This is a genomic window from Micromonospora sp. CA-248089 (genome assembly GCF_050948515.1).
Taxonomy (GTDB): domain Bacteria; phylum Actinomycetota; class Actinomycetes; order Mycobacteriales; family Micromonosporaceae; genus Micromonospora.
This window is the reverse complement of the sequence record NZ_CP192016.1, coordinates 5,107,501-5,332,360: the sequence shown is the minus strand read 5'-3', so window position 1 is coordinate 5,332,360 and position 224,860 is coordinate 5,107,501. Positions and strand designations below refer to the sequence as shown.

The window sequence follows — 224,860 nt, the reverse complement described above, 5'->3', positions numbered from 1 at the left end:
GCATGGAGCACCGCCGCTCCGGGGAGCTGTCCGGTGGGCAGGCCCAGCGGGTCGCGCTGGCGCGCGGCCTGGTCGCCGAGCCGCGGGTGCTGTTCGCCGACGAGCCCACCGGCGCGCTCGACTCGCTCACCGGCGAGGAGGTGATGACGCTGCTGGTGGACGCCGCCCGCGAGAAGGGCACCACAGTCGTCCTGGTGACGCACGAGGCGCGCATCGCCGCGTACGCCGACCGCGAGGTCATGGTGCGCGACGGCCGGGTCAACGCCCCCGCCGGGGTCGCCTCGTGATCGGGCTGGCGCTCCGGCTCGCCGTCGCCGGTGGCCGGGAGGCACTGCTCCGGCTGGTCGCCATCGCCGCCGCCGTCGCGGTGGGGACCGGGCTGCTGCTCACCACGCTCGCCGGTGTGCACGCCACCGACGCCCAGCTCACCCGCTACGCGTCGATGTACCCGCAGGAGACGGCCGACGGGTCCGCCGACCCGCTGCTGTGGTCGACCCGGTTTGACTACTTCCAGGGCGATCAGATCGTTCGCATCGACGTCGCCGCGACCGGTCCGGACGCGCCCACGCCGGTCGGCGTTCCCCGCGTACCGGGGCCCGGCGAGTTCTACGCCTCCCCGGCGCTGCGGAAGCTGCTGGCGACCGCCCCCGCCGACCAGCTCGCCGACCGCTACCCGGGCCGGGACCTCGGCGTCGTCGGGCCGGCGGCGCTCACCTCGCCGGACACCCTGCTCGTCCTGGTCGGCGGTACCCCCGAGCAGGTGGGCGGGCTGGACCAGGTCCGGAAGGTCACCCGGCTCGACGGCAACAGCGCTCCGCTGCCGGGGGCGGCGGTGGACCTCATCCTCGGCGTGGTCGCGGGCGGCCTGCTGTTTCCCGTCCTCGTCTTCATCGGTACGGCGACCCGGCTCGGCGCCGCCCGCCGGGAGCAGCGGTTCGCGGCCATGCGGCTGGTCGGGGCCACGCCCCGGCAGATCTCGGCGGTCGCTGCAGTCGAGGCGGCGCTCGCGGCGGCGGCCGGCGCGGCGGCGGGCTTCGCGGTGTTCTTCGCGTTCCGCGGGCAGCTCGCCGGCATCCCGTTCACCGGCATGCCGTTCTTCCCGGACGACATGGCCCTCGGTGTACCCGAGGCCCTCGTGGTGGCGCTCGGCGTGCCGGCGGGCGCGGCGGCCGCGGCCTGGATCGCGCTGCGCCGGGTCCGGATCTCCCCGCTCGGCGTCACCCGCCGGGTCACGCCCCGGCCGCCCCGGGCGTACCGGCTGATCCCGCTCGCGCTCGGCCTGGCCGGGCTGGGCTTCGCCCTGGTGTACCGGCCCCCCACCTCGGACGGTCAGACCGCGTTGTTCCTGCCCGCGCTGTTGCTGGTCATGGTCGGGCTGATCGCGGGCGGGCCGTGGCTCACCATGGTCGGCGCCCGGGCGATGGCCGCTCGCGCCACCCGGCCCGCCGCGCTCATCGCCGCGCGCCGGCTCGCCGACAACCCGGCCGCCGGCTTCCGCGCGGTGGGCGGGGTGATGCTCGCGCTGTTCGTCACGACGGTGGCCGTGGGCGTGATGGGGACGATCGCGTACGAGCGCGGTCCCGCGCCCCAGGGCTCCCTGGAGGCCGGTCGGGTGTCGATGGTGCTGACGGACGACCCGCCGGTGCCCGGAACGCTGGTGGCCGACCTGGCCGCGATTCCCGGGGTCCGCAACCCGGTGCTCGTCCGGGAGAACCCGGTACGCGGTGACGGCCGCGACTCCGGCGTGATCGCCTGCGCGGACATCCCACCCGCGTACGGGCGGTGTGCCGCCGGGGCGAGCGTCGCCGAGGTGCCGCCGGACCTGATCCCCTGGCGGGAGTCCGCCTCGGCCGACCGGGTCTGGCCGTCGTCCCCGGTGGACCCGGCCGCGCTTCCCGGGCTGCCCGCCGGTTCGGTGGCGGTCGAGGCGGCGGACCCGGCCGCTGTCGAGCGGGTCCGGACGGTCCTCGAAGCCGCCTTCCCCACCTTCTTCGTGGCCCCGAACGTGCCGGGCGACTTCGAGGCCGACTTCGCCGACACCATGCGGGGCTGGCAGCGGCTGGCCGACCTCGTCGTGGTGACCGGTCTCGTGCTCGCCGGATGCAGCCTGGCGGTCGCGGTGGCAGCCGGCCTCAGTGAACGGAAGCGGCCGTTCAGCCTGCTGCGGCTCAGTGGCGCCCCGGTGCGGCTGCTGCGCCGGGTGGTAGCAGTGGAGAGCGTGGTGCCGCTGCTGACCGTCGCCGTGGTGGCGGTCGGGATGGGACTGGTCGCCGCGCAGCTGTTCCTGCGCGCGCAGATGGACTACGACCTGCGCCTACCGGGGATCGGGTTCGCCGCCGTGGTGGTCCTCGGCGTGCTGGGCTGCCTCGCGGTCGTCGCCGCCACCCTGCCGCTGCTGGAACGGATCACCGGTCCGGAGACCGCCCGCAGCGAGTGACCCGTACGGTGGGCCGGCCGCGCGCCGGCCCACCGGTGCGGGCAGCGGGTTGTGTGGTTTTCCACACTCTCTTTTACTGAACGGTAACTTAAACTCCGGCCATGGACGACGCGATGCCGGGACGGCTGCCCGAGCGGGACCGCCCGTGGGTGATGCGCACGTACGCCGGGCACTCCTCCGCCGCGGCCACCAACGCGCTCTTCCGCCGCAACCTGGCGAAGGGGCAGACCGGCCTGTCGGTCGCCTTCGACCTGCCCACCCAGACCGGGTACGACCCGGACCACGAGCTGGCCTCCGGTGAGGTGGGCCGGGTGGGCGTGCCGGTGGCGCACCTGGGCGACATGCGGGCGCTGTTCGAGGGCATCCCGCTGGCCGAAATGAACACCTCGATGACCATCAACGCCCCGGCGATGTGGCTGCTCGGCCTCTACGGCACCGTCGCCGCCGAGCAGGGCGCGGAGCTGAGCCGCTGCGCCGGCACCACCCAGAACGACATCATCAAGGAGTACCTGTCCCGGGGGACGTACATCTTCCCGCCGGCGGCGTCGCTGCGGCTGACCGCCGACGTGATCGCGTACACGCTTCGCGAGATGCCCCGGTGGAACCCGGTCAACATCTGCTCGTACCACCTCCAGGAGGCGGGCGCCACGCCGGTGCAGGAGGTCGGCTTCGCACTGGCCACCGCCGTCGCCGTGCTGGACACCGTGCGCGACTCCGGTCAGGTGCCGCCCGAGCGGATGGGCGACGTGGTCCAGCGGATCTCGTTCTTCGTCAACGCCGGGGTGCGCTTCGTCGAGGAGATCGCCAAGATGCGCGCGTTCGGCGCGCTCTGGGACGAGATCACCCGCGACCGCTACGGCGTGGAGAACCCGAAGCAGCGCCGCTTCCGCTACGGCGTCCAGGTCAACTCGCTGGGCCTGACCGAGGCGCAGCCGGAGAACAACATCCAGCGCATCGTGCTGGAGATGCTCGGCGTCACGCTGTCCCGCGACGCCCGCGCCCGCGCCGTGCAGCTGCCCGCCTGGAACGAGGCGCTGGGCCTGCCCCGCCCGTGGGACCAGCAGTGGTCGCTGCGCATGCAGCAGGTGCTGGCGTACGAGTCGGACCTGCTGGAGTACCCGGACCTGTTTGCCGGCTCGCACGTGATGACCGCGCTGGTCGACGACATCGTCTCCGGCGCCCGCGTCGAGCTGGAGAAGGTGCTGGAGATGGGCGGCGTGGTCACCGCCGTCGAGTCCGGCTACCTCAAGAGCGCGCTGGTGGCCTCGCTCGCCGACCGGCGCCGCCGGATGGAGTCCGGCTCGGACGTGGTGGTCGGCGTCAACCGGTTCACCGAGACCGAGCCGTCCCCGCTGACCGCTGCGGGTGCCGAGGCGATCGAGCAGGTGGACCCGGCCGTCGAGGAGGCGGCCACCGACGGCGTACGCCGGTGGCGGGCCGACCGGGACGCGGCGGCGGTCGAGGTGGCGCTGGAGCGGCTGCGCGCCGACGCCGCCACCACGGCGAACCTGATGCCCGCGACCCTCGAGTGCGTGCGGGCCGGAGTCACCACCGGCGAGTGGGCGGGCGCGCTGCGCCAGGTGTACGGCGAGTACCGCGCGCCGACCGGCCTGGCCGGTGCGGTCGGGACAGCCGGAGACGCGACCCTCGCCGGAGTCCGGGAGCGGGTCGTCGCGACCGCCCGGGAACTGGGCAGCGGGCGGCTGCGGCTGCTCGTCGGCAAGCCGGGCCTGGACGGGCACTCCAACGGCGCCGAGCAGATCGCGGTACGCGCCCGCGACGCCGGCTTCGAGGTGGTCTACCAGGGCATCCGGCTGACCGCCGGCCAGATCGTGGCGGCCGCCGTGGAGGAGGACGTCGACCTGGTCGGCCTCTCCGTGCTGTCCGGCTCGCACCTGGCCGCCGTGCCGGCGGTGCTGGACGGGCTGCGCGCCGCCGGGCGGGGCGACCTGCCGGTGGTGGTGGGCGGGATCATCCCGGCCGCCGACGCCGAGGCGCTGCGCGCCGCAGGGGTGGCCCGGGTGTTCACGCCGAAGGACTTCGCGCTCACCGGCATCATCGACGAACTGGTGACGGTGATCCGCGAGGCCAACGCGCTGGCGTGAAAGGAAGGGCCCCTTGTTAACGCCTCCGGTAGAGAAGGGGCCCCTTCTCAACACCCGCCCGCGTGGGGTCAGCGGCTCTCGTAGGTCATGCAGTCGGCCATGTCCATGTCGGGGCCGACGGTGATGGCCGGGGCGTGACACTCCAGGTCGGCGTTGTGCCGGCAGTCGGCGCGCGAGCACGCCCCGACCTGGGCCACCAACTGGTCGAGACCACCGCGCACCGGCATCTCCACGAACGTGTGGCAGTGGGCGTGGTCGCTGCTGCCGATCGTGATGGCGAAGGCGTGGCAGTCGTTCGTGTGGTTGTAGGCGCAGGACCGGACGGCGCACTCCTGGACCCGGGGCATCTCCAACGACGCGGTCATCTCCCGTACCTCCTTGGGTGTCTTGCCCCGATTTTAGAGGTTTCGGGCGTCGGTGCGGGTCAGACGCGGAAGCCCGCCGCCCGGGCGGCGGCGCGTTCCCGCCGCCGCTCCCGGCGGCGGCGGAACAGCCACGGTACGAAGAACACCAGGGCGACCAGGAACACCAGGACCAGCACCGGCAGCAGCAGCGCCACCACCGACATGACCACGCTCGTCGCGTCCTCGGCGGTGCTGGCCACCGGCGCGCCCACCCCGGCGGTGGTCGCGTTGATGACCGGCCGGGCGACGGCCTTGAGCAGGTGTACGCCGAGCGCGATGAGCACGCCGACCACCACCGGCACCCACTGGTGCGTGGAGAAGAACGTGTCCGGGTCGCTCACCGTGACGGTCTCCGAGCCGGCGCCCGCGCCGAACGCGAGCCCGCCGGCGGTCGGCCGGACCACCGTCTGCACCACGTCGTTGACGTGGTCGACCACCGGCACCTTGTCGGCCACCACCTCGACCGCGAGCAGGACGGCGAGGATGAGCACCACCCAGCCGTTGCCGAGCCACTGCCAGCCGCTCGGCAGCTCGACCAGATCGGTGTAGCGGGACAGCAGCCCCATCAGCAGCAGCGGGATGTAGGCGTTCAGGCCCGCCGAGGCGGCCAGACCGGAACCGGTGAGGACTTCGAGCACGATCTCAATATGGCACCGGTGCGCCAGTGGCGCTCGTCGGCGTCCGCCGGGGCCTCGGCTACCCTCGGCGGGTGCGGTTGGTGATTGCGAAGTGCTCAGTGGACTACGTCGGACGGCTCTCGGCCCATCTGCCCCCGGCGACCCGGTTGCTGATGGTGAAGGCGGACGGGTCGGTGTCGATCCACGCCGACGACCGGGCCTACAAGCCGTTGAACTGGATGAGCCCGCCGTGCCGGCTGGAGGAGGCCCCCGGCGTCTGGCGGGTGGTGAACAAAGCCGGCGAGGAGCTGCGCATCACCCTGGAGGAGATCTTCCAGGACACCTCGTACGAGCTGGGTGTGGACCCGGGCCTGCGCAAGGACGGCGTCGAGGCCCACCTGCAGGAACTGCTCGCCGCGAACCCGGAGACGCTGGGGGAGGGCTTCACGCTGGTCCGGCGGGAGTACATGACCGCGATCGGGCCGGTCGACCTGCTCTGCCGGGACGCGGTCGGCGGTGCGGTGGCGGTCGAGGTGAAGCGGCGCGGCGAGATCGACGGCGTGGAGCAGCTCACCCGCTACCTGGAGCTGATGAACCGCGATCCGCTGCTCGCGCCGGTGGCCGGGGTGTTCGCCGCGCAGGAGATCAAGCCGCAGGCGCGGGTGCTCGCCACCGACCGGGGGATCCGGTGCGTGGTGGTCGACTACGACAAGCTGCGCGGCATCGAGCGCGACGAGCTGACGCTGTTCTGAGGCGCTGCCTCAGCGGCCCCGGCCGTACATCAGCTTGGCGATCTTGATGATCCGGGCGACGTCGGCCGGGGTGCGCTCGAACGTCATGGCCGGCAGCAGCGACCGGGCCCGGCGGCGGGTGACCGACTTGGGCCGGCCGAACTCCCGCAGCCCCTCCTCGCCGTGGATGCGGCCGATGCCGGACTCGCCGGTGCCGCCGAACGGCAGCGTGGACATGCCGGCGAAGGTCAACGCCGAGTTGACCGAGGCCATCCCGGAACGCAGCCGCCGCGCCACCGCCACCGCCCGCACCCGGCCGAAAACCGAACCCCCGAGACCGTACGGCAGCGCGTTGGCCCGCTCGACCGCCTCGTCCACGTCGCGGACCCGGTTGACCACGAGCGTCGGGCCGAACGTCTCCTCCCGCACGGCGGCCGAGTCCTCCGGCACGTCGACGAGCACCGTCGGATGCACGTACGGCGGCTGGACCGCCTCCGGGCCGCCCAGCACCGCCCGGCCGCCGCGGCTGACCGCGTCGTCGATGTGCCGCCGGATGATGTCGATCTGCGACGGCATGGTGATCGGGCCGAGGTCGGACCCGTCGGCGCCCACTGTGAGCCGCCCGGCCTTCGCCACCACCTTCTCCACGAACGCGTCGAAGACCTGGTCGACCGCGTAGACCCGTTCGATGCCGATGCACGTCTGGCCGGCGTTCGTCATCCCGCCCCACACGCACGCCTCCGCCGCGGCGTCCAGGTCGGCATCGCTGTCCACGATCATCGCGTCCTTGCCGCCGGCCTCCAGCAGCACCGGGGTGAGCGTCTCGGCGCAGGCGGCCATCACCCGCTTCGCGGTGCCGGTCGAGCCGGTGAAGGCGACCTTGCCGACCCCGGAGCGGCACAGCGCCGCGCCGACCGCGCCGAACCCGTGCACCACCTGGAACACCGGCTGCTCCGGCACCACCTCGGCGAACCTGTCGACCAGCCACTGGCCGACCGCCGGGGTGTACTCGCTCGGCTTGAACACCACGGCGTTGCCGGCCGCGAGCGCGTACGCGGCGGAGCCGATCGGCGTGAAGACCGGGTAGTTCCACGGGCCGATCACGCCGACCACGCCGTACGGCTGGTATTCCAGGTGGCCGCTGAACTCGGCGAGAACCAGCCGGGAACGGACCCGGCGCGGCCCGAGCACCCGCTGCGCGTTGCGGGCCGCCCAGTCGATGTGCTCCAGCGCGGTGAGGATCTCCACCACGGCGTCGCCGACCGGCTTGCCGCCCTCGGTGTGCATCAGGTCGGCCAGTTCCTCGATCCGCCGCGCGAGCACGCCGCGCCAGCGCTGCAGGCGGGCCCTCCGGCCGGCGAAGCCGAGCCCGGCCCACCAGTCGCCGGCCTCCCGGGCACGGTCGACGGCGGCACGCACGTCCGCCTCGGCGGCCAGCGGGAATCGGCCCGCCTCGGCGCCGGTGGCCGGGCTGGTCGACACCAGTAGACCCTCGGAGATGAGCGGTGCGCCCGGCACATGTACAGCGGTCATGGCCGAAGTCTAGACCCGAGGATTACTCGCCGGTAGGTGTCGAATGCGCCGTACGCTGCGCGGACGATCAGCCCGTCGCATCGACGGAGATGCCGTCCGAAACGGCGAACGGGAGATGACCGGCCGGGGTCACGGGGGTGACCGCGCGGTGGTGCAAGCCACTACGGTGAGGTGGCAGGCTGACGCCGCGGGGCGATGTGGGGTGGAGGTCGACTGTCCATGGAGGAGCATCCTGAGCTGATGCCGTTGCTGACGGTGTCCGGCGGGGCGATGCGAGGGCTCACGTTCCGGGTCGGCCAGGACGCGCAGGTGATCGGCCGGGCGCCGACCGCCGACATCGTGCTCGCCGACCCGCACCTGAGCCGGCGGCACGCCACCGTCCGGGCCACCCCGGAAGGGGTGCTGCTCACCGACCTCGGCTCGACCAACGGCACCTGGCTCAACGACACCCGGGTCACCGGCAGCGTGGCGATCGCCGACGGCGACGTGGTCCGGCTGGGCCGCACCGACCTGCGCCTCTACGATCCGGGCGTGGCCCGGACCGACCCGGTCGGGATGAGCTTCGGCGCGCTGCGCCGCGACCAGCGCCCCACCCTGCCGCTGCCCGTCCCCGGGCCGCGCCAGCCGATCGAGGCGCGCGAGGCGCAGCCGGCCGACGTCAGCTAGCGGCCCCGGCCCTCGCTGATTCCCGGCATCCGCCCGATGGGGCGTCGAGGCCAGGTGGATTCCTCCACGGCTGCTGCGTGCCGGCACCCGCTGGGCCGTCGAGGCCACCCTGAGCCCTCGACGGGCGCTGATTCCCGTTGCTCGCTGAGCCCTCGCGTCCGCGCTGACCCCGGCCGCGCGCCGTTCGCGCGCGCAGCCCGGCGGCGCCGGAGCGCGCCCCGCCACCCGCCGGCCTCCCCGGCGCCCCTCCCCGTCCCGCCCACTCGCGGTGATCAAGGAGTTTGGGTACGGAAACACCTCCCGCGGTCACGCAAACTCCTTGATCACCGCCGCGACGCGAGCGGCGACCGGACCGGCGAACCCTCCGACGGGCCGGTGATCAAGGAGTTTGGGTACGGAAAAGCCTGGTGCGGCGACACAGACTCCTTGATCACCGCGCCGCTGATGGGCCGCCGGCCGACCAGCGATGGGGCCGGCGGACGGGCGGGCTGGCGCTCCCAGGTCCCGTCGATCATGAAGTTGGCGGCGACAAATCGGACGCAGAACGCCGCCAACTTCATGATCGACGCGGTTGGCGCGGGCGGGGCGCGGCGCGGGCGGGGCGCGGCGGGGGCGGGGGTGAGGGCCGGCGGGGCCGCCATCTTCGGGGGGCCTGCTGTGTCTGTGGGGCACATGGACCGGGGGCGGGCGTGCGTGTCAGCATGCGCGGATGCGCAGCGCACGGCACATGGTCCAGGCCAACGGCATCACCCAGGCGGTCCGCGTGGCCGGTCCACCAGACGGCGTACCGGTGCTGCTGGTGCACGGCAACGTCTCCTCCTCCGCGTTCTGGGAACCGCTGCTGGCCCGGCTGCCGGAGACGCTGCGGGTGGTCGCCCCCGACCTGCGCGGCTACGGCGAGACCGACACCGCGCCCGTCGACGCGACCCGAGGGCTGGACGACTTCGCCGACGACGTGGCCGCGCTGCTGGCCGTCCCGGGGCTGTTCGCGCCCGGCGCCCGGCCGGTGGTGGCGGGGCACTCGCTGGGCGGCGGCGTGGCGATGCGGCTGCTCGTCGGCCACCCGGAGCGGGTCGCAGGGCTGCTGCTGGAGGCGCCGGTGTCCCCGTACGGCTTCGGCGGCACCCGGGACCTCGACGGCACTCCGACCACGCCCGACTTCGCCGGCACCGGCGCCGGTGGCGCGAACCAGGACTTCGTAGCCCGGCTCGCCGCCGGTGACCGGAGCGCGGACGGCCCGACCAGCCCGCGCGCGGTGCTGCGTGCCGCGTACGTGGCCGACCCGGCGTCCCTGGGCGACGACGAGGACCTGCTGCTGGAGAGCATGCTGACCACCGCCACCGGGGACGACAACTACCCGGGCACCGCTGTGGCCTCGCCGCACTGGCCGGGGACCGCCGCCGGGCCGCGCGGCGTGCTCAACGCGCTGGCCCCGGCCCACTTCCGGATCGCCGACGAGCTGGTCGCCGTGCCGGTCAAGCCGCCGGTGACCTGGGTACGCGGCGACGCCGACGTGATCGTCTCGGACACCTCGCTGTTCGACCTGGCGTACCTCGGTCAGCTCGGTGTGGTGCCCGGCTGGCCGGGCGAGGCCCAGTGCCCGCCGCAGCCGATGGTGGGGCAGACCCGCGCGGTGCTGGACCGGTACGCGGCGGCCGGCGGGACGTACCGCGAGGTGGTGCTGCCCGGCTGCGGGCACAGCCCGCACCTGGAACGGCCGGCCGAGTTCGTCGCCGAGCTGCTGGCGCTGGTGGGGGAGAACGCCACCGGGTGAGGCGCGGTGCGTGAAATATCCCACGGCGTCTCGACAACACAGCGTCACGTGGCAGACTCCGGCGCATAACCTTAGCGGCCGTTCATGTCGCGGACGGCGGAGTCGAGCCAGGGGAGGCCGGTCGTGGCGCGGGAGTTCACCAGGGTGGGCGTGGTGGGTCTGGGCACCATGGGTGCCGGCATCGTGGAGGTGTTCGCCCGCAACGGCCTCGACGTCACAGCCGTGGAGATCTCCGACGCGGCGCTGGAGCGCGGCCGGGTCACGCTCACCGGCTCCACGGACCGGGCCGTGGCCAAGGGCAAGCTCGCCGAGGCCGAGCGGGACGCCCTGCTGGCGCGGGTCGACTTCCGGGTCGGGCTGGACGCGCTGCACGACGTGGACCTGGTGATCGAGGCGGTGCCCGAGCACCTGGACCTCAAGCAGCGGATTTTCGCCGAGCTGGACCGGGTCTGCAAGCCCGAGGCGATCCTGGCCACCAACACGTCCTCGCTGAGCGTCACCGAGATCTCCGTCGCCACCACGCGGCCCAACCAGGTCATCGGCATCCACTTCTTCAACCCGGCCCCGGTGATGAAGCTGGTCGAGGTGGTCCGCACGGTCGTCACCTCCGCCGACGTGGTCGCCGACGTGGAGGCGCTCTGCGAGCGGCTCGGCAAGGTCGACGTGACGATCAGCGACCGGGCCGGCTTCATCGCCAACGCGCTGCTGTTCGGCTATCTGAACCACGCGGTCGGCATGTTCGAGGCCCGCTACGCCACCCGCGAGGACATCGACGCCGCCATGAAGCTCGGCTGCGGCCTGCCGATGGGCCCGCTGGCGCTGATGGACCTGATCGGCCTGGACACCGCGTACGAGATCCTCGACACGATGTACCGGCGCGGTGGCCGGGACCGCCGGCACGCCCCGGCCCCGCTGCTCAAGCAGATGGTCACCGCCGGTCTGCTGGGCCGGAAGTCGGGTCGCGGCTTCTACACCTACGAGCGGCCGGGTTCGCCGAAGGTCGTACCCGACGAGTACACGCCGCTCGCCGCGGACGCCGCGCTCGCCGACGGCGCCCGCGCCATCGCGAAGGTCGGCGTGGTCGGCTCCGGCACCATGGCCACCGGCATCATCGAGGTGTTCGCCAAGGCCGGGTACGAGGTCATCTCGGTGACCCGGGGCGCGGAGAAGTCCGCGAAGGTCTGCGAGGCGGTCAAGACCTCGCTGAACAAGGGCGTGGTGCGGGGCAAGCTCAGCGAGACCGACCGGGACGACGCGCTCGGCCGGATCACCTGGTCCGCGACGCTGGAGCACCTGGCCGACGTCGACCTGGTGGTCGAGGCCGTGATCGAGGAGCTGAGCGTCAAGAAGGCGCTGTTCGCCAGCCTCGACGAGATCTGCAAGCCGGGCGTCGTGCTCGCCACCACCACCTCGTCGTTGCCGGTGATCGACGTGGCGATGGCGACCCAGCGCCCCGCCGACGTGGTCGGCCTGCACTTCTTCAACCCGGCGCCGATCATGCCGCTGGTGGAGATCGTGCAGACCATCCGCACCTCCGGCGAGACGTCGGCCACGGCCCGCGCGGTCTGCGCGAAGCTCGGCAAGACCGGCGTGGTCTGCGGCGACCGGTCCGGCTTCATCGTCAACGCGCTGCTGTTCCCGTACCTGAACGACGCGGTGAAGATGCTGGAGGCCAGCTACTCGACCGCCGACGACATCGACTACGCGATGAAGCTCGGCTGCGGCTACCCGATGGGCCCGTTCGAGCTGCTCGACGTGGTCGGCCTGGACGTCTCGCTGGCCATCCAGCGGGAGCTGTACCTGGAGCTGCGCGAGCCCGGCTTCGCCCCGGCGCCGCTGCTGGAGCACCTGGTCACGGCCGGCTACCTGGGCCGCAAGTCCGGCCGCGGGTTCCGCGACCACACCCGGCGCTGACCGCTGTCAACAGCCGGGCCCGGTGACGGCGTCTTCGGGGTGTGACCTTCGAGGAGTACGTCGGCAGCCGCGGCCCGGCTCTGTTGCGTCTGGCCCGGCTGCTCACCGGTGACGCGCACCGGGCCGAGGACCTGACCCAGGACGTGCTGGCGCGCGCGTACGTGCACTGGCGGAAGATCGCCCGGGCCGACCGGCCCGACGTGTACGTGCGCCGGATGCTCGTCAACGCGAACACGTCCTGGTGGCGGCGGCGATCCAGCCGTGAGCTGGCGATCGACACGTTCGCCGACCGGCCCGAACGCGGCGACCTGAGCGGCGAGGCGGCCGATCGGGACGAGATGTGGCGGATGATCCGTGCCCTCCCGGACTGCCAGCGCACCGTGCTGGTGCTGCGCTACTACGAGGATCTGGACGACGCCACGATCGCCCAGATCCTCGACTGCTCCCCGGTCACCGTCCGCACCCACGCGATGCGGGCGCTCGCCCACCTCCGGGAGCGCTGCGGCGTCCCGATGACCAAGGGGAGCCGGCCGTGACCGACCTCGACCAGCGGATCACCTCGGTGTTGCGGGAGCACACCGAGGACGCCGTGGACATCGACCGGCTGACCGCCCGGGCGGTGGCGGGTGGCCGCCGTCGGCTACGCCGTCGTCGGTCGGTGCTCGGTGGAGGGCTCGCCCTGGTCGCGCTGCTCGGCGGCTTGGCCGTCGTCCCTGGCCTGCCGGGCGTGGACCGGCCGTTCACCGGTCCGGCCGTCGGATCCGGGCCGGTGCCACCGGTGATGCGGGCCGAGCCGGGAGCGGCGGCCGCGCCGGAGGCCGTCGGCACCGACACCGGGGTGCTGCACTTCGGCGTCGACACCACCCGGGCCCGCTACCTGCGCTGGGAGACATGGCGGGACGTGGAGAGCATCCGGCTGGACGTCGGCGGCGGGCGGATCGTCACGGTAGAGCTGGCGCGCTCGGCCGAATCGCTACGGCAGTACACCGCCGAGGGGGTGCCCTTCGACGTCAGCGTGTTCGCCGAGGAGGCGGCGTTCGACGGCAGCACCAGCGGCCTGACCGTCGACGGGCTGACGATCCGGGTGCGGCAGTGGAAGCCGGTGCCCGGCCTGTACGCGCGGGCAAGTACGTCGGGCCAGCCGGACACGGCGCTGACCACCGCGGTGGAGGCGCTGCGGCTGAACGAGGCCCGCCGGTGTGGCGCCCCCGTCCGCCCCACGAGCCTGCCGGACGGGGCCCGCGTCGTGGGCTGCCGGGTCGACGTGAGCGGTTTCCCGCGGCTGGTGACCGCTCGGTTCGTCATCACCGGCCCCGTCACCCAGGAGATGGCCGTCTCCTACCGGTACGCGGCCGAGGCGTCGACCTCGACTGCGGGCGCCAACATGGAGATCAACGGGCGGCCCGCGCGCCTCTACGCCGCATACGGCCGGATCGAGCTGCTCGGTCTGCCGAAGGCGCACCTGCTCGCCGAGTACGGCTGGCCGCACAACGGGTTCGACGAACGCGACGCGGCGCTCGTGCTGGGTGGCGTCCAGGTGGCGCCGGACCCGACCCGTCCGGAGACCTGGGACTGAGCGGTCGTCCGCCGGCCGGCCGGCCGACCCGGGCCGGTCCGGCCGGCGGACCGTACGCTTGGTGACCGTGAGCCCCCGTCGCAACCGCCCTCGCCGGGACGACATCGCCGCCGTGGACGCCGAGCGTGCCCGCCACGGCGTGCCGACCGTGCAGCAGTGGCGCGACGGCGAGTGGCAGATACGCGCGATCAGCGGCGGCGCGTCGGTCAAGACGTACCGCTGTCCCGGCTGTGACCAGGAGATCCGCCCCGGCGTGGCGCACCTGGTGGCCTGGCCGGCCGACGACCGGGGTGACCTGACGGATCGCCGCCACTGGCACTCCGGCTGCTGGCGGGCCCGGGACCGGCGCGGGCCGAACCTCCAGCGCGGCCGGGGCGCCCCGCGCTACGGCTGAGCGATCTGGATCACCAGGTTCCCGTCCCACTGGGCGGCGGGGCCGCCGACACGGGAGACTGGAAGACGTGAGCACTCCGATTCGCGCGTCGTCGATCCTGCCCGGCCGCCGGGAGGACATCGAGCTGCACACCGCCGACGGGCTGACGCTCGTCGGCGAGCTGGCCCGGCCGCTGGACCGCGAACCGGCCGCCACACTGGTCTGCCTGCACCCGCTGCCCACGCACGGCGGGATGATGGACAGCCACGTGTTCCGCAAGGCGGCGTGGCGGCTGCCCGCGATGGCCGCCCTGGCCGTGCTCCGGTTCAACACCCGGGGGACCAGCAGCGTCCGCGGCACCAGCGAGGGCGCGTTCGACGGCGCGGTCGGCGAGAAGTTCGACGTGGCCGCCGCGATCGAGTACGCCGAGTTCCACGAGCTGCCGAACATCTGGCTGGTCGGGTGGTCGTTCGGCACCGACCTGGCGCTGAAGTACGGCTGCGACCCGGCGGTGGCCGGCGCGATCCTGCTCTCGCCCCCGCTGCGCTACTCCGCTCCGGAGGACCTGGCGGTGTGGGCCGAGACGGGCAAGCCGCTCACCGCGCTGGTCCCCGAGTTCGACGACTACCTGCGCCCGGAGGAGGCCCGGGAGCGCTTCGCCGCCGTGCCGCAGGCCGAGGTGGTGGGCGTGGACGGCGCCAAGCACCTCTGGGTCGGCGACGCGGAGAAGGTGCTGGACGAGATCGTCCGGCGGGTCGCGCCCGGCGTACCGCTGCCGCTGCCGACCACCTGGGACGGCCCGATGGAGACCGGCGACGTCAGCGCGTACGCCGACCGCACCGTCGCCGCGTTCGCGGACACCCCGGTGCCCGGCCCGGCCCAGCGGCGCGCCGAGTGACGGCTCAGCGGGCGTCCTGGCGCGGTAGCACCACCTCGCGCAGGATCAGCTGCAACGCCGCCACCGTGGGGATCGCGATGAGCGCGCCGACGACGCCCAGCAGCGCCACCCCGAGCAGCGCGGCGAGCAACGCCGCCACCTCGTTGACCGCGACCGCCCGGCGCATGATCTTCGGATAGATCAGGTAGTTCTCCACCTGCTGGTAGAGCACGAAGAACACCAGGCAGGCGATGCCCACCGGCAGGTCCGTGGCGAGCCCGACGAGCGTGACCACCACCGCGCCGAGCGTCGCGCCGATCTGCGGGATCAGGTCGGTCACCGCGACCACCACGGCCAGGGCGAACGGGTACGGCAGGCCGACCGCCAGCGCGAACACGAACGTGCTCACCCCGGCCAGCACCGCGATGGCCAGTGCCCCGACCATGTACGCGCCGACCCGGGTCAGGATCTCGTCGCCGATCAGCCGGACCCGCTCCCGGCGCGAGCGCGGCGCCATCGCGTACCCGAGTTCGCGCATCTTGTCGAAGTACGCCAGGAAGTAGATCGTCAGCACCAGCACGGTGAGCAGGCGGAAGATCGTCCCGAAGATCAGCTGCGCGCCGCCGAGCACACCGCCGAGCGCCCGCCCGATCGTGTCCGCGTTCGCCGCCGCCTGGACCCGCTCCATCACGTCGTACCGGATCACCAGGTCGTTGACGGTGGGGTTGCGGCGCAGCTCCTCGACGTACCCGGGCAACTGCTGGACGAACTGGCCGGACTGGGTCACCACCGGCGGTACCAGCGCCAGCAGCCCGGCGACGATCAGCAGCAGCAGGGTCAGCGTCACCACCGCCACCGCCAGCCCGCGCGGCAGGCCCCACTTGCGCAGCCGGACCACCGCCGGGTGCAGGCCGACCGCGAGGAACAGCGCGATCACCACGAGCACCAGGATGCCGGCGGCGTTGCGGATGCCCAGGAACAACGCGTACGCGAGCAGCACGCCGAGCGCGCCGGTGAACCCGACCAGGAAGGCGCTGCGCCGCAGCGGGCGTCCCGGTACGCCGAAGCGCCCGCTCGGCTCGAACTCACCCGGCTCGACCTCGGCCGGCCGTTCGCTGCTCGTGTCCTTGCCGGTCCGCGGGTGCCCCGCGGTGCGCGTGGTCTCGTTCGCGGTGCGCGTGGTGTCGTTCGCGGGCTTCGCCGCGCCGGTGGAGGAGCCGGAGGTGTTTCCGTCCGCGGCCTCGTCGTCCCGGGCGGCGGATCCCTCCTGCGACACCGTGCCTCCCCGCTGCCCGGCTCGCCCGCCGGTGACGTCCACGGCCGCCGCGCGGCCCTCTGCCCGGAGGGTAGTCGCCACCGCCCGCCCTGGGCCATACCATCACCGCTACCCGCCGCCTCAGCCGTCCGGCGGGTCGGGGAGTGGCGTGGTCCGGGCGGGCCGGATGCCGCCACTTCGGCGAAGTGGCGGCATCCGGAGGCGGTGGATCAGTCCTTGTCGACGGTCACCGTGCTGGGCTTGGCGCTGCGCTCGTCGGTGGTCGGCTTGGTCGGGCGCTTGCCGTTCTCGCCGGTGCTGGTGATCTTCGTCGGGGTGGCGCCCCGGCCGCCCTCGCCCGGCACCGCGGCCACCGTGGGCTCACCGTCCACGCCCGCGCCGGCGGGGGAGTCCATGGTGGTGACCGGTTCGCCGACCGGCTTCGCCTTGCCCGCCTCCGCCGGCGCGGCGTCGCCCTTCGCCGCTGCGGCGCCATCGGGGACGGGAGCGGCGGCACCCTTCGCTGCCACCGGCGCACCGCTGCCGACCGGGGCGTCTGCGGGCTCGTCGCCGTCGTCGGTGCCCCGGCCGGAGGCGGCGGTGGCGAGCTCGTCCGGGTCGACAGGGGTGGCCGCGATCCCGGCCGAGTCGGCGTCGCGCCGCAGGTCGGTGAGCCGGCGCTGCAGGTCGTCGGACTCCTGCCGCGACTTCCACGTCTCGGTACGCAGGTCGGCCAGCTCCTGCTGGGCCTTGGCGATCTCCAGCATCACGCCGGCGAGCTGCTGCCGGCCGGCGGCCACCTCCTGCTGGGTCGAGGCCAGGTGCTGCTGGGTGGTGGCGAGGTGCTGCTGGGTCGTGGCCGCGTACTCCTCGAACTGGCGGCGCGAGGCCGCGACGTGCTCGTCGGCCTTGCGGCGCTGCGCGGTGGCGTCCGCCTCGGCGCGGCGCAGCAGCTCGGCGGCCTCCAGCTCGGCCTGCTGCCGCATGCTCAGCGCGTCGGCCTCGGCGGCCTCCCGGACGCCGGCGGCGGTGCGCTCGATCTCGTCGCGCCGCGTGGTGTACGCCTGCTCCAGTTCCTCCTGCCGCTTGGCGTGCTGCTTGTCCAGCTCGTCGCGGCGCTTGGCGAACTCCTGCTCGGCGGCGGCCCGGCGCTGGGCCAGCTCCTTCTCCGCGCTGTCCCGCCGCTCGGTGACCTCCTCCTCCACCCCGGCCCGCCACGCGCCCAGCTCCTGCTGGGTCTGGGCGCGGGCCTGCTGCACGTACGCCTCGGTCTCGGTGCGCATGCGCTGCACGTACGCCTCGACCTCGGCGCGGTTGCGCTTGCCGGCCTCGGCGGCCTCGGTGGTGAGCCGGTTGGCTTCGGTGCGGGCCCGGCCGCGGGTGGCCTTGGCGGCCTCCTCCGCGTCGTCCACGATCTTCTTGGCCTCGGCCAGCGCCTTGGCGTGCGTGGCCCGGCCGGCCTCGGCGGCGGCGTCGGTGAGCCGCTTGGCCTCCTGCTGGCCCTTGGCGTGCACCTCCTTGGCGGCCTCGCGGAGCTGGCTCGCCTCCTGCTGGGCCTTCGCCAGCGCCTCCTTGGCCGCCTCGCGCAGCCGGGCGGCCTCCTGCTGGGCCCGGGCGTGGATCTCCTTGGCGGTGTCGCGGAGCTGGGTGGCCTCCTGCTGGGCCTTCGCCAGCGCGTCCTGGGCGGTCCGGCGCAGCTTCTCAGCCTCGTCCTGGGCGGCCGTCCGCAGCTTCGTCGACTCGTCCTGCGCGGCCTTGCGCAGGTTCGCGGACTCGTCCTTGGCGGCCTTGAGGGTGGCCTCGGCCTCGGCCTTGCGGGCGGCGGTGTGCCGCTCCTCCTCGGCCCGGCGGGCGGCCAGCGCGATCTCGAAGTCCTTCAGCGCCTGGGCGGCCTGCTCCCGGGCCTCCTCGACGATGTGCTCGGCGGCGGCGCGGCGGGCCTCGATCTCCTCGTTGGCGGCGGCCAGGATGTCGTCGGCCTGCTCCTCGGCCATGGTGAGGATCTGCTCGACGCGCGGACCCAGGTGGCGGAACGACGCCCGGTCCACCACCGCCGCCTGCTTGCGCACCTGGGCCAGGTCGCGCTGGAGCACCTCGACCTGACCGGCCAGCTTGTGGATCTGGGTGTACGCCTGTTCGCGCTCGGTGGTCAACGCCGCGATCTCGTGCTCCGCGCGAGCGACGTAGCGGTCGACCTGTCGTTTCTCGTACCCCCGCAGGGCGGACTCGAAGCTGGGCTCCGTCGTCACGTCCCCGCCGAGCGCGAACAGTTCCTCGCCGTGCGACATGACCCCATCCTCACACGCATCCGGGTCTGCGGGGGCGATACGGACGCCCCTTCTGGGAGCTACTTCACCCTCCTGGCGAAACGGGCCGCACAAGCATGACGGCGCGGGGCGACACCGGTCACCCGGCGTCACCCCGCGCCGTGGCTCATGCCCCCGACAGCGGGTGTAACGGTCAGCCGGCCGACTCGGCCGTCACCTTCTGCCCGGAGGCGTCGGCCTTCGGCGCCTCGGCCTTGCCGCCGGCCGGCACGCCCGGCACGATGCCGGCCAGGCCGGACAGCATCTGCCCGAGCTGCGAGGTGACCGCGTCCTTCTGGCGGGTCAGGTCCTCGACCTCGCGGCGGGCCGCCTGGGTGGTCAGCTCGGCCTCGGTGCGGGCCTCGTTGAGCACCCGCTGCGCCTCGGCGCGCGCCTCGTTGAGGGTCTTGTCGGCCAGGGCCTTGGCCTTGTCGACGGTCTCGTTCGCGGTGCGCTCGGACTCGACCCGGCGGGCCTCGGCCCGCTGCTCGATCTCCTTGGCGCGCTCCTGCGCCGCGCGGGCCCGCTGCTCGGCCTCGTTGACCAGCTTCTGGGTCTGCGAGACCTGGGCGGCGTGCCGCTCCGACTCCTCGCGCTCGGCCTTCTCCCGCCGCTCGGCGAGCTGGAGCTCCAGGGCCTGGAGATCCTTGTCGCGCTTGTCGCGCGCGTCGGTGAGCAGCTTGGTCGCCTCGGCCCGCTTCTCCTCGGCCTCCCGGGCGGCCTTGGCCCGCTGCTGGGTGATCTCCCGCTCGGCGGTGGCGCGCAGCGTGGCGACCTCCCGCTCGACCGTCGACTTCAGCTCGGCCACCTCGTGCGCGGTGACCGTACGCAGCTGCTTGGTCTCCCGGTCGGCGTCGGCGCGCAGCGTGTCGGCCTCGCGGCGGGCCTGCACCCGGACCTCGGCGGCCTCCCGCTCGGCGGCGGTACGGACGCTGCCGGCCTCGCGCTCGGCGGTGGCCTTCATGGCGGCGGCCTCGGCGCGGGCCTTGTCGGTGATCTCGCGCGCCTCGAGGCGGGCGGCGGAGAGGATGCCCTCCGACTCGCGCTTGGCCTCGTTGCGGTGGTCGTTCGCCTGCTCCTCGGCCAGCCGCAGGATCTGCTCGACGCGAGTGCCCAGGCCGGACAGGGTCGGCCGGCTGTTCTCCTCGAGCTGCTTGTTGGTCTCGGTGAGCTTCTGCTCGAGCGCGCTCTGGCGCTGCTCGGCCTGCCGCAGGCGGCGCTGCGCGTCGTTCATCCGCTGCTCGGCCTCGGCGCGGGCCTGCTCGGACTGGCTCAGGGCGGCGCTGAGGCGGCCGATGAAGTCGTCGACCTGGTTGGTGTTGTAACCACGCAGGCCAACGGTGAAATCGGGCTGTGAGTTCGCGTTATCGAAGAACGCAAGAGGGGAGGACTGCTGCTGGGGCATTGGGACATACTGGCAGACGCCCCAGGGTGGTTCGCAAGAGCGGTCGGCACCTTTCGCGTCCTGTTTACATGGTCAACTCGGTCGGCCGGCGAGACCGGACCAATAGGCGATCTTGGCAGCTCCCGGGCGGGTCGGGCGGGTCGGGCTTCTGCGGGGAAGGCGGCGCACAAAGGGCCGCGGGTCGGTACCCGCGGCCCTTTGTGCGTACGTCGATCGAATGGTGCCCCGCTCGGCCGGAAAGGCAATCCGGGACGACCGTACGGTCAGTGACCGCGGAACCGGTTGATGGCGCTTTCGTGGCGCGAACGCATCTCGGTGTCGCGGACGCCGAGCCCGTCGGCGGGGGCGAGGCACCGCACGCCCACCTTGCCCTGGTGCGCGTTGCGGTGCACCTCGTACGCGGCCTGGCCGGTCTGCTCCAGCGCGTAGGTCTTCGACACGGTCGGGTGCACCTTGCCGAGCGCGACCAGCCGGTTGGCCTGCCACGCCTCGTGGTAGTTGGCGAAGTGGCTGCCGACGATGCGCTTGAGGTGCATCCACAGGTAGCGGTTGTCGTACTGGTGCATGTAGCCGCTGGTGGAGGCGCAGGTGACGATCGTGCCGCCCTTCTTGGCGACGTAGACGCTGGCGCCGAACGTCTCCCGGCCCGGGTGCTCGAAGACGATGTCCGGGTCCTCGCCGCCGGTCAGCTCGCGGATGCGCTCACCGAAGCGGCGCCACTCGTCCTGGTCCTGGGTCTGCTCGTCCTTCCAGAACGTGAACCCCTCAGCGGTGCGGTCGATGACCAGCTCGGCGCCCATCTTGCGGCACAGCTCGGCCTTCTCCGGCGAGGAGACCACGCAGACCGGGATCGCGCCGCCGTTGAGGGCCATCTGGGTGGCGTACCCGCCGAGGCCGCCGGACGCGCCCCAGATCAGCACCACGTCGCCCTGCTTCATGTTCGCGCCGTGGTGCGAGACGAGCTGCCGGTACGCGGTGGAGTTGACCAGCCCCGGGCTGGCCGCCTCCTCCCAGCTGAGGTGGCGCGGCTTCGGCATCAGCTGGTTGGCCTTGACGATCGCCAGCTCGGCCAGGCCGCCGAAGTTGGTCTCGAAGCCCCAGATCCGCTGCTGCGGGTCCAGCATCGTGTCGTCGTGGCCGGCGGAGTCCTCCAGCTCGACCGAGAGGCAGTGCGCGACCACCTCGTCGCCGGCCTTCCACTTGGTCACGCCGGGCCCGGTGCGCAGCACCACGCCCGCGGCGTCCGAGCCGACCACGTGATACGGCAGGTCGTGGCGGCGGGTCAGCTCGGAGAGCCGGCCGTAGCGCTGGAGGAACTTGAACGTGGGCAGCGGCTCGAAGATGCTGGTCCACACCGTGTTGTAGTTGATCGCGCTGGCCATCACCGCGACGAGCGCCTCACCCGGGCCCAGCTCGGGGGTGGGCACCTCCTGCACGTGCAGCGCCTTGCGCGGGTCCTTGTCGCGGGTGGCCATGCCCTCGAACATGCGGGTGTCCTCGGCGCGCACCACCACGCCCCGGTAGCTCTCCGGCACGGGCAGGCCGGCGAGGCCGGCGAGCTCCCGCTCCGGCTGCGACGAACCCTCCGCCGCCATGATCGCTTCGAGGATGTCCTGCACGGTGACCTCCCGTTTGTCCACACCCGCACGACGCGGGCAGGGGTGCTGCCATCGTCGGCGCCGGTGCGGCGGGACCGCCATGTCGGCAATCGACACATTCCGGCACCGGTCGCCGCTGCTGTTCGGGCGGACGTTACTGAACGGTAGCTAAAGCGGGAACCCCTCTGTGAAAAACTGCATCCACCAATGCGTGGAGGTGTCCGTGGGAACGTGCAAGTGCGCACTGCCGCGCGTGTTCCCACGTGTTAGGAAGGGCCCCTTCTTAACAGACGTCTGTTAAGTGAGTGTTTGAGATTCCGGCTCAGGTGTGGGTTGCCTGGGCCGGTTTCGTGTGTCGGGCCAGGCGGGTGACCATGACGTGGATCATGGCCCAGGTAACGAAGGCGGCGTGGCTGGCCGGTAGGCGTTCGTAGTCGCGGACGCAGCGGCGTTTCTTGCTGATCCAGGCGAAGGTGCGTTCGACGACCCAGCGGCGGGGCAGCACGACGAAGGTGTGTTGTCCGGGGAGTTTGTGGACCAGGTGCACGGTGAGGTCGAGGGCGTGGCGGGCCCAGGTGCTCAGGGTGCCGATGTAGCCGCCGTCTGCCCAGAGCAGGCGTAGGCGGGGGTGGAACAGCCGGGTGCGCCAGAGCAGGTCCCGGGCGATGGTGCGGTCGTTGACGTGCGCGCCGGTGATCATGACGGCCAGGAGTAGGCCCATGGTGTCCACGACGATGTGGCGTTTACGGCCGTTGACCTTCTTCGCCACGTCGAAACCGCGGCTGTGTCGGGGCACGGTGTCCGCGGCGCGCACCGACTGAGAATCGATCGCTCCGGCGCTGGGATGCGCGTGCCGTCCGGCGGCGGTACGGCACTGCTCCCGCAACCGGTCGTGCAGACGCATCAACGTGTGGTCATCGCGCCATCGAGCGAACCACCAGTACACCGTCCCCGGGGGCGGGAACTCCCGCGGCAGGGCCCGCCACGGACAACCGGTGCAGGCCACATACAAGATCGCCGTGACGATCGCCCGCATCGGATGCGACGGCGGCCGCCCCCGCCGACCGACCGACACCGGCGTGACCAGCGGCGCGATCAACGCCCACTGCGCATCGGTCAGATCACCGGGATACCGCCGCCGCACCGCCCGTTCCCGTTCCCGCCGCACCCGCTGCGACGGATAACGGCGGGGCGACGCGGACGGCGTGACAGTGATCGGGTACAACGTCATCAGAAGGCCCTCGGTATGGAAACGGTTGGCTCGACACCACCGGACCTACCGAGGGCCTTCCCTCACCTCAACCCAACACGCCGCCGCACCCCAAATCTCAAACACTCACTAAGAAGGGGCCCTTCCTTGCGCCTCAGGCGGGCTGGACCAGCTCGATCAGCACGCCGCCGGCGTCCTTGGGGTGCACGAAGTTGACCCGGGAGTCCGACGTGCCGCGCCGGGGTGCGTCGTAGAGCAGCCGGACGCCGCGCTCACGCAGCGCCGCGCAGGCCACGTCGATGTCCGCCACCGTGTACGCCACCTGCTGGATGCCGGGACCGCGCTTGTCCAGGAACTTGCCGATCGTGGTGTCCGGGGACAGCGGCGCGAGCAGCTGCACCATGCCGCCGGAGGCGTCCGGCCCGACCGCGAGCATCGCCTCGCGTACGCCCTGCTCGTCGTTGGTCTCGGTGTGCACGCAGCGCATCCCGAACGTGCGCTGGTAGAAGTCGATCGCGGCGTCCAGGTCGGCCACGGCGATCCCGACGTGGTCGATGCGGCGCAGGCCGATGTCTGTGACAAACTCGGCAGCGGGCTCGACGGGGGAGTTCTCAGCCATGACGCTAGTCTGACCGAACAATCGTTAAGGCGTACAGGTCGGCACCCCCCTCGGAGGCAGGCAATGGCTTCGGTGATCGTCAGCGGCGCGCGGACCCCCATGGGGCGCCTGCTGGGCAACCTCAAGGACCTCCCCGCGACCAAGCTCGGTGGCATCGCGATCAAGGCGGCCCTGGAGCGCGCCGGCGTCGCGCCCGAGCAGGTCCAGTACGTGATCATGGGCCAGGTGCTCCAGGCCGGCGCCGGGCAGATCCCGGCCCGGCAGGCGGCCGTCGAGGCCGGCATCCCGATGTCCACCCCGGCGCTGACCATCAACAAGGTCTGCCTCTCCGGGCTGGACGCGATCGCGCTCGCCGACCAGCTCATCCGGGCCGGTGAGTTCGACGTCGTGGTGGCCGGCGGCATGGAGTCGATGACGAACGCCCCGCACCTGCTGCTCGGTCAGCGCTCCGGCTACAAGTACGGCGACGTGACGGTCAAGGACCACATGGCCCTCGACGGCCTCACCGACGCCTGGGACTGCTGCTCGATGGGCGAGTCGACCGAGCGGCACGGCGCGAAGCACGGCATCACCCGCGAGGAGCAGGACGCGTTCTCCGCGGCCAGCCACCAGCGCGCCGCCGCCGCGCAGAAGAACGGCCACTTCGGCGACGAGATCACCCCGGTGGTCATCCCGCAGCGCAAGGGCGACCCGCTGGTTATCAGCGAGGACGAGGGCATCCGCCCCGACACCACCGCCGAGTCGCTCGGGAAGCTGCGCCCCGCCTTCACCAAGGACGGCACCATCACCGCCGGCAGCTCCTCGCCGATCTCCGACGGCGCCGCCGCCGTGGTCGTGATGAGCAAGGCCAAGGCCAAGGAGCTGGGCCTGACCTGGCTGGCCGAGATCGGCGCGCACGGCAACGTGGCCGGTCCGGACAACTCCCTGCACTCGCAGCCGTCGAACGCGATCAACCACGCCCTGAAGAAGGGCGGCCTGAGCATCGAGGACCTCGACCTCATCGAGATCAACGAGGCGTTCGCGGCGGTGGGCATCCAGTCCACCCGTGACCTCGGGATCAGCCCCGACAAGGTCAACGTCAACGGTGGCGCGATCGCGCTCGGCCACCCGATCGGCATGTCCGGCGCCCGCCTCGTCCTCACGCTCGCGATGGAGCTGAAGCGGCGCGGTGGCGGCACCGGCGCGGCGGCGCTCTGCGGCGGTGGCGGGCAGGGCGACGCGCTGATCATCCACGTCCCGAACGGCGCCGAGAGCTGATTGCTGATACCTGTGAACGATGCACAGAACGCCCCGGCGGCGGCCTCCGGCCCGGTGCGCCGCAGCCGGGACGTACCCATGCTGGTGGAACGGGCCCGCGCGGGTGACCCCCGCGCGGTGGCCCGCCTGATCACCCTGGTCGAGTCCGGCGACGAGGTGTTGCCGCAGGTTGCGGCGGCGCTCGCGCCGTACGCCGGGCACGCCCAGGTGGTCGGCCTGACCGGCTCGCCCGGCGTGGGCAAGTCGACCACCACGAACGAGCTGGTCCGGGCGCTGCGGGCGCGCGGGCACCGGGTCGGCGTGCTCGCGATCGACCCGTCCAGCCCGTTCACCGGCGGGGCGATCCTCGGCGACCGGGTCCGGATGCAGGACCACGCGACCGACCCGGGCGTCTACATCCGCTCGATGTCCAGCCGGGGCCACCTGGGCGGGCTCTCCGCCGCCACGCCGCAGGCGGTGCGCGTGCTGGAGGGCGCCGGCTGCGACGTGGTGCTCGTCGAGACCGTCGGTGTCGGGCAGGCCGAGGTGGAGGTGGCGTCGCTGGCCGACACCACGCTCGTGCTGCTCGCGCCGGGGATGGGCGACGCGATCCAGGCGGTCAAGGCCGGCATCCTGGAGATCGCCGACGTCTTCGTGGTCAACAAGGCCGACCGGGACGGTGCCGACGCGACGGTCCGCGACATCCAGGGCATGATCGCGCTGGGCGAGCGTGGGCCGGGGGAGTGGCGTCCGCAGGTGGTGCGCTCGATCGCCGCCCGTGCCGAGGGCATCGACGACATCGCCGCCGCGATCGACAAGCACCGCGACTGGCTGGAGCGCCACGGCGAGCTGCGCCGCCGCCGGGAGGCGCGGGCCGCCGCCGAGATCGAGGCCATCGCGCTGGGCGTCCTGCGCGCCCGGATCGGTTCCCTGCGCGACGGTACGCAGCTCCCGACGCTCGCGGCCAAGGTGGCCGAGGGCGCCATCGACCCGTACGCTGCGGCGGACGAGCTGCTCTCCCAGCTGGGCTCCTGACCCGCCCCCGCCCCGTCCGCCGCTCCCACCTGGCGGAACGCCAATCTCGCGTGACGGGAGGCGCTCCCGCAAAGCCCGCGATCTTGCGGTTGCGGCCCCGGTTGCGCCTGCTTCGCGGCTTCTGCCGGGGCCGTAACTCCATGATCGACGGCCGATGTACGCTCCCCCGGACGAGGGAGGGCGGGGCGCGTGGAGCACGACGCTACTCAGGAGCTGCCGGCGATGCACGAGACCGTGGCGGGCGGGAGCACTTCGGTCTCGGACGAGGTGGTCGAGAAGATCGCGGTGGCCGCCGCGAAGTCGGTGCCGGGCGTGGCCGAGCTGGGCGGCGACATCGCCCGCTTCTTCAACGCCGTGCTGGACCGGGTCGGGCTGGACCAGGTCGGGGACGCGCGGCGCGGCTGCTCGGCGCACGTCACCGACGGCTCGGCAGTGGTCAACCTCGTCCTCGTGATCGACGCCGGGTACCCGGTGCCGCAGGTGACGGGTGAGGTCCGGGCCGCGGTGGCGTCCGCGATCGAGGCGTACGGACTGCGCGCCGCCGAGATCAACATTCGTGTCGACGACGTGGCCATCGGCGCGAGCTGACGCGCTCGGCCGCCCGGCCTGCGCACTCGTCGTCGCGGGCGGGGGCTGACCACCGCACGGGTCGATGCACCGTACCGTTGTTCGCAGCGGCGCGAGGCCGCGGTGCGTCGGGAGGTTCGCCATGCCCAAGGGTGTCTCGTTCGCTCCAGTGCGCACCGTGAGGGCGTACGAGGGGATCGTCCGGCAGGTCGAGGAGCGGATCGCCGCCGGCGATCTGCGGCCGGGGGACCGGCTGCCCAGCGAGCGCGAGCTGACGACCCAGTTCGACGTGAGCAGGTCCACCGTGCGCGAGGCGCTGCGCGTGCTGGAGAGCAGCGGCCTGATCCGTTCCCGCCCGGGTGACCCCCTCGGGCCGCAGGTGATCGCCTCGACCGCCTCGGCGATGCGCAAGCTGTTCGCCCGGGTCGTGGACAGCCGGCGGCTCGGCGTGGCGGAGCTGCTCCAGTTCCGCATGATCATCGAATCGGCCGCCGGGTCGGTCGCCGCCCGGCTGGCGTCACCGTCCGAGTTGGACGAGTTGGAGCAGGCGCTGGCGGGCATGCGGGACGCGGTCGCCGACGGCTACGAAGCCTTCAGCGCGGCGGACGTCCGCTTCCACGAGCACGTCGCCCGGCTGTCCGGGAACGAACTGCTCGTGCTCTGCCTCGACGCGGTACGGAGCATGGTGCTGGACCTCATCTCCACCAAGCTCGCGCAGGCCCCGGATCCGGAGGCCCTGATGGAGCGCACCTTGGCACATCACCGGCGCGTCATCGACGCGATGCGGGCGGGCGAGGCCGACGAGGTGGCCCGGCTGACCCGCCAGGAGTTGCACCACTACTACGCCGAGTACGTGCCGGAGGCGCGGCGCTCGATGGTGGACGTATTGCTCTGAATCCGCCTGATGTGGCCTGACCTCGGCTTATCCGAGTCGGCCATCAGCTGAGCAGGCTCTTCCCTTCGACTGGTCTGACCAGTAGCCTCCCCCACATCTCGTCGTGTACCACGGGGGACCACCAGTTGCCCAATGCATCGACCGCCCCGGATCGGGGCGGAGGTCGCACCGCTTCACATGGGAGAAGCTGCATGAAGTCGTCCAGATTCGCCGCGTTCGCCGCGGCAGCCCTGGTCTGTCCGGGACTCGTGCTCGTCGGGTCGCCCGCGTCGGCCAACCCCGCCGCCGGTGCCCCGGGCGCCCACAACGCCATCACCGACGTCCCCGGCATCCAGGTCGGCCAGGTCCAGTCCGACACCGCTCCGTACCTGACCGGCACCTCGGTCGTCTACATGCCGCAGATGTCCGTGGCGAGTGTGGACCAGCGTGGTGGCGCCCCCGCCACCAAGGAGACCGACCTGCTCAGCCCGCTCAACTCGAACCCGGGCGTCAACGCGATCCAGCTCGGCGGCAGCAGCATGTACGGGCTGTCGGCCACCAACGGCATCATCCGCTGGCTCGAGGACCGCGGCGAGGGCGTACGCGTCGGCGCGGGCGGCGTGGCCCCGATCGTGCCGGCCGCGGACATCTTCGACCTCGGCCGCGGCGGTGACCCGAAGGCGCGTACCTCCGCCGAGTGGGGTTACCTCGCGGCGCAGGCCACCTCGGACGGCCCGGTCCGCCAGGGTGGCGTCGGCGGCGGCACCGGTGCCCGCGGCGGCGGCATGCGCGGCGGCGTCGGCACCGCGAGCGTCCACCTCGGCGACGGCATCTACGTCGGCGCGATGGTGATCGTGAACCCGGCCGGTTCCCCGGTGGACCCGGCCGACTGCACCCTGTACGGCGTCAAGTACGGCATCGGCGACGAGTTCGCCGGGTACAAGGCTCCCAAGAAGAAGGAGTGCAACCCGCCGACCCCGCCGGCCGCCGCCGCCGAGCAGCCGGCCAACACCACGATCGCCGTGGTGGCCACCAACGCTCCGCTGGAGAAGGCCGCCGCGCAGCGCATGTCCGGCAACGCGCACGACGGCATGGCCCGCGCGATCAGCCCGATCCACACCCTCGGCGACGGTGACACCGTGTTCGCGGTGTCCACCGGCAAGGGTGAGGCGCTCCAGATCAACGACCCGGCCGACAGCCGCCAGCTCAACGCCATCTTCAACGCCGGCGCCAGCACGCTCGCCCGTGCCATCGCCAAGGCTGTCCTCTCGTCCGAGAGCATCGGCAACACCACCAGCTACTGTGACCGCTACCCCTCGGCCTGCAAGGGCATGAAGCAGCTCAAGCAGTGGCGTACCCAGGGCAACGCGCCGGACGTGACGCCGGAGACCTTCGCCCAGGCGACCCAGGCGCTGGCCCAGACCCCGGTCCCCGCGCCGGCCGGTGCCGACAACGGCAAGGACAAGCCCAAGCCCAAGGCCGCCCCGGCGGGCAACACCACCCAGCAGGAGTCGCAGAACGGCATGGTTCTCGCCTCCGGTAGCACCGGTGGCCCGAGCGTCCCGACCGGCGTCACCACGGGCCTGCTGGCCGCCGCCATCCTCGGTGTCGGCCTGCTGGGGATGCACCTGCGGGGACGCCGCCGGGCACCCTCCGCCGGGCTCAGCTGACGCATACGCTGTCCCACCTCGCGCCGCAACAGTAGGCGCCTGACGAACGAGGCGGGTTCCGTCCACCAGGACGGGACCCGCCTCGCGTCGTTCCCAGCCCGCCGGTCCGCGCTTGATGTGACCGCCGATCTTGGAGTTGTGGCACCTCGCACAGCTCGCATACGGGGCATCCCAGGCGCCACAACTCCAAGATCGACGGAGCGTGGCGTTCTACACCGACTCACTCCGCAGCACGTCAGCTCCTGGCGTGTGGAGCGCGAGCGGGATTGCGCCGTCCCTTGGCAGCCACCTGTGCATCGCGCTGGCGCCGAGCGCAGGGGCCGCACCGCAGGGCTGGACGTGGTCGTCGGCCCGGGCGGAACACGTCCACCGCGGCTTAGCCCTCGCTCGGCAGTGCGTTGTGTCGACGCCCTGCGGTCCCGGACGCGCAGGGCTACACGCGGGCAGCACCTCGACTGCGTCAGTCCACTGCGCACCGATCACGGCTCCTCGGGCGTCCCCGGCCCTCCTAGCCCGTCGATCTTGCACCTGGTGCCCCGGCGAACGGGGTCAAATCCCCCGCGCCAGGGGCCGCAAGTGCAAGATCGCGGGGAGCGGGGAGCGGGGAGCGGGGAGCGGGGAGCGGGAAGCGGGGAGCGGGGAGCGGGAAGACGGAAGGACCTGGTGGGCGGAGCCCACCAGGTCCTTCCGTGTGCGTGGAACTGATTACTTCTTGGACACCTTGGTGACGTCGAAGGACTGGGTCACCGCGTCCTTCGGGTAGCCCTCGACGCCGTCGCGGATCACGGCCAGGTTCGGCAGCAGGAAGAGCCAGTCGCTGGCCGCCTCCTGCGAGATGACCTTCGCGGCCTCGGCGAACTTCTTGTCCCGGGTCGCCGCGTCCAGGGCCGTGTCGGCCTCGTTCATGAGCTGCGTGACGGCCGGGTTCTTGTAGCGGTAGTAGTAGTCGGGCTGGCCGTAGCGGACCAGGTCACGCGGCTCCACGTGGGCGATGATCGACAGGTCGTAGTTGGCCTTGCCGAGCACCTTGTCGAGCCACTGCGGCATCTCGACGTTGTTCTGGGTCACCTTGATGCCGACCTCGGCGAGCTGCGAGGCGACGAACTGCGCGGAGGCGCGGGCGTAGCCGGGCGGCGGGACGTCCATGGTCAGGGTGAGCCCGTTGGCGTGACCGGCGTCGGCGAGCAGCTGCTTGGCCTTGGCGGGGTCGTGCGGGAAGTCGCCGGTGCGGTCCTCGTACCACGGGTCGCTCGGCGGCACCATGCTGCCGATCTTCGTGCCGTAGCCGGACCAGACGGTCTTGATGAGGGCGTCGTGGTCGATCGCGTGGCGGATGGCCTGGCGCACCCGGACGTCGGCCAGCGGGCCCTTGCTGTTGTTCATCGCCATGACGACCTCACCGGTCGTCTTGCCCTCGACCACCTCGAACTGCTTGTTGCCCTTGAACACCTCGAGCAGCTGCGGCGCCTGGATGTTCGCCACGATGTCGAGCTGACCGGAGAGCATCGCGTTGTTCAGCGCGTTCGCGTCGGTGATGTAGCGGAAGACGGCGGTGGCGACCTTCGCCTTCTCGCCCCAGTAGCCGTCGTTGCGCACCAGCGTGATGCTGTCGCCGCGGTTCCACTTGTCGAACTTGAACGGGCCGGTGCCGTTCGGCTTCGTGCCCAGGTCGGTGGCGTTCTCCTTGAGGACCACGCCGACGCGGCCGGCGACGTCGAACAGCCAGCTCTGGCTGGGCCGCGACAGCGTCACCTCCACGGTGGACGCGTCCGGCGACTCGACGGTCTTCACGACTGTCATCTGGGACTTGAACGGGTTCGTCGAGCCCTCCGCGGTCACCCGCTTGAAGCTCCACACCACGTCCTGCGCGGTGAGCTTCTGGCCGTCGTGGAAGGTCACGTTGTCGCGGAGCTTGAACGTGTACTTGGTGCCGTCGTCGGACATCTTCCACTCGGTGGCCAGCAGCGGCTCCACCTCGCCGGTGTCCGCGTTCTGGCGCACCAGGCCCTCGTACACGTTGTAGAGCAGGACCTGCGGGATCGCGGCGCCGGCCTCGGCGGTCAGGTCGAGGCTCACCGGCTCGAGGTAGGCACCGAGGGTGACCGTACCGTTGCCGGAACCACCACCGCCGGTGGTGGTCTCCGAGTCACCATCGCTACTGCACGCGGTCAGAGCCAGCGCCGTGGCGAGCAGCACGGCGGGCAGCGTTATCTTCAGCCGATTCATTCGTGTGTCCCATCGCGAAGAACGCCAAGGGCGCTCGTAGCCTGTGAGGCGGGACACTATGAGCGTGGTACCCGATGCAAAAGGGCCAGTTCAGCGGGGTCGGCAGGTACCAATCAGCCGCCGGCTACCGGGCCACGCGGAACCCGGTGTTGCCACTCGAGGAGTCAACGGTGGTCCGACTCCGTGCTGCCACGCGGTATCTGTTGCAGTAGGAGTCGTGGCAGAGATACGAACCACCCCTGATGACGCTCTCACCTGGTGAGATGCGGCCTCGATGGTCGCGCCAGGGTTCGGCCGTGAGTTCCCAAACGTTGCCCGCGACGTCGTACAGGCCGTAGCCGTTCGGCGGAAACGCGGTCACCGGAGAGGTGCCCGCGAACCCGTCGTCCGCGGTGTTGACAGCGGGGAAGGTGCCCTGCCAGATGTTGCACAGGTGCCGCCCGCCCGGGGTCAGTTCGTCGCCCCAGGCGTAGCGGGCCTGGGACAGGCCGCCGCGCGCCGCGTACTCCCACTCCGCCTCGGCGGCCAGCCGGGTGCCGGACCACAGGCAGTACGCCTCGGCGTCCCGCTGGGAGACGTGCACGACCGGATGCTGCTCGCGTCCGCGTACGTCCGAACCGGGCCCGTCCGGGGCGGCCCAGTGCGCCCCCTCGACCGCCAGCCACCAGGGTGCGCCCGGCACCGTGGCGTCGAGTACCCACGAGCGTGCGGACGGCGCCAGCAGCAGGTGGAAGACGAACGACCAGCCGTACCGTTCCGCGTCCGTGCGGTAGCCGGTGGCGTCGACGAAGCGGGCGAACTGCCGGTTCGTCACCGGTGTCGCGGCGATCTCGAACGGCGCCACGGTCACCGGGCGGACCGGCCCCTCCAGATCCTCCGGGAAGCCCTCCGGATCGTCGGTGCCCATGAGGAAGGTGCCGCCGGGCAGCGCGATCAGGCCCTCCGTACCGGCGGGGCCGGCGCGGACGGCGCTCGGGCCGGACGTCGATCCGGCGGCGGCGGGCGGGCGTTTCGGCGCGCAACACGGCGACGGCGGAGGGCTTCCTCCGCCGTCGCCGTGTTCAGCCGATTCGGTGCTCACATCCGCGCTACGCCGGCAGGGCGTCCGCCTGGTACGCGCCCTCGCCGATGACGGCGGCGACCGCGTCGCCGAAGTCCTCGGTCGACATGCCCATCTCCGGCCCGCGCATGGCGCCCAGGCGCGGCAGCACCGCCTTCACGCCGTCCTCCAGGCTGCGGGCCGCCTCGGCGTGCCCCAGGTGCTCCAGCATCAGCGCGGCGCTGAGGATCGAGCCCGCGGGGTTGGCCCAGCCGCGGCCGGCGATGTCCGGCGCGGAGCCGTGCACCGGCTCGAACATGCTCGGCGCCGACCCGGTCGGGTTGAGGTTGCCGCTGGCGGCCAGGCCGAGACCGCCCTGCACGGCGGCGCCGAGGTCGGTGATGATGTCGCCGAACAGGTTGTCGGTGACCACCACGTCGAACCGCTCCGGCTGCGTCACCAGGTAGAGGCACATCGCGTCGACGTGGACGTAGTCCACAGCGATGTCCGGGTACTCCGCGGCGACCTCCTCGAAGGTCCGCTGCCACAGGTCACCGGCGTACGTGAGGATGTTCGCCTTGTGCACCAGGGTCACGTGCTTGCGGCGGGTCAGGGCCAGCCGGAAACCGTGCCGGATGAGGCGTTCGACCCCCTTGCGGGTGTTCACCGACTCCTGGGTGGCGATCTCGTCCGGCCCGCCCCGGTGGATGAAGCCGCCGGCGCCGACGTACGCGCCCTCGGTGTTCTCCCGCAGGATCACCAGGTCGCACTGCTCGGGGCGCAGGCCGCCGATGGGCGTGGGTACGCCGGGCAGCAGCTTGACCGGCCGCAGGTTCACGTACTGGTCGAACGCGGTCCGCAGGTGGATCACCAGGCCGCGTTCGAGCACGCCGGGCGGCACCGACGGGTCGCCGACGGCGCCGAAGAGAATGGCGTCCGCCTTGGCCAGTTCCTGCTCCACGTCCGGCGGTACGACCTGGCCGGTTATCCGCCAGTAGTCCGCGCCGAGTTCGTAGTCCTCCCAGACCAGGTCGATCCCGAACCGTCGGGCGGCGGCGTCGCACGCCTTGACCGCCTGCGCGGTGACCTCCGGTCCGATGCCGTCGCCGGGCACCAGCGCGATTCGCTGGGCGCTCATGAGTCCACCCCTGTCCGCGTGCAGGAGACCGTCACCTGCCATCGCCCGGCCAAGCGTGGCGGGAACGGGCCCTCCGCAACAGGTCCAGGTCTCCGGCTAGGCTGGTACCAGCGGGACGCACAGGGCGTGTGCAGGGCGTACGACGACGGGACGAGGCGAGGCCCCCGCGGAAGTGGGAGGTCGAGGTGGCGGATTTCCTGCTGCCGGTCAACCCGCAGAGCACGGTTCCGCTCTACGAGCAGATCATCACCGGGCTCGAGGACGCCATCCTCGCCGGGCAGTACGACGACGGCCCGCTGCCGAGCACGCGCCGCCTGGCCGAGGCGCTCGGCGTCTCCCGGAACACGGTGCTGACCGCGTACGACCGGCTCATGGAGCAGGGGCTGATCGTGACCGTCCCGCGCCGCGGCCTCTACGTCTCCTCCGACGCGGTGGTGCGGATGCGGGCCGCGCGGCGGACCACCCGTTCGCCGATGCAGCCGATCGACTGGGCGGCGCGGCTACCGGAACCGCCCCCGACTCCGGTGCACCGGGATCCGGCGTGGGCGCGGGCGCCGTTCCCCTTCGTGGTCGGCCAGCCCGACCCCACCATGTTCCCGATCGGCGCGTGGGAACGGGCGCAGCGTGAGGCGCTGCGGCAGGACGGGCTGACCCGGGTCATCGGGGACGCCGGCCAGGCCGACGACCCGGAGCTGGTGCGTCAGCTCTGCGAGCACGTGCTGCCCGCGCGCGGCATCTCCGCCCGTCCGGACCAGGTGATGATCACGCTGGGCTCGACGCACGCGCTGCACCTGCTGGCGAGCGTCCTCGTCCGGCCGGGCAGCGTGGTGCTCGTCGAGGACCCGGGCTACCCGGACGCGCGGACGATCATGCAGATGGCCGGTGCCGACGTGGTGCCCGGCGCGGTCGACGAGGACGGCCTGGTCGTCGAGGACCTGCCGGCGGACCTGCACGGCGCCCAGCTCGTCTACGTCACGCCGAGCCACCAGTACCCGACCGGCGCGACCATGTCGGCGTCCCGGCGTGAGGAGCTGCTGCGGCGGGCGGGCGCGGCGGACGCGGTCGTGATCGAGGACGACTACGACCCCGAGATGACGTTCCGGGGGATGCCCGCGGTGGCGGTGCGGGCCCTCGACGACGAGGACCGCGTGGTCTACCTCGGCAGCTTCAGCAAGCTGCTGGCACCGGGCCTGCGGCTCGGCTACGTGGTGGCGTCCCCGGCGCTCGTGGACGCCATGCGGGCCCGCTCCCGCTACGTGCTGCGTCACCCGCCCGGCCCGATGCAGCGCGCCCTTGCCCAGATGATCGCCAGCCGCGACCTGGCCCGTCACGTGCGTCGCGTCCGCGCCCACTACCTGGGGCTGTACGAGGAGATGGTGCGGGCGGTCGAGCGGCACGTGCGCTGGGGGCCGCAGCCGGTGCCGCGCGGCGGGCTGGCACGGTGGATCACCGGCCCGCCGGGGCTGGACGCCGGGGAACTCGCCCGCGAGCTGCGCCGGCAGGGCGTGCTGCTGGACCCGGGCGCGCCGTACTGGGCCACCCGGCCGGCGCCGCGTCACCACCTGCGCCTGGGGTACCAGGTGATGCCGCTGGACCGCATCGACGAGGGGGTGCGGCGGGTCGTGGAGGCCGTAGAAGTCCAGGTCCGGCCAGGGCTGGTACCCCCACCGACCCGGAAACTGGACGTTCCCCTCCGGGGTCGGAGTTCGTAACCTCCGACGCCATGACGTCGGACACCCACGCCTCCCCCCGCGCCGGCCATCTCGTGGACGAGCAAGCCGTCGTGACGCTGACCCAGGACCTGGTCCGCATCCCCTCGACCTGGGACGCGGGGCGCGGGCGCAGCGAGCAGCCCGCGGCGGAACTCGTCGCGGAGGTCATGCGAGGTTTCGGGTGGCGACCGGAGGTCACCGAGGTCGTCCCCGGGCGTCCCAACGTCGTCGCGGTGGTGGACGGTGGCCTGCCCGGCCCGACGCTGATGTTCGAGGGGCACACCGACGTCGTCACCGAGGGCGCTCCCGAGGAGTGGACTGTCGACCCGTTCGGCGGCGACATCGTCGACGGGCGGCTGTACGGTCGCGGCTCCGCCGACATGAAGGCCGGTGTCGCCGCGATGATCCACGCGACCCGGGCCGTCGAGCTGGCCGGGCCGTTCCCGGGCCGGATCGTGGTGGCGGCCCTGGTGGACGAGGAGGGCCAGATGCTCGGGGCGAAGCACTTCACCACGACGCCGCTGGCCGGTGAGGTGGACGCCGCGATCATCTGCGAGCCGGAGGCGGAGGAGATCTGCGCGGTCGCCAAGGGCGCCGTCCGGCTGCTGGTCACGTGCACCGGCAAGATGGCGCACGGCGCGATGCCGCAGCACGGCCGCAACCCCGTCCCCGCGTTGGCCGAGCTGGTCGCCGCGCTCGGCCGGTTCCAGAAGGAGCTGCAGGCCGACCCGGGTGAGCACGAGCACCTCGGCCTGACGTTCCTGACCCCCACGGTCCTGGACGCCGGCTCCGCCGACCAGCTCAACGTCATCCCCGGCCGCGCCGTGCTCGGCGTGGACTGCCGGACCGTACCCGGTGTCGACCACGCCGCCCTCGCCGCGCGCGTCCGCGCCGACGCCGACGCCATCGGCGCCCGGCACGGCGTCACCTTCGCCGTCGAGGTCGTCGACGACCGGCCGTGCGCGGTCACCCCGGAGGACCACCCGATCTCGCTCGCCGTGGCCGACGCGCACCGCGCCGTCACCGGCGCCGAGCCGGTCTTCGGCGGCGTGCCCGGCGCGACCGACGGCACGATCCTGTGGCGCGACAGCGGCATCCCGAACGTCGTGTACGGCCCGGGCCCGAAGTGGATCGCCCACCAGCCCGACGAGTACGTCGAGGTCGACGACATCGTCCGCAAGACGAAGGTCTACGCCGAGGCGGCGCTGGCCTTCCTCAACGGGGCCACCGGCGCCCGGTCGGGTGCGGCGTCGTGACCGCGCAGGAGCTGCTGAACGCGCTGCCCGCCGGCCTGCCGATCGGCGCGGGCTGGACCACCACCGCGCAGACCGCGCCGGTCCGGTTCCCGTACGACGGCAGCATCGTGACCCAGGCGCCGTGGGGCGACATCGCCGACGGGGAGGCGGCTGTCGAAGCCGCGCGGGAGGTCGCCGCGGAGATGGCCGGCCTGCCCGGTCACCGGCGGCGCGCGATCCTGACGACAGTCGCCGCCGAGGTGCGCGCCCGCGCCGACGACCTCGCCGAGCTGCTGGTCCTGGAGACCGGCAAGCCGCTCGTCGACTGCCGGGTCGAGGTCGCCCGCACGCTGGTCACGCTGGAGACCGCCGCCGAGGAGGTCGGGCACCTGACCGGCGAGACGGTGGCACTGGACATGCAGCCGGCCGGCGAGGGCATGCTCGGCTTCTGGGTGCGCCGCCCGGTCGGTGTCGTCGTCGGCATCACCGGATTCAACTACCCCCTGCTCCTGGCCGCCCACAAGGTCGCGCCGTCGGTCGCGGCGGGCTGCCCGGTGATCGTCAAGCCGGCGCCGAACACGCCGCTGGCCACGCTGGTGCTGGTCGACCTGTTCCGCCGGGCGGGCTGCCCGGCCGCCGGGGTCCAGCTCGTCACCGGTGGCGTCGAGGTCGGCAAGCTCCTGACCACGCATCCCGGCGTCGCCGCCGTGTCGTTCACCGGGTCGGCGCAGGTCGGCCACCAGATCGCCCGCGCCGCGGCCCCGCGCAAGGTGCTGCTCGAACTCGGGTCCAACGCGGCGCTCGTCGTCGGCCGCGACGCCGACCTGGACCGGGCCGCGGAAGCGGTCGTACGCGGGGGGTTCTACGCCTCCGGTCAGGCGTGCATCAGCGTGCAGCGGGTGATCGTCGAGGAGCCGGTCCGCGAGGCGCTGCTGGAACGCCTCCAGCCGCTGCTGGCGACGGTCACCACCGGTGACCCCCGGTCCGCCGACACCCGGGTGTCCGCCCTGGTGGACGAGGCGTCCACCGAGCGGGTCCACTCCTGGGTGGATCGCGCGGTCGCCGCCGGTGCGCGCTGCCTGGCCGGCGGTACGGCGCAGGGCCGGGTGCTGCAACCGACGGTGCTCGTCGACGTCCCCGAGGACGCCGAGTGCTGGGCGGAGGAGATCTTCGGGCCGGTGGTCTGCGTCCGGTCGGTGCCGGACATGGACGCCGCGGTCGAGCTGGTCAACCGGTCCCGGTACGGGCTCCAGGCCGCCGTCTTCACCCGTGACCTGGCGGTGGCCCTGGACGTCGTGCGCCGTCTCGATGTCGGCGGGGTGCTCGTCAACGAGGTGCCCGGCTTCCGCGCCGACAACATGCCGTACGGCGGCGTCAAGGACTCCGGCGTCGGCCGGGAGGGACCGCGCTTCGCCATGGAGGAGCTGACCGTGACCAAGATGGTGATGATCAGGCCATGATTCGGAGTGGGAGCACACACGCATGGTGATCTACTTCGTCCGGCGGCTGGCCATCCTCGCGGTATCCCTGTTCGCCGCGTCGATCCTCGTCTTCACGATGCTGTCGCTGCTGCCGGGCGACCAGGCGCAGGCGATGCTGGGTGTGAACGCCACCCCGGAGGCGCTGGAGGCGCTGCGGGAACAGTTCGGGACGAACCGCCCGTTCACCGAGCGGTACCTCGACTGGGCCGGCGGCCTGATCCGCGGTGACTTCGGCATCTCGCCGCTCAGCGGGGTGTCGGTGGGCTCGGAGATCGCCGACAAGCTCGGCGTGACGGTGCCGCTGATCCTGGCCGGGATGACGCTGGCGCTGCTCATCGCCGTGCCGCTGGGCATCCTCGCCGCCGTGAAGAGCCGGACCGCGATCGGGACGGCGCTGTCGGCGCTGAGCCAGGTCGGCATCGCCGTGCCGTCGTTCTGGCTCGGCATCCTGCTCATCACCGTGTTCGCGGTGAAGCTGCAGTGGCTGCCCGCCGGCGGGTTCACCGGATGGGACGACGTCGGCGGCGCCGTGCAGGCCCTGCTGATGCCGGCGCTGGTACTCGGCGTGGCCCAGGGCGCGATCCTGATGCGCTACGTCCGGTCCGCGGTGGTCGAGGTCATGCAGGAGGACTTCATCCAGACCGCGCGGGCCAAGGGGCTCAGCCGCTCGCAGGCGCTGACCCGGCACGCGCTGCGCAACGCGGCCATCCCGGTCATCACCGTCCTCGGTCTGCAACTCGCGACGCTGCTCATCGGCACCGTCGTGATCGAGAACGTCTTCGGCCTGCCCGGTCTCGGCCGGATGCTGCTGCAGGACGTCGGCAACCGCGACCTGCTGAAGGTGCAGGGCACCGTGATGGTGCTGACCGCCGCGGTGCTTCTGATCAACTTCGTCGTCGACGTGGTGTACCACGCGGTCGACCCCAGGCTGAGGAGCAAGGCATGACATCAGTCGCCGACGCCCCACCGGACGCCACCGCCGACGTCGTCGCGGCCGGCCCGGTCAAGCCGCGCCGCCGCTGGAACCTCACGCTGGTGATCGGCGCCGGCCTGGTGGGCCTGGTCGTCCTCACCGCGCTGGTGTCGTTCCTCTGGACGCCGTACGACCCCACCCGGGTCGACCCGTCGCAGACGCTGCTCTCCCCGGGCGGGGACCACTGGCTCGGCACCGACCACTTCGGCCGGGACATCGTCAGCCAGCTCCTCGTCGGCGCGCGGACCACCCTGTTCGTCGGTGTGGTCGCCGTCGCGATCGCCGCCGCTGTGGGCGTACCCCTGGGTCTGCTCGCCGCCACCGGGCACCGCTGGCTCAGCGAGCCGGTGATGCGGGCGCTGGACATCGTGTTCGCCTTCCCGGCCATCCTGCTGGCGATCATCCTGGCCGCCGGCTTCGGCGCCTCCACGCTCACCGGCATGATCGCGATCGGCGTCGCCAACGTGCCGGTGTTCGGCCGCCTCACCCGGGCCGGCGCGATGCAGGTGCTGCAGAGCGACTTCGTGCTGGCCGCGCGCAGCTACGGCCGCCGGGGCGTGGTGCTCATGGTCCGGTACGTGCTGCCCAACATCGCCGCCCTGCTCATCGTGCAGGCGTCGGTGTCGTTCGCGCACGCGGTGCTCGCCGAGGCGGCGCTGTCCTACCTCGGGTACGGCACCCCGCCACCGACCCCCACCTGGGGCCGGATGCTCCAGGAGGCCCAGAACTACTTCGTCGTGCAGCCGATGCTCGCCGTCTGGCCCGGTCTGGCCATCGCCCTGTCGGTGCTCGGCTTCAACCTCATGGGCGACGGGCTGCGCGACGCCCTCGACCCGCGGCTGAGAGGACGGTGAGCGGCGTGAGCGGGCTCGTGGTGGAGGACCTCGTCGTCAAGGTCCACGACATCCAGGCCGTCAAGGGCGTCTCGTTCGAGATCGGGCGGGGCCGGCGGATGGGGCTGATCGGCGAGTCCGGCTGCGGCAAGTCCCTGACCGCGCTCGCGCTGATGGGCCTGCTGCCCCACGGCGTGACCGCGACCGGGCGGGTGCTGCTGAACGGCCGCAACCTGCTCGACCTGTCCGACAAGGAGATGTGCGCGGTCCGCGGCAACGACATCGCCATGGTGTTCCAGGAGCCGATGACGGCGCTGAACCCGCTGATGCGGGTCGGCAACCAGGTCGCCGAGTCGCTGCGGCTGCACAAGGGCATGAACCGCGCGGCGGCCTCGGCCCGGGCCGTCGAACTGCTCGAACGGGTCCAGCTGCCCGAGCCCGACCGGACCGCGCGCAAGTACCCGCACCAGCTCTCCGGCGGTCAGCGGCAGCGCGTCGTACTGGCCATCGCGCTGGCGTGCGACCCGGCCGTGCTGGTCGCGGACGAGCCCACCACGGCGCTGGACGTCACGGTGCAGGCGGAGATGCTGCGGCTGATGGACACGCTGGTGCGCGAGGAGGGCGCGTCGCTGCTGCTCATCACGCACGACCTGCCGGTCGTCGCCAGCATCTGCGAGGAACTGCTCGTCATGTACGGGGGCTCGATCGTCGAGCACGGCGACGTGGCGACGGTGTTCGACTCGCCCCGGCACCCGTACACGGCGGGCCTGCGGGCGTCCACGGTGCTGGAGAGCACCGACGGCAGCGGCCGGCTGTCGACCATCCCGGGCCGCGTGCCGTCGCTCGGGTCGTTCCCCACCGGCTGCGTGTACCGCAACCGCTGCCCGCGCGCCGACGACGTCTGCGGCACCGTGCCGCTGCTGACGGCGCCGCCCGGCAGCACCCAGCGGGCCGCCTGCCACCACCCGATCGAGAGCGACCAGCCCCTAGGAAGCGGGAAGGCCAGCGCATGACCACCACCCCGTTGCTGGAAGCCGTCGACGTGGTGCGCGAGTACCGCGCCCCGCGGCGGTCGCTGCGTACGCCGGGCCAGCCGATCCGCGCGCTCGACGGCGTGAGCGTGCAGGTCCACGAGGGCGAGGCGTTCGGCATCGTGGGGGAGAGCGGCTCCGGCAAGTCCACGCTGTCGCGCATCCTCATGGCCCTCGACCGGCCGACGTCCGGCACCGCGTTCTACAACGGGCAGCGGATCAGCGGCGTACCGGAGCGGAAGCTCGCGTTCCTGCGCCGCGACGTGCAGATGGTGCTGCAGGACCCGATGTCGTCGCTGAACCCGCGGATGCGCGTCGCGGACATCATCGCGGAGCCGATGCGCGCGCTGCGCCTGCCCGGCGACCACCGGGCCCGCGTGGCCGAGCTGATGCACTCGGTGGGCCTGCCCGAGGAGGCGGTGACCCGCTACCCGCACCAGTTCTCCGGCGGCCAGCGGCAGCGCATCGCCATCGCCCGCGCCCTCGCGGCCGGGCCGAAGGTCATCGTCGGCGACGAGCCGGTCAGCGCGCTCGACGTCTCGGTCCGCGCGCAGATCCTCAACCTGCTCACCGACCTGGCCGAGCAGTTCAAGCTGACCCTGATCCTGGTCTCCCACGACCTGTCCGTGGTCCGGTACCTCTGCGACCGGATCGCGGTGATGAACCAGGGCCGGATCGTCGAGACGGGTGACACCGAATCGATCTACTCCGACCCCCGGCACCCCTACACCCAGAGGCTGCTGTCCGCGGTGCCCACCCTGAGCGGCGACCTCCTGGACCGATTCAACAGGAGCAGCACATGAGGTTGGTTGACCGCGTCGCCGTCGTCACCGGAGGCGCCAGCGGCATCGGACTGGCCACCGTCGGCCGGCTCGTCGAGGAGGGCGCGCGCGTCGTCATCGCCGACCTCGACGGCGACCGCGCCGCCAAGGCGGCCGCCGACTTCGGGTCCGCCGTCGTCGGCGTGGCCTGCGACGTCACCCGGGCCGCCGACTGCCGCGCCGCCGTCGAGACCGCCGTCGAGCGGTTCGGCCGGCTCGACCTCATGCACGCCAACGCCGGTACGCCGTTCACCGGCCCGCTGGACGAGGTGGACCAGGCGACGCTGGACCGCGTGGTCGACGTCAACCTCAAGGGCGCGTTCTGGACCGCGCAGGCCGCCGCGCCCGCGCTGATCGAGGCCGGTGGCGGCGCGATCGTGTTCACCGCGTCGCTGCAGGCGGTCATCGCCCGCCCCCGGTACGCGCCGTACACCGCCGCCAAGCACGGCGTCATCGGTCTGATGAAGGCGCTGGCGCTGGAACTCGCGCCGCACGGCGTCCGGGTCAACGCGATCGCCCCGGCGGCGACCGAGACGCCGATGCTCTCGGCGTTCCTCGGCGGGATGGGTGACGTGCCGGACAGCGCCCGGGAGAACTTCCGGGCGTCGATCCCGCTGGGCCGCATGGCGACGCCGCGCGACTCCGCCGACGCGGTGGTGTTCCTCGCCAGCGACGAGGCGCGGATGGTGACGGGCCACACGCTCGTCCTCGACGGCGGCACGACGGCCGGCTGAGGCGCCAGGTGACCAGTTCGCTGGCGGACCCTCCGTACGAGGGCACGATCGGGCGCACCTACCACGAGTCGACGGAGCACTGGAGCGCGCCGCAGTCGGCCGCCCCGGGCACCCCGAACGTGGTGTACGTGCTGCTGGACGACGTCGGGTTCGCCGACTTCGGCTGCTTCGGCGCCGAGATCGACACCCCGACGATCGACCGGCTGGCCGCGTCCGGGCTGCGGTACACCAACTTCCACACCTCGCCGCTGTGCTCGCCGACCCGGGCCAGCGTGCTCACCGGCCGCAACCACCACAGCGTCGGCATGCGCATGCTGTCCAACTTCGACAGCGGCTTCCCCAGCGGGCGGGGGCGGATCACCCACGCCGCCGCCACCGTCGCGGAGATGCTCGGCGACGCCGGGTTCAACACCATGGCGGTCGGCAAGTGGCACGTCGCGCCGCTGGAGCACACCACGCCGTCCGGCCCGTACGACCAGTGGCCGCTGGGCCGTGGCTTCGAGCGGTACTACGGCTTCCTGGAGGCCGAGACCGACAACTTCTATCCGGAACTGGTGTACGACAACCACCAGGTGGACCCGCCGGCCACCCCGGAGGAGGGCTACCACCTGACCGAGGACCTGACCGACCGGGCCATCGGGTTCGTCCGGGACCAGACCTCGTTCACCCCGGAGAAGCCGTTCTTCCTGTATCTGGCGTACGCCGCCGCGCACGCGCCGCACCAGGCCCCGCCGGAGTACCTGGCGAAGTACCGGGGCCGCTACGACGCCGGCTGGGACGTCATCCGCGCGGACCGGCACCGGAGGCAGATCGGGCTCGGCATCGTCCCGCCGGACGCGCCGCTGCCACCGCACAACCCCGGCGTCGTCCCGTGGGACGACGTGCCGCCGGAGCAGCGGCGCCTGTTCGCCCGCATGCAGGAGGCGTACGCGGCGATGGTCGACCACACCGACGCCCAGCTCGGGCGCCTGGTCGACTTCCTGGAGCGGATCGGCCGGCTCGACAACACGATCTTCGTGGTCATGTCGGACAACGGGGCGAGCCCCGAGGGCACGCCGCTGGGCACGCTCAACCCGACCGCGTTCCAGAACCGGGTGCCGGAGAACCTCCAGGACAGCCTGGCCCGGATCGACGAGATCGGCGGCCCGCGCGCGCAGAGCAACTATCCGCTGGGCTGGGCCCAGGTCAGCAACACCCCGTTCCGCCGCTACAAGCAGCACACCCACGAGGGCGGGGTCCGGGTGCCGTTCGTGCTGAGCTGGCCGGCCGGTGACGTACCCGGCGGGGGAGTGCGGACGCAGTTCCAGCACAGCATCGACGTCACCGCGACGGTGCTGGACCTCGTCGGGGTGCAGCCGCCCGCGGTGCGCCGGGGCGTCCCGCAGATGCCGCTGCACGGCCGTAGCTTCCGCGACGGGCTGCGCGACCCGGCGGCGCCACCGTCACGGGACCGCCAGTACTTCGAGATGTTCGGCCACCGCGGCATCTACCACCAGGGCTGGAAGGCTGTCGCGTTCCACGAGCGGGGCACCTCGTGGGACGAGGACCGCTGGGAGCTGTACCGGATCGACGAGGACCCGACCGAGAGCCGCGACCTGGCCGCCGAGCATCCGGAGGTGCTGCGGCGCCTCATCGAGGAGTTCTGGATCGAGGCGGCCCGCTACGACGTGCTGCCGCTGGACGACAGGGGATTCGCGGTTCGGGCCCGGGTGCCGCGACCCGGATCGGTACGGGACCGGCTGGACTTCACCTACCTGGCGGGCGTACCGACGATCTCCGGCGCGGCGGTGCCGCCGACGATGAACCGCTCGCACGCCATCACCGCCCGGGTGCACCGCACCGACGCCACCCAGGGCGGCGTGATCGTGGTGCTCGGCAACGTCAGCGGCGGCTACGTGCTGCACATCCAGGACAACCACCTGGTGTACGAGTACAACCACCTCGGCACCCACTACGTGCTGCGGTCCGAGGGCGAGTTGCCGCTGGGCCCGGTGGAGCTGACCTTCGAGCTGACCAAGACCGCCGACTGCCAGGGCACCGGCCGCCTGTTCGTGGACGGCGAGGCGGCGGGCGAGGCGCTGTTCCCGCGGTTGCTGCCGTTCTTCCACGGGTTCGCCGGCATGGACGTCGGGCGCAGCATCCACTCGCCGGTGTCGCCGAGCTACCCGGCCCGGCACGAGTTCTCCGGCGAGCTGGAGTACGTGCGGTTCCGGCTCGCCGCGTCCGAGGAGGTGGGTGAGCCCATCGCCCCGGCGGGCGACGTCGCGCCGCGTCCGTCGGCCGGCGTCGGGTTCGAGGTCGTGGACTGACGCGCGCGCCCGCGCGTACGGCGACGGCGCGTGGACGGACCTCGTTGTCCGTCCACGCGCCGTCCGTCCACCGGGGCCTCAGCGCAGGGCCAGACCCCACAGCGGGTCCTCCAGGAACCGGCCGACGTGGGCGAGCACCCGGCTGCCCAGTTCCCCGTCCACCAGCCGGTGGTCGAACGACAGCGACAACTGCACCGTCCACCGGGGAACGACCTGCTCGTCGACCACCCACGGCATCCGGCGCAGCGCGCCGAGGCAGAGGATCGCCGCCTCGCCGGGGTTGAGGATCGGAGTGCCGGCGTCCACGCCGAACACGCCGATGTTGGTGATGGTGATCGTCCCTCCGGCCAGGTCGGCGGGACGGGTGCGGCCCTCCCGCGCGGTGCTCGCCAGCTCGTTGAGGGCGACCGCGAGGTCCCGTACCGGAAGGGTCTGCGCGGCCTTGATGTTCGGCACGAGCAGGCCGCGCGGCGTCGCGGCGGCGATGCCCAGGTTGACGTCGGCGAACCGGACGATCTCCTGGTTCTCCTCGTCCCAACTGGAGTTCACGTCCGGATGCCGGCGGACGGCGTCCAGCACCGCCAGCGACGCCACGAGCAGCGGGCTGACCTTCACCCCCTGGAAGGCCGGGTCCTGCCTCAGCCGGTCCACGAACTCGACGGTGCCGGTCATGTCGACGGTGAGGAACTCGGTGACGTGCGGCGCGGTGAACGCGCTGGCGACCATGGCGGCGGCGGTCGCCTTGCGGACCCCGCGCACGGGCAGGCGCTCGTCCCGCCGGGCGTCGGTCGCCGGCGCCGGGCCGGTGGTGTGGTCGAGCAGGTCCTGGCGCGTGATCCGGCCGCCGGGGCCGCTGCCGCGTACCTCGGTCAGCTCCACACCGAGGTCCTTGGCGAGCTTGCGCAGCGGAGGCTTGGTGAGCACCGGCGGCCGGGACGTGTGCGCCGGGCGGGCCGGCTCGGCCGGGCGTACCGACGGCGTGGCGCGGCGTGGCCGCCGCGTCCGCGCCTGGGCGGACACCCCGTAGCCGACGAGCACCGCGGTGCGTTCCTCGGCGGGCTCCTCGGTGGCCGGCGATGCGGCGGCCGGCGCGGCGTCCGGGTCGTCCCCGGTCCGGATCGCGATGATCGGCGAGCCGACCTCGACGGTCTGCCCCTCCTCGGCCAGGAGGCGGTCCACCACCCCGGCATACGGGCTGGGCAGCTCGACCACGGCCTTGGCGGTCTCAATGTCCACGATGACGTCGTTGAGGCCGACCGGATCGCCCGGTGCGACCCGCCAGGTGACGATCTCGGCCTCGGTGAGGCCCTCGCCGACGTCGGGCAGACGGAACTGCTGAACGGTCACGTGTACCTCTCCCTTCAGGCGGCCAGGACGCGGTCGACGGCGTCGAGGATCCGGTCCAGGTCGGGCAGGTACTCCTCCTCGACCTTCGCCGGCGGGTACGGCAGGTTGAACCCGCCGACCCGCTCGACCGGCGCCTCCAGCGAGTAGAAGCACCGGCTCGTCACCTGCGCGACGACCTCGGCACCGAACCCGGCGAACGTGGGGGCCTCGTGGACCACCACCGCCCGGCCGGTGCGGCGCACCGACTCCTCGATGGTCGCCACGTCCAGCGGGGAGATGGACCGCAGGTCGATCACCTCGATGTTGCGGCCCTCCTGCGCCGCGGCCTCGGCGGCGGCCACGCAGGTGGCGACAGTGCCGCCGTACGTCAGCAGCGTCACGTCGCTGCCCGGCCGTACGGTCCGGGCGCGGTCCAGTGGCAGCGGCGGCCCGGCGGGGGTCACCTCGCCCTTGACCCAGTAGCGGCGCTTCGGCTCGTAGAAGATGACCGGGTCGTCACCGGCGACGGCCTGCCGGATCATCCAGTGCGCGTCGTCCGGGCTGGCGCAGTAGACGACCCGCAGTCCGGCGGTGTGCGCGAAGTACGCCTCGTTCGACTCGCTGTGGTGCTCCACCGCGCCGATGCCGCCACCGACCGGGATCCGGATCACCACCGGCAGGGCGGTACGGCCGCCGGTGCGGGCCCGCATCTTGGCGAGCTGGGAGACGATCTGGTTGAACGCGGGGTACACGAAGCCGTCGAACTGGATCTCGCAGACCGGGCGGTACCCGCGCAGCGCCAGCCCGATGGCCGTGCCGACGATCCCGGACTCGGCGAGGGTGGTGTCCACCACCCGGGCCTCACCGAAGTCCTTCTGGAGACCGTCGGTGACCCGGAAGACGCCGCCGAGCCGGCCGACGTCCTCGCCCATCAGGAGGACCTTGTCGTCGTCCTCCATGGCGCGGCGCAGGCCGGAGTTCAGTGCCTGACAGAGGGTGAGCATGAACGAGTTCTCCGATCGCGGGCGGGCGTCAGTCGAGGAAGGAGGCGCGGTAGGCGACGAACGCGTCGCGCTCCTCCCGCAGGAGCGGGGGCACGTCGGCCAGCACCGTGGCGAAGGCGTCGGCGAGGTCCGGCGCCGTCAGGGCCAGGCACTCCCGGCGGGTCCGGTCGGCCAGTTCGTCCGCCTCGGCCTGGATCTCGCCGAGGAACGCCTCGTCGCTCCAGCCCTCGGCGCGCATGAGCGCCTCGACCCGGGCCAGCGGGTCCCGCGCCCGCCACGCCTCCAGCTCATCGTCCGTGCGGTACCGGGTCGGGTCGTCGGACGTGCTGTGCCCGCCCATCCGGTACGTGGTGGCCTCGACGATCGCGGGGCCGGCGCCGGACCGGGCGTGCTCGGTCACCGCCGACGTCACCGCGTACACCGCCAGCACGTCGTTGCCGTCGACCCACTCGCTGCGCAGGCCGAATCCGGCGCCGCGCCGGTGGATCGGGGTACGCGTCTGCGACGCCGTCGGCGTCGAGATGGCCCACTGGTTGTTCTGGCAGAAGAACACCATCGGGGCGGCGTTCACGGCGGCGATGTTCATCGCCTCGCTCGCGTCGCCCTCGCTGGCGGCGCCGTCACCGAAGTACGTGACGACGACCGTGTCGCTGCCGTCGCGCTGCACCCCGAGGGCGTACCCGGTGGCGTGCAGCAGCTGGGCGGCCAGCACCAGCGTGTAGATGTGGAACGAGTACGGCTCCGGGTCCCAGCCGCTGTGCGCGACGCCGCGCCACTGACGCAGCAGGTCGGCCGGGCCGATGCCCCGCCACAGGGCCGCGGCGTGCTCCCGGTAGCTCGGGAAGACGTAGTCGTCGGCGCGTACCGCCGCGACCGAACCGATCTGGGCGGCCTCCTGGCCGCGGCACTGCAGCCACAGGCCCAGCTCACCCTGCCGCTGCAACGCGAACGCCTCGTCGTCGAGGCGGCGGGCGAGCCGCATCCCCCGGTACAGGTCGCGGGTGAGGCGGCCGAGGGCGTCACGGTCGGCGTCGACGTCCGGGTGCAGGCGCCCGTCCGGGGTGACGAGCTGGGTCCAGCCCTCGGACGTACGCGGAAGGCCGGTGGTGCCGGCGAAGGGGTTGGTGACCGGTGGGTCGGCGAGATCTACGGTAGTCATTCGTCACCTTCTGGGTGCGTCGGTCTCCGCGTCGCCGGGGTCACCGGCCGTCCCGCGGATCTCGGATACGGGACCGCCCGCCGGGGTGGACCCGGCGGGCGGTGATGGGCAGTGCCTCAGACCGTGTGGCGGTCGGCGAGTGTCAGCGCCTCGTCGAGGATCGCCAGGCCCGCCTTGGCCTCCGTCTCCGACACGGTGCACGGCGGCACCACGTGGATCCGGTTGAAGTTCGCGAACGCGACCAGGCCGCCCCGCTTGCACGCGGCCAGCACCTCGTTCATCTCCGGCGACGACGACCCGTACGGCGCCAGCGGCTCCTTCGTCTCGCGGTCGCGTACCAGTTCCAGCGCCCAGAACACGCCGAGCCCGCGTACGTCACCGACGCTCGGGTGCCGGTCGGCCAGCTCCCGCAGTCCCGGGCCCAGCACGTCGGCGCCGATCGTGGCGGCGTTCTCGACGATCCGTTCGTCGCGCATCACGTTGATGGTCGCGACGGCGGCGGCGGTGGCCAGCGGGTGACCGGAGTAGGTCAGGCCGCCGGGGTAGGCGCGGGTGGCGAACGTCTCGGCGACGTGGTCGGCGATCACCACACCGCCGAGCGGGACGTAACCGGAGTTCACGCCCTTCGCGAAGGTGATCAGGTCGGGCGTCACGCCGTAGTGGTCGATGGCGAACCAGGCGCCGGTACGCCCGAAGCCCGCCATCACCTCGTCGGCGATGTAGAGGATGCCGTGCTTGTCGCACAGCTCCCGTACGCCCGCGAGGAAGCCCGGCGGCGGCGGCATGATGCCGGCGGTGCCCGGCACCGTCTCCAGCACGATCGCGGCGATGGTGGACGGGCCCTCCATCTCCACCACGCGTTCGAGGTGGCGCAGCGCGAGCGTGCACTCCTCCTCCTCGGTCGTGGCGCCGAACTCCGACCGGTACAGGAACGGGCCGAAGAAGTGCACGACCCCGGCGGTGCCGTTGTCGCTGGGCCAGCGGCGCGGGTCGCCGGTGAGGTTCACCGCGGTCTGGGTGCCGCCGTGGTAGCTGCGGTACTGCGACAGCACCTTCGGCCGGCCGGTGTGCAGCCGGGCCATCCGGACGGCGTGCTCGATCGCGTCCGCGCCGCCGTTGGTGAAGAACACCTTCTCCAGGCCCGCCGGGGTCAGCTCGGCGATCAGCCGGGCCGCCTCGCCGCGGGCGTCGTTGGCGTACGACGGCGCGATCGTGCACAGCTTGGCGGCCTGCTCCTGGATCGCCGCGACCACCACCGGGTGCTGGTGGCCGATGTTGGTGTTGACGAGCTGCGACGAGAAGTCCAGGTAGCGGTTCCCGTCGCCGTCCCAGAAGTACGAGCCCTCGGCCCGCTCGACCACCATCGGGTCGAGCAGCGACTGGGCGGACCAGGAGTGGAAGACGTGGGCCCGGTCGAGTTCGTAGGTGCGGCGTGCGCTGCTGCTCATCGGCGTTCTCTCTCCGCTGCTCAGACGTTCTCGGGGAAGCCGAGGTTGATGCCGCCGTGGCTGGGGTCGAGCCACCGGGAGGTGACGACCTTGCCGCGGGTGAAGAAGTGCACGCCCTCGGCGCCGTGGGCGTGCGAGTCGCCGAAGAGGCTGTCCTTCCAGCCACCGAAGGAGTAGTAGGCCATTGGCACCGGGATCGGCACGTTGACGCCGACCATGCCGACCTCGACCTCGTTCTGGTAGCGGCGGGCCGCACCGCCGTCGTTGGTGAAGATGGCCGTGCCGTTGCCGTACCGGTTGGCGTTCACCAGCGCGAGCGCCTCGTCGTAGCTGCCGACGCGCACCACGGAGAGCACCGGCCCGAAGATCTCGTCGGTGTAGACGCTCATCTCCGGCGACACCCGGTCCAGCAGGCTCGGGCCGAGCCAGAACCCGGACTCGTCGCCGTCGACCCGCACGTCGCGGCCGTCCACCACCAGCTCCGCGCCGGCCTCGACACCCGCGTCGAGGTACGACGCGACGCGGTCGCGGTGCTCCTGGGTGACCAGCGGGCCCATGTCGCAGGAGCGCCGGCCGTCACCGACCTTCAGCGTGGCGATCCGCTCGCGGATCCGGGCCACCAGGTCGTCGGCGACGGGCTCGACGACGACCAGGGCCGAGATCGCCATGCACCGCTCGCCGGCCGAGCCGAACCCGGCGTTCACCGCCGCGTCGGCCGCCAGGTCGAGGTCGGCGTCCGGCAGCACCACCATGTGGTTCTTCGCGCCGCCGAGGGCCTGGACGCGCTTGCCGTTGCGGGTGCCGGTCTCGTACACGTACCGGGCGATCGGCGTGGAACCGACGAACGACACCGCCTTGACCTCGGGGTGCTCCAGCAGCCGGTCCACGGCGACCTTGTCGCCGTGCACGACGTTGAACACGCCGGCGGGCAGGCCGGCCTGCTCCCACAGCCGGGCCACGAGCAGCGACGCGGACGGGTCCTTCTCGCTGGGCTTGAGCACGACGGCGTTGCCCGCCGCGATGGCGATGGGCACGAACCACATCGGGACCATCACCGGGAAGTTGAAGGGGGAGATCACGGCGCAGACGCCGACCGGCTGCCGGATGGAGTAGACGTCCACGTTCGTGGAGACGCCCTCCGAGTAGCCGCCCTTGAGCAGGTGCGGGATGCCGCACGCGAACTCGACGACCTCCAGGCCCCGGGTGACCTCGCCGAGGGCGTCGGAGACGACCTTGCCGTGCTCGGCCGTGATCAGCTCGGCCAGCTCCTGCTTGTGCTGGTTGACCAGCTCCCGGAACGCGAACAGCACCTGCGTGCGCTTGGTCAGCGACGAGTTCCGCCAGGAGGCGAACGCGGCGGCGGCGGAGGCGACGGCCTGGTCCACCTCGTCGACCGAGGCCAGCGGCACCTCGGTCCGGACCGCGCCCAGCGCCGGATCGTAGACTGGGGCCGTACGCTCGGTGACGCCGGCGAACGGCTTGCCGTCGATCCAGTGGGTCACCCGCTCCAGCGGGACGGGAGCGGGCGCGGTGCCGGGTGCTGTCTGGGTCATGCCCGGGATCATCTGCGCTTCCCCAGGTCGGGGCAATGGGCACTGTGTCGTTCCCGTCCGCGGGAAGCGCACATACTGTGCGCCGGAGGAGAGGGGGAGACGCTCCGATGCCCATGACGGTCCGCGACGTGCTCGAACTGCCGGCGTTGCAGCAGGCCGGGCCGCGCGTCCTGGCGGGCCGGGACCGGCTGGACGCGCCGGTGCGCTGGGTGCACGTCGCCGAGATCCCCGAGATCGCCGACCTGCTCCGGGGCGGCGAGCTGGTGCTGACCACCGGTATCGGGCTGCCCCCTGACGACGACGGCCTGCGCCGGTGGATCGACGGCTTGGCGGCGGTCGGGGTGGCGGGTGTGGTGGTCGAGCTGGGCCGCCGGTTCGGCGGCACGCTGCCGGCCGGGCTGGTCGAGCACGCCCGCAGCCGGAACATGCCCCTCATCGCGCTGCGGCGCGAGATGCGTTTCGTCGCCGTCACCGAGGTCGTCCACTCCGTGATCGTCGAGGAGCAGACGGCCGACCTGCTCGCGAAGGACGAGATCCACCGCATCTTCACCGAGCTGTCGGTGGAGGGCGCCGAGCCCCGGCAGGTGCTCCGCGAGGTCACCCGCCTGTCCCGGCGTCCCGCCGTACTGGAGAACCTCGCCCATCACGTGCTGGCGTACGAGACCGGCCCGCTCACCGCCGAGGAACTGCTCGACCGCTGGGAGACCCGCTCCCGCGCGGTCGAGGTCCCGTCCGGCACCGGCTACGAGCCGCGCTCGGGCTGGCTGGTGACGAGCGTCGAGGCGCGCGGCAACCGGTGGGGGCGGCTCGTGCTGCTGTGCGAGCAGGAGCCGCCGGCCCGGACCCGGGTGCTGCTGGAGCGCGCCGCGTCCACCATCGCGCTGAACCAGCTCGTGGCCCGGGACTCGTCGTCTGTCGAACGGCAGGCGCGCAGCAGCCTGCTGCTGAGCATCGTCAACCACTCGGCGCCCACCCGGGACGTGGCGCTGCGGGCGCGCGGGCTCGGTGTCGTCCTGGAGCAGCGACTGCTGCTCGGCGTCGTGGTCCGGCGGCGGCGTCCGGCCCCGGCCGGCGGCGCCGGCCCGAACGCGCCCCGGCGGGAACTGCTGGACGCGGTGGAGACGGCGGTACGCGAGTGCGGGCTAGCCGCGCTGGTCGGTGACGTGGACGAGGCGGCCGGTGGCACCGGCGTCACGCTCCTCGTCGCGCTCGACGAGACCGGCTCCGACGAAGCGGCGCTGCACGGCCTGTCCACCGCGCTCACCCGGGCGGGGTGCCGAGCCGGCTCGGACGTCGTCGTCGCCGCCGGATCGGTGGTCCGGACGCTCGACCTGGCCCGGCGTTCGCTTGTCGAAGCGGCGCAGGTGGCCGACGCCACGGTGCACACCGCCGAGCCCCGCCCGTTCTACCGGCTCGGCGACGTCCGCCTGCGGGGCCTGCTGTACCTGCTCCGCGACGACGTGCGCCTGCAGACGTTCGTCGAGCGCGAGCTGGGCCCGCTGCTCTCCTACGACCAGCGGCACGGCACGAACCACGTCGCGCTGCTGGAGACGTACCTCGTGGAGGGCCGCAACAAGCGGCGCGCGGCGGACGCGATGTCGCTGTCGCGATCCGCGCTCTACCAGCGGCTGGAGTTGATCGAGCGGGTGCTCGGCGTCGACCTGGACTCGAGCGAGCGGCGCCTGTCGCTGCACGTGGCGCTCACCGCCCGGGACGTCATGCGCGCCGGCGGCCCGGAGCCCACCGGCTGATCGTCACCTGTGGGTGCCGCGGCCCGACCGGAGGCGCCGCGCGCCGTCGCGGGTCGGCGCGCTGTGCACGCTGACGCTGACCACCGGTACGGCGTTCGCGACGCTCTTGCGGACCGTCTCCATCGGCGCCGTGCCGGGGGTGCACTCGACGATCATCACCGCGGACCGGTCGGGGCACTGCACGTACTGGACGTGTGAGACGGCGACCCGGCGGGAGTGCAGCACGGAGAGCACCTTGAGCAGGCCGGTCGTGGAGTGGCCCACGCCGAGGTGGATCACCATCGTGGTCGGCGTGCCGTGGTCGGCGGCGGGCTCGGCGTGCGGGCGGCCGGGGGCGGGCCGGGGATGGTCGACGGTGGCGGGGGTGGATGCGGACACGCTCACGGGGGCCTCTCAAGGACGAGCCGACAGGATCTCGTGGCCGGCGACGCACGCGGAGGCGTACGCCGCCTAGGTAATCAGCCGGGTCGCGATTCGATTGCCCACGGCCGGAGTCTGGCACGGGAACCGGGCCTCCGGGAGGTCGCGCCGGGCAGTCGTCCGCCACGTGAGACAGGGCCCTGACCTGCGGATCGACGGTGATGGGTCGTCCCGGTGGGACCGGCCGCCGGTTACCGGCCGGTACGCAAGCCCTTAAGGATCGTTCAGGCTCCCGCTCTACACTCGGACTCGGGACGACGACTTGAGAAGGAGCTCCGCGCATGGACGCTGACGAGATCGCCGCCGGTCGGGCCCGCTGGCAGGCCCGCTACGACGCCGCCCGCAAGCGCGACGCGGACTTCACCACGCTGTCCGGAATGCCGGTCGAGCCGGTGTACGGCCCGCCGGAGGACACCGCGTACCCCGGGTTCGAGCGGATCGGCTGGCCGGGCGAGTTCCCGTACACCAGGGGTCTGTATCCGACCGGCTACCGCGGACGGACCTGGACCATCAGGCAGTTCGCCGGTTTCGGCAACGCCCGGCAGACCAACGAGCGCTACAAGATGATCCTCGGCGCGGGCGGCGGCGGTCTCTCCGTCGCCTTCGACATGCCGACGCTGATGGGCCGCGACTCGGACGACCCGCAGTCCCTCGGCGAGGTCGGCCACTGTGGTGTCGCCGTGGACTCGGCCGCCGACATGGAGGTGCTGTTCGACGGCATCGACCTGGCCGGCGTGACCACCTCGATGACCATCTCCGGCCCGGCCGTGCCGGTCTTCTGCATGTACCTGGTCGCCGCCGAGCGGCAGGGCGCCGACCTGTCCACGCTGGACGGTACGCTCCAGACGGACATCTTCAAGGAGTACATCGCGCAGAAGGAGTGGCTGTTCGACCCCGAGCCGCACCTGCGCCTCATCGGCGACCTGATGGAGTACTGCGCCCGGGAGATCCCCCGGTACAAGCCGCTGTCGGTCTCCGGCTACCACATCCGTGAGGCCGGCTCGACCGCCGCGCAGGAGCTGGCGTACACGCTGGCCGACGGGTTCGGGTACGTCGAGCTGGGCCTGTCGCGCGGGCTGGACGTGAACACGTTCGCCCCCGGCCTGAGCTTCTTCTTCGACTCGCATGTGGACTTCTTCGAGGAGATCGCCAAGTTCCGTGCCGCCCGCCGGATCTGGGCCCGCTGGCTGCGCGACGTGTACGGCGCGACCAGCGAGAAGGCGCAGTGGCTGCGGTTCCACACGCAGACCGCCGGGGTGTCGCTGACCGCGCAGCAGCCGGTGAACAACGTGGTCCGTACCGCCGTGGAGGCCCTGGCCGCCGTGCTCGGCGGCACCAACTCGCTGCACACAAACGCCCTCGACGAGACGCTCGCCCTGCCCACCGACGAGTCGGCCGAGATCGCCCTGCGGACCCAGCAGGTGCTGATGGAGGAGACCGGCGTGACGAACGTGGCCGACCCGCTCGGCGGGTCCTGGTACGTCGAGGCGCTCACCGACCGGATCGAGGCCGAGGCGGAGGAGATTTTCGCCCGGATCAAGCAGCTCGGCGGGGAGGGCCCGCACACCATCGGCCCGATGACCTCAGGCATCCTGCGCGGCATCGAGGACGGCTGGTTCACCGGGCACATCGCCGAGTCGGCGTTCGTCTACCAGCAGGCGCTGGAGAAGGGCGACAAGAAGATCGTCGGCGTCAACTGCCACACCGGCACCGTCGCCAAGGACCTGGAGATCCTGCGCATCTCGCACGAGGTGGAGCTGGAGCAGCGCCGGGTGCTGACCGAGCGCAAGTCGGCCCGCGACGACGCCGCCGTCACCGCCGCCGTGGCGCGGATGGTCGAGGTGGCGCGGACCGGCGAGAACATGATCCCCGCCATGCTCGACGCGGTCCGCGCCGAGGCCACCCTCGGCGAGATCTGCGACGCGCTCCGCGCCGAGTGGGGCGTCTACCGCGAGCCCGCCCGCTTCTGACCCCCGCTCTGCAAGGAAGGGCCTCTTGTTGACAGCTGCTGTTAACAAGGGGCGCTTCCTTGCGGGCGGGCTGAGCTGGGGGAGAGTGGTGACTGTCGCCGTCGCGGCTGGTCGGAGATCCGTCGCGTACGTGCGAGACTAGACAACCATGAGCGACCCACGGATCACCTCGTCGATCTTCACCCGCGGCGCGGTCGACCTCAGCGCGCTGCGCACCCCCGCACCGGCCGACACCTCCACCGCCACACCGTCTCCGGGCGGCACACCCGCCGGGCTGCCGGGCAGCCCCGCCGGGTCCGCCGCCGTGATCGACGTGACCGAGGCGAACATCCAGTCCGAGGTGCTCGAACGCTCGCTCACCACACCGGTCGTGGTCTTCTTCGGCGCCGCCGGCTACCCGGAGAGCGACCAGTTCGCCCCGGTGCTGGAGAAGCTGGCCGCCGAGGGCGGCGGAGCGTGGCTGCTGGCCCGGGTCGACGTGCAGCAGCAGCCGCGGCTCGCGCAGATGTTCCAGCTGCAGGCGCTGCCCACCACGTACGCCATCGTCGGCGGACGCCCGATCGACGCCTTCCCCGGCCCGGTGCCGGAGTCGCAGTTGCGACAGTGGCTCCAGGCGGTGCTCAAGGCCGGCGGCGTCACAGTCGCCGAGCCGGAGGACCCGCGCCTCGACGCCGCCGACGACGCGCTGATGAGCGGCGACCTCGACGCGGCCGAGGCGGCGTACCGGAAGATCCTCGCCGAGTCGCCCGGGGACGCGGCGGCGGAGGCGGGCCTGGCGCAGGTCGGGCTGGCCCGCCGGGTCGCCGGCGCGGACCCGCAGGGCGCGCTCGACGCCGCGGCCGCCGCCCCCGACGACGTCGACGCCCAGCTGCTGGCCGCCGACATCGAGGTGCTCAGCGGCCTCGCCGACCAGGCGTACAAGCGGCTCGTCGGCCTGGTCCGGCGCACCGCCGGAGACGACCGGGACCGGGTACGCCAGCACCTGCTCGGCCTGTTCACCATCGCCGGCCCGGACGACCCGGCCGTGGCCTCCGCCCGACGCGCCCTGGCCAGCGCACTGTTCTGAGTCAACCCGCGCGGGCCGGCGCACCGCCGGCCCGCCCGACCGCCGAGGACGGGAGCCCATGATGCGCCGGATCGCCGTCCTCGACGCGCCGACGAACCTCGGACTGCGCCCGCCGACCGCCAGCTCCGTCCCCGGCTGCGCCAAGGCGCCTGGTGCGCTGCGCGACCACGGCCTGCTCGCCCGGCTGCGGGCACGCGACGCCGGCTGCCTCACCCCGCCCCGGTACGACCCGGGGGACTGGCGACCCGGCGACGGCGTCTGCCACGCGCCGGAGATCTCCGCGTACTCGCTGGCGCTCGCCGACCGGATCGGCGCGATCATCGACCGGGGCGAGTTCCCGCTGGTGCTCGGCGGGGACTGCTCGGTGCTGCTCGGCTCGGCGCTGGCCATGCACCGCCTCGGCGAGGCGGTCGGCGGGCGGATCGGGCTGGTCTTCGTCGACGGCCACTCCGACTTCCGGCACCCGGGCAACGCCTCCTACGTCGGTGCGGCGGCCGGGGAGGACCTGGCCCTGGTCACCGGCCGGGGCCAGCCCGACCTGGCCGCTATCGAAGGGCGACGGCCCTACTTCCGGGACATCGACGTGGTGGTGCTCGGCATCCGCGCGCAGGACGAGTACCGCCTCGACCTCCAGGCCGCCGGCATCACCACCCGGCCGGTGCCGGCGCTGCGCGCCGAGGGCGCGGCCCGGACCGCCCAGTGGGCGCACGAGCAGCTCGTCGACTGCGCCGGCTACTGGGTGCACATCGACGTGGACGTGCTCGACCCGGCGGTCATGCCCGCCGTGGACGCGCCCGACCCGGGCGGCATCGCCTTCGCCGAGCTGGAGATCCTGCTCGCCGGGCTGGTCGACACCCCGCACTGCCTCGGCGTCGAGCTGACCGTCTTCGACCCCGACTACGACCCGGACGGGGCGTACGCGGCGGAGATCGTGAACACGGTGGTGGCCGGGCTCGCCCCGGTCGTCGCGCCCGGTGCCGTGCCGCCCCGGCTGCTGCCGGCCGGGCCGGTCGCACCGGCCCCCCGCACCGACAGCCGCCGGGCCGAGCCGGTGGCGGTGACCGTGCCGGTGCCCGCCGTCGCGACGGACCCGATCGGCCCACCCGCCGCCGTCGACGGGCTCGACGAACGCGCGTCGGCGGATGCCGAGGAGCCACCGTCGTGGCCCGGCACGGAGGATCGGCTACCGCCCGTCGGTCCCGGTCTGCTCCGCCGCGTGGCGGTGCCCGACGCGGACGTGCCGCCGGTCGAGGAGGCGTCGCCGGCCGACGGGACCGCGTAGGCGGCGGCGCGGTTCAGGCGAACAGCACGAGCGGCCGGTCGGGGTCGCGTACGCCGACGAAGCAGGCCGCCGTCGCCCGCGATCCCTCGGCCACCCGGCGTACGCCGTGCACCCGGGCCGCGTCGAACATCAGCAGGTCACCCTGGCCGGGTGCGCAGGACCAGTGCGGCTCTCCGAGCTGCTCCCGGTCCAGGCCGTAGTCGGTCCGGCGTTGCCCGTCATACGTGTCCTCGTCGGACCACAGCGACCAGAAGTCGACCTGCCCGCCGCTGTCCGGCGGCGGCACCTCCAGGTAGACGTTGGTACCGATCCGGCGGCGCAGACCGTGTGCGGCGAGCAGCGGGATCGCCCGTTGGTCGATGTGCGGGTTGGCGTGCCCGCCCGCCGGCCAGCGCCGGATGATGCCGGGCAGCATCAACCGGCCCTCGTGCCGGGCCACCGTGGCGCCAGCGGGCCACATCTCGTCCAGCCGCAACCGCAGCTCGTCAAGCGGAGAGAGCCGTCCCGCAAAGATGCCATCACGGATCAGGTTAAGCGTATCGGCCGCAGTATCCAGGTACCGCCGCTCGTCGGCCTCGGACTCAGCCGCCTCGCCGATTGAGGTTCCGATGCTCTGGAAGTCTCCGGTCAGGGTGTAGCGCGACCGCTCGCACGTCTCGACCAGCCGCGGCAGCACCGCCCGGCAGGCCGACGGCGGGTGGAAGCCGCGAACCCAGATGGCGTCGAGTGTGCCCTCCGCGAGCTGCGCCAGCGTAACGGCGTTCAGTTCCTCGGCGTGCTTCAAGATCAGACCTTGATCTCGCCGTGCCAGACTGTTACCGCCCGGCCACCGAGTTGCACCCGGTCGCCCTTCCGGCCCAGTCGTAGGGTGCCGCCGCGTGGCGAGAGTTGCTCGGCGATGAGGTCGTCCCGGCCCAGGCGCTCGGCCCACCAACTCCCGATGGTGCAGTGGGCGGAGCCGGTGACCGGATCCTCCGGGACACCGACTGCGGGATAGAAGCAACGGCTGACGATCCGGTCGCGGGACGAGTCGTTCGCGGTGAGGATGACGCCCCGGACCGGTATCGAGGCGAGCACCTCCAGATCGGGGCGGGCGGCCCGCACGTCGTCTGGCCCGGCGACCTCGACGAGCAGGTCGGACACGCCCCGGGTGACGGCGACGACCCGGATCCCCTCGCCGAGCGCAGCGCGGAGCTGCTCCGGCGCGTCGACCGGGGTGGGCGGGTCCGCCGGGAAGTCCATCTCGATCCACCCCTCCGGCGAGACCGAGCAGGACAGATCGCCGCTACGCGTGTGGAACCGGGTATGGCCCCCGAGTACGTGTGCGGTGGCGAGTGTGGCGTGTCCGCACAGGTCCACCTCGACAGTGGGAGTGAACCACCGTAGGTGCCACCAGCCGTCTTCCGCCGGAGATGCGAATGCGGTTTCCGAATGGCGCATCTCGCTCGCGACGGACTGCATCCACGAATCGCCCCGCTTGTCGGCGAGAATGACAACGCCGGCCGGATTGCCACGGAAGGGTTCGTCGGTGAACGCGTCGACGACGAAGAGCTGGCTGCCGTCCGCGCTCATGCCCGCTCGGCCGACCCGTAGGCGCTGGCGATCACCGGGGAGCGGCCGCTGAAGTAGAGCTGGGGGTCGACCTCCAGTGCCACCTCGTACGCCTTGGCCATGTCGCGGGCTATCTGGCGCAGTGCCTCGGCCCGCGAGGCCGGGGTCGGCGGGCGCCCCTGTTCGGTGCTGGGCTGTTCCAGTCCCGGCTGGTCGTCGACAGACATTCGCGCCCCCTGTGTCGAGCGTTACCTCTAGAGATTGATACGCCGCAGCCACCAGTACAACCTCCATTCGGAGGATGGCATGAGTTCGATGGGCGACATTCCCTCCTGATAACACGTAACCCGTCTAGCCGAAGATCAGTCACGTCTCGTAATCCGTCCGCCGTGAGCTCTGATCGTTCTGTTCCCGTTCCGCCTCGCCGGGCTGGCGGGGTACCACGTACGGAGCCAGTCGGGCGAGCGTCTCGCGGGTGACGATCGTGTCCGCGTGGTGTTCGCCGAGCACCCGCTCACGGTCCTCCAACAGGCGGGTGAGTACGGCGCGGGCCTCGGCCACGTCCCTCTCGATCAGCACCTGGGCGAGAGTCCACCGCAGCAGCAGCGCCTCCGGCCGCACCAGTTCGTCTGCCCGTAGCCCGGCGAGGGCAGCCCTGATCTGCTCCGCCGCCTCGTCGAAGCGGGAGAGGACGAACAGGCACCGGGCGAGGCTCTGCCGGACCAGGAGCGTCTCCGGTTCCTCGGGCGCCCAGTTGCGGAGCCTGATCGCGAGGATCTCCCGCAGCATCGCCTCGGCCTCGATGGTCCGGTCCTGGTGCATGATCGCCCGGGCCAGCGTGTGCCGGATGATCATCGTGTCCGAGTGCTCCGGGCCGCGGACCTTGTCCTCGGCGATCACGATCGCGCGCAGCTCCTGCTCCGCCTCGCTCCACCGGTTCAACGCCATGATGGACCGGGCCAGCTTGTGTCGGCTGGCGAGCGTGTCAGGGTGCTGTGGACCCAGTAACGCCTCGCGGCCAGCGACTACGTCGCGGAGCAGCGCCTCGGCCTCTGCCGGCCGTTGCTGTTCGAGTGCCGCCCGGGCAAGTTCGTGCCGCAGCGCGAGGATCTCCCGGTCGGTCGGACTCATGCCGTACAGCGCGCAGTTATCCACCACGGGCACCAGCATCTCCTCGGCGGAGAGCGCCAGGCCGGTGGCGAGGAGATAGCGCGCCGTCAGCCGGACGAGTTCCAGGACGGCCAGCACCGTCAGCCGCTCGTACCGTATGCCGCTGCCGCGGAGATGGTCCCGGGCCAGCCCGATGGTGTGCGGGGCCAGCAGATACCAGCCATCCCAGTCGGCGGTCGCGTCGGGGTTGAGGCCCCGGACTGCGGCGGTGAGCAGTTGCGCGCAGAGCGCGTGGTATTCGGAGGCCTGCCGGCGCAACTCGCGGTCATCCCGAATGATGCCGTGCACCAGCGGGTGCAGTGAGAGCACGTGCCGGAAGTCCTCGATCCGCACGTCCGGTAGCTCGTCCGGGGTCAACAGGGACAGGTCGGCCAGTCCTTCCAGGACGGTCAACTGCTGCTGGGCGGTGAACTCGGAGAACAGCGGGGATCTCTTGAGCACGTCCTGGTCGAGTAGCCGATAGTAGGGCACCGGGCCGACACTCAGGCAGGCGAGGACCCGCAGCAGATTCCCGGCCTGGGTGAGACCACGCCGGAGCAGCAGTTCCAGCGAGATGTCGAAGACCTGTGCGGTGACCCCGAGGCCGGTCAGCTCGTCGAGCTTCGGCGCGCCCGGTGGCCCGGCGAGGCGCCGCTGGAGTTCGACCCGGAAACTCTCGAAGTCGCGGAGCACCTGCGGGCCCTGGTAGATCTGCGTGGTGTGGACGGATTTCAGATAGGCGCCCACCGTACGCAGCGTCATCGGCAGCCCGCCGAGCGTCGCCGACAGCTCACGCGCCTGTTCCACCGTGCCAGCCGCGGTGCCGGCCCGGTCCAGTAGCACCAGTGCGCCCTCCTCGTCGGTCAGCGGCCGCACGGCGTGCCGCTCCGACCAGGCAGGCCAGGTGTTGCGGTCGCCGTCCCGGGTGGTGACCACGACCAGATTGGCGGGGTCCTGCGGCGGACGCAGCCAGCCCCGGCCGGAGGTGAGGTCGTCGTCGACCGGGTCGAGCAGCCGAGGGTCGTTGGCGCTGTCGATGATCAGAACCCACCGGGCCTCGGCCTTGTCGAGGAAGCGCCAGACCAGGTCGGTGGCACTCGCGCCTCCCGACCACGCCCGATCGACCAGGCCGCTCGGGGCACCGAGCCGAGTAGCCACCTCACGCATGTTGGAACTGAGACGCTGGGCGTCGACCCACCAGACCTCCCGGCCGGCGAGACGGGTGCGCCGGGCGATCTCCAGCGCGAGATAGCTCTTGCCGGAGCCGGGCAGTCCGTGCAGGACGTGCACCGAACGCGTCTCCCCGCCCGGCTCGGGGGACAGGATCGCCTGAATCATCTCGTCCCGGCCGTAGAGCGGGAAGTCCAGGAGGCTCAGCGGCGGTTCGACGGAGATCCGCCCGGCCCGCTCCGGCCGGTCGGCGGGTGCCTCGGCGGCGGAGCCGCCGGCCGGGGTCGCGGTGACGGATCTGTCCGGGGCGGTCTCGGCCATCTGCAACTCGCCCGCATCGGCGGCGGTCTGGACTTCCTTGCGCAGCGCCAGATAGCGGGAATCATCACGGGTCGCGGGGCGGATCACCGAGAAGTGGTCGCCGTCCACCACCCCGCTGGCAGTGAATGATCCTTTGGCGACGTACGGGGGAACGATGTTGTCGGACATTCCGGCGTACGTGGAGATCGGCAGCGGCCACTCGTGGGACCCGGCCTTCCGGGCCTGCAGAACGCCACGCTGGAGAGCGTCGTAGGTCTCAGTGATCTCTTTGGTGAGCGGACGCAATTCCCGTTCCTGGGGATTGCGGCAACGAGGCATCACGCGTCGCAGGGAGCCGAGAAACTGTGATCCGGAATTCGGGCAGGCGTACATCGCTACCCGGCGGACGCGCGCCAGTTCCCGCCCTCCGCCCCGGGCCAGCGTCCGCACCAGGTACCGCTGGATCACCAGCCCGCCCTGGCTGTGCGAGACCAGGACGATCCGCTCTGCCCCGGCGACCTCGTGGGTGAGGTAGGTGCCGAGCCGGTCCGCGATGTCGTCCATGCGCGGTATCCGCCGGTCCGGGCGTAGCCGGACGACCTTCGAGTCGTACTCGAAGAAGTGGGCTCGGACCGAGGGAAGCTCCGGGTCGGTGGTCAGTAGGCGGGCCATCTGCTCCCAAGCGCGTCGGGAGGAGAAGAGGCCGTGCACGAAAACCACGTCGACGCGCTTCATCGCGGCTCGTCCCGACCGGCGGGCATCGGCGGGGCGGGTGCCGGTGGCACGGTCACAGACGGTTCGGCCACGCCGGGCTCCGCGTCACGGCGGGTCGCGGCCAGCACGTCCACCACGACGCGGGTGAGTAGCGTGGCCAGCGCCAGGAGCACGCAGATCGTCACGCCGGCGCGTAGCAGGGGACCGTGCGGCAGCACCTCGGCCAGCACCAGCAGGGCCAGTGCTGTTCCGGTGACGATGGAGGCGACGATGAAAAGGGAATACGCCCGGACGCGGGGCCGGGTCCAGAAGAGGACACCATCGGGGTCCTCGCTCCGGAGCCGGCGGTTCTGCTCGCGAAGGCGATCCAGAAATCGTGACTCCCAGATCAGCGCGAGCAGGAGAACGGGAAGAACCTGGGCGGCGGTCGCGTAAAGGTCAGGGAACACCGGGGCCCTTTCTGCTGCGGTCGGGAGTCGTATCATCCAGTGACACCACATTGACCAGGATCGCACGAATGGGCAAAAGCGTTTGGCGAGCGGTCCGGATGAATAGCGGAAGATACGGCCGGCGATAACACGCAACGTGGCTTTCGCTCACGCTATTGACGGCGACTTCTCCGGAGAGTCACCGGCCATGTCCGCGCGACTCCTCAGTCCCCCCGGTGGGACTGAGGTCCGGTCCGTGCTTAGCTCGCGCCGGCTACTGTGCGTGACGAGAGCCTTCGGTTACGATGCGTGACGATCTGTGGGATCAGGCCAGCCCGCGCAGGAACCGCTCGGCGATCGGCGCCGCGACCTTCGAGCCCGCCCCGCCCTGTTCCACGAAGACGGCGAAGGCCACGTCGCCCTGCCAGCCGACGAACCAGGCGTGCGTGTGCGCCGGGTTGTTGTCGTACTCCGCGGTGCCGGTCTTGCCGTGCACCGGCTCGCCCGGGACGTCCGCGAGCACGCTGCCGCTGCCCGATGTGACCACCCCGCGCATCATCGTCTTCAGCGCCGCCACCGACTCCGGCTTGAGCGCCTCGCCGGCCGGCGCGGGCTTGGCCGGCGCCGGGTCGAGCAGCAGCTTGGGCTGCTCGAACTTGCCCCGGGCCACCGCCGCGGTGGCGCTCGCCATCGTCAGCGGGCTGACCAGCGTGGTGCCCTGCCCGATCGCGGCGGCGGCCTGCTCGGTGGCCGGGCCGTTGGCGGAGATCTTGCCGGTGAACGCGTCGGTGCCCAGATCCCACTCGGCCTCCAGGCCGAGCGACCGGCCCGCCTGCGCGAGCCCGTCCGGGCCGAGCTTCGGCGCCAGAGCCACGAACGCGGTGTTGCAGGACTTGGCGAAGTCGGTGGCGAACGGCACCGCGCCCAGCTCGAAGTTGTCCGAGTTCTTGAAGACCCGGCCCTCGACGGTCGCCGTCTTCGGGCAGTTCACAGTCGTCTGCGGGGTCACCGCACCGCGGTCGAGCAGGCCGAGCGCGCTGACCATCTTGAACGTCGAACCCGGCGGAACCTGGGCGGTGAAGGCGAGGTTCTCGCCCGCCGCGCCCGGACCGTTCGCGGCGGCCAGCACCGCGCCGTCGCTGATCCGCACGGCGACCAGGGCGGAGCGGCGGGTCTGCCCGCGCAACGCGGCGTCGGCGGCGTTCTGGGTGGCCGCGTCGATCGTCGTCTTCACCGGCTGACCGGGCTTCGGGTCGCTGCGGAACAGCTCCGTGCCGGTCGGCTCCACCTTGCCGTCCGGGGTGGTCCGTTCGGTGATCACGGTGACGCCGGGGGTGCCGCGCAGCCGTTCATCGTACCGGCCCTGGAGGCCGCCGTGGCCGACCAGGTCGCCGCGCGCGTACCGGTCGGGGTGGGCCTGGAGGTCGTCGGCGGTGGCCTGGTCGACCGAGCCGAGCAGCGCCCGGGCGAACTCGCGGGTCGGCGCCAGCATGAGCTGCTCGGAGACGAACCGGGTGCCGGCCAGGTCGTAGATGCGCGGCTTGATCTGCCGGTACGCCTCGTCGCGCAGCGTCACCACCTCGACGAGCCCGTCCGCCTTCGCCTCCTTGAGCCGCTTGGGCAGGTCGCCGAGGTCGACCGGCGGGGTGAGCGCGGGCCGGATCGCCTTGAACGCGGTGTCCAGCTTCCGGACCATGCCCGGTACGTCGTCGATCTCGCCGGGGACGAGCTGCACCCGGACCACCGGGCGGGGCGCGACGATCGGCTGACCGGCGGCGTCCAGCACACCGGCGCGCTGCGCCGGCTCCCGCCGCAGCGCGATCCGGTCCCCGCTCTCCAGCTTCTCGTGCACCACCGACGGCTCCCAGACCACCTGCCACTGGTCGTCGCCGCCGCGCTTGAGGCGTACCGGATTCTCGTAGGCCCAGGTGCCGCCGCCGGGCAGCGCCCAGCTCACCTTGACGCGCGCGGTGGCGACGTCGCCCTTGGTGGTGATCTCCCCGGTGCGGGCCAGCTCCGGCGGGTTGGCCGCGAGCGCGCCGGCGAGCGCCTGGATCTGCTTGGTCACCTCACCGGCGGGCACCCGCCCGCCGGCCGGCTCGACGAAGCCGACCGCCTGCAGGTCGCCGGAGCGCCAGCCGCCGAGGAACGCCTCCACGGCCGTCTCCGGGCCGTCGTCTCCGGAGCATCCGGTCAGCGCACCGGCTGTGACCAGGACTGCGGCCAGCGCGGCGAGGGCACGGTGACGGGTGTGGCGGCGGGGGCGGACGGGGTACGACACGGGCATGAAGCGGTCCCTCCGGTGCTCAACTGCCCTGCACGCTAGTACGACGCGGCGCTCGCCACCGCCCCGCCACGGCCTCCGGGAGCGCGAGAAGCAGCGTGTGGCAGTGTGATGAACATCGCCAGTCGGGGTACTCCGCGATCGGCCGACCACGAACCCGCAACGGGTGAAAGGACAGAGTCCCGATCCGGACGTCCGGCCGGTGGTCCGCCGCGGGAGGTACCGCGCGGTAGGGCCTAGGCTGGGCGGCAGAGTGACCCACAACGCGGTGGGTCGAGGGGAGTGGCACCGATGGACCGGCGTCCGGCGATCAAACCGGGACCCGACCTCCGGCAGGCTGACACCGGCCGGGACGACGACAGCTTCGATTCGGCGACCGACGGGGACGGTTTCAGCCGTCTCGACACAGGAGTGACCGGGATGACCGGTTCCAGCATCGACACCCTCTACGACCTGGGCCTGCCTGCGCAGGCACTGGCCGACGAGTCGGAGGACGCCGAGCTGGACGAGCCCGTTCCCAACGCGGAGCGGCTGGTCGCCCAGGCGGTCGCACTCGCCGGCGACGACCACGACGCGGCCACGCTGGTGGACCGCTTCTGGCGGTTCGCGCCGGACGAGGAGCTGATCGGCTTCACCGCCGAGGAGATGCTGGAGGCGGCCCGGGCCCACCGGGACCTGGCCCAGCAGCGGGTGCCGGGCGAGCTGAAGCTCCGCATCCACGAGCCGGACGCCGAACAGCACCACACGGTCGTCGAGATCGTCACCGACGACATGCCGTTCCTCGTCGACTCGGTGACCGCCCTGCTGAACTCCCGCCACCTCGACGTGCACCTGCTGGTGCACCCGCTGGTCGTGGTGCGGCGCGAGCCGCTCGGCCGGCTCACCGAGGTCTCCGCCGACGTGGAACCGGACGACGCCATCGCCGGTGACCTGGTCGAGAGCTGGATGCGGATCGAGATCGACCCGGTCCGTGACCCGGCCGAGCGGGAGGCGCTGCGCCGCGAGTTGCAGCGGGTGCTCACCGACGTGCGCGAGGCGGTCGAGGACTGGCCGAAGATGCGGCAGCGGGCCCTCGCGCTCGCCGACGAACTGGCCGCCGCCCGGACGTCGGACAATCGCCCGCCGGTGCCGGAGAAGGACATCACCGACTCGGTGGAGCTGCTGCGCTGGCTGGCGCACGACCACTTCACGTTCCTCGGCTACCGCGAGTACCGCCTGGTGCACACCGACGGGGCGCGCGGCGGGCAGGCCCTGGAGGCGGTGCTCGGCACCGGGCTGGGCATCCTGCGCTCCGACTCGCCGGAGGCCCGGTCGCTGAACTCGATGACGCCCGAGGCGCACGAGAAGGTGTTGGAGAAGCGCCTGCTCATCATCACCAAGGCCAACTCGCGGGCCACCGTGCACCGCTCGGCGTACCTCGACTACATCGGCTTCAAGATCTTCAACGAGGCCGGCGAGGTGGTCGGGGAACGGCGCTTCCTCGGCCTGTTCTCCACCGCGGCGTACCGGACCAGCGTGCAGGAGCTGCCGGTGGTCCGGCGCAAGGTCGCCGAGGTGCTGGACCGCTCGGGCCTGAGCCTGCGCAGCCACTCCGGCAAGGACCTGTTGCAGATCCTGGAGACCTACCCGCGCGACGAGCTGTTCCAGATCAAGACCGACGACCTCTACCACGCGGTGATCGGCGTGCTGCGGATGGCGGGCCGCCGGCAGCTGCGGGTGTTCCTGCGCCGCGACGCGTACGGGCGGTTCATCTCCTGCCTGATCTACCTGCCGCGGGACCGGTTCACCACGCAGAACCGGCTCCGCATGCAGGACATCCTGCTGCGCGAGCTGAACGGCGTCGGCGTCGACTACACCACCCGGGTGACCGAGTCGATGCTCGCGCGGGTGCACTTCATCGTGCGTACCGACCCGAACAACCCGCCCGGTGACATCGACGCCGACCTGCTCGCCGAGGAGCTGGCCGACGCGACCCGGCTCTGGGACGACGACTACCGGCTGGTGCTGGAACGCAAGCTCGGCGACGAGCAGGCCAAGCACCTGTTCGCCAGGTACGCCGACGCCTTCCCGGAGGGCTACAAGGACGGGCACACGCCGTACGAGGCGATGAAGGACCTGGCGAAGCTGGAGCTGCTGGAGGAGCCCGGCCAGCTGGAGATGCACCTGTTCCGCAAGCAGGCGCCGCCGCGTCCGTACGCCGGGCGCGCCGCCGACGCCGACGAGGCGATGGACGTGCGGTTCAAGGTCTACCGGTACGGCGAGCCGATGATGCTCTCCGCCGTGCTGCCGGTGCTGCACTCGCTCGGCGTGAAGGTGGTCGACGAGCACCCGTACGAGGTGGAGCGCGTCGACGGCCGGATCTGGCTCTACGACTTCGGTCTGGAGCTGCCCGAGCGGCACCAGGACCTGGCCGAGGTGCGTCCGCACGTGGAGAACGCCTTCGCCGCCGCCTGGCGGGGTGAGGCCGAGGTGGACGGCTTCAACGAGCTGGTGCTGCGCGCCGGGCTCACCTGGCGGCAGGTCGTCGTGCTGCGCGCGTACGCGAAGTACCTGCGGCAGGCCGGCACCGTGTTCTCCCAGGAGTACATGGAGCAGACGTTCATCGCGTACCCGCAGATCGCCGAACTGCTGGTGAAGCTGTTCGAGACCCGGTTCGCCCCGGGCGCGACCACGCTCGACGAGCGCCGGCAGCGCAGCGGTGAGCTGGTCGACGCGATCGGCGAGGCGCTGGACGAGGTGGCCAGCCTCGACCAGGACCGCATCCTGCGGGCCTACCTGACGCTGATCCAGGCCACGCTGCGCACCAGCTTCTACCAGAAGCCGGTGGGCGGGCGGCCCAAGGCGTACGTGGCGTTCAAGCTGGACCCGCAGGCCATCCCGGACCTGCCGGCGCCGCGACCCAAGTTCGAGATCTTCGTCTACTCGCCCCGGTTCGAGGGCGTGCACCTGCGCTACGGGCCGGTGGCCCGCGGCGGCCTGCGCTGGTCCGACCGGCGCGAGGACTTCCGGACCGAGGTGCTCGGCCTGGTCAAGGCGCAGATGGTGAAGAACGCGGTGATCGTGCCGGTCGGCGCCAAGGGCGGCTTCGTGCTCAAGCAGAAGCCGGGCGACCGGGACGAGGCGGTGATCTGCTACAAGGAGTTCATCTCCGCGCTGCTGGACGTCACCGACAACATCGTCAGCGGCGAGATCGTGCCGCCCGACGACGTGGTCCGGCACGACGGCGACGACCCGTACATGGTGGTGGCCGCCGACAAGGGCACGGCGACGTTCTCCGACATCGCCAACGAGATCTCCGAGGCGCACAGCTTCTGGCTCGGCGACGCGTTCGCCTCCGGCGGCTCGGCCGGCTACGACCACAAGAAGATGGGCATCACCGCCCGGGGCGCCTGGGAGTCGGTCAAGCGGCACTTCCGGGAGCTGGGCCACGACACCCAGACGCAGGACTTCACAGTGGTCGGCGTCGGCGACATGTCCGGCGACGTGTTCGGCAACGGGATGCTGCTGTCGAAGCACATCCGGCTGGTGGCCGCGTTCGACCACAGGCACATCTTCCTGGACCCGGATCCGGACTCGGCCCGGTCCTGGGAGGAACGCAAGCGGCTGTTCGACATGCCGCGCTCGTCGTGGGAGGACTACGACCGCGAGCTGATCTCCGCCGGCGGCGGCGTCTATTCGCGTACGGCGAAGTCGGTGCCGATCTCGCCGCAGGTCCGCGCGGTGCTCGGCCTCGACGACGACGTCACCCAGATCAGCCCGCAGGAGCTGATGAAGGCGATCCTCACCGCGCCGGTCGACCTGTTCTGGAACGGCGGCATCGGCACCTACGTCAAGGCGTCCAGCCAGACCAGCGCCGAGGTGGGGGACAAGTCCAACGACGCCATCCGGGTGGACGGCAAGAGCCTGCGCTGCCGGGTGGTCGGCGAGGGCGGCAACCTGGGCTTCACCCAGCAGGGCCGGATCGAGTACGCCTCGACCGGCGGCCGCATCTACACCGACTTCATCGACAACGCGGCCGGTGTGGACTGCTCCGACCACGAGGTCAACATCAAGATCCTGCTCAACACGGCGGTGGCCGACGGCGAGCTGGACCGGCCGGAGCGCGACGAGCTGCTGGCCCAGATGACCGACGAGGTCGCCGAGCTGGTGCTGCGGGACAACTACGACCAGGCGCGGGCACTGAACAACGCCCAGGCCCAGGCCGCCTCGCTGCTCCCGGTGCACCGGCGGATGATCAACGAGCTGGAGCGGTCCGGCGCGCTGAACCGGTCGCTGGAGGCGTTGCCGTCGGACGAGGAACTGGCGGTCCGCACCGAGAGCGGCCTGACCGCGCCGGAGTTCGCGGTGCTGCTCGCGTACGTCAAGATCGTGTTGGAGCGCGAGATCGTCGGCGAGGGCCTGGCGGACGAGGAGTGGACGACCGAGGTTCTGGTCAACTACTTCCCGACCCCGCTGCGGAAGCGCTTCGCCGACCGGATGGGCCGGCACCGCCTGCGCCGGGACATCGTCACCACGGTCCTGGTCAACGAGGCGATCAACCGGGGCGGCATCTCGTTCGTCTTCCGGGTGGTCGAGGAGACGGCCGCGTCCGCGGCGGACGTGCTCCGCGCGTACGTGGTGGTCCGCGAGGTGTTCGGCCTGCGCGACCTCTGGGACGCGGTCGAGGCGCTGGACAACAAGGTCTCGCCCGAGTTGCAGACGGCCGTCTACCTGGACACCCGGCGGCTCCTCGACCGCGCGGTGCGCTGGCTGGTCACCAACCGGCGCTCGCCGATCGACGTGCCGGCGGAGATCGCCCGGCTGCGTGACGGTGTGGCCCGGCTCCTGCCGGACCTGGAGCACCGGTTCTGGGGCACCGAGCGGGAGGCCATCGCGGCGCACATCGAGTCGCTGGTCGGCCGCGGGCTGCCGCGTGACCTGGCCGAGCAGGCGACCCGCCTGATGTACAGCTTCGGCCTGCTGGACATCGTCGAGACGGCGCAGGGCACCGGGCGGGACGTGAGCGAGGTGGCCTCGGTCTACTTCGTGCTCTCCGACCGGTTCCGGGTGGACGCGCTGCTGTCGAAGATCTCCCTGCTGCCCCGCGAGGACAGGTGGCAGACCCTGGCCCGGATGGCGCTGCGCTACGACCTGTACGCCGCGCTGGCCGCGCTCACCGCGGAGGTGCTCGGGTCGACGCCGGAGGACGTACCGCCGGTCGAGCGGGTGCAGGCGTGGGAGCAGGCGAACGCCACCTCGATCCACCGGGCGCACCGGGCGATGGGGGAGTTCGACGAGTCCCGCGCCGACCTGTCCGCGCTGTCGGTGCTGCTGCGCCAGATCCGTACCCTGGTCCGGACGTCGGCGGCGGCCTGACGCCGCACGCACGAGTGGCCCGGCGGTCGGTTCCCCGACCACCGGGCCACCGCCGTTCCCGGCCTCAGCCGGTCATCTCGGCGTAGACGACGATGTTGTTCAGGTAGCTGCCGGCCGTCTTGTCGAACACCCCGCCGCAGGTCACCACGCGTAGGGCGGGCGTGGCCGACGGCCCGTAGACCTGCGCGGCGGGAAAGGCGGTCTTCGGGTACGACCCCACCTCCCGCACCGCGAACGTGGCGGGCCTGCCGTCCTGCCGGGCGACCACGATCGTGTCGCCGGGCACCAGCGCGCCGAGGTTGAAGAACACCGCCGGGCCGAGCTGGGCGGAGTCGACGTGACCCACGATCACCGCGTTGCCGGCCTCGCCCGGGCTGGCGCCGGGGGAGTACCAGCCGGCCTTCATGGCCTGGTCCAGCGGGGGCACCTGGACCGTGCCGTCCGGATTCGTGCCGAGCGACATGATCGGGGCCTGCACCCCGATGCGGGGGATCGAGATGGTGACCGGCGCGGACCGGGGCAGCGGGGCCGCTCCGGTGGCACCCGTCGCGGCCGGGGCGCCCGGGGTGGCGGGCCCGGCCGGCACGCCCGGCGTCGCCTGGCCGGTGGCGCCCGCAGTCGGTTGCCCGTCGCCGCCGGGTACGGGCTGGGCGGAGGCGTCCGGTGTCACCCGCCCTCCGGCGTCCGGGTCGGTGTAGACGGTGCCCGGATCGATCTGTGGCTCCGTGGTGACCGGGCCCGCCTGCGAGATCGGCTGCGGCGGGGCGGGTGGCGGTACGGTGCGGACCGACGCGCCGACCAGCCCGGCCCCGGCCATGGCGAGCAGGACGACGACGGCCGTGCCGACGGCACGCCACGGACTTCCGTGACGGCCGCCGGCCCGGGTCGTCGTCCGGTCAGACCAGCCCACCGGCCCGCCGCCGGCGCAGCAGCACCAGGCCGCCCAGCGCCGCGGCACCGATCATGCCGGCGCCACCGGTGGCGAGGTTGCGGTCCACGCCGGTGGTCGTCATGCCGCCGTCGCCACCGTCGACCCCACCGCGGGGCAGGACCACCAACTCGCCCTCACCGCAGGAGCCCCGCAGCTCGTAGCGGCCCGGCCGGGCGTCGTGCGAGACGGTGGCCTCGCCGTAGTAGACGAAGTCCTTCCCGTGCTCCCAGCCGTCCTTGCCGTAGTCGCGCTCGGCGTCCTTGCCGTAGTCGCCCTTCTCGTCCTGCCAGGCGCCTCCGCTCGCCTGCCAGTCGTCCTTGCCGTCCTGCCACGAGCCGTGCTCGTCCTTGGCGTCCTTGCCGTAGTCGCGCTCGGCGTCCTTGCCGTGCTCGCCCTTGGCGTCCTTGCCGTGCTCGTCCTTGCCGTGCCGCTCCTTGCCGTCGGGGCCGTGCGCGTCCTTGGTCCAGTCGGGCTCGCCCCGCTTCTCCTTCTCCCAGCCCGGCTCGGCGTCCTGGCCGTACTCGTCGTGCCCCTGCCAGTCCCCGGGCTCGACGGCCGCGCCGGCACCCGCACCGCCCGGCTGCGGCTGTCCTTCCGGCTGGCCGCCCGGCTGGGGCTGGTTCGCCGGAGGCTGCGGCATCCCGTCGCCGCCCGGACCGTTCCCGCCCGGACCGTTCCCGCCCGGACCGTTGCCGCCCGGGCCGTTGCCGCCCGGGCCGTTGCCGCCCGGGCCGTTGCCGCCGGGGCCCTTGTCGTCCCAGCCCGGCTCGCCGCGGCCGTCCGGACCCTTGCCCTGCTCGTCCTTGCCGCCCGGCTTGCCGTGCTCGTCCTTGCCGTCCGGGCCCTTGCCGTGGTCGTCCTTGCCGTCCGGGCCCTTGTCGTCCCAGCCCCAGTCCTTGTCACCGCCCCAGTCGCCGCCGCGGTCGGTCCGGTCGCCGTGCTCGCCGTCCCGGGCCGGGTGCAGGTCGACCTTGCCGGTCACCTTCGACCAGACGGTGGCGTGCTTCTGCGGCTCGGAGCAGATCGCGAGCAGTTCGACGGTGTCCCCCGCCTTCACCACGTGCGGCTTGGCGATGACCTTGCCGTCGTCGTGCCCGCCCGCGTAGGCCATCCCCGGGGTGAACGCGAGAAGGCCCGCCCCGCCGAGAGCGGCGCCCGCGACCACCTTCCCGAGCATCTTCTTAGCCATGACCAGCGTCTCCATCCCTGTTCGTCCTGAGCCCGACGTCAGTCGCGCTAAGGCCGACGTTAGACCTTTTCGCGAGTTATTCGGGGAAAGATTCGCTTTTAGGAGTTTGTCGAGATCAGGCGTGTCCGCGCTGTCCCCGACCCGGCGCGCCGATCGGCCCCACTTCGGTCGCCGTCGTCGTCGCTTCGCCCGTCGTGCCCCGGCGTCGCGGAGCTGCGCGCCGTGGGTGGAACGTCACGGGTGTCATCGGGCCGTTTTGACACCCATGGCGTTCCACCGAGCCGGGCGGGTCGTAGCGGACGGGGTTGGTGGGACGGGCGGGGCGGGTGCGGGCCGGCGGTAGGGTGGGCGGCGAGCGCATCGAACCATTGCCATGGAAGCGCTCCCATGCAAGAATCGCTGCACGCGGTTCGGGGAGCCACACCGCGAGCTCAGACGTCGAGGGCAACCGGCACCACCGGACGACGTCCGGCTCCATCGGCCGGTCCTGCGGACCGGTCGGCACCACCACCCCCACAACGCCCGTCCGGGTCGGGCGTCCCCCGAAGAAACCCGTGGCGCGCACGGTCGTTCCCACGACCGCCGCCGCCATTTGCGCCGGGCCGTACGCGGATCCGGTCTCGCCCAAGGAGATCAGTGGCATGAATCTGTGGAGAAGGCTGTCCGGCCGGAGCCGGACGCTCGCGTTCACCAGCGCCGGCGTCCTGGTAGCCGGTGGACTGGTGACCCTCCCGGTCACCGCGGCGCAGGCCGCCACCCAGTGCAGCGTGACCTACACGACCAGCGACTGGCCCGGTGGTTTCACCGGCAACGTGACCATCAGGAACATCGGTGACGCGCTCAGCTCGTGGAACCTCGGCTTCACCTTCCCGAACAGCTCGCAGCGCGTGGTGAACGGCTGGTCCGCGAGGTGGTCCCAGAGCGGGCAGAACGTCACCGCGCAGAACGAGTCGTACAACGGGTCGCTCGCCAGCGGCGCCAGCACCACCATCGGCTTCAACGGCTCCTGGAGCGGCAGCAACCCCAAGCCGACCCAGTTCACGCTCAACGGCACTGTGTGCAACGGCGGCACGCCGACCACCAGCACCCCGCCGACGAGCACGCCGCCGACCAGCACGCCGCCCACGAGCACGCCGCCCACGTCGACCCCGCCGACCTCGACGCCGCCGACCAGCCCGCCGCCGCCCGGGCAGCGGGTCGACAACCCGTACGCCGGTGTGAAGGGGTACGTGAACCCCGAGTGGAAGGCCAAGGCCGAGTCGGTGTCCGGCGGCAACCGGGTGTCGAACAACCCGACCGCCGTCTGGATCGACCGGATCGCCGCCATCAACGGCACGCCGGACAGCAGCTCCAACGGCGCGATGGGCGTCCGTGACCACCTGGACGCCGCGGTCGCCCAGGGTGCCGGCTACATCCAGTTCGTCATCTACAACCTGCCCGGCCGGGACTGCTCCGCGCTCGCCTCGAACGGTGAGCTGGGCCCGGACGAGCTGCCCCGCTACAAGGCCGAGTACATCGACCCGATCGCCGCGATCCAGGGCGACTCGAAGTACCGGAACCTGCGCATCGTCAACATCATCGAGATCGACTCGCTGCCCAACCTGGTGACCAACACCTCGGGCAACGCGGGCGGCACGGTCATGTGTGACACGGTGAAGGCCAACGGCGCGTACGTGAACGGTGTCGGCTACGCCCTGGCGAAGCTGGGCGCGATCGGCAACGTCTACAACTACATCGACGCCGCCCACCACGGCTGGATCGGCTGGGACAGCAACTTCGGCCCGGTCGCCGACCAGCTCAAGGCCGCCGCTGTGGCCTCCGGCAGCACCGTCGCCAACGTGCAGGGCTTCATCGTCAACACGGCGAACTACTCCGCGCTGAGGGAGCCGTACGTCAAGATCACCGACACGGTGAACGGCCAGACCGTCCGGCAGTCCAAGTGGGCCGACTGGAACCAGTACCTCGACGAGCTGTCGTTCGCCCAGGCGTTCCGGCAGAAGCTGGTCTCGATCGGCTTCGACAGCAACATCGGCATGCTGATCGACACCTCCCGCAACGGTTGGGGCGGCGCCGCCCGGCCGACCGGCCCCGGCCCGTCGACCAGCGTGGACGCGTACGTCGACGGCGGCCGGGTCGACCGCCGCTTCCACACCGGCAACTGGTGCAACCAGGCCGGCGCGGGTCTCGGCGAGCGGCCGCAGGCCAACCCGGAGCCCGGGATCGACGCCTACGTCTGGGTGAAGCCCCCGGGTGAGTCGGACGGCTCCAGCAAGGAGATCCCGAACAACGAGGGCAAGGGCTTCGACCGGATGTGCGACCCGACCTACACCGGCAACGCCCGCAACGGCAACAACATGTCCGGTGCCCTGCCGGACGCGCCGATCTCCGGCGCCTGGTTCGCGGCCCAGTTCCAGCAGCTCATGCAGAACGCGTACCCGCCGCTCTCCTGAGCCGCGGTGAGGGCCACCCGCCGCGGCGGGAGTGAGGCACCGCCGCGCGGGTTCCCCGGGCCCCTGGTCGACGCCCACGTCGACCAGGGGCCCTCGGCCGTCCCGGTGTCAGGGCACGGTGCGCTCGATCGCCGCCCGGCCCAGCTCGGCCAGGTCGCGGCGGGCCCGTTCCAGGTTCTCCGGCGTCACGTCCTGACCCCGGGCCTGCACCAGGTCCTCCGGATCCCAGGGCTGCTCGGCGCCGGTACGGATGTCGTCCGGGGCGGCACCGGTGCCGGTGCCGGTCGCGCCGGTCCCGGCCGCGTACGGGTCACCGATCAGGTTCGGCGAACCGGTGTCCGGCACCGCGCCGTCCGGCTCGGTGAAGACGGGGTTGTCCGGGTCGGTGCCGCCGCTGCGCAACTGGGGCACCGTGCTGTCGTCGTCCACCGCCGCGGCCACCTCGGGGGTCTCCTCCAGCGGCCGCTCGCCACCGCGGTCACGATCGGTCATGCTGCTGCCCTCCTGTCCCTTCGCGTGATCCCCGTGGCCTACCCGGTGCGGACCGCGCCATGCGGGCGGAGGGGTCAGGACTCGTCGCGCTGCGGCTCCGGCGGCTCGGTCGGGCGCAGCCGCTGCCACAGCAGCATCAGCAGCCCGAACACCAGCATCGCCGCGCCGGCCCACAGGTTGATCCGCAGGCCCTGCGCCTTCTCGATCTCGGCGGAGGTGTCGAACAGTCCCAGCAACCCGACGATCAGGCCGTACGCCACGAACAGGCCGCCGATGACCCGGCGGATGTCGAACAGCCGGGCCGCGGCGGAGCGCTCCTCCCGGGCGTCCTCGGTCTCGTCGACCAGCGGGTCGTGCGCCTCGCCGCCCTGGTAGTGGCGGTCCGCGTCGTCTGCCATGGCGTGCGTCCCCTCCTTCAGAAGACCGGGATGTAGAACAGGGCGGCGAGGACCACGGCGACGACGCCGAGCAGCACCGGGGAGCGGTACCAGGCGGTGTCGCCGGCCAGCGAGTCGTCGGCGAGCGTGGTGTCGCTGAGGCCGTACACCAGCCCGGTCAGCTCCCGGTCGGTCTTCGGCCGGGTCAGCGGCGTGACGACCGCGGCTACCACCGCGACGGTGGCGAAGGCCAGGCCGGCGCCCCAGAAGCTCTCCTCCAGGTCCGAGTTGAAACTGATCACGCCGCCCTTGTAGAGCAGGTAGGTGGCGGTCGCGACGACGGTGCCGGACAGCAGCGACCAGAACCCGGCCAGCGGCGTCATCCGCCGCCAGAACATGCCGATGATGAAGGTGCCGAAGAGCGGGGCGTTGAAGACCGAGAACAGCGCCTGGATGTAGTTCATGATGTTGCTGAACCCGGCCGCGATGAACGCCGTGCCGATGCCGATCACGACCGCGCCGACGGTGGCGATCCGGCCCACCTTCACGTAGTGCTCGTCCGGCATGTCCCGCCGGAAGTACGCCTGCCAGATGTCGTACGTGAACACGGTGTTGAACCCGCTGACGTTCGCCGCCATGCCGGCCATGAACGAGGCCACCAGGCCGGTCACCGCGATACCCAGCACACCGTTGGGCAGCAGGTCGCGCATGAGCAGCGGGATCGCGTTGTTGTAGACCAGGTCGCCCTCGTCGGCGCCCAGCCCCTTCACGGTGACCAGGGCGATCAGGCCGGGGATCACGGTGACCGCCGGGATGAGCAGCTTCGGGTACGCGGCGATGATCGGCGTACGCCGCGCGGCACTCATGTTCCGTGCGGACAGGGCGCGCTGCACCTCGGCGAAGTTGGTGGTCCAGTAGCCGAAGGAGAGCACGAAGCCGAGGCCGAACACGATGCCCAGCCAGTGCGCGCCGAGCGGGTTGTCGGTGCTGCCGGTGCCCTCCCAGGCGTGCAGTCCGGCCTCGCCGAGCTTGGAGTCGCGGACCGCGTCCATCAGTCCGCTCACGCCGCCGACCTTGACCAGCCCGATCACCGTGATCGGCACCAGACCGGCGATGATCACGAAGAACTGGAGCACCTCGTTGTAGATCGCGCCGGAGAGCCCGCCGACGGTGATGTACGCCAGCACGATCACCGCGCCGACGATGATCGCGAACCAGAGCGGCCAGCCCAGCAGCGCCTGCATGATCAGGGCCAGCGCGTAGAGGTTCACGCCCGCGATGAGCACCTGCGCGACCGCGAAGCTGATCGCGTTGAGCAGGTGGGTGGGGCGGTTGAAGCGCAGCCGCAGGTACTCGGGGACGCTACGGACCTTGGAGCCGTAGTAGAACGGCATCATCACGATGCCGAGGAAGACCATCGCCGGTACGGCGCCGATCCAGTAGTAGTGCACGGTCATGATGCCGTACTGGGCGCCGTTGGCGGCCATGCCGATGATCTCCAGCGCGCCCAGGTTCGCCGAGACGAACGCCAGGCCGGTGACCCAGGCGGGCAGCGAGCGGCCGGAGAGGAAGAAGTCCACGCTGGTACGGATCGCGCGCCGGGCGGCGAAACCGACGCCGAGCACCGTGACGAAGTAGAGCGCGAGGATCAGGTAGTCCACCGCGTTCATGTCCAGACGCAGGCCGCCGCCACCCATGCCCGTGCTCCCCTCGTGTGCACCGCTGCCCGCACGTACCCCGATTGCGAAGTTTCATGCCTGCTGGCCGGTCTGGGTACGGCGGAGCCCCGGCCGGGTCGCCGGCCGGGGCTCCGAGGGGTTCTGCGGGGAGGCCTCAGCGCCCCAGGACGCGGTCCAGGAAGTCGCGGTAGCCACGCACGGCGACCCGGAGCTGTTCGGTGTCGGTGGAGCCGGACTCCTGCCAGGCGCCGAGCCGGGTGCGCTGCTCGCGCAGGGCGGTGGAGAGCGCCTCGATGGCCTCCTCGACGAGCGACTCCGCCTCGCCGACCGCGGCGCGCGGGTCGTCCACGAAGCGCAGCTGCACGTCGCGCCAGCGGTCCCGGAAGCCCTGCGCGGCCTCGGGTGCGAACAGCGTCGCCGCGTCGGCGGGTACCGCGCCGGCCGTCGGCCGCTCCGCGCCGCCCAGCGTCGTGCCGGCCGCCCCGGCGGCTGCCGCGCCCGCCGCCACGGCGGCGGTGTCGGCGTCCACCCGGTCGTGCCGCCGGTCGGCGTCGTCGCCGGCGGGGACGGGCTCGGCGTCCGGGTCGACAAGGCCGGGCTCGGCGCTGCCGTACCCGACCGCGCCGTCGGCGGCCGCGTCGTCCCGGACGACGCCGTCGATGCGGTCGTCGGTGTCCACCGTGCGGTCGCCCCGGGCCACGTCGTCGCCGGTGCGGTCGTCCCGGCCGTCGCCGTCCACGTCATCGGCGGCGCCGGAGTGCTCGGCGTCCCAGCGGTCCCGGTCGTGCAGGCGGTCCCCGGCGGTCGGGTCGGCCCGCTCGTCGTCCAGCGGATCGGTGCGTCCCGGCGCGCCGTCGCCCGGCGCGGCCGTGTCCTCGTCGCGCGCGTCGCGCTCGTCCTGCGGACGGCCGCCGGCCAGCGCCGAGGCGGCTACCGCGTCGCCCACCGTGGCCGCGCCGAACGCCGTCGGCAGCGGCGCCGGCTCGGCGTACGGGGGTCGTCCGTCCTCGTCGCGCCCGTCCTCGTCGGTCCGGTCGGCCGCGTCGCGCAGGTCCCCGGCGTCGTAGGCGCGGGTCTCGTCGACCTCGGCGTCGCGCCGGTCGTCGGCGACCGCCGGGTCGTCGAAGGTGCCGCGGTCGTCCAGCGCGTCCTCGGGTACGTCGGCCCGGTCGGCGTCGCGTCGGTCGGCGTGCTCGCCCGGCTGCGGCACCGGCACCGGTGCGGACCGGACGGCCTCGGGGTGGTCCTGCGTGACCTGCTGTTCATCCTGGCGCATGGCGGCGGCCTCCTCAGCGGCTCGGGACGTCGTGGTCGTGGTCGGGGTGGCGCTGCTCCGGCTGCTGCGTGGACGTGGGCACCGGGTCCTCGCCGAGCAGGTCGGCGAAGAGGGCCCGGTAGTGCACGAGCGCCTGCCGGAGGTCCTCGGTGCCGGCCTCACCGCGCTCGTTGCGCTGCCGGATCTCGTGGGCGTCGCGGTAGTGGGTGAGCGTGCGGGCGTGCTCGACGGAGAGGTGGGCGATCTGGTCCGAGAAGTCCCCGGTCGGGTACCCGCGCTCGGCGATCAGACGGCTGACCAGCTCGTCGGCCTCGCCGACGGTCTCGGCGGGGGAGTCGACGAAGCGCACCTGGAGTTCTTCCCAGGCGGCGGCGTAGTGGGCCCGCGACTCCGGGCTCAGCGGGGTCAGCTCCAGCTCGGCGTGCCGGCGCTCCCGCTCCCGCAGCTCGCGCTCGGCGGCGCTGCGGCTGTCCTGTTCGGCGACGACCCGGTCGTACTCGGGGCCGAAGCGTTCGCGCAGCGCCCGGCGGCGGCTGGCGACCACGGCGACCGCGACGAGCGCGGCGATGACGGCGACGACGATGACTATGACGACTACCTGGGTGGACGACATGGCTCCTCCTTCGCACGCTGGTATTCCCTCGTGCGGGTGATCGCCAATCCCGTTCTGCGGCACTTTCCGCCCCGGCCGGGAAAAAGGCGCGCTGCCGCGACCGCCGTCCGGTGCCGCAGCGGTGTCCGACTGCGCCCGCCGTGCCCGTCTCGGACCGTAGTGAGAGCCGAGACGGCCGGTAGTGCATCCGCCCCGGATTACGTATCCTGCCCAAGGCGTCCGGGCCGGGGCCCGGCGTCGTGGCCGGCGAAACGGCGGCCGCTGCCGGCGCCACCGAGCGACACCTTCCCGGGCGAGGTCTGATTGAACACCCGTGACTGGCCGATCCGCGCCAAGCTGACCGCGCTGGTCATCGGCCCGGTGACCGGGCTGCTGGCGTTGTGGATCTTCGCCACCACGCTCACCTTCGGGCCCGCGCTCGACCTGCTCTCCGCGCGTACCCTCCTCTACGACCTGGGCCGCCCGGGCGAGGCCGTGGTGGCGGAGCTGCAACGGGAACGGCGGCTGTCGGTGGTCCAGCTCGCCGGCGACCGCGCCCTCCCGGAGCTGACCGAGCAGCGGGTACGCACCGACGACGCGATCGTCGAGCTGCGCCGCAAGGTCGACGGCGGTGACTTGCGCGACGTCGCCGACGCCCAGCTCGACAACCGGCTCGACCAGTTGGTCTCGGCGCTCGACGCGCTGCCCGCCGGGCGCGCGTTCATCGATGACCGGAAGGTCGACCGGGCCGGCGCCGTCGGCCTCTACAGCGGGATGATCGGCTCGGCGTTCCAGGCGTTCGGCGCCATGGCCGCGTTGCCCGACGCGCAGCTCAACCGGGAGGCGACGGCGCTCACCGCGCTGGGACGCTCCCGGGAGCTGCTCGGGCAGGCCGACGCGCTGCTGGCCGGCGCCGTCACCGCCGGCCGGTACGCCGACGGCGAGCACGAGCAACTGGTACGCACCGTCGAGAACCAGCGCTTCCTGGCCGAGATCGCGGTGTCCGACCTGCCGCCCGCGGAGCGGGCCGCGTACCAGCGGATGACCGAGGGCGCCGGGTTCGGCAAGCTGCGCGCGCTGCAGGACAGCCTGATCCGCTCGTCCGCGCTGCCCGCCCGGTTCGACATGCGGGCGTGGGACACCAGTCACGCCGAGGTGTGGCAGAGCCTGCGCGACTTCGAGCTGCGCGGCGCCGACGCCCTCGCCGAGCGGTCGGTGCCGATGGCCACCCGGATCCTCGTCCAGCTCGCCGCCGCCGGGGTGCTGGGCCTGGTCGCGATCGTGGTGTGCGTGCTGGTGGCGCTGCGGGTCGGCCGGTCGCTGGCGCAGCGGCTGACCGGCGTACGGGCGGCCGCGACCGAGGTGGCCGAACGCCGGCTGCCCGACGTGGTCGCGCGGCTGCGCCGGGGCGAGGAGGTCGACGTGGCCCGGGAGGCGCCCGAACTCGACCACGGCGGCGACGAGATCGGTCAGGTGGCGCGCGCCTTCAACGAGGTGCGCCGGACCGCGGTCCGCGCCGCCGTCGACGAGGTGACGCTGCGCCGCGGCTTCAACGAGGTGATCCTCAACCTGGCCCGGCGCAGCCAGGGGCTGGTGCACCGGCAGCTGGCGCTGCTGGACCGGCTGGAACGGCGTACCGAGGACCCGGACGAGCTGGCCGGGTTGTTCCAGGTCGACCACCTGGCGACGCGGCTGCGGCGGCACGCCGAGGACCTGGTGATCCTCGCCGGGGCCGCGCCCGGACGCGGCTGGCGCCGGCCGGTCGCCGCCGTCGACGTGATGCGCGGCGCGATCTCCGAGGTCGAGGCGTACGACCGGGTCGACGTGGGCGAGGTGGCCCCGGCCGGGGTGCTGGGCCGGGCCGTCGGCGACGTGATCCACCTGCTCGCCGAACTGATCGAGAACGCCACCACGTTCTCCCCGCCCGGCACCCGGGTGGACGTCACCGGCCGGACCGTCCCGGACGGCTACACCATCGAGATCACCGACCGGGGACTGGGCATGTCCGCGCCGGCCCTGGCCGACGCCAACCGCAAGCTGGCCGAGCCGCCGGAGTTCGACCCGGCCGGCAGCGCCCGGCTGGGGCTGTTCGTGGTGGCGCGCCTGGCCGCCCGGCACGGCGTACGGGTGGAGCTGCGGCCGTCCCGCCCGGCCGGGATCGTCGCCGCGGTGTTCGTACCGTCGGAACTGATCACCGACGAGCCGCCGGTGGGCGCGGACGCCTCCGCCGGGCCGGAACGGCGGCGCCTGGCCAAGGTGACGCGGCTGGCCACGGTGCCCCGGCCGGGGCGGCCGGTCCGGCCGGGCCGGGACCGGTCGGAGAGCACAGTGGTCCCGTTGCAGTCGGCGCGCGCCTCGACCGTGGAGCCACCTGCCGACGACGACGGCCTGCCGCGCCGGATCCGGCGCCGCGGCGCGACGGCGCGTCCCCGCGCGGTTGTCACGGACACCCCGGCCCACCGCACCCCGGAGGAGGCCCGCCGGGCCATGTCGGCGTTGCAGGCCGGCACCGCCCGCGGACGCCGGGACGGCACCCGCGCCGCCGGGACCGACCCGGCCACCCCCACGACCGAAACGCGCGACACCGGTACGCCGTCCACGACCGCGGGGCCGGGCGTTCAGCCCGCCCCGCCGGCGCCGGACCCACGAACCGCGACTGAGAGGGACGCCTAGTGGTGCACACGACGCGGCAGAACGCCGATCTCGACTGGCTGCTCGACGACCTGGTGGAGCGCGTTCCCGCCGCCCGCCAGGCGGTGGTGCTCTCGGCGGACGGGCTCCTGCTCGGGGCCTCCACCGACCAGGACCGCACCGACGCGGAACACCTGTGCGCGCTGGCCTCCGGCTTCTCCGGCCTGGCCAAGGGCGCCACCCGGCACCTGGGCGGCGGCGCGGTCCGCCAGACCGTGGTGGAGATGGAGTCGGCCTACCTGTTCGTGACCGCCGCCGGGCAGGGCGCCTGCCTGGCGGTGGCGAGCGACGCCGACGCCGACATCGGCCTGGTCGCGTACGAGATGGCGATGCTCGTCATCCGGGTCGGGGAGAACCTGGCCGCGCCGAGCCGGGTGGCGGGGGAGCGGACCGATGCGCGCTGAGTCGCCGGGGCCGCAGCACGAGTGGCTGGACGCCGACGCCGGACCGGTGGTGCGCCCCTACACGCTCACCGGCGGCCGGGTACGCCCACCCGTCGACGGCTTCGACCTGCTGGCGTTCGTGCTCGCCACCAGTGGCGCGGACCCGGCCGGTACGCCCGGCCTCCAGCCGGAGCACCGCCGCCTGATCGAGCTGGCCCGGCGGCCGAAGGCCGTGGCCGACCTCGCCGCCGACCTGGACCTGGCCGTGGGCGTGGTCCGGGTGCTGCTCGGCGACCTTCTCGCCCATGGACTCGTCGCGGTGCACCGCCCACCGGCCACCGCGTACCTGCCCGACGACAACATCCTCAAGGCGGTGGTCAGTGGACTCCGTGCGCTATGACCGGGAGCCGGAGGCGGCACGAGTGCCGCTGGCGCTGAAGATCCTCATCGCCGGTGGCTTCGGCGCCGGAAAGACGACGCTGGTCAGCGCGTTGAGTGAGGTTCGGCCGTTGCAGACCGAGGAGGTCCTCACCGGGGCCGGGCTCGGCACCGATGACGTCTCCGGGGTCGAGCAGAAGTCGACCACGACCGTGGCGATGGACTTCGGCCGGATCACCATCAACGACGACCTCCAGGTCTATCTGTTCGGCACCCCGGGCCAGGACCGGTTCTGGTTCCTCTGGGACGAGCTGGCGTTCGGCGCGCTCGGCGCGGTGGTGCTCGCCGACACCCGGCGGCTCGCCGACTGCTTCCCCTCGATCGACTACTTCGAGCAGCGGGGCATTCCGTTCGTGGTGGGCGTCAACTGCTTCGAGGGTTCCCGCCGGTTCGGCCTGGAGGCGGTCCGCGACGCCCTCGACCTGGACCCGGACGTGCCGCTGGTGCTCTGCGACGCCCGGGACCGGCAGTCCGGCAAGCTGGTGCTGATCTCGCTCGTCGAGCACGTGGCGCGGCAGCGCGGCGAGCCGGTGCCGGTGGGCTGAGCACCCGCACCCGATCCGTCGGGCGCGGTGGGACTGACCGGGCGCGCCACCGGGAAGCCTCTGGTTGGATCGCAGGCAGGACCGACGAGAGGTGGGAGCGGTGACCGGGCAGGACGAGATCGTCCACATCGGCGGCTACACGGCGGAGACGGGCGGGCGGGCCGAGGGCGTCGTGGCGGCCCGGCGGGACCGGGCGACCGGGGAACTGACCCCGCTGGGCGTCGTGGCGGTCACCCCGTCGCCGTCGTTCCTGGTGCGGCATCCGGCGTTGCCGGTGCTGTACGGGTGCAACGAGTTGCCCGACGGGCAGGTGAGCGCGTTCCGGGTGGCACCGGACGGCGACCTCACGCCGCTGGCCGTCCGCGAGACCGGCGGCGCGGAGCCGTGCCACCTGGCGGTCGCCCCGGACGGGCGGCACCTGTTCGTGGCGAACTACGGCGGCGGCAGCGTGGCGGTGTTCGGCCTGGACGCCGACGGCGTGCCGGGGGAGCGCACCGATCTGGTGCGGCACTCCGGCCACGGCGCCGACCCGCAGCGGCAGGAGCACGCGCACTGCCACATGGTCTCGCCCGACCCGGCCGGCGGTGGGCTGCTCGCTGTCGACCTGGGCACCGACTCCGTCTACCGGTACGCGGTCGACGCCGGCCGGTTGACCGAGCGGGAGCCCCGCGTACGGACGGCGCCCGGGACCGGGCCCCGGCACCTGGCCCGGCACCCGGACGGGCGGCGCTGCTGGCTCGTCGGCGAGCTGGACGCCACGGTCACCGCGTACGAGCTGACGCCGGACGGGCCGCGGCAGCGGACGCGTGTCGACGCCAGCGGCCGGACCGGGCACGTCCAGCCCTCCGAGGTGGCGGTCGGGCCCGGGGGACGTTTCCTCTACGTGGGCAACCGCGGTGTGGGCACGGTCGCGGTCTTCGCGCTCGACGGTCCCGCGCCGGAGCTGGTGGCCGAGGTCGACACCGGCGGCGAGTGGCCCCGGCACTTCGCCTTCGCCGGTGCGCACCTGTACGTGGCGGACGAGCGGGCCGACATGATCAGGATCTTCCGGGTGGATCCGGACGGCGGGGTGCCCGAGCCGGTGGGGGAGCCGGTGCCGGTGGCCAGTCCGACGTGCGTCCTACCGTGACGGAACGGTCACCAATTGCCAGTCCGAAGTGGACTGAAGTCACCTTAAATGACTGACCAGTAACTTAACGTATGGGTTAGGTGATCAACTGTTTCTGCTGCGTAACTTTCGTCCGAACGGTTGTGGTGGTAACCCCACGAGGTACGCAAGATGGTCACCGTGTCTGGCCGCCATCGCATGCGTTCTCACCTCCGCGGAGCAGGTGCCGCCGCCGTGGCGGCCGCCCTGGTCGCCGTCGTAGCCGGCTCCTGGTTCGGCTACCAGCAGCTGGCCGGCCCGAACTGTTCGGGCCGCATCGAGCTGTCGGTGGCGACCGCCCCGGAGATCGCCCCCGCGGTGCGCGCCGCCGCCGACCAGTGGGTCTCCGACGGCGCGGCGGTGGGCGGAACGTGCATCGCGGTGAACGTCTCCTCGTCCGAGTCGGTCGAGGTGGCTGCCGCGGTGGCGAGCAAGCACGGTGCCACGCTCGCCGGCGTCGGGCAGGCCAGCGGCACCGCCGTCACCCCCGACGTCTGGGTGCCGGACTCCTCGACCTGGCTGGTCCGGCTCAAGAGCGGCGGGGCCAGCGCGTTCGCGCCGACGAACGGTGCCTCGATCGCGCGCAGCCCGGTCGTGGTGGCGCTGCCCGAGCCGGTGGCCTCGCGCATCGGGTGGCCGGACAAGAAGCTGCGCTGGTCCGACCTGCTGACCCAGGTCACCGCCAGCAAGCCGCTGCGGGCCGGGATCGTCGAGCCGACCCAGGACGCGGCCGGCCTGTCCGGCCTGCTGTCGCTGACCGCCGCGGCCAGTTCCACCGGCGAGTCCGGCTCGCCGAAGGCGCAGGAGGCGATGGTCGGTGCGCTGCGTGCGCTGGCGACCAACCGTTCCTCGCTGCGGCAGGACCTCCTCGCGCGGTTCCCGCGCTCGTCGGACCCGACGGCGATCGCCAACGGGCTGGGGGCGGCGGCGCTGTCCGAGGAGGACGTGATCGCCTACAACAGCACCAAGCCGCCGATCCGGCTCGCCGCGCTCTACCTCGAGCCGGCGCCGATCCCGCTGGACTACCCGTTCGCGGTGCTGCCCGGCATCGAGCCGTCCAAGGCGTCCGCCGCCCGGGTGCTCTTCGAGGTGCTGCGTACGCCGGCCTTCAAGGACCGGCTCGCCTCGCAGGCGCTGCGCGCGCCGGACGGCAACTGGGGGCAGGGCTTCCAGGCCCCGACCGGCGCGCCGAGCCCGGCCAACGGCGGCGCGAGCCAGGTGCCGCCGTCGGGTCAGGGCGGCGCGGCCGACCTCGACCCGGGTGCCATCTCGACCGCGACCACCACCTGGTCGGTGGCCACGCAGTCGGGCCGGATGCTCTGCGTCATCGACGTCTCCGGCTCGATGAAGAAGCCGGTCGCGACCGCCAACGGCGCCAGCCGGGAGCAGGTCACCGTCGCCGCCGCGAGCCAGGGCCTCGGGCTGTTCGACGACTCCTGGTCGATCGGCCTCTGGACCTTCTCCACCAACCTCCAGGGCTCGCAGGACTGGAGCGAGTTGGTCGGAATAAAGCCTCTGTCCAGCAACCGGGGCGCGCTCCAGCGCGGCCTGGCCTCGATCAAGCCCTCCAGCGGCGACACCGGCCTGTACGACACCATGCTCGCGGCGTACAAGAAGGTGCAGCAGGACTGGGAGCCGGGCAAGGTCAACTCGATCGTGCTGTTCACCGACGGCAAGAACGAGGATGCCAACGGCATCTCGCAGAAGGAACTGCTGGACCAGCTGAAGAAGCTGAAGGACGACGAGCAGCCGGTCCAGGTCGTCATCATCGGCATCGGCACCGAGGTGAACCGGGCCGAGCTGGAGTCGATCACCAAGGTCACCGGCGGCGGCGCGTTCGTCACCACCGACCCCAGCAAGATCGGCGAAATCTTCCTCCGGGCGATCGCGCTCCGACCGCCCGCCCCCCGCTGACCTGAAGCTCAGCGCTAGTCTTCCGCCGTACCGGAAATCCGGTACGGCGGAAGGCTTCCCGGGTCAAGACGCGGGATGAGAACTGACGGTAATGCGTCCGAATCAATCGGTAACCATAATTGTCCAGGCATGATGACCGGGTGCCTCGACCGCGGGCTCCACACCGGAGCCGGGCGGGGACGAGGCGGTCCTGAGCGAAGTGGGGAGGGCCGGTGACCTCGGCGACGCTGTTGACTCCTGCCACGTCGTCGCGACCCGGTGGTGAACGCCCGGGCAAGACGACGCGAGCCGCGGAGCGGGCCTACATCCGGGTCCTGGTGGTGCTGGACACCGCCGTGCTCGCGGTGGCCATCCTGGTCGGTTACCTGGCCCGGTTCGGAGACGAGGAGCCGACCGGTTCCGAGATCCCGTACGTGGTGGTCGCCCCGGCGCTGCTGCTGGTCTGGCTCGTCTCGCTCAAGGCGATGCGGTGCTACGACGACCAGGTGCTCGGCTACGGCGCCGACGAGTACCGGCGGGTCAGCGCGGCGAGCATGCGACTCGCCGGCGGCATCGCCATCGCCGGGTACATCGCCGACGTCGGCGTCTCCCGGGGCTTCCTGGCGATCTCCTTCGCCGTCGGCACGATCGGGCTGGAGGTGGCGCGGTTCGCGGCCCGCAAGCGGCTGCACCGGGCCCGCGACCGGGGCGCCGGCTGGTCCCGCAAGGTGCTCGTGGTGGGTGACACCGCGCACGTGCTGGAGCTGGTGCACACGCTGCGCCGGGAGCCGTACGCCGGCTATCAGGTGGTCGGCGCGTGCATCCCGGACGCGCTGCTCGCCCCGGTGCCGCAGCGGCTGGGCGACGTGCCGGTGGTCGGCAGCTTCCGGGGCATCCCGGAGGCCGCCACCGCGATCGGCGCCGACACGGTGGCGGTCACCGCCTCGGGCGAGCTGACCGCGACCCGGCTGCGCCGCCTCGGTTGGCAGCTGGAGGGCACCGGCGTCGACCTGGTGGTGGCACCGGCGCTCACCGACGTGGCCGGTCCCCGCATCCACACCCGTCCGGTCGCCGGCCTGCCGTTGATCCACGTCGAGGCGCCCGAGTTCCGCGGTGCCCGCAAGCTGGTGAAGGGCTTCGTCGACCGGTCGATCTCGTCGATCGCCCTGCTCGTGCTGGCGCCGCTGCTGATCGTGATCGCGCTCGCCATCAAGATCGACAGCCGTGGCCCGGTGCTGTTCCGGCAGACCCGGGTCGGTCAGGGCGGCGAGGAGTTCGGCGTCTTCAAGTTCCGCACCATGGTCGTCAACGCCGACGCCCTGCTCGCCGAGCTGGCCGCGCGCAACGAGACCGACGGCCTGATGTTCAAGATGCGCGACGACCCGCGCGTCACCCGGGTCGGCCGGCTGCTGCGCAAGTGGTCGCTGGACGAGCTGCCCCAGCTCGTCAACGTGCTGCTCGGCCAGATGAGCCTGGTCGGCCCGCGCCCGCCGCTGCCGTCCGAGGTGGCCCGCTACGACGGCGACGTGGCACGCCGCCTGCTGGTCAAGCCCGGCATGACCGGCCTCTGGCAGGTCAGCGGCCGGTCCGACCTCAGCTGGGAGGACGGCATCCGGCTCGACCTGTACTACGTGGAGAACTGGTCGCTGGCCGCCGACCTGACCATCCTCTGGAAGACGTTCGGCGCGGTGATCAACAGCCGCGGCGCGTACTGAGGGGCCGGGTCAGGGCTGCGGCCCCAGCCAGTCCAGGCACACCACCACCGCGTCGTCCACCAGGTCACCGGCGACGAACGCCCGCAGGTCGCCGATCAGCGACCGGACCGCGTCCAGCGGTTCCATCGGTCCGGTCCGGCGCAGGAACCGGTCCAGCGCCACCTCGCCGTACCGCACCTGCTCGGTGGTGGCCTCGATCACGCCGTCGCTGACCACGAACAGGCGGTCCTCGCGTTCCAGCCGGAACCGCTGCGGGCGGTAGTCGCTGCTCTCGAACATGCCGAGCGGGAACTGCTTGTCCAGCTCCTGCTCGGTCACCTGACCGGCCCGCAGCCGCAGCAGCCGTGGCGAACCGGCGTCCACCACCGTCATCTCGCCGGAGGCCAGGTCCAGCTCGATCAGGAGCACGGAGACGTGCTGCTCGCCCCGGTACTGGGCGTAGATCGCCTGGTCGGCCAGGGCGGCCTGGTCGGCCAGGTCGAGCCCGGCCCGGCGCGCGTTGCGCAGCGCGTGCGTGGCCAGCGAGGCGAGCAGCGCCGCGGCCACCCCCTCGCCGTAGCCGTTCAGCACCGCCAGCCAGAGCCGGTGACCGTCGTCGGACCAGTCGAAGCTGTCCCCGCGCACCGCGTACGCCGGTTCCAGCTGCCCGGCCAGGCTGAACGACGGCCGGATCCGGCTGCGCCCCGGCAGCAGCTCCCACTGCATCTCGGCCGCCAGCGTGAGACGTCGGCTGCGCCGGGCGGTCCGGTAGATGTCGGTGGTCGCCATGACCGCGCTCAGCTCGTGCCCGAGCACCGTGGCAATGGTGGCCAGCTCCCGGCAGGCGTTCGGGTCGGCGGGGACCGGGGCGACCTGGAGCACGCCCCGGCGTTCGCCGCGCATGCCCACCGGGAACCAGCCGACGCCGTCGGCGATCACCGGCTCCTGGTGGTCGAAGGCGCGCCAGGCCGGGTGGCCGGGGCCGGTGACCGACGGGCCGTCACCCAGCGGCAGCAGCTCGGCGAGCCGGTAGTCGACCTGGTAGAGCTCGGTGCGGGTGACGCCGTACGTGCGTGCCAGCTCGGCGGCGAGCCGGTCCACGATGAGATCCGTCGGCGCCTCGGTCAGGACGCGGCGAGCGCGTCCCTCCGCTCCGCTCATCTTTGCTCCTTTGCACAGGTCGCCGGGCAGATCCGGGGAGTAGTCTCGGGCCCACCATGACCGAAGAGCGCGGTCCCCGGGGACCTGAAACGAGTACGTCCGCCGCCCTGGACGAGGCGGCAGGCACCTTGCTCGCCGTCTGGGAGGCGGCCCGGGAACGCACCACCAGCCGGCTGTCGAGTGCCCAACTACGCGCGATCATGGTCGTCGAGCAGTATGACGGCATCAACCTCCGCCGGCTCGCCACGCTCACCGACATGTTGCTCTCCTCCGCCAGCCGGCTGTGCGACCGGCTGGTCGCGGCCGGGATGCTGGAACGCGAGCCGGGCCGCTACGACCGGCGGGAGATCTCGCTGCACCTCACGCCCGCCGCCATCCGGCTGCTCGCCGAGCTGCGCGAGGACCGGCGGCACCGGCTGGAGCGGATCCTGGCCGGGATGAGCCCGGAGGGCCGGGCCGCGCTGGTACGCGGCATGCGCGAGTTCGACGAGGTGGGCCGGCGCGGCGAGGCCACGGTGGCGGACGGATGGCCGATGCTGCAACCCTCCGGGGAACGGATCGGCGACCCCGCCCGGCCGTCCGACGAGCCTCCGGTGGCCCGTACCGCCTGACTCAGCCCTCACGGGCGGCCCGCAACCGGGCCACCACCCGGGGATGCTCGGTGAGTGCCCGTTCCAGCGCGCCGAGCACCTCGTCCAGCAGCGCCCGGCCGCCCCGGGAGGTCAGCGCCTCCTCCTGCCACCCGACGAAGTCGCGCAGCAGCCGGTCGTCGTCCACGCGCACGGCCGCGATCAGCGCGTCCACCAGGTGCGCGATGCCGGCGGCGACGTCCTCGGCGCTTTCGGGCGGCGGGTCCACCGCGGCCAGCGCCAGCCGGATCAGCTCACGCCGCCGGTGCAGCACCGCTACGTACGCGTCGTCCGGCGGGGGCGGCGGCGCGCCGGTGTGCGCGGCCGACAACGGCTGCTCCAGCAGCGCCACCGCGTCCCGGGCACTGGCGCCCCAGCCCGCCGCGCCGATCACGGTGGCCCACCGGCCGTCCGGGCCGAAACCGGGACCACCGGCGAGCACCGGCACCCCGGCCGCGCGGCTGGCTTCCACCATCCGCGCCGCCCGGACCAGCCGGTTCGGCTGCACACAGCTCAGCAGCACCGCGTCCGGGCCGGTCTGGTGCAGATAGGAGACCAGATGCCGGGCCGGCACGCTGGCGCCGAGGAACGTCACCCGCCAGCCCGCCGCCCGGACCACCTCGGTGACGATGCGGGCGGCCAGCGCGTGCCACTCGCCCTCGACGCACGCCATCACCACGTGCCCGCGCCGGGGCGGACCGGTCGTCGCACCCAGCGCGTCCACCACCTGCTCGCTGACGTGGGTGGCGGCGTGCTCCTGGGCGATGCTCCAAGAGCCGGTGAGCCAGCGCAGGCCGACCTCCCGCTGCGCCACCGCGACCAGGTCGACCAGGACGTCCGCGACCGAGAAACCGTCGGCGAGCAGGCCGCGTGCGAGCGCGATCGCGCCGGCCCGGTCGGCGGCGTCCAGGCGGTCGAGGTACGCGGCGAGCGTGTCCGGCCCGATCCGGCGCCCGGCCCCGGGGCGGTCCGGCGGCGGTGTCATCCGGCTGCCACGGCGAGCATGGCGATGTCGTCGTGGGGTTGCCCGTCCAGCCACTCGTCGACGAGCTGGAGCACCCGGTCGACGAGCGCGGCGGGTGGGAGCCCGGCGCCGGTGGCGAGCGCCTGACGCAACCGGGCGTCGCCGAACATGGCCGGCTCGGTCGGGCCGCCGCGAGCCTCGGTCACCCCGTCGGTGTACGCCAGCATCAGGTCACCCGGCGCCAGCCGTACCTCGGTGTCGGCGAACCGGGCGTCGGTGAGCGCGCCCACCGGCATGCCGCCCACCCGGACCGTCTCCACCCCGCCGCCGGCGCGGACGACGAGCGGGGACGGGTGCCCGCCACCGGCGAGCCGCACCAGCAGCCCGCCGTCCGGCTCGCGGCGCAGCGCGCCCAGCAGGAGCGTGGTGAACTGGGCCCGGCGGGCCGCGTCGGGGGCGTCCAGCAGCGCCCGGTTGAGCAGCTCCAGCAGTTCCCGGGGGCGCTGCTCGACCAGGCGCAGGGTCTGCAGCGACTGGCGGACCCGGCCGGTCAGCACTGCTGCGCCGACGCCCTTGCCGCACACGTCGCCGAGCGCGAACAGGCCGCCGTCGCCGGTGGGGAACAGGTCGTAGAAGTCGCCGCCGATGCGCAGGCTGTCCCCGGCGGCGCGATAACCGCCGGCGAGCGTCATCCCGGGCAGGCGGGGCAGTTCCGGCGGCAGCAGGCTGTTCTGGAGCACCCGGGCCAGGTGGGCCTGCTCGCCGTACAGGTCCGCGGCGGCCAGCGCGGCGCCGGCCCGGCCCGCGAACTCCCGGGCCAGGCCGATCTCCCGCTTGTCGAAGCCGGGTCGCTCCGGGCGGCGGGCCAGCACCAGCGCGCCGGCCGGACCACCGGCGCTGGGCATCGGGCTGATCAGCACGGTGCCCGGGCGGCCGAACCCGGCGGGCAGCACCTCGGCCAGGTCGGCCAGCTCGGCGTCCAGCCACGGGCTCGGTTCGGTGAGGTCGCCGTCGAGCGCCTCCACCAGCCCGGGGACGGATTCCACGGTCGTCCAGGCGGCCAGGCCGGTCACCGGGCCGGGATCGCCGGTGGCGTACCGGGTCCAGTGCGGCTCGTCCTCGGCGGGCGGGGGCGGGCGGTGCACCACCACCGCGACGTCGGCCAGGTAGGGCACCGGCAGCGTCACCGCGGTACGCAGCGTCTGCTCGCGGTGCAGGGACAGCCCGAGCCGGCTGCCCGCCTCGGCGAGGAACGCGGTGCGCGACCGTTCGGCGAGCAGCGCGTCGGTGCGCGCGTGCTCCTCGGTGACGTCCCGGACGTACCAGGCGTGGCGGTCGTCGGCCAGGGGCCGCCGCAGGCCGTTCAGCCGCCGGCCGCGGTGCTCGGTCTCGAACGTGTCCGAACCGGCGGCCGCCGCGCCGGCCAGGGCGGGCACCGGGCACGCGGCCAGGTCGACGCCGGGCGACACCTCGGGGAGCAGGTCGGCGGCCATCGCGTTGACGAGTGTCACCACCCCGGAGCGGTCGACTGTCACGACCGCCTCGGCGAGCCCGTCCAGCAGCTCGCGGGCCAGGTGGTCGTCAGCCGGTAGCGCGACCCCGGCAACCCGCCGGGGTCGTCTCCGCGAGGCGTGTCCACCGCCGCTGACCGGCCCCGCGACACCGCCCCGGCGCGCGGCGGTCACCTCCGGTGGCCGGGCGCTTCGGTCGGTCGACCCCTGCGCATGCTGTCGGTGCACTCCTCGCTCGGCGGACACGTTGCCTGGCGGCAAGCGTACCGAGCGCAGGCACGGAATGCCCGTCGAGGATCATCCGGGTCAGCCGGCCCGGGCCAGCCACCCCACCGGCCGGTCGACGATCCGGCGGACCACCGAGCCGGCCCCGCCGACCGCCGCTGACTGCGCGCCGAGCACTGCCGGGCGCACCGTGACCGGCGCCCAGGCGGCGGTGAGTACCCGCCGGGAGACCTCCGCCTCCACCGTCGGCCGCAGCCAGGGCGCCAGCGGGGCGTATCCGCCTCCGAGCACCACGGTGTCCAGATCCAGCAGGTTCACCACGCCCGCCACCGCCACCCCGAGAGCGGTGCCGGCGTCGGTCAGGGCGGTCAGCGTGGCCGGGTCGCCGGCCTCGGCCAGGTCGGCGAGCCGGGTGGCGGCGGTGTCGGCCGGCAGTTCCGCGCCGGGCAGCCCGGCGGCGGCCAGGATGGCCTCCTGACCCGCGTACCGCTCCAGGCAGCCCTGGCCGCCGCAGCGGCACGGCCGCCCCTGCGGCTGCACCGGGAAGTGACCGATCTCTCCGCTCCACCCACGCGCGCCCCGGTACAGCGCGCCGTCGAGCACGATCCCGGCGCCGATGCCGATCTCGCCGGTGACGTGCAGGAAGCTGCGCGGGCCGGCCGGGCCGGCGTACAGCTCGCCGAGCGCGGCCAGGTTGGCCTCGTTGTCGACCACCAGCGGCGGCACCCCGTCGACCGGCTCGGCCAGCGGGTGCCCGGCGAGCAGGGCCGGCACGTCCACGTCCCGCCAGCCGAGGTTCGGCGCGAGCCGGACCAGGCCGCCGTCGCCCACCAGACCCGGCACGGCGAGCGCCGCGCCGGCCAGTGTCAGCCCGTCGCGTACGGCGGCGGCGCGCGCCTCGGCGGCCAGCGCGGCGAGCCGGGCGAGCGCGTCGGGGGGGAGACCGGGCGCAGGTCGGCGCGGCGGACCAGGTGGTGCCGGACCGCGCCGGTCAGGTCGACCACGCAGGCCGCCAGGTAGTCGACGTTCACCTCGAGACCGAGCCCGGCCGGGCCGTCGGAGGCGAGCACCAGGCCACGGGCGGGACGGCCCGCCCCGGTACGCGGCTCCGGCTCGGCCTCGGCGACCAGCCGCCCGGCGATCAGGTCGTCCACCACGGCGGAGACGGTGGCCCGGGTGAGGCCGGTGTCGGCGGCGATCCCGGCGCGCGAGGGCGGTCGATCGGCGGCGGCGATCCGCCGGAGCACCACCGCGAGGTTCAACTCGCGCAGGCTGCCCTGCCGGACCGCCCCGGCGGTGCTGGTGCTTGTCACCTCTTGACACTGCCACATCGCCGCCATTTAATTCAACCGCTGAACAAATCGCGGACGACACCACCACCTGGAGGTCTGCCATGGCTCCCCGCCCCACCCCCGCGGACAAGTTCTCCTTCGGCCTCTGGACGGTGGGCTGGCCGGCCCGTGACCCGTTCGGTGACGCCACCCGCCCCGAGCTGGACGCCGTCGAGGCGGTGCACCGGCTCGCCGAGCTGGGCGCGTACGGCATCACCTTCCACGACGACGACCTGGTCCCGTTCGGCGCGGACGCGGCCACCCGCGACGCCCGGCTCAGCCGGTTCCGCAAGGCACTCGACGAGACCGGCCTGGTCGTGCCGATGGTCACCACCAACCTGTTCAACCACCCGGTCTTCAAGGACGGCGGCTTCACCAGCAACGACCGCGAGGTGCGCCGGTACGCGCTGCGCAAGGTGCTGCGCAACATCGACCTGGCCGCCGAGATGGGCGCGAAGACGTTCGTGATGTGGGGCGGCCGGGAGGGCGCCGAGTACGACGTCGCGAAGGACGTCCAGGCCGCGCTCGACCGCTACCGCGAAGCAGTCGACCTGCTCTGCGAGTACGTCGTCGACAACGGCTACGACCTGCGCTTCGCCCTGGAACCCAAGCCGAACGAGCCGCGCGGCGACATCCTGCTGCCCACCGTCGGCCACGCGCTGGGCTTCATCTCCACCCTGGCCCGCCCGGAGATGGTCGGGCTCAACCCGGAGGTCGGGCACGAGCAGATGGCCGGGCTGAACTTCGCCCACGGCATCGCCCAGGCGCTCTGGCAGGGCAAGCTGTTCCACATCGACCTCAACGGCCAGCGGGGCATCAAGTACGACCAGGACCTGGTCTTCGGCCACGGCGACCTGCTCAACGCGTTCGCCCTGGTCGACCTGCTCGAGCACGGCGGCCCGAACGGCGGCCCGGCCTACGACGGCCCGCGCCACTTCGACTACAAGCCCTCCCGCACCGAGGACATGACCGGCGTGTGGGCCTCCGCCGAGGCGAACATGCGGACGTACCTGCTGCTCAAGGAGCGGGCCGCGGCGTTCCGCGCCGACCCGGAGGTGGCCGAGGCGCTCGCCGCCGCCCGGGTGGCCGAGCTGGCCACCCCGACGCTCAACCCCGGCGAGGGCTACCGCGAGCTGCTGGCCGACCGGACCGCGTTCGAGGAGTTCGACCCGGACTCGGCCGGGGCGAAGGGCTTCGGCTTCGTCCGGCTCAACCAGCTCGCCGTCGAGCACGTGCTCGGCGCGCGCTGAGGCGGGCCGCCATGCCGCTCGTCGCGGGGGTCGACTCGTCGACCCAGTCCTGCAAGGTGGTCGTCCGGGACGCGGAGACCGGCGAACTGGTCCGGCAGGGCCGCGCGCCGCACCCGCCCGGCACCGAGGTCGACCCGTACGCCTGGTGGGAGGCCCTGCGGGCGGCGGTCGCCGAGGCCGGTGGCCTGGCCGACGTGGCCGCCGTCTCGGTCGGCGGCCAGCAGCATGGCATGGTCTGCCTGGACGCCTCCGGTGAGGTGGTCCGCCCGGCGCTGCTGTGGAACGACACCCGTTCCGCCGACGCGGCCCGGGACCTGGTCGAGGAGGCCGGCGGCGGGGAGACCGGCCGCCGGTTCTGGGCCGAGGCGACCGGCGCGGTGCCGGTGGCCAGCTTCACCGCGACGAAGCTGCGCTGGCTGGCCCGGCACGAGCCGGACAACGCCGAGCGGGTGGCAGCCGTCTGCCTGCCGCACGACTGGCTGACCTGGCGGCTCGCCGGCGCTCCCGGACTGGACGCGCTGCGCACCGACCGGGGCGACGCCAGCGGCACCGGCTACTGGTCGCCGCGCACCGGCGAGTACCGGCTGGACCTGCTGGAGCGGGCCTTCGGCCGACGCCCCGAGGTGCCTGTCGTGCTCGGCCCGGCCGAGGTGGCCGGGCACCTCGACCCGGCCGTGTTCGGCGACGGCGCGGCGGCCGGCCCGGTGCTCCTCGGGCCGGGCACCGGGGACAACGCCGCCGCGGCGCTCGGCGCCGGAGCCGGTCCGGGCGACGTGGTCGTCTCGATCGGCACCTCCGGCACCGTGTTCGCGGTGGCGGACACCCCGGCCGCCGACTCCAGCGGCGCGGTGGCCGGGTTCGCCGACGCCACCGGCCGGTTCCTGCCACTCGTGTGCACGCTCAACGCGGCCCGGGTGCTCGACGCCGCCGCGACCCTGCTTGGCGTCGACCTCGACACGCTCGGCGAGCTGGCCCTGTCCGCCCCGCCCGGCGCGGACGGGCTGGTGCTGGTGCCGTACCTGGAAGGGGAGCGGACGCCGGACCGGCCGCACGCCACCGGCGAGCTGAAGGGCCTGACGGTGCGGACGTCCACCCCGGCGCACCTGGCCCGGGCGGCCGTCGAGGGCATGCTCTGCGGGCTGGCCGACGGCCTGGACGCGCTGATCGCGCAGGGCGCCCGCGCCGACCGGATCATCCTGGTCGGCGGCGGCGCCCGGTCCGCCGCGGTACGCCGGATCGCGCCGCAGGTCTTCGGCCGCCCGGTGGTGGTGCCGCCGCCGGGCGAGTACGTGGCGGACGGCGCGGCCCGGCAGGCCGCCTGGGTGGCGCTCGGTGGCGACACGCCGCCCGCCTGGTCGATCGGCGACACCGAGGAGTACACGGGCGAGGCGGTCCCCGCCATCCGCGAGCGCTACGCCCACGCCCGGGGGTAAGGAAGGGCCCCTTCTTAACGCCTCCGGTAGAGAAGGGGCCCCTTCTTAACACGCCCGCCGGTCGGGGGCGGTGTCCCGGATCGGGCCCGCACCTGATTGGCTGCCCTGCATGACGGGCACCAGGATCTCCCGGCGCGGGAACGCGGCACACCGGATCTACAGCGTCGTGGTCTTCGTGGTGCTCGCCTCGCTGGACAACGTGGCGATCGGCCTGGTGCCCCCGCTGTACGGGCCGATCTCCACCGCCCTCGACGTACCCCAGCGGATGCTCGGCCTGGTCACCGCCGTCAGCTTCCTGGTCAGCGCGGTGGCGGCGGTGGGCTGGGCGTACGTGGGGGACCGCACCAACCGCAAGCCGCTGCTCATGGTCGGCACGCTGCTCTGGGCCGCGGGCACCGGGGGCAGCGCGCTCGCCGGGGGGTACGCGACGTTCCTGATCGCGCAGTTCGTCGGCGCGGTCGGGCTCGGCGCGGTGGGTTCGGTCGGTTTCTCCGTGGTCACCGACCTGATCTCACCGCGCCGCCGGGGCCTGGTGATGAGCTTCTGGGGGCTGTCGCAGGGCGTCGGGACGCTGGCCGGGACGCTGCTCGGCGGCGTACTCGGGTCGACCGACTGGCGGCGGCCGTTCCTGCTGCTGACCGGCGTGGGCCTGGCCGCCACGGTGGCGTACCTGTTCACCTACGACATCCGGCGCGGGCAGAGCGAACCGGAGCTGGCCGGGGCGATCGACGCCGGGAACGAGTACGACTACCGGATCAGCCGCGCCGACCTGCCCCGGATCCTGGCCCGCCGGACCAACCGCTGGCTGATCCTGCAAGGGCTCACCGCCCAGGCCGCGTTCGGCTCGCTGGTCTGGTTGCCGGTGCTGTTCAGCCAGCGGGCCGAGGCGCAGGGCTACTCACCTGCGACGGCCGTGGTCGTGGGCAGCGTCTTCGCCACCCTGTTCCAGCTCGGTGGCGTCCTGTCCATCGTGGGCGGACTGGTGGGCGACGCGCTGCAACGGCGTACGCCGAGTGGCCGGGCCATGGTCGCGGCCGTCGGCATCCTCGCGGCGCTCCCGTTCTACCTGGTTCTGTTCTTCGTGCCGATCCGCATCGACGTGCCCGACGGCGCCGGCTCCGGCGCGGTGGTCACGGCCGTGCTGTCCAGCGTGCTGACCGAACCGTCGGTGGGGCTGAGCCTGCTGACCGCCGTGGTGGCGCTGGCGCTGACCTCGGCGAACTCGCCGAACTGGTTCGCCCTAATCGCGGACGTGAACCCGCCCGAGCACCGCGGCACCGTCTACAGCCTGGGCAACCTCGTGAACGGCGTCGGCCGGGCGGCGGGCAACGGGCTGGTGGGGGTGGCGTTCGCCGGGCTGCGGGCGGCCTTCCCGCCGCCGCTGAACTACGCGGTCGGGCTGGCCGCGTTCCAGCTCTTCTTCATCCCGACCGGGATCATGTACTGGCTCGCGGCCCGCACCTCACCCCGGGACATCGCGCAGGTGCACGACCTGCTGCACGCTCGCGCCGACCGCTTGGAGGAAGGGAGGGCCCCTTCTTAACAGTGAGTGTTAAGAAGGGGCCCTTCCTCTACCTGAGGCGTTAACAGGGGGCCCTTCCTTACACCCGGAACCAGACGGTGACATCCGTCGGGACCGCGGCACCGTCCAGCGGCGCGCTCGACACCAGCACCTCGGCGCCGGCCGGCAACGGCGCCGGGTCGGTGCCGAAGTTGGTCAGCACGGTGATGTCGCCGTTGGTGAACGTGAGCACCTCGTCGCCGGAGGACAGGAACCGCAGCGGGCCTCGGGCCAGCGCGTGCTCCCGGCGCAGCCGCAGCGCGGTCCGGTACAGCTCGTACGTCGAGCCGGGCACGCCGCGCTGCCGGTCCAGTGCGTACTCGGCCCACACCGGCGGCTGGGGCAGCCAGCTCGCGTCGGTCGGCCCGAAGCCGTACGACGGGGCGTCGGCCTCCCACGGGATCGGCACGCGGCAGCCGTCCCGGCCGCGCTCGGTGTGCCCGCTGCGCGCCCAGGTCGGGTCCTGCCGGGCCTCGTCGGGCAGCGTGGTGTGCTCCGGGAGCCCCAGTTCCTCGCCCTGGTAGAGGTAGGCGGAGCCGGGCAGCGCGAGCATCAGCAGGCTGGCCGCCCGGGCCCGGCGCAGGCCCAGCGCGGCGTCCGGCTGCGGGTCGTCCACGCCGACGCCGTTGGCCCGGCCACCGCCGGTGCCCAGACCGAGCCGGGAGGCGTGCCGGACCACGTCGTGGTTGGACAGCACCCAGGTGGTGGGCGCGCCGACGGAGTCGGTGGCCTCCAGCGAGCGGGTGATCACCGCGTACTGGGCCGGCGCGGTCCAGGCGGCCAGCAGGTACTCGAAGTTGAACGCCTGGTGCATCTCGTCGGGGCGCACGTACCGGGCCAGCCGCTCGGCCGGCTCCACCCACGCCTCGGCGACGAGGATCCGCTCCCCGGGGTACGAGTCGAGCACCCGCCGCCACTCCCGGTAGATCTCGTGCACGCCGTCCTGGTCCCACATCGGCGGGCGCGGCTTGTCCACCTCGCTGCCGGAGAGGATCTCCTGCGGCTCCTGCCAGTCGGCGAGGTCGGCCTGCTTGATCAGGCCGTGCGCCACGTCCACCCGGAAGCCGTCGACGCCGCGGTCCAGCCAGAAGCGCAGCACGTCGAGGAACTCCTCGCGCACCTCCGGGTTGTCCCAGTTGAGGTCGGGCTGGCCGGAGTCGAACAGGTGCAGGTACCACTGCCCGTCGGGCAGCCGGGTCCAGGCGGGGCCGCCGAACACGCTCACCCAGTCGTTCGGCGGCTCGGTGCCGTCCGGGCCCTTGCCGTCGCGGATGACGTAGCGCTGCCGCTCCGGGCTGCCCGGCGCGGCGGCGACGGCCGCGGTGAACCAGCGGTGCGCGGACGAGGTGTGGTTGGGCACCAGGTCGACGATCACTCGCAGCCCGCGGGCCTTCGCCTCGGCGATCAGCTTGTCGGCGTCGGCGAGCGTGCCGAACAGCGGGTCGACGTCGCGGTAGTCGGACACGTCGTACCCGGCGTCGGCCTGCGGGGACGGGTAGAACGGGGACAGCCAGAGCGCGTCGACTCCCAGCTCGGCGAGGTGGTCGAGCCGGGCCGTGATGCCCGGCAGGTCACCGATGCCGTCGCCGTCGGAGTCGGCGAACGAGCGCGGGTAGACCTGGTAGATCACCGCCTCGGTCCACCAGCCGGTGCCGGGGGTCTGCTGCGTCGCGTCGGTGTTCAGCGCCTTACTCCTGTCTGGGTGGTGCGGGACCAGCGAGTTCTTCAGTGTGCCCGGGGTGGCGCGGTCGATTCGCGCACCACCAGGCGAGTGGGCAGGATCACCGGGGGCGGCGTCGGATCGTCGGTGTCGGCGCCGCGCGGGGCGGGCACCGGGCCGGGGTACGGCGCGGCGGCCCGTACGCCCAGCGGGTCGAGCAGGATGCGGGCGGCGAGCAGCCCCTGCTCGGCGGCCGGCTGGGCGATCGTCGAGAGCCCGAGCACGCCAGCCAGGTCGTGGTCGTCGATGCCCATCACGCTCACGTCCTGCGGTACCCGCAGCCCGGCGTCGCGCAGCGCGGTGACCGCGCCCATCGCCATCTCGTCGCAGGCGGCGAAGATGGCGGTCGGCGGCTCGCCCCGGGCCAGCAGTTCGGCGGTGGCCCGGGTGCCTCCGTCGATGGTGAACCGCGACTCGACGTCGAGGCTCGGGTCGGGCCGCAGCCCGGCGGCCCGCAACTCCTCCTGGTAGCCGCGCCGCCGGTCCAGGTGGGTGGTGAAGGCCAGTTCGTCGTCCGGGTCGCCGGAGATGTGCGCGATCCGGGTGTGGCCGAGGTCGAGCAGGTGGCGGGTGGCGGTCCGGGCGGCGGCCACGTCGTCGATCCGGACGCAGGGCCACCCGGGCACCTTCGTGCCGGAGCTGATCGTCACGCCGGGCAGGTCGAGCTTGGTCAGCGCGTGCACGTCGGCCGCGCGCAGCGGGGTCGCGACCAGGATGATCGCGTCGACCCGCTTGTGCAGGCTCGCCGGGCGCAGGACCCGCCGGCGGGTCTGCTCCCGGCCGCCGAGGTTGTAGAGCAGCAGGTCGTAGCCGCTGTCCTGGAGGAACTCCTCGACCGCCTCGACCACGGTGCCGAAGAACCATCTGGTGATGCGGGGCACCACCACCGCCACCGTGCCGGTCCGGCCGCCGGCAAGCCGGCTGGCGCTGGGCGACACCGCGTACTGGAGTTGTTCGGCGGCGGCGAGCACCCGGCGGCGGGTCGCGGCCGAGACCGTCGGCAGGCCCCGCAGCGCCCGGGAGACGGTGGCCGTGGAGACTCCGGCCAGCCGGGCGACGTCGTCAATTCTGGTCATCGTGGGCTCCCCGCTGTGACCCGGGCCCCGCCGCCGGCCGTGCCGGCGGCGGGAAGCCGGGTCAACCCTTGACGCTGCCGGCGAGCAGACCTCGCACGAAGAAGCGCTGGAGGGACAGGAACACGATCAGCGGTACGACGATCGACACGAACGCGCCGGCCGTCAGCCGCTGCCACTCGTTGCCCCGGGTACCGGCCAGTTCCGCGAGCCGGACGGTCATCGGGGCGGTCTCGTCGCCGCCACCGGCGAAGATCAGCGCGACCAGCAGGTCGTTCCAGACCCAGAGGAACTGGAAGATGCCGAACGCGGCCAGCGCGGGCATGATCAGCGGCAGCACGATGGTGCGGAAGATCTTCGGGTGGGTGGCGCCGTCGACCCGGGCCGCCTCCATCAGGTCGCCGGGGAGCTGCGAGATGAAGTTGTGCAGCAGGAACACGGCGAACGGAAGCGCGAAGCAGGTGTGCGCGAACCACACCTGGGCGAACTTCTGCTCGTCCACCAGGTCCCATGCGGGCATGATCTGCACGCCGGCGACTGTGACACCGGTGGAGAAGAACCGCAGCAGCGGCACCAGGGCCATCTGCAGCGGCACGATCTGCAGCGCGAAGATGCCGATGTAGACCCAGTCCCGCCCCTTGAAGTTCATCCACGCCAGCGCGTACGCGGCGAGCGACGCGAACGCGAGCGGGAAGAGCACCGAGGGGATGGTGATCGCCAGCGAGTTGATGAAGTAGCTGGCCAGCTGCCCGGACGAGCCGCGGCTGAACAGCACCTCCTGGTAGTTCTCCAGCGTGATCTGCGGGTTGGTGAAGAACGTCCACCACCCGGTGGTCTTGATCTCGTTCTCCGGCCGGAGCGAGGAGATGAACAGGCCGAAGGTCGGGATCGTCCAGAGCATCGCGATGACGATCGACACGAGCGTGGCGGTACGGCTGTTCAGGCGCTTGCGCACCCGGGCGCCCCGGGTGGTCGGCTCGGTGGCCTGGGCGCCGACTCCGACGGTGGGCGTGGCGGTGGTCATCTCAGCCCTCCCGCTGCTTGCGCAGGTTGCGGATCTGGTAGATCACGATCGGGATCACCAGGACGAACAGGAACACCGCCAGCGCCGAACCCTGACCGTTCTCCTGGTAGCGGAACGCCTGGTTGTACATCTCGGTCGCGATCACGTTCGTGTCGTAGTTGCCGTTCGTGGCAGTCCGGACGATGTCGAAGACCTTGAGCGTGGCGATCGAGATCGTCACGACCACGACGATCAGCGCCGGCCGGATGCTCGGAATGGTGATCCGCCAGAACATCTGCCACGCGGTGGTGCCGTCGAGCCGGGCCGCCTCGACGATGTCGGCCGGGATGGCCTTGATCGCGGCGGAGAGCACCACCATCGCGAAACCGGCCTGGATCCACACCATGATCGCGATGAGCAGGAACGTGTTCAGCGGCGAGTCCAGCAGCCACTGCTTCGGCTCGCCGCCGAGGCTCACCACGATCTGGTTGAGCAGGCCGATCTGGTCGCCCTCGCCCCGGTAGGCGTAGACGAACTTCCAGATGATGGAGGCGCCGACGAACGAGATCGCCATCGGCAGGAAGATCAGGGACTTGGCGACCGCCTCGAACCGGGCCTTGTCCACGAGGACGGCGTAGATCAGGCCGAACGCGGTGGCCACCAGCGGCACCAGCAGCACCCAGATCAGCGTGTTGATCAGGACCCGGACGATCGAGTCCTCGGCGAACATCCAGCGGTAGTTGTCCAGGCCCACCCAGTTGTTGCTGCCGGAGTCCATGAAGGAGAGCAGCGTGGTGCGGACGGCGGGGACCACCAGCCCGACGGCGAGCAGCAGCAGCGTCGGCAGCAGGAAGAAGAACGCGAACGCGCCCTCGCGCTGCTTGGGCCGGCGGGGCAGCGACGCGCCGCTGGCCGAGGCCGCGACCAGCTGTGCCTCCCGGCGCCGGGCGAAGTACGACGGCACCACGTCGAGGAGCAGGAGCAGCCCGCCCACCACCGCGACGAAAGCGATCAGCCCGTACATCAGCATGAGGAACTTCGGCTGTTCCGCCGCGAAGTCGAACTCCATCGACCCTCCTTCAAGGGTTCGGCTAGCAGAGGTGGCCCGGTCCGGGGGAACCGGACCGGGCCACCTGCTAGATCACTTCCAGCTGCCCTCGATGTCGTTCAGGACGGCGGTGGTGTCCTTGCCGTTGATCCAGGCCACCATGCCCTTCCAGAAGGTGCCGGCGCCGACCGCGGCCGGCATCAGGTCCGAGCCGTCGAAACGGAAGACCGTCTTCTCGTCCTGGAGGATGCCCACGGAGAGCTTGTCCACCGGGTTCGGGACGTTGTTGATGTCCAGCTTCTTGTTGGCCGACACCCAGTCGCCGATCTTGGCGCGGCTGTTGGCGTACTCCCCGGAGGCCAGGTAGGTCTGCACCGCCTGGACCTCGGGACGGTCGGCGAACGCGCCGACGAACTCGCCGCCGCCCAGCACCGGCTTGCCCTTGGCCGGGTCGATGGCCGGGAAGTAGAACGCGAAGACGTCGCCGTCCTCGGCCACCTTGGTGCCCTCAGGCCACTGGTTGGCGTAGAAGGACGCCTGGCGGTGCAGCGCGCACTTGCCGGCGGTGATCGGCGTGCCGCCCTCCTGGAACGAGGTGGTGGCGATGCTCTTCACGCCGCCGAAGCCGCCGTTGACGTACTTCTCGTTCTTCAGGATGGTGCCGGCCCGGTTGAGCGCGTCGGCCACCTGCGGGTCGTTGAACGGGATCTCGTGGGTGGTCCACTTGTCGTAGACGTCCGGGCCGCCGGTACGCAGCAGCACGTCCTCGATCCAGTCGGTGGCCGGCCAGCCGGTGGCGTCACCGGACTCGATGCCCGCGCACCACGGCTTGGTGCCGCTGGCCGCGATCTGGTCGGAGAGCTTGATCATGTCGTCCCACGTGGTGGGGACGGTCCAGCCCTTCTCCTTGAAGGTCTTCGGCGAGTACCACACGAAGGACTTCACGTTCGAGCCGAGCGGGGCGCCGTAGAGCTGGCCGTTGACGGTGCTGTACTTCAGCCAGTCGGCGGAGTAGTTCTGCTCGGCCATCGCCTTGGTGTCGGCGCCGACCGGCTTGAGCTTGCCGGAGTCGACGAACCGCTTCAGCAGACCGGGCTGCGGGATGAAGGCGAGGTCGGGGGCGTTGCCGCCGTCCACCCGCACGGGCAGCTGGGCCTCGAACTCGCCGGAGCCCTCGTGGTCGATCTCGATGCCGGTGCAGTCCTCGAACTCCTTCCAGGACTGCTGGAGGCGCTCGTCCTCGATGTCACGGATCGAGGAGTAGATGGTCACCTTCTTGCCGTCGTGACCTTCGTACTTCTCGTATGCGCCGCACTCGGCCGAGCCCGCGTTGCTGCTCTTCTTGTCGTTGCCGGTGCCGCAGGCGGCGACGCCGAGCGCCAGCCCCAGGACGCCGGCGACCGCGAGCGCCTGGCGCGATCTGGCAAACGCCATGCCGATCTCCTTCCTTGCCGGCGCGTGGGGGGATCGAACCCGCGCCGGTCCGATGGTCGTGCACCCATGTAAGCGCTTGCATCGCGTCGGGTCCACCCCTGGCCGGACACGGCCCGGTAACAATCCCGAAACCCTGGCCAGCGGGGTTGGGTGCGCTCCCACGAATCTTCCCCGGAACGGAACTTTCTGTCACGATGTCCCCATCGTATTGAAGACTTTCAACATTGGAGGCAGTGGATGCGTATGCGATGGCTCGCCCTCGGGGCGACCGCGGCTGTCCTGGCGGCGACCCTCGTCCCGGCCGCGCCGGCGATGGCCGCGCCGACGTTCAAGGTCCCGTTCCCCTGCAACCAGTCCTGGTCCGGCCAGACCCGGACCAACCACAGCCCGGCCAATGCGATCGACTTCAACCGGACCGACGACGCCGGTGACCCGGTCGTCGCCAGCGCACCCGGCACCGTCGACGTGGTCACCAACCTCGGCGACACCAGCTACGGCAAGTACGTCCGGATCAACCACGGTGGCGGCCACACCACCTACTACGCGCACCTGAGCGCCTTCAACGTCTCGGTCGGGCAGACCGTCGGCTACGGCCGGGTGATCGGGTACGTCGGCACGACCGGCGGCTCCACCGGCCCGCACCTGCACTACGAGCAGCGCATCGACGGCAGCTCCGTGAAGATCAAGTTCAACGGTGTCCAGGCGCTCTACTGGGGCACCAAGACCTACACCAGCGACAACGGCTGCGGCGGGACGAACACCGGCGAGGGCACCGTCAACACGGCCGGCTCCCCGCTGACGGTCCGCTCCGGCCCCGGCACCGGCTACAGCTCGGTCGGCACGGTTGCCGACGGGGCGAAGGTGACCATCCAGTGCCAGACCAGCGGCACCAGCGTCAGCGGCACGTACGGCACCAGCTCGATCTGGGACCGGATCGGCTCCGGCCGGTTCATCTCCGACGCCTACGTCTACACCGGCTACGACGGCTACATCCCCGGCGTACCCCGCTGCTGAACCCGGCGGCCCGCGGCTGAACGAGGTGGGCGTGGGGGCGAGCGGCCCCCGCGCCCGTACCGGTCAGGAGTTCAGCCGCCACACCGCGAAGTTCAGCGCGGACGCGAACGTCACCCAGGCCCAGTACGGCAGCATCAGCAGCGTGGCCGGCCGGGAGATCCGCCGGAACAGGGCCACCGTCACCCCGATCGCCAGCCACATCAGCACGATCTCGGCGAACGCCAGCCCGTACGCCCCGGCGCCGAAGAACAGCGGGGTCCAGATCGCGTTCAGCACGAGCTGCACCACCCAGGCCCAGAGCGCGGGGCCGAACCCGGCCCGGCGCCAGACCAGCCAGCCGGCGATCGCGATGAGCGCGTAGAGCACGGTCCAGACCGGGCCGAACAGCCACGAGGGCGGCGCCCAGGCGGGCTGCTCCAGGCTCTGGTACTCGGCGGAGGTGCCCTGCACACCCAGCCCGCCGATCGCGGCGGCGACGAAGGTGGCGGCGCCGAAGCCGAGCAGCGCCCACCACTGGCGGGCTCCGGTGGTGCGCCGGGCGACACTCTGCGACATCTCCATGGTCGAGATGTTTCCGCTCCACCGCTGCGGCAAACGCCCCGCCGGACCCGGGCGCGAGAAAAGCCGGGGTCACCCGGCCCGGACGTTCCGGTCCGGCAGGACGGAACGCCCGGGCCCGGCGACCCCGGCGGGTACGAGAAACGCTGTTACGTGTTGAAGATGCTGACGCCGCCCGGGCCGACCAGCAGGCCGACGACGATGAGGACGATGCCCCAGAGGATCTGCCGGCGGAACAGGGCGAGAATTCCGGCGACCACCAGTACGACTGCGAGAATCCAGAGAATCAGCTCCATGTCGGCTGAATACCCGGCCGCCCGATACGGGAAACCTCCCGGTCAGTCGAGCTGATCACCGCCGAGGTGGAAGACGCTGTACGCCTGCTTGATCACCGGGTGGGCCACGTTGCGGACCCGTACGCCGCCCGGCGTGGTGCCGCGCTCGGTGCCGTGGTGGGCGTGCCCGTGCAGCGCCAGTGCGGTGGGTGCGGAGTCGATCGCCTGGCCGAGCTGGTAGCTGCCGAGGAACGGGTAGATCTCCAGCGGCTCGCCGGCGAGCGTGTCGGGCACGGGGGAGTAGTGGGTGAGCGCGACGAGGGCGTCGCACTCCAGCGAGAGCAGCGCGTCGGCGAGCGCGTCGGCGCTCTCCCGGGTGGTCCGTACGAACGCCTTCATCTCCGGCTCGCCGAAGTCGCTGGCGCACCGCCCGGCGAACCCGCCGCCGAACCCCTTTACGCCTGCCACCCCGAGCCGCCCGCCGGGGGTGTCCAGCACGGTGCCGGTGCCCTCCAGCACCGTGATCCCGGCGTCCTGGAGCACCTTCACCACCTTCACCACCTCGTCGCACTGGTGGTCGTGGTTGCCGAGCACGGTGATCACCGGTACGCCGAGGCCGCCGAACTCCTGGGCCACGCACCGCGCCTCGGCCTCGGTGCCGTGCCGGGTCAGGTCACCGGCGAGCAGCAGCACGTCGGCGCAGCCGGGCAACTCCTCCAGCGCCGGGCGGAACCGGCCCACCACGTCCTGGTCCAGATGCACGTCACCCACGGCGGCGATCCGGATCACCATCGAACCTCCCTCACGGCAACTCCTCGACCTGGGTGGGCGCCTGCGTGCGGATCACCCCGATGTCGCTGGTCACGGGCGTGTCCGGGAAGCGCTCGGCCACCCGGCGCAGGATCTCCTCCCGCCGGTGCGGGCTCTCCACCTCGCCGTAGAGCACCAGCCCGTTCTCCCGCCGCACCACGGTGATGCCCTGCTCGGCCACCGTCGGGTCCTCGGTCAGCATGCTCTGGATCTCCGCCTCGACGTACTCGTCGGGGGGAACGTCGCCGGACAGTCCGGTCACAGGGTCTCCCTTCCGCCGGGCGCGCCGCCGGGCAGCACGTCCAGCCGGTCGAGCAGCACCAGGAACGCCTCCGCGTACGGCGAGTGCTGCGTCTCCTTCCGTACCCGTTCCCAGTCGATCTGTTCCCGCAGCGAGCGGGCCAGCGGCAGGGCCCGGGCGAAGTCGCAGTAGTGCTGCGAGAAGCTGAGCAGCTTGTGCACCATGAGCTGGCTGGCCGAGAGCACCGGCATCTGGATCGCGTCGACCGGGCGCACGATCGTGTCGGCGAACGTCTCCTCGGTCACCGGCGTCTCCACCGGCCGGTGGATCAGGTCCACCATCCGGTCCTCGTCGTAGACCTTCACCAGCCAGTCCTCCGGCGGGCGCTCGGCGGTGAAGCCGGCCTCGACCAGCGCCTCCAGCGCCCTGTCGACGTCCGCCTCGCGGAGCAGGAAGTCCACGTCGTGGTCGCTGGAGTGGCCGCCGTGGGCGTACACCGCGAAGCTGCCACCGAGCGCGAACGGGATCTCGGACTGTTTGAGCACGGCGGCGACCTTCTTCAGCGTGTGCACCAGGGTCTCGTCCCCGCGCTCGGCCATCTGCGGCTCCCTCGTCGTCATGTGGGGGGTGGGACCACGATGCGTACCCGGCGGACGCTCCGGTCACACCTGTTGCGGCGCGATCGGCCCGTCAGGGCAGGAAAGCGACACAGGGGCCGGGTGAGCGTCGGTCGGATAACCTCGGGAGGGTGGCCAGCTCACTGCGGACGCGGCGGGGCAGGGCCCGACTGCGTGCCGTCGCCCTGATCGGAATCGACGGCTCAGGCAAGACCACCCAGGCACACCGGCTCGCCCAGGCGCTCACCGCCGCCGGCCTTCCCGCGACCTACCACCGCAACGCCGGTGGCCGCCGCTGGCTCGGCCGCGTCGCGCAGCGGGTCGGCCGTCCGGACGCGCAGCGGCTCGTCGGGCGCGGCGGCCTGCTCGTCGTCGAGTCGGTGCTGCGGTGGCTGGCCATCGCGCTCGCGCTGCTCAGCTGCCTGGTGACCGGCCGGACCGCGGTGATGGACAGGTGGTCGGCCTGCCAGTACGCCAGCATCCGGGCGCACGGCGGGCAACGGTGGGAGCGGCTGGCCCGGGCCGGGTACCGGATCTTTCCGGCTCCCCGGGTGACGTTCCTGCTCACCGTCGACCCCGCCGAGGCGTACCGCCGGATCGAACGGCGCGGCACCGACCACGAGAGCATGGCGTGGCTGACCGCCGCGGCCGACGCCTACCGGGCGCTGCCGGAGTACGCCGGCTTCGTGGTGGTGGACGGCAACGGCCCGCCGGAGGAGGTGGCCCGCCGGATCCGGGCGCACCTGAGCGAGTGGCTGCCCGACGACCCGTCCACCGGTCCCGGCCCGGCGCCGGCCGGCCCGCCGCGCCCGCTCGGCGGGCGGGACGGGCCGGTGCCGGTTCAGGCCCGTCCGTAGACCGGGATGCTCGCGCCGCTCGTGGGCGCGGACTCGGGGGAGGCCAGGAAGCGGATGACCGCGGCGATCTCGGCCGGCGGCACCCAGCGTCCGTGGTCCGCGTCGGGCTGGGCGGCACGGTTGGCCGGGGTGTCGATGACGCTCGGCAGCACCGTGTTGCACCGCACGCCGCGCTGCCGGTACTCGACCGCCACCGTCTCGGCGAACGCCCGCACCGCGGCCTTGGCGGTGACGTAGCCGGAGGCGCCCGGGAACGGCGAGACCGCCGCCCGGGCGGAGACGCATACCACCGCGCCGTCGCCGGACGCCACGAGGTGCGGCAGCGCCGCCCGGGTGACCAGGTACGTCGGGCGCAGGTTGAGCCGCAGCATCCGCTCGAAGTCCTCGACCGGTGTCTCGTGCACCAGGCCGCCGGCGGCGTACCCGCCGACGAGGTTGACCACGGCGCGCAGCGGCGCGGCCGGCTCGGCGGTCGCCGCCTCGACCGCCCGCGCGGCCCCGTCGGGGGTCAGCAGGTCGGCCACGACCCGGACCGGGCCGTCGTCCGTCCCGGGCTCCCGCTGGGGTATGACCACCCGCCAGCCGGCGTCGAGGAAGGCGGCGGTGACCGCGCCGCCGAGCCCACCTGTGCCTCCGGTCACCAGCACCGTGCGTTCCGTCATGGACACACGCTAGCCAACCGCCCCGCCGACGGGCCGGTGGGCCGTCCGGCCCGCCCGGTCGAGGCCGACCAGGCAGGCCCGGCCGCGCGACGGCGGACCGGTACGTCGGGCGGCAGGAGTGACTCGACCGGAGCGGATGAGGCGGGCGGGCTGCGACAATGGGATCCTTGGTCCGGGGCAGGCACGGAAGACGGTAAATTTCCCGATACGCGGTGTCATGGTTGACGCTCGGGCCTGCTGAAAGTAAGTTTCATCCGTGGCGAAGAGTTCGAAGATTTCTGCGAGTCACGAGCCCGGTGGACTGATCGTCCACATCAGCGGCCTGCTGCCCTCGCTGTCCCCGGCCGAACAGCGGGTGGCCCGGCTGGTCGTCTCCGATCCGGCGGATGCGGCCCGGCGCACGATCACCGACCTCGCCACCGCCGCCGAGACGTCCGAGGCGACAGTCATCCGCTTCTGCCGCTCGGTCGGCATGGACGGCTACCCGCAGTTGCGGATCCGGCTCGCCGCCGAGGCCGCCCGCCGGATCGAGCCGCCGGACGCGCGAGTGGTCGGTGGCGACATCCCGCCGGGTGCTGATCTCGCCCAGATCATCGCCACGATCGCGTTCAACGACGCCCGCGCCGTCGAGGAGACCGCCGAGCAGCTCGACCCGGCGGTCTGCGAGCAGGTGGTCGAGGCGATCGGCGCGGCCGGCCGGATCGACGTCTACGGCGCGGGCGCCAGCGGCTTCGTCGCCTCCGACTTCCAGCAGAAGCTGCACCGCATCGGCCGCATCGCGTTCTACTTCCCGGACGTGCACACCGCGCTCACCTCCGCCGCCCTGCTCGGGCGCGGCGACGTCGCGGTCGGCATCTCGCACACCGGCACCACCTCCGACGTCATCGAGGTGCTGGAGCAGGCGCGGGCGCGCGGCGCCACCACTGTGGCGCTGACCAACTTCCCGCGCTCGCCGATCACCGAGGTCGCCGACCACGTGCTCACCACCGCGGCCCGGGAGACGACGTACCGCTCCGGCGCGACGGCCAGCCGGCTGGCCCAGCTCACCGTCGTCGACTGCCTCTTCGTCGGGGTGGCCGCCCGCAGCCGGGCCCGGACCAAGAAGGCGCTCGAAGCCACCGCCGAGGCGGTCAAGTCGCGCCGGGTCGGTCCCGGTCGGAGGCGGGGATGACGGCGGGCCGGGTGGAACGCGACGGCGTGGCGGCGATCCGGCCGGTGGTGCGCGTCGGCGCGCCGACCGAACGGCGCAACCCGCACAGCGTCGACCTCGACCTGATGTCCACCCGGGACGTCCTCACCGTGATCAACGAGGCGGACCGGCGGGTGCCGGCCGCGGTCGCCGCGGTGCTGGACGAGATCGCCGAGACGGTCGACCTGGCCGTGGCCGCGCTGCGCGACGGGCACCGCGTGCACTACTTCGGGGCCGGCACCTCCGGTCGCCTCGGTGTGCTGGACGCGGCCGAGCTGGCGCCCACGTTCAACTCGCCGCGGCACTGGTTCTGCTCGCACCTGGCCGGTGGCCCGGACGCGATGTGGCGGGCCGTCGAGGACGCCGAGGACGACGAGCGCGGCGGCGCCGCCGAGGCCGGCGAGTGCGTACGCCCCGGCGACCTGGTGGTGGGCCTGGCGGCCAGCGGGCGCACCCCGTACGTCCTCGGGGCGCTCGCCGCGTCCCGGGCGCAGGGGGCCGGTACGGTGCTGCTCTGCGCGAATCCGGAGGCCGAGGCCGCCGCGTCGGTGGACGTCTTCATCGGGGTGGACACCGGGCCGGAGGTGGTCACCGGGTCGACCCGGATGAAGGCCGGCACCGCGCAGAAGCTGGTGCTCAACACGTTCTCCACGGCCGTGATGGTGCGTCTGGGCCGGGTCTACTCGAACCTGATGATCGACATGGTGGCCACCAACGCCAAACTCCGCGGCCGCATGATCTCGATTCTCGTGGAGGCCACCGGCTGCGCCGAGGAGGTGTGCCGGGTCGCCCTGCGGGAGGCCGACGGCGACCTCAAGACCGCGCTCGTCGCGCTGGTGTCCGGCGCCGAGGTGCCCGCCGCCCGGGCCGCGCTGGCCCGCTCCGCCCACCAGGTACGCGGCGCGCTCGCCCTGCTCGCCTCCTGACCGTTCCGCCCCCGCCCGTCCCGCCTCGATCCACCCGCCCGGCGCATCCGTCAGGCGGGTGCGACGCGTATCACGTGCGGGAGGGGGACGACTCCTCCCGCACGGATTGTTCAACGAGGCGGAGGGTAATCCTTGAGCATGGCTGAACCGACCGGTCCGCAGGCGCGTATCTCGCAGTGACCAGGATCGCAACGACTCGGTGACGCGGCTCGCTGTGTTCATGGATGAGGCAATGGTGCCATTCCATGGGCGAACGGCGATTTCGCAGCTCCGGCGCGTGCCGAAAACGGCGCCCGCGAGCCGCCCGAACCGGGCCGGTAACAGGAAACATGGACCGGGCTCTCAGCTACTACTCAGGCATTCGTGACAGTTTCGACTCACGACATGGAATCCCCGACGCGTCACATCTGTTGTGTAGGTGTCAGCACCTACGGGCACAGCGGAGGTTACGGGGAGGGCTGATGAACGTGGGGATGGCAAGGAACCGGGCAACCGGCGCGAGCGAGGGGACCGTGGCAATCGTGGACAAGAACATCGGCATGCGTACCGACGAGGTCGCCGAGGAGCGGGACCTGGTCGGCGTCTACCTGCACGAGATCTCCCGGACGCCGCTGCTCGACGCCGCCCGGGAGGTCGACCTCTCCAAGGCGATCGAGGCGGGCCTCTACGCCGAGCACCTGCTCGACGAAGAGCGCATCCCCGACGGCGTCGACCGGGAGGACCTAGAGCGGCTGGTCGTCGAGGGTGAGCGCGCGAAGGACCTCTTCATTCGCGCCAACCTGCGGCTGGTCGTGTCGATCGCCCGGCGCTACGTGCGCTCCGGGATGCCCATGCTGGACCTGATCCAGGAGGGCAACACCGGCCTGGTCCGGGCGGTCGAGAAGTTCGACTACGAGCGGGGCTTCAAGTTCTCCACCTACGCGACCTGGTGGATCCGCCAGGCCATCAGCCGGGCGATCGCCCAGCAGGAGCGGACCGTACGGCTGCCCGTGCACCTGGTCGAGGACGTCAACCGGATGCGCAACGTGGCCCGGCAGCTCACCCGTGAGCTGGGCAGCGACCCGGAGCCGGAGCAGATCGCGACCGCGCTCGGCGTGACCGTCGAGCGGGTGAACGAGCTGGTCCGCTGGTCGCAGGACACCGTCTCGCTGGACACCCCGGTGGGTGACGACGGCGACACCAACCTCGGTGACCTGGTCGCGGACAGCGACGCGCCGTCGCCGGAGGAGATCGTCCTCACCGGCCTGGAGCGGCAGCGCATCGAGGGTCTGCTCAACCACCTCGACGACCGTTCCGCGGGCATCATGCGGGCCCGGTACGGCCTAGAGGACGGCCGCGAGCACTCGCTGACCGAGGTCGCGTCGCGGTTCTCGCTATCCCGGGAGCGGATCCGCCAGCTGGAGATCCAGGCCCTCGGCCGGCTGCGTGAGCTGGCTCGCGCGGAAGGGCTCCAGGCGGCCTGACCTGGTAACAATTGACGGCGAACGGCCGGCGTCCGACAGGGGGACGCCGGCCGTTCGCCGTTCTCGTGGTGCTCAGACCCGGCCGTAACCGGCGATCGTCATGATGTTCATGCCGCGCTTGCTGACGTTGCGTCCGGCGCTGGGCGCGTCGATGATCTGGCCGTTGCCGACGTAGAGCGCCACGTGCCCGAGCCCGGAGTAGAAGACCAGGTCACCCGGCTGCAGCTGGCTGCGGCTGATCCGCGTGGTCGCGTCCCACTGCCGTGCCGCGCTGTGCGGCAGCGACTTCCCGGCGGCCCGCCACGCGGCGAGCGTCAGACCGGAACAGTCGTAGCTGCCGGGGCCGTCCTGGCCGTAGCCGTAGGGCTTGCCGACGGCGCCGTAGGCGAACCGCACCGCCACGCCGGCGTCGCCGGAGACGGCCGGGGGCTTACCCGCCGAGCTGGGGTTGCCGGGCGCCTCGTTGGCCCGCCCGTACGCCTTGCGCCGCATCTCGTAGAGGTCGGACAGGTCCGCCTCGATCCGCGTCTTCGCGGACTTGAGCTGCTTGGCCTGCGCCGCCTCCCGGGCGAGCGTGGCGTCCAGGCGGGTCTTCTGGTCGATCAGCCGCTGCTGGTCTTCGGTGAAGCTGTTGATGGTGCGCTGACGCTGGCGGGTGAGCTGGTCGAGCGTGCCCAGCCGCTCCGGCAGCGTGGCCTGGCCGCCCGGGTCCAGCAGGGCCGCCGCGGTGCGCATGCCACCGGTCTTGTACGCCGTCGCGGCCAGCACGCCCACATCGGCGCGGCTGCGTTCGGCCTGTTCCTGCAACGGCCCGATCCGGGCCTCCAACTTGGCTGCGGTGGCCTTGTTGGCCTTGATGTCCTCGTTGAGCTTGTTGTAGGACTCGACGATTCGCTCCAGCTCAGTCGAGGACTTCTCGATCTGCTTCGTCAGCTCGGCGGGTGTGGGCTCGGCCCGGGCCACCTGCGCCGGGGCGAGCAGCGCGGCCGAGAGGCCGGCCACCGCCAGCGAGCGGAGCAGCATCCGTAAGGACGACAAGAGCGGAAAGCTCCTCTCCCACCGGTCGCCGGGCGCATCGGCGACCCGGCGACACCGGCCCGGGGCCGTCCGGGTGGACGGCTGTCGACCGGGCCGACCTGGACAACCTAACCCGTGATCGCTGTAGCCGGGAGTTCAAGCAGGGGCGAAAGTTGGCAAAGTGGCGGAAAGTAATGAGGGGGAACCGGTGGGTGGATGAGGCGACTCGCCCGATTCGTCGTTCTGGGCGGATGTCGCCAGGCGGCGCCGGGCAAAGTCACGACAAAGACGGAAATCGTTCTCTGTTTCCGGCGGGCAGGGCCGGGCCGGTCAACCCTGCGACAGCCGAAACCCCGAGGTCAGGTGGCGCGACGCCAACACAATGAAGCCCGGACGGGAAATCCCACCACGGGATCCCTGGTCCCGGGAGGCCGCCGTGCAGACCGACCGCTCCGCCGCCCAGCCGCCCCGCTCGCCGCGACCGGCCGCACCCAGGCTGCTCTACGCCCGGCCCGGGATCGTCGTCACCGCCGAGCGCTTCACCGTCGGCCGCAACACCTGGCCGGTGGCCGAGATCACCCAGCTCCGGACCGACCGCGGGCCGCACGACCGGCTCGCGATCCGGGCGGTCGCCGTGTCCGCCGCGATGATCGCCGCCGTCGGCCTGCTGCTCGGCTTCACCGGCGGCCTGCACCGGCTCACCGCCGGGGCGTACCTCCTGCTCGGCGCGGTCGGGCTGGTGCCGATGCTGCTCGTGCTGGTCGGCGACCGCGTGCGGCCCCCGATGTACGAGCTGTGGGGCCGGGTGCGGGGCACCGAGGTGCTGCTGTTCAGCAGCGACGACGAGCGGCAGTTCGGTCAGGTCGCCCGCGCGCTGGGCCGGGCCCGGGAGGCGGCGCGGCTGGGCGGCTGGGCCGACCCGCCGGCGACCGAGCCGTGGCGGCCGGCCCGGTGAACGGCGGTCAGCCCGCGACCGGCTCCGGGGTACGCGGCCGCTGCTCGGCGGCCACCCACCGGCTCACCCGCCGCTCGGCGTAGAACGAGACGAACGGCACGGTGCCGGCGAGCATCACCAGCAGCATCCGCTTCAGCGGCCAGTTCGCCCGGCGGGACAGGTCGAACGAGAGCGCCAGATAGACCATGTACAGCCAGCCGTGCGCCACGCCGACCACGCCGACCACGCTCGGGTTGTCGAAGCCGTACTTCAGCGGCATGCCGATCAGGACCAGCACCACGAGCGCCACGCCCACGATCCAGGCGATCACGCGGTACCGGGTAAGGGCTCCGCCCACCGTCGTCCGTCCTTCCGCACCGGCCTCAGCCGGGATAGTCGCCGGGCCGGGCGCCCGGATTGGCGTTCAACCAGGATAGGTAGCGGTTGTAGGCGGCCAGCTCGGCGTCGTCCGCCCCGTCGGCCGGGGCGGCCGGCGCCCGTACGACGCGCACCGGCCGGCGTACCGCCGGGGTGGTGGCGACCGGCTCGTCGTCGGCAGCCGCCGACGGCGCCGGATCGGCCGCCGGCTGCGCGTCGCCCGGCGGTGTCGCGCGCAGCGTCTGGCGGACCTCACGCCACCAGACGAAGATCACGAAACCGGCGAACACCGGCCACTCGATCGCGTAACCGAAGCTGATCGCGTTTCCCCCGGCGGCGCGGGTGACCTGCCACCAGCCCATCCCGAGGCAACCCGCCACCAGCACGACCATGGCCACGTGGCGGACGATCCACGCCGGTGTCCAGAGCCGTTCCATGCCCACGAGAGTACCGGGACTCCCGGGCGTCTCCGACACGGCGTCGTAGTCCGGGCGGTGGTTTGGTGACACGCCCGGTGGGCATCCGAACAGGTGCCAACCCGAACGAGACGAGGGGGCGACGATGACCGAATCGGTACGCCGGGACGCGAGCCCGGAACAGCGGGTCGCGGAGTGGGACGGCGATCACGCCCGCACCGTCGACGGCGAGCAGCTCGGGGTGGACCCGGTGGAGCTGGGCGACGAGGACCTGGTCCGGGAGATGCAGAGCCTGCACCGCACCCGGCTGGACACGCTGCGCCACGCCACCGACTCGGCGCTCGCCAACCACCTGCGGCGCACCGCCGAACTGGAGACGGAGTACCTGGCCCGGCACCCCGGCCGGGAGGTCGACCCGAGCCGGCTGCGGGACGCCTGATGGGAAGCCACGCCGAGCGCGGCATGTCCGCGCCGCCGGAGGTGGTGTTCAACACCGCCACTGATCCGGACCGCTCCTCGGCCTGGCTGCCCGAGCGGCTGCGCAACTCCGGCACCTGCCGGGTCGAGGTCGTCGACGCCGACGACATGCGGGCCCGGTGGAGCGCCGCGGACTGGTCCGCCGAGATCGACGTGGAACCGGCCGACGCGGGCGGCGCCCGGGTGCGGCTGGACCTGGCCGGACCGGACCACGACCTGGCCGACGAGATCCTGGCCAATCTCGACCGCGAGGTGGCCGACAACCTGACCGCCGGATGAGCCCGGCCCGCACGACGAGCACGAGGAGGCCGGGTTGACCGGGAGTGGCCTGAAGCAGAAGGTGGCGCGCCTGCGCCAGGCGTACGCGCCGCACGAGCACCGGCCGCTGGAGGGCTACCTGAAGGCGATGGGCACGTACGCCGGTGTGACCGCCGGGCTCGTCGGCCTGGTCCGGGCGACCGGGCGGCCGGTGCCCGAGCGGCCCACGCCCGCGGACGTGGTGCTGCTCTCGATCGCCACGCACAAGCTCAGCCGGCTGCTGTCCAAGGACGCGATCACCAGCCCGCTGCGGGCGCCGTTCACCCGCTACGACCACCCGATCGGCAGCGGCGAGGTGATGGAACAGGTCCGCGACGAGGGCAGCCCGACCCGGCACGCGCTCGGCGAACTGGTCAGTTGCCCCTTCTGCCTGGCGGTCTGGGTGGCCACCGGGCTCACCGGCGGCCTGGTGCTGGCGCCCCGGCTGACCCGCCTGGTCGCCACCGCGCTGACCGCGGTGGCCGCCTCCGACTTCCTCCAGATGGGGTACGCGGTCGCCCAGCAGGCGGCCGAGGGTGGTCGCCACGAGGCGTGAGACGCGGACACGAAGGGGGCCGGCGCGCGGGCGCCGGCCCCCTTTCGCGTGTCTCCCACCGTCAGGTGGGGGTGGTGCCGTGGTCCTCGCCGGCCCAGCCGCGCGACGCCTCCGGCTCCCGCTCGTCCTCGTCCTCCCCGGTGATGACCTCCCGGTCCACGGCGGTCCGGTCGTGCTCGTTGGCGAAGTCCGGCTCCGGCAGCGTGTCGACGCCCTCCGGTGGCTGGCCGAGCGCCTCCAGGTGCTCGTGCTCGCGGTCGTGGTGGGTCATCTCGCGTCCTCTCGGTTCCGGGGGCTCAGGTGACCGTGCCGCCCAGCAGATCGGCCGCCTCGTCCGCCGCGTACTCGCCCTCAGGGAGCGCGGCGATCCGGGTGAGCAGCTCCGCGGGGAGTTCGGCGGCCACCGCCCGGCGGTAGATGTCCGCCTGGGTGATCCGCTCCTGGCCGTGGTAGATGTCGTCGAGCAGGTCGTCGAGCGGCCTGGTGTCGGGCTGCTCGGTCACGGGCGCGTCATCGGTCACGCCGACCACCTACCCGGCACCGAACCGGTCAAACTCGCCGCAACCCCGCTCAGGCCGGTGCCGGGAGCGTGGCCCGGCGGGCCCGGACGGCCTGGGCCAGGTGCTCCAGGACCTCGGCGGTGGAGTCCCACCCGATGCAGGCGTCGGTGACCGACTGGCCGTACGTCAGCTCCCGGGTCGGGTCCAGGTCCTGCCGGCCGGGCACCAGGAAGCTCTCCAGCATGATGCCGACGATCCCGCGCTGCCCGGCGGCGAGCTGGGCGGCCACGTCGGCGGCGACGAGCGGCTGGTTGCGGTGGTCCTTGCCGCTGTTGGCGTGGCTGGCGTCGACCACCACCCGCTCCGGCAGGCCCGCGGCGCGCAGCAGTTCCAGCGCCCCGGCCACCGACTCCGCGTCGTAGTTCGGCCGGCCGCCACCGCCGCGCAGCACCAGGTGCCCGTCCGCGTTGCCCCGGGTGTGCATGATCGCCGGCGTGCCGGAGACGTCGATGCCCGGGAAGACGTGCGGCACCCCGGCCGCCCGGATCGCGTCCACGGCGGTGGCGATGCTGCCGTCGGGTCGGTTCTTCATGCCGATCGGCATGGACAGCCCGGAGGCGAGCTGCCGGTGCACCTGGCTCTCCACCGTCCGCGCGCCGATCGCGCCCCAGGCCACCGTGTCCGCGATGTACTGCGGGGTGATCGGGTCGAGGAACTCGCAGCCCACCGGCAGACCCAGGCGCAGCACGTCGAGCAGGAGCGCCCGCGCGGTACGCAGGCCCGTGTTCACGTCGCCGGAGCCGTCCAGCGCCGGATCGTTGATCAGGCCCTTCCAGCCCACCGTCGAGCGCGGCTTCTCGAAGTAGACGCGCATCACCACGAGCAGGTCGTCGGCGACCCGCGCGGCGGCCTCGCGCAGCCGGCCCGCGTACTCCAGGGCGGCGGCCGGGTCGTGCACGGAGCAGGGGCCGACGACGACGAGCAACCGGTCGTCGGCGCGGTCCAGCACCCGGCCGACGGCACGGCGGCCCGCCACCACGGCCTCGGCCAGCGGGGTGTCGAGGGGCAGGTGGTGGTGCAGCAGGGCGGGGGTGGTCAGCGGCACCACACGGTCGATGCGCTGGTCGATGACGCGATGGGCGTCCGGGGAGGTGGTCACGGTGGGGATTCCTTCCGCCGACCGTGCCCCCGTGCCGGGTCCGGGGGATCGAGCCGGCTGCTCGCATACGAAAGGGCAGGGAAACAATCCCTGCCCGGCCGGCTCGAAGAGGTGGTGACGTCAGCTCATGGTCGAGTCACCGGCTCCTCCAGCCGGCTGCCTAAACCATCGATACGACCGCGTCACGTCGGCCAGCGTACCCGACGCGCGCCGGAAAACCCGCTGTCGTTCCGAAGTGCGGAACACGGGGTATGAGATCGCCATGACCACGAGCCACGACCCCACTGACCAGGAACGGATCGAGTCCCGAGCGCATCTGCTGCCGGAGGAGGCGGCGGCGGGCAGCGACGACGCCCAGGCGCAGGCCGACGCGATCCTCACCGAGTCCGACATCCGCGAGGCGGACCAGAACGCCGCCCCCGACACGGTGCTGGAGCACCGCACCTCCGAGCAGACCGTCACCCCCGTCGAGCCTCCCGACTGAGCGCGGCGCCCCGGGCCCGGCGGGAACCCCGGTAACTGTCGTCCCGCAGCCGGGCCAGCGGGCCGGCCAGACGTAACCCCGGCGGCACGTTGCCGATCGGGTCGAACGCGAGCGCGGCGTCCTCGGCGGCGCCGCGCTCGTCGTCGAGGCGTACCTCGCCGAACGGCCGCCACCGGCCCACCGGCGAGGCCACCGCCAGCACCAGCCGGGGCTCGTCACCGGCCACCGCCGCGCCCGCCTCGGCCAGGCCGCGGCCCAGGTCGGGTGACTCCGGGTCGGCCAGCGCGGCCAGGAGCAGCCGCCGCGCGCCGGCCCGGAACGGCATGATCGACGTGTACGTCCCGGTGAAGCGCCGCCGGGGCAGCGGCAGGTTCCGCAGCACCGGCGCGGCGCCGCTGGAACTCCACAGCAGGTCCACCGGCGGCTCCGGGTCACGGTGCAGCCGCACCGCCACGCCCAGCACGTCCGGCCAGGCACCCGGCGTCGGCACGCCCTTGGAGAGGCGGATCGTGGCCGGCCACCTGCCGGGGCAGTCCAGCAGCGGCACCCCGGTCGGCGGTCCCGGCGTACCCCAGATCCGGGTCTCGCCGGCGAACGTGCGCCCGGCCGGGTGCAGCAGCCGGGCGTGCCGGAGCCGGGCCAGCGCGGCGGCGGCGCGCTCGACAGCGGAGGGTGTGGTGGCGGCCATGCCCGCTGGGGTACCCCGGCGGGCACCGACGATGCTCCGGCGCGCGCGTCACGTCTCCGCCTCCGAGATCGGATAGCGTCGTCTCATGCCCGACAGCGGTTTCCCCTGGCCGATCGAGACGACCCGACTGGACAACGGCCTGCGCGTGGTGGTGAGCGAGGACCGTTCCGCCCCGGCCGTGGCGGTCAACCTCTGGTACGACGTGGGCTCACGTCACGAGCCGGCGGGACAGACCGGCTTCGCCCACCTGTTCGAGCACCTCATGTTCGAGGGCTCGGTGAACGTGGCGAAGACCGAGCACATGAAGCTGATCCAGGGCGCCGGCGGCTCGCTCAACGCGACCACCAACCCGGACCGGACCAACTACTTCGAGACGGTCCCCGCCGAGCACCTGGAACTGGCGCTCTGGCTGGAGGCCGACCGGATGGGCGGGCTGGTGCCGGCGCTGACCCAGGAGACGCTGGACAACCAGCGCGACGTGGTGAAGAACGAGCGCCGGCAGCGCTACGAGAACGTGCCGTACGGCGACGCCTGGCTGCGCCTGCTGCCGCTGCTCTACCCGCCCGGGCACCCGTACCACCACGCGACGATCGGGTCGATGGCCGACCTGAACGCCGCCGACCTGGCCACCTTCCAGGAGTTCCACAGCACGTACTACGCGCCGAACAACGCGGTCCTCACGGTGGTCGGCGACACCACCGCCGCGGAGGTGTTCGCGCTCGCCGACAAGTACTTCGGCGGCCTCGCCGCGCGGGCCGACATCCCGGCTGCGCCGGACGGCCGCACCGTGCCGGCCACCGGCCGCCCGGCGGTGGAGACGGTCACCGCCGACGTGCCCGCCCCCCGCGTCTACGTCGCGCACCGCACCCACCCGTTCGGCACCCCGGGGTACGACGTGACCACGGTGCTGGCCACAGTGCTCGGCAGCGGCCGGGGCAGCCGCCTCTACCAGCGGCTCGCCGACGGGGAGCGGATCGCCCAGCCGGACCTGGTCGGCGCGGACGGGGTGGACCTGGCGCACGCACCCGCGCCGCTGATCGCCACCGCCACGGCCCGCCCCGGGGTGAGCGCCGAGCGGCTGCGCGACGGGCTGGCCGACGTGGTCGACGAGCTGGCGACCGTGCCGGTGACCGCCGCCGAGCTGGACCGGGCCAAGGCCCTGCTGACCACCATGTGGTGGCGGCAGATGTCCACTGTCGACGGGCGGGCGGACACGCTCGGCCGGTACGCCACCCAGCTCGGCGACCCGGCCCGCGCGGCCGACCGGCTGCCGGCCTGGCTCGCGGTGACCGCGGAGCAGATCGCCGAGCAGGCCGCCGAGCTGCTCGGCGCCGCCGACCGGGTGATCCTGACCTACGTGCCCGAGGAGAACTGATGTCGCTGATCGCCACCCGTCCCGGCCCCGGCGCCGCCCGCGCCTACCGGTTCCCGCAGGTGGTCCGGCGGACGGCGGCCGGTGGCCAGGTGGTCGCCGCGCACCTGCCCGGGCAGAACCTCGCCGTCGCGTTGCTGCTGCTCGACGGTGGCGCGGGCCGGGAGCCGGTCGGCAAGGGGGGACTCGGCGCGGTGCTGGCCAAGGCGCTGGAGGAGGGCACCGCGCAGCGGGACGCCACCGCGTACGCGCTGGCCATCGAGGCGCTCGGCACCGAGCTGTCGACCGGGCTGGACTGGGACTCGTTCCAGGTGAGCGTGCAGGTGCCGGTGGACCGGCTGACCGCCGCCGTGGAGCTGCTGGCCGAGGCGGTCCGTACGCCGCGGCTCGACCCGGCCGACGTGCGGCGGGTCCGCGACGACGAGGCGACAGCGCTGCGGATGGACTGGGCCAACCCCGGTCCGCGTGCCGACGCGGTGCTGCGGGCCGAGCTGTTCGGCGCACAGCACCGGTGGGGCCGCCCGCTCTACGGCGACCCGGACAGCGTGGCCGCGCTGGAGGTGGACGACGTCACCGTCTTCCACTCGGAGTGGTTCATCCGTCCCGGCACGCTCGTCGTCGCCGGTGACCTGGAGCGGATCGACCTGGACGCGCTCGCCGCGACGGCGTTCGCCGGTGCCGGCGGTGGCCCCGTGGAACGCGGCGGCCCGATCGACGTGCCGCTGGCCGGGCAACGGCGGATCGTCCTGGTGGACCGGCCCGGCTCGGTGCAGTCCACGCTGCGGCTCGGTCATCCGGCCCCGCACCGGTCGCACCCCGACCACGTGCCGATGACGCTCGCCGGCACCGTGCTCGGCGGCGCGTTCACGTCCCGGCTCAACCACCTGATCCGCGAGGTGCGCGGCTACACGTACGGGATCCGGGGCGACTTCGCCTCGTCCCGGCGGTTCGGCCGCTTCGCGGTCAACTCCGGCGTGCAGACCGCGGTGACCGCCCCGGCGCTCGTCGAGGCGGTGGGCGAGATCTCGCGTACCCAGCTGACCGGCGTCACCGAGGACGAGCTCGAGGTGGCGCGTTCCTGGCGGGCCGGGCAGCTCTCGGTCGAGTTGCAGAGTCCGCGATCGATCGCCGCGGCCCTGAGCACGCTCGTCGTGCACGACCTGCCGGACGACTACCACGCGCGGCTGCGGGAGCGACTGCTCGCCGCGACCGTCGAGGAGGTCTCCGCCGCCGCCGCGACCTACCTGCACCCGGAGTCGCTGACCATGGTGATCGAGGGGGACGCGGCGGTCATCCGGGACGAGTTGGTCGCCAGCGGTCTCGGTGAGGTGCTCGACCACACGTGACGGGGCGGGGCGGCGGGCCTGTGATTCCCGTCGCCCCGCATCCGCGCGGTGGGAAACGTTTCCCACCCGTGCCGCCCGGCTGGGTAGCCTCGCGGGCATGAGGATCGGCATTGTGGGAGCCACCGGTCAGGTCGGTGGCGTCATGCGGCAGGTGCTGGCGGAGCGCGAGTTCCCGGCGGAGCAGGTGCGCCTGTTCGCCTCGGCCCGGTCGGCCGGGCGCACGCTGCCCTGGCGCGACGGCGAGGTCACCGTCGAGGACGCGGCCACCGCGGACTACCGCGGCCTGGACATCGTGCTCTTCTCGGCGGGCAAAGGCACCGCGAAGGAGCTGGCTCCCCGGGTCGCCGAGGCCGGCGCCGTGGTGATCGACAACTCCTCGGCCTTCCGGATGGAACCGCAGGTGCCGCTGGTGGTGGCCGAGGTCAACCCGCACGCGATCGCGGACCGCCCGAAGGGCATCGTGGCCAACCCGAACTGCACCACGATGGCCGCGATGCCGGTGCTGCGCCCGCTGCACGCCGAGGCCGGGCTGGTCAGCCTGGTCGTCTCCACCTACCAGGCGGTCTCCGGCGCCGGCCTGGCCGGTGTCGCGGAGCTGGACGAGCAGGTCCGCAAGGTGGCCGAGGACGCCACCGGGCTCGCGTTCGACGGCGGGGCGGTCCAGTTCCCGGCGCCGCGCTCGTTCGCCCGCCCGATCGCCTTCAACGTGCTCCCGCTCGCCGGTTCGATCGTCGACGACGGCTCCTTCGAGACCGACGAGGAGCAGAAGCTGCGCAACGAGAGCCGCAAGATCCTGGAGATCCCCGGGCTGAAGGTCTCCGGCACGTGCGTGCGGGTCCCGGTCTTCACCGGCCACTCGCTGCAGATCAACGCCCGGTTCGCCCGGCCGATCGACCCGGCCCGCGCCCGTGAGCTGCTCGACGGCGCGCCCGGCGTGGCGCTGCGCGACGTGCCGACTCCGCTGGAGGCGGCCGGCCAGGACCCGACGTACGTCGGGCGGATCCGGGCCGACGAGACCGTCGAGCACGGGCTCGCGCTGTTCTGCGCCAACGACAACCTCCGCAAGGGCGCGGCGCTCAACGCCGTGCAGCTCGCCGAGCTGGTCGCCGCCGAGCGCTGACCCCGTGGGCGTCCGTGCCGGGCCACCCGGCACGGACGCTCCCGCAGCGGGTATGCCCCCGCGTCGCCGGCCGCCCGCGCCGGCAGGGCGGGGGTGCCGATGACGGCCGACGGGGACACCGGGGACGCCGGGACGCGCTCGGACACGGTCCGGGTGATCGGGTTCAGCGACGCGGTCTTCGCCATCGTCATCACGCTGCTGGTGCTCGACCTGCGGGTGCCCGAGACGGCGCAGGGCGGAATGCTGCGCGCCCTGCTCGACCAGTGGCCGGTCTACCTCGCCTACGTCACGTCGTACCTGTACGTGGCGGTCAACTGGCTGAACCACAAGGGGACGTTCCACCGGGTCCGCTGCGCCGACCGGGGACTGCACTGGGCGAACCTCGGCGTGCTGTTCAGCGTGGCGCTGCTGCCGTTCGTCACCGGGCTCGTCTCCCGCGCCGTGGAGGAGGGCGACGTCGTCGACGAACGGGTCGCGGTGTCCGCGTACGCGCTCGTCGGCGTGATCCTGTCGATGACCTGGCTCTGGCTCTACCACTACCTGAGCCGGCACCGGGAACTGCTGGAGCCGCACGTCACCGCGCGGTTCTTCGAGGCCGAACGCGTCCGGGCCCTGCTCGGCGTGCTCGCGTACGCGATCGCCGGTCTGGTGGGCGTGCTGCTGAGCGTGCCGGCGGCGCTCGCGGTGCTCCTGCTGTTGCCGATCTTCTACGGGCTGTCCAGCAACGGCTCCTACGACCTGCGCCGACGCCTGCACCCCCGGCGGTGATGAGTGCGTTACCCCGCCTGCGGCGGCGGGTAGACGGCCGTGCCGACACCGAGAGGGGAGCACCATGACAACGGTCGGAGAGTTCATGACGACCCGGTTGGTGACGATGGACGGCAACGACACGCTCATCGCCGCGGCGCAGGAGATGCGCGACAGCGCCATCGGCGACGTGGTGGTGACCGACGGCGACGACGTGGTCGGTATCGTGACGGACCGGGACATCGCGGTACGCGGCGTGGCCGAGAACATGGACCCCACCGCCACCCGCCTCAACCAGATCACCAGCAAGGACGTGGTGACGGTGAGCCAGAACGACGACGCGGTGGCCGCCGCCGACCTGATGCGCACGTACGCGGTCCGCCGCCTCCCGGTGGTCGACGACGGCCGCCTGGTCGGCCTGATCTCCATGGGTGATCTGGCGGTGGAGCGGGAACCCCAGTCGGTGCTCGCGGACATCAGCGCCGACGACCCCAACAACTGACCTGACCGACGCGGTGACGCCGGCTCCCGGTTCGGGGGCCGGCGTCGCGCGTGTGTGCGGTGGCGCCGCGCTCACCCGGTTCGGGCGAGGTTGGCCCCGGAACGGGTGGGGACACGGGCCTCGGACAGGAGACCGCGGATCGCGGGAGGAGTCGCCCGGATGGTGGACATGACCACGAGATTCTTCGAGGACCTGGATCGGCGGGGGTTCGAGCCCCTGCTGGTCAAGACATCCGGAACGCTTCGCTTCGACCTGCACGAGGGCCCGCACACCACGCACTGGCTGCTGGAGATCGATCACGGCAACCTGCGGGTCCGCCAGGAGGACGGCGAGGCGGACACGGTGGTGGGCACCGAGCCGCGTCTGTTCGCCGAGCTGGTCGGCGGTGAGGAGAACGCGATCGCGGCGCTGCTGCGCGGTGACATGACCGTCGTCGGCGACCTGCGGCTCGTGTTGCAGGTCGAGCGGGTCTTCCCCGGCCCGCCGGACTCCCGGGGACCGCACCACACGTTCAGCGGGAGGGGTGCCTGATGCCCGGCAGCAACACCGTCCGGATCCTGGACGGCAACACGTTCGTGGTCAGCGAGGACACCGGCGACATCGAGGCCACACCGAGCGAGCCGACCGGCCTCTTCTCGCTCGACACCCGGTACCTGTCGAAGTGGGTGCTCACCGTCAACGGCGAGCGGCTCAACGCGCTCTCCTACGACGACCTGCAGTACTACGAGGCCCGGTTCTTCCTGGTGCCCGGTGTGGCCACGCACTACATCGACGCGAAGCTGTCGGTCATCCGGGAGCGGGCGGTGGGCGGCAGCTTCCGCGAGACGCTGACCATCCTCAACCACGACGAGAAGGCGGTCGACCTGGAGGTCCGGATGGACGCCGGGTCCGACTTCGCCGACCTGTTCCAGGTCAAGGACGAGATCCTGAACAAGAAGGGCGAACACTACGCCGAGGCCGAGCAGGACCGGCTGCGCCTGGGCTACCGGCGCGGCAACTTCCGGCGCGAGACGCTCCTCTCCGCCAACCGGCCGGCCCGCTACGACCAGCGCGGCTTCGCCTGGAGCATCCGGCTGGAACCCAACGAGCAGTGGGACGCCGTCATCGACGTGCAGACGTTCGCGATCGGCCCCGGCGGCCGGGACCTGCGGATGGGACTGCGCGCGCACGGCACCGAGCGGCTCGCGCTCCAGCACGACCTGGAGGAGTGGATCAGCCGGGCCCCGAAGCTCAACAGCGAGCACGAGGAACTCGCGGCGACGTACCGGCGGAGCCTGGTCGACCTCGCGGCGCTGCGCTTCTCGCCGCTGTCGCTCGGCGGGCAGACGCTGCCCGCGGCCGGCCTGCCCTGGTTCATGACCATGTTCGGCCGGGACAGCATCCTCACCTGCCTCCAGGTGCTGCCGTTCGCGCCGGACATGTCGAAGACCACGCTGCGCATCCTCGGCGCGCTGCAGGGGACCCGGTTCGACGACTTCCGGGACGAGGACCCGGGCCGGATCCTGCACGAGATGCGGTACGGCGAGACGGCCGCGTTCGAGGAACAGCCGCACTCGCCGTACTACGGCTCGGTGGACGCGACGCCGCTGTTCGTGGTGCTGCTCGACGAGTACGAGCGGTGGAGCGGCGACGGCGCGCTGGTCAAGGAGCTGGAACGGGAGTGCCGGGCGGCGCTGAAGTGGATCGACGACTACGCCGACCTGCTCGGCAACGGCTACATCTGGTACGAGCGGCGCAACACCGACACCGGCCTGGAGAACCAGTGCTGGAAGGACTCGTGGGACTCCATCTCGTACGCCGACGGCACACTGCCGCCGTTCCCGCGGGCCACCTGCGAGGTGCAGGGGTACGCGTACGACGCGAAGGTGCGGGCCGCCCGGATGGCCCGGGAGTTCTGGGGCGACCCCACGTATGCCGATCAGCTGGAACGTGAGGCGGCGGAGCTGAAGCGGCGCTTCAACAACGACTGGTGGGTCGCCGACCGCGGCTTCTACGCGCTCGCGCTGGACCCGGACGGGCGCCAGTGCGACGTGCTCAGCTCCAACATGGGCCACCTGCTGTGGAGCGGGATCGTGGACGACGAGCGGGCGTCGAAGGTCGCCGAACACCTGGTCGGTCCCCGGCTCTGGTCCGGCTGGGGGGTGCGGACGCTGGCCGAGGGCGAGGTCCGCTACAACCCGATCGGCTACCACAACGGCACGATCTGGCCGTTCGACAACTCGTTCGTCGCCTGGGGCCTGCGCCGGTACGGCTTCGCCGAGGAGGCCGCCACCGTCGCCAACGGCATCCTCGAGGCGGCCACCTACTTCGACGGGCGGCTGCCGGAGGCGTTCGGCGGCTACCAGCGCGAGCTGACCAAGTTTCCGGTGGAGTACCCGACCGCGTGCAGCCCGCAGGCCTGGTCGACCGGCGCGCCGCTGCTGCTGCTGCGCACCATGCTCGGGCTGGAGCCGCACGACCAGCACCTGGCTGTCGACCCGCGGCTGCCGGTGGGCATGGGACGGATCGAGGTGCTGGACATCCCGGGCCGCTGGGGCCGGGTGGACGCGTTCGCCCGGGGGCGGCTCAACCTCGAGGAACTGGCCGACTGAGCCCGGTCAGTGCCCGGGCGGCGACGCGGTGTGCGCCTCGTTCGGCGGGAGCAGGCAGAACTCGTTGCCCTCCGGATCGGCCAGCACGGTCCAGCGCGGCAGCTCCCGCACGACTGTGGCGCCCGCCTCCAGCACCGCGGCCCGTTCCTCGGCGTCGCCGACCAGGTCCAGGTGGATCCGGCCGGGCTCCGGCAGCATCTCGGCGGGGCTGATCCACAGGTCGGGGCGCCGCCCGTGCGGATCGCGCAGCAGCACCGCCTCGGTCGGTGCGAGCGTGCCCTCGGCGAGCTTCACGCGGTCCTCCTCGACCACCGGCAGCCCGGTGACCGCGCTCCAGAACGGGGCGAGCACGTAGGGGTCGCGGCAGTGGATGACGATCGCGGCGAGGTCGGGCATGCCTCGAACCTAGTCGTCAGCGGCGGCGGGCAGGACGCTGTCCAGGAACGCGGCGGCAGCCGCGCACAGGTCGGGCCGGGCCAGGTCGAGCGCGTGACCGCCGTGGGTGAGCCACAGATGCGCCGGGTGCCCGGCGGCGAGCAGCCGGCCGGTCAGCTCGACCGCTTGGGCGGCCGGCACCGCTTCGTCGTCGCGCCCCTGCACCAGCAGCACCGGTACGCCGGAGCCGAGGTGGGTGGCGATCGTCGCGTCGACGGTGGCCGGATCGCCCGGGGCCGGCGGATGACCCAGCAGGTCGGTCCACGGGTCGTCGCCGGGCGCGCGCCGGCGCCGCTGCTCCGGATCGAGCGGGTCGACGGGTGCCCAGTACGCGAGCACCCCCGCCACGTCGCCGGGCCGGTCCACCCCGCGCAGGCCGAGCTGAAGGGCCAGCATCCCACCGGCCGAGTCACCGCCCACCAGCAGCGGCAGCCCGCCCGCCGCCGCCCGGGCGGCCCGGGAGGCGGCACGGACGTCGTCGAGCTGGGCCGGCCAGCGCGCCTGGTGCGAGAACCGGTACGAGGCCGGGACCACGCGCAGTCCGAGGGACGCGAGCGCCGTCCCGTCCTCCTCGGCGCGGGCCCGCCAGCCTCCGCCGTGGATCCAGAGCAGCACCGCGCGTTCGGTCATGAGGCCATCGTCGCCGCGCCCGGGCGGGTGCGCGACCCGGGTCTGCCGAGGGCAGATCGGCCCTACGGTCGCGTAACCTACTCGGGGTAAAGTTTCGACATGTCGGAACTCGTGTACCCACCTGTGATCACCGCCGCGAAGACGATGTTCCGGCTCCTCGACCTGCGCCTGGACGTGTCCGGCAGCGAGCACGTGCCGCCCACCGGCGGGGCCGTGATCGCCTCCAACCACGTGAGCTACCTCGACTTCATCTTCTCCGGCTACGGCGCGCACCCGGCGAAGCGGCTGGTCCGGTTCATGGCCAAGGACAGCGTCTTCCGGCACCGCGTCTCCGGCCCGCTGATGCGCGGCATGAAGCACATCCCGGTCAACCGGGCCGCCGGTGCCGGCTCGTACGCCGCCGCGGTGAGCGCGCTGCGCCGGGGCGAGGTGGTCGGCGTCTTCCCGGAGGCCACGATCAGCCGCTCCTTCACGGTGAAGGACCTGAAGAACGGCGCGGCCCGGATGTCGCAGGAGGCGAACGTGCCGCTGCTGCCGGTCGCGCTCTGGGGCACCCAGCGGCTGTGGACCAAGGGCCGCCCGCGCACGCTGACCCGCCGGCACACGCCGATCACGATCATCGTCGGCGAGCCGATGGACCCGTCCGCCTACCCGGACGCCACGGCCATGACCGCCGAGCTGCGGACCCGCCTGTCGGCGCTGGTCGACCGGGCCCAGCGGGAGTACCCGGACAAGCCGTCCGGCCCGGACGACACCTGGTGGCAGCCGGCCCACCTGGGCGGCAGCGCGCCGACCCCGGAGGAGGCCGTCGAGCTGGACCGCTCCGAGCGCCGCACCCGCAGCGCCTCCTGACCGCGCCCGCCCTCTGCGCGCTCGCGCTCGGGTTCCGGACGGGAGCGTCAGCAGGCGGAGCCGGGCTGGTCGTGGGCGGGGAAGCCGGACCACGACCAGGGCGTCGCCTCGGCCTCGGCCGGGCGGTAGTAGTCGTCGCGGGACAGGAACTCCACCGGCAGCGAGCCCGGCAGCATCACGGTGCCGAGCGTCGGGCCGGGGGAGGCGGCCACCCGGACGGCGAGGACGTCCCGCTCCGGCGGGGACAGGTCCACCAGCTCGGCGTGCGCCAGCCGGAATCCGGCCACCGCTCGGCGTACCTGCCGGGCCAGCGCGGCGACCGGACCGACCGGCCCGGTCAGCGCCAGCGCCGGCTGCCGGATGGTGCGCAGTGCGTCGCAGACGACGCGTAGCTCGGCGGTGCCGTCGCCGACCTCGGCCAGCTCCAGCCGGGACGGCCACTGCCAGCGGATCTGACCGCTGACCAGGCGGGACAGCCGGACCGGTCGCCGGTGCCGGGCACCCGCCCGGCTGTCCCGCCCGGAGACCACCGACAGGTCGGAGCCGGTGCAGACGTACGCCAGCCGGCGGTCGGTCACGGTTATCGTCGCCGGGCCGGGCAGCGACCAGCAGCGGACGTCCTCACTCGGGCCGAGCAGGTGACCGGCGACGCGCAGGCAGTGCTGACCCAGCAGGCGTTCGCCCGGCTCCGGCACCAGCTCGTAGCGCCGGTCGAGCACCGGACGGGTGGGGTCGTCGTCGGCGTCGAACCGGTGCGGTCCGACGAAGAAGGGTGTGGCGTCCTCCGGCACGGTACGACCTCCCCGGTGACGGTTGGCGGTACGGACGAGCCTTCCGGATTCCTGGGGTGACTGTCATGACGCCTGTTAGGGGGTCGGCCGGTCGGCCGACGCCTGCGACCGGTAGATGCCGATATCTTCCGGTCGGACGAGTCCGTCCTCGATCGCCCGGGCGAGCAACGCCGCCTTCGTGGCGGCCGGACGCCCCGCTCGGGTGTACTTGATCCGCGCACGGTCGACGTACTGCTTCACCGTGTGTTCGCTGATCTGCATCCGGCGGGCCACCGACGCCTTCGACATCGACTGGAACCACAGCAGCAGCGCCTCGCGCTCCTTGTCCGACAGGGACGGACGATCCGGGCGGGCGTCACCGACCATCGCACCGGCCAGCGCCGGCGGCACGTACGGCCTGTCGCTCGCCGCCGCCAGCACCGTCGCCACGCAGTGCTCGCGGCCCTCGTGCTTGGCCAGGAACGCGACCGCTCCCGCGTCCAGCGCGGCGAGCATGGTCTGCGGGTCGCTGTGCTCGGAGTACACGACCACCCGGCGCCCGGCCGTGCTCAGCTCGGCCAGCTTGTCCAGCACCATCCGGCCGTGCAGGCGCAGGTCGAGCAGCACCACCTCGGCGTCCGGCGCGGCTCGCAGCACCTCGTCCGGGTCGTCCCCGGTGGCCAGCACCCGCAACCGGGGCTCACCGGCCAGCCAGGCGCGCACCCCGTCGATCACCACCGGGTGGTCGTCCACGATCGCCACCCCGATCGGGGTCCCGGCGTTCACGTCCGCCGCCAGCGGGTCTGCGTCCATCTGATCTCCCCGTCCCGCTCGTGCAGGTGTTCCACCGGCCCGTCCCCGCCGGTCGGCGGCTCGTCCGGGCCGTCGTGATCCGGTGTCACCAGGCTGACCACCACCTCGTCCGGGTTCGCCACCACTGTCATCCGGGCCCAGCCCTCGGCGGCGGCGAGCGCCGCCGTCAGCGGGTCGGCCAGCCCGCGCCGGATCTCCACCGGCAGTTCCGGGGGCGTGCCGACCGACACGAGGTCGATCGGCAGGCCGTTGCGCTCGGCCAGGTCGGCGGCCGCGCGCAGTTCGTGCAGCAACGCGTCCGGCACGTCGTCCGACTCGGCGATCAGCCGGCGCAGCCGGGCCGCGGCCAGCACCGCCCGCCGCCGTACCGCCGGGTCGGCCGGGTCGGCGTCGCCCGCCGCCAGCTCGGCCAGCACCTCCTCGGCGGTGCCGCTGACCAGGGCCAGCCGTGCCTGCCGTTCGGTGCGTGCCCGCTCGGCCGCCTCCTGCTCCGCCGCCACGGCAAGCACCGCCGCCGCGGTGGCCGCCCGGTCCCGGGCCTGTGCGGTGATCGCCGCCGCGCCGACGAAGACCGCCACCGGCAGGGTCGAGGTGCCGTAGACGTACATCGCCGTCCGGCTCAGATCGGCCGGGGCGGTCGCGCCGTACAGCACCACTGCGGCCAGCGCGACGGCGCCGTGCGCGGCGAGCATCAGCAGCAGCCAGCGCACCGGCCGCCGCCAGATCACCAGCAGGAAGAACCAGGCCAGCCCGCCCCACACCCAGTTGGCGGTGCTGAACAGGAACCGCTCGCCGGCCCCCGCGACCACCGCCGCGTCCACCACCAGCAGCGCCACGGCCAGCGGCCCGGCCGGCGGCAGGCCGCCGCGCAGCAGCCGTACCCCCGTCCCGACCCCGACCAGCGCGGTCACCAGCCAGCCGGCCGCCACCACCGCGGGCGCCGCCATCCCCTGCCCGGCCCGCAACACGGCCGGCAACGTGACCCCCAGGTGCCAGGCGGCAGCGATGACGATCACGGCGACCCGCGCGCCCTGGTCCGAGGCGTCGGCCACCGCGTGCGCCTCCGGCGGAGCGACGTCGGCTCCGGAGCGCGTCGCCACCCGCGGCCGGGGCAGCGGGCGCAGCGCGTGGCCGGCCGCCGCCGTACCCGACTCAGTCGCCATCGGACCACTCCAGCCGAACCCGGGTACCAGCGCCAGGGGCGGAAGTCACCAGGGCCCGACCACCCACAGTGTCCATCCGTCCGTGGATCGACTCGCGCAGCCCGTACCGGTGCGCCGGGACCGTGGCCGGGTCGAAACCGGGACCGTCGTCGACCACCTCGACCACGACGGTGCCACCCTCGCGCGCCAGGCGCAGCGACGTGGCCGCGCCCGGCGCGTGCCGTGCCACGTTCGCCAGCGCGGCGGCGGTGCTGTCGGCGAGCGCCGTGGCGACCTCAGCCGGCAGCCGGCACGGCGCGAGCGTCGCGGTCACCGCGAGCCCGGGCGTCGCGGCGAGCACCTCGCGCAACCGCTCGTCCAGGTCGGCCTCGCCCGTCGCGGTCGCGGTCCGCGCGCCCGCCAGCGCGGTGAGGGTACGCAGATCGTCCGCGCACCGCTCGCGCAACGTCGCCGAGTCCGGCACCGCGCCGAGACCGACCATGGTGAGCGTGCCCAGGACGGTGTCGTGCAGGTCGCGGTTGTGCCGCCGTTCGGCCTCGCGGGCGGCGCGCGCCACCACCGCCTCGTGGGACAACCGCTGGTAGTCGGCGAACGCGGCGTCGGCGCGGGCGATCCGCCGGCGCATCACGGCCGTCATCACCGCCGTGCTGCCGGTCTGCACCAGCAGCGTCCCGGCGTGCGCCCGCGCCTCGGCCGGGTCGCCGGCCAGCGTGGCGCCGGTGACGTACGCGGCGGTGACCAGCAGGCCGGCCGGCACGGACCAGCGGGCCGGGGCGGTGGCCTGCGTGTTGATGACTGTCGAGCTGGCCAGCACCGCGATCCAGCTCGCCTCGCCGGGCAGCACCTCCGGCGCGACGAGCCACGGTACGGCGATCGCGGCGGCGGTGGTCAGCGCCACGTCACCGGCGACCAGCGCGCCGCCGATGCCGTGCCGGAACGCGCGGAACGCGTACCAGATCGACCAGGCGGTGAGCACGACGACCGCGGGGATCAACAGCGCCACCCGCACCGGCGGCGTACGCACCGACAGGGCGACGACCGCGCCGACCACGCCGCAGGTGAGCCGCAGCAGCGCCGGCAGGGTGGTGAAGATCAGGCTGAACGCGTCACCCGCCGGGCGGGCCAGCGGGGGCCGTGGCATGGGCACGGCGGCAGCGACCGGCATCGGGGAGATGTCCTTCCGGTAGCGACCCGGCCGGGTCCGCGCGGCAGAGATTGACGCTGGAGAATAACACGGTTTGTCGGAACTGGTCACCCTTGGTGCTTGACGAGTTTCGCTCCGGCGTAAAGCAGCCGGCCGTCCGGCCCGGCGATCAGCGGCGCGCGGCGGCGAGCAGGTGGGCGCTGGCGCCGAGGATCGCCGCGTCCCGCTCGAACGTCTCGGCGCAGGCCAGCGCGTCGGTGAACAACCGCTCGTGCGACCCGGTGCCGAGGGCGTTCAGCAGCGGCCACAGCGGACCCTCCACCCCGTACACCTGCGGGGTGGGCAGACCCGCGGCGACGAACTCGGCGGCCAACTCCTCCGGCCGGTGGAAGAAGGCGGTGGTGAAGCCGGTGCGCGGATCGTTCACCCCGGTCTCGTACTCGGCGCGCAGCAACTGCCGGTTGTCGTCGTCCAGGCGGCCCTGCGCGGTCAGGTCGATCAGGGCGGCGTGGCGGCTGATCGCCGCCGCCACGATCGTCCCGCCCGGCCGGGTCACCCGCGCCGCCTCGCGCAGCGCCGCCACCCGGTCGGCCTGCCGGGGCAGGTGGTAGAGCGGCCCGAGCAACAGCGTCGCGTCCGCCGCCGCGTCGGGCGCCGGCAACGCGCGGGCGTCACCCACCGAGGCGCCGACAAGGGGGTACGCCGACCGCGCCGCCGCCACGTGCGCGGGTACCAGGTCGACCAGGTGCACCTGGTAACCGGCCGCGGCGAGCGGACCCGCGTACGCCCCGGGACCACCGCCGACGTCCAGCACGTCGGCCGGTGCGGCGGGCAGCAGGCGGGCGAGCAGGTCTCGGGTACGCCGTGCCTCCAGCCGGCCCTGCGGTGACCCCTCCAGCCGGTCCGCCTCGACGTAGACATCGGTGTAGTAGCGGCGGACGTCCGGCTCGGGTGGACGGTGTGCGGGCATCCCCTGATCGTCGACGAGAAGCGGAGCTACGGCATCCGGTTTACGGTTGCCGAGGTTTCCTACCCTGCGGGGTATGGCATACCAGCCGGCCATGGTGCCGCCGAAGAAGTCCAAGCGAACCCTGTTCATCGTGCTCGGCGTCGTGCTGGCGATCTGTTGTTCCGGCGGTGTGCTCGCCGGATTCTTCCTCTTCCGTGCCGTGCAGGAAGCGACCGGCCCGGCCCGGTCCACAGCGCAGACCTACGCCGAGGCGATCGTCGACCGCGACTATCCCGCCGCGTACCGGCAGCTCTGCTCCCGCGTACGCGACCGGGTCAGCGAAGAGGACTTCACCCGGCAGCAGTCCTCCCAGCCGGAGTTCACCGACTACCAGATCACCGGGCTCAACGTGTCGAACAACAACGGGCGGGTGAGCGGGTCGACGACCATCCGCTTCACCCCGGCCACCGGCACCAACGTGACCCAGTCGTTCCCGATGGTCAAGGAGGACGGGGAGTGGCGGATCTGCGAGTGAGCCGGTCGCGGGGCGGTGGGGCGGGCGCCGGGCAGGCATACTCCGCGGGATGACTGCGGAGTCCCCGCCGGTCCTGCGGCCCGGCCCCTTCCTCGTGGTGCTGCTCGGCGCGGTCGTGATCGCGTTGCTGCTGCTCATGCCGATCCGGATCGGCTTCGGTGACCACACGGCGGGCACCAGCTGCGGCAACGCGGTCGCCATGGATCTCGGGCACTGGCGCAACCAGCCCTACTCACAGGAGAGGGACACCTACCTGGATCTGGCATTCCGCAGGTGTATCAGCGAGCGCGTCGACCGGACCGCGCAGTCAGTCGGCGTGCTCACGTTGACGCTGCTCACCATCATGGGGATGCGGGTGTGGCACGCGGCTCGCCGGGAGCGGGCCGGCCCGTCCGGAGGCGAACCTCTTCAGTCGCCGCGTGACACCTGATCCACTTGTCGCATGGCCTCCTCTCCCGCCACACCGCTTCCGCCGGCCGTCGCGGACCGGCTCACCCGCGAGCGCAACGTCTGGCTCTGCACGCTGCGCCGGGACGGCTCCCCGCACGTGACGCCGGTGTGGTTCGTCTACGCCGACGACGTCTGGTGGATCGGCTGCGAGGGCCGCAGCGTCAAGGCCCGAAACGTGGCGGCCGACCCCCGCGTCTCGCTCGCACTGGAGGACGGCGTCCACCCGGTCGTCGCGGAGGGCGAGGCTCGCGTGCACCGCAGCGGCTTCCCGCCCGCGATCGTCACGGCGTTCGCGGAGAAGTACGGGGGATGGGACATCCGGCAGCCGGTCACACCGGACGGGGAACGGGTGCTGCTGGAGGTGCCCGTCCGGCGGTGGCTGCTGGCCGGCGCGGCACGCTAGTCCCCGGAGAACCCCCAGAAGTAGAGCTCGCTCGGGGCGCCCGCGTCGTCGTGCAGGACGGCGTACCGGCCGAACCAGCGCTGCTCGGCCAGCGGCTCGAGCGCCTCGACGTGAGCGCGGGTCGGCCTCGCGACGCCCGCTCGTGCGAGCGCCTCGGCCTCGGTCACCCGCTGGAACGCCCCGAAGCCGGGTTCCTCGCCGTCGGCCAGCACCCGCGTCATGTCCAGGATGGAGTGTGTGCCGGACTCCTGCACCCGCTCGTCCGCCCACAGCTCCTCCTCGCTGCGGGGACGGTCCGGGAAGTCGGCGGCGGAAGCGCCGAACCCGCCCGGCACCGCCCACCAGTAGTCGCCGGCCTCGAAGACCTGTCGGCGCAGTTCGTCCAACGCGGCCTGGGCGTCCGGCTGGTACGCCACGAAGTAGGTCCATCCCGATGCGCCCACGCTGCCTCCCGGTGATCCCGCTCGTCGCCGCCACGTCCGGCGGCGCACGCGATCATGCCCGAGACCACCGACGAAACCGGCGGGTCAACGCGACCAGGATTCCTGTGCCACTGTCTCCGCCATGCGTCTGTCGTCGGGCCTTCGAGTCGCCGCGGTCGTGGCCGGTCTGCTGTCGGTCGGAGCGGCACTGCTCGCCATGCGGGAAGCGTCGCTCCTGTGGGCGGTGGTCACGCTGGCGGCGTTGTGCGGCCAGGCGCTCACCGCTTCCGATGCGCCCCGGGTGAGGTGGAGCGTCGCCGCCGGCGCCGGGCTGTTCGCACTGGTGGCAGCCGCGAACCTGCACTGGCACCGGGAACAGGCGGCGGACGTGGGCGAGTCGGCAGGGAGTCGGGCGGCGACGCTGGCGCACCTGCTGGAGAGCTTGCGGGAGGGCCTGGATCGGCAGCGGCTGACCGCCTGGGGCCTGGCTCTCGGCGTACTCCTGCTTGCCCTTGCTGTGCCGGCGCTGCCGGCGCGCGGCGTACGGCGGGGGGTGGTGACGGCGGTCCTGGCGGTGGCAGTGCTCGTCTGGTGCGGGCTGAGCGTGGCGGCGACGCCCGGCGACCCGCCGTTGCTCGACCTGCTCCTGGCGCTGCAGCCGACGCTGCTCGCCGTTCTCGTGACCGCCGCGGTGCTGGCGTCGTCCGGATGGCGGGGAGACCGGCGCGGGCTTCTCACGGCGGGCATGGTCCTGCTGGCGCTGGTCGCCGTGCGGGCCTGCGCGGATCTCGCTGCCATGTGGGTGAGCTGGTGGACGCTTGTCGAGCCCGCCGAGGACGCCTTCCTGCAACCGGGAGTCATGGTGAGCGTGGGTGCTCCGGCGGGAAGCGCCCTTGAGGTGTCCTCGGCGGTGGAAACGGCTGTCGCGCTCGGCGGCGCGGGGTTGGCGGTCGTCGGCGCGTTGCGTGCTTCCCGCGAGAACGCCCGTCCGTAGTCTTCCCCCTTGCGCGGGCGGTCGCGCCTACGGGTGCGAATCGGTGATCGCGATGACCTCGTCGAGGCGGTCCAGTGCGGCCCGCAGGTCGTCGACCTTGGCCTGGATGCGCTCGCGCTCGGCGCGCAGCATCGCCCGCTGCGCGGGGTCGGTGTGCCCGGAGTCCCAGCACGGCAGGAGTTCCGCGATCCGGCTGCTGGTCAGGCCGGCGGCGTACATCTGCTGGATGAAGCGCACCAGCGTGACCGTGTCCGGCCGGTAGAGGCGCTGGCCGGACGCACTGCGCCTGGGGACGAGGAGACCCTGTTCCTCGTAGTAGCGCACGGCGCGCACCGAGACACCGGCGCCGCGCGCCACCTCGCCGATACGGATCAGCGTCTCGGGCATGTGGCTCCTCTCACTCCGATCCGGGCGGTCCGCACTTGCCTCTGACGTCAACGTCAGGTTTTAGCGTACCGGGCATGGACATCACCAACTCGGTAGCCCTCGTCACCGGAGCCAACCGCGGCCTGGGCCGCGCCTTCGCCCAGCGCCTGCTCGAACGCGGCGCCCGCAAGGTCTACGCGACCGCCCGCCGCCCCGAAACCGTCGACCTGGCAGGCGTCGAGGTGCTGCCGCTGGACATCACCAGCCCCGCGTCCGTACGGGCCGTCGCCGCTGCCGCCCCGGACGTCACGCTGCTCGTCAACAACGCCGGAATCCAGACCGGAACCGACCTGGTGACCGGTTCCCTGGACGCGGTACGGCACGAGGTGGAGACGAACGTGCTCGGCCACCTGGAGATGATCCGGGCGTTCGCCCCGGCGCTGGCCCGCAACGGCGGAGGCGGAATCGTGAACGTGCTCTCCGCCATGTCGTGGTTCGGGACCAGGGGCGCGGGCGCCTACCACCTGACCAAGGCCGCCGCGTGGGCGATGACGAACGGCGTACGCCTGGAACTCGCTGACCAAGGCACGCTCGTGACGGCGGTACACCTCGGCCTGGCCGACACCGACATGTCAGCCGGCTGGCCCGTCGACAAGATCGCGCCGTCGGATCTGGCCGACGCGGTGCTCGACGGCGTCGAGGCGGGCGCCGCCGAGGTGCTCGCCGACCAGTGGAGCCGCGACGTCAAGTCCCGGCTGACGCTGACCCCGGAGGAGTTCAACGCCGCGATGGACCGGGCCTTGGCGGCGCTGACGACGGCCTGATCGTCATCCACGCCATGATCGCGACGAGCACCACGGACACGACAGCCGAACCGGCTACCAACGGGTTGACGAACCCCGGCACCAACTCCGGCCCGCAGGTGGTGTCATGCAGCGGCCACATGGACGACGACCCGCCGGCTCGCTCCGGGTCGTACGGCATGTCACCACCCATCGCGATCCGACACCTGTCGTCGGGATCGGTCGGCAATCCGGACGGCATTCGGCTCAGTCCGTAACCGTACGAGGCGAGTCCCGTCAGCACCGGCCCGGCGATCAGCAACCATCCGGCACGTCTCTGCCGTCTGGCCGGGGCGGGAGTGCTCCTTCGCCTTCGCGCGCTCACCAGGACGAGCAGACCCCACAGGGGCAGCGCGACGGCGCCAACCACGAGCAACGGCCACGCCAGCGCGAGCAGCACCAGGAAGACGTAGGCCACCATCAACGCGAACTCGGGGAACTCCATGGCGTCCACAACCTACAGGCACAGGAGTGGCTCAACCGGCGGTGATGGCCCGAACGCCCGGAACCTACGGCCGAGTTTGCCACCCTCTGTGGCCGCTGCGCTCCACGGTTCATGGCCCGTCGCGTTCGCCGTTGTAGCGTCCGGCCATGGCCTGCCGTGGATACTTCCTCGCTCTCGACGAACGCTGCACCGCGCTGCTGCTGGCCCAGGACGCTGAGGTAACAGCGCGCAGCGAGTGGTCCGTCCTGTGGCTGACGGCGGCGGGTCTCCTCGTCGGACAGCCTCGCGAAGATCAGGATCCTGGAGTTCGACGCCGCTCTCTGTGGTCCCGAATGACGACCGTGCCGGACCCGGTGGTGTCGGTGCAGTCCGGGCCGTGCACGTCGAGGCCGGCGATATCGGTGGTGATCGCGGCCGAGCCGAAGTAGGCGGGATCGAGGACGAAGGCCACACGGGTGCCGGCTCCGACGGGAGCGGAGAACTCCGCAGGTGGCTCGACCGGCCGCAAGCCGACGAGGCGCTGCCGATAGCCGTGGCCGTGTCGCCAGACCTCGACAGTGGTCTGCGAACTCACCGCCGCCGCGGCGGCGCTCGACCAGCGCTCGCTGGTGAGCAGCGAGTCGTAGTAGCCGAGCCTCGGCATGCCCGGGCCGGTGAGGACGTCCGCCTGATCGTCGGTCACCGAGAAGACGAGATCAGCGGTGATCTCCGCTACGACGTCGGGTGAGTGGCTCGCGGCGACCCTGGTGGCCGGATGAAACGCGTGCCCCACGACCGTGCACAGCACCCGAGTCGCCAGACGCGGATCGTCCCTGCCCACCCCGAAATACATACCGGGCCGCTTGCGTACGGAATCGTCGAACTCCAGGACCCTGATCTTCGCGAGGCTGTAGTCAGGCTCCGTCACGCCGACCACGCTATTCCGGCAACGCACGCGCGGCTATCGGCATGACAGCGTGTTTCGTCGTCCGCCGACTTGGCTGTACAGCCGCGAGCGTGCCGTCTCTGCTGAGCGCCCGCCGCTCTAGTCGAACCACACGACCAGGCGCACGCCGTCATCGCCGAAGCGCTGCGCCAGTGCGTGCATCACGGCGAAGACGTGTTCCCACCCGGTTCCCGGACCGAGGACGTCCTGCCGGGTCATCGGCCCGTACTCGAACGTGACCCCGGCTTCTTCCCAGCGGCCCGGTGACGCCTCGGCGGGCGATGTGCCGACCGGAGGAACGCCATACTTCCCAACGACCTCGGCGGGCCACTCGTCAACCACCCGGAACTGACGAATCAGCCCCGGCGCCTCGTGCACGCGCAGCACCCCGCAGGCCGCAGGAAGCGCCGACATGTCAAGGTCACGCAACTCGGCCCAGGAAACCCAGGTAGCGCCATGGATGGCAGCATCCGTCCGCACGGCCTCGTCGTAGTCGGCCCGTACCGGGCTTGATACCTCCGCCGGCAGGCCGCGGCCAGCGGCGACCGGCTCCCAGCCGAGCCAGTTCCGCACACCGAACAGGCAACCGAACGCCGTGTAGTCGCCGCCGTCGTAGAGCGGGGACAGCGGCATCATGCACAACCACGACTCCCACCCGTGCCAGTCCGCGTCGGCATGGGGATGCCGGACCTCGAGAAAGCCGTAGATATCGGTTGGCACGCGCGACAGGGTAAGCGTTTGAGGCGATTTATTGATGGGCTTCTGTGCCAGCCGTACGGCCCGTCCGCGGCGCCCGGAGAGACTCGCACCTGCGGCGTTGGGACTTGAAGAAGATCGCGGATGGCTGGTCAGGCGATCACGCGCCTGGTCAGCCGGTCCGTCGTTGACGATCCTTTCCGGCCGAGGGCAACCTCCTCGGCCAGCCGTACCGTTCCCCACATATGAGACCGACAAGAGACGTGGCGCGGTGAATCGCGCCGACGAGGACGAGTACCGGCAGTTCGTGACGGCCCGCCTGGAAACGCTGCGAGTGACGGCGTACCTGCTATGCCGTAACTGGCACACCGCCGACGACCTCGTGTCCATCACGATCGGGAAGCTGTACCGCCACTGGCACCGAGTCCGCGCGATGGAGAACGTCGACGCGTATGTCCGGGGAATGCTCACCAACGCCTGGCTGGACGAACGGCGCCGGCCGTGGCGGCGCGAACGGAGCACCGACAACCTGCCCGAGCGGGCGGACGCGGAGTTCTCCGAGGCTGCGCTGGCCGACCGGGAACACCTTCTCGACCTGCTGTCCCAGCTGCCGCCGCGCCGACGGGCAGTGATCGTCCTGCGGTTCTGGTGCGACCTGTCGGTCGAGGAGACGGCGCGGGTCCTGGGCATCAGCACCGGCACGGTGAAGAGCCAGGCCGCACGGGGGTTGGAGAGCCTACGCCTGCTGGCGACGTGGGACGGGACGCGGATTCGGGCGAGGAACGGAGGGGAAGCATGAGCTATCAGACGGTTTTCCGGGAGGCGGTCGGCGAGATCCCACCCACCTCCATCGATGTAGAGCAGGTCATCCGCCAGCAGCGCCAGCAGCGTCGGCGGCACCGGCTGGCGACCTTGGTGGGCGCTGCGGTGCTCGGGGTCACCGTCCCGCTCGCCATCGTTGGCGGGTCCGGGCCGGACCTACCGACATCGTCGTCCTCCCCGAGCCCGACTGCACAGCCGGCGCGGACCCCACGCCCGGAACCGGGGAAGACCTTCAGCACGAATGACCTTGCCGTCTTCGCGGCGCTGGAGCGCGAGGCGCCCGACGTCGAATGGATCACCAAAGATTGGCCGTCGGACGGCGACGTGGTGACGTGGAACCCTGTCAACTCGACGAAACTCTACTTCGGGCAGGGTCCGATCCGTGCCGGCGATCGGACCGGATACTTCTCGCTGCAGGTGGAGCAGGACTGGGACCGTCGGGTCGTTCCCTGCATTCCGGCGAAGACCCAGGGCAAGAGCTGCGTCGACAGCACGGGACCGGCCGGCGAGAAAATCCGGACAGCATCGAGCCAGGTCCCGATCACGTCGTCGCCCAAGAACCGGAGTCTGACACTCCGCGGAATGCCCACTGCACCGACCAGCGACAGGTTCTCGACTCATTACGGCATCGCGGTCGAGCGGTCGGACGGGACGCGCCTGATAGCGACCATGGCTGCCGATGGGGAGAACCCACCCCTCACCCTCGCGCAGCTAACCGCGGTGGCCCTGGATCCCGCGCTCACGCTGGACTGAACGGCGGCCGGCCGGCGACGCGTGCATCGCTGTCTATCGACAACGTCAAGAGCAAAGGATCTGATCTCTGAGGGTACGCGCGCCCGTCGACGTTGCAGGGCTATCGGAAGCTCATCGAGAGCCACTCACGTCCGTCGCTCGGTCGGCTGGCGCTCGACAAGGCCGCGAAGCACCTCTTCGGCTGACTTGGCTGTACGAATGGCTGTACGGAGGCCGTGGTGATCATCTCGACCGGGAGCGGCAGGCCGGTGACCTGCGGTGGGAAGGGTGCGCCCGGCAGGATTCGAACCTGCGGCCTTGGGATTAGAAGTCCCCTGCTCTATCCGCTGAGCTACGGGCGCGCGCCGACGGTCGTCGCGCCAAGAGGGTACCGCCGGTCCGCACGTGGCCGGGGGTACGGGTCGGCGCGTCCGTTCCGCCCCTCAGCGTCCCACGCCGGGGTCCGGGCCGGCACCACAGTTCCGGCGGGTCCCGCGCGGGCCGGGCGGGACGCGATCCGTACCCTCGTCGGATGCTGCTCGACCAGGAAACCGAGAACGAGATCGTCTTCGAGCTGTGTCAGCTCCTCGGGCGGGCGATCCTGCCCCTCACCGGCTCGGATGCGCCGGGCGCGCCGGCCGGCGTTCTCGGCACGGCCTTCTTCTACAGCGAGATGGTCGGCGCGACCGACGACGGCGAGATCGCGCACGAGTGGCTGCTCACCGCCGACGCGCTCACCGACCGGGCGTACGGCGAGATCGGCTTGCGGCCGAGCGTCACCGACCCGGCCGAGGGAGCGGACGAGCCGATCGACCTGCCCGGTTTCGCCGACCACTGGCTGCACCTGCCGGAACTGGGGCTCGCCGCGATGCCGACCGGCGGCCTGCACGGCTGGGCCGACGATCGGGGCTGGCGCTGGCGTACCCAGCAGGTCACCGAGGCGGTGGCCGCGCCGGCCGACGCGGTCGCGCGGATCGGCGCGGCGCCCGCCTCGGCGTTCGTGCTGGCGCTCGGTGTCGGCGACGGCGGGTCGCGGCCGCTGGAAGCGGTGGTCGAGCGGGTCGCCCGGGACGGCGGCGAGGTGCGGGTCACGACGGAACTACCAGCGGGCTACGTGGGCGCGCCGGTGTTCGCGGTCGAGGCCGGGCCGGACGGCGGGCCGGCACTGCGGTGCCTGGGCGTGGTGCTGCCGCCGCGGGCGGGGGGTCACCCGGTCGCCACGTTCGACCGGATCCGGGCCGCGCTCGCGGCCGTCGTCAACGACTGAGCCGACCCCCGGCCCAGCCGACCGACCCCGCCGATCCCTGGGTGGCCAGGCCCGCCGAGCAAGAGGCGGCCGGGTAGCGCGATCGAATCAGCCCTCGGTGGTCGCGTCGGCCGGCCGGCGCGGTGACGGCGGTGTCGTCGGCTCCGGTTCGGTCGGCCCGGCGCGCAGGAATCCCTCCGCCCACCGTCCGACCTCCGCGAAGACCTTCTCGCGTACGCCGGGACTGGACAGCGTGAGGTCGTGCAGCCCGCCGTCGAAGCGGGCCAGCGTGACGTGGTGGCCGAGGCGTGGCGCCCAGCGCACCATGTGCTCGACGTCGAGCACCGCGTCGGCGCCGGTGGCGCTGTCGTGCCACTTGGTGCCCCGGAAGCTACGCGTGGAACAGGCGAGCAGCACCGGCACCGGGATGTCCAGCCCGGCCCGCAGGCGGCGCTGACCGGCGCGAATCGCGTTGATCCAGCCGGCCCGGACCGGGAACCCGGCGAGCGGCTTCCAGGCCAGGTCGTACCGCCACTCGCCCCGGTGGTCGGCGTGCAGGCTCTCGCCGTACACCGTGCCCAGGCCGAACGGCAGGACACGCTGCGGCGCCCTGCGGCCCAGGCGGGAGACGGCGGCCGCGAGGGGCCGGCGGACCATCCAGGGCGCGTTGATGTCGAAGAAGGGACTGTTGAGCACGATGCCGTCGACCAGGCCGGCGTCGCGGCGGTCGTGCGCCCAGAGCGAGATGATCAGGCCGCCGGTCGAGTGCCCCATGGCGAGCAGGGTGTCGTGGCCCTCCTCGGCGCGGATGATCTCGGCGGCGGCGTCCAGCTCGGGGAAGTAGTCGCTCAGGTCGCGGCAGAAGTTCGGGGTCTGGTGCGGGAGCAGGCTGCGGCCGTACTTGCGCAGGTCGAGCGCGTAGAAGTCCCAGCCGCGCTCGGCGAAGAAGTCGGCGACGTGGGTCTGGAAGAAGTAGTCGACGAAGCCGTGCACGTAGAGCACGGCGCGGCCGGTCGGGCGGTCGGCGCGCCGCCGCACGAGGGTCGCGACCACCGGCCCCTCGTCGTCGGTGCCCAGCTCGATCGTCCGCCGCTCGTAGGGGGCGCCCAGCACGTCCGGTTCCACGACCGCGACGGTACGCCGCCTCGCTACCCGGCGGTAGGGGTGGTGAAAGGAGGGGGCCCTTGTTAACGCCTCCGGTAGAGGAAGGGCCCCTTGTTAACAACGCCTCGGCGCAGGGCGGCCCGCCCGCCGGCACCGGGCGGGCGGGCCGTGCCGGACGTCAGACGGTTTCGGCGTCCTCGCGCTCGGCGTCCTGCAACGGGGTGCCCTCGGGTTGGTCGACGGCGCGCAGGTGCTTGTTGTGGCGCGGCTCCTGCCGGGTCTTCGCGTCGTTGAGCTTGCGGCGCAGGTCGTCCCGGACGTCGTTGAGCGCGGCGTGCAGATCCTCCTCGGACGAGGTGGTGACGATCTTCTGCCGCCCGGCGATCCAGCACTCCAGGGTCACCTTCTGGCCCCGGGCCTCGCGATCCTTGACGGACACCTCCAGCTCGGTGGCGTCGGCGTGGAAGCCGGCGAGCCGGGCGTCCAGGGTCGCGAACTGCTCGGCGATCCAGTTGCGGTCGCCCTGGGAGAACCCGGCGCCGACCCGCAGGCACTCGGCCACGGTCGCGGGGTTCGCCACGGCGCTCATCGCGCTGCCTCGCGGACGTCTCGGAGAAGCATGGGAGCTCCCTTTCTCTCGGTTGATCAAGTACTTACCCAACCGGCGCGATTCCGGAACGCCTGCTTGCCGGCTCCACTCGATCGTGCGTCTTTGCAGCTCAGGCACGTAGGGCCGGTCGGCCTAGCAGATCGGGACCTTGATCAGGTGGTTGTCCACAGGGCGGCTCGTCATCCACAGGCCCGGGCCGGCGGGTGGCCCCGGGCCGGGCGTCCGGCCGACGCTCACCGGGACAAGTCGATCCCTGGGAGGGGCGATGTTCGATACGTACGTGACGATCGTCGGCAACGTGCTGACCGCGCCGGAGTGGCGCCGGACCACGCAGAGCGGGACGTTGGTGGCCAACTTCAAGGTCGCCTCGACCGCGCGCCGTCTCGACCGCGACAGCGGCCGCTGGGTGGACGGCAACAGCCTTCGGGTACGCGTCAACTGCTGGCGCCGCCTCGCCGAGGGGGTGGCCGCCTCGGTGGCGGTGGGTGATCCGGTGATCGTGGCCGGGCGCCTCTACACGCGGGACTGGACCGACGAGGCGGGCACCCACCGCACGCTCTACGAGCTGGAGGCGGTCGCCGTCGGGCACGACCTGTCCCGGGGCCGCGCCCGCTTCCTGCGTAACCAGCCGCGCGCGGCCACCAGCACGGTCGAGGACGCGGCGGCCGAGCAGCGGGTGCACGGCGAGGCGACCGAGCCGGTGCCGGACGCGCAGGCCCCGGCGACGTTCGACGACCGGCCCTTCGACGACGACTTCCCGCCGCCGGAGTACGGGGGCCGGGTCGGACTGGTCGGCACCGTCGAGCGGGTGGGCGAGCCCGACCCGTTCGACGACCGGCCCGGTGTGCGGCAGGCCGCCGGCTTCGACCCCGGGCCGGGCGGCGCGGAGGAGGACGAGCTGGGCGGCGTGGAGGAGGACGGGCCGGTGACGGCCGAGGACGACGAACTGGGCGAGGTCACGCCGCCGGAGGCCGACGGGCCGGGTGGTGCCGGACCGGGCGAGGGCGAGCCGGGCGGCGCGGGCCCGGGCGGTGCGGGCGGGACCGCGTCGGGGCGCCGGAGCAGGCGGCGTACCCCGGTGCCCGCCTGACTCTTCGTCCGACGGGGGCGCGGGGTGGTGACATCGGCGTCACCACCCCGCGGTACGACTAGGCTGGCCGGCCGGAGGTGGTGACGGGTGCGGCAGGCGACCGCCATGGCGAACGCGACCGGGTTGGTGGCGGGCTACGCGTTCGACGCGCTGCTCGGCGACCCCCGCCGGTGGCATCCGGTGGCCGGCTTCGGCCGGGCGGCCGGTGCGCTGGAACGGCGGGTCTACCGCCCCGACCGGACGGCCGGCGCCGCGTTCACCGCGCTCGCCGTCGGCGCGCCGGTCCTGCTCGGTGCCGCCGCCACGCTGGCGACCCGACGCCACCCGATGGCCCGGGCCGCGCTGGTGGCCGCCGGCACCTGGACGGTGCTCGGTGGGCGCACGCTGCGGCACGAGTCCCGGGTGATGGCACGGTCGCTGGGCCGCGCCGACCTGCCCGCCGCCCGGGCCCGCCTGGGCAACCTCTGCGGGCGCGACCCGTCCGCCCTCGACGAGCCCGAACTCGCCCGCGCCACAGTCGAGTCGGTCGCCGAGAACACCTCGGACGCCGTGGTCGCCCCGCTGGTCTGGGGCGCGGTCGCGGGCCTGCCCGGCCTGCTCGGCTACCGGGCGGCCAACACGCTCGACGCGATGGTCGGTCACCGCTCTCCCCGGTACGCCCGCTTCGGCACCCCGGCGGCCCGGCTGGACGACGCGCTGAACCTGGTGCCGTCCCGGCTCACCGGGCTGCTCACGGTGGCCGTCGCGCCGGTGGCGCACGGGGACCGGGCCGCCGCGTGGCACGTGTGGCGGCGGGACCGGGCGGACCACCCGAGCCCGAACGCCGGCCAGTGCGAGGCGGCCATGGCGGGCGCGCTCGGCGTCCGGCTCGGTGGGCGCAACGTCTACTTCGGCCGTGCCGAGACCCGGCCGTTCCTCGGTGACGGGCCCCGCCCCGAGGCGCGGCACCTGAAGCGTGCCGCCCGGATCTCCGGCGCGGTGGGTGTGGCGGCGCTCGGCCTGGCCGCGCTCTACCCGGTGACGGTCGGCCGCCTGGCCGGGGCCGCCGGCCGGGCCGCGCTGGGCGCGCTCACCCGGGCGGCCCGTGGCCCGGGCCGGGCGGCTCGCGCTTCGAGCAGCGCGGCCGAGGCGGGGAGCGGACACCGGGGGAGCGGGCGGTGAGCGGCGGGCTGCTGGTCGCCGGCACCACCTCCGACGCCGGCAAGAGCGTACTCACCGCCGGCATCTGCCGCTGGCTGCGCCGCCGGGGCGTCCGGGTCGCCCCGTTCAAGGCACAGAACATGTCGAACAACTCCGCCGTGGTGGTCGGCCCGGACGGTCGCGGCGGCGAACTGGGCCGCGCCCAGGCGATGCAGGCCGCCGCCTGCGGGCTCAACGCCGACCTGCGGTTCAACCCGGTTCTGCTCAAGCCGGGCAGCGACCACGCCAGCCAGGTGGTGCTGCTCGGCGAGGCGGTGGACACGGTCACCGCCGGCAACTACCACGAGGTACGGGCCCGGCTCGCCACCACGGCGTACGCGGCGCTGGCCGAGTTGCGGGCCGAGTACGACGTGGTGATCTGCGAGGGCGCGGGCAGCCCCGCCGAGATCAACCTGCGTGACGGCGACTACGTCAACATGGGGCTGGCGCGGCAGGCCGGGCTGCCCACGATCGTGGTCGGCGACATCGACCGGGGCGGCGTGTTCGCGTCGATGTTCGGCACCGTGGCCCTGCTCGACGCGGCCGACCAGGCGCTGCTGGCCGGGTTCGTGGTGAACAAGTTCCGGGGCGACCGCGGGCTGCTCCAGCCGGGGCTGGACATGCTGCACCGGGTCACCGGCCGCCCGACGTACGGGGTGGTGCCCTGGGCACTGGACCTGTGGCTGGACGCGGAGGACTCGCTCGCGTACGGGCGGGTGCTCGGCCGGCCGGCCGCGCCCCGGGGCACCGACTGGCTCGACGTCGCCGTGGTGCGGCTACCGCGGATCAGCAACGCCACCGACGTCGAGGCCCTCGCCACCGAGCCGGGTGTGCGGGTACGCCTCACCGTCGAGCCGGCCGAACTGGCCGCCGCCGATCTGGTGGTGCTCCCCGGCACCAAGTCGACCGTCGCCGACCTGGCCTGGCTGCGGGAGACCGGCCTGGCCGACGCGGTCCTGGCGCACGCCGCCGCCGGACGGCCGCTGCTCGGCATCTGCGGTGGCTTCCAGATGCTGGGCCGGGCGATCCACGACCCGGTGGAGAGCCGCCGCGGCACCGTACCGGGCCTCGGGCTGCTGCCCCTCGAGATCACCTTCGAGCCCCGCAAGACGGTCCGCCGGGCCGAGGGCACCGCCGCCGGTGACGTCCCGGTGCACGGCTACGAGATCCACCACGGCCGGGTCACGGCCGCCGACCCGGGACTCACTCCGCTGCTGCGCTACGCCGACGGCACCGGTGAGGGCGCCCGCCTCGGCGCCGTGCACGGCACGCACTGGCACGGCGCCTTCTCCTCGGACGCGTTCCGCCGCCGGTTCCTGACCGAGGTCGCGGAGGCGGCCGGACGCACCGGCTTCAAGGTCGCGCCGGACACGTCCTTCGCGGCGGCCCGGGAACGGACGCTCGACCTGCTCGGCGACCTGGTGGAGGAGCACCTCGACACGGACGCGCTGTGGCGGCTGATCGAGTCCGGCCCGCCGCCCGGACTGCCGTTCGTGCCACCCGGCGCGCCACCGGCACCGGGCGTCGTCCGGCCGGCGGCTGTGGGCCTGGCCGCCGTGAAGCGCGCGGCTCAGTAGCGCACGTCGGCCGGGCGGTCGGACATCGGCAGCCCGGCCTCCCGCCAGCCCTGCACCCCGCCGATCATGTCGGTGGCCTGCCGCAGCCCCAGCGTCTGGAGGCTGGCGGCGGCCAGGCTGGAGCTGTATCCCTCCCGGCACACCACGACGATCTCGCGGTCGTACCCGGTGGCCTCCGGGATGCGCCACGCGCTCGCCGGGTCGAGCCGCCACTCCAGCACCGTGCGGTCGATGACGATCGCGCCGGGCAGCTCACCCTCCTCGCGGCGCTGCGCCTCGGTACGCGTGTCGATAAGCAGCGCACCGCCACGGACCGCCTCGACGGTCTCGTGCGGGGTGAGCCGGCGGAGACCGGCGCGGGCCTGTTCCAGGAGGGCGTCGACGCCCGGACACATCACGTCATGGAGCACCCCCCGATGATGCCCAGCGCACCGCGCCGCCGCTCGGCGAAACGGTCCGCCCGGGTCGCAGTTTCCAGCGGACGGGGGAACGTTAGCGTCGGTCGGGTGAACGTCGCAGTGATCGAGGCGTACGCCGGGTTGGCCCGCCGCGTGCTGGCCGGTCCGGCGCGGTTGGGGCGTACCCGGCTGGTCGCCGTCGACGGGCCCAGCGGCGCGGGCAAGAGCCGGTTCGCGACGCGCCTCGCGGACGCCCTCGCGGCGCGGCCGGGCGGCGTGCGTCCGCCGCTGGTGCACACCGACGACCTGCTCGACGGCTGGGACGACCAGCTCACGTTCTGGACCCGGCTGGAGGAGCAGGTGCTCGGCCCGGTGCGGGCCGGCCGGGCGGGCGGCTACCGCCGCTACAGCTGGGTACGCCGCCGCTTCCTGGACCGGGTGGTGCCGGTGCCGGCCGGTCCGGTGCTGATCGTCGAAGGGGTGAGCGCCGCCCGCGCCGCGGTACGCCCCGAGCTGACGCTGTCGGTCCTGGTCACCGCGCCGGCCGAGCTGCGGCTGCGCCGGGCGCTGGCCCGCGACGGCGAGCAGATCCTGCCGGAGCTGCGCCGCTGGCACGCGGGGGAGCGGGCGCACTTCGCCGCCGACGGTACGGCGGCGGCGGTGGACCTGGTCGTCGACGGCGCCCCGGACCTGCCGCACGACGCGGACCGCTACTACACACGCGTGGGGCGGCGATCGGGCTCGGCCGACGTGGCCGGGTAAGGCCAGCATACGATTCCGGTCATGACCACTCCGATCCTCTCCGAGTCCGAGGTGCGGGCCGCCGTCGAGCGGGAACTCCCCGGCGTCCGGGCCGACCTCGAGCGACTCGTCCGTATCCCGGGCATCGCCTTCGAGGGCTTCGACCACTCGCACGTGGAGCGCTCCGCCGAGGCGGTGGCGGAACTGCTGCGCGGGTGCGGCCTCGACACGCGGATCGTCCGGTCCGGCGGCCAGCCCGCGGTGATCGGCACGAAGGCGGCCCCGCCCGGCGCGCCCACGGTGCTGATGTACGCGCACCACGACGTGCAGCCGGTCGGCGACCTGTCGCTGTGGGAGTCGGACCCGTTCGAGCCGGTGGAGCGCGACGGCCGCCTCTACGGGCGCGGCGCCGCCGACGACAAGGCCGGCATCATGGCGCACGTCGCGGCGCTGCGCGCGTACGGCGACCGCCTCCCGGTCGGCGTGGTGCTGTTCATCGAGGGCGAGGAGGAGTACGGCTCGGACTCGCTGGAGCGGCTGCTCGCCGAGCACCGCGACGACCTGGCCTCGGACGTCATCGTGATCGCCGACTCCACGAACTGGGACGTCGGCGTACCGGCTCTGACCACCTCGCTGCGCGGCATCGTCAACTGCTTCGTGGAGGTGCGCACGCTCGACCACGCGGTGCACAGCGGCATGTTCGGCGGCGCCGTGCCGGACGCGCTCACCGCGCTGGTGAAGCTGCTCGGCACGCTGCACGACGAGGCCGGTGACGTCGCGGTGGACGGGCTGGTCGGCCACGAGGGCGCCAGCGTCGACTACCCGGAGGACCGGTTCCGCGCCGAGGCCGGGCTGGTCGACGGCGCGACCCTGTTCGGCACCGGGCGGATCACCGACCGGCTCTGGACCAAGCCGGCGCTGGCGATCCTCGGCGTGGACGCGCCGTCCACCGGCGAGGCGCCGAACGCGCTGGTGCCGTCCGCGAAGGCGAAGCTGAGCGTACGGCTGGCGCCGGGCGACGACCCGAAGAAGGCGTACGCGGCGCTGACCGCGCACCTGGAACGGCACGCGCCGTGGGGTGCGCAGGTGTCGGTGACGTTCGAGCACGACGGTGCGCCCTGCGTGATCGACGCCTCCGGACCGATGTTCGACGCGGCCCGGTCGGCGTTCCGGACGGCCTGGGACGGCACCGACCCGGTCGACATCGGGGTGGGCGGCTCGATCCCGTTCATCGCCACGTTCCAGGAGATGTTCCCGCGGGCCGCGATCCTGGTGACCGGTGTGGAGGATCCGCACGCGCGGGCGCACGGCCCGAACGAGAGCCTGCACCTGGGCGAGTTCGCCCGGGTCTGCCTGGCCGAGGCGCTGCTGCTGGCCCGGGTGGCGGAGGCCGGAAACCGCGCCTGAGGTGTCGAAACCGTAACTTCGGGGCCGATGTCGGAGTTTGTGGTGTGTCGGCGGGCGGGGTGTTATAGCCTTTCGAACATGCGTACGAACGACGAGATGGAGCGGCTCCAGGCCGCCGTCCGTGCTCTGGGGGACGTCGACGTCTCCGCGTGGTCCGAGGACACGCTCAACGAACAGATCGGCGAGCTCTCCGCCGCCCTGGTCACGCTCGACGCGCTGCTCACCCGGGTCGCCGAGGGCGTGCGCGGGCGCGGCCTGCGCATCGAGGAACCGGTCTCGGCCTGACGTCGGCCCGGCGGCCCGGCACACCCGTGTGGTGTGCCGGGTCGCCGGATCCGCCCCGATGTCACAGCCGGCTGGCAGGATGTGGACGTGCGTTTCGCGGAGCTGGCGGCCACCTCGGCCGCGGTCGGCGCCACCAGCGGCCGTCGGGCCAAGGTGGAGCTGCTGGCCGCCGCGCTGCGCGGGCTGGAGCCGGGCGAGATCCCGGCCGGCGCCGGCTATCTCGCCGGTGAGCTGCGTCAGCGCCAGACCGGCGTCGGCTGGGCGGGCCTGCGTGACCTACCGCCGCCGGCCGCCGAGCCGACGCTCACCGTTGCCGCCGTCGACGCGGCGATCGAGGAGATCTCCCGCGTCGCCGGGACGGGCTCCCAGGCCCGGCGGCGGGAGCTGGTCGGCCGCCTCTTCGCCACCGCGACCGCCGACGAGCAGCGCCTGCTGACCGGCCTGTTCCGGGGCGAGCTGCGCCAGGGCGCACAGGCCGGGCTGCTGACCGACGCGGTCGCGCGCGCCGCCGACGTGCCGGTCATCGCGGTCCGGCGGGCCCTGCTGCTCGCCGGTGACCTGCGGGCGGTGGCGGTCGCGGCGCTCACCGGCGGCGCCGCCGCGCTGGCCGGGTTCGGGCTCCAGGTGGGCCGGCCGCTCGCGCCGATGCTGGCGCAGAGCGCGCCCTCGGTCGACGAGGCGCTCACCGCCACCGGCGTGCCGGCGGTGGTCGACGTCAAACTCGACGGCATCCGCATCCAGGTGCACCGTTCCGGGTCGGACATCGCGGTCTTCACCCGCAGCCTGGACGACATCACCGGCCGGCTGCCCCAGGTGGTGGCAGCCGTCCGCGCGCTGCCCGCCCGTGAGCTGGTGCTCGACGGTGAGGCGATCGGGCTGGACGCCGCGGGCCGGCCGCTGCCGTTCCAGGAGACGTCCAGCCGGGCGGCCCGGCGCACCACACCCAGCACCACCGGGCCGACGCAGGTCGCGCCCGCCGTGCTGGCCGCCGCCGAGCGCACCGGCGAACCGGTGCTCACGCCGTACTTCTTCGACCTGCTGCACCTCGACGGCGCCGACCTGATCGACGCCCCCGGCCGGGAGCGGTGGGCGGCCCTGGCCCGTGCGGTCGACGGTTCGCTGCTCGTCGACCGGGTCGAGGTGGACGACGCGGAGCAGGCCGCCACGGCGTTCGCCGCGGCTGTCGACGCCGGCCAGGAAGGGGTGGTGGTCAAGGATCCGGCCGCGCCCTACGACGCCGGCCGGCGCGGCTCGGCCTGGGTGAAGGTCAAGCCACGGCACACGCTCGACCTGGTGGTCCTCGCGGTCGAGTGGGGCAGCGGCCGGCGGGAGGGCTGGCTGTCCAACCTGCACCTCGGCGCCCGCGACCCGCGTACCGGCGAGTTCGTCATGCTCGGCAAGACGTTCAAGGGGCTCACCGACGAGCTGCTGCGCTGGCAGACCGAACGATTCCTGTCGCTCGCCGTGGAGAAGGGCGACTGGGTGGTGCGGGTCCGGCCGGAGCAGGTGGTCGAGATCGCGTTCGACGGGGTGCAGACGAGCAGCCGGTACCCGGGCGGCATGGCGTTGCGCTTCGCGCGCGTGCTGCGCTACCGCGACGACAAGACCGCCGCCGAGGCGGACACCATCGACGCGGTCCGCGCCATCCACGCCGGCCGGGTCACCGGCTGACGGCTCAGCCCGCCGACAGCGACCGGGCGTAGTTGACCTGGTTGTTGAGCTGCTGCACCTGGAACTGGTCGGTGACCGGGATCCGCGCGACGTACTGGTGCCCGCCGCTGCTCACCGTCACCTGCACGGTGCCGTAGTGCCGCGTCTCCTTGATCAGCAGGAACAGGAGGCTGAACACGGTCAGGCAGAAGAAACCGAGGATCGCGGCGACGACGGCCCACGGCGCGATCTTCTCCTCCTTCTGCCAGAAGTCGGTCACGTACCAGGAGGCGCCGGCGAGCGGCAGGACACCGGCCGGGGTACGGATGACCGGCGGCGTCACCATGATCTCGGCGATCTGCACCGCGACCGCCGACTGCGCGGGCGGCACCGGCCCGGCCGGCGGGTACGGCCCGGGCGCGCCCGCCGACCCGTGGAACGGCGCGACCGCCCCGGCCGGCGGCGCAGGCGGCGCCGAGAACTGGGCGGGCGGCGCGGAGAACTGCGGCGCGGCCGGGAAGTGCGCGGTGGACGGCGGGGCGGGGAACGGCGCGGTGGGCGCCGGGGTGACGGGTGCCTCCGGCGCGGCGATCACCGGGAACTGCTCGGTGGGCGGCGCGACGGCCGGCGGCATGGCCGACCAGGGGTCGTACGCGGGCGGCTCGGCGGCCGGGGGCGTCGTGGCGTCAGAGGTCACCGCGACCCCCACGATTGACGATCATCCGCGGACCCTACCAACGTCCCCGCCGCCCGGTGTGCCGCCGGGATCCACGGCCCGCCCCTGCGCGGAAACCTCATCGCTCGGAACGATATGCCTGAGAGGCATATTTATGCCTCTCAGGCATATCCGTCGTGAGGAGTCCTTCGTCGACGGCGGCTACGGCGAGTAACGGGCCCTGTGCCGAGGATCGACGAGGCGGGCCGTGCCCGGTGAGGCTCAGGCGGAGGTCGGGGCGGCCGGTTCGGCGGCGCGGTCCACCGGCCCACCCGGGGTGTCCAGCCCGGCCCGGCGGCGGGCCTCCCGGCGCGCCACCCAGCCGTAGCCGAACAGGCTCATCACCGCGAAGATCCACCACTGCCACACGTAGCCGAAGTTCTGCCAGTTGTTCGTGTGCCCGATCTGAACCGCCTGGAAGGCCGGGTCGGCCGGCGGCGTCTGGCCGTCGAGCAGCACGTAGCCGCCGGTCACCGGGTAGGGGAGCTGCTCGGCCAGGCGCGGGATGTCGATGCGCCGGGACTCCAGCTTGCCGTCGCGCCGGCTGACCGCGCCGCCGCCGCTCTCGCCGGCGACCACCCGGCCGGTCACAGTCACCTCGCCGGCCGGCGCCGCCGGCACCTGCGGCTGGACCGTCGCGCCGGCGCCCGGCACGGGCGGGATCCAGCCCCGGTCGACGAGTACCGCGGTGCCGTCGGCCAGCACCAGCGGGGTGAGCACCTCGAAGCCGACCGTCCGGTCGAGGGTCCGGCCGCGGATCAGGATCGTGTTCGTGCTGTCGTACCGGCCGGTGGCGGTGACCCGGCTCCAGGTGAGCTCCTCCGACGGCGCGGGGCCGACGTCGCCGCCGCTGGGCGCGGGCAGCGCGTCGCGCAGCGGCGCGGGGCTCATGGTGGCCCCGGCGTCGATCCGCTCGTTCACCGCCGTGCGGCCCCGGTAGCGGTCCAGCTGCCAGTTGCCCAGGAACACCATCACCGTGGCGGCGACGAGCGTGAGCGCGAGGTAGCCGAGCCAGCGCGGGGTCAGCAGGAACCGGTACACGTTGGCCAAGGCTACCCGTATGAGCGATGCCACTCGCCGCTGCCAGGCAGAAACGGCGGGGTGCGCGGCCCTCGCACGCCGGGCCGGACGGGTATGGTCACGCGGGCGGAAACCACCCACATCAGGAGTCGATGATGACCGACGTGCCGCGCGTCGTGCTGAGTGCGCCCTCCTCGGGGCACGGCACCGGCGCCGTCTCCCTCGGCCTGCTCGCGGCGCTCACCGACCGGGGGATCCCGGTGGCCGGTTTCAAGGTCGGGCCGGATCAGGTGGACGCGGCGTATCTGGGGCTCGCCGCCGGGCGCGCCGGGCGCACGCTGGACCCGAGACTGGTCGGCCCGGAGCGGATCGCCCCCCTCTTCGCGTACGGCGCGAACGGCGCCGGCTTCGCGCTGGTGCAGGGCACGATGGGCCTCTACGACTCGGTCGCCGGGCGACCGGAGAGCGAGTCCACCGCCGCCGTCGCCACCGCGCTGCGCAGCCCGGTGGTGCTCGTGGTGGACGTGGCCGCGATGGGTCAGTCGGTGGCCGCGCTGGTGCACGGCTTCCGGGCGTACGACGACGAGCTGTGGCTGGGCGGCGTGATCCTCAACCGGGTGGCCTCGCCCCGGCACGAGGCGCTGCTGCGCGAGGCGCTCGACGACGTGGGCGTGCCGGTCTACGGGGCGTTGCGCCGGCACGAGCTGCCCCCGGTGCTGCCCGCCCGCCGCTACGGCACCGGGCCCGTGGTGCGCGCCGACGCGGACGCCGAACGCGGCGTCCGCCGGCTCGGTGAGGCGGTCGCCGCGACCGTCGATCTCGACCGGCTGCTGGCGCTGGCCCGCTCCGCGCCCGCGCTCACCGTCGAGCCGTGGTCGCCGGAGCCGGCCGACGGCCCGTCCGAGCCGGGGAGCGGCCGGTGGTGGCGCTCGCCGGCGGGCCGGCCGGCACCTACAGCCACCCGGAGGTCGCCGAGCTGCTGCGAGCCGCCGGCGCCGAGGTGGTCACGCTCGACCCGCTGCGCGACGAGGCGCTGCCCGCCGGGGCCCGCGCGCTCGTCGTCGGTGGCGGGCTGCCCGAGACGTACGCGGAGCAGCTCTCCGCCAACCGCCGCCTCTGCATCGCGGTGGCCGAACTGGCCCGCTCCGGCCGTCCGGTGATCGCCGAGGGGGCGGGCCTGCTCTGGCTGGCCCGCGAGCTGGACGGCCTGCCCATGTGCGGGGTGCTCGACGCGGTCGGCACGGTCCGCGACGGCCTGGTGGTCGGCTACCGGACGGCCACCGCGGTCACCGACAGCGTGGTGGCGACGGCCGGCACCACGGTGACGGGGCACAAGCAGCACGCCGCCGTGCTGACGCCGCGCGCCGGTGACCGTCCCGCGTGGCGCTGGGAGGGTGGCAACCCGGAGGGCTTCGTCCGGCAGGCGGTGCACGCCTCGCAGCTCGTGCCGCACTGGGCCGCCCACCCCGGCATCGCGGCCCGGCTGGTGGCCGCCGCGCTGGCGCCGGTGGGGGCGTCGGCGTGATCGGTCAGGTGGCGGTACGCCGCTTCCCGGCGCTGACCGTCTCCACCCCGCGCATCGAGGTCCGGCACCTCGTCGCCGCCGACGCGGAGGCGATGGACGAGGTGTTCGCCGACCGGCAGACGCAGCGCTGGTTGCCGCTGGCCGACGCGTCCGGGCAGATCGACGGGCGGGCGTGGTGCACCGAGCTGGCCCGGCAGCGGCGGGACAGCGGCGACGGCGACCACTGGGCGGTGGTCCGCCGGGAGGACCAGCGGGTGGTCGGCTCGCTCTGGGCGCGCCGTACCGACTGGGGTGCCCGGCTCACCGAGCTGTCGTACGCGATCGCGCCGCACGCCCGGGGTTACGGCCTGGCGGTCGAGGCGGTGGACGCGGTGGCCATCGCGCTGATCCTGGAGCACGGGTTCCAGCGGGTGGAGCTGCGGGTGGCGGCCGGCAACGTGGCGTCGCGGCGGGTCGCCGAGAAGGCCGGCTTCAGCTACGAGGGCCTGCTGCGCAACGCCGGGTTCGTCCGCGGCGCCCGGGTCGACCTGGAGCTGTGGTCCTTCGTGGCCGCCGACCTCCGCTGAGCTCAGCCTTTCGCAACGTCGATCAAGGAGTTCGCGTCTGCGGATCGGGCGATCCGTGACGCAAACTCCTTGATCAACTACCCGGGCGCACCCCCGGGCGGAACTGGGTGGTGGGTGGGGCGGGTCAGCCGACTATCTGGTCCGAAGGTGGGGTGAACTGGCGGGTGGGCTGGCCCTTCAGGGAGTCCCGCAGGGTCTGCGCCACCGCGTTCACCGGGATCTGCGACTGCCCGTCACCCACCGCGTTGAACGGGTTGTCCGGGTCGGAGATGAAGCTCGCCGCCGCCAGCTCCGGCGTGTAGCCGACGAACCACGCCGACCGGGTGCTGTCCGTCGTACCCGTCTTGCCGGCGACCGGGCGGCCGACCGTACCGCGGACGCTGTCGGCCGTCGACCAGCCGCCGCAGCTTCCCTTGGCCGGGGTGTCGCCGGTCGGGCAGCGCGCCGCGTCGGTGGCGGCCCGGGCCGCGTCGGCGTTCACCACCTGCCGGCACCGGGGCTTCGCCACCTCCCGCTGCACCCCGCCGGGCGTGGTGTACGTGGCGGGCGTGCCGTCCCGGTTCATGATCGCGTTGACCGGGATGGCCTCGCAGTAGCGCCCGTCGGCGGCGATCGCGGCGTACGCGTTCGCCATCTCCAGCGGGGTGGCGTCGGAGACGCCGAGCGTGAACGCGCCCCACTTCTTCGCCTTCCCCGGCGACGCCTGTTCCTTGTCCACGTCGGTACGCCAGCGCAGCCCCAGTTGCTCGGCCAGGCGCACCCCGGCGTCGGCGCCGATCTTCTCCTCCAGCTGGACGAAGTACGTGTTCACCGACTTGCCGAAGCCGGACCACATGGTCTGCCGCCCGGTCATCGCGCCGCTGGCGTTCGACGGCGCCCATCCGTCGTAGACGGCCGACTTGTACGTGTGCGGCGAGTCGTACGCGGTGTTCAGCGGCATGCCGGCGTTGAGCGCGGCGAGCATCGGGAACATCTTGAACGTCGAACCGGCCTGGTAGCCCGGGAGCGTTCCGCCGCCGAGCAGCGGCGCCACCGTGTTCGGGTAGTTCGCCTTGACCTTCGGCCCGGCCTCCGGGTTCGAGCTGTTCGGGTTCTCGGCCAGGTCGAGCGAGTAGTTCCGGTTCACCGCCATCGCCTTGATCCGCCCGGTGCCGGGCTCGGCGACCACGATGCCGTTGGCGAACGGGCTGCCCGTGTTGTCCTTGGCGCCGACGTTCTTCTCCGCCGCCGCCTGGGTCTTCGGGTCGAGCGCGAGCACGATCCGGTAGCCGCCGCGGCGCAGCTTGTCCATCCGTTCCAGCCGGTTCTCGCCGAACGCGGGCTGGGAACTCCACCAGTTCTTCAGGTAGTCGCAGTAGAAGCCCCAGCTGCGGTGCCCGCCGTCGATCGCGGCGCAGTCGTTCGGCGGGTCGGTCAGCTTCAGCTTGATCGGCTGGCCCTTCGCCGCGGCGGCGTCGTCCGGCGACAGGTAACCGAGGCGGGTCATGTTGTCCAGCACGTAGTTGCGCCGGCCGGTGGCCTCCTTCTGGTCGGAGGTGATCGGGTCGTACTCCGACGGCGACTTCACCAGCCCGGCGAGCGTGGCCGCCTCGACCGGGGTGAGCGTGGCCGGGGTCTTGGAGAAGAAGATCTGCGAGGCGGCGTAGATCCCGTACGCACGGTGACCGAAGTAGGCCGAGTTGAGGTAGCGCTCCATGATCTGCTCTTTGCTCAGGTGCTTCTCGATGTCCAGCGCCATGCGCATCTCCTTGACCTTGCGCAGGCTGGTCTGCTGGGTCGCCTCCTGGACCTCCCTGGGCGTGGTCGCGCTGTCCCGCAGCGCCATCCGCACGTACTGCATGGTGATCGTCGAGGCGCCCTGGGAGACGCCGCCGGACCGGGCGTTGGAGACGAAGGCTCGCGCCACGCCCTTCGGGTCGACGCCGTGGTGCTGGTAGAAGCGGTTGTCCTCGGCGGCGACGATCGCCTGCTGGATGTTCGGCGACATGTTCTCGATCTTGGTGTACTGCCGGTACTCCTCGTAGAACATCGTCAGCACGGTCTTGCCGTCCGGCGCGTAGACGTACGAGGTCTCGGCCGGCAACGCGGTCTTGAGGATGTTCGTCTTCTGTTCGATCGCGTGCGCGGTGGCCTTGGCCCCGATGCCGGTGACGGCGACCAGCGGGTACAGGGCGGCGGCGACCACGATGCCGGCGATCAGCCCGGCACGGAGGAGAGGAACGAGACGGCCAGCGGAAGCAAGGGGACGACTGCTCACGGGGTCAAGCTATGACATTTCCGATTCGGAAATGAGAAGAACTCATAAACCGGCGGACCGTGACGCGACCCACGCCGGGATGCGCTGTCCCGGGCGGCGGCTACCCGGCAGGATCGCGGACATGCCCGCACCATCGACCGGGAGCGCCGCCGCGCTCGACGAGCCGGACCTGGGCCACCACGGGGACGCCGAGGTCACCCCCGGCCTGGTGGACCTGGCGGTCAACGTGCGCCGCGCCCCGATGCCGGACTGGCTGGCCGACCCGGTCACCGCCGCGCTGGGCGACCTGGCCGCGTACCCGGACCCGGCACCGGCCCGCGCCGCCGTCGCTCACCGGCACGGGCGACCCCCGGAGGAGGTACTCCTCACCGCCGGCGCCGCCGAGGGTTTCGTCCTGATCGCCCGCGCGTTGTCCGGTGTCCGCCACCCCGTGGTGGTGCACCCGCAGTTCACCGAGCCGGAGGCCGCGCTCCGGGCCGCCGGGCACCGGGTGGACCGGGTGCTGCTCGACCCCGCCGACGGCTTCCGCCTCGACCCGGCCCGCGTCCCCGACGACGCCGACCTCGTCATGATCGGCAATCCGACGAACCCGACCTCGGTCCTGCACCCGGCGGACACGATCGCCGCGCTGGCCCGTCCCGGCCGGGTGCTCGTGGTCGACGAGGCGTTCGCCGACACCACCGCCGCACCCGGCGTCGACGGCGAGCCCGAGTCCCTCACCGGGCGCCGCGACCTCCCCGGGCTGGTGGTGGTGCGCAGCCTCACCAAGACCTGGGGCCTCGCCGGGCTGCGGATCGGCTACCTGCTCGGCGACGCCGCGCTGCTGGCCCGGTTCGCCGCCGCGCAGCCGCTCTGGGCGGTCTCCACCCCGGCGCTCGCCGCCGCCACCGCCTGCGCCACGCCGGCCGCCGTCACCGCCGAACGCGCCATCGCCGCCGAACTCGCCGCCGACCGCGACCACCTGGTGACCCGCCTGTCCGGCCTGCCCGGGGTACGCGTGGCGGGCCGCCCGGCCGCCGCCTTCGTCCTGATCCACGTGGCCGGCGCCGCCGACGTACGCGAGCGGCTGCGCGCGCACGGCTGGGCGGTACGCCGGGGCGACACCTTCCCCGGGCTCGGCCCGGACTGGCTCCGGATCGCCGTACGCGACCGAAGCACCACAGACGCGTTCATCGAGACGCTGGCACGGATCCTGGAGGCATGATGCTGGAGTCCACCGTCGCGGCCGTCCGGCCGCTGGACGAGGCCGCCATGGCGGCGGCCCGCGAGTTGCAGGGGCGGCTGACCAAACCCGCCGGCTCGCTCGGCGCCCTGGAGCCGCTCTCGGTACGCCTCGCCGGGCTGGCCGGCGCCTGCCCGCCGCCGCTGCCCGAGCCGGCCGCGGTGGCGATCTTCGCCGGTGACCACGGCGTGCACGCCCAGGGCGTGACCCCGTGGCCGCAGGAGGTCACCGCGCAGATGATCGCCAACTTCCTGGCCGGCGGCGCGGTCGTCAACGCGTTCGCCCGGCAGGCCGGCGCCTCGGTCACCGTGGTGGACGTCGGCGTGGCAACCCCGATCCCCGGCGCCGAATCCGCCGACCCGGCCGGGCCGCGCCTGGTGTCCGCGAACGTCCGCGCCGGCACCCGCGACATGACTGTCACCGCCGCCCTCACCCGGGACGAGGCCCGTACGGCCGTCGAGACCGGCATCCGGGTCGCCGGCGAGCTGATCGACACCGGGGCGGGCATCCTGCTCACCGGCGACATGGGCATCGGCAACACCACCCCGTCGGCCACGCTCATCGCCGCGTTCTCCGGCGCGGACGCCGAGGCGGCCACCGGTCGGGGCACCGGGGTCGACGACGAGACGTACGCCCGCAAGTTGGCTGTGGTGCGGGCCGCGCTGGCCCGGCACGAGCCCGACCCGGCCGACCCGCTGGGCGTGCTGGCGAGCGTCGGTGGCCTGGAGCACGCCGCGCTGGCCGGCCTGATCCTCGGCGCCGCCGCCCGCCGGGTGCCGGTGCTGCTCGACGGCGTGATCGCGGTGAGCGCCGCGCTCGCCGCCGCCGCGTTCGCGCCGGACGCCGTGGGCGCCATGGTCGCCGGGCACCGCAGCGCCGAACCCGGCGCCACGGCGGCGCTGCGGCACCTCGGCCTGGAACCGCTGATCGACCTGGGCCTGCGGCTCGGCGAGGGCACCGGGGCGCTGCTCGCCCTGCCGGTGGTCACCGGCGCGGTCCGGGTACTGCACGAGGTCGCCACGTTCGACTCCGCCGGGGTGGCGGAGAAGTGACCGAGCCGGCCGGGCCGACGCCGCCCAGCCCGTACCCCCTGGGGTTGCGGCTGGGCGGACGGCGCGTGGTGGTCGTGGGCGGGGGAGCGGTCGCCACCCGGCGGGTCCCCGCGCTGCTCGACGCCGGCGCGGACGTGCTGCTGGTGTCGCCCGAACTGACCCCGGCGCTGCGCGCGCACGTCGACGCCGGACGGCTGCACTGGGAGCCGCGCCGGTTCGTCCCCGGCGACCTGGACGGCGCGTGGCTGGTCCAGGTGGCGGTGGACGACCGGGCCGCCGCCGCTGCCGTCAGCGCGGCAGCGGCCGAGCGGCGCATCTTCTGCGTACGCGCCGACGACCGGACGGCGGCGAGCGCGTGGACCCCGGCGGTGACCCGGCACGGCCCGGTCACCGTGGCGGTCCTCGGCGGCGGCGACCCCCGCCGAGCGATGGCGACCCGAGACGCCATCCGCGCCCTGCTCGGAAGGAAGGGCCCCCTGTTAACGCCTGCGGTAGAGGAAGGGGCCCCTCTTAACACCGGCGGGCGGGTCGCGCTCGTCGGCGCCGGGCCGGGCGACCCGGAGCTGATCACCGTGAAGGGGTGGCGACTGCTCACCGAGGCCGAGGTGGTCGTCGCCGACCGGCTCGTGCCCGGCCTGCTCCTGGACGAACTGCGCCCGGACGTCGAGCTGGTCGACGCCTCCAAGATCCCGTACGGCCCGTCGCGTGCCCAGGAGGAGATCAACCGGATCCTGGTGGACCGGGCCCGGGCCGGCAGGACGGTGGTCCGGCTCAAGGGCGGTGACCCGTACGTCTTCGGCCGCGGCGGCGAGGAGCTGCTGGCCTGTGCCGAGGCGGGCGTGCCGGTAACAGTGGTGCCGGGCGTGAGCAGCGCGATCGCGGTGCCCGAGGTGGCCGGGGTGCCGGTGACACACAGGGGCGTGGCGCACGAGTTCACAGTGGTCTCCGGGCACCTCGCGCCCGACGCGCCCGCGTCGCTGGTGCGCTGGGACGCCCTGGCCGGGCTGCGGGGCACGCTCGTGATCCTGATGGGCCTGAAGAACCTCGCCGCGATCGCCGCGACCCTGATCGCGCACGGCAAGCCGGCGGACACCCCGGCCGCGGTGATCCAGGAGGGCACCACCGCCGCCCAGCGGACGCTGCGCTCCACGCTGGGCGCGGTCGCCGCCGACGTCGAGGCCGCCGCGCTCCGCCCGCCCGCGATCGTCGTGGTCGGCGACGTCGTGCACGCCCTGACCCCCGCCACCCCGACCTGACCCGCCGTACGCAGCCTCACCCGCCCGAGCGCGTCGATCTTGCACTTTGTGCCCGCAGGATGCCTGTTTCCACCACTTTTGCCCGGGCCGCAACTGCAAGATCGCCGGGCCGGGCCGGGCCGGGGCGGGACGGGACGAGGGCGGCGGCGGGGACTTTCCGGTCCCCGCCGCCGCCCTCGTACGGGCTCTACTGCTTGAGCATGTTGTCCAGCAGCAGGGCGCAGCGGATCAGGCCGAGGTGGCTGTACGCCTGCGGGTGGTTGCCCAGCCCGCGCTCGGCCAGCGGGTCGTACTGCTCCGGCAGCAGTCCGGTCGGCCCGGCCGTGTCGACCATCTGGGTGAACAGCTCCTCGGCGTCGGTCCGGCGACCGGTGCGCAGGTACGCCTCGATCAGCCACGACGTGCAGATGTGGAAGCCGCCCTCCCGGCCGGGCAGGCCGTCGTCCCAGTGGTACCGGTAGACGACCGGACCGCTGCGCAGCTCCGCCTCGATCTTGAGCACGGTGGAGAGGAAGCGCGGGTCGTCGCCGGCGAGCAGCCCGGAGATGCCGATCCACAGCGACGAGGCGTCCATCTCCTCGTACCCGTAGGCGACGCTGTACGCCTCGGCCTCCGGGTGCCAGCCGTGCTCCAGCACGTTCGAGGCGATCCGGTCGCGCAGCTCGACCCACTCGGGCCGGTCCTCGCCACCGTGTCGGCGTACGACGTGCAGCGCCCGGTCCACCGTCATCCAGAGCATGACCTTGGAGAAGACGTGGTGCCGCGGGGGGAGGCGGGCCTCCCAGATGCCGTGGTCGGGCTCGTGCCAGCGGCGGCGTACCGCCTCGACCATGTTCTCCAGCACCCGCCACTCGTCGTCGCGGATCGAGCCACGGGCGTCGGCAACCGCCGCGATCAGGTCCGCGACCGGGCCGAAGACGTCGAGCTGGAGCTGGTGGTTGGCGAGGTTGCCGACGCGTACCGGCCGGGAGCCGGCGTAGCCGGGCAGCGTGTCGATGACCGCCTCGGCACCCAGCTCGAAACCGTCCACGGTGTAGAGCGGGTGCAGCCGCTCCGGGTGCCCGCCGGTGCGCTCGACCACGCCGTCGATCCAGCGCAGCAGCCCTTCGGCCTCCTCGGTGGAGCCGAGGTCGACCAGCGCGCGGGCGGTCATCGCGGCGTCCCGCAGCCAGCAGTAGCGGTAGTCCCAGTTGCGGACACCGCCCAGTTCCTCCGGCAGCGACGTGGTGGCCGCGGCGAGGATCGAGCCGGTCGGCTCGTGGCAGAGCCCGCGCAGCGTCAGCGCGCTGCGGGCGACCAGGTCCCGGGCGGTGGCGGGCAGCCGCAGCGAGGCCACCCAGTCCTTCCAGGGCTGCTCGGCGGCGGCCTGCCGCTCGTGCACCGGCAACCGGTGCGGCTCCAGGCTCTGCGTGCCGAAGCGCAGCTCCAGCACCACCTGGCCGCCGGCCGCCGACAGGTCGACGACCGCCTTCGCGGTCTCGTACCCGGCGTCGTTCGTGACCTCCCACTCGACGCCGGGGGAGTGCAGCGCGACCGGCTCGTTGGAGCCGAGCACCAGCAGCCCGTCGTCGAGCGGCTGGAGCTGCACCGCCACCTGGCCGAACTCGGGGCGCGGCGCGAACTCGACGCGGGCCCGCCCGGTGCCGCTGAGCACCCGGACCAGTGTCGAGTCGCCGCTGACCACGACCGGGTCGTCCGGCGTGGTCTCCCGTACCGGCAGGTCGAGCCAGTCGGTCACGGTCAGGCCGGACCAGCGGGTCTCGACGGTCATCGTGTTGCTGCGGTAGCGCTGGCCCAGCGGGATGCCGCCGCGCTCCGGCCCGACCGTGAAGTGCCCGGCCGGGCTGCCGCCGACCAGGTCGGCGAAGATCGCCGCCGAGTCCGGCTTCGGGTGGCACAGCCAGGTGATCTTGGCTTCCGGCGTGACGAGCGCGACGGTACGGCCGTTGGCGAGCATCGAGTGGCGCTCGATCGGCACCGCCCGCTCGCCGAACAGCCAGTGCCGCCGCGTCTCCAGCAGCAGCCCGAGCGCGCGGGCCGCCTCGATCGGTTCGGACACCCGGTAGTCGGCGCGGGTCTCCCCGGGGCCGATCTTGATGCCGACGTCCGGCCCGGTCAGGTTGCCGAACGCGTTCTCGTCGGTGACGTCGTCGCCGATGAACAGCACCGCGCTCGCGGCGAGCTGGGTGCGGAGCTGGTCGACGGCGGTGCCCTTGTTCGTCACCACCACCGACAGCTCGATGACCTCCTTGCCCTGGGTGACTGTCACGCCCTCCCAGGTCGCGGGGCCGCTGCGGACCGCCTCGACGGCCCGGGCGGCGACGTGCGGGTCGACACCGCGGGTGTGTACGGCGACGCTGGCCGGCTTGCGTTCCAGGCGGATGCCCGGGTGTTCGGCGGCGATCTCGCGCAGTGCCTCGCGGAGCCGGTGCCGGACCGCGATCAGCTCGGGGGTGAGCCGCTCGACGAAGCCGATGTCGAACTCCGAACCGTGGCTGCCGACCAGGTGCACCTCGCTCGGCAGCCGGGACAGTGTGGCCAGGTCGCGCAGGGCGCGGCCGGAGACGACAGCGACGCTCGTCTGCGGCAGGGCGGCGAGCGCGCGGACGGCAGCCACCGACTCGGGCAGCGGCACCGCCTTGCTCGGGTCCTCGACGATCGGCGCCAGCGTGCCGTCGTAGTCGCAGGCGACCAGGAGTTGCGGAACCCGGGCGATACGGCCGATGGCGGCACGCAGTTCGGGATCCAGCACGCCGCCGTGGGCGGCGGCGGGGGCGGGCGAGGTCACGCAGCCTCCGAATCGGGGACGCCGAGCTCGCTGAGGAACGACTTGGCCCATTGGCCCACGTCGTGGCTGCGCAGATGGCGCTGCATGACGCGCATCCGGCGGCGGGCTTCGGGCTTTTCGACATGCACGGCCCGCAGCAACGCGTCCTTCACCGCGTCCGGGTCGTGCGGATTACACAGGAACGCCTGGCGCAGCTCTGTCGCGGCGCCGGCGAACTCACTGAGCACGAGCGCGCCGCCCTGGTCGGCGCGCGATGCGACGTACTCCTTGGCCACCAGATTCATTCCGTCTCGCAGCGGGGTCACCATCATCACGTCGGCCGCGACGTACATCGCGGCCAGTTCGGAGCGACTGTACGACTGATGCAGATAATGCACTGCAGGCACGCCGACCCGGCCGAATTCACCATTGATCCGGCCAACCTCGCGTTCCACCTTCACCCGAAGTGCCTGGTAGTGCTCCACACGCTCGCGGCTGGGCGTGGCGACCTGCACCATAACCGCGTCCGGAACTGTCAACTTTCCGTCAGCGAGGAGTTCTCGGAAGGCCTTCAGCCGGAGTTCGATGCCCTTGGTGTAGTCGAGCCGGTCGACGCCCAGGATGATCGTCTTCGGGTTGCCCAGCTCCTCGCGGATCTGCTTGGCCCGGGCCTGGATCGCCGGGTCCTCGGCCAGCCGTTCCATCTCCTTGGTGTCGATCGAGATGGGGAACGCGCCCGCCTTCACCTGCCGGCCGTCGACCTGGATCATCTGGCCCTCGTAGCGCAGGCCGAGCAGGTGCCGGGCCAGCCGGACGAAGTTCTGCGCCGCCAGCCGCTGCTGGAAGCCGACCAGGTCCGCGCCGAGCAGTCCACGCAGGATCTCGGTGCGGAACGGCATCTGCATGAACAGCTCGATCGGCGGGAACGGGATGTGCAGGAAGAAGCCGATCCGCAGGTCCGGCCGCAGCTCGCGGAGCATCGCCGGCACGAGCTGGAGCTGGTAGTCCTGGACCCAGACCGTCGCGCCCTCGGCGGCGACGTCGGCTGCGGCCTCCGCGAACCGGGCGTTGACCAATCGGTACGCCTCGCGCCAGCGCCGCTTGTAGGCGGGCGTCTCGACGGCGTCGTGGTAGAGCGGCCAGATGGTCGCGTTCGACTGGCCCTCGTAGTAGCGCTCCAGTTCCTCGGCGCTCAGCGGCACCGGGTGCAGCCGGATGCCCTCCAGGTCGAACGGCTCGGGCGCGGCGCCGGTGCCACCGGCCCACCCCACCCAGGTGCCCTGGTGCTCGGCCAGCACCGGGTGCAGCGCGGTCACCAGCCCGCCGGGGCTGCGCCGCCACTGGCGTCCCTCGGGTGTGCTCACCTCGTCGACCGGCAGACGGTTGGCCACTACGACAAAGGAGCTACGGACGGTCACGATCGGCCACCTCCGGGTACTGACGGGTCCACCGCGATGAGCGTACTGAGCGTAGCTGCGGCGTCTGATCCCCCGTGCCGGAGTTACCTACCCGTCCCAGAACCGCCGAACCCACCGCGTGATCTTGTCGACACCGAAGGCTCAGAGGTCGATGATCGGCCACTCCTTCGGCAGCACCTCACCGAGCAGTTCCCGCCGGTCGCTCATGATCGGTGTGGTGGCCCGCGCGGCCTCCAGCGCCACCTGGGCGAGGTCCGTGCTCAGGAGCGTGCGCGACCAGCCGCCGAGGAACATGCACATGTCGTGCGCCACCGGCGTGACGACCACGTGGTCGAGTTCGCCGAGGATGTCCAGCAGGCGCCAGCCGTCGACGGCCACCTGCCGGTACGCCTCGGCGAGACACAGCGCCGGCACGATCACCGTCTGCCCCCGATCCGCGACCGACGCGATCTGCTCCCCGATCGCCTCGGTGCCTTCCGAGTAGGCCAGCAGGCAGGCGGTGTCGAGCACCAGCCCGGGGTCAGTCACGGGTCAGCCGTCCACGTGACGGCTCGCTCAGCAGTGCGGCGGCCCGGGCGCGCAGCTCCGGGGTGATCTTCGCCTGGGCCTCGTCGAGCGCGTGGCCCGCGTCGGCGAGCCCGCCGTCGGACAGCCGGAAGCCGACCTGCCGGAGCGTGTGCCGGGTGCGCTCGCCCGCCATCCGCCGCCGCACGCTCTCGGTGACGAACGCGGAGACGTTCGGCTCCTGGGCCAGTCGTTCGGCCACGTCGTCGGGGACGCTGATGGCGATCTTCTTGGTCATACTGAAGACGTTAGCGAGTAGTACCGTGGTCGGCAACGCGGCTCGCCGCCGTACCCCTGGGGTGGGGTGATGTGGGCGTGGCGGTCCGTACCTGTCAGGATTGACGGCGGCGTGCGCGCGGCCGGCTCCCGGCCGGCGGTGGCAGGCGGAGATCGACGCCCGCGCCCCGCACCCGACAAGCCCGCGATCGCAACCGACGGAGGTAGCCCGCACCGTGGCCCAGTTCATCTACGTCCTGGACAAGGCGCGCAAGGCGCACGGCGACAAGGTCGTGCTCGACAACGTGACGCTGAACTTCCTGCCGGGTGTCAAGATCGGGGTGGTCGGTCCGAACGGCGCCGGTAAGTCCAGCCTCCTCAAGATCATGGCAGGGCTGGACCGGCCCAGCAACGGCGAGGCCCGGCTGATGCCCGGCTACTCCGTCGGCATGCTCGCGCAGGAGCCGCCGCTCAACGACGCCAAGACGGTCCTCGGCAACGTCGAGGAGGCGGTCGCCGAGACCAAGGCCAAGCTGGAGCGGTTCAACAAGATCGCCGAGCAGATGGCCACCGACTACTCCGACGAGCTGATGGAGGAGATGGGCAAGCTCCAGGAGGAGCTGGACGCGGCCGACGCGTGGGACATCGACTCCAAGCTCGAACTCGCCATGGACGCGCTGCGCTGCCCGCCGCCGGACGCCGACGTCACCACGCTCTCCGGTGGTGAGCGCCGCCGGGTGGCGCTGTGCAAGCTGCTGCTGGAGGCACCGGACCTGCTGCTGCTCGACGAGCCCACCAACCACCTGGACGCGGAGAGCGTGCAGTGGCTGGAGCAGCACCTGGCCAAGTACGCCGGCACCGTCCTGGCGATCACCCACGACCGGTACTTCCTGGACAACGTGGCCAACTGGATCCTGGAGCTGGACCGCGGGCGGGCGTACCCGTACGAGGGCAACTACTCCACCTACCTGGAGAAGAAGGCCGCCCGGCTCTCCGTCGAGGGTCGCCGCGACGCCAAGATGAAGAAGCGGCTCTCCGAGGAACTGGAGTGGGTCCGCTCGAACGCCAAGGCGCGGCAGACCAAGTCCAAGGCCCGTCTGGACCGCTACGACGAGATGGCCGCCGAGGCGGAGAAGACCCGGAAGCTGGACTTCGAGGAGATCCAGATCCCGCCGGGCCCGCGCCTGGGCAACACCGTGATCGAGGCGCAGAACCTCACCAAGGCGTTCGGCGACCGGGTGCTGATCGACAACCTGTCGTTCTCGCTGCCCCGCAACGGCATCGTCGGCATCATCGGCCCGAACGGCGTCGGCAAGACCACGCTGTTCAAGACCATCGTCGGGCTGGAGCAGCCGACCAGCGGCTCGGTGCGCGTCGGCGAGACCGTCTCGCTGTCGTACGTCGACCAGAACCGGCAGGGCCTGGACGGCGACAAGACGGTCTGGGAGGTCGTCTCCGACGGGCTGGACCACCTCATGGTGGGCAAGGTCGAGATGCCGTCCCGGGCGTACATCGCCGCGTTCGGCTTCAAGGGGCCGGACCAGCAGAAGCCGACGAAGGTGCTCTCCGGCGGCGAGCGCAACCGGCTCAACCTGGCGCTGACGCTGAAGATCGGCGGCAACGTCATCCTGCTCGACGAACCGACGAACGACCTGGACGTGGAGACGCTGTCCAGCCTGGAGAACGCGCTGCTGGAGTTCCCCGGCTGCGCCGTGGTGATCTCCCACGACCGGATGTTCCTGGACCGGGTCGCCACGCACATCCTGGCCTGGGAGGGCGACGACCAGAACCCGGCGAAGTGGTTCTGGTTCGAGGGCAACTTCGAGGCGTACGAGAAGAACAAGGTCGACCGTCTCGGCGCCGAGGCGGCCCGGCCGCACCGGGTGACCTACCGCAAGCTCACCCGCGACTGACCGGTGCTGACCCTTGTCTGACCGGTTCGTCTACCACTGCGCGCTGCGCTGGTCCGACCTGGACGCGTACGGGCACGTCAACAACGCCCGCTTCCTCACGCTCTACGAGGAGGCCCGGGTGGCGATGATGTTCGCCGGCGGCCGGGCGTGGGGAGTGGGCTCGTTCGCCGACGGGGTGGTCATCCGCCGGCACGAGGTCGACTACCTGCGCCCGGTCGACTACGCGCTCGGCCGGGCCAGCGCGGAGGCCGCCCCGACCGTCCGGATCGAGCTGTGGGTCGACCAGATCCGGGCCGCGTCCTTCTCGGTCGCGTACGAGCTGTACGACGGCGACACGCTGGCCGGCACCGCCCGCTCGCTGCTGGTGCCGTTCGACCTGTCGGCGCAGCGCCCGCGCCGGATCTCGCCGGAGGAGCGGGCGTTCCTGCTCCGCTACGCGCCGGGGCTGAGCGGATGACCGGGCACGGGCTGACCGGAACGGCCGACGCCGGGGCCTTCCTGGCCCGGCTGGTCCGGTTCGACCCGGCCACGGTGGTCCGGCTGCGGCCGGTGCCGGGCGCGGGCCGTACCGCCCTCTGGGCGCGCCTGCCGTGGGGTGTGCTCGTGGTCCGTACCGTGCCCGGCACCGCTCCCGGTGACGTCACGGTGGCTGCGGGGGAGCTACTGGCCGAACTCTCCGCCGGGGGCGCGGCGCTTCCGGTACGCCGGGACGACGGCTGGCGGTGGCAGCTGCCACCGGCGGCGAGCCGGGCGGTGGAGGCGCTGCCCGGCGCCGAGCTGCTCCGGATCGCGGACGCGGCGGCCCTGACGCTGCGCGAGGCGGCGGCGCACGGCGTGGGCGGCCGTGCGGTCGGGCAGCGGGTGCTGCGGGACGCGCTGCTGGACCACGTCGCCGTGGTGGTGACCCCGGACGAGGCGCCGGGCAATCCGGTGGAGGTGTCGCAGCGACTGGTCCAGGCGCTGGTCCGGATGGGTTTCCTCGGCACCGGCGAGGACGACGTTCAGGTGCGGGCGGCTGGTCGATGGGTCGGGCTCGTCGGGCCGTTCGGGTCGGCCTGGTCGCGGTCCGTCGCCGATCTTGCACTCAGGCCGACAGGTGGTCATCCGAAAGGATGACCCCGGTTCGTCCTTCCGGTTTGGGGCGGTCGTTGGGGGGATGCCTCAAGCCGTCTGTCCGGGTACCGTCCATCCTCGGATCCAACGCACCGTAGGCGTCCGGATCCGCTGGGGAGTGAGGTGCGCGAGCGATGCCGTGGTGGTCATGGCGCCCTGGTCCCGCCGCTGGCGGGGAGCCGGAGACTCGAAGCGGGACCACAGTGGATGACACCATCCGGGTCGGACCACCGACCCCTCGGCAGCCGGGGGACGACGTGGCGCCACCCGAGCGTCCGGTCCTCACGGACATGCCGGCCACCGTCGCTCCGGTCACCCTGAGCCGGGTCTGCGACGCGCTCGACCTGCTGGACGTGCGCTATCTGGCCGACGGCGACGGCAACCTGCTGGCCATGTGGGAGCGGCACGCGGTGCTCGTCGCACTGGAGGGTCCGGAGGACGAGATCCTGGTGATGCGCGCCCGCCCGCACGCGACCGTCCCGCCGGACTGGGCCGACCGGGCCTACCGGGTGGTGAACGAGTGGAACCACACCCGGCGCTTCTGCAAGGCGTACATCGGCGACCCGACCGAGCGTGGTCAGCTCCCGATCTACGCCGAGTTGCAGGTCCCGCTCGGCGCCGGCGCCCACGACGCGCTGCTGGTCGAGATGCTCGACTGCGGCGCCGCTGTCGCTGTCACGTTCGTCGACTGGCTGCACGACGAGGGCGCCCTGCTCTGAGCCGGGCTCAGCCCGCGGCCGGGTCCTCCATCGCGTTCACCATGAAGTAGGCGGCCCGCTCCAGGTAGTCCCACAGCGCGGCGGCGATCTGCGGCGGCAGGTCGAGCGTGTCCACCGCCCGGCGCATGTGGCGCAGCCAGGCGTCCCGCTCGGCCGCGCCGATCCGGAACGGGGCGTGCCGCATCCGCAGCCGCGGGTGGCCGCGCTGCTCCGAGTAGGTGTGCGGGCCACCCCAGTACTGCATGAGGAACAGGGTCAGCCGGTCCGCCGCCGGGCCGAGGTCCTCCTCCGGGTACATCGGCCGCAGCAGCGGGTCGTCGGCGACGCCGGCGTAGAACTCGTCCACCAGCTTGCGGAAGGCCGGTTCGCCGCCGATCGCCTCGAAGAGGGGCATCGACTCGCCTGGGGAAGTCACCCTTCCATCCTGCCAGGTGCGGCCCGGCACCCGCGCCCGCCCGCCGGGCGGCGCGGATCACGTCACCGCGTGCCGGCGCCGGCCGTGCTCGCGGTTCCGGTCACCCGACGCCGGGCCGTGCGCGTGCGCGGGCGGCGCTCCGGCGCCGCCCGGCGACTCGGCGCGGGCGGCCGCGATGGCCTCGTTGATCACCTGCGGCCGGGGCCAGGCGAGCGCCGCGACGATCATGATCAGGACCCCGGCGGCGCTCCAGACGCCGACCACGGACGGGACCGAGAACCGCTCCGCGAGCGCACCCGTGGCCAGCACCGCGGCGCCCTGGATGACCTGCGTGCCGCTGGCCATGACGCCGAACGCCCGGGCCCGGAATCCGTCCGGCAGTGCCTGTACGAACAGGCCGTTGGCGACCGGGACGAGCCCGGCGACGGCGAAACCGCACCCGGCGGCCAGCAACGCCACCACCGTCGGCGGCGGGTTGAACAGCGCGGGTACGAGTGTCGCCGGCGCGATGATCATCAACGGTCGCATCAGCGTCAGTCGCCGCTCCGGGCCGACGAGTCGGCTGATGGTCAGCCCGCCGAGGATGTATCCGACCGGGACGGCGGCCATGATCAGCCCCTGGGCGGTGCCCGCGTCCATCCGGCCCCCGGCCCGGTCGGCGGCCCAGCCCGCGGCCAGCCCTTCGGGGACGATCGAGAAGAGCATCGCGCTGAACACCAGCACCGCGATGGCGCGCAGCACCGGCCGCTCGAAGACGATCTGGAAGCCCTGGACGGTCTCCCGCAGCAGGTGGCTGCGGTGCACGTCGGCCATCGCCGGTGGTCGCTCGCGTACGCCGAAGCGGACCAGCGCGGCCGACAGGGCGAAGGTGCCGGCGTTGATGAGCAGCGCGGTGTTCGGGTTGAGCGCCGCCACCGTGGCGCCGATCAGGTAACCGACGACCTGGGCGGCCTGACCGGCGCTGGCGAAGGCGGACAGGCCCACGACCAGCCGGTCCCCGGTCAGGATGTGCGGCAGCAGCGCCGACCGAGCCGCCTGGCTGGGCGGGTTCGCGAGCGTGGCCAGGAAGATCAGCGCGAAGATCGACCAGGTCGGCACCCAGGGCATCGCGACCAGCGCCATCAGCGCCATCCGGAGGAGGTCGCAGATGACCATGACCCGCCGGTAGTGGTGCCGTTCGGCGAGCGCGGAGAGCAGGGGGCCGCCGACCAGCCAGGGAAGGTAGCTGGCGGCGAACGCGGCGGCGGAGAGCGCGACCGAGTCGGTCTCGCGCAGCACGAGCACGGTGACCGCGGCGCGGGCCAGGTAGTCGCCTACCCAGGAGAGGGTGTTGGCGGCGAAGATGGCGCGGAACTCCGACTGACCGAAGACGTCCCGGAAGGTGGCCGGGCCCTCCTGGGCGGGTCGCGCATCGGACACCGTCGCCTCCATCGTTCCTGGTCGACCACTTGTGATGGCCCGACCGGGAACCGTCGTCAGATCAACCGATCAGCGAGGACACGAGCACGCCCCCCGGTGGAGCGTGTGCACCGGATTCTGCCCGATCGTCTGACAACTGGCTAGGGCGAACGGATTGATCGTCGCATCTCCGACTGAACGAACGGACGATACCCGAGGGGCCGCGCGGTGCGCGACCCCCGGAAATAGTCCGGCTCGTGCGGCGACTCAGGTGGGTCCGGCGGTGCCCGTCCCCTCGGCGGCGGGCGGCGCCGGCGGCTGGACCGGCAGGCCCGGGAACAGCCGGGCGGCCGCGATCTGCGCGACGATCCCCGAGTTCTCCAGCGCCTCCGCGAGGCGGCGGCGCAGTTCGCGGCCGACCGCGAACTGCCCGTCCGCGGTGGTCTTGACGACGGTACGGATCACCGCGCCGTCGACTGTCATCTGCTCGACGCCGAGGACCTCCGGCTCCTCCACGATGCTCGGCGCCAGCTCCGGGTCCAGCGCCACCGACGCCGCCGCGGTACGCAGCACGGCGGTGGCCTCCTCGGTGCCGGCGAATCCGATCGGCAGGTCGACCACGACCAGCGCCCAGCCCTGGCTCTTGTTCCCGACCCGGACGATCTCGCCGTTGCGGATGTACCAGAGCACGCCCCGGCCGTCCCGGACCGTGGTGACCCGCAGCCCGACCGCCTCGACCACGCCGGTGGCCTCGCCCAGGTCGACCGTGTCGCCGACGCCGTACTGGTCCTCGATCAGCATGAACAGGCCGGCGATCAGGTCCTTGACCAGGCTCTGCGCGCCGAAGCCGAGCGCCACGCCGGCGATGCCCGCGCTGGCCAGCAGCGGAGCCAGGTCGAAGCTGAACTCCTTGAGCACCATCAGCAGCGCGATGCCGAAGACGAACGCGGTGACCATGCTGCGCAGCACCGACCCGATCGCCTCGGCCCGCTGCCGCCGCCGCTCCGGCACGAACTGGTCCGGGTCGAGCGAGGCGCTGGGGATCCGCTCGCGCAGCGGGCGCAGCATGGTCGGCACCGCGCCCTCGGTGGTGGTGCGCACCAGCCGGTTGATGGTCCGGTGCAGCGCCCACCGGGCGGCCACCGCGAGCAGCAGGATCAGCGCCACCCGCAGCGGCTTGAACAGGATCCAGTAGCTGCTCTCGGCGAACCAGGCGGAGTTGGTCACCCGGTACACCCATTCGCAGGAGCTGCTGCCCTGGCAGTCCGGCTTCCGGTCGGAGACGGCGGCCAGCACGGCGGAGATCAGGTCGGAGACGTTCACTGTGCTTTCGTACCGCACGCCCGGCGGACGACGGACACCGCCACCTCGGCGAAGTGTCGCTACCGGCGGGGGTAGCCCGGGATTAGTACGTGCAATCCGGGGCGCGATCAGGGACTATTGGCGCAACGGACGTCGGGTGATCCGGCCGGCGTCGGAGCCGTTCCGCGCTGTCCGCGGGGCGGTTCCGACGCAGACGGGGCGGAGCGACTGGACCGGGAGGGTGAGCGCGATGCCTGACATACGACCCACGGCGGGCTCCGGTGCACTCGTTCTCAACGCCACCTACGAGCCCCTGTGCGTCGTGTCGGTGCGTCGTGCCGCGATCCTCGTCCTCTCCGCCAAGGCGGTCTGCGTCGCCGACGGCGAGGGCATCCTGCACAGCGCGCGGAACGCGTTACCGGTGCCCTCCGTGGTACGCCTGACCCGCTACGTCCGGGTGCCCTACCGCACCCACGTCGGGCTGTCCCGGCGGGCCGTGTTCGCCCGCGACGGGTGGCGGTGCGCGTACTGCCGGGGGCCGGCCGAGACCATCGACCACGTCTTCCCGCGCAGCCGGGGCGGCCGGCACGCCTGGGAGAACGTGGTCGCCGCCTGCGCGCGGTGCAACCACACCAAAGGCGACAAGACCCCGGCCGAGCTGGGCTGGCGGCTGCACCACCTGCCGGCCGCGCCCAAAGGAGCCGCCTGGCGGGTGCTCGGCCACCGCGCCCCCGACCCGCGCTGGGCGGACTGGCTCGACCTGCGTGAGCCGGAGCCCGAGGCGGCCTGACCGGCGCCCTCAGCGCGCCTTGACCAGCGACGCGTAGACGACCAGGTTGTCCGCGTACCCGGTCTCGCCGCCCACCCAGCGCCCGCCGCAGGTGATCAGCCGCAGGTTGGGCCGGCTGAAGTCGCCGTAGACGTCCTCCACCGGCAGCTTCTCCTTGCCGTACCGCTCGATCGAGGTCACCTCGAACACCGCCACCGAGCGGTCCTCGCGGGACACCTCGATCCGGTCGCCGTCCTCGAGGTCCTTCAGGCCGTGGAAGACCGCCGGCCCGGTGGTGGTGTCGACGTGCCCGACGAGCACAGCCGGGCCGTACTGGCCGGGCGTGGGGCCCTGGTCGTACCAGCCGACCTCGCCGGCCCGCTCCACGTCCGGCACGTCGATGCTGCCGTCCGGCGCGATGCCGACCCGGTGCACCGGCGCGCGCAGGTCGAGCTTGCCGATGCTCAGGTTGGTCGGTGGGCTGGCCGGCAGCACCGGGAACTTCTTCGGCGGCGGGCGCAGGCCGGCGACGATCCGGTCCGGCAGCACGCTGACCCCGGTCACCCGTTCCAGCCCGAGCATGGCCACGATCAGCGCCATCACGCTCGCCACCACGAGCACCGGGACCCCGGGGCTGCGGCTCGGGGCGTACCGGCGGGTGGTGGTCCTGGTGGCGCGGGCCGGGACCGGGCCGGACCTGGGGTCCGCGGTGGCGACGCTGGCCGTGAACGCGTGCCCGGCGACGTGGGCGAACCGGCGCGCGGCCCGGCCGGTCAGCCGCAGCGCGGCCCGGAGCCGTCCGCGGCGCTCCGCCGACCGGCGGGCGGCTGCGCGGCGGCGGGTGCGGTCCGCCGCCGGTCCGGTACGGCCCCGGCGGCGCGATGAGCGGGCCATGGTGGCACCTCTCGTCAGGCACGGCCGCCGGTCTTGCGGCGGGCGCTCACACCGGCCACCACTGCTACCGCGACCAGACCGCCGACCAGCAGCAGCGAGCCCGTGCCCCGGCTACCCGCGGTGCCACCGCCGCCGGTCGCGGGCCCCTTGCTCGGCTGCGCCATGTTGAGCACGGTGAGCATGGTCGAGGCGGTGTTGCCGTTGGAGCAGTCCAGGTTCACCGGGTAGTCGCCCGGCGCCTTGTTGCCGGGCACGGTGACCGAGCCGGTGAGGAAGCCGTTGTCCGGCCGCAGCGTCACCCGCCCGAAGGCGTCCGAGGTGACCTGCGCCTGGCGGTTGTTGCTGTTGTCGCAGCCGGCTCGCAGGTTCACCCGGGATCCGGCCTGGACGCTGTTCGGCGTCACCTCGATGAACACGCTCTCCCCGGCCCGGGCCGGGGGCGCGGTGGTCAGGACGAACGCCGCCACCAGGCCGAACAGGCCCAGCAGGGACGACAACGCACGATGTGACAGGAGCCCTCGCATGGTTCCCCCCTCCCGGCGCGACGGTGCGCCGGACCACTGACGGGCAGCGGCGCCTGCTTTCCCGGAGGGCAGGGGAAGCTAACGAGGCGCCTTGACCACCGGATGCCAGGCCAGCGGGGTGGAGAGCACCATGGTGCTGGACGGCTGCCCGTACGGCGCGAGGCGGTCGATGACCTCCTCGAACTCGCCCATGTTCGTGGCGGCGACCTTGAGCATGCTGCAGGCGTCCCCGGTGATCCGGTGGATCTCCATGATCTCCGGCCAGCCGGTGACCTCGGGGTCGTTGAGGATGCAGCGCGCGCCGTAGCAGGACATCCGGATCAGCGCGAGCACGGTGCGCCCGGCCCGGGTCAGGTCGACGTGGGCGTGGTAGCCGGTGATCACTCCGGCTTCCTCCAGCCGCCGTACCCGCTCGGCCACAGCGGGCGGGGACAGGTGGACCCGGCGGGACAACTCGCTGTACGACAGCCGGGCGTCGGCCTGGAGTTCGCGCAGCAGGGCCCAGTCCATGTCGTCCACGCGCGGACCTTCCTTCCGTAAAGACGACGACGCGAGATGGTTTCAGTTCGCGAAGTGAGACCACCATACCGCCGTTGAACAGGCATTCCATTCGCGCGCCCACCAGCGGGATCATGATTTCTACCCCGCGCACGGACGGAGAATGACTGTGGAACAGACGACGGCGGTGCGCCCGGTAACCCCCCAGGAACGGGCGGCTCGGGCGGCGCGCAACGGCGGCGAGCCGACGCTGGAGTTCGCCGACCGCGTGCCGTACGACGCGTACGTACGGGCCAGCACGCTGCACCGGCTCCAGGAGCCGCTCAGCGACGACCCGGGCGAGATGTCCTTCCTGATGGTCAGCCAGATCATGGAGCTGTACTTCGGCCTGACCTGCCACGAACTTCGGCACGCCAAGCGCGAGCTGCGCGAGGACCGGATCTGGGAGGCGCTGCCCCCGCTGCGCCGCGCCGCGCTGCACCTGGAGGGCCTCAACGCCGCGTGGCACGGCCTGCGCTGGATGAGCCCGGCCGACTTCAACCGCTTCCGCGACCGGCTCGGCGAGGGCTCCGGCTTCCAGTCCGCCATGTACCGGCAGCTGGAGTTCCTGCTCGGCCTGCGCGACCGGGCGCTGATCCGCCCGTTCCGCCGGCAGACCGAGGTGTACGACGAGCTGACCGCCGCGCTCGCCGTCCCGAGCCTCTGGGACGAGGTGGTGGCGCTGCTGGCCCGCAAGGGCTTCGACGTGCCCGCCGAGCTGCTGGCCCGCGACGTGAACGCCGAGCACGAGGCGCACCCCGCGATCGAGGCGGCCTGGGTGCGGATCTACGGGGACAACGGCCCGGACAACCACCTGCGCCTGCTCGGTGACGCGCTCACCGACGTCGCCGAGGAGTTCGGCGACTGGCGCTGGAACCACGTCAAGGCCGTCCAGCGCACGATGGGCGCCAAGGTCGGCAGCGGCGGCTCCGCCGGACTGGCATGGTTGCAGCGCAGCATGGCCCGGGTGGTCTTCCCGGAGCTGTGGTCGGCCCGCACCGCGATGTGACGAGAGAGAACAGCATGCACACCCCCGAGAACGAAGCCCTCCGCCGCGACGCCGCCGACCCCGGCCACCGGCACCTGTTCCACATCCCACCCGCCGACGGCGGGCGCTACCCCGACACGGCGTACCTCGCCGGCAACTCGCTCGGCCTCCAGCCCCGGGCCACCCGGGACGAACTCCTCGCCGACCTGGACGCCTGGCAGCGCCTGGGCGTCGAGGGGCACCTGGAGTCGGAGCGGCCGTGGCTGCCGTACCACGAGCTGCTGACCGCACCGGCCGCCCGCCTGGTCGGCGCGCTGCCCGCGGAGACCGTGGTGATGAACTCCCTGACCGTCAACCTGCACCTGCTGATGGTCAGCTTCTACCGCCCGGCCGGCGAGCGCACCCGGATCGTGATCGAGGACAGCGCATTCCCCTCGGACAGCTACGCGGTGCGCAGCCAGGCCCGCTTCCACGGCCTGGACCCGGACACCACAGTCGTACGCCTCAAGCCGCGCCCCGGCTCCGACACGCTCGGCACCGAGGACGTGCTGGACTTCCTGGCCCGCGAGGGTCACACGGTGGCGCTGCTGATGCTCGGCGGCGTGAACTACCTGACCGGCGAGCTGATGGACATCCCCGCCATCACCGCCGCCGGCCGGGCCGCGGGCGCGGTGGTCGGCTGGGACCTGGCGCACGCCGCCGGTAACGTGCCGCTGGCGCTGCACGACTGGGACGTCGACTTCGCCGCCTGGTGCTCGTACAAGTACCTCAACTCCGGCCCGGGTGCGCTGGGCGGCGTCTTCGTCCACGAGCGGCACCTCGGCGACCCGTCGATCCAGCGGTTCGAGGGCTGGTGGAGCACCGAGGCGGCCACCCGGTTCGAGATGACCCCGGTGTCCCGGCCGCCGGCCACCGTGGAGGCGTGGCAGATCTCCAACCCGCCGATCTTCGCGATGGGCCCGGTGCGGACGTCGCTGGAGCTGTTCGATTCCGTCGGCATGCCGGCGCTGCGCGAGCGCAGCCTGCGGCTCACCGCCTGGCTGGAGCAGCTGCTCGACGAGGTGACGCCGGGCCGTCCGCTCACCGTGGTCACCCCGCGCGACCCGGCTCGGCGCGGCTGCCAGCTCTCCGTGCGGATCGGGGTGGGCAGCGCGAACGAGCTGACCAAGCGCCTGCGGCACGAGCACGGCGTGGTCGCCGACGCCCGGGAGCCGGACATCGTCCGGTTCGCGCCGGTGCCGCTCTACTCGACGTACCACGACTGCTGGCGGGTCGCCGAGGCGCTGGCGGCAACTGTTGAGAAGGAGGGGTCATGACGGAGCGCGACGAGATCGCGGTGGTGGGCGCCGGGCTGGCCGGCTGCCTGCTGGCCTGCTACCTGGCCCGCCGTGGCTACCCGGTGGCCCTCTACGAGCGGCGGCCCGACCCGCGTACCGGCACCGTCGAGCGAGGCCGGTCGATCAACCTGGCGCTGTCCGAGCGCGGACTGGACGCGCTGCGCCGCATCGGCCTGGAGAACGAGGTGATGGCGGACGCGCTGCCGATGCGCGGCCGCATGATCCACCCGGTCGAGGGCGAGCCGGAGTTCCAGTCGTACAGCGGCTCCGGGGACCGGGCGATCAACTCGATCAGCCGGGGCGCGCTGAACAACGCGCTGCTCGACGCCGCCGCCGCGCTGCCGAACGTGCGCGTCGCGTTCGACCACCGGCTGGTCGGGCTCGACCCTCTCGGCGGCGAGATGACGTTCGAGACGCCGCAGGGCAAGGTCACCGCCACCGCCTCGGTCGTCCTCGGCGCCGACGGCGCCGGCTCCGCGGTGCGCGGGCAACTGCTCGCGTACGGCGGCCTGACGGAGAGCCTCGACTTCCTCGACTACGGCTACAAGGAGCTGACCATCCCGCCGCTGGGCGGGGAGTTCGCGCTCGACCCGGGCGCGCTGCACATCTGGCCGCGCGGCACCTCGATGATGATCGCGCTGCCGAACCCGGACCGCTCCTTCACCTGCACGCTGTTCTGGCCCACCCACGGCACCCGCAGCTTCGCCTCGCTCAGCAGCCCGGCGGCGATCGAGCAGTTCTTCGCCACCCACTACCCGGACCTGGTCCCGCTCGCGCCGAACCTGGTCGACGACTACCAGCACAACCCGGTCGGTGTGCTCGGCACGGTGCGCTGCACGCCGTGGCAGGTAGCAGGCAAGGTCGGCCTGATCGGCGACGCCGCGCACGCCATCGTGCCGTTCTACGGCCAGGGCGCGAACTGCGCGTTCGAGGACGTGGTCGAGCTGGACCGCTGCCTCGACGAGTGCGACGACGAGTGGGCCGCCGCGCTGCCGCTGTTCCAGCACCGCCGCCAGGACAACGCCGAGGCGATCGCCCGGATGGCGCTCGCGAACTTCGTGGAGATGCGGGACAAGGTCGCCTCGCCGGTGTTCCGCACCCGCAAGCAGGTCGAGCACGCGCTGGAGCGCGCGCTGCCCGGCCGCTACGTCTCCCAGTACGAGCTGGTCTCCTTCTCCACCACCCCGTACGCGCAGGTGCGCCGCCGGGTGCGGGCGCAGTACGCGGTGGTCGGCGCGGTCGCGGCCGGCGCGGTCGCGCTGCTGGCCGGTGGGGTCCGCGCGGCGCTGGGGCGGCGGCGATGACGCTCTGGGATCCCCGGCTGATGACCGGGCACGCACCGGACGGCCCCGGCCTGCTGCGCAACTTCGTCGGCGGCGAGTTCGTCGACGCCGGTTCCCGGTTCACCAAGCGCAGCCCGGTCACCGGCGAGCCGGTGTTCGAGGTGGCCGAGGCGTCGCAGTCGACAGTGGACGACGCGGTCGCGGCGGCCCGGGCGGCGCTGCGCGGCCCGTGGGGCCGGATGGGGGAGCGGGAACGCGCCGAGGTGCTGCGCCGGGTTGCCGACGAGCTGGAACGGCGCTTCGACGACCTGGTGGCCGCCGAGGTCGCGGACACCGGCAAGGCCATCTCGCAGGCCCGGACGCTCGACATCCCGCGCGGCGCGGCCAACTTCCGGGCGTTCGCCGAGATCGTGGCCACCGCGCCCACCGAGTCGTTCACCACAGTCACCCCGGCCGGGGGCCGGGCGCTGAACTACGCGGTCCGCAAGCCGGTCGGCGTGGTCGCGGTGATCGTGCCGTGGAACCTGCCGCTGCTGCTGCTCACCTGGAAGGTCGCCCCGGCCCTGGCCTGCGGCAACGCCGTGGTGGTCAAGCCCAGCGAGGAGACCCCCGCCTCGGCCACGCTGCTGGCCGAGGTGATGGCCGCCGCGGGCGTGCCGGACGGCGTGTTCAACCTGGTGCACGGTTTCGGCCCCGGCTCGGCCGGCGAGCACCTGACCCGGCACCCCGGGGTGGACGCGATCACGTTCACTGGTGAGTCGGCGACCGGCAGCGCGATCATGCGCGCCGCCGCCGACGGCGTGAAGGCGGTCAGCTTCGAGCTGGGCGGCAAGAACGCCGGCCTGGTGTTCGCCGACGCCGACCTGGACGCGGCGGTCGCCGGTTCGGTGCGGTCCAGCTTCACCAACGGCGGCCAGGTGTGCCTGTGCACCGAGCGCATCTACGTGCAGCGGCCGGTGTTCGAGGAGTTCACCGCGCGGCTGGCCAAGCGCGCCGACGAGCTGGCGTACGGCTGGCCGGACGACGAGGCGACGGCGAACATGCCGCTGATCTCGCACGGGCACCGGGACAAGGTGCTCGGCCACTACGCGCTGGCCCGCACCGAGGGCGCCGAGGTGCGCGCCGGTGGCGGCGCGCCGCGCTTCGGCGACGCCCGCGACGGCGGGGCGTACGTGCAGCCGACGGTGCTCACCGGACTCGGCCCGGACGCCCGCACCAACCAGGAGGAGATCTTCGGCCCGGTGGTGCACGTCGCGCCGTTCGACGACGAGGACGAGGCGTTCGCGCTGGCCAACGGCACCGCCTACGGCCTGGCGGCGACGGTGTGGACGCGGGACGTGGGCCGGGCGCACCGGGCCGGCGCCCGGCTCGACGCCGGCATCGTCTGGGTCAACACCTGGTTCCTGCGCGACCTGCGCACCCCGTTCGGCGGGGTGAAGGCGTCGGGTGTGGGCCGCGAGGGCGGCGTGCACTCGCTCGACTTCTACTCCGAGCTCACCAACGTCTGCGTGGATCTCACATGAGCGCGCGTGGTGGGCAGAATGGCCGGAATCCCCAGCGACGTAAGCGAGGAGCCGCCATGACCGTGGACATCGAGGCCGCCAACCGGGAACTGGCAGTGGCCCGGCAGGACGGGAAGCCCTGCCCGCCGCTGCGCGGCCGGCTGCTGCCCGAGGGCGACATCGAGGCCGCGTACCAGGTGCAGCAGGTCTACACCCGGCAGCGGCTGGGCAAGGGACACCGCCGCGTCGGCGCGAAGATCGGCCTGACGTCGCGGACCGTCCAGGAGAGCTTCGGCGTCTTCCAGCCCGACTTCGGGGTGCTCTTCGACGACATGGCCGTCGGCGACGGCGTCGAGGTGCCGATCGACCGGCTGCTCCAGCCGCGGGTGGAGGCGGAGATCGCCTTCGTGCTCGGCGCGGACCTGCCGGACGAGCGGGTCACCACAGTCGACCTGATCCGGGCGGTGGACCACGTGCTGCCGGCCATCGAGATCGTCGACTCGCGGATCGCCGACTGGGACATCTCCATCGTGGATACGGTGGCGGACAACGCCTCCAGCGGGCTGTTCGTGCTCGGCACCGCACCCCGGCGGCTCGCCGACGTCGACCTGCGGCTGTGCGGCATGGTGCTGGAGCACGCCGGTGAGCCCGTCTCGGTCGGCGCGGGCGCGGCCTGCCTCGGCAATCCGCTGCACGCGCTGCAGTGGCTGGCCGCGACCATGGCCCGGGCGGGCGACCCGCTCAAGGCCGGCGACGTGGTGCTCTCCGGCGCGCTCGGCCCGATGGTGCCGGTCACGCCCGGCGCCGCGTACGAGGCGCGCATCTCCGGGCTCGGCTCGGTGCGTACCTGTTTCTCGAAGGAGGCCACCTCATGACTGTCGGAGTGGCGGTGCTCGGGTCGGGCAACATCGGCACCGACCTGATGATCAAGGTGCTGCGGCTCAGTGAGAGCCTGCGCATGGTGGCGATGGCCGGCATCGACCCGGCCTCGGACGGTCTGGCCCGGGCCCGCCGGCTCGGCGTGACCACCACCGCCGAGGGCGTCGACGGCCTCGTCGCGCTGCCCGAGTTCGCCGACGTCCAGCTCGTCTTCGACGCCACCTCGGCCGGCGCGCACAAGCGGCACGACGAGGTGCTGCGGGCGCACGGCCGCACCGTCGTCGACCTGACGCCCGCCGCGATCGGCCCGTACGTGGTGCCGCCGGTGAACCTCGACGAGCACCTGGGCGAGCCGAACGTCAACATGGTGACCTGCGGCGGGCAGGCGACGGTGCCGATCGTGCACGCGGTCGGCCGGGTCACCCCCGTGGCGTACGGCGAGATCGTCGCCTCGATCGCCTCGAAGTCGGCCGGCCCGGGCACCCGGGCCAACATCGACGAGTTCACCGAGACCACCGCCCGCGCCATCGAGGTGGTCGGCGGCGCCGAGCGCGGCAAGGCCATCATCGTGCTGAACCCGGCCGACCCGCCGCTGCTGATGCGGGACACGGTCTACTGTCTGTGCCCGGACGCCGACGCCGACCGGGTGAAGATCGCCGCCTCGGTGGCCGACATGGTGGCCGCCGTGCAGGAGTACGTGCCCGGCTACCGGCTCAAGCAGGACGTGCAGTTCGACGCCGTGGACACGTACGCGCCGGTGCTGGGCCGGCACTTCACCGGCCTGCAGGTGTCGGTGTTCCTGGAGGTCTCCGGCGCCGGGCACTACCTGCCCGCGTACGCCGGGAACCTGGACATCATGACGTCGGCCGCGCTGCGTACCGCCGAGCGGCTGGTGGCGCTGCGTTCCCCGGAGGGGGCACCCCGATGACCGATCTCTACATCCAGGACGTGACGCTGCGCGACGGCATGCACGCCATCGCCCACCGCTACACGGTCGACCAGGTGCGTACCATCGCCGCCGCGCTCGACGCCGCAGGTGTGGCGGCGGTCGAGGTGGCGCACGGCGACGGCCTGGCCGGTTCCAGCGTCAACTACGGGCACGGCGCCGCCGCCGACGCGGACTGGATCGCCGCCGCCGCCGAGGTGCTGACCACCGCGCGGCTCACCACGCTGCTGCTGCCGGGCATCGGCACCATCGCCGACCTGAAGGCGGCCAAGGCGCTCGGCGTGACGAGCGTCCGGATCGCCACGCACTGCACCGAGGCGGACATCTCCGCCCAGCACATCGCGTGGGCCCGGGAGAACGACATGGACGTCTCCGGGTTCCTGATGATGTCGCACCTCAACGACCCGGCCGGGCTGGCCGCGCAGGCCAAGCTCATGGAGTCGTACGGCGCGCACTGCGTCTACGTCACCGACTCGGGCGGGCGGCTGCTGATGTCGGACGTGGCGCAGCGCGTCGACGCGTACCGGCAGGTGCTGGAACCCGAGACGCAGATCGGCATCCACGCCCACCACAACCTGTCCCTGGGTGTGGCGAACAGCGTGCTGGCGGTCGAGCACGGCCGGATCCTCGGCGACGGCCCGCTCGGTTCGCCGTCCGGGCGGACCGTCCGGGTGGACGCGTCGCTCGCCGGCATGGGCGCGGGCGCGGGCAACGCGCCGCTGGAGGTCTTCGTCGCGGTCGCCGAGCTGCACGGCTGGAAGCACGGCTGCGACGTGTTCGCGCTGATGGACGCCGCCGACGACCTGGTCCGCCCGTTGCAGGACCGGCCGGTCCAGGTCGACCGGGAGACGCTCTCCCTGGGGTACGCGGGCGTCTACTCCAGCTTCCTGCGGCACGCCGAGCGGGCCTCGGCCAAGTACGGCGTGGACGTCCGCTCGATCCTGGTCGAGCTGGGCCGTCGCCGGATGGTCGGCGGCCAGGAGGACATGATCGTGGACGTGGCTTTGGACCTGGCGGCTAAGGAGAACTCATGATCGGGCCGGACATCGCCGGCATCGCGGAGAAGCTGGGCGCGGCGGCCGACGACGCCACCGCGATCCCGCAGCTGGCCGCCGAGACCGGCCTCGACGTCGACGCCGCGTACGCGGTGCAGACCGCGCTGGTGCAGCGCCGCCTCGACCGGGGTGAGCGGCTGGTCGGCCTCAAGATGGGGCTGACCAGCAAGGCCAAGATGGCGCAGGTCGGCGTGGACGAGGTCATCTGGGGCCGGCTGACCGACGTGATGCGGGTACCGGACGGCGGCGGCGTCGACGTGGGCGACTTCATCCACCCGCGCGTCGAGCCGGAGGTGGCGTTCCTGCTGGACCGGCTGCCCGACCCGGGCGAACCGGTCGGCTCGTTCACCCGTGCGGTACGGGCGGTCGCCCCGGCGATCGAGCTGATCGACTCCCGGTATGCGAACTTCACCTTCTCGCTGCCGGACGTGATCGCCGACAACACCTCGGCCGCCGCGTTCGTGGTCGGGCCGTGGTCGCCGGTCCCGGACGGACTGGACAACCTCGGCGTGGTCCTGGAGATCGACGGGCGGGTGGCACAGGTCGGCTCGACCGCAGCCATCCTCGGCGACCCGCGCCGCGCGCTGGACGAGGGCCTGCGGCTGGCCGGCCGGCACGGCGTCCGGCTGCGCAAGGGCTGGGTGTTCCTGGCCGGCGCGGCCACCGCCGCGGTGCCGCTGCGCCCCGGGGCGCACGTCCGCGCCACAGTGGAGAAGCTGGGTTCCGCCTCCCTGAAGGCCATCCCATGACCGCCCGCGTGGTGGCCGGGAAGGCCGTGCCGCGCGGCGCGTTTCCGCACGTCAAGGTGGCCGGCGGGTTCGTCTACGTCTCCGGTACGTCGTCGCGCCGGCCGGACAACACGTTCGCCGGGGTGTCGGTGGACGAGTTCGGCACCACCGACCTGGACATCCGCGAGCAGACCCGGGCCGTGGTGGAGAACATCCGCGACCTGCTCCGCTCGGTCGGCGCCGACCTGAGCGATCTGGTGCAGGTCACCAGCTACCTGGTCAACATGAACGACTTCGGCGGCTACAACGAGGTGTGGGCGGAGTTCTTCGACGCCACCGGGCCGACCCGGACCACAGTCGCCGTGCACCAGCTTCCGCACCCGCACCTGCTGATCGAGATGCAGGCCGTCGCCCTACTTCCGTCGGGAGGTTCCCATGAGTGAGATCGCCGAGCCGTTCAGCTTCTCCGGCTGGATCGGCGAGAACCAGCACCTGCTCCAGCCCCCGGTGGGCAACAAGGAGATGCTGCCCGGCAGCGACGACTTCATCGTCATGGTGGTGGGCGGCCCGAACCAGCGCACGGACTTCCACGTCGACCCGTACGAGGAGTTCTTCTACCAGGTCAAGGGCAACATGCACATCAACCTGATGTTGCCCGAGGGGCCGCGTACGGTGCACGTGCGCGAGGGTCAGATGTGGATGCTGCCGCGCAACACCCCGCACTCGCCGCAGCGTCCCGAGGCCGGCTCGATCGGCATGGTGATCGAGCGGGTCCGCGAGGAGGGCACGCTGGAGAAGTTCCAGTGGTACTGCGCCGAGTGCGACCACAAGGTGCACGAGGTGGAGTTGCAGGTCCGCGACATCGCCGCCGACCTGCCCCCGGTCTTCGCCGCGTTCTACGCCGACGAGAAGGCCCGCACCTGCGACAACTGCGGCGCGCTGCACCCGGGCAAGGGCTGACGCGTGCCGGTCGTGGACGTGCACACGCACGTCGTACCGAAGGGGTGGCCGGACCTCGCCGCGGCGTGCGGCGGGTCCGGCTGGCCCTGGCTGCGGGTGGACTCCGAGCGCGCCGCCATGATCATGGTGGGGGAGACGGAGTTCCGCCCGATCGGCGCGCAGTGCTGGGACGCGCCGACCCGGCTCGCCGACATGGACGCCGACGGCGTGGACGTGCAGGTCGTCTCGCCGACTCCGGTGTTCTTCAGCTACGACCGCCCGGCCGACCAGGCGGTCAAGGTGGCCCGGATCTTCAACGACCTCACGCTCGAGGTCACCGCGGCCGGCAACGGGCGGCTGGTGCCGTTCTGCCAGGTGCCGTTGCAGGACCCGGACGCGGCCTGCGCCGAGCTGGACCGCTGCCTGTCGGCCGGGCACGCCGGGGTGGAGATCGGCAACCACGTCGGCGACCGGGATCTGGACGACGAGGGCATCGTGCAGTTCCTGACCCACTGCGCCGAGGTCGGCGCGCCGGTGTTCGTGCACCCGTGGGACATGCCCGGTGGCCCTCGGCTGGACCGGTGGATGGCCCGCTGGCTGACCGGGATGCCGGCCGAGACGCACCTGTCGGTGCTGGCGCTGATCCTCGGCGGCGTGTTCGACCGGGTGCCGGAGTCGCTGCGGATCTGCTTCGCCCACGGCGGCGGCAGCTTCCCGTTCTGGCTGGGCCGCGCCGACAACGCCTGGCACCGCCGCGGCGACCTGGTACGCGGCGCGTCCAGCGCGCCGCCCAGCTCCTACGTCGACCGGTTCCACGTCGACTCGGTGGTCTTCGAACCGGCCGCGCTGCGGCTGCTGGTGGACACCATGGGCGCCGAGCGGGTGCTGCTCGGCAGCGACTACCCGTACCCGCTGGGGGAGCGGCCGGTCGGTGACGTGGTGCACCGGGCGGACTTCCTCACCGACGCGCAGCGGGACGCGCTGCTCGGGGGCAACGCGCTGCGGTTCCTCGGCCGCTGAAGCCGGCGCGGGTGCGTCCGTCGTCTCCCTAGTGCCGACGGACGCACCCGGCGCTGTTCCCGGGTACGGACCCGTTCGGCCGGACGTGTCGCCCGGCCTCCCGGCCGCCGGACCGGCAGGATGGACGGCATGGCCGAGCCGCACGACCTGACCGCGCTGGAACAGGCCGCCGCGATCCGCCGCGGCGAGCTGTCCAGCCTGGAACTGGTCGAGCACCACCTGCGCCGGGTCGAGGCGCTCGGCGACACCGTCGGCGCGTTCGTCACCGTCACCGCCGAGCGGGCCCGGACCGCCGCCCGCGCCGCCGACGCGGTCGCGGCGGACGAACGCGGCCCGCTGCACGGGGTGCCGACCGCGGTCAAGGACCTCACGCTCACCGCCGGTGTGCGCACCACCTTCGGCTCGGCCGCCTTCGCCGACTTCGTCCCGCCCGTCGACGCCGACGTGGTCCGCCTCATGTCCGACGCCGGCCTGGTCAGCCTCGGCAAGACCACCACCTCCGAACTCGGCTGCTCGCTCTACTCCGAAGGACTGGTCGCCCCGCCGGCCCGCAACCCGTGGGACCTCGCGTACACCGCGGGCGGATCCAGCGGCGGAGCGGCCGCTGCCGTCGCGGCCGGGCTGGTCCCGGTCGCGCAGGGCTCCGACGGCGGCGGCTCGCTGCGTATCCCGGCCGCGCTGTGCGGCCTGGTCGGCTACAAGCCGAGCCGGGGCATGGTCTCCGGCGGGCCGCTCGGCTTCGGCGGCTTCGGGCTGCCGGTGAACGGGCCGATCGGCCGTACCGTCGCCGACGTGGCCGCGCTGCTCGACGTGCTGGCGCGGCCGGTGCCCGGCGAGCCGTACCTGCCGCCGGCCGGGCCAGCCGGCGGCTACCTCGGCGTCACCCGCGCCGCCCGCTTCGCCGGCCCCGGCCGGCTGCGCGTCGGCCGGTTCACCACGCCGATGCTCGCCGACGAACCGGTCCACCCCGACTGCGTGGCCGCCGTCGACCGGGCCGCCGCGCTGCTCACCGACGCCGGCCACGAGGTGGTCGACGTCCCCGCGCCGCTCGGCCCCGAGGCGTGGCCGCTGTTCGAGACCGTCTGGTACGCCCTGGCGGTCACCCCCGTACCGGCCGGGCGGGAGAGCGACCTGCTGCCGCTGACCCGGTACCTGCGCGAGCGCGGAGAGGCGCTCGGCGCGGCCCGGCTGATCGCCGCGCTCGGCGAACTCCAGGCGCAGGTACGCCGTGGGATACGCCGTACCGCCGGGTGTGACCTGCTGCTCTGCCCGACGCTCGCGAGCCCGCAGGCGCCGGTCGGCGCGTTCGCCGCCCTCGAACCGGCGGAGGACTTCGACGGGCAGCGGCGCTTCTCGCCGTACTGTGCGGTCTTCAACGTCACGGGCGATCCGTCCGTTTCGCTGCCGGTCGGACGGACCGCCGGCGGGCTTCCGGTGGGGGTGCTCCTCACCGGCCGGTACGGCGACGACGCGACACTGCTCGCCACTGCCGCGCAACTGGAGCACCGGAGTGACGGATGGGATCAGCACCCCGCAATCTGGCGGGCCGCCGACTCCGCTAACGTGAACATCACAAGTGACGTGGGGCGCGACCGGTCCTGACCGGCCGTTCCGCACCATTCCTGGTCTCTCTTTCCGCCTGGGGGCGTTGGGATTGTCTGTTACCGAGACGTTGGTGGTCTTCGTCGGCATCCCGGTCGCCGCGGTGCTGCTGATCGCCGCCCTGGCGGCAGCCGGCAGCCGCGGCAGCGGTGGCGGTGCCAAGCGCTACCGGCCGGGTCGGCCCTTCGACTTCACTCCGGTCTGGTTCCTGGGCCGTCCGGAGCAGCTGGCCGACTCGGCCGGCACGGCGCTGGCCGCCGGGGCGCAGGCGCCGGCGTTGACCAGCCGCAAGCAGGAGCAGGCCGGCCGGGAGGCACCGGCCGGTGGAACCGGAGGCGCAAGTGACCGTTGGTGAAGCGCGGCCCACGACAGGGACGGGCACCCCGCCCGAGGTGCTGGACGGACCGTTCTCGACCCGTCAGCTGCTCCGCATCGACGAGGCGCTGCGCCTCGCCGACCAGGGCACCGGCCTGGTCTTCTCGGTCTACGTCGGCGGCCTCGACGAGCCGATCCGGGAACACGCCGAGCGGCTGCACCGGCAGCTCGCCGAGCCGGACCGCTCGGTGCTGATCGCGGTGTCGCCCAACCAGCGGCAGCTCGAGATCGTCACCGGCAAGTACGCGCGCAAGCGCATCCCGGACACGTACGCCAAGCTGGCCGCGCTCTCCATGGTGGCCGCCTTCGGTGGCGGCGACCTGGCCGGCGGCATCATCCAGGGCCTCGACCAGCTCGCCAGCCACGCCGGCAAGGGCTGACCCGCCCGCACGCACGACGAAGCCCGGCCCGCGCACACGCGGGCCGGGCTTTCTCGTGCGCCGGCGGTGCGGGCCTCACGACAGCGGCCGGGGCCGGCGCGGGCTGCCACCCGCGCCGGCCCCGGCCGACGTGCCTCACTCAGGCGCTGCGCGCGTCCCGCTCCCGGGCCTTCAACGCGCGGACCACGCCGTCACGGCCCTCGGCCACCAGCCGCCGCAGCGACGCCGGCCGGCCGTCCTGGGCCAGCCACGCGTCGGTGGCCGCGACGGTGTCCTCCTCGACCAGGTACGCCGGGTAGGCGAGCTGGACGAACTCCTGCGCCGGCTCGCTGTCGCGCTGCGCCCACACCTGGTCCACCGTGGCGAAGTAGCGCTCCCGGTAGGGCGCGGTCAGCTCGACCTGCGCCGGGTGGGTGAAGCCCTGCAGCAGCGCCCGGTTACGCCAGTTCGGCAGCGCGTCCGGGCCGGTGAGCAGCGCCCACACCGCGGCCTTGTTCTCGGCGGTCGGCACCAGCGCGTGCGCGTACGCGGCCTCCCGCTCGCCGCTCGCGGTACGGTCGGCGGCCAGCTCGGCGTCCACGTCGGCCGCGCCCGCGGCGCCGTTGGCGACGAGCGACTGGAGCACCGTCCACCGCAGCTCGGTGTCGACGGTCAGACCCTCCGGCACCCCGTTGCCGTCGAGCCAGCCGCGCAGCGTGGCCAGATCCTCGCCGGAGCGGGCCGACGAGGCGTACGCCCGGGCCCAGGCGAGCTGGAAGCCGCTGCCCGGCTCGGCCGCCGCGAGCGCGGTCCGCGCGGTACGCGCCAGGTCGGCCCAGCCCGTCGGCGCCCACTCCGGGTCGGCGTAGAAGGTGAGCGCGGTGGTCGCCTGCCGCAGTGTGGCGGTGATCAGGTTGATGTCGGTCTCGGCGGTCAGCCCGGCCAGCACCAGCGCCACGTAGTCGCGTGCCGACAGCTCCGCGTCGCGGGTCATGTCCCAGGCGGCCGTCCAGCACAGTGCCCGGGCCAGCGACGAGTCGAAACCGGCGATGTGCTGCACCACTGTCGCCATCGACCGCTCGTCCAGCCGCAGCTTGGCGTACGTGAGGTCCTCGTCGTTGAGCAGCAGCACGTCGGCGGCCGGCTTGCCGTACAGCTCGGACAGCTCGGTCAGCTCGCCGGTCACGTCCGTCTCGACCAGCTCGCGGCGCACCAACCGGCCGTCGGTCAGGTCGTACAGGCCGACGCCGATGCGGTGGGTACGCAGCGTCGGGTAGCCGGACGGCGCCTCCTGCCGGACCACCACCCGCTCGTACGTGCCGTCGGCGCCGATCGTCACCTCCGGGCGCAGCGTGTTGACCTGCGCGGTCTCCAGCCACTGGGCGGCGAACTTGCGCAACTCCCGGCCCGAGGCCGCCTCCAGCTCGGAGAGCAGGTCGTCGAAGGTGGCGTTGCCCCAGGCGTACTTGCCGAAGTAGGCGCGCAGGCCGGCCAGGAACGGCTCCTCACCCACGTACGCGACGAGCTGCTTGAGCACGCTCGCGCCCTTGGCGTACGTGATGCCGTCGAAGTTGACCTCGACGGCCTCCAGGTCCGGCATCTCGCAGTAGACCGGGTGGGTGGAGGAGAGCTGGTCCTGCCGGTAACCCCAGTTCTTGCGGATCGACAGGAACGTTGTCCAGGCGTCGGTGAAGCGGGTGGCGTGCGTGTTGCACCAGTGGCTGGCCCACTCGGCGAACGACTCGTTCAGCCACAGGTCGTTCCACCAGCGCATGGTGACCAGGTCACCGAACCACATGTGCGCCAGCTCGTGCAGGATCGTGTTGGCGCGCTGCTCGTACTCGAAGTCGGTGACCTGCGAGCGGAAGATGTAGTGCGACTCGGCGTGGGTGACGCAGCCGAAGTTCTCCATCGCGCCGGCGTTGAAGTCCGGCACCCACAGCTGGTCGTACTTGGGCAGCGGGTAACGCACGCCGAACTTCTCGTGGAAGAAGTCGAAGCCCTGCGTGGTGATCAGGTGCAGGTCGTCGGCGTCCATGTGCGGCGCCATGCTGGCCCGGCAGAAGTAGCCCATGTCGATGCCGTCGTGGCTGCGGCGCACCTCGTGGTACGGCCCGGCGCAGAGCGCGGTGATGTAGGTGCTCATCCGCTCCGAGACGGTGAAGTGCACGGTCTTCAGGCCCTCACCGGCGGCCTCCTCGCGGGCCACCGGCATGTTCGACACGACGCGCCAGTGGTCCGGGACCGTGGCGTGCCAGGTGTAGACGCTCTTCAGATCGGGCTGGTCGAAGCAGGCGTAGACCTTCTGCGCGTCAGCGGTCTCGAACTGGCTGTAGAGGTAGGTCTCGCCGTCCACCGGGTCGACGGTGCGGTGCAGGCCCTGCCCGCTGTTGGAGTAGCCGAAGTCGGCGTCGACCACCAGCACGTTCTCGGCGGCCAGGCCGCTGAGCGTGAGGCCCTTCTCCGCCGACCAGCCGGACAGGTCCACCGGCTCCCCGTTGAGCGTGGCCGACCGCACCGATTCGGCGGCTGTCTCGATGAATGTGGTCGCCCCCGGCTCGGTACAGCGGAACCGGACCTCGGTCACCGAGCGGAACGTACGACCGGTGGGCTGCACCGCGGTCGACAGGTCAAGGCTGATGTCGTACCCGGTCACCTCGAGCAGGCGGGCCCGCTCGGTCGCCTCGACCTGGGTCAGGTTGCGCACTCCCGGCACTGTTCGTCTCCATCCCACTCGTCTCGCCGCGCCCCGCGGCGCCGGTTCTGCCCGGCCGCTCGTGACGGCCCGTCGAGAACCGAGTCTTCCATGCACGGACCCCTCTCGGTGGTCGAGGTCACGCTCTCATTCCGGTACCGGTCGATGCGGTACGGGGTGAGGATCGGAGGTGACCGCGCCGGGTCCCCGGCGCGACGATGTCGTGAAGGGAAGACACAGTGACCGAACGTGTCACCGCGGACATGTGGTTCGACCCGCTGTGCCCGTGGGCGTGGATCACCTCCCGTTGGCTGCTGGAGGTCGAGCAGGTCCGGGACGTGGACATCCGGTTCCACGTGATGAGCCTGTCCGTGCTCAACGACGGCCGTGAACTGCCGGAGGAGTACCAGGACCTGATGCGCAAGGGCTGGGGCCCGGTGCGGGTGTGCATCGCCGTCGAGCAGGCGCACGGCGCCGAGACGCTGGCGAAGCTCTACACCGCCATGGGCACCCGGATCCACCTCCGCAAGGAGGAGCTGGGCCGGGACATGCTCGCCGGCGCGCTCACCGACGTCGGCCTGGACCCGGCGCTCGCCGACGCGGCCGAGTCTACCCAGTACGACGACGCGCTGCGGGCCAGCCACGAAGCCGGTATGCGACCGGTCGGCACCGACGTGGGCACCCCGGTGATCCACGCGCCCGGCCCGGACGGCAAGCAGGTCGCGTTCTTCGGCCCGGTGATCACGCCGGCGCCGAAGGGCGAGGCGGCCGGCCGGCTCTGGGACGGCGTCCTGCTGGTCGCCGCCACCCCCGGCTTCTACGAGCTGAAGCGCACCCGGGAGCAGGGCCCCATCTTCGACTGAGGGGTAAGGAAGGGCCCCTTCTTAACGCCTCCGGTAGAGGAAGGGCCCCTTCTTAACGCCTCCGGTAGAGGAAGGGCCCCTTCTTGACACCGGCACCGCACCCCGAGCCCCGCACCGCCCGTCACCGGGCCGGTGCGGGGCTCGTTTCACCGGGTGTCCCAGCAGACGGCCCGCGGGGCCGCAGCACGGCAGCTCCTGGAGGCGTTCCCATGGCCAAGCACCGCCGCATGTCCGACGACGCGCCGCAGCAGGCGACCGAGGACTCCGGCGCGACGTACTGGTCGGTGACCGAGAGCGACTGGCCGGCCGGCCCGGCCGAGGTGGCCGACCTGCTGGCCCCGCCGATCGTGGTCGGCGTGGCCCGGGTGGTGGCCACGTCGCGGATGACACCGCCGGGCGAGACCGTCCGGCCCGGCCGCGCGCCGTCGCGGCCCGGCGCCGCCGCCCACCCGGCCGCCGCCGGTGCGACGACGGTACGCCTCAACGCCGGCTCCCGCCCCGGCCCGCCGGTGCGCCGCCCGGCCCCGGGCCGGCACCGCAACCCCACCGCCTGAGCTGCCCTCCCCGGCGTTAAGAAGGGGCCCTTCCTCTACCGGAGGCGTTAACAAGGGGCCCTTCCTTTCACCTGGTGGTAAGCGGGTGAGTCCGGCGGCGGCGGCGATCGGGGCCCGGGTAGCGTCAGCGGACATGACGGTCGTGCATCCGATCGCCCGGGCCTGGATCACCACTGGCGGCACCGGCGCGCAGAACTACGACGAGTTCGCCGACGACGCGGAGATCACCGCCATCGTCGAGGCGAATCCGCACAGCGCCCTGGGCATCGAGATGCCCCACCGGGCGCCCGGCAGCCTCGGGAAGTCCTTCCTCGACGCGCTGCCGGACGCGGTGGCGCGCCTGGGCGAGGCGAAGGCGGACGGCAGCTACACGCCGGCCGAGCAGGTGGTGGTGCTCTACCGGATCAGCGCGCCGGGTGAGGAGAGCGCGTACGGGCTGTGGGCGATGGTCGACACCGACCAGATCTCCACCCGCGCCGACGAGCCGGGTCTGGTGATCCGCAACGAGGACGTGTTCATCGCCAAGGTGCGTGAGCGCGTCGCGCTGGCGGAGGCGCTCGGTCACCTGCTCTCGCCCGTACTCCTGCTCCAGACCGGCAAGGGCGACGAGCTGCACGCCGCGCTCGCGGCGGCGACCGACGCGGCCGGCGCGCCCGCCGCGACCGACGTCGACCAGTCCGGTCGCACGCACGCGATCTGGCTGCTCGGCCCGGGTCCGGCGCAGGACGAGCTGACCGCGCTCGCCGGCGGCGGGGATCTGGTGGTCGCGGACGGCAACCACCGCAGCCTGGCCGCGCAGACCGGCGGGTTCCCGCGCTTCCTGGCGGTGGTCACCACGCCCGCGTCGGTCGCCATCCAGCCCTACAACCGGCTGGTCAGCGAGCTGACCACCACGCCGGACGAGCTGCTCGACCGGCTGCGCGCCGCGGGCGCGGAGGTCACCCCGGTGGACGGCCCGGTTGACGTGCCGGCGACCGGCGGCGTGGTGCACCTCCACCTCGGCGGCCGGGGGTACGCGGTGACGCTGCCGCACGTCGGCGCCGGCCGGCTGGAGAACCTCGACCACGCGCTCGTCGAGCGTCTGCTGCTGCGCGACGCGCTGGGCCTCGACCCGGGCGACAAGCGGATCACGTACGTGGGTGGCGACTACCCGGCGAGCTGGCTCGTCGGTGAGGTCGACGCAGGCCGGGCCGAGCTGGCGGTGCTCGTCGCGCCGGTGACCGTGGACGACTTCGTCGCGGTGAACCTGGCCCGGGAGAAGATGCCGCGCAAGAGCACCTGGTTCACCCCGAAGGCGCGGGCCGGCCTGGTGGTGGCCGAGCTGCCGCACTGACTGTGTGACGAATCCGCCTCCGGGTCGCCGCCCGCGCGCCGGTCCGGAGGCGGGCCTGTCAGACTGCGCGGTATGCGCGTCTACCTGGGATCCGACCACGCCGGTTTCGAGTTGAAGGTGCACCTCGCCAACCACCTGGCCAAGCAGGGCTACGAGGTGGTGGACGTGGGACCGCACGTCTTCGACCCGGACGACGACTACCCGGCGTTCTGCCTGCACACCGGCGACCGGGTGGTCGGTGACCCGGGCAGTCTCGGCGTGGTGATCGGCGGCTCCGGCAACGGCGAGCAGATCGCCTCGAACAAGGTCGCGGGCGTCCGGGCGGCGCTCGCCTGGAACGTCGACACCGCGCAGCTCGCCCGCGAGCACAACGACGCCAACATCGTCGCGATCGGTGCCCGGCAGCACACGCTGGACGAGGCGACTGCGCTCGTCGAGGCGTTCCTCACCACGCCGTTCTCCGGCAACCCCCGGCACAGCCGGCGCATCGATCAGGTGGCCGCCTACGAGCAGAGCCGCCGCCTGCCCGAGCTGCCCGCCTGAGCGGACCCGCGCGGGCTCACCGCCCGTTGCGGGGCAGTTCCTCGCGCGGCACCCAGTTGCGGCGGATGAGCACCACCCGCTGTTCGGCCTCGGCGAGGTCGTCCTCGGTGGGACGGGCCGCGTCCCGTGCCCGCAGCGCGGCCGTCACGCTCACCTGCGACGAGCCGGAGCCGACGAGCCCGCGCAGCCCGCGCTCGCCCTCCTCGGCGGGCGCGGAGCCGCGCCGCCCACGGGGCTCCGGCTCGCCCGGCCGGCCGCCGCGCGCGGGTCGGGGCGCCACGTCGTCGTGTACGGGCGTGGTGCTCGCGGTGCTCCCGTCGGCGCCGGCACTCTCGGCGTCGGCCGGGGTGCCGGTGTCGCCGTGATGCCGCAGCCGCCGTCGCCGTCGCTCCGCCTCACCCATCCCCCGACCGTACCGTCCCGCACCCACCCGCGCGCCGAGCAGCGGACGGTCAGAAGACCTCCATGGGGGAGGGGGCGCGGTGCCAGGTGAAGGCCGGGGTGACGGTGGCCAGGGTGTGCGGGATCAGCTCCCGGACGCGGCCGGCGGCGGCCAGCGCCGACAGGTTCACGCCGCCGAGGTACAGCTCACCGAGGGCGCGTACGTCACACGCCAGCCCGGCCGGGGCCGTGGTGGGCGTGCACTGGGCGCCGTCGAGTCCGCCGACCAGCCGCCAGCGGCCGGTGTTCTCCTTCAGCAGCTCGTCGGTGACCTCGATCACCACGTCGACGTCGGTGGCGTAGCGGCGGGCGGCGAGCGCGGCCGGCACGTCCACCACCCGTACCCAGAGCGCGTCGGAGAGCTGCGGGGAGAGCTGGCGGGGCTCGTCCACCAGCCGCAGCAGCGGCTCGTCCAGGGCCGCGATCGGGAACGACAGCCGCCGGGTCAGGTCGACCGAGAGCAGCAACCGCCACAGCGCCGTGTACGCCTCCGGCGTCGCCGCCACCACCTCGCCGACGTGCACCTCGGCCTGCGGCCCGACGGCCGTCGAGCCGTCCTTGGTCCGGTAGAGGGCGTACCCGTCGAGGCCGTCAGCGCCCTCGTGCAGCAGCACCCGGCGTTCGGTGGCCCCGCCCCGGTGCGCCTTGAGGTCCGCCAGCACGTACGACCACCAGCGCTCGTCGCGCCGGGACCAGCCGGGACGCCCGGCGCGGACCCGCTCGTACAACCGGGCCAGCTCGTCCCGGTGCGCGTCCGGACGGTCCAGGCGCAGCCTGCCCTCGGTGGGTGCCGGGTCGGGCAGGCGCAGCCCGGTGGTGTCCACGGACAGCACGTAGCGCGGGGCCGCCGACCCGTACCCGAACCGGGGGTAGATGCGCCCCTCGCTGGCCCAGAGCACCGCGATCGGTTCCCGGCCGGCGTCGCGGACGTCGCGCAGCTGGCGGTGCATCAGCGTGGTGAGCAGGCCGCGCCGCCGGTGCGTCGGCGCGACAGCGACCATCGTCACGTGCGCGGCCGGCACGTTCGCGCCGGGTACGGCGAGCTCGCGGCTGAACGCGGCGGCGTTCGCCACGATCGTGCCGCCGTCGCGGACGAGCAACGACCGGTCCGGCTCGAAGATCGGGCGTTCGAGCGCCTGCACGTCGGGGTCGAGATCGCCGTGGAAGGCCAGCGCCAGCAGCGCCGCGATGTCGTCGAAGTCCTCAGCTCGGGATACCAGCACGTCAGTCACGGCACGTGTGTATCGCACCGCGATGGGGGTCGGCACCCTATTTGCGGGCTGGCTACCCTCGGAAGCGAGGCCGGGATCGGCCGAGGGGGAGGACGAGGATGGCGGACCAGACACAGCCGTGGGCCGAGCGCACCGTGGAGGTGCCCCCGCAGCCGGGGGTGGTGCCCCCGCAGCGGGACGCGTTCCAGCGCGGGGTGGCGGCGGTCGGTCAGCCGCGCGCGTCGCGTACGCCCCGCACCGAGCAGTTCCCGACCGTCGAGCAGCACGGCGAGTGGGCCGCCGAGCCGGCGCCGCGCCGGCCGATGAGCTGGCACCTGGCCCAGGCGCGCAAGGGCGGGGAGTTGAGCGCGGCCGGCGCCCTGTTCGCGTTCGTGTGCTGGGGCATCTGGGCGATCTCCGGCCGGGGCAACCTGGTCGCCCCGCTGCTCACGTTCGTGCTCAGCCTGCTCACCGCAGTCGGCCTGTTCGCGCTGGCCCGGCTGCTCGGCCGGTTGATCCTGGAGCGGCAGCTCGGCCGGGTGCGCCGCAGCGCCAAGGGCGCCCACCTGGTGACCGCGTTGTTCCTGGTCGGCGTGGGTGTGGCATACCTCCAGCAGACCGAGTGGGTGGTCTCCGCCTGGAACTGGGTGACCGGCAACTGAGCCGACCGGTCGTCCGTCCGGTAGGCGCCGGACGGACGACCCGGGGCGTCGGCGTCAGAAGGTGGTCGGCGCGCCGGCCGCCTTGCAGGCGGCGTTGATGTCCTTGCTGGCCTTCTCCATGGCGGGGTTGTCGGCGGCGGTGCCCGGGTCGGCGGCCGAGCCGGCCTTGGCGGCCTCCGTGCCGAACTCCTTCAGGGCGGTGGCCGCCTTGCCGTCACCGGCGGTCCCGGCCAGCGTGGTCACCCGGTCGCCGAGTTCGGTCAGGATCGCGCCGGTCTGCTTCGTCAGGTCGCCGCCCCCCTGCACGACGGCCATGAGCTTCGTCCGCATGTCCTTGTTGATCTTTTCTGCGGCGGTGCAGAGGTCCTTGTCGCTCATGGCGGCCGCCGACGGCGAGGGCGCCGCCGTGGAGGGGGCCGCGGAGGCCGACGTGGTCGCCGGCCCGGCCGTGGTCGAGGGCTTCTCGTCGGCGCACGCGGCGAGGCCCAGCACGGCGCAGGTCAGAAGGATCGGGATGATCCGGTTGGTTTTCACGTCTGGGCACGCTAGTCGATGCCCGTCATTGATCAAACTCGGTTTGCCGGGGTGGTTCGCGGGACGCGCGGGCGGGCGGCATCCGTGCCGCCCGCCCGCGCCCGGCCGCGGTACGCCGCGACGCCGGTCGTCGCTCCACCAGGACCGTGCTGCCTTACCCCGCCCGGCGGGCTTCATCCGTCGCCCGTTGGGCTGAGCGGTCACCGTTGCTCGTCGGCCTTCGGCGACGCGACCCGGGCCGCCGGGTCCTCGACGCCGGGCTCACCGCCGCCCGGGGCCACCATGCCGTCGTAGTTGTAGACCACGCCGTCGTCGCCGTGCTGCTTCGTGGTCCGGATGTAGCGGTGGATCATGCCGTCGATCTCGATCTCCACCAGGGCCTTGCCGTCCGCGTCCTGGCTGCTGCCGTCGCGGGGACCGCCCACCAGGTACGCCTTCGTGTTCGTCTCCATGTGCCCGCCCTACCCCGGCCGGGGCCGACAAAAACAGCCGAGGGCGGTACCGCCCACCGCCGTGAGCGGCCGTTCAGCGAGCCGGGGCGTGCTTCCGGCGCACCGACCCCGCCCGGCCGTCGTGCCGGTCCGGCGCCGCGGAGCAGCATGGCGGCATGGGCGCGTATCGATCAGCGTACGAGCGGAGCATCGCCGACCCGGCCGGCTTCTGGCGGGACGCGGCGGCCGACATCGACTGGGTCATCCCGCCGGAGCGCATCCTCGACGAGACGGCGGCGCCGCTGTACCGCTGGTTCCCCGACGGGGTGCTGAACACCTGCCACAACGCGCTCGACCGGCACGTCGCCGCAGGCCGTGGTGACCAGCCCGCGCTGATCCACGACAGCCCGGTCACCGGCACGGTCCGGACGCTCACCTACGCCGAGCTGCTCGACGAGACCGCCCGGTTCGCCGGTGCGCTGCGCCGGCTCGGCGTCGGCCGGGGCGACCGGGTGCTGCTCTACCTGGCGATGGTCCCGGAGGCGGTGGTCGCCATGCTGGCCTGCGCCCGGATCGGCGCGGTGCACTCGGTGGTCTTCGGCGGGTTCGCCGCGCACGAGCTGGCCGTCCGGATCGACGACGCGCGGCCGAAGGTGGTGGTGGCGACCTCCTGCGGCATCGAGGCCGACCGGGTGGTGCCGTACCACCCGATCCTGGCCGCCGCGCTGGACGAGGCCGCGCACGCGCCGGAGCGCTGCGTCGTGGTGCAGCGTCCGCAGGAACCGGCCCCGCTGGTGCCCGGCCGCGACCTGACCTGGGCCGAGGTGATGGCGGACGCGGAACCGGCGCCGTGCGAGCCGGTGGCCGCCACCGACCCGCTCTACGTCCTCTACACCTCCGGCACCACCGGCCGGCCCAAGGGCGTGGTGCGGGACAACGGCGGGCACGCGGTGGCGTTGCGCTGGTCGATGCGCAACGTCTACGGCATCGAGCCGGGCGACGTCTTCTGGGCCGCGTCCGACGTGGGCTGGGTGGTCGGCCACTCCTACATCGTGTACGCGCCGCTGCTCACCGGCGCGACCACCGTGCTCTACGAGGGCAAGCCGGTCGGCACCCCCGACGCCGGGGCGTTCTGGCGGGTCGCCGCCGAGCACCGGGTGACCGCGTTGTTCACCGCGCCCACCGCGATCCGGGCGATCCGCCGCCAGGACCCGGACGGCGAGCACATCGGCCGGTACGACCTGAGCGCGCTGCGTACCCTCTTCCTCGCCGGTGAGCGGCTGGACCCGGACACCTGGGCCTGGGCGGGACAGCGGCTCGGCGTACCCGTGGTCGACAACTGGTGGCAGACGGAGACCGGCTGGCCGGTGGCGGCCAACCCGCGCGGCCTGGAGCCGCTGCCGATCAAGCCGGGCTCGCCGTCGGTGCCGGTGCCCGGCTACGACGTGCGCGTGGTCGACGGCGCGGGCCGGGACGTGCCGCCCGGCACGGACGGTTCGATCGTGATCCGGCTGCCGCTGCCGCCCGGTTGCCTGCCCACGCTCTGGGGCGACGACGAGCGGTTCGTCCGTTCCTACCTGTCCACGTTCCCCGGTCACTACCTGACCGGCGACGGCGGCCGGTTCGACGAGGACGGCTACCTCTACGTGATGGGCCGCACCGACGACGTCATCAACGTGGCCGGGCACCGCCTGTCCACCGGCGCGATGGAGGAGGTCCTGGCGACGCACCCGGCGGTGGCCGAGTGCGCGGTGATCGGCGTGGCGGACGCGCTCAAGGGGCAGGTGCCCAGCGGGTACGTGGTGCTCAAGGCCGGCGCCGAGGTGGACCCGGACGCGCTCGCCGCCGAGCTGGTCGCGCTGGTGCGGCAGCGGATCGGCCCGGTGGCGGCGTTCCGCCGGGTGACTGTGGTGCCGGCGCTGCCGAAGACCCGCTCCGGGAAGATCCTGCGGCGCACCATGCGGGGCCTGGTCGAGGGGCGCGACGAGCCGGTCCCGGCGACCATCGACGACCCGGGCGCGCTCACCGTCTTCCGCGATCTCGGCACCCCGAACTGACGCGGCCGGGCCGACACGACGCCGGACGGTCCCCGGCCGGACTCCACCGGCCGGGGACCGCTTGCGGTCAGCGCCGGTTGGCGGCGGCGTAGTCGCGGGCGACCCGGACCAGTTCCACCAGGCCGCCGGCGTACTCCTGCGCCTCGGAATGGGCCTCGTCGAACGGCGGCTGGAAACCGACGCCCTCCCACTGGCCGGTGGCCTCGTTCCACCTGTCGTTTCCGACCTCGAAGTCCCAGGCGAAGATGCCCAGCTCGTAGTAGAGCTGGTCGGCCGAGTTGCCGGCCGCCGAGTAGAGCACGTCGGCGACCGGACCGGTCTGCGACGGCCAGGTGACGGTGCCGCGCTCGGTCGCGATCGCGCCGACGATGCGCCGGGCGCTGGCCAGGAACAGTGTCGACTCGTCGATCGACGGGCGCGGCAGCGTCACCCGCCCGTCGGCCTTGTACGCCCCCGGCGGCCACATGAAGTAGCCGCCGTACGAGTGCACGTTCATCGCGAACCTGATGTTCGGGTGGGCCTTGGCCAGGTCGATCACGTTGCGGCTCTCCGGCTCGGACAGCTCGGCCGTGCCCGCGTAGTTGCCGGCCAGGCAGTTCGTGCTGGCGCCCACGTACCCGTCGAACAGGGATCCGACGGTGTAGTTGCGGTTGAGGTCGACGCCCCACATGGTCCGGTAGTTCGGGTCGCGGGAGGCGCCGGTGCAGTGGTTGACCAGGTTCTTGCGCTGGAAGTTGTAGTCGTGGAACGAGTAGTTCGCGCCGTCCGGGTTCACCGTCGGGATGACGAACACGTCCACCTGCTCCAGCAGCTTGCGCGTCGCCGCGTCGGTACGGGCGTTCGCCAGCAGCCGCTCGGCGAACTCCAGCGTGACGAGCGGGGTGGCCCACTCGCGGGCGTGCTCCTGCGAGTACGCCAGCACGCCGATTCGGGAGCCGTCGCGGTGCTTGCCGATGCGCAGCGCCTGCACCGTCCACGGCCCGGCCGGCACCTCGGTGCCCTGCAGCCCGTCGTCGAGGCGTACCGGCCCGGTGACCGGCATCGGCAGCCCGGCCGAGCCGTCCTCCACGGTGGCCCGGAAGCGGGCGCCGCGCGGCGCGTTGATCAGGGCGGCGACGTCGTCGGTGGTGCTGGTCACCTTGCCCGCGCGGTCGGTGGCCAGCGAGATGGTGAGCACCCGGTCCCGGTAGCGCATGCTCAGCGGCCGGTTCGGCCGGCCCGGGTCGACGGTGCGTACCTGCACGCCGTTGAAGCCCTGGTCGCCGAAGCGGACCGACTCCACCACGACGGCGGCGGCCGCCGGGTCGCCCAGGTAGGCGGCGGCGGTCCGGCGGTAGCCCTGGGTCTTGTTCGGCAGGTCGATGACGTCGACCAGGTCGCGGTACTGGCGGCCGAGCCGGGCAATGCGCGCCTTGATGTCGACCGGCGTCAGGTACGCGTCGATGAAGTCCTTCTGGTAGCCGGCGGGCTGCGGCGGCGGGGTCGCGTTCGGCCACAGCGACGGGGTAACCGGCCGGCTCGTGCCGCCCAGCGTGGAGGTGGCGGTGAGCTGCACCGGCCGGCTCGGCACCGGCTGCGGCAGCGCGTAGTGGTACTGGTACTCGCCCGAGTCCTCGAAGCGGTACAGCGGGAACGAGCCGCTGGCGCCGTCGGCGGCCCGCCAGTTCACCGTGATCTCCACGTCCGGGTCGTCGGTGGCGGTGGTGGCGACCTGGGCCTGGAGGAACGTCCGGCCGCCGGTGGTCCACCAGTACGCCTGGAGGAACTGGAGCGTGTCGACAGCGGTGGCACCGCTCGTCCGCAGCCCGGCCCGGGTGCGGTCCTGGGCGGCGCGGCGGCTCTCGGCCAGGTGCCGGGCCCCGTCGTCGGCGCGCTGCACCACCTGCACGGCGGTGGCCCCCTGCCGGGTGAGGTCGGCGAGCTGCCGGCCGGTGAGGACCAGGTCGGCGATCAACACGCCGTCGCGGGAGCGGGGGCGGTTGGCCAGGTCGGCGCCGCCGGCCACCAGGCGGTCGAGTTGGGCCCGGTCGGCGAGCTGCACGCGGACCAGCGCGGTCTCGGCGGGGGCGAGGGTGATCGCGGGGGAGGGCGGTGCGGCGGCGCCCGGCCCGGGATGGGCCAGTGCCGCGGCGATCAGGATGCTGGTGGTGGCGAGTGCGGTCCACCGTCGTCGGACGAACACGGGGCCTCCTGACGAACGTCGATCTCTCTGCCGTTCACACCAGCCGAGGCATCGATCGCTGTCAAGCTCACTTCCGGTCAGCCGGCGAACCGGTACAACCGGAACTCCTTGTCCGCGCCGCACACCAGCATCTCGGTGTTCCAGGAGCAGGACTCGCTGCGGATCTGCTTGAGCTGCCCCATCTCGACCGGCTTTCCGTCCACCGCCGTGCCGGCGAGGACCCGGTCGTCCTCGTACGCGCTGGGTGCCTCGGAGAAGATCAGCAGGTTGCCGGCGTCCAGCCGGACCGCGACGCCGTCCCGGTCGCGCAGCACCGCGGTGCCGTCCGGCGCGAACAGCGTCACCGCGTCCGCTGAGCCCTGCCCGGCCAGCACGTGCTCACCGACCGGCACCAGCGACTCGGCGCGCGGCGCCGGCCACTGCCGGGTGCCCTCGCCCTCGGTCGCCGCCACCACCCGGGTGCCGTCGGCGCCGCTGCTGGGCGTCTCCAGCAGGCACACGCGACGTTCCCCGCAGGTGACCAGGTCCTTCACCCGGCCGCCCTGTTCCGGCGCCTCGTACAGCACGCCGGGCGTGCCGAGGCTGCCCAGGTCGTAGGCGAGCAGCCGCAGGCCGCGCTCGTTCTCCGCCACGTACAGCCGGTCGTCGCGGGCGGCCATCGGATCGTCGAGAGCGGCCACGTTGCCCCGCTCCTTGAGGATCTTCCCGCTGCGCAGGTCCAGGATCCGGACCGAGCGGTCCGCGCCGACCTGCACCAGCCGGTCCGCCTTCCCCGCCCACGGGGCGAGCGGCGAGCCCTCGGCGTCCCCGGGCCCGTCCAGTGCCGCTCCGGTGCCGACCGGCAGCACCTTCGTGCGCGCGTCGCCGTACTCGGTGCGCGGGTTGCGCCGCTCCCACCGCTGCCTGCCGTCGTCCAGCCGCAGCCCGACGAGGCGCTCGCCGTCGCGGTCCACCCGGACCACCGTGTCGGGCCCGAAGAACAGCGCGTCGTCGCGGCCCACGTCGGTCCGCCAGCGCTGCTTGCCGGAATCGCCGTCGAGCACCGCGAGCACGCGCGGGGTGCCGCTGCCGGTGGCGTCGCCGAGGACGAGCAGCCCGTCGGGCAGCGCCCGGATCGCCGCCCACCGCTGCGTGGCCGCGTCGGTCCGCTTCTCCCAGACCGTCTTGCCGGTGCCCGCCTCGACGGCTGTCACCTGGAGGTGGCCGTCGGGCAGCGACCGGGCCAGGTAGGCGCGGTCACCGAGCGTCGCGGTGAACATCTGGTCCGGCCGGTTGTCACCGGCGGCCACCGTCTTCACCAGCTCCGCGGTGTGGAAGTCGAGCGCCGGGTGCCGGTCCCGGAACACCCAGAGCAGCACCGCCGCCGACACGGCGACGACCACGAGACCCGCGCCGAGCGCGATCCACCGGCCGCGCCGGGGCCGGCCGCCGCCGGTCCGGACGCCGTTCGGCGCGGGGGAGAAGGGCGTCCCGGGTACGCCGGGCTGCCATCCTCCGCCGGGCGGGGGCGGCGGCATCCCGGGTACGCCGGGTCCGGCGTGGTGTCCGGTGGGTGCCGCCCCCGGCGGCACGAAACCGGGGGCGCCCGGAGCGCCGTCGTACCTCGGATGCGGCACCGTGCCCCCGGCGTGCGGCGTGCCGTCGTACCTCGTGGGGGACGTCGGTGGGACGGGGCCGTCGGCGACCAGCGTGCCGTGCGGTCCGGCGGGCGCCGCGTCCGCACCGACGAACGGCGCGGTCGGGTTCGTCCTCGTCGCACCGGCCGGGACCGTGGCGGCGCTCGCCGTGCCGGCGTCGGTCTCGGCCGGCGCGGGCCCTGTCGGTTCGGGCTGCGTCGGCGCGGATGGTGCCGACGCGACCTGGACCGGCACGGCGGGACGGCCGGGCCGCCGGGGCAGCGGCAGGTCGGTGAGCGCGCCCTCCGCGACCGGCATCTCCGGCTGTTCCAGCACCGTCGGCGCGATGCCCAGCTCGGCGTGCAGCAGCCGGGCCACCAGCGGCACCCGGGTCGACCCGCCGACCAGGAACAGGCCGGAGAGCTGCTCCGGGCGCAGCCCGGCGGCGGCGGTCACCTCCCGGGTCTCCGTCACCGCCCGGGCCAGCAGCGGCGCGGCCAGGCGTTCGAAGTCCTCGCGGGTCAGCGGCACCGCCGCCTCCACCCCCGGTACGGCGACCGGCGCCACCATGGCCCGGGACAGCATCTCCTTCGCGCCGCGCACGTTGTCCCACAACTGCTGGCGGTCCCGCCGCTCGGCGGTGGTCGTCGGGTCGGTCAGCCGGGCCCACTCGCGCGGGTGGGCCGGGCCGACCAGCTCGCCGAGCCGTCCGAGCAGGGCCGCGTCCAGGTCGAGGCCGCCGAGGTCGGGGATCCCGCCGGTGGCGACCAGTTGGAAACCGGAGTCGCCCCACGGGTCGGCGCCCTCGTTGCGCAGCACCGCCACGTCGAGCGTCCCGCCGCCGAAGTCGAACACCGCCACCGCACCGCCCACCGGCACCGGCCGGCGCAGCACCTGCGTGAAGTAGCGCGCGGCTGCCACCGGCTCGCGCAGCAGGCGGGTGCCCGGCGCGATCGGCCCGGCGAGCGTGTGCTCGGCCGCGGCCGGCCAGCCTGCGAGTTCCAGCGCGTCGTGCAGCACCTGACGGCGGGCCGGCGTCCAGGCCGCCGGATGGGTGACCACCGCCGGGGGCAGCATCCCGACCGCCGCCACCGCCGCGTCCGCGACCGCGCGCAGCGTCGCGGCCAGCAGCTCCGCCGGCCGGTACGCCCGCCCGCCCAGCTCCACCGTCTCGTCGTCGACCCGGCGCTTCGGGTTCGGCTCGTAGGCGGCCGGGTCGGCCTGGGCCAGGCGCTGCGCGTCCCGCCCGACGTGCAGATGACCGTCCGCGTCGGCGTACACGCCGGACGGCAGGATCGGGTGGCCGTCGACGAGCACCGGCCGGGTCCGCCCGTCCGGCCAGCGCAGCACCGCCACCGTGTTCGAGGTGCCGAGGTCCACGCCGAGGGCGAAACCGTCCTGCTGGCCTGCCATCCGCGGCTACCTCCACCACCCGACGAGGATGTCCGGCCCGCATCGTACGCAGCCCACGCTGCCCCGCTTCCCACCCGGCCCGGCGGAATGGGGTGGCCGGTGGGACCGTGGCCGAATACCGTCGCGGTCATGAAGGTGATCTCCGTCAACGTGGGCCGACCGCAACCGAACCCGTGGAAGGGCATCGGGGCCACCGGCATCGACAAGCGGCCCGTGGACGGCCGGGTCGCCGTCACCGCGCCCGGCCCCAGGGGCACCGGCGCGGTCGGGCTCGCCGGCGACCGGGTCTACGACGTGGCCCACCACGGCGGCACCGACCAGGCGGTCTACGCGTACGCGCGGGAGGACCTCGACCACTGGGAGGCCGAGCTGGGCCGCCCGCTCGCCGACGGCTGCTTCGGCGAGAACCTGACCACCAGCGGGCTGGACGTCAACGGCGCGCTGATCGGCGAGCGGTGGCGGATCGGCCCGGACCTGGTGCTGGAGGTCTCCTGCCCGCGCATCCCCTGCGGCACGTTCCAGGGGTGGCTGGGCGAACGCGGCTGGATCAAGCGGTTCACCGAGGAGGTACGGCCCGGTGCGTACCTGCGGGTGGTCACGCCGGGCAGCGTCGGGGCCGGAGACCCGGTCGAGGTGGTGCACCGGCCCGGCCACGACGTGACGGTGGCGCTGGTGTTCCGGGCCACGACGCTGGAGACGGAACTGCTGCCCCGGCTGCTGGTCGCCGACGCGCTGCCCGAGGAGGACATGGCGCGGATCCGCCGTCGCTTGACCTGAACCGCACTTCAGGTCGGACGCTTGCCGGCGTGCTGAACTCCGTACTCGACGAGGCGTACGAGCGCGTACGCCACACCGGTCCCGAGCGCGACGGGTGGCTGTCCAACCACGTGCCGATGGCGGCGGAGGCCCTGGTGCGCCACGGCCACGGGCAGGCGGTGCACCGCTGGATCGACGCGTACGCCGACCGGCTGGAGGAACGCCCGCGTGGCATCCGGCGCATCGCCGCCGAGGAGTGGCGCGACCCGCTGGGCGACCCGGTGCGCACCGGCGACTGGCTCGACCTCTTCGACCGCGAGCTGGCCGGCGAGCCGTGGCGCGACGTGCTGACCCGCTGGTGGCCGCGCCTGCTGCCGGGCATCGCCGCCGGCGCCACGCACGGTGTCATCCGGGTCGGCCACGCCGTCCGCGCGCTGCTCGACGCCGAGACCGGACCACGGGTGACCGAACTCGGCCAGGGGCTCGCCTACTGGGCCGCCCGCTGGCAGCCGCTCGCCCCGCCCGGCACCGGGGCGTACCCAGCAACCGACGCCCGATCCGCGCTCGACGCCGTGCCCCGCGTACCCGATCAGCGGTTCGGCATCCGGTCCCGCCTGGCGCAGCTCGCCGACCTGGACCGGTGGCCGGCCGTCGCGGCCGCCGTACCAGGCGACGCCGCCGCCGACGTGCCCGCCCGGCTCGCCGCCGTCGTCGACGCCGCGGTGCTCCGGCACGGCACGCACGGGTACGCCGCCCCGGTCATGCTCGTGCACGCCGCCACCGCGCCGAACGCCGTCCTGCGTACCCTGCGCGCGCTGCCGCCGGCGCTGTGGCAGCCGAGCCTGGCCGCCGCCTGGGCGGCGACCGCCGCCGTCACCGCCGCCTACGCCCCGGCCGAGGCCCGGTCCCTCCCGCCGGCCGCCGGGCCGGAACTCGACGAGGCCATGGCGCGGGCGCTGGACACCGGGGACGCGCACGCGATCAAATTCGTCGACACCCTGAGCGATGCGTACGCCCGCAGCGGTGACCCGGCCCTGCTTGCCGTGGCCGCCCGATCCGTCGAGCAGATCGCCGCCGACTGACGGCCTCGGCTCGGTACCACCGACACCTGGAGGGTCGATGACACCCGACGACGAAGCGTTCCTGCGCCGCGCCGTGGAACTCGCCGACCGGGCGGGCGCGTCCGGCGAGCGGCCGTTCGCGTCGCTGCTCGTCGGCGCGGACGGCACCGTCCTGATCGAGGACCACAACACGGTGGTCTCCGACCGGGACGTCACCGCGCACCCGGAGCTGAAACTGGCCCGCTGGGCCGCCCGGGAGCTCGCCCCCGAGGCGGCGGTCGCGACCACCATGTACACCAGCTGCCAGCCCTGCCCGATGTGCACCGTCGCGATCAACGCGTCCGGCCTCGGCCGGGTCGTGTACGCGTTGTCCACCGAGCAGTTCGAGCAGGTCAAGCCCGCGACTGCGGCGCCACGTCCGGTGCGGTACGACGGGCCGGCGCTGTTCGACGAGGCGCGCCGGCCGATCGAGGACCACTACTGAGGGCGCGTTCGCAGACCGAGGATCCCGGCGACCGTCCTCGCGCGGGGCACCGGGGATGGCGTGCGACGCCTACGCTGTGCCGCACGGCGACAGGGGGTGGCCCGATGGGGCGTCGGCTGGGGTACGTCGCGATGGCGCTGCTCGGCGCGCTGCTGTTCGGCACGGCCGGCCTGGCCGTCGGGTCCTGGTACGGCGGCCGGGGCGCCCTATCGCTGAGCCCTGAGGCAGCTCGGAGCGCGGCCGGCGAACTGCTCCCCGGTGTCGAGCCGAGCGGCTCGACGACCGTGCGCGGCTACCGGTACGGCGTCTTCCTGGCCGCCGACGACCTCGGCGGTAACCGGGCCGAGTTCCAGTACGGCGACGGCCCCGACTGCACGTTGTCGGAGCGGATGCGGGGTGCCGCCGAGACGGGCGGGTGGCGGGAACTCCGTCGGGTGCCGGGAGCATCGTGCGACGGCTGGCGGGCCGAGCGAGACGGTATGACGGTCACCCTCACGCATCCGGCATACGGGTCGAGGCTGAGCATCACGCAGAGCGCTCCCGGAGGGTTCCGCATCGCCACCATCACCGGCACCCTGCTCGGCGTCGCCGCCGGTGCGGCGCTGTTCTGGGCGGCGGCGCGGAGTCGCCGGCCGGTACCCCTGGTGGTCGGCACGCTGGTGACCGTCGGCCTGTTCCCGGCAGCCGTCGTCACCTGGGCGGACCTGGCCGTGCACCGGCTCGCCGAGCCGGTGTGGCCCGTCTGGCGCGGGCTCGCTCCGGTGCTGGTGCCGTTCTGGCTGGTGCTCCTTCTGATCGGCGTGATCGTCCTCGCGAGGCGACCGGATCCGGCAGTGCCCGCCACCGACGCGGTCGCGGCTGGCCGTGCCGGCTGATCAGTGGACGCACAACTCGTCGTACGGCACGCAGTCCCACAGGGTGTTCGCACGCTCGCGGACGACCGCGAACACCGGCCGGGACAGCACGACGTCGCCCGTCCGCTGGACGCGCATGACGATCCCCAGGTCGTCGGAGGCCGGATCGCCTTCCGGGGCGTACTGCGGCGCGATGCCGCGCGCCAGCACGTAGCTCAGGAACTGCTCCTCCAGCCGGGACGGCACGCGTCCGACCAGGCTGATCCCGTCCAGCGTCACCTGTGGGCCGTACCGCGCATCGACGACTACGCAGAACAGGCCCTCTGACCTGCCGAAATAAGCCGTGACCGCCGTGGCGTGGGCAGCGACGCCCGCGTTGCGGAACTCCGCCTTCGTCGGCCGGTCGAAGTCGCGGTGTGCGACGGAAACCGATGCGGCGAACCCGGGCAGCGCCTCGGCGGCCTCGTCGTGGCTCATTCCGAACCGCAGAGGTCCCACGCCGGCTCCCGGCGTGTACGTCCACTGCTCCCGCTCGGCCTCGGTCAGGACATGCCAGGGGTTCGTCATGAGGCAGGCGCTTCCATCTCGTTCGTGGCCGCGGGGTTCGTGCTCGGCCCGGCTCGCCACCAGCGGGTGCCGATGGGTCTTCGGTTGTTCGTCCATTCTCCGGACGCGTTGCGCCGAAGCCCGGAAGCGGTCCGGGAAGTGGAGGACAGCCGCGGGACGCGGGCTAGCCTGACCGCCGTGACAACGATCGAGCAGTTGGAACGGGACGTCTGGCCGGACCCCGGCCGGGAGGCCACGTCTCTCGTGAGGCGCTGCTCGGAGCTACGACGCAAGCCGCTGGCCGAGTTCACCGTGGAAGACCTGCGCATCATGCTCGGGCAGGGGAGCGGCGTGTCGGCGCTGCTGCCTCTCGCGGTACAGGTCCTGCTCCGCGATCCGTTGGCCGAGGGCGACTACTACCCGGGTGACCTGCTCGCCAACGTGCTGCGGCTACCCGACTCGGCGTGGTCGGGCCTGCGAACGGAACGGGAGCGGCTGCGGTCGGTTCTGGCGGAGCTCGTCGCCGGTCGCCCGTCCTCCGACGCCGGTCCGGACCCTCGTGACCCGGACCAGCGTCTTCGCGGCGCCATCAGGCAGTTTCTCGGCGATGAGAGCGGAGTTCCAGCTAGTGGGTACGCCAGTCCATGGCGTCGAGCAGGACCTCTACCAGGGCCGACCGATTCGCCGCGCCGATCTCGTCCAGCGCCCGGTGCATGACGTTCCCGGCGTCCTCGGGCAGTTCCTGCGGACCGAGCATCGGCAGCATCAGGATGAGCCGCTGCGCCCAGGTCAGCCGCTCGTCCGGCAGTGCCGCCGCGGCGAGCAGTTCCGCCCAGGTCATCGCGGACGTGAACCCGTGGCCCTCGACCGAGGCGACAACCTTCGCCGGCCGCCCCGGCCGATCCTCCACGAAGTCGAGTCCCGCCTCGTCCTCCAGGTTGCGGTAGACGATCCGAAGCCACACCTCTCCGTCGAGCCGCACCGAGACCGCCGGCCAGCGCTCCGGGTCGTTGAGGACGTCACACATCGCGTCGTAGTCGGCGGCCTGCACTCCGAAGGCGGCCTCCGACTCCCGGTGGGCGCCGAGCGGTCCGGACAGGAAGTGCAACCAGAAGGCGGGGTATCCGACCACGCCGTCTGCCGCATGGACGGTCGCGTCGCACTCGACGTCGTAGCCGGGCGGGGACATGGTGGTATAGCCGGGGATCGTGAAGGCGGGTCCGAGGGCCGGCGACATGGCCCGGATTCAACACGACACCGGACCGAGACCGTACGCCCAGCAGAGGACAGACATTGCAGCCGATGACCTTCAGCCACACGATCTCCGCACCGCCGGAGAAGGTGTGGCGGTGCCTCGCCGACGTCGCGCGGTATCCGGCGCTGCTGACCAAGGTCGACGCGACTGAGCTGCTCCACAGCCAGGCGTTCGGAACGGGCACGAGGTGGCGGGAGACCCGCAGGCCGTACGGCTGGCCCGTCACCGTGGAACTCCGCGTGACCGACTGCCGGCCCCCGTTCCGCTACGTCGTCGAGTGCTTCGCGGGCGGGCACAGTGTGACCGAGTACCGGCTGGTTCCCGGTGCCGCGGCTGGCACCACCGACCTCCAGCTCACCTACACCTTGACCGGTGGCTCACCGATCCATCGGATCAGCCGGGTCATCGCCCGTCGACGGTTCCTCACCTGCATCAGGGAGAACAACGTCCAGGACCTGCTCGACATCGAGCGAGCATGCGGGGCCAATGCGTGAGGACGCAGGCAGGTGGCAGGAGCCTCGTACGGTCGACGGGGTGTTGTTCGAACCGGTGACCGCGGAGTTCTCGTTCCTCGACGACGGGAACGAGCTGGTCGGCGACGTCGTCCGGCCGCCCTGGCCGGGGCCGTACCCGGCGGTGGTCTTCGTCGAGGGTTCCGGGCCGGGCGGTCGCGACCAGGGGGCGTGGCAGACGAGGCTGGCCGCAGCCGGCTTCGCGAGTCTCGCCTACGACAAGCCCGGTTCCGGTGCGTCGACGGGTGACTGGACCCGTCAGACCATGGCCGACCGCGCCGCCGAGACCGTGGCCGCGGTCCGGGCCGTGCGGAGCCGCGAGGACGTGCTGTCCGGCGCGGTCGCGCTGATCGGCGGTAGCCAGGGCGGCTGGGTGGCTCACCTCGCTGCGGCAGCGGACCACCGGATCGCGGCGGTGGTGACGGTGTCGGGGCCGGGCGTGAGCGTACGGGACCAGGAGGAGTACCGGCTCCGCCACCAACTCGCTGCGGAGGGCTTCGGCGGCGCCGACATCCAGCAAGCGCTTCTCCTGCTACGCGACCAGATCCGGCGGGTCCGGTCGGGCGACGACCCGGCGCGCGTGCACGCCGCGCAGGCGCACTGGCACGGCGCTCCCTGGTATCCGATGCTCGCCGGGACGACACCCGAGTCCATCGCGTTCATCGCGGGCATCGCGGACTACGACCCCGCCCCGGCACTGGCGGCTCTGCGCTGCCCGCTGCTGGCGATCTTCGGCGCGGACGACCTGCTCGTGCCGGTGGAGGCGAGCGTGCGCGCCATCAGCGGCACCCTCGACGGCGCACGCCACGCCGATCACACGACTGTGGTCTTCCCCGGTGCCGACCACAGCATCCGCGTCTACACGGGGGAAGGGCCCGCGCAGGTCAGGGAGGGGCGCTACACCCCTGCCGAGCGAGCGCCGGGCTTCGACGAACTCGTCGTCACCTGGCTGCAGCGCCGCCTGCAGGCGACCGACCTGGGGTACGCGGCGCGCTGATCGCGGCATGGGCGGGTGCTCACGCGGGGAACCACCTCCACTGCCCCTCGGAGACGACCTCGACGGCGCCGTCGGTCACCTTGATGGCCGTCTGGTCGTCGATCGCGTACGCCGGACCGGCGATCTCGGCCGCCCACTTCTCGGCAGACGCCATGGTGTTGTCCGGTTCGAGGCCCAGGTGCGGGAAGATCGAGAAGTCGACGAGCCCGAGCGTGCGGTCGTCGGGTGCGGACTGCCACTCGACGAATTCCGTACCGATCCGGGGGGTGAGCACCATGCTGCCGGCGCTCAGCCCGACCCAGACGGTGTCCCGCAGCGACGGCAGGAGGTCCGCCAGCCCGGACTGCCGCATCCAGTGGCACAGGTACGTCGCGTCGCCACCGTGCACGAGCAGGACGTCGGCCTCCCGGACCCAGGGGACCCAGTGCTCCTGGCCGATGCTGGGTAGCGCTGACAGTTCGAGTACGCCCAGCGACTTCCAGCCGAGACCGCTCATGGGCAGCGGCGTCTGACCGGTGATGAAGCGCCAGGCCGAGGCCGGTCCGCCCATCGGGTACGCCGCAGTGGGGATGCAGAGGGCGCTGGATTCAGCGATCGGCTTGCCCAGCAGGTCGACCAGCGCATCGTTGATGCTCGGGTTCTGGACGCCTGCGGATGTGAGGAGAAGTTTCACGCTTGCCTCCTGCGCGTAGCGGTCATGATGCTCTGCCCGGTGTCCGGAGATCGGTGCACAGGAATGCTGACCGGACGCGGTAACGAAACTCATCGCGATCCCGGCTGTACGGCCGGTCGATGCTGGCCGGGGAGAGCCCTAGGCTGACGCCATGCCGGCGGAGCACGAAGTGATCGACCTGGACGAACGCGATCACCGGCCGGCGGATTCGGACGGCGCTGTTCCTGGTCGCCGCGTGTCCGGACGAACGATGAACGTACGGCTCGTTGCTGCCTTCGTGATCGGCGCTGTGCTCGGCGGTGTCGGTGTGAGCGAGCTGCGAGTCTCGCGGGACGAGCGGGAGCGGAATGCCTCGGTCGCGCTCGTGGCCCTACCTCAAGACAGAGTCAGCGGGGGTTCGGGTACGGAAGCCCTGGGCGTCGTCCAGCTGAACGGACAGCTCGCGGTGATCAACACGGGACCCGCGCCGATCACTGTCGGTGCGGCTGTCGGTCAACGACCGGGCATCCAGGTCCGTGACACCGGCCAGTCGAGGCTGCTACGACCTGGCGGTACCGGCTGGATCGATGTCGAGGTGCGCGTCGAGTGCGCTAGTTCCACCGCGTTCGAGAGCGAGCCGTTGTCGATACGGTTCTCGGTCGAGACCGCCGACCGGCAGGCCAGAGAGGTCAGCTACCCCGTCGCCGTGAAAGGAAGCGCCTGGGAGCGGGAGGCGGAGATGCCGTGCGCGTACCTCAGTCACTCGGGGAGACGCGGCGGCTAGCGCAGGGGTCACAGCACCATGCGGGCGGCCCTGCTCCATCAGCACACCATCGGCGAGCGCGACCATGAGATCGCCTCGGCGCTGCATCACCGGATCGCCGGGGCGGGCTGACATCGCCGGTGAACGGCGCAAGATCGAAAATGGGGGAGGAATGCGATGGCCCAGGTGCCGCGATCATGCGGTCTGCCTGGGCCTTCGTTGGTGGAGCGGGCGACGGGAATCGAACCCGCACCGTCAGTTTGGAAGATCGTGCTCAGCCGGTCGTGATGCCCGAAACGCCTGGTCCCAACGGTCGAGCCAGTTGCCCCTCGTGCCCGCTCATGACCGCTGCGCGCCCCGGCTACTGGCCCATGGATGGCCCATGATGGCCTTGGGAGACACCATCATGTAACGCCCCCCGATATAGCTTCGCGTCCGATATATTGCGGGCATGGACACACCGCTACGTGAGCCGACCTTCTTGATCCTGACCGCGCTGGCGAAGGAGCCGATGCACGGCTACGGGTTGATCGGCGAGGTTGCCGTTCTTTCCGATGGCAGAGTTTCACTGCGTCCAGGCACCCTCTACGGGGCGCTTGACCGGCTGGTCGACGCCGGCCTGGTGGAGGTCGACCGGGAGGAGGTCGTGAGCGGTCGAGCGCGTCGCTACTACCGCCTCTCGCCAGCCGGCGACGCCACTTTGGCGGAGGAGACGGACCGGCTGCGGCGCAACGTCGAGGCGGCCACGACGCGGCTTCGCGCGCGAGCCCGCACCGGCCGGTCGCTCACTGCGCGTACCGCCGGAGGCTTGGCGTGACCAACTTGGAACGCAGGTACCTGCGCCTGCTGAATGTGTACCCCTCGGACTATCGCCGGGCGCGTGGGGCCGAGATCGTGGGAACGTGCCTTGACCTGGCCAAGCCTGGCCAACGCTGGCCCTCACCTGGCGACATCACGGATCTCGTGCGCGGCGGCGTCCGTCAGCGGCTGCGCGCCGCCGGCCTCATTGATCTCGTTCCCGGGGTGCATCTCGCCTCGGTCGTGGCATTGCTCGCTGCTACCGCCTTTGCGGCCATCTGGTGGGTGGCGGAACTGCGTCCCGTGGCGCCCGTTGGGGACCACCCGCACATGAGTCCCTTCGCCTCACTCGGGTTCATTGCGTGGACCGCCTGGCTGGTCGCCGCGATCGCCGCAACCGTCTCCCCGGGCCGGACGACGCGAGTCGCGGTAGCCGTAGCTCTTGCGCTCACGATCGCGGCAGTGCCACTGAGCGCGTTGACCGGCCTGTCCAGGCCACCGCTGTTCATCCTGCTGCCGCAAGTCACTCTTGGCGCGCTAGCGCTCCTCCTGCCGGAGGGGTCTTTGACCCTCATTCGGGTTGGAGTACCACTCGCGGCGGTAGGCGCAGGTGGGACAGCGGCTTACCTGATCCTGCATGACGCGTTCGATGGGTACTACGCCGCCAGTACCGCCCGGTTTCTACCGGCCGCCGGTGGGCTTCTGCTGGCTGTCGCTCTGCTACTGGCTCTCGGCCCGGCCCTCCATCGTGACAACCGCGGCGTCTGGGCCTCGCTGGTGTTACTTACTCCGGTCGCTCAGCTCTCGCTGCACAAACTGGCTGGAAGTGTGAGCCCGTGGCGGGGCTCCCCAAGTGTGGAGTTCAGCGCCCTCGCCACGTACGCAGTCCTCGTGAGCCTGCTCGGCCCGGTCCTTCTCACGCTGGTGGTCGTCGCTCGCCAACGGCCGGGTGGTAACGGCGAAAGAGGCGGGCATCGCGGCAATCGCGGAAGCATTCGCCGACACATGTTTCGGATCTAGCCCCAAGCCAAGGTCAGCCAGGCTGGCACCAGTCGGTCGCTTCGTTCGTCAACGGGGGTGGGCGAAGCAATCCGGCGGGCTGGCAGTCGGAAACTGATCAGGCGCCGCACAAGCGTCTAGGCGGGGCCAGAAGGCGGGTCTCCTCGTCGGGCAGTCGTCAGACCGTCCAGCCTCCCCAGGCCGGGACAAGGTGGAGCGCCCTACTGGACGTACGACCTTGGCCCGGCCTGGGGAGGCTGGTAGCCCTTGTGGTGCCCGGCGAGGTGATCCGCTCCCGGCCGATCTCTGAGGAGGGTCGGGGTTCGGGGCGGAGCCCCGAGGTCTTCAAGCTCTTGCATCTCGTAAGCGTGGCCGGCCGGCCCGGCCGATGCCGGCCGGAGGTCGCCAGCAGGCCGGGGCCGGGCCGGCGCGGCCCGCTTGCGGGCCGCCTTGACCGCCGTCGACGCTGACGCCCTGGTCTTCACCGGCGACAAGGGCGCGCTGCTGCGATCCGGCAACTTCGGCCGTGCGGCCAAGTGGACGCGGACGGTCGAAGCGCTCGGGCTGCCCGGCTTCCACTTCCATGACCTCCGCCATACCGGCAACACCCTCGCCGCAGCCTCTGGCGCGAGCACTCGCGAGCTAATGCAGCGAATGGGACACGCCAGCATGCGGGCGGCGTTGATCTACCAGCACGCAACCAGCGAGCGGGACCGCGAGATCGCCTCGGCCATGGACCAGCGGATCGCCCGGCAGACCCGGCGCAAGGGCGGCCAGAGCAGCTAATGGCCCACGGATGGCCCGCAAGATCGGAGCGGGGGAGTGGCCGACCGGCCCAGGATCGGGGGACGCAGCCTCTGACCTGGGCCGGAGGCTGTTGGAGCGGGCGACGGGAATCGAACCCGCACCGTCAGTTTGGAAGACTGAAGCTCTGCCATTGAGCTACGCCCGCGAGCGCCCCACCACAGCAGGGCGCGCCGACAGCGTACCCAATGAACCACGGCCACCGCGCAGCGCGTACCCGGAGGTTCCCGCCGACCTTCAAGATCCATGCCACTTCGGCGAGGTGGCGCCATCCCGGGCCCTCGGACCCAGCCACTTCCCCGAACTGGCGCCTGGCGCCGCCCAGCCGCCCGCCCGGCGCCGCCCAGCCGCCCGCCCGGCGGCGCCCGGCCGCGCCCGGCGGCCGCCGCGCCGTGCCCCGTCACCCGCGCGGGTGGCCGGACGGCATACACTCTTCGTCGCCACCGGGGTGTGGCGCAGCTTGGTAGCGCACTCGCTTTGGGAGCGAGGGGCCGTGGGTTCAAATCCCGCCACCCCGACTGTCGTTCGCGACCGGATCGTCCCGGGAACCGCCGGTTTTTTCCGCGCGGTGCCCGGGCCCTGCCGATGCCGTCGGCCGGCTCGCCTACACTCGATGCGCGCAATCACGCCCCAGAACCAACACCCAGATCCGTCAAGGAGTACGCCTGTGAAGAGCACCGTCGAGACTCTGAGCCCGACGCGCGTGCGGCTCGCCATCGAGGTGCCGTTCGTCGAGCTCGAGCCGAGCCTCAAGAAGGCGTACCGGGAGATCGGCCAGCAGGTCCAGGTTCCCGGCTTCCGCCGGGGCAAGGTCCCCAGCGCGGTGATCGACCAGCGGGTGGGCCGGGGGACCGTCCTCAACGAGGCGATCCAGGAGGCCATCCCGCAGAACATCCTCGCCGCGGTCCGGGAGCACGACCTGAAGACGCTCGGCCGTCCCGAGGTCGACATCACGGAGTTCAACGACGGCGACTCGCTCAACTTCACCGCCGAGGTGGACGTCCGGCCGGAGATCACCCTGCCGGACCCGGCCACCATCGAGGTGACCGTCGACGAGATCGAGATCGCCGACAGCGAGATCGACGAGCAGATCAACAGCCTGCGCGAGCGCTTCGCCACGCTGAAGACCGTCGAGCGGGCCGCCCAGGAGGGCGACTTCGTGCAGATCGACCTCAACGCCACCGTTGACGGCGAGGAGGTCCCGGGCGGGTCGGCGAGCAACATCTCGCACGAGGTGGGCAGCAAGCAGCTCCTGCCGGGTCTGGACGAGGCGCTGGTCGGCCTGGCCGCCGGCGACAGCACCACCTTCACCACGCAGCTCGTCGGCGGCGACTACGCCGGCCGCGACGCCGACGTGGCGGTGACCGTCCGTACGGTCAAGGAGAAGGAGCTCCCCGAGCTCAACGACGACTTCGCGCAGATGGCCAGCGAGTTCGACACGATCGACGAGCTGCGCGGCGACCTGCGGGAGCGGGTGACCCGCAACAAGCAGGTCGAGCAGATCTACGCCGCCCGTGACAAGGCCCTGGAGCAGATGGTGGCCGCCGCCGAGGTGCCGGCGCCCGAGGGTGTCGTCAAGGAGGAGGTCGAGAGCCGCAAGGCCGCGATGATCGACCAGCTTGAGCGCATCGGCGCCTCCCTCGAGGAATACCTCGCGGCGGAGGAGAAGACCGAGGAGCAGATCGACACCGAGCTGACCGAGGCGGCCACCGACGGCGTCAAGATCCAGCTCCTGCTGGACACCCTGGCCGACTCCGAGGACGTGCAGGTCTCCGACGACGAGTTCGGTCACGAGATCGTGCACCGCGCGCAGCGCGCCGGCATGGCCCCGCAGCAGTACTACGACCAGCTGGTCCGCTCCGGTGCCGCCGCGGCCGTCTTCGGCGACGTCCGCCGGGGCAAGGCGCTCGCCGCGGTGATGGAGAAGATCAAGATCAAGGACTCGGCGGGCAACGAGGTCTCCCTCGACGCGCTGCGGGCCCAGAACGAGGCCGAGCACGACCACCAGCACTGATCATCGGGGGTGTCGGCCGCCGTCCCGCGCTGCGCGCCGGGAGGCGGCCGAAACCCTTTCCGGGGTACGCCGTGCGGGTGACTGCGCTGAGAGCGAACAGTGCCCCGACCGGGAGTACGCCTCCCGGCTGAGCGGTTAGTGTCGGGTAGGACGGTACGGAGAGCGAAGGGCTGCCATGACCGACATGCACATCCCCAAGAAGTCGCTCCGGGTGAACGAGGCCCGCGGTGGCGACTCCATTGGCAACCTCGACGACTCGGTCTACAACCGGTTGCTCAAGGAACGGATCATCTTCCTCGGCAGCGAGGTGAACGACCAGGTGGCCAACCGCATCTGCGCGCAGCTCCTGCTGCTCGCCGCGGAGGACCCGGACCGCGACATCTTCCTCTGGATCAACTCGCCGGGTGGCTCGGTCTACTCCGGCATGGCGATCTACGACACCATGCAGTACATCGACAACGACGTCTCGACCGTGGCGATGGGCATGGCCGCCTCCATGGGCCAGCTGCTGCTCTGCGCGGGCACCAAGGGCAAGCGGTACGCCCTCCCGCACGCGCGGATCATGATGCACCAGCCCTCGGGCGGTCTCGGCGGCACCGCGTCGGACATCGCGATCCAGGCCGAGCAGATGCTCTACACCAAGCGGATGTTCCAGGAGCGGGTCGCGTTCCACACCGGCCAGTCCCAGGAGCAGATCGAGGCGGACTCGGACCGCGACCGTTGGTTCACCGCCCAGGAGGCCATGGACTACGGCTTCATCGACAAGGTGATCATCGGAGCCGCCCAGGTTCCGGATGGCGCCGGGACCCTGAGCTGAGCGAGGAGCTGACGATGACCGACCTGAGCCTGCCGCCCCAGTTCGCGGCCGTGCACAACCGCTACGTCCTGCCGTCGTTCGTCGAGCGCACGTCGTACGGGATGAAGGAGTCCAACCCGTACAACAAGCTCTTCGAGGACCGGATCATCTTCCTCGGGGTCCAGGTGGACGACGCGTCGGCGAACGACGTGATGGCCCAGCTGCTGACGCTGGAGGGCACCGACCCGGACCGCGACATCATCATGTACATCAACTCGCCCGGTGGTTCGTTCACCGCCATGACGGCGATCTACGACACCATGCAGTACGTCCGCCCGGACATCCAGACCGTCTGCCTCGGGCAGGCGGCGAGCGCGGCGGCGGTGCTGCTCTCCGCGGGCACCCCGGGTAAGCGGATGGCGCTGCCCAACTCCCGGATCATCATCCACCAGCCGGCCACCGAGGGCGGCTACGGCCAAGGCTCGGACATCGAGATCCAGGCGCGGGAGATCCTGCGGATGCGGACGCAGCTGGAGGACATGCTGTCCCGGCACTGCAACCGCCCGATCGAGCAGGTCCGCAAGGACATCGACCGTGACAAGATCATGACGGCCGAGGAGTCCAAGGAGTACGGGCTGGTCGACACGATCCTGACCAGCCGCAAGAAGGGTCTGCTGGCGTCGCACGCCGCGGGCTGAGCAACGTGTGGTCGGAGGTCGGTCGGGGTATCGTTCCCGGTCGACCTCTGACACACCCGTTTTGGGGGTCGGAGAAAACCCGGCCACCGGGTAACGTCGGGTCTGTACCGCTCCGCCGGTCGGATCGGGTGGAGCCGACAGCATGGTGGGACGACAGGACGGACGGGCGCTCCGGCGCTCGCAGGTCAGGGCCGGCGTTCCGGCCGACGAGTGCAGGGAGAACGTAGGTGGCACGGATCGGTGACGGCGGCGACCTACTGAAATGCTCGTTCTGCGGCAAGTCGCAGAAGCAGGTCAAGAAGCTCATCGCGGGCCCTGGTGTCTACATCTGTGACGAGTGCATCGACCTCTGCAACGAGATCATCGAAGAGGAGCTGGCCGAGTCCGGCGAGGTGAAGTGGGAAGAGCTTCCCAAGCCGATGGAGATCTGCCAGTTCCTCGACAACTACGTCGTCGGTCAGGAGCAGGCCAAGAAGGCGCTCGCCGTCGCGGTCTACAACCACTACAAGCGGATCCAGGCCGAGGCCGCGGGTGCGCCGGGTTCCGGCACCGACGGCGTGGAGCTGGCCAAGTCCAACATCCTGCTGCTCGGCCCGACCGGCTGTGGCAAGACCCACCTGGCGCAGACGCTCGCCCGGATGCTCAACGTCCCGTTCGCGATCGCGGACGCCACCGCGCTCACCGAGGCGGGCTACGTCGGCGAGGACGTCGAGAACATCCTGCTGAAGCTGATCCAGGCCGCCGACTACGACATCAAGCGCGCCGAGACGGGCATCATCTACATCGACGAGGTCGACAAGATCGCCCGCAAGTCGGAGAACCCCTCGATCACCCGTGACGTCTCCGGGGAGGGCGTGCAGCAGGCGCTGCTGAAGATGCTCGAGGGCACTGTCGCCAACGTGCCGCCGCAGGGCGGGCGCAAGCACCCGCACCAGGAGTTCATCCAGATCGACACCACGAACGTGCTGTTCATCTGCGGTGGCGCGTTCGCCGGGCTCGACCAGATCATCGAGGCCCGCACCGGCTCCGGCGGCACCGGCTTCGGCGCCCGGCTCCGGTCGGTCTCCGAGCGGTCGACCGACGACATCTTCAGCCAGGTCATGCCGGAGGACATGCTGAAGTTCGGGCTGATCCCCGAGTTCATCGGCCGGCTTCCGGTGATCACCAACGTGCGCAGCCTCGACCGCAGCGCCCTGGTTCGGATCCTGACCGAGCCGCGCAACGCGCTGGTCCGGCAGTACCAGCGCCTGTTCGAGCTGGACGGCGTCGAGCTGGAGTTCGAGCAGCCCGCGCTGGAGGCCATCGCCGACCAGGCCATGCTCCGCGGCACCGGCGCCCGCGGCCTGCGGGCGATCATGGAAGAGGTGCTCCTCTCCGTGATGTACGAGGTGCCGAGCAACCCCGACGCCGCCCGGGTGCTGATCACCCGCGAGGTCGTCCTGGAGAACGTCAACCCGACGATCGTGCCCCGCGAGTTCACCGGCCGGCGCCGCCGGGACCGCGAGGAGAAGTCGGCCTGACCGCTGTTCGCGACCGCGCCCGGGTCAGCTCGGGCGCGGTTCGCGTGAACGGGTCCGCCGGTCCCACTCGCCCGACGGGGTGACCACCACCATCATCAGGCGCACCGGCCCGTCACCGGCCGTGCGGTAGCCGTGCTCCCGGTCGGCGTGGAACTCGACCGTCTCGCCGGCGCGTACCTCGTGGTCGACGCCGTCGACTGTCACCGTGGCGGCGCCGTCGAGTACGTGCAGGATCTCCCGGGTGCCGTGGGCGTGGTCGGAGGAGCGCAACGCCTCGCCGGGTTCCATCCGCCAGTCCCACAGCTCGACCAGGTCGGGTTCGCCGAGGCCGCTGAGCAGGCGCGCCAGGCCGCCGTGCGGGCCGCGCCACAGCACCGGCGCCTCGTCGGCCGCGCTGACCCGTACCGTGCTCTGTTCGGCCGGCTCCAGCAGCCGGGCGATGCTGACGCCGAACGCGTCGGCGACCCGGCAGAGCGTGCCGATACTTGGGTTGGTCCGGGCCCCCTCGATCTGCACCAGCATGCCCTTGCTGACCCCGGACCGGCCTGCCAGTTCCTCGAACGACCAGCCGCGCGCCGCGCGCAGCTCACGTACCTGGCGGGCGACGGCGGAGGTCACCGCGCCGACCCGTCCACCGGTATCGGTCATCACACTGTCCTTCACGGTCACTATTATGGTACGACTGCCTGGTGCTCCCCATTGTCCTCGCCGCGGTCTCCGCGCTCGCCTTCGGCACCGCCGACTTCGCGGGCGGCAAGGCGTCCCGGCGCGCCGACCCGATCGCCGTGACCGTGGTGTCGCAGATCCTCAGCGTCCCGCTGCTGCTCGTCCTTGTCCTCGTCGTGCCCGGCACGCCGAGCCCGCTCGACCTGGGGTGGGGACTGCTCGCCGGAGTGGCCGGCGCGGGCGGCGTCATGCTGCTCTACCGCGCGCTCGCCACCGGCGTGATGGCCGTCGTCGCGCCGGTCACCGCGATCACCGCGGCGATCGTGCCGATCATCGCCGGCCTCGTCCTCGCGCACTCGCCGGGTGCGGTGGCGCTCGGCGGCGCCGGGCTCGCCGTGGTCGCCATCGGGCTGGTCAGCCTGGGGGAGCGAGGCACGGCCCGCCGCGTCTCCGGCCGCGTGCTCGGCATGGCACTGGCCGCCGGGCTGCTCTTCGGCGTCTTCTTCGCCTTACTCGGGCAGGCCGACGAGAGCGCCGGCATGTGGCCGGTGCTGGCGGTACGCGTCAGCTCGATCGCGTTCGGCCTCGCGCTCGCCGTCCGTACCGGCGCACGCCTGCGACTGGGACGGCGAGTCCTCGGCTGGGCCGCGACCGCCGGCCTGCTCGACTCCGCCGCCAACGCGCTGTTCCTCGCCGCGGCGGGGCGAGGGCACCTGAGCGTGGTGGCCGCCATCGCCTCGCTCTACCCGGCGAGCACCGTCCTGCTCGCGCTCGCCGTCGACCGGGAACGGCTCCGGCCGGCACAGGTCGCGGGGCTCGGCTTCGCCGCGGCAGCGCTCGTGCTGTCCAGCGTCTGAGCCTGTCGCGCGCCCGCCTCCGGCCGTACCCTCGGGTCATGCGCGTCGCCGTCTGCCAGCTCAACGCCCGCGACGACCGGGCGGCGAACCTCGCCGCCGCCGAGGCCCTGCTGGTCAGGGCCGCGGCGGCCGGCGCGGATCTCACCCTCCTTCCGGAGTACGTCGACTATCTCGGTCACGCCGACCGGATGCCGCCGGCAGAGCCGGTCGACGGCACGGTGGGGCGGTTCTTCGCGGAGACCGCCCGCCGGCTGGGCATGTGGGTGATCGCCGGCTCGTTCCACGAGGCCGGCCCGGACCCGGCGCACACCTGGAACACCTCGCTGGTCTTCGACCGCGAGGGCGCGCTCGCCGCCACCTACCGCAAGATTCACCTGTACGACGTGGAGATCCCCGGCCGCGTCTCCTACCTCGAGTCGGCAACAGTCGCGCCGGGGGAGAAGCCCGTGGTGGTCGACGTCGAGGGCCTGCGGGTCGGCCTGTCCATCTGCTACGACCTGCGGTTCCCGGAGTTGTACCGGCAGCTCGCGACCGACGGCGGCGCCGAACTGCTCGTGGTGCCGGCGGCGTTCATGATGCACACCGGCCGGGACCACTGGGAGGTGCTGCTGCGGGCCCGGGCGATCGAGAACCAGTGCTTCGTGGCGGCGGCCGGACAGACGGGTGACCACGATCCGGGCCGGACCTGCTTCGGGCGCAGCATGGTGGTCGACCCGTGGGGGACCGTGTTGAGCCAGGTCGCCGACGGTCCGGGGCTGGCGGTCACCGAGATCGACCTGGAGCGGCTGCGGACGATCCGCGCCGAGCTGCCCAGCCTGGCCAACCGCCGGCTCTGACGGTTGTCAGCCGCCCAGGAGCAGACCCAGAGCGGCGATCCCGGCGA

The 224,860-nt window shown here is 72.7% G+C and carries 212 protein-coding genes, 3 tRNA genes and 3 pseudogenes (2 of these 218 running past the window's edge); 123 read left to right on the top strand and 95 right to left on the bottom strand.

From position 1 onward, the window contains the following. The 3 genes from ACQP26_RS24945 to ACQP26_RS24935 all read left to right on the top strand — a co-directional run. Window positions 1-287, top strand: partial view of an ABC transporter ATP-binding protein gene (locus ACQP26_RS24945; protein WP_269704373.1) — the end only. It extends 394 nt beyond the left edge of the window; 287 of the gene's 681 nt are visible here — the last part of the coding sequence; its start codon lies off the left edge, out of view; its stop codon occupies window positions 285-287. Further along, complete coding sequence (locus ACQP26_RS24940; protein ID WP_433494153.1) at window positions 284-2,437, top strand: FtsX-like permease family protein; 2,154 nt, start codon at window positions 284-286, stop codon at window positions 2,435-2,437. The genes ACQP26_RS24945 and ACQP26_RS24940 overlap by 4 nt, the downstream gene beginning before the upstream one ends. Window positions 2,438-2,538: 101 nt before the next feature. Continuing rightward, entirely contained in the window at window positions 2,539-4,542 is a 2,004-nt protein-coding gene (locus tag ACQP26_RS24935) for a protein meaA (RefSeq protein ID WP_433494152.1), read from the top strand. A gap of 68 nt (window positions 4,543-4,610) precedes the next feature. Here ACQP26_RS24935 and ACQP26_RS24930 read toward each other — a convergent pair whose 3' ends face one another. Both ACQP26_RS24930 and ACQP26_RS24925 read right to left on the bottom strand, forming a co-directional pair. Beyond that, entirely contained in the window at window positions 4,611-4,907 is a 297-nt protein-coding gene (locus ACQP26_RS24930) for a DUF1540 domain-containing protein (RefSeq protein ID WP_013288237.1), read from the bottom strand. Window positions 4,908-4,966: 59 nt separating this feature from the next. Beyond that, entirely contained in the window at window positions 4,967-5,584 is a 618-nt protein-coding gene (locus ACQP26_RS24925) for a DUF4126 domain-containing protein (RefSeq protein WP_262014017.1), read from the bottom strand. Window positions 5,585-5,655: 71 nt separating this feature from the next. Here ACQP26_RS24925 and nucS point away from each other — a divergent pair, with 71 nt between their 5' ends. Then, entirely contained in the window at window positions 5,656-6,315 is a 660-nt protein-coding gene (gene nucS / locus ACQP26_RS24920) for an endonuclease NucS (RefSeq protein WP_030503891.1), read from the top strand. Between the two features lie 9 nt (window positions 6,316-6,324). On the opposite strand, the gene ACQP26_RS24915 is transcribed toward nucS, so the two are convergent. Further along, a complete protein-coding gene (locus tag ACQP26_RS24915) occupies window positions 6,325-7,827 on the bottom strand; it encodes an aldehyde dehydrogenase family protein (protein ID WP_433494151.1) in 1,503 nt (500 codons plus the stop codon). 219 nt (window positions 7,828-8,046) lie between these two features. Here ACQP26_RS24915 and ACQP26_RS24910 point away from each other — a divergent pair, with 219 nt between their 5' ends. The 7 genes from ACQP26_RS24910 to ACQP26_RS24880 all read left to right on the top strand — a co-directional run bounded on the left by ACQP26_RS24910 (window position 8,047) and on the right by ACQP26_RS24880 (window position 15,028). Then, a complete protein-coding gene (locus tag ACQP26_RS24910; RefSeq protein ID WP_269704378.1) occupies window positions 8,047-8,493 on the top strand; it encodes an FHA domain-containing protein in 447 nt (148 codons plus the stop codon). A 709-nt stretch (window positions 8,494-9,202) separates the two neighbouring features. Further along, complete coding sequence (locus ACQP26_RS24905) at window positions 9,203-10,267, top strand: alpha/beta fold hydrolase (RefSeq protein ID WP_433494150.1); 1,065 nt, start codon at window positions 9,203-9,205, stop codon at window positions 10,265-10,267. A 123-nt stretch (window positions 10,268-10,390) separates the two neighbouring features. Beyond that, a complete protein-coding gene (locus ACQP26_RS24900; protein ID WP_269704380.1) occupies window positions 10,391-12,181 on the top strand; it encodes a 3-hydroxyacyl-CoA dehydrogenase family protein in 1,791 nt (596 codons plus the stop codon). A gap of 41 nt (window positions 12,182-12,222) precedes the next feature. Further along, on the top strand, window positions 12,223-12,717 hold the full coding sequence (locus ACQP26_RS24895) for a SigE family RNA polymerase sigma factor (protein WP_433494149.1): 495 nt from the start codon (window positions 12,223-12,225) through the stop codon (window positions 12,715-12,717). Further along, window positions 12,714-13,757, top strand: a complete 1,044-nt coding sequence (locus ACQP26_RS24890; RefSeq protein ID WP_433494148.1) for a hypothetical protein — start codon at window positions 12,714-12,716, stop codon at window positions 13,755-13,757. The genes ACQP26_RS24895 and ACQP26_RS24890 overlap by 4 nt, the downstream gene beginning before the upstream one ends. Before the next feature lie 61 nt (window positions 13,758-13,818). Next, entirely contained in the window at window positions 13,819-14,151 is a 333-nt protein-coding gene (locus tag ACQP26_RS24885) for a hypothetical protein (RefSeq protein WP_269704382.1), read from the top strand. Window positions 14,152-14,218: 67 nt separating this feature from the next. Then, a complete protein-coding gene (locus tag ACQP26_RS24880) occupies window positions 14,219-15,028 on the top strand; it encodes an alpha/beta hydrolase (protein WP_433494147.1) in 810 nt (269 codons plus the stop codon). 4 nt (window positions 15,029-15,032) lie between these two features. Here ACQP26_RS24880 and ACQP26_RS24875 read toward each other — a convergent pair whose 3' ends face one another. From ACQP26_RS24875 to mce, 6 genes are all read right to left on the bottom strand, one after another. Next, window positions 15,033-16,283 carry an AI-2E family transporter gene (locus ACQP26_RS24875; RefSeq protein WP_433494146.1) on the bottom strand — a complete coding sequence of 417 codons (1,251 nt, stop codon included), beginning with the start codon at window positions 16,281-16,283 and terminating at the stop codon, window positions 15,033-15,035. Between the two features lie 209 nt (window positions 16,284-16,492). After that, window positions 16,493-18,550, bottom strand: coding sequence for a hypothetical protein (locus ACQP26_RS24870; RefSeq protein WP_433494145.1), 2,058 nt, complete (start codon window positions 18,548-18,550; stop codon window positions 16,493-16,495). A gap of 172 nt (window positions 18,551-18,722) precedes the next feature. After that, window positions 18,723-19,973: a DivIVA domain-containing protein gene (locus ACQP26_RS24865; RefSeq protein WP_269704386.1), complete on the bottom strand. Its 1,251-nt coding sequence runs from the start codon at window positions 19,971-19,973 to the stop codon at window positions 18,723-18,725. A gap of 263 nt (window positions 19,974-20,236) precedes the next feature. After that, window positions 20,237-21,592, bottom strand: a complete 1,356-nt coding sequence (ccrA, locus tag ACQP26_RS24860; RefSeq protein WP_269707010.1) for a crotonyl-CoA carboxylase/reductase — start codon at window positions 21,590-21,592, stop codon at window positions 20,237-20,239. 301 nt (window positions 21,593-21,893) lie between these two features. Beyond that, window positions 21,894-22,802 carry an IS5 family transposase gene (locus tag ACQP26_RS24855; protein WP_433494144.1) on the bottom strand — a complete coding sequence of 303 codons (909 nt, stop codon included), beginning with the start codon at window positions 22,800-22,802 and terminating at the stop codon, window positions 21,894-21,896. 133 nt (window positions 22,803-22,935) lie between these two features. After that, complete coding sequence (gene mce / locus ACQP26_RS24850) at window positions 22,936-23,400, bottom strand: methylmalonyl-CoA epimerase (RefSeq protein ID WP_194800614.1); 465 nt, start codon at window positions 23,398-23,400, stop codon at window positions 22,936-22,938. 63 nt (window positions 23,401-23,463) lie between these two features. Here mce and ACQP26_RS24845 point away from each other — a divergent pair, with 63 nt between their 5' ends. From ACQP26_RS24845 to ACQP26_RS24825, 5 genes are all read left to right on the top strand, one after another. Beyond that, complete coding sequence (locus ACQP26_RS24845) at window positions 23,464-24,657, top strand: acetyl-CoA C-acetyltransferase (protein ID WP_194800615.1); 1,194 nt, start codon at window positions 23,464-23,466, stop codon at window positions 24,655-24,657. 12 nt (window positions 24,658-24,669) lie between these two features. Next, on the top strand, window positions 24,670-25,671 hold the full coding sequence (gene meaB, locus ACQP26_RS24840) for a methylmalonyl Co-A mutase-associated GTPase MeaB (RefSeq protein ID WP_433494143.1): 1,002 nt from the start codon (window positions 24,670-24,672) through the stop codon (window positions 25,669-25,671). Between the two features lie 189 nt (window positions 25,672-25,860). Then, entirely contained in the window at window positions 25,861-26,259 is a 399-nt protein-coding gene (locus tag ACQP26_RS24835; RefSeq protein ID WP_269704387.1) for an Asp23/Gls24 family envelope stress response protein, read from the top strand. A 157-nt stretch (window positions 26,260-26,416) separates the two neighbouring features. Beyond that, on the top strand, window positions 26,417-27,133 hold the full coding sequence (locus tag ACQP26_RS24830) for a FadR/GntR family transcriptional regulator (RefSeq protein WP_433494142.1): 717 nt from the start codon (window positions 26,417-26,419) through the stop codon (window positions 27,131-27,133). A 191-nt stretch (window positions 27,134-27,324) separates the two neighbouring features. Next, window positions 27,325-28,782 carry a P1 family peptidase gene (locus ACQP26_RS24825; RefSeq protein ID WP_433494141.1) on the top strand — a complete coding sequence of 486 codons (1,458 nt, stop codon included), beginning with the start codon at window positions 27,325-27,327 and terminating at the stop codon, window positions 28,780-28,782. A 705-nt stretch (window positions 28,783-29,487) separates the two neighbouring features. On the opposite strand, the gene ACQP26_RS24820 is transcribed toward ACQP26_RS24825, so the two are convergent. From ACQP26_RS24820 to ACQP26_RS24810, 3 genes are all read right to left on the bottom strand, one after another. Then, complete coding sequence (locus ACQP26_RS24820; protein ID WP_433494140.1) at window positions 29,488-31,008, bottom strand: ABC transporter substrate-binding protein; 1,521 nt, start codon at window positions 31,006-31,008, stop codon at window positions 29,488-29,490. A 124-nt stretch (window positions 31,009-31,132) separates the two neighbouring features. After that, window positions 31,133-32,089, bottom strand: a complete 957-nt coding sequence (locus ACQP26_RS24815; protein ID WP_433494139.1) for a formylglycine-generating enzyme family protein — start codon at window positions 32,087-32,089, stop codon at window positions 31,133-31,135. Between the two features lie 7 nt (window positions 32,090-32,096). Next, window positions 32,097-33,185: a 3-isopropylmalate dehydrogenase gene (locus tag ACQP26_RS24810; protein ID WP_269704392.1), complete on the bottom strand. Its 1,089-nt coding sequence runs from the start codon at window positions 33,183-33,185 to the stop codon at window positions 32,097-32,099. A 185-nt stretch (window positions 33,186-33,370) separates the two neighbouring features. On the opposite strand from ACQP26_RS24810, the gene ACQP26_RS24805 reads away from it, so the two are divergent. The 9 genes from ACQP26_RS24805 to ACQP26_RS24765 are packed head-to-tail and all read left to right on the top strand — an operon-like array spanning window position 33,371 to window position 44,314. Beyond that, complete coding sequence (locus ACQP26_RS24805; protein ID WP_433494138.1) at window positions 33,371-34,897, top strand: PLP-dependent aminotransferase family protein; 1,527 nt, start codon at window positions 33,371-33,373, stop codon at window positions 34,895-34,897. Between the two features lie 11 nt (window positions 34,898-34,908). Then, on the top strand, window positions 34,909-36,153 hold the full coding sequence (locus ACQP26_RS24800) for a M20 family metallopeptidase (RefSeq protein ID WP_433494137.1): 1,245 nt from the start codon (window positions 34,909-34,911) through the stop codon (window positions 36,151-36,153). Continuing rightward, the gene (locus tag ACQP26_RS24795; protein WP_433494136.1) at window positions 36,150-37,592 is read left to right on the top strand and encodes an aldehyde dehydrogenase family protein; all 1,443 of its coding nucleotides are present in this window, start codon (window positions 36,150-36,152) and stop codon (window positions 37,590-37,592) included. Before ACQP26_RS24800 ends, ACQP26_RS24795 begins: the two co-directional genes overlap by 4 nt. Window positions 37,593-37,614: 22 nt before the next feature. After that, window positions 37,615-38,559, top strand: coding sequence for an ABC transporter permease (locus tag ACQP26_RS24790; protein WP_194800627.1), 945 nt, complete (start codon window positions 37,615-37,617; stop codon window positions 38,557-38,559). Continuing rightward, the gene (locus ACQP26_RS24785; protein ID WP_013288207.1) at window positions 38,556-39,440 is read left to right on the top strand and encodes an ABC transporter permease; all 885 of its coding nucleotides are present in this window, start codon (window positions 38,556-38,558) and stop codon (window positions 39,438-39,440) included. Before ACQP26_RS24790 ends, ACQP26_RS24785 begins: the two co-directional genes overlap by 4 nt. 5 nt (window positions 39,441-39,445) lie before the next feature. Further along, entirely contained in the window at window positions 39,446-40,432 is a 987-nt protein-coding gene (locus ACQP26_RS24780) for an ABC transporter ATP-binding protein (protein WP_366623263.1), read from the top strand. After that, window positions 40,429-41,253: an ATP-binding cassette domain-containing protein gene (locus ACQP26_RS24775; protein ID WP_281579904.1), complete on the top strand. Its 825-nt coding sequence runs from the start codon at window positions 40,429-40,431 to the stop codon at window positions 41,251-41,253. Before ACQP26_RS24780 ends, ACQP26_RS24775 begins: the two co-directional genes overlap by 4 nt. Beyond that, complete coding sequence (locus tag ACQP26_RS24770) at window positions 41,250-42,005, top strand: SDR family NAD(P)-dependent oxidoreductase (protein ID WP_281579905.1); 756 nt, start codon at window positions 41,250-41,252, stop codon at window positions 42,003-42,005. The genes ACQP26_RS24775 and ACQP26_RS24770 overlap by 4 nt, the downstream gene beginning before the upstream one ends. 8 nt (window positions 42,006-42,013) lie before the next feature. Then, complete coding sequence (locus ACQP26_RS24765) at window positions 42,014-44,314, top strand: arylsulfatase (RefSeq protein ID WP_433494135.1); 2,301 nt, start codon at window positions 42,014-42,016, stop codon at window positions 44,312-44,314. Window positions 44,315-44,392: 78 nt separating this feature from the next. Here the strand turns inward: ACQP26_RS24765 and ACQP26_RS24760 are convergent, their stop codons facing one another. The 5 genes from ACQP26_RS24760 to ACQP26_RS24740 form a co-directional block, all read right to left on the bottom strand. Then, window positions 44,393-45,661 carry a dihydrolipoamide acetyltransferase family protein gene (locus tag ACQP26_RS24760; RefSeq protein ID WP_433494134.1) on the bottom strand — a complete coding sequence of 423 codons (1,269 nt, stop codon included), beginning with the start codon at window positions 45,659-45,661 and terminating at the stop codon, window positions 44,393-44,395. 14 nt (window positions 45,662-45,675) lie between these two features. Then, window positions 45,676-46,644 carry an alpha-ketoacid dehydrogenase subunit beta gene (locus ACQP26_RS24755; protein ID WP_433494133.1) on the bottom strand — a complete coding sequence of 323 codons (969 nt, stop codon included), beginning with the start codon at window positions 46,642-46,644 and terminating at the stop codon, window positions 45,676-45,678. A gap of 28 nt (window positions 46,645-46,672) precedes the next feature. Beyond that, window positions 46,673-47,803, bottom strand: a complete 1,131-nt coding sequence (locus ACQP26_RS24750; protein WP_433494132.1) for a thiamine pyrophosphate-dependent dehydrogenase E1 component subunit alpha — start codon at window positions 47,801-47,803, stop codon at window positions 46,673-46,675. A gap of 116 nt (window positions 47,804-47,919) precedes the next feature. Further along, on the bottom strand, window positions 47,920-49,251 hold the full coding sequence (locus ACQP26_RS24745) for an aspartate aminotransferase family protein (RefSeq protein WP_433494131.1): 1,332 nt from the start codon (window positions 49,249-49,251) through the stop codon (window positions 47,920-47,922). A 20-nt stretch (window positions 49,252-49,271) separates the two neighbouring features. Beyond that, window positions 49,272-50,804, bottom strand: a complete 1,533-nt coding sequence (locus tag ACQP26_RS24740; protein ID WP_433494130.1) for a CoA-acylating methylmalonate-semialdehyde dehydrogenase — start codon at window positions 50,802-50,804, stop codon at window positions 49,272-49,274. Between the two features lie 107 nt (window positions 50,805-50,911). On the opposite strand from ACQP26_RS24740, the gene ACQP26_RS24735 reads away from it, so the two are divergent. After that, complete coding sequence (locus ACQP26_RS24735) at window positions 50,912-52,555, top strand: PucR family transcriptional regulator (RefSeq protein WP_433494129.1); 1,644 nt, start codon at window positions 50,912-50,914, stop codon at window positions 52,553-52,555. Window positions 52,556-52,558: 3 nt separating this feature from the next. On the opposite strand, the gene ACQP26_RS24730 is transcribed toward ACQP26_RS24735, so the two are convergent. After that, window positions 52,559-52,939, bottom strand: a complete 381-nt coding sequence (locus ACQP26_RS24730; protein ID WP_269704406.1) for a hypothetical protein — start codon at window positions 52,937-52,939, stop codon at window positions 52,559-52,561. 317 nt (window positions 52,940-53,256) lie between these two features. On the opposite strand from ACQP26_RS24730, the gene ACQP26_RS24725 reads away from it, so the two are divergent. The 3 genes from ACQP26_RS24725 (at window position 53,257) to ACQP26_RS24715 (ending at window position 57,293) form a co-directional block, all read left to right on the top strand. After that, entirely contained in the window at window positions 53,257-54,945 is a 1,689-nt protein-coding gene (locus tag ACQP26_RS24725) for an acyl-CoA mutase large subunit family protein (RefSeq protein ID WP_269704407.1), read from the top strand. Window positions 54,946-55,093: 148 nt separating this feature from the next. Further along, complete coding sequence (locus ACQP26_RS24720) at window positions 55,094-56,011, top strand: tetratricopeptide repeat protein (protein ID WP_269704408.1); 918 nt, start codon at window positions 55,094-55,096, stop codon at window positions 56,009-56,011. Window positions 56,012-56,069: 58 nt separating this feature from the next. Continuing rightward, window positions 56,070-57,293 (top strand): arginase family protein, encoded by a 1,224-nt coding sequence (locus tag ACQP26_RS24715; protein ID WP_433494128.1) that lies wholly within the window; start codon window positions 56,070-56,072, stop codon window positions 57,291-57,293. A gap of 13 nt (window positions 57,294-57,306) precedes the next feature. On the opposite strand, the gene ACQP26_RS24710 is transcribed toward ACQP26_RS24715, so the two are convergent. The 6 genes from ACQP26_RS24710 to ACQP26_RS24685 all read right to left on the bottom strand — a co-directional run bounded on the left by ACQP26_RS24710 (window position 57,307) and on the right by ACQP26_RS24685 (window position 64,892). Continuing rightward, a complete protein-coding gene (locus ACQP26_RS24710) occupies window positions 57,307-58,077 on the bottom strand; it encodes a 2OG-Fe(II) oxygenase (RefSeq protein WP_433494127.1) in 771 nt (256 codons plus the stop codon). 2 nt (window positions 58,078-58,079) lie between these two features. Further along, complete coding sequence (locus ACQP26_RS24705; protein WP_433494126.1) at window positions 58,080-58,865, bottom strand: PhzF family phenazine biosynthesis protein; 786 nt, start codon at window positions 58,863-58,865, stop codon at window positions 58,080-58,082. Continuing rightward, window positions 58,862-59,071: a hypothetical protein gene (locus ACQP26_RS24700; protein ID WP_433494125.1), complete on the bottom strand. Its 210-nt coding sequence runs from the start codon at window positions 59,069-59,071 to the stop codon at window positions 58,862-58,864. The genes ACQP26_RS24705 and ACQP26_RS24700 overlap by 4 nt, the downstream gene beginning before the upstream one ends. A gap of 139 nt (window positions 59,072-59,210) precedes the next feature. After that, on the bottom strand, window positions 59,211-62,198 hold the full coding sequence (locus ACQP26_RS24695) for an alpha/beta fold hydrolase (protein WP_433494124.1): 2,988 nt from the start codon (window positions 62,196-62,198) through the stop codon (window positions 59,211-59,213). Then, on the bottom strand, window positions 62,195-62,662 hold the full coding sequence (locus tag ACQP26_RS24690; RefSeq protein WP_433494123.1) for a hypothetical protein: 468 nt from the start codon (window positions 62,660-62,662) through the stop codon (window positions 62,195-62,197). Before ACQP26_RS24690 ends, ACQP26_RS24695 begins: the two co-directional genes overlap by 4 nt. Window positions 62,663-62,930: 268 nt before the next feature. After that, window positions 62,931-64,892: a penicillin-binding transpeptidase domain-containing protein gene (locus ACQP26_RS24685; RefSeq protein ID WP_433494122.1), complete on the bottom strand. Its 1,962-nt coding sequence runs from the start codon at window positions 64,890-64,892 to the stop codon at window positions 62,931-62,933. 288 nt (window positions 64,893-65,180) lie between these two features. Here ACQP26_RS24685 and ACQP26_RS24680 point away from each other — a divergent pair, with 288 nt between their 5' ends. Next, window positions 65,181-70,244, top strand: a complete 5,064-nt coding sequence (locus tag ACQP26_RS24680; protein ID WP_269704412.1) for an NAD-glutamate dehydrogenase — start codon at window positions 65,181-65,183, stop codon at window positions 70,242-70,244. A gap of 64 nt (window positions 70,245-70,308) precedes the next feature. Here ACQP26_RS24680 and ACQP26_RS24675 read toward each other — a convergent pair whose 3' ends face one another. Next, on the bottom strand, window positions 70,309-71,061 hold the full coding sequence (locus tag ACQP26_RS24675; protein WP_433496194.1) for a class F sortase: 753 nt from the start codon (window positions 71,059-71,061) through the stop codon (window positions 70,309-70,311). A gap of 79 nt (window positions 71,062-71,140) precedes the next feature. After that, complete coding sequence (locus ACQP26_RS24670; RefSeq protein WP_433494121.1) at window positions 71,141-72,379, bottom strand: hypothetical protein; 1,239 nt, start codon at window positions 72,377-72,379, stop codon at window positions 71,141-71,143. 626 nt (window positions 72,380-73,005) lie between these two features. On the opposite strand from ACQP26_RS24670, the gene ACQP26_RS24665 reads away from it, so the two are divergent. Then, window positions 73,006-74,814 carry a glycoside hydrolase family 6 protein gene (locus tag ACQP26_RS24665; RefSeq protein ID WP_433494120.1) on the top strand — a complete coding sequence of 603 codons (1,809 nt, stop codon included), beginning with the start codon at window positions 73,006-73,008 and terminating at the stop codon, window positions 74,812-74,814. Between the two features lie 108 nt (window positions 74,815-74,922). Here ACQP26_RS24665 and ACQP26_RS24660 read toward each other — a convergent pair whose 3' ends face one another. From ACQP26_RS24660 to ACQP26_RS24640, 5 genes are all read right to left on the bottom strand, one after another. Next, complete coding sequence (locus ACQP26_RS24660; RefSeq protein ID WP_135241748.1) at window positions 74,923-75,306, bottom strand: hypothetical protein; 384 nt, start codon at window positions 75,304-75,306, stop codon at window positions 74,923-74,925. Window positions 75,307-75,380: 74 nt separating this feature from the next. Further along, entirely contained in the window at window positions 75,381-75,704 is a 324-nt protein-coding gene (locus ACQP26_RS24655; RefSeq protein WP_269704416.1) for a hypothetical protein, read from the bottom strand. 17 nt (window positions 75,705-75,721) lie between these two features. Continuing rightward, window positions 75,722-77,380 carry a sodium:solute symporter family protein gene (locus ACQP26_RS24650; protein WP_269704417.1) on the bottom strand — a complete coding sequence of 553 codons (1,659 nt, stop codon included), beginning with the start codon at window positions 77,378-77,380 and terminating at the stop codon, window positions 75,722-75,724. A gap of 136 nt (window positions 77,381-77,516) precedes the next feature. Next, window positions 77,517-78,638 (bottom strand): hypothetical protein, encoded by a 1,122-nt coding sequence (locus ACQP26_RS24645; protein WP_433494119.1) that lies wholly within the window; start codon window positions 78,636-78,638, stop codon window positions 77,517-77,519. Window positions 78,639-78,651: 13 nt separating this feature from the next. Next, complete coding sequence (locus tag ACQP26_RS24640) at window positions 78,652-79,251, bottom strand: hypothetical protein (RefSeq protein WP_433494118.1); 600 nt, start codon at window positions 79,249-79,251, stop codon at window positions 78,652-78,654. A 303-nt stretch (window positions 79,252-79,554) separates the two neighbouring features. On the opposite strand from ACQP26_RS24640, the gene ACQP26_RS24635 reads away from it, so the two are divergent. The 7 genes from ACQP26_RS24635 to ACQP26_RS24605 all read left to right on the top strand — a co-directional run bounded on the left by ACQP26_RS24635 (window position 79,555) and on the right by ACQP26_RS24605 (window position 88,042). Beyond that, entirely contained in the window at window positions 79,555-81,903 is a 2,349-nt protein-coding gene (locus ACQP26_RS24635) for a nitrate- and nitrite sensing domain-containing protein (RefSeq protein ID WP_433494117.1), read from the top strand. Then, a complete protein-coding gene (locus tag ACQP26_RS24630; RefSeq protein WP_013288181.1) occupies window positions 81,903-82,325 on the top strand; it encodes a roadblock/LC7 domain-containing protein in 423 nt (140 codons plus the stop codon). Before ACQP26_RS24635 ends, ACQP26_RS24630 begins: the two co-directional genes overlap by 1 nt. Further along, window positions 82,315-82,704 (top strand): DUF742 domain-containing protein, encoded by a 390-nt coding sequence (locus ACQP26_RS24625; RefSeq protein WP_269704422.1) that lies wholly within the window; start codon window positions 82,315-82,317, stop codon window positions 82,702-82,704. The genes ACQP26_RS24630 and ACQP26_RS24625 overlap by 11 nt, the downstream gene beginning before the upstream one ends. Next, the gene (locus ACQP26_RS24620) at window positions 82,685-83,287 is read left to right on the top strand and encodes a GTP-binding protein (RefSeq protein ID WP_269704423.1); all 603 of its coding nucleotides are present in this window, start codon (window positions 82,685-82,687) and stop codon (window positions 83,285-83,287) included. The genes ACQP26_RS24625 and ACQP26_RS24620 overlap by 20 nt, the downstream gene beginning before the upstream one ends. A 100-nt stretch (window positions 83,288-83,387) precedes the next feature. Further along, complete coding sequence (locus tag ACQP26_RS24615; protein WP_433494116.1) at window positions 83,388-84,416, top strand: lactonase family protein; 1,029 nt, start codon at window positions 83,388-83,390, stop codon at window positions 84,414-84,416. A gap of 177 nt (window positions 84,417-84,593) precedes the next feature. Next, window positions 84,594-86,348 (top strand): substrate-binding domain-containing protein, encoded by a 1,755-nt coding sequence (locus tag ACQP26_RS24610; protein WP_269704425.1) that lies wholly within the window; start codon window positions 84,594-84,596, stop codon window positions 86,346-86,348. 212 nt (window positions 86,349-86,560) lie between these two features. Then, window positions 86,561-88,042 (top strand): sugar transferase, encoded by a 1,482-nt coding sequence (locus tag ACQP26_RS24605; protein WP_269704426.1) that lies wholly within the window; start codon window positions 86,561-86,563, stop codon window positions 88,040-88,042. A gap of 9 nt (window positions 88,043-88,051) precedes the next feature. Here the strand turns inward: ACQP26_RS24605 and ACQP26_RS24600 are convergent, their stop codons facing one another. Continuing rightward, window positions 88,052-89,182, bottom strand: coding sequence for a PP2C family protein-serine/threonine phosphatase (locus tag ACQP26_RS24600; RefSeq protein ID WP_269704427.1), 1,131 nt, complete (start codon window positions 89,180-89,182; stop codon window positions 88,052-88,054). Window positions 89,183-89,238: 56 nt separating this feature from the next. Here ACQP26_RS24600 and ACQP26_RS24595 point away from each other — a divergent pair, with 56 nt between their 5' ends. Further along, window positions 89,239-89,793 carry a MarR family winged helix-turn-helix transcriptional regulator gene (locus tag ACQP26_RS24595; RefSeq protein WP_269704428.1) on the top strand — a complete coding sequence of 185 codons (555 nt, stop codon included), beginning with the start codon at window positions 89,239-89,241 and terminating at the stop codon, window positions 89,791-89,793. A 1-nt stretch (window position 89,794) separates the two neighbouring features. On the opposite strand, the gene ACQP26_RS24590 is transcribed toward ACQP26_RS24595, so the two are convergent. From ACQP26_RS24590 to ACQP26_RS24580, 3 genes and pseudogenes are all read right to left on the bottom strand, one after another. Further along, window positions 89,795-90,796: a cobalamin B12-binding domain-containing protein gene (locus ACQP26_RS24590; protein WP_281576930.1), complete on the bottom strand. Its 1,002-nt coding sequence runs from the start codon at window positions 90,794-90,796 to the stop codon at window positions 89,795-89,797. After that, window positions 90,793-92,460 carry a PP2C family protein-serine/threonine phosphatase gene (locus tag ACQP26_RS24585; RefSeq protein WP_281576931.1) on the bottom strand — a complete coding sequence of 556 codons (1,668 nt, stop codon included), beginning with the start codon at window positions 92,458-92,460 and terminating at the stop codon, window positions 90,793-90,795. Before ACQP26_RS24585 ends, ACQP26_RS24590 begins: the two co-directional genes overlap by 4 nt. A 132-nt stretch (window positions 92,461-92,592) precedes the next feature. Next, window positions 92,593-93,851 (bottom strand): annotated as a pseudogene (locus ACQP26_RS24580) (ROK family protein). Window positions 93,852-93,904: 53 nt separating this feature from the next. Here ACQP26_RS24580 and xylA point away from each other — a divergent pair. The 3 genes from xylA to ACQP26_RS24565 all read left to right on the top strand — a co-directional run bounded on the left by xylA (window position 93,905) and on the right by ACQP26_RS24565 (window position 98,068). Next, window positions 93,905-95,092, top strand: coding sequence for a xylose isomerase (gene xylA, locus ACQP26_RS24575; protein ID WP_433494115.1), 1,188 nt, complete (start codon window positions 93,905-93,907; stop codon window positions 95,090-95,092). A gap of 11 nt (window positions 95,093-95,103) precedes the next feature. Further along, window positions 95,104-96,525, top strand: a complete 1,422-nt coding sequence (gene xylB / locus ACQP26_RS24570) for a xylulokinase (RefSeq protein WP_433494114.1) — start codon at window positions 95,104-95,106, stop codon at window positions 96,523-96,525. Between the two features lie 109 nt (window positions 96,526-96,634). Beyond that, a complete protein-coding gene (locus ACQP26_RS24565) occupies window positions 96,635-98,068 on the top strand; it encodes an MFS transporter (RefSeq protein ID WP_433494113.1) in 1,434 nt (477 codons plus the stop codon). A 58-nt stretch (window positions 98,069-98,126) separates the two neighbouring features. On the opposite strand, the gene ACQP26_RS24560 is transcribed toward ACQP26_RS24565, so the two are convergent. The 5 genes from ACQP26_RS24560 to ACQP26_RS24540 all read right to left on the bottom strand — a co-directional run bounded on the left by ACQP26_RS24560 (window position 98,127) and on the right by ACQP26_RS24540 (window position 104,364). Further along, window positions 98,127-99,770, bottom strand: a complete 1,644-nt coding sequence (locus tag ACQP26_RS24560) for a glycoside hydrolase family 13 protein (RefSeq protein WP_433496193.1) — start codon at window positions 99,768-99,770, stop codon at window positions 98,127-98,129. A 41-nt stretch (window positions 99,771-99,811) separates the two neighbouring features. Then, the gene (locus ACQP26_RS24555; protein ID WP_269704435.1) at window positions 99,812-100,882 is read right to left on the bottom strand and encodes a LacI family DNA-binding transcriptional regulator; all 1,071 of its coding nucleotides are present in this window, start codon (window positions 100,880-100,882) and stop codon (window positions 99,812-99,814) included. 61 nt (window positions 100,883-100,943) lie between these two features. Then, entirely contained in the window at window positions 100,944-101,903 is a 960-nt protein-coding gene (locus ACQP26_RS24550; RefSeq protein ID WP_269704436.1) for a carbohydrate ABC transporter permease, read from the bottom strand. Between the two features lies 1 nt (window position 101,904). Beyond that, window positions 101,905-102,951, bottom strand: coding sequence for a carbohydrate ABC transporter permease (locus tag ACQP26_RS24545; RefSeq protein ID WP_433494112.1), 1,047 nt, complete (start codon window positions 102,949-102,951; stop codon window positions 101,905-101,907). A 72-nt stretch (window positions 102,952-103,023) separates the two neighbouring features. After that, window positions 103,024-104,364, bottom strand: coding sequence for an ABC transporter substrate-binding protein (locus tag ACQP26_RS24540; protein ID WP_281576936.1), 1,341 nt, complete (start codon window positions 104,362-104,364; stop codon window positions 103,024-103,026). Window positions 104,365-104,601: 237 nt separating this feature from the next. Between ACQP26_RS24540 and ACQP26_RS24535 the strand changes: the two genes are divergently transcribed. Continuing rightward, window positions 104,602-105,378, top strand: coding sequence for a peptidoglycan DD-metalloendopeptidase family protein (locus ACQP26_RS24535; RefSeq protein WP_433494111.1), 777 nt, complete (start codon window positions 104,602-104,604; stop codon window positions 105,376-105,378). A gap of 63 nt (window positions 105,379-105,441) precedes the next feature. On the opposite strand, the gene ACQP26_RS24530 is transcribed toward ACQP26_RS24535, so the two are convergent. The 5 genes and pseudogenes from ACQP26_RS24530 to ACQP26_RS24510 all read right to left on the bottom strand — a co-directional run bounded on the left by ACQP26_RS24530 (window position 105,442) and on the right by ACQP26_RS24510 (window position 107,861). Then, on the bottom strand, window positions 105,442-105,939 hold the full coding sequence (locus ACQP26_RS24530) for a TspO/MBR family protein (RefSeq protein WP_269704439.1): 498 nt from the start codon (window positions 105,937-105,939) through the stop codon (window positions 105,442-105,444). Window positions 105,940-106,085: 146 nt separating this feature from the next. Next, window positions 106,086-106,232 (bottom strand): GPGG-motif small membrane protein, encoded by a 147-nt coding sequence (locus tag ACQP26_RS24525; protein WP_013288160.1) that lies wholly within the window; start codon window positions 106,230-106,232, stop codon window positions 106,086-106,088. After that, a pseudogene (locus ACQP26_RS24520) lies at window positions 106,223-107,003 on the bottom strand (metallophosphoesterase family protein). The gene ACQP26_RS24525 and the pseudogene ACQP26_RS24520 overlap by 10 nt, the downstream one beginning before the upstream one ends. Before the next feature lie 10 nt (window positions 107,004-107,013). Next, window positions 107,014-107,223, bottom strand: coding sequence for a hypothetical protein (locus ACQP26_RS24515; protein WP_269707014.1), 210 nt, complete (start codon window positions 107,221-107,223; stop codon window positions 107,014-107,016). A gap of 56 nt (window positions 107,224-107,279) precedes the next feature. After that, window positions 107,280-107,861: a nucleotidyltransferase gene (locus ACQP26_RS24510; protein WP_269704440.1), complete on the bottom strand. Its 582-nt coding sequence runs from the start codon at window positions 107,859-107,861 to the stop codon at window positions 107,280-107,282. A gap of 149 nt (window positions 107,862-108,010) precedes the next feature. Between ACQP26_RS24510 and ACQP26_RS24505 the strand changes: the two genes are divergently transcribed. Next, a complete protein-coding gene (locus tag ACQP26_RS24505) occupies window positions 108,011-108,736 on the top strand; it encodes a dTMP kinase (protein WP_281576937.1) in 726 nt (241 codons plus the stop codon). Here the strand turns inward: ACQP26_RS24505 and ACQP26_RS24500 are convergent. Further along, window positions 108,721-109,398 carry an SDR family NAD(P)-dependent oxidoreductase gene (locus ACQP26_RS24500; protein ID WP_433494110.1) on the bottom strand — a complete coding sequence of 226 codons (678 nt, stop codon included), beginning with the start codon at window positions 109,396-109,398 and terminating at the stop codon, window positions 108,721-108,723. The two genes, ACQP26_RS24505 and ACQP26_RS24500, sit on opposite strands and share 16 nt — an antisense overlap. Window positions 109,399-109,654: 256 nt before the next feature. Between ACQP26_RS24500 and ACQP26_RS24495 the strand changes: the two genes are divergently transcribed. The 3 genes from ACQP26_RS24495 (at window position 109,655) to ACQP26_RS24485 (ending at window position 112,976) form a co-directional block, all read left to right on the top strand. Continuing rightward, entirely contained in the window at window positions 109,655-110,569 is a 915-nt protein-coding gene (locus tag ACQP26_RS24495; protein ID WP_269704443.1) for a MurR/RpiR family transcriptional regulator, read from the top strand. After that, window positions 110,566-111,513 (top strand): N-acetylmuramic acid 6-phosphate etherase, encoded by a 948-nt coding sequence (locus tag ACQP26_RS24490; protein WP_269704444.1) that lies wholly within the window; start codon window positions 110,566-110,568, stop codon window positions 111,511-111,513. The genes ACQP26_RS24495 and ACQP26_RS24490 overlap by 4 nt, the downstream gene beginning before the upstream one ends. Before the next feature lie 473 nt (window positions 111,514-111,986). After that, window positions 111,987-112,976, top strand: coding sequence for a sigma-70 family RNA polymerase sigma factor (locus tag ACQP26_RS24485; RefSeq protein ID WP_030502256.1), 990 nt, complete (start codon window positions 111,987-111,989; stop codon window positions 112,974-112,976). 72 nt (window positions 112,977-113,048) lie between these two features. Here ACQP26_RS24485 and ACQP26_RS24480 read toward each other — a convergent pair whose 3' ends face one another. Then, entirely contained in the window at window positions 113,049-114,014 is a 966-nt protein-coding gene (locus ACQP26_RS24480; RefSeq protein WP_433494109.1) for an NlpC/P60 family protein, read from the bottom strand. Window positions 114,015-114,429: 415 nt separating this feature from the next. On the opposite strand from ACQP26_RS24480, the gene ACQP26_RS24475 reads away from it, so the two are divergent. Then, entirely contained in the window at window positions 114,430-114,948 is a 519-nt protein-coding gene (locus ACQP26_RS24475; RefSeq protein WP_433494108.1) for a DUF6232 family protein, read from the top strand. Window positions 114,949-114,955: 7 nt separating this feature from the next. Here ACQP26_RS24475 and ACQP26_RS24470 read toward each other — a convergent pair whose 3' ends face one another. Next, entirely contained in the window at window positions 114,956-115,285 is a 330-nt protein-coding gene (locus ACQP26_RS24470) for a DUF3817 domain-containing protein (RefSeq protein WP_433494107.1), read from the bottom strand. Between the two features lie 25 nt (window positions 115,286-115,310). Continuing rightward, window positions 115,311-115,742, bottom strand: a complete 432-nt coding sequence (locus ACQP26_RS24465) for a hypothetical protein (protein ID WP_433494106.1) — start codon at window positions 115,740-115,742, stop codon at window positions 115,311-115,313. Between the two features lie 124 nt (window positions 115,743-115,866). On the opposite strand from ACQP26_RS24465, the gene ACQP26_RS24460 reads away from it, so the two are divergent. From ACQP26_RS24460 to ACQP26_RS24450, 3 genes are read left to right on the top strand one after another with little or no spacing between them, the layout of a single operon-like run. Next, on the top strand, window positions 115,867-116,160 hold the full coding sequence (locus ACQP26_RS24460) for a DUF6158 family protein (protein ID WP_030502251.1): 294 nt from the start codon (window positions 115,867-115,869) through the stop codon (window positions 116,158-116,160). Beyond that, window positions 116,160-116,477, top strand: coding sequence for a hypothetical protein (locus ACQP26_RS24455; RefSeq protein WP_064447778.1), 318 nt, complete (start codon window positions 116,160-116,162; stop codon window positions 116,475-116,477). Before ACQP26_RS24460 ends, ACQP26_RS24455 begins: the two co-directional genes overlap by 1 nt. A 34-nt stretch (window positions 116,478-116,511) precedes the next feature. Next, a complete protein-coding gene (locus ACQP26_RS24450; protein ID WP_269704451.1) occupies window positions 116,512-117,051 on the top strand; it encodes a DUF1360 domain-containing protein in 540 nt (179 codons plus the stop codon). A gap of 61 nt (window positions 117,052-117,112) precedes the next feature. Here the strand turns inward: ACQP26_RS24450 and ACQP26_RS24445 are convergent, their stop codons facing one another. From ACQP26_RS24445 to ACQP26_RS24435, 3 genes are read right to left on the bottom strand one after another with little or no spacing between them, the layout of a single operon-like run. Further along, entirely contained in the window at window positions 117,113-117,322 is a 210-nt protein-coding gene (locus ACQP26_RS24445; protein ID WP_269704452.1) for a hypothetical protein, read from the bottom strand. 25 nt (window positions 117,323-117,347) lie between these two features. Next, window positions 117,348-117,581 (bottom strand): hypothetical protein, encoded by a 234-nt coding sequence (locus ACQP26_RS24440; protein WP_433494105.1) that lies wholly within the window; start codon window positions 117,579-117,581, stop codon window positions 117,348-117,350. A gap of 40 nt (window positions 117,582-117,621) precedes the next feature. Next, a complete protein-coding gene (locus tag ACQP26_RS24435) occupies window positions 117,622-118,719 on the bottom strand; it encodes a 3-deoxy-7-phosphoheptulonate synthase (protein WP_269707015.1) in 1,098 nt (365 codons plus the stop codon). A 253-nt stretch (window positions 118,720-118,972) separates the two neighbouring features. Between ACQP26_RS24435 and ACQP26_RS24430 the strand changes: the two genes are divergently transcribed. Next, window positions 118,973-119,194, top strand: a complete 222-nt coding sequence (locus ACQP26_RS24430; RefSeq protein WP_433494104.1) for a hypothetical protein — start codon at window positions 118,973-118,975, stop codon at window positions 119,192-119,194. Here ACQP26_RS24430 and ACQP26_RS24425 read toward each other — a convergent pair. Further along, window positions 119,169-119,882, bottom strand: a complete 714-nt coding sequence (locus ACQP26_RS24425) for a phosphodiesterase (protein WP_433494103.1) — start codon at window positions 119,880-119,882, stop codon at window positions 119,169-119,171. The genes ACQP26_RS24430 and ACQP26_RS24425 overlap by 26 nt on opposite strands. A gap of 85 nt (window positions 119,883-119,967) precedes the next feature. Between ACQP26_RS24425 and ACQP26_RS24420 the strand changes: the two genes are divergently transcribed. The 7 genes from ACQP26_RS24420 (at window position 119,968) to ACQP26_RS24390 (ending at window position 127,560) form a co-directional block, all read left to right on the top strand. After that, window positions 119,968-121,257 carry a M16 family metallopeptidase gene (locus ACQP26_RS24420; RefSeq protein WP_269704456.1) on the top strand — a complete coding sequence of 430 codons (1,290 nt, stop codon included), beginning with the start codon at window positions 119,968-119,970 and terminating at the stop codon, window positions 121,255-121,257. Then, window positions 121,257-122,600, top strand: a complete 1,344-nt coding sequence (locus tag ACQP26_RS24415; RefSeq protein ID WP_433494102.1) for a M16 family metallopeptidase — start codon at window positions 121,257-121,259, stop codon at window positions 122,598-122,600. Before ACQP26_RS24420 ends, ACQP26_RS24415 begins: the two co-directional genes overlap by 1 nt. 97 nt (window positions 122,601-122,697) lie before the next feature. Continuing rightward, window positions 122,698-123,720, top strand: a complete 1,023-nt coding sequence (locus tag ACQP26_RS24410) for an aspartate-semialdehyde dehydrogenase (RefSeq protein ID WP_433494101.1) — start codon at window positions 122,698-122,700, stop codon at window positions 123,718-123,720. Window positions 123,721-123,819: 99 nt separating this feature from the next. Next, on the top strand, window positions 123,820-124,488 hold the full coding sequence (locus ACQP26_RS24405) for a TMEM175 family protein (protein ID WP_433494100.1): 669 nt from the start codon (window positions 123,820-123,822) through the stop codon (window positions 124,486-124,488). Window positions 124,489-124,552: 64 nt separating this feature from the next. Continuing rightward, window positions 124,553-124,969, top strand: coding sequence for a CBS domain-containing protein (locus ACQP26_RS24400; RefSeq protein WP_269704460.1), 417 nt, complete (start codon window positions 124,553-124,555; stop codon window positions 124,967-124,969). Between the two features lie 159 nt (window positions 124,970-125,128). Next, window positions 125,129-125,500 carry an SCP2 sterol-binding domain-containing protein gene (locus tag ACQP26_RS24395; protein ID WP_269704461.1) on the top strand — a complete coding sequence of 124 codons (372 nt, stop codon included), beginning with the start codon at window positions 125,129-125,131 and terminating at the stop codon, window positions 125,498-125,500. Continuing rightward, complete coding sequence (locus ACQP26_RS24390; protein WP_433494099.1) at window positions 125,500-127,560, top strand: amylo-alpha-1,6-glucosidase; 2,061 nt, start codon at window positions 125,500-125,502, stop codon at window positions 127,558-127,560. The genes ACQP26_RS24395 and ACQP26_RS24390 overlap by 1 nt, the downstream gene beginning before the upstream one ends. A 6-nt stretch (window positions 127,561-127,566) precedes the next feature. Here the strand turns inward: ACQP26_RS24390 and ACQP26_RS24385 are convergent, their stop codons facing one another. Both ACQP26_RS24385 and ACQP26_RS24380 read right to left on the bottom strand, forming a co-directional pair. Then, entirely contained in the window at window positions 127,567-127,956 is a 390-nt protein-coding gene (locus ACQP26_RS24385) for a VOC family protein (RefSeq protein WP_269704463.1), read from the bottom strand. 9 nt (window positions 127,957-127,965) lie between these two features. Next, window positions 127,966-128,625 carry an alpha/beta hydrolase gene (locus tag ACQP26_RS24380; protein ID WP_433494098.1) on the bottom strand — a complete coding sequence of 220 codons (660 nt, stop codon included), beginning with the start codon at window positions 128,623-128,625 and terminating at the stop codon, window positions 127,966-127,968. A 99-nt stretch (window positions 128,626-128,724) separates the two neighbouring features. On the opposite strand from ACQP26_RS24380, the gene ACQP26_RS24375 reads away from it, so the two are divergent. After that, window positions 128,725-129,477 carry a lysophospholipid acyltransferase family protein gene (locus ACQP26_RS24375; RefSeq protein ID WP_269704465.1) on the top strand — a complete coding sequence of 251 codons (753 nt, stop codon included), beginning with the start codon at window positions 128,725-128,727 and terminating at the stop codon, window positions 129,475-129,477. A gap of 47 nt (window positions 129,478-129,524) precedes the next feature. Here ACQP26_RS24375 and ACQP26_RS24370 read toward each other — a convergent pair whose 3' ends face one another. From ACQP26_RS24370 to ACQP26_RS24350, 5 genes are all read right to left on the bottom strand, one after another. Then, a complete protein-coding gene (locus ACQP26_RS24370; RefSeq protein ID WP_269704466.1) occupies window positions 129,525-130,268 on the bottom strand; it encodes a hypothetical protein in 744 nt (247 codons plus the stop codon). A gap of 75 nt (window positions 130,269-130,343) precedes the next feature. Then, window positions 130,344-131,060 carry a response regulator transcription factor gene (locus tag ACQP26_RS24365; protein WP_269704467.1) on the bottom strand — a complete coding sequence of 239 codons (717 nt, stop codon included), beginning with the start codon at window positions 131,058-131,060 and terminating at the stop codon, window positions 130,344-130,346. Beyond that, window positions 131,030-132,223 (bottom strand): hypothetical protein, encoded by a 1,194-nt coding sequence (locus ACQP26_RS24360; RefSeq protein WP_281576946.1) that lies wholly within the window; start codon window positions 132,221-132,223, stop codon window positions 131,030-131,032. The genes ACQP26_RS24365 and ACQP26_RS24360 overlap by 31 nt, the downstream gene beginning before the upstream one ends. Continuing rightward, entirely contained in the window at window positions 132,213-133,388 is a 1,176-nt protein-coding gene (locus ACQP26_RS24355; RefSeq protein ID WP_433494097.1) for a sensor histidine kinase, read from the bottom strand. The genes ACQP26_RS24360 and ACQP26_RS24355 overlap by 11 nt, the downstream gene beginning before the upstream one ends. A gap of 148 nt (window positions 133,389-133,536) precedes the next feature. Then, complete coding sequence (locus ACQP26_RS24350; protein ID WP_433494096.1) at window positions 133,537-134,337, bottom strand: class I SAM-dependent methyltransferase; 801 nt, start codon at window positions 134,335-134,337, stop codon at window positions 133,537-133,539. A gap of 73 nt (window positions 134,338-134,410) precedes the next feature. Here ACQP26_RS24350 and ACQP26_RS24345 point away from each other — a divergent pair, with 73 nt between their 5' ends. From ACQP26_RS24345 to ACQP26_RS24335, 3 genes are read left to right on the top strand one after another with little or no spacing between them, the layout of a single operon-like run. Next, on the top strand, window positions 134,411-134,851 hold the full coding sequence (locus tag ACQP26_RS24345) for an Rv0361 family membrane protein (protein WP_269704471.1): 441 nt from the start codon (window positions 134,411-134,413) through the stop codon (window positions 134,849-134,851). Between the two features lie 49 nt (window positions 134,852-134,900). Further along, entirely contained in the window at window positions 134,901-135,281 is a 381-nt protein-coding gene (locus ACQP26_RS24340) for a hypothetical protein (RefSeq protein ID WP_433494095.1), read from the top strand. Window positions 135,282-135,293: 12 nt separating this feature from the next. Continuing rightward, on the top strand, window positions 135,294-135,704 hold the full coding sequence (locus tag ACQP26_RS24335; RefSeq protein WP_433494094.1) for a TIGR03618 family F420-dependent PPOX class oxidoreductase: 411 nt from the start codon (window positions 135,294-135,296) through the stop codon (window positions 135,702-135,704). Here ACQP26_RS24335 and ACQP26_RS24330 read toward each other — a convergent pair. Continuing rightward, a complete protein-coding gene (locus ACQP26_RS24330) occupies window positions 135,701-136,147 on the bottom strand; it encodes a hypothetical protein (RefSeq protein WP_433494093.1) in 447 nt (148 codons plus the stop codon). The two genes, ACQP26_RS24335 and ACQP26_RS24330, sit on opposite strands and share 4 nt — an antisense overlap. 121 nt (window positions 136,148-136,268) lie before the next feature. Here ACQP26_RS24330 and ACQP26_RS24325 point away from each other — a divergent pair, with 121 nt between their 5' ends. Beyond that, entirely contained in the window at window positions 136,269-137,120 is an 852-nt protein-coding gene (locus tag ACQP26_RS24325) for an aminopeptidase (RefSeq protein WP_433494092.1), read from the top strand. Between the two features lie 27 nt (window positions 137,121-137,147). Here ACQP26_RS24325 and ACQP26_RS24320 read toward each other — a convergent pair whose 3' ends face one another. After that, on the bottom strand, window positions 137,148-137,507 hold the full coding sequence (locus tag ACQP26_RS24320; RefSeq protein ID WP_269704476.1) for a MerR family transcriptional regulator: 360 nt from the start codon (window positions 137,505-137,507) through the stop codon (window positions 137,148-137,150). A 74-nt stretch (window positions 137,508-137,581) separates the two neighbouring features. Here ACQP26_RS24320 and ACQP26_RS24315 point away from each other — a divergent pair, with 74 nt between their 5' ends. After that, window positions 137,582-138,310 (top strand): SDR family oxidoreductase, encoded by a 729-nt coding sequence (locus ACQP26_RS24315; RefSeq protein WP_433494091.1) that lies wholly within the window; start codon window positions 137,582-137,584, stop codon window positions 138,308-138,310. Here the strand turns inward: ACQP26_RS24315 and ACQP26_RS24310 are convergent. The 3 genes from ACQP26_RS24310 to ACQP26_RS24300 all read right to left on the bottom strand — a co-directional run bounded on the left by ACQP26_RS24310 (window position 138,264) and on the right by ACQP26_RS24300 (window position 140,418). Further along, a complete protein-coding gene (locus tag ACQP26_RS24310) occupies window positions 138,264-138,773 on the bottom strand; it encodes a phage holin family protein (RefSeq protein WP_433494090.1) in 510 nt (169 codons plus the stop codon). The genes ACQP26_RS24315 and ACQP26_RS24310 overlap by 47 nt on opposite strands. 292 nt (window positions 138,774-139,065) lie before the next feature. Continuing rightward, a complete protein-coding gene (locus tag ACQP26_RS24305; RefSeq protein WP_433494089.1) occupies window positions 139,066-139,680 on the bottom strand; it encodes a hypothetical protein in 615 nt (204 codons plus the stop codon). A gap of 117 nt (window positions 139,681-139,797) precedes the next feature. Then, the gene (locus ACQP26_RS24300) at window positions 139,798-140,418 is read right to left on the bottom strand and encodes a hypothetical protein (protein ID WP_433494088.1); all 621 of its coding nucleotides are present in this window, start codon (window positions 140,416-140,418) and stop codon (window positions 139,798-139,800) included. A 247-nt stretch (window positions 140,419-140,665) separates the two neighbouring features. On the opposite strand from ACQP26_RS24300, the gene ACQP26_RS24295 reads away from it, so the two are divergent. Together ACQP26_RS24295 and ACQP26_RS24290 are read left to right on the top strand one after the other, a co-directional pair. Next, window positions 140,666-141,193, top strand: a complete 528-nt coding sequence (locus ACQP26_RS24295; protein ID WP_433494087.1) for a SigE family RNA polymerase sigma factor — start codon at window positions 140,666-140,668, stop codon at window positions 141,191-141,193. Further along, entirely contained in the window at window positions 141,190-141,969 is a 780-nt protein-coding gene (locus tag ACQP26_RS24290; protein ID WP_433494086.1) for a hypothetical protein, read from the top strand. Before ACQP26_RS24295 ends, ACQP26_RS24290 begins: the two co-directional genes overlap by 4 nt. Before the next feature lie 268 nt (window positions 141,970-142,237). Here the strand turns inward: ACQP26_RS24290 and ACQP26_RS24285 are convergent. Next, window positions 142,238-142,310 (bottom strand) — tRNA-Arg (locus tag ACQP26_RS24285). A gap of 170 nt (window positions 142,311-142,480) precedes the next feature. On the opposite strand from ACQP26_RS24285, the gene ACQP26_RS24280 reads away from it, so the two are divergent. Beyond that, window positions 142,481-143,215: a hypothetical protein gene (locus tag ACQP26_RS24280; protein WP_433494085.1), complete on the top strand. Its 735-nt coding sequence runs from the start codon at window positions 142,481-142,483 to the stop codon at window positions 143,213-143,215. A gap of 87 nt (window positions 143,216-143,302) precedes the next feature. Here the strand turns inward: ACQP26_RS24280 and ACQP26_RS24275 are convergent, their stop codons facing one another. Further along, window positions 143,303-144,319: an alpha/beta hydrolase gene (locus ACQP26_RS24275; RefSeq protein WP_433494084.1), complete on the bottom strand. Its 1,017-nt coding sequence runs from the start codon at window positions 144,317-144,319 to the stop codon at window positions 143,303-143,305. Window positions 144,320-144,476: 157 nt separating this feature from the next. Then, window positions 144,477-144,887 (bottom strand): HPF/RaiA family ribosome-associated protein, encoded by a 411-nt coding sequence (locus ACQP26_RS24270; RefSeq protein ID WP_269704486.1) that lies wholly within the window; start codon window positions 144,885-144,887, stop codon window positions 144,477-144,479. 286 nt (window positions 144,888-145,173) lie between these two features. On the opposite strand from ACQP26_RS24270, the gene ssb reads away from it, so the two are divergent. The 3 genes from ssb (at window position 145,174) to ACQP26_RS24255 (ending at window position 148,754) form a co-directional block, all read left to right on the top strand. After that, on the top strand, window positions 145,174-145,998 hold the full coding sequence (gene ssb / locus ACQP26_RS24265) for a single-stranded DNA-binding protein (RefSeq protein ID WP_433494083.1): 825 nt from the start codon (window positions 145,174-145,176) through the stop codon (window positions 145,996-145,998). Between the two features lie 87 nt (window positions 145,999-146,085). Further along, entirely contained in the window at window positions 146,086-147,159 is a 1,074-nt protein-coding gene (locus tag ACQP26_RS24260; protein ID WP_433494082.1) for a cobalamin biosynthesis protein, read from the top strand. After that, entirely contained in the window at window positions 147,156-148,754 is a 1,599-nt protein-coding gene (locus ACQP26_RS24255) for a cobyric acid synthase (RefSeq protein WP_433494081.1), read from the top strand. Before ACQP26_RS24260 ends, ACQP26_RS24255 begins: the two co-directional genes overlap by 4 nt. Here ACQP26_RS24255 and ACQP26_RS24250 read toward each other — a convergent pair. Then, window positions 148,748-149,149, bottom strand: coding sequence for a rhodanese-like domain-containing protein (locus ACQP26_RS24250; protein WP_013288093.1), 402 nt, complete (start codon window positions 149,147-149,149; stop codon window positions 148,748-148,750). The genes ACQP26_RS24255 and ACQP26_RS24250 overlap by 7 nt on opposite strands. 111 nt (window positions 149,150-149,260) lie before the next feature. On the opposite strand from ACQP26_RS24250, the gene ACQP26_RS24245 reads away from it, so the two are divergent. From ACQP26_RS24245 to ACQP26_RS24230, 4 genes are all read left to right on the top strand, one after another. Then, window positions 149,261-149,914 (top strand): uridine kinase family protein, encoded by a 654-nt coding sequence (locus ACQP26_RS24245; RefSeq protein WP_433494080.1) that lies wholly within the window; start codon window positions 149,261-149,263, stop codon window positions 149,912-149,914. A 21-nt stretch (window positions 149,915-149,935) separates the two neighbouring features. Then, window positions 149,936-151,300, top strand: a complete 1,365-nt coding sequence (locus tag ACQP26_RS24240) for a dipeptidase (RefSeq protein WP_269704490.1) — start codon at window positions 149,936-149,938, stop codon at window positions 151,298-151,300. A gap of 78 nt (window positions 151,301-151,378) precedes the next feature. Next, window positions 151,379-151,585: a hypothetical protein gene (locus ACQP26_RS24235; protein ID WP_030273275.1), complete on the top strand. Its 207-nt coding sequence runs from the start codon at window positions 151,379-151,381 to the stop codon at window positions 151,583-151,585. 87 nt (window positions 151,586-151,672) lie between these two features. Then, window positions 151,673-153,256 (top strand): ATP-dependent DNA ligase, encoded by a 1,584-nt coding sequence (locus ACQP26_RS24230; RefSeq protein ID WP_433494079.1) that lies wholly within the window; start codon window positions 151,673-151,675, stop codon window positions 153,254-153,256. A 4-nt stretch (window positions 153,257-153,260) separates the two neighbouring features. Here the strand turns inward: ACQP26_RS24230 and ACQP26_RS24225 are convergent, their stop codons facing one another. Continuing rightward, window positions 153,261-153,932: a hypothetical protein gene (locus ACQP26_RS24225; RefSeq protein WP_433494078.1), complete on the bottom strand. Its 672-nt coding sequence runs from the start codon at window positions 153,930-153,932 to the stop codon at window positions 153,261-153,263. 240 nt (window positions 153,933-154,172) lie between these two features. Continuing rightward, window positions 154,173-154,991, bottom strand: a complete 819-nt coding sequence (locus ACQP26_RS24220) for an SURF1 family cytochrome oxidase biogenesis protein (RefSeq protein ID WP_433494077.1) — start codon at window positions 154,989-154,991, stop codon at window positions 154,173-154,175. Between the two features lie 134 nt (window positions 154,992-155,125). On the opposite strand from ACQP26_RS24220, the pseudogene ACQP26_RS24215 reads away from it, so the two are divergent. Together ACQP26_RS24215 and ACQP26_RS24210 are read left to right on the top strand one after the other, a co-directional pair. Continuing rightward, window positions 155,126-156,495 (top strand): annotated as a pseudogene (locus tag ACQP26_RS24215) (cobyrinate a,c-diamide synthase). Continuing rightward, complete coding sequence (locus tag ACQP26_RS24210; RefSeq protein ID WP_135241673.1) at window positions 156,492-157,061, top strand: GNAT family N-acetyltransferase; 570 nt, start codon at window positions 156,492-156,494, stop codon at window positions 157,059-157,061. The pseudogene ACQP26_RS24215 and the gene ACQP26_RS24210 overlap by 4 nt, the downstream one beginning before the upstream one ends. A 124-nt stretch (window positions 157,062-157,185) precedes the next feature. On the opposite strand, the gene ACQP26_RS24205 is transcribed toward ACQP26_RS24210, so the two are convergent. Then, window positions 157,186-159,318 carry a transglycosylase domain-containing protein gene (locus tag ACQP26_RS24205; protein WP_433494076.1) on the bottom strand — a complete coding sequence of 711 codons (2,133 nt, stop codon included), beginning with the start codon at window positions 159,316-159,318 and terminating at the stop codon, window positions 157,186-157,188. A gap of 121 nt (window positions 159,319-159,439) precedes the next feature. Between ACQP26_RS24205 and cobC the strand changes: the two genes are divergently transcribed. Genes cobC through cobA form a run of 3 tightly spaced genes read left to right on the top strand, consistent with a single transcriptional unit; the run spans window position 159,440 to window position 162,848 of the window. After that, complete coding sequence (cobC, locus tag ACQP26_RS24200; protein WP_269704496.1) at window positions 159,440-160,522, top strand: Rv2231c family pyridoxal phosphate-dependent protein CobC; 1,083 nt, start codon at window positions 159,440-159,442, stop codon at window positions 160,520-160,522. After that, a complete protein-coding gene (gene cobT / locus ACQP26_RS24195; RefSeq protein WP_433496192.1) occupies window positions 160,522-161,592 on the top strand; it encodes a nicotinate-nucleotide--dimethylbenzimidazole phosphoribosyltransferase in 1,071 nt (356 codons plus the stop codon). Before cobC ends, cobT begins: the two co-directional genes overlap by 1 nt. Then, window positions 161,589-162,848, top strand: a complete 1,260-nt coding sequence (cobA, locus tag ACQP26_RS24190) for a uroporphyrinogen-III C-methyltransferase (RefSeq protein WP_433494075.1) — start codon at window positions 161,589-161,591, stop codon at window positions 162,846-162,848. Before cobT ends, cobA begins: the two co-directional genes overlap by 4 nt. Window positions 162,849-163,035: 187 nt before the next feature. Here the strand turns inward: cobA and otsB are convergent, their stop codons facing one another. From otsB to ACQP26_RS24170, 4 genes are all read right to left on the bottom strand, one after another. Further along, entirely contained in the window at window positions 163,036-165,636 is a 2,601-nt protein-coding gene (otsB, locus tag ACQP26_RS24185; RefSeq protein WP_269704498.1) for a trehalose-phosphatase, read from the bottom strand. Continuing rightward, the gene (locus ACQP26_RS24180; protein ID WP_269704499.1) at window positions 165,633-167,033 is read right to left on the bottom strand and encodes an alpha,alpha-trehalose-phosphate synthase (UDP-forming); all 1,401 of its coding nucleotides are present in this window, start codon (window positions 167,031-167,033) and stop codon (window positions 165,633-165,635) included. The genes otsB and ACQP26_RS24180 overlap by 4 nt, the downstream gene beginning before the upstream one ends. 141 nt (window positions 167,034-167,174) lie before the next feature. Further along, window positions 167,175-167,561 carry a hypothetical protein gene (locus ACQP26_RS24175; RefSeq protein WP_433494074.1) on the bottom strand — a complete coding sequence of 129 codons (387 nt, stop codon included), beginning with the start codon at window positions 167,559-167,561 and terminating at the stop codon, window positions 167,175-167,177. Next, window positions 167,554-167,835, bottom strand: coding sequence for a hypothetical protein (locus ACQP26_RS24170; protein ID WP_269704501.1), 282 nt, complete (start codon window positions 167,833-167,835; stop codon window positions 167,554-167,556). The genes ACQP26_RS24175 and ACQP26_RS24170 overlap by 8 nt, the downstream gene beginning before the upstream one ends. A gap of 214 nt (window positions 167,836-168,049) precedes the next feature. Between ACQP26_RS24170 and ettA the strand changes: the two genes are divergently transcribed. The 4 genes from ettA to ACQP26_RS24150 all read left to right on the top strand — a co-directional run bounded on the left by ettA (window position 168,050) and on the right by ACQP26_RS24150 (window position 171,558). After that, complete coding sequence (gene ettA / locus ACQP26_RS24165) at window positions 168,050-169,726, top strand: energy-dependent translational throttle protein EttA (RefSeq protein ID WP_269704502.1); 1,677 nt, start codon at window positions 168,050-168,052, stop codon at window positions 169,724-169,726. A 13-nt stretch (window positions 169,727-169,739) separates the two neighbouring features. Then, window positions 169,740-170,183, top strand: a complete 444-nt coding sequence (locus ACQP26_RS24160) for an acyl-CoA thioesterase (RefSeq protein WP_269704503.1) — start codon at window positions 169,740-169,742, stop codon at window positions 170,181-170,183. Continuing rightward, on the top strand, window positions 170,180-170,842 hold the full coding sequence (locus ACQP26_RS24155; RefSeq protein WP_281576963.1) for a hypothetical protein: 663 nt from the start codon (window positions 170,180-170,182) through the stop codon (window positions 170,840-170,842). Before ACQP26_RS24160 ends, ACQP26_RS24155 begins: the two co-directional genes overlap by 4 nt. A gap of 131 nt (window positions 170,843-170,973) precedes the next feature. Further along, window positions 170,974-171,558, top strand: a complete 585-nt coding sequence (locus tag ACQP26_RS24150; protein ID WP_269704505.1) for a YbjN domain-containing protein — start codon at window positions 170,974-170,976, stop codon at window positions 171,556-171,558. Between the two features lie 7 nt (window positions 171,559-171,565). On the opposite strand, the gene ACQP26_RS24145 is transcribed toward ACQP26_RS24150, so the two are convergent. The 3 genes from ACQP26_RS24145 to ACQP26_RS24135 form a co-directional block, all read right to left on the bottom strand. After that, the gene (locus ACQP26_RS24145) at window positions 171,566-171,952 is read right to left on the bottom strand and encodes a globin (RefSeq protein WP_269707019.1); all 387 of its coding nucleotides are present in this window, start codon (window positions 171,950-171,952) and stop codon (window positions 171,566-171,568) included. A 78-nt stretch (window positions 171,953-172,030) separates the two neighbouring features. Next, the gene (locus ACQP26_RS24140) at window positions 172,031-173,404 is read right to left on the bottom strand and encodes an MFS transporter (RefSeq protein WP_269704506.1); all 1,374 of its coding nucleotides are present in this window, start codon (window positions 173,402-173,404) and stop codon (window positions 172,031-172,033) included. A 234-nt stretch (window positions 173,405-173,638) separates the two neighbouring features. Further along, window positions 173,639-174,694 (bottom strand): mechanosensitive ion channel family protein, encoded by a 1,056-nt coding sequence (locus ACQP26_RS24135; protein WP_433494073.1) that lies wholly within the window; start codon window positions 174,692-174,694, stop codon window positions 173,639-173,641. Between the two features lie 229 nt (window positions 174,695-174,923). On the opposite strand from ACQP26_RS24135, the gene ACQP26_RS24130 reads away from it, so the two are divergent. Next, window positions 174,924-175,463, top strand: coding sequence for an HNH endonuclease (locus ACQP26_RS24130; RefSeq protein ID WP_013288071.1), 540 nt, complete (start codon window positions 174,924-174,926; stop codon window positions 175,461-175,463). Between the two features lie 9 nt (window positions 175,464-175,472). Here ACQP26_RS24130 and ACQP26_RS24125 read toward each other — a convergent pair whose 3' ends face one another. The 3 genes from ACQP26_RS24125 to ACQP26_RS24115 form a co-directional block, all read right to left on the bottom strand. Then, on the bottom strand, window positions 175,473-176,336 hold the full coding sequence (locus tag ACQP26_RS24125) for a class F sortase (protein WP_433494072.1): 864 nt from the start codon (window positions 176,334-176,336) through the stop codon (window positions 175,473-175,475). Between the two features lie 14 nt (window positions 176,337-176,350). Further along, a complete protein-coding gene (locus tag ACQP26_RS24120; RefSeq protein ID WP_135241659.1) occupies window positions 176,351-176,860 on the bottom strand; it encodes a hypothetical protein in 510 nt (169 codons plus the stop codon). Window positions 176,861-176,938: 78 nt separating this feature from the next. Next, window positions 176,939-177,379 carry an Lrp/AsnC family transcriptional regulator gene (locus tag ACQP26_RS24115; RefSeq protein ID WP_269704509.1) on the bottom strand — a complete coding sequence of 147 codons (441 nt, stop codon included), beginning with the start codon at window positions 177,377-177,379 and terminating at the stop codon, window positions 176,939-176,941. 142 nt (window positions 177,380-177,521) lie between these two features. Here ACQP26_RS24115 and ACQP26_RS24110 point away from each other — a divergent pair, with 142 nt between their 5' ends. The 14 genes from ACQP26_RS24110 to ACQP26_RS24045 all read left to right on the top strand — a co-directional run bounded on the left by ACQP26_RS24110 (window position 177,522) and on the right by ACQP26_RS24045 (window position 190,431). Continuing rightward, window positions 177,522-178,406, top strand: coding sequence for a tryptophan 2,3-dioxygenase (locus tag ACQP26_RS24110; protein WP_269704510.1), 885 nt, complete (start codon window positions 177,522-177,524; stop codon window positions 178,404-178,406). 14 nt (window positions 178,407-178,420) lie between these two features. Beyond that, complete coding sequence (gene kynU / locus ACQP26_RS24105; RefSeq protein ID WP_433494071.1) at window positions 178,421-179,701, top strand: kynureninase; 1,281 nt, start codon at window positions 178,421-178,423, stop codon at window positions 179,699-179,701. Beyond that, complete coding sequence (locus ACQP26_RS24100) at window positions 179,698-181,026, top strand: FAD-dependent oxidoreductase (RefSeq protein ID WP_433494070.1); 1,329 nt, start codon at window positions 179,698-179,700, stop codon at window positions 181,024-181,026. The genes kynU and ACQP26_RS24100 overlap by 4 nt, the downstream gene beginning before the upstream one ends. 20 nt (window positions 181,027-181,046) lie before the next feature. Further along, window positions 181,047-182,528 carry a 2-hydroxymuconic semialdehyde dehydrogenase gene (locus ACQP26_RS24095; RefSeq protein WP_433496191.1) on the top strand — a complete coding sequence of 494 codons (1,482 nt, stop codon included), beginning with the start codon at window positions 181,047-181,049 and terminating at the stop codon, window positions 182,526-182,528. A gap of 56 nt (window positions 182,529-182,584) precedes the next feature. Then, complete coding sequence (locus ACQP26_RS24090; protein ID WP_128138063.1) at window positions 182,585-183,382, top strand: 2-keto-4-pentenoate hydratase; 798 nt, start codon at window positions 182,585-182,587, stop codon at window positions 183,380-183,382. Next, window positions 183,379-184,314: an acetaldehyde dehydrogenase (acetylating) gene (locus ACQP26_RS24085; RefSeq protein ID WP_269704513.1), complete on the top strand. Its 936-nt coding sequence runs from the start codon at window positions 183,379-183,381 to the stop codon at window positions 184,312-184,314. Before ACQP26_RS24090 ends, ACQP26_RS24085 begins: the two co-directional genes overlap by 4 nt. Continuing rightward, entirely contained in the window at window positions 184,311-185,366 is a 1,056-nt protein-coding gene (gene dmpG, locus ACQP26_RS24080) for a 4-hydroxy-2-oxovalerate aldolase (protein ID WP_121683146.1), read from the top strand. Before ACQP26_RS24085 ends, dmpG begins: the two co-directional genes overlap by 4 nt. Next, window positions 185,363-186,136, top strand: coding sequence for a 2-keto-4-pentenoate hydratase (locus tag ACQP26_RS24075; RefSeq protein WP_281576968.1), 774 nt, complete (start codon window positions 185,363-185,365; stop codon window positions 186,134-186,136). Before dmpG ends, ACQP26_RS24075 begins: the two co-directional genes overlap by 4 nt. Then, complete coding sequence (locus ACQP26_RS24070; RefSeq protein WP_396881352.1) at window positions 186,133-186,558, top strand: RidA family protein; 426 nt, start codon at window positions 186,133-186,135, stop codon at window positions 186,556-186,558. Before ACQP26_RS24075 ends, ACQP26_RS24070 begins: the two co-directional genes overlap by 4 nt. Beyond that, window positions 186,551-187,075: a 3-hydroxyanthranilate 3,4-dioxygenase gene (locus ACQP26_RS24065; RefSeq protein ID WP_433494069.1), complete on the top strand. Its 525-nt coding sequence runs from the start codon at window positions 186,551-186,553 to the stop codon at window positions 187,073-187,075. The genes ACQP26_RS24070 and ACQP26_RS24065 overlap by 8 nt, the downstream gene beginning before the upstream one ends. 3 nt (window positions 187,076-187,078) lie before the next feature. Further along, the gene (locus ACQP26_RS24060; RefSeq protein WP_269704517.1) at window positions 187,079-188,074 is read left to right on the top strand and encodes an amidohydrolase family protein; all 996 of its coding nucleotides are present in this window, start codon (window positions 187,079-187,081) and stop codon (window positions 188,072-188,074) included. 129 nt (window positions 188,075-188,203) lie between these two features. After that, entirely contained in the window at window positions 188,204-189,676 is a 1,473-nt protein-coding gene (locus ACQP26_RS24055) for an amidase (protein WP_269704518.1), read from the top strand. Window positions 189,677-189,728: 52 nt separating this feature from the next. Next, window positions 189,729-190,031 carry an aa3-type cytochrome oxidase subunit CtaJ gene (gene ctaJ / locus ACQP26_RS24050; protein ID WP_433494068.1) on the top strand — a complete coding sequence of 101 codons (303 nt, stop codon included), beginning with the start codon at window positions 189,729-189,731 and terminating at the stop codon, window positions 190,029-190,031. After that, window positions 190,018-190,431: a DUF5130 family protein gene (locus ACQP26_RS24045; protein WP_269704519.1), complete on the top strand. Its 414-nt coding sequence runs from the start codon at window positions 190,018-190,020 to the stop codon at window positions 190,429-190,431. Before ctaJ ends, ACQP26_RS24045 begins: the two co-directional genes overlap by 14 nt. 139 nt (window positions 190,432-190,570) lie before the next feature. On the opposite strand, the gene pepN is transcribed toward ACQP26_RS24045, so the two are convergent. After that, the gene (gene pepN / locus ACQP26_RS24040) at window positions 190,571-193,117 is read right to left on the bottom strand and encodes an aminopeptidase N (protein WP_281576970.1); all 2,547 of its coding nucleotides are present in this window, start codon (window positions 193,115-193,117) and stop codon (window positions 190,571-190,573) included. 227 nt (window positions 193,118-193,344) lie between these two features. Between pepN and ACQP26_RS24035 the strand changes: the two genes are divergently transcribed. The 4 genes from ACQP26_RS24035 (at window position 193,345) to ACQP26_RS24020 (ending at window position 196,398) form a co-directional block, all read left to right on the top strand. Continuing rightward, window positions 193,345-193,968 (top strand): mycothiol-dependent nitroreductase Rv2466c family protein, encoded by a 624-nt coding sequence (locus ACQP26_RS24035; protein ID WP_433494067.1) that lies wholly within the window; start codon window positions 193,345-193,347, stop codon window positions 193,966-193,968. A 209-nt stretch (window positions 193,969-194,177) separates the two neighbouring features. Further along, on the top strand, window positions 194,178-194,522 hold the full coding sequence (locus tag ACQP26_RS24030) for a hypothetical protein (RefSeq protein ID WP_433494066.1): 345 nt from the start codon (window positions 194,178-194,180) through the stop codon (window positions 194,520-194,522). Between the two features lie 133 nt (window positions 194,523-194,655). After that, a complete protein-coding gene (locus ACQP26_RS24025; protein WP_433494065.1) occupies window positions 194,656-195,855 on the top strand; it encodes a DUF1015 family protein in 1,200 nt (399 codons plus the stop codon). A gap of 72 nt (window positions 195,856-195,927) precedes the next feature. Then, on the top strand, window positions 195,928-196,398 hold the full coding sequence (locus ACQP26_RS24020; protein ID WP_269704523.1) for a ribose-5-phosphate isomerase: 471 nt from the start codon (window positions 195,928-195,930) through the stop codon (window positions 196,396-196,398). A gap of 16 nt (window positions 196,399-196,414) precedes the next feature. On the opposite strand, the gene ACQP26_RS24015 is transcribed toward ACQP26_RS24020, so the two are convergent. Then, window positions 196,415-196,801, bottom strand: coding sequence for a hypothetical protein (locus ACQP26_RS24015; RefSeq protein WP_433494064.1), 387 nt, complete (start codon window positions 196,799-196,801; stop codon window positions 196,415-196,417). A 49-nt stretch (window positions 196,802-196,850) separates the two neighbouring features. Beyond that, entirely contained in the window at window positions 196,851-198,071 is a 1,221-nt protein-coding gene (locus ACQP26_RS24010; protein ID WP_433494063.1) for a GNAT family N-acetyltransferase, read from the bottom strand. Between the two features lie 98 nt (window positions 198,072-198,169). Between ACQP26_RS24010 and ACQP26_RS24005 the strand changes: the two genes are divergently transcribed. Continuing rightward, on the top strand, window positions 198,170-198,712 hold the full coding sequence (locus ACQP26_RS24005) for a hypothetical protein (protein WP_269704526.1): 543 nt from the start codon (window positions 198,170-198,172) through the stop codon (window positions 198,710-198,712). A 54-nt stretch (window positions 198,713-198,766) separates the two neighbouring features. Here the strand turns inward: ACQP26_RS24005 and ACQP26_RS24000 are convergent, their stop codons facing one another. Further along, window positions 198,767-199,246 (bottom strand): hypothetical protein, encoded by a 480-nt coding sequence (locus tag ACQP26_RS24000; RefSeq protein ID WP_433494062.1) that lies wholly within the window; start codon window positions 199,244-199,246, stop codon window positions 198,767-198,769. Between the two features lie 200 nt (window positions 199,247-199,446). Then, the gene (locus ACQP26_RS23995) at window positions 199,447-199,698 is read right to left on the bottom strand and encodes a hypothetical protein (protein WP_269704528.1); all 252 of its coding nucleotides are present in this window, start codon (window positions 199,696-199,698) and stop codon (window positions 199,447-199,449) included. Between the two features lie 155 nt (window positions 199,699-199,853). Here ACQP26_RS23995 and ACQP26_RS23990 point away from each other — a divergent pair, with 155 nt between their 5' ends. Further along, entirely contained in the window at window positions 199,854-201,734 is a 1,881-nt protein-coding gene (locus tag ACQP26_RS23990) for a propionyl-CoA synthetase (RefSeq protein ID WP_433494061.1), read from the top strand. A 67-nt stretch (window positions 201,735-201,801) separates the two neighbouring features. Here the strand turns inward: ACQP26_RS23990 and ACQP26_RS23985 are convergent, their stop codons facing one another. Both ACQP26_RS23985 and ACQP26_RS23980 read right to left on the bottom strand, forming a co-directional pair. Then, entirely contained in the window at window positions 201,802-203,916 is a 2,115-nt protein-coding gene (locus ACQP26_RS23985; protein ID WP_433494060.1) for a M14 family zinc carboxypeptidase, read from the bottom strand. A 77-nt stretch (window positions 203,917-203,993) separates the two neighbouring features. Next, window positions 203,994-206,945, bottom strand: a complete 2,952-nt coding sequence (locus ACQP26_RS23980; protein WP_433494059.1) for an Hsp70 family protein — start codon at window positions 206,943-206,945, stop codon at window positions 203,994-203,996. A gap of 129 nt (window positions 206,946-207,074) precedes the next feature. Between ACQP26_RS23980 and ACQP26_RS23975 the strand changes: the two genes are divergently transcribed. From ACQP26_RS23975 to ACQP26_RS23960, 4 genes are all read left to right on the top strand, one after another. Continuing rightward, window positions 207,075-207,722 carry an MOSC domain-containing protein gene (locus tag ACQP26_RS23975; RefSeq protein WP_433494058.1) on the top strand — a complete coding sequence of 216 codons (648 nt, stop codon included), beginning with the start codon at window positions 207,075-207,077 and terminating at the stop codon, window positions 207,720-207,722. Window positions 207,723-207,751: 29 nt separating this feature from the next. Beyond that, window positions 207,752-208,783 carry a questin oxidase family protein gene (locus tag ACQP26_RS23970; RefSeq protein WP_433494057.1) on the top strand — a complete coding sequence of 344 codons (1,032 nt, stop codon included), beginning with the start codon at window positions 207,752-207,754 and terminating at the stop codon, window positions 208,781-208,783. A 37-nt stretch (window positions 208,784-208,820) separates the two neighbouring features. Beyond that, window positions 208,821-209,246: a nucleoside deaminase gene (locus ACQP26_RS23965; protein WP_433494056.1), complete on the top strand. Its 426-nt coding sequence runs from the start codon at window positions 208,821-208,823 to the stop codon at window positions 209,244-209,246. 104 nt (window positions 209,247-209,350) lie between these two features. Beyond that, entirely contained in the window at window positions 209,351-210,121 is a 771-nt protein-coding gene (locus ACQP26_RS23960; protein WP_269704534.1) for a hypothetical protein, read from the top strand. Here the strand turns inward: ACQP26_RS23960 and ACQP26_RS23955 are convergent, their stop codons facing one another. Then, complete coding sequence (locus ACQP26_RS23955) at window positions 210,122-210,577, bottom strand: hypothetical protein (RefSeq protein WP_269704535.1); 456 nt, start codon at window positions 210,575-210,577, stop codon at window positions 210,122-210,124. It lies immediately after the preceding gene. A 72-nt stretch (window positions 210,578-210,649) separates the two neighbouring features. On the opposite strand from ACQP26_RS23955, the gene ACQP26_RS23950 reads away from it, so the two are divergent. After that, window positions 210,650-211,363 (top strand): contact-dependent growth inhibition system immunity protein, encoded by a 714-nt coding sequence (locus ACQP26_RS23950; protein ID WP_433494055.1) that lies wholly within the window; start codon window positions 210,650-210,652, stop codon window positions 211,361-211,363. Here ACQP26_RS23950 and ACQP26_RS23945 read toward each other — a convergent pair. Further along, window positions 211,272-211,883: a hypothetical protein gene (locus tag ACQP26_RS23945; RefSeq protein ID WP_262016289.1), complete on the bottom strand. Its 612-nt coding sequence runs from the start codon at window positions 211,881-211,883 to the stop codon at window positions 211,272-211,274. The genes ACQP26_RS23950 and ACQP26_RS23945 overlap by 92 nt on opposite strands. 65 nt (window positions 211,884-211,948) lie before the next feature. Here ACQP26_RS23945 and ACQP26_RS23940 point away from each other — a divergent pair, with 65 nt between their 5' ends. Together ACQP26_RS23940 and ACQP26_RS23935 are read left to right on the top strand one after the other, a co-directional pair. Continuing rightward, window positions 211,949-212,395 carry an SRPBCC family protein gene (locus tag ACQP26_RS23940; protein WP_269704536.1) on the top strand — a complete coding sequence of 149 codons (447 nt, stop codon included), beginning with the start codon at window positions 211,949-211,951 and terminating at the stop codon, window positions 212,393-212,395. 40 nt (window positions 212,396-212,435) lie between these two features. Next, window positions 212,436-213,410, top strand: a complete 975-nt coding sequence (locus tag ACQP26_RS23935; RefSeq protein WP_269704537.1) for an alpha/beta hydrolase family protein — start codon at window positions 212,436-212,438, stop codon at window positions 213,408-213,410. Between the two features lie 19 nt (window positions 213,411-213,429). On the opposite strand, the gene ACQP26_RS23930 is transcribed toward ACQP26_RS23935, so the two are convergent. Further along, the gene (locus ACQP26_RS23930) at window positions 213,430-214,083 is read right to left on the bottom strand and encodes a Type 1 glutamine amidotransferase-like domain-containing protein (protein ID WP_269704538.1); all 654 of its coding nucleotides are present in this window, start codon (window positions 214,081-214,083) and stop codon (window positions 213,430-213,432) included. Window positions 214,084-214,234: 151 nt separating this feature from the next. Between ACQP26_RS23930 and ACQP26_RS23925 the strand changes: the two genes are divergently transcribed. From ACQP26_RS23925 to ACQP26_RS23910, 4 genes are all read left to right on the top strand, one after another. Continuing rightward, window positions 214,235-214,846 (top strand): hypothetical protein, encoded by a 612-nt coding sequence (locus tag ACQP26_RS23925; RefSeq protein ID WP_269704539.1) that lies wholly within the window; start codon window positions 214,235-214,237, stop codon window positions 214,844-214,846. A 430-nt stretch (window positions 214,847-215,276) separates the two neighbouring features. Next, entirely contained in the window at window positions 215,277-215,642 is a 366-nt protein-coding gene (locus ACQP26_RS23920) for a PadR family transcriptional regulator (protein WP_433494054.1), read from the top strand. After that, window positions 215,639-216,643: a hypothetical protein gene (locus tag ACQP26_RS23915; protein ID WP_269704541.1), complete on the top strand. Its 1,005-nt coding sequence runs from the start codon at window positions 215,639-215,641 to the stop codon at window positions 216,641-216,643. The genes ACQP26_RS23920 and ACQP26_RS23915 overlap by 4 nt, the downstream gene beginning before the upstream one ends. A 429-nt stretch (window positions 216,644-217,072) precedes the next feature. Continuing rightward, the gene (locus tag ACQP26_RS23910; RefSeq protein WP_269704542.1) at window positions 217,073-217,408 is read left to right on the top strand and encodes a tyrosine-type recombinase/integrase; all 336 of its coding nucleotides are present in this window, start codon (window positions 217,073-217,075) and stop codon (window positions 217,406-217,408) included. Between the two features lie 92 nt (window positions 217,409-217,500). On the opposite strand, the gene ACQP26_RS23905 is transcribed toward ACQP26_RS23910, so the two are convergent. After that, window positions 217,501-217,574: transfer RNA gene (locus tag ACQP26_RS23905), tRNA-Gly, on the bottom strand. A 296-nt stretch (window positions 217,575-217,870) separates the two neighbouring features. Here ACQP26_RS23905 and ACQP26_RS23900 point away from each other — a divergent pair. The 5 genes from ACQP26_RS23900 to clpX all read left to right on the top strand — a co-directional run bounded on the left by ACQP26_RS23900 (window position 217,871) and on the right by clpX (window position 222,454). Next, window positions 217,871-217,944: transfer RNA gene (locus tag ACQP26_RS23900), tRNA-Pro, on the top strand. 149 nt (window positions 217,945-218,093) lie between these two features. Next, window positions 218,094-219,440, top strand: a complete 1,347-nt coding sequence (gene tig / locus ACQP26_RS23895) for a trigger factor (protein ID WP_433494053.1) — start codon at window positions 218,094-218,096, stop codon at window positions 219,438-219,440. Window positions 219,441-219,615: 175 nt separating this feature from the next. Then, entirely contained in the window at window positions 219,616-220,257 is a 642-nt protein-coding gene (locus tag ACQP26_RS23890; RefSeq protein ID WP_018786886.1) for an ATP-dependent Clp protease proteolytic subunit, read from the top strand. Between the two features lie 14 nt (window positions 220,258-220,271). Continuing rightward, window positions 220,272-220,934 (top strand): ATP-dependent Clp protease proteolytic subunit, encoded by a 663-nt coding sequence (locus ACQP26_RS23885; protein WP_013288034.1) that lies wholly within the window; start codon window positions 220,272-220,274, stop codon window positions 220,932-220,934. Between the two features lie 227 nt (window positions 220,935-221,161). Further along, complete coding sequence (gene clpX, locus ACQP26_RS23880) at window positions 221,162-222,454, top strand: ATP-dependent Clp protease ATP-binding subunit ClpX (protein WP_013288033.1); 1,293 nt, start codon at window positions 221,162-221,164, stop codon at window positions 222,452-222,454. A 24-nt stretch (window positions 222,455-222,478) separates the two neighbouring features. Here the strand turns inward: clpX and ACQP26_RS23875 are convergent, their stop codons facing one another. After that, a complete protein-coding gene (locus ACQP26_RS23875; protein WP_269704544.1) occupies window positions 222,479-223,102 on the bottom strand; it encodes a helix-turn-helix domain-containing protein in 624 nt (207 codons plus the stop codon). Between the two features lie 41 nt (window positions 223,103-223,143). On the opposite strand from ACQP26_RS23875, the gene ACQP26_RS23870 reads away from it, so the two are divergent. Both ACQP26_RS23870 and ACQP26_RS23865 read left to right on the top strand, forming a co-directional pair. Continuing rightward, window positions 223,144-223,977, top strand: coding sequence for an EamA family transporter (locus ACQP26_RS23870; protein ID WP_433494052.1), 834 nt, complete (start codon window positions 223,144-223,146; stop codon window positions 223,975-223,977). 38 nt (window positions 223,978-224,015) lie between these two features. Beyond that, a complete protein-coding gene (locus ACQP26_RS23865) occupies window positions 224,016-224,813 on the top strand; it encodes a carbon-nitrogen hydrolase family protein (RefSeq protein WP_433494051.1) in 798 nt (265 codons plus the stop codon). Window positions 224,814-224,819: 6 nt separating this feature from the next. Here the strand turns inward: ACQP26_RS23865 and ACQP26_RS23860 are convergent, their stop codons facing one another. Continuing rightward, a protein-coding gene (locus ACQP26_RS23860; RefSeq protein ID WP_269704546.1) for a hypothetical protein crosses the window boundary here: on the bottom strand, window positions 224,820-224,860 show its final stretch. 181 nt of this gene lie beyond the right edge of the window; 41 of the gene's 222 nt are visible here — the last part of the coding sequence; the start codon falls outside the window, past its right edge; its stop codon occupies window positions 224,820-224,822.

Excerpts from the sequence above, each read along its gene's own strand:
- ACQP26_RS24595 (WP_269704428.1), top strand. The coding sequence starts at position 89,239 with ATGACCGAAGAGCGCGGTCCCCGGGGACCTGAAACGAGTACGTCCGCC.
- ACQP26_RS24930 (WP_013288237.1), bottom strand. The coding sequence starts at position 4,907 with ATGACCGCGTCGTTGGAGATGCCCCGGGTCCAGGAGTGCGCCGTCCGG.
- ACQP26_RS24310 (WP_433494090.1), bottom strand. The coding sequence starts at position 138,773 with ATGGAGTTCCCCGAGTTCGCGTTGATGGTGGCCTACGTCTTCCTGGTG.
- ACQP26_RS24290 (WP_433494086.1), top strand. The coding sequence starts at position 141,190 with ATGAGCTATCAGACGGTTTTCCGGGAGGCGGTCGGCGAGATCCCACCC.
- ACQP26_RS24095 (WP_433496191.1), top strand. The coding sequence starts at position 181,047 with ATGACCGGGCACGCACCGGACGGCCCCGGCCTGCTGCGCAACTTCGTC.
- ACQP26_RS23990 (WP_433494061.1), top strand. The coding sequence starts at position 199,854 with ATGGGCGCGTATCGATCAGCGTACGAGCGGAGCATCGCCGACCCGGCC.
- ACQP26_RS24465 (WP_433494106.1), bottom strand. The coding sequence starts at position 115,742 with ATGGAACGGCTCTGGACACCGGCGTGGATCGTCCGCCACGTGGCCATG.
- ACQP26_RS24735 (WP_433494129.1), top strand. The coding sequence starts at position 50,912 with ATGCCCATGACGGTCCGCGACGTGCTCGAACTGCCGGCGTTGCAGCAG.
- ACQP26_RS24075 (WP_281576968.1), top strand. The coding sequence starts at position 185,363 with ATGATCGGGCCGGACATCGCCGGCATCGCGGAGAAGCTGGGCGCGGCG.
- mce (WP_194800614.1), bottom strand. The coding sequence starts at position 23,400 with ATGGCTGAGAACTCCCCCGTCGAGCCCGCTGCCGAGTTTGTCACAGAC.
- ACQP26_RS24090 (WP_128138063.1), top strand. The coding sequence starts at position 182,585 with ATGACCGTGGACATCGAGGCCGCCAACCGGGAACTGGCAGTGGCCCGG.
- ACQP26_RS24335 (WP_433494094.1), top strand. The coding sequence starts at position 135,294 with ATGGCCTCCTCTCCCGCCACACCGCTTCCGCCGGCCGTCGCGGACCGG.
- ACQP26_RS24430 (WP_433494104.1), top strand. The coding sequence starts at position 118,973 with ATGACCACGAGCCACGACCCCACTGACCAGGAACGGATCGAGTCCCGA.
- ACQP26_RS24025 (WP_433494065.1), top strand. The coding sequence starts at position 194,656 with ATGACGGTCGTGCATCCGATCGCCCGGGCCTGGATCACCACTGGCGGC.
- cobC (WP_269704496.1), top strand. The coding sequence starts at position 159,440 with ATGCCCGCACCATCGACCGGGAGCGCCGCCGCGCTCGACGAGCCGGAC.
- ACQP26_RS24610 (WP_269704425.1), top strand. The coding sequence starts at position 84,594 with ATGCGTTCTCACCTCCGCGGAGCAGGTGCCGCCGCCGTGGCGGCCGCC.
- ACQP26_RS24720 (WP_269704408.1), top strand. The coding sequence starts at position 55,094 with ATGAGCGACCCACGGATCACCTCGTCGATCTTCACCCGCGGCGCGGTC.
- ACQP26_RS24365 (WP_269704467.1), bottom strand. The coding sequence starts at position 131,060 with ATGGACGCAGACCCGCTGGCGGCGGACGTGAACGCCGGGACCCCGATC.
- ACQP26_RS24320 (WP_269704476.1), bottom strand. The coding sequence starts at position 137,507 with ATGCCCGAGACGCTGATCCGTATCGGCGAGGTGGCGCGCGGCGCCGGT.
- ACQP26_RS24455 (WP_064447778.1), top strand. The coding sequence starts at position 116,160 with ATGGGAAGCCACGCCGAGCGCGGCATGTCCGCGCCGCCGGAGGTGGTG.
- ACQP26_RS24910 (WP_269704378.1), top strand. The coding sequence starts at position 8,047 with ATGGAGGAGCATCCTGAGCTGATGCCGTTGCTGACGGTGTCCGGCGGG.
- ACQP26_RS24070 (WP_396881352.1), top strand. The coding sequence starts at position 186,133 with ATGACCGCCCGCGTGGTGGCCGGGAAGGCCGTGCCGCGCGGCGCGTTT.
- xylA (WP_433494115.1), top strand. The coding sequence starts at position 93,905 with ATGGCTCCCCGCCCCACCCCCGCGGACAAGTTCTCCTTCGGCCTCTGG.
- ACQP26_RS23945 (WP_262016289.1), bottom strand. The coding sequence starts at position 211,883 with ATGTCGCCGGCCCTCGGACCCGCCTTCACGATCCCCGGCTATACCACC.
- ACQP26_RS24935 (WP_433494152.1), top strand. The coding sequence starts at position 2,539 with ATGGACGACGCGATGCCGGGACGGCTGCCCGAGCGGGACCGCCCGTGG.
- ACQP26_RS24280 (WP_433494085.1), top strand. The coding sequence starts at position 142,481 with ATGCTGCTCGACCAGGAAACCGAGAACGAGATCGTCTTCGAGCTGTGT.
- ACQP26_RS24150 (WP_269704505.1), top strand. The coding sequence starts at position 170,974 with ATGCCGTGGTGGTCATGGCGCCCTGGTCCCGCCGCTGGCGGGGAGCCG.
- ssb (WP_433494083.1), top strand. The coding sequence starts at position 145,174 with ATGTTCGATACGTACGTGACGATCGTCGGCAACGTGCTGACCGCGCCG.
- ACQP26_RS24490 (WP_269704444.1), top strand. The coding sequence starts at position 110,566 with ATGACGGCGGGCCGGGTGGAACGCGACGGCGTGGCGGCGATCCGGCCG.
- ACQP26_RS24065 (WP_433494069.1), top strand. The coding sequence starts at position 186,551 with ATGAGTGAGATCGCCGAGCCGTTCAGCTTCTCCGGCTGGATCGGCGAG.
- ACQP26_RS24420 (WP_269704456.1), top strand. The coding sequence starts at position 119,968 with ATGCCCGACAGCGGTTTCCCCTGGCCGATCGAGACGACCCGACTGGAC.
- ACQP26_RS24235 (WP_030273275.1), top strand. The coding sequence starts at position 151,379 with ATGCGTACGAACGACGAGATGGAGCGGCTCCAGGCCGCCGTCCGTGCT.
- dmpG (WP_121683146.1), top strand. The coding sequence starts at position 184,311 with ATGACCGATCTCTACATCCAGGACGTGACGCTGCGCGACGGCATGCAC.
- ACQP26_RS24525 (WP_013288160.1), bottom strand. The coding sequence starts at position 106,232 with ATGGAGCTGATTCTCTGGATTCTCGCAGTCGTACTGGTGGTCGCCGGA.
- ACQP26_RS24540 (WP_281576936.1), bottom strand. The coding sequence starts at position 104,364 with ATGGCGTTTGCCAGATCGCGCCAGGCGCTCGCGGTCGCCGGCGTCCTG.
- ACQP26_RS24705 (WP_433494126.1), bottom strand. The coding sequence starts at position 58,865 with ATGAGCGCGGACGGCAGCCAGCTCTTCGTCGTCGACGCGTTCACCGAC.
- ACQP26_RS24270 (WP_269704486.1), bottom strand. The coding sequence starts at position 144,887 with ATGAGCGCCGTGGCGAACCCCGCGACCGTGGCCGAGTGCCTGCGGGTC.
- ACQP26_RS23875 (WP_269704544.1), bottom strand. The coding sequence starts at position 223,102 with ATGACCGATACCGGTGGACGGGTCGGCGCGGTGACCTCCGCCGTCGCC.
- ACQP26_RS24170 (WP_269704501.1), bottom strand. The coding sequence starts at position 167,835 with ATGACCAAGAAGATCGCCATCAGCGTCCCCGACGACGTGGCCGAACGA.
- ACQP26_RS23960 (WP_269704534.1), top strand. The coding sequence starts at position 209,351 with ATGGGGCGTCGGCTGGGGTACGTCGCGATGGCGCTGCTCGGCGCGCTG.
- ACQP26_RS24690 (WP_433494123.1), bottom strand. The coding sequence starts at position 62,662 with ATGATACGACTCCCGACCGCAGCAGAAAGGGCCCCGGTGTTCCCTGAC.
- xylB (WP_433494114.1), top strand. The coding sequence starts at position 95,104 with ATGCCGCTCGTCGCGGGGGTCGACTCGTCGACCCAGTCCTGCAAGGTG.
- ACQP26_RS24460 (WP_030502251.1), top strand. The coding sequence starts at position 115,867 with ATGACCGAATCGGTACGCCGGGACGCGAGCCCGGAACAGCGGGTCGCG.
- ACQP26_RS24005 (WP_269704526.1), top strand. The coding sequence starts at position 198,170 with ATGGCGGACCAGACACAGCCGTGGGCCGAGCGCACCGTGGAGGTGCCC.
- ACQP26_RS24015 (WP_433494064.1), bottom strand. The coding sequence starts at position 196,801 with ATGGGTGAGGCGGAGCGACGGCGACGGCGGCTGCGGCATCACGGCGAC.
- ACQP26_RS24400 (WP_269704460.1), top strand. The coding sequence starts at position 124,553 with ATGACAACGGTCGGAGAGTTCATGACGACCCGGTTGGTGACGATGGAC.
- ACQP26_RS24680 (WP_269704412.1), top strand. The coding sequence starts at position 65,181 with ATGGACCGGCGTCCGGCGATCAAACCGGGACCCGACCTCCGGCAGGCT.
- ACQP26_RS24675 (WP_433496194.1), bottom strand. The coding sequence starts at position 71,061 with ATGGCCGGGGCCGGGCTGGTCGGCGCGTCGGTCCGCACCGTACCGCCA.
- ACQP26_RS23865 (WP_433494051.1), top strand. The coding sequence starts at position 224,016 with ATGCGCGTCGCCGTCTGCCAGCTCAACGCCCGCGACGACCGGGCGGCG.
- ACQP26_RS24755 (WP_433494133.1), bottom strand. The coding sequence starts at position 46,644 with ATGCTCACCCTCTGTCAGGCACTGAACTCCGGCCTGCGCCGCGCCATG.
- ACQP26_RS24055 (WP_269704518.1), top strand. The coding sequence starts at position 188,204 with ATGGCCGAGCCGCACGACCTGACCGCGCTGGAACAGGCCGCCGCGATC.
- ACQP26_RS23975 (WP_433494058.1), top strand. The coding sequence starts at position 207,075 with ATGAAGGTGATCTCCGTCAACGTGGGCCGACCGCAACCGAACCCGTGG.
- ACQP26_RS24685 (WP_433494122.1), bottom strand. The coding sequence starts at position 64,892 with ATGCCCGTGTCGTACCCCGTCCGCCCCCGCCGCCACACCCGTCACCGT.
- ACQP26_RS24565 (WP_433494113.1), top strand. The coding sequence starts at position 96,635 with ATGACGGGCACCAGGATCTCCCGGCGCGGGAACGCGGCACACCGGATC.
- ACQP26_RS24655 (WP_269704416.1), bottom strand. The coding sequence starts at position 75,704 with ATGGCAGACGACGCGGACCGCCACTACCAGGGCGGCGAGGCGCACGAC.
- ACQP26_RS23980 (WP_433494059.1), bottom strand. The coding sequence starts at position 206,945 with ATGGCAGGCCAGCAGGACGGTTTCGCCCTCGGCGTGGACCTCGGCACC.
- kynU (WP_433494071.1), top strand. The coding sequence starts at position 178,421 with ATGCACACCCCCGAGAACGAAGCCCTCCGCCGCGACGCCGCCGACCCC.
- ACQP26_RS24625 (WP_269704422.1), top strand. The coding sequence starts at position 82,315 with ATGCGCGCTGAGTCGCCGGGGCCGCAGCACGAGTGGCTGGACGCCGAC.
- ACQP26_RS24100 (WP_433494070.1), top strand. The coding sequence starts at position 179,698 with ATGACGGAGCGCGACGAGATCGCGGTGGTGGGCGCCGGGCTGGCCGGC.
- ACQP26_RS24130 (WP_013288071.1), top strand. The coding sequence starts at position 174,924 with ATGCCTGACATACGACCCACGGCGGGCTCCGGTGCACTCGTTCTCAAC.
- ACQP26_RS24380 (WP_433494098.1), bottom strand. The coding sequence starts at position 128,625 with ATGACCGAACGCGCGGTGCTGCTCTGGATCCACGGCGGAGGCTGGCGG.
- ACQP26_RS24590 (WP_281576930.1), bottom strand. The coding sequence starts at position 90,796 with ATGACACCGCCGCCGGACCGCCCCGGGGCCGGGCGCCGGATCGGGCCG.
- ACQP26_RS24695 (WP_433494124.1), bottom strand. The coding sequence starts at position 62,198 with ATGAAGCGCGTCGACGTGGTTTTCGTGCACGGCCTCTTCTCCTCCCGA.
- ACQP26_RS24120 (WP_135241659.1), bottom strand. The coding sequence starts at position 176,860 with ATGCGAGGGCTCCTGTCACATCGTGCGTTGTCGTCCCTGCTGGGCCTG.
- ACQP26_RS23965 (WP_433494056.1), top strand. The coding sequence starts at position 208,821 with ATGACACCCGACGACGAAGCGTTCCTGCGCCGCGCCGTGGAACTCGCC.
- cobT (WP_433496192.1), top strand. The coding sequence starts at position 160,522 with ATGCTGGAGTCCACCGTCGCGGCCGTCCGGCCGCTGGACGAGGCCGCC.
- ACQP26_RS24110 (WP_269704510.1), top strand. The coding sequence starts at position 177,522 with ATGACTGTGGAACAGACGACGGCGGTGCGCCCGGTAACCCCCCAGGAA.
- ACQP26_RS23925 (WP_269704539.1), top strand. The coding sequence starts at position 214,235 with ATGCCGGCGGAGCACGAAGTGATCGACCTGGACGAACGCGATCACCGG.
- ACQP26_RS24500 (WP_433494110.1), bottom strand. The coding sequence starts at position 109,398 with ATGACGGAACGCACGGTGCTGGTGACCGGAGGCACAGGTGGGCTCGGC.
- ACQP26_RS24515 (WP_269707014.1), bottom strand. The coding sequence starts at position 107,223 with ATGCTGACCGAGGACCCGACGGTGGCCGAGCAGGGCATCACCGTGGTG.
- ACQP26_RS23890 (WP_018786886.1), top strand. The coding sequence starts at position 219,616 with ATGACCGACATGCACATCCCCAAGAAGTCGCTCCGGGTGAACGAGGCC.
- ACQP26_RS24555 (WP_269704435.1), bottom strand. The coding sequence starts at position 100,882 with ATGACCAGAATTGACGACGTCGCCCGGCTGGCCGGAGTCTCCACGGCC.
- ACQP26_RS24125 (WP_433494072.1), bottom strand. The coding sequence starts at position 176,336 with ATGGCCCGCTCATCGCGCCGCCGGGGCCGTACCGGACCGGCGGCGGAC.
- ACQP26_RS24510 (WP_269704440.1), bottom strand. The coding sequence starts at position 107,861 with ATGGCCGAGCGCGGGGACGAGACCCTGGTGCACACGCTGAAGAAGGTC.
- ACQP26_RS24535 (WP_433494111.1), top strand. The coding sequence starts at position 104,602 with ATGCGTATGCGATGGCTCGCCCTCGGGGCGACCGCGGCTGTCCTGGCG.
- ACQP26_RS24865 (WP_269704386.1), bottom strand. The coding sequence starts at position 19,973 with ATGCCCCAGCAGCAGTCCTCCCCTCTTGCGTTCTTCGATAACGCGAAC.
- ACQP26_RS24345 (WP_269704471.1), top strand. The coding sequence starts at position 134,411 with ATGGCATACCAGCCGGCCATGGTGCCGCCGAAGAAGTCCAAGCGAACC.
- ACQP26_RS24250 (WP_013288093.1), bottom strand. The coding sequence starts at position 149,149 with ATGTGTCCGGGCGTCGACGCCCTCCTGGAACAGGCCCGCGCCGGTCTC.
- ACQP26_RS24155 (WP_281576963.1), top strand. The coding sequence starts at position 170,180 with ATGACCGGGCACGGGCTGACCGGAACGGCCGACGCCGGGGCCTTCCTG.
- ACQP26_RS24905 (WP_433494150.1), top strand. The coding sequence starts at position 9,203 with ATGCGCAGCGCACGGCACATGGTCCAGGCCAACGGCATCACCCAGGCG.
- ACQP26_RS24855 (WP_433494144.1), bottom strand. The coding sequence starts at position 22,802 with ATGACGTTGTACCCGATCACTGTCACGCCGTCCGCGTCGCCCCGCCGT.
- ACQP26_RS24660 (WP_135241748.1), bottom strand. The coding sequence starts at position 75,306 with ATGACCGATCGTGACCGCGGTGGCGAGCGGCCGCTGGAGGAGACCCCC.
- ACQP26_RS24870 (WP_433494145.1), bottom strand. The coding sequence starts at position 18,550 with ATGTCGCACGGCGAGGAACTGTTCGCGCTCGGCGGGGACGTGACGACG.
- ACQP26_RS24640 (WP_433494118.1), bottom strand. The coding sequence starts at position 79,251 with ATGTCGTCCACCCAGGTAGTCGTCATAGTCATCGTCGTCGCCGTCATC.
- ACQP26_RS24770 (WP_281579905.1), top strand. The coding sequence starts at position 41,250 with ATGAGGTTGGTTGACCGCGTCGCCGTCGTCACCGGAGGCGCCAGCGGC.
- ACQP26_RS24665 (WP_433494120.1), top strand. The coding sequence starts at position 73,006 with ATGAATCTGTGGAGAAGGCTGTCCGGCCGGAGCCGGACGCTCGCGTTC.
- ACQP26_RS24825 (WP_433494141.1), top strand. The coding sequence starts at position 27,325 with ATGAAGTCGTCCAGATTCGCCGCGTTCGCCGCGGCAGCCCTGGTCTGT.
- ACQP26_RS24670 (WP_433494121.1), bottom strand. The coding sequence starts at position 72,379 with ATGGAGACGCTGGTCATGGCTAAGAAGATGCTCGGGAAGGTGGTCGCG.
- ACQP26_RS24030 (WP_433494066.1), top strand. The coding sequence starts at position 194,178 with ATGGCCAAGCACCGCCGCATGTCCGACGACGCGCCGCAGCAGGCGACC.
- ACQP26_RS24425 (WP_433494103.1), bottom strand. The coding sequence starts at position 119,882 with ATGGCCGCCACCACACCCTCCGCTGTCGAGCGCGCCGCCGCCGCGCTG.
- ACQP26_RS24810 (WP_269704392.1), bottom strand. The coding sequence starts at position 33,185 with ATGAGCGCCCAGCGAATCGCGCTGGTGCCCGGCGACGGCATCGGACCG.
- ACQP26_RS23955 (WP_269704535.1), bottom strand. The coding sequence starts at position 210,577 with ATGAGCCACGACGAGGCCGCCGAGGCGCTGCCCGGGTTCGCCGCATCG.
- ACQP26_RS24645 (WP_433494119.1), bottom strand. The coding sequence starts at position 78,638 with ATGCGCCAGGATGAACAGCAGGTCACGCAGGACCACCCCGAGGCCGTC.
- ACQP26_RS24650 (WP_269704417.1), bottom strand. The coding sequence starts at position 77,380 with ATGGGTGGCGGCGGCCTGCGTCTGGACATGAACGCGGTGGACTACCTG.
- ACQP26_RS24360 (WP_281576946.1), bottom strand. The coding sequence starts at position 132,223 with ATGGCGACTGAGTCGGGTACGGCGGCGGCCGGCCACGCGCTGCGCCCG.
- ACQP26_RS24545 (WP_433494112.1), bottom strand. The coding sequence starts at position 102,951 with ATGGAGTTCGACTTCGCGGCGGAACAGCCGAAGTTCCTCATGCTGATG.
- ACQP26_RS24020 (WP_269704523.1), top strand. The coding sequence starts at position 195,928 with ATGCGCGTCTACCTGGGATCCGACCACGCCGGTTTCGAGTTGAAGGTG.
- ACQP26_RS24415 (WP_433494102.1), top strand. The coding sequence starts at position 121,257 with ATGTCGCTGATCGCCACCCGTCCCGGCCCCGGCGCCGCCCGCGCCTAC.
- ACQP26_RS24750 (WP_433494132.1), bottom strand. The coding sequence starts at position 47,803 with ATGACTACCGTAGATCTCGCCGACCCACCGGTCACCAACCCCTTCGCC.
- ACQP26_RS23940 (WP_269704536.1), top strand. The coding sequence starts at position 211,949 with ATGACCTTCAGCCACACGATCTCCGCACCGCCGGAGAAGGTGTGGCGG.
- ACQP26_RS24315 (WP_433494091.1), top strand. The coding sequence starts at position 137,582 with ATGGACATCACCAACTCGGTAGCCCTCGTCACCGGAGCCAACCGCGGC.
- ACQP26_RS24325 (WP_433494092.1), top strand. The coding sequence starts at position 136,269 with ATGCGTCTGTCGTCGGGCCTTCGAGTCGCCGCGGTCGTGGCCGGTCTG.
- ACQP26_RS24395 (WP_269704461.1), top strand. The coding sequence starts at position 125,129 with ATGGTGGACATGACCACGAGATTCTTCGAGGACCTGGATCGGCGGGGG.
- ACQP26_RS24355 (WP_433494097.1), bottom strand. The coding sequence starts at position 133,388 with ATGCCGGTCGCTGCCGCCGTGCCCATGCCACGGCCCCCGCTGGCCCGC.
- ACQP26_RS24775 (WP_281579904.1), top strand. The coding sequence starts at position 40,429 with ATGACCACCACCCCGTTGCTGGAAGCCGTCGACGTGGTGCGCGAGTAC.
- ACQP26_RS24405 (WP_433494100.1), top strand. The coding sequence starts at position 123,820 with ATGACGGCCGACGGGGACACCGGGGACGCCGGGACGCGCTCGGACACG.
- ACQP26_RS24140 (WP_269704506.1), bottom strand. The coding sequence starts at position 173,404 with ATGGAGGCGACGGTGTCCGATGCGCGACCCGCCCAGGAGGGCCCGGCC.
- ACQP26_RS24385 (WP_269704463.1), bottom strand. The coding sequence starts at position 127,956 with ATGCCCGACCTCGCCGCGATCGTCATCCACTGCCGCGACCCCTACGTG.
- ACQP26_RS24845 (WP_194800615.1), top strand. The coding sequence starts at position 23,464 with ATGGCTTCGGTGATCGTCAGCGGCGCGCGGACCCCCATGGGGCGCCTG.
- ACQP26_RS24700 (WP_433494125.1), bottom strand. The coding sequence starts at position 59,071 with ATGTCTGTCGACGACCAGCCGGGACTGGAACAGCCCAGCACCGAACAG.
- ACQP26_RS23885 (WP_013288034.1), top strand. The coding sequence starts at position 220,272 with ATGACCGACCTGAGCCTGCCGCCCCAGTTCGCGGCCGTGCACAACCGC.
- ACQP26_RS24600 (WP_269704427.1), bottom strand. The coding sequence starts at position 89,182 with ATGAGCGGAGCGGAGGGACGCGCTCGCCGCGTCCTGACCGAGGCGCCG.
- ACQP26_RS23920 (WP_433494054.1), top strand. The coding sequence starts at position 215,277 with ATGGACACACCGCTACGTGAGCCGACCTTCTTGATCCTGACCGCGCTG.
- ACQP26_RS24740 (WP_433494130.1), bottom strand. The coding sequence starts at position 50,804 with ATGACCCAGACAGCACCCGGCACCGCGCCCGCTCCCGTCCCGCTGGAG.
- ACQP26_RS24240 (WP_269704490.1), top strand. The coding sequence starts at position 149,936 with ATGACCACTCCGATCCTCTCCGAGTCCGAGGTGCGGGCCGCCGTCGAG.
- ACQP26_RS24390 (WP_433494099.1), top strand. The coding sequence starts at position 125,500 with ATGCCCGGCAGCAACACCGTCCGGATCCTGGACGGCAACACGTTCGTG.
- ACQP26_RS24550 (WP_269704436.1), bottom strand. The coding sequence starts at position 101,903 with ATGACCACCGCCACGCCCACCGTCGGAGTCGGCGCCCAGGCCACCGAG.
- ACQP26_RS24820 (WP_433494140.1), bottom strand. The coding sequence starts at position 31,008 with ATGAATCGGCTGAAGATAACGCTGCCCGCCGTGCTGCTCGCCACGGCG.
- ACQP26_RS24530 (WP_269704439.1), bottom strand. The coding sequence starts at position 105,939 with ATGGAGATGTCGCAGAGTGTCGCCCGGCGCACCACCGGAGCCCGCCAG.
- ACQP26_RS24725 (WP_269704407.1), top strand. The coding sequence starts at position 53,257 with ATGGACGCTGACGAGATCGCCGCCGGTCGGGCCCGCTGGCAGGCCCGC.
- ACQP26_RS23995 (WP_269704528.1), bottom strand. The coding sequence starts at position 199,698 with ATGGAGACGAACACGAAGGCGTACCTGGTGGGCGGTCCCCGCGACGGC.
- ACQP26_RS24915 (WP_433494151.1), bottom strand. The coding sequence starts at position 7,827 with ATGACCGCTGTACATGTGCCGGGCGCACCGCTCATCTCCGAGGGTCTA.
- ACQP26_RS24085 (WP_269704513.1), top strand. The coding sequence starts at position 183,379 with ATGACTGTCGGAGTGGCGGTGCTCGGGTCGGGCAACATCGGCACCGAC.
- ACQP26_RS24340 (WP_433494095.1), top strand. The coding sequence starts at position 134,901 with ATGACTGCGGAGTCCCCGCCGGTCCTGCGGCCCGGCCCCTTCCTCGTG.
- ACQP26_RS24445 (WP_269704452.1), bottom strand. The coding sequence starts at position 117,322 with ATGACCCACCACGACCGCGAGCACGAGCACCTGGAGGCGCTCGGCCAG.
- ACQP26_RS24790 (WP_194800627.1), top strand. The coding sequence starts at position 37,615 with ATGGTGATCTACTTCGTCCGGCGGCTGGCCATCCTCGCGGTATCCCTG.
- ACQP26_RS24800 (WP_433494137.1), top strand. The coding sequence starts at position 34,909 with ATGACGTCGGACACCCACGCCTCCCCCCGCGCCGGCCATCTCGTGGAC.
- ACQP26_RS24410 (WP_433494101.1), top strand. The coding sequence starts at position 122,698 with ATGAGGATCGGCATTGTGGGAGCCACCGGTCAGGTCGGTGGCGTCATG.
- ACQP26_RS24715 (WP_433494128.1), top strand. The coding sequence starts at position 56,070 with ATGATGCGCCGGATCGCCGTCCTCGACGCGCCGACGAACCTCGGACTG.
- ACQP26_RS23950 (WP_433494055.1), top strand. The coding sequence starts at position 210,650 with ATGCCAGGGGTTCGTCATGAGGCAGGCGCTTCCATCTCGTTCGTGGCC.
- ACQP26_RS24145 (WP_269707019.1), bottom strand. The coding sequence starts at position 171,952 with ATGCCCCTCTTCGAGGCGATCGGCGGCGAACCGGCCTTCCGCAAGCTG.
- ACQP26_RS24785 (WP_013288207.1), top strand. The coding sequence starts at position 38,556 with ATGACATCAGTCGCCGACGCCCCACCGGACGCCACCGCCGACGTCGTC.
- ACQP26_RS24375 (WP_269704465.1), top strand. The coding sequence starts at position 128,725 with ATGTCGGAACTCGTGTACCCACCTGTGATCACCGCCGCGAAGACGATG.
- ACQP26_RS24745 (WP_433494131.1), bottom strand. The coding sequence starts at position 49,251 with ATGAGCAGCAGCGCACGCCGCACCTACGAACTCGACCGGGCCCACGTC.
- ACQP26_RS24485 (WP_030502256.1), top strand. The coding sequence starts at position 111,987 with ATGGCAAGGAACCGGGCAACCGGCGCGAGCGAGGGGACCGTGGCAATC.
- ACQP26_RS24350 (WP_433494096.1), bottom strand. The coding sequence starts at position 134,337 with ATGCCCGCACACCGTCCACCCGAGCCGGACGTCCGCCGCTACTACACC.